We start from the raw sequence: 183,848 nt of genomic DNA, 5'->3' as shown, positions 1-183,848 counted from the left end.
AGAATCAAGGGCATCGGGTGGAATACTGTCGACTAGATGGTGGATCGAAAAAGCAATGTCATTTTCTTGTAATTTAACTTCTAAATCTAGCGGCAAAACCAATTGATTCATGTTATAATCTTTAAACATAAGGACACTTCTTTCTGATTGGATTTTGTGTGGTAACTTAATTTTATCAGAAGGTGTCCTTTTTTACGTCAAAAATAATGAAAGCCGGTAAACTTTTACTCATCGTAAAAGCTTGCCGGCTATTTTTCGTTAGCGGAGGGTTTTGTCCCAGCCTCTTTTGTCTTAAACGGTTTATGACACGCCGAACGAAGAGCAGTTAATTATTAATTATTCCACGTTCCAGTTAGCCATCATACCTCTGGCCATTTCCATATCGGCCTCTTTCCCTGTAACAAGCGCAAACTTGGCAACGAGAGCCGGATAAGCCGCCCATTGCTCGGCGATGTGCCCATTCATACGAGGCCAGGTTTTGCCTCCTGCTATCTCATAGCGGCTAAGCAAATCCCGCAATCCCTCTTGGCCAAAAAGGGCGTATAAAATAACAAAATCTTTGCCGGGATCGGCAATCTCCGCTTCTGTCCAGTCGATTAAACCTGTGACCCGCTGATAATCATTTACGATAATATGAGGCGGATGCAAATCGCCGTGATGAAGCACGGAATGATCAGGCCAGTAGGAATCGGTAGAGAGCCACTTCATCCAGCGGTCGTACAGCTTGGCAGGGATGGTGAAGGACTCCTTTACTTCTTCAATGTTTGCAGCAAAAGCTTCCCGCGTATCCTTCGGTGTTTTGCAACGAACGCCACCCTGGATCGCTTTGCTGTGCTCGATGTTATGCAAGGCCGCTATGGCTCCGGCCAGAGAATCAAAAAATTCATCGCTCAATGATTCCTGTGGGAACCTCCAGGCATAACCGCCGCCAGCAGGATCAACCGTCGCAATAGGGTGCCCGCCCAGCAATGGATATGCAATAAGCTCGGGTGTGAAAATACGCCAGTCCGGCACCTCAACGGGCAGATGCTGACCGACGAGCTGCAGCACCTTCTGCTCATTTTCCGCGCGCTCCCATACGTCTGAGCGTCTAGGTTTTCGCAGCACCCACGTCTCACCTTGCAGATCCTTGGCAAAAACAACGAGAAAGTCCAACCCGGACTCATTCATCTCGACATGATCGGAGTTTAAGCGCAAACCGTTTCGCTCCGCCTGGCTTAGGAGCTCATGGATGATATTTTGCTGATCGCTTGAATATGGTCTTGTCATAAAGGCATTCTCCTTTTCGGCACAAAATAAAAAAACACAGACATCTGATGTCCGTGCAGCCGTAATCGAATATAGATATGCCTTAACGCTCCAGCGCCCTCGCAGAAGCAAATACGTGATTAGGTACGTAAAAAGAAACACTCCCAAATAAAGAGTGACATTACGGAAGGCGGACTCACGTAAAAAGGCAGACTTATCCCGATTACTCTGCACGAGACAGAGCAGAAACAGCAGTCGCAATTAGTTGCATTGCTTTCTCAACCGGGAATAAATTAGCACACGTGACCCTCCAATCTGTAATATATTGTCATGATAGCATATCGGGTATGAACAATCTACACAACAATTCGCGTTATTTTTCGTCGGGGGCTAGAAATTAGATCATTAAAAACTTGAATATTTGAGACTATCGCTCCGTGGACGTTAAATGTATAATCATGGAATAAAGCTCAGTTAAACTGGCCTGCACAAAATGACAAAAATATGCCGAGCTGGTATGCGGGGCAGCACATTTCGCGACTGCACTTGACCAGTCTAATCCATGTCGTTTCAAAAACAGCTTGGAAGCATTGCATAAAGCGGGGGGATTAAGTATCCGTGGTTGCTGAAAGGGAAGTGTCTTAATGAAACAAAAGTTCATATGTTTACTAATAGTAATCTGTGTAGTTCTGGAGGTACCCATTATTGCTTCTGCTAATAAGCAAATTGAACTGTATGTAGATGATAAAAAATTAATAGGGGTAATCCCTGTTATAAAATCAGGAGTAATGTACGTTCCTTCTCGTCATTTTTTCAATGCAATGGGTTATAAAGTTTCGTATAATCCGGAAAGTTCAGAAGTTTCAGTGTTCATTAACGATTTCGAGATGATCTTTTCGGCAGACTATGACTCAGTTTATTATAACGATTATACTTTTTATTTGGACGAGCCCATACCGGTAATCGATGGGCAGGTTTACTTTCCAATCCGCCTTGCTAGTCAAATTCTTGAGCGCTCCGTAACTTATGATAAAGATACACTGACTGTAAAGATGAAGAAATATGGCGATGGCCAAGAAAAGGCTGTATATGATCTTCTTTTGAATTACTATAAATTTTTTACCCCAAAGCTATTAGCGTACGGTAGTCATCATCTATACAATCCTTATTATGATTATGAATCGAACCATCGTATAAGTGAAATTCCTGTCAGGGATTTCATTATAGATATTCATAGCCTTGTGTATTCTTCGGCTGATAAAGCCGATCTTCGTGTTACTTATATTGAGAATACAGAAGTGTTGAATCGAAAAGATGAATACATGTTTGAAATTAGATACGAAAATGGACAGTGGAAAGTCGCAGAATCAACTTTATTGTCCGTCAATATGGAGCTTCCGAAGGATATTAATGAAACAGCCGCAAAAGTTATGGAGAAACAGAAAGAAGAACAAAAAGCTGTTTTATCAGACTTAAGAACGTATTATAAAGCTCTTAACGATGAAAACCTTACGTTGACAGTTCAATATAGATCGCCATCATTTCTTAAAAAGTGGAATGCTGGAGTGATTAATCCAGAGACAGAACTAACGTGGGAAAATTTTAAAAAAATTGGGTTTGAGTCTGATGAGTGGAAGTATGACTTAACGGGAGAACATGTATTATTCGTTGGAGAAAAAGAGGCCATCGTTCATGGAACCATCGAGTGGAGCGATGTTTTAGAAGGATATACGGATGTTTATGAGGCTCTTATCTTTTTGGAATATGCAAACGGTCACTGGAACTATGATGATGAGCTACACCTTGACGTAGATTGAATTGTACGAAGCAACTTGCTATGTCTCATCTCGCCCCAGATTACTGGAAGATATATAATATAATCATGGAATAAAACTCAGTTAACCTGCACCCCGGCCCACAGACAAGAGCGATCTAAGGCCGGGGTGTTCGTGTTTTATGAAGGAGGGGAGATCCGCATTGAAGATAGTCGAACTGAATACAAAGAAGCTGGTTGGCATACGGGTAGTATGTCCAGGAGAGCAGTATGTTAGCGAGATTCCCAGAGCTGTGGAACAACTCAAAGAAAGGCTAAGCGAGATTAAGGAAGTAGTTAATCCAGCTAGACTGATCGGCGCTTTCGTAGCTGGAGATTTTTCTGAGGAAGAGGATGGCTACTGGGTTTGTGTTGAGGTTGATGAAGTTAAGGAAGTTCCTGCCGGCATGGTCTCCATCGTAGTTCCCGGACAGAAATATGCGGTGCTGAGGCATACGGGACCTAATACGGAAATAAGAAACTCTTATGAGAAGCTGCATCAATGGATAGCGGACAATCAGCATGAAAGACTTCCTAGAGCCTGGCATCTGGAGATCACGGAGGAATGGGGTCAGAAAGGGGCAGTGGGGAATGACATTGTAACGGATTTGTATGATACGATAAAATAATTTCTGGTCGTAGACAGTCCAGGCTGGAAAACTAGTGAGGAGAGAATACGATGAGCGGACAAATTGTTCAGGGGTACGATTACAACATTTGGGCGAACGAGAGAGTGATTCAGCATCTTCGCACGCTGCCGGAGGAATTATTCCTAAAAGAAGTGAATTTGGGCTTTAAATCGATGGCAGAAGTCTTGGGGCATCTTGCTTCGGCCGACGAAGTCTGGTTTGCCCGGATCAAGGAAGAAAAATCTCCATCCTTAGCGGCAAAATCATTCAGCAGCATTGAGCAAGCCAGTAATCACATAACCAGTCTGCAGTCGCGGATTCGCCAACATTTGACCTCGATCAGCGATTTCGAGAAGAGGGTGACTTATAGAAACACAATGGGCCAAGAGTTCCAAAATTCGATATCAGAGATCCTTCAACATGTCGTAAACCACGGAACCTACCACAGGGGGAATATTACTACAATCCTAAGATACCTAGGGCATAGTGGAATAATGACGGATTACATCGTTTTTTTAAGGAAAAATGACTAGCTGAGCGGCTGCATTAATTGATAGAAGACTATAAGCTTTGAAAAACTCCCTAGAGTATGTCACAGTAATGAATTCCAGGGATTAGGTTGAAACCATCACAATTACCTATCATAACCATAAGAAATCTGTAATTGATCATAGATTACATTCTCTCCTATACTTTAACTAAGTAGCAAAGCTACATAATATTCAAGGAGATGATCGTAATGTCAAAAGCGGTTTTTTATCATGCGGGTTGTCCGGTTTGCGTGGATGCGGAGCAGGTGGTGCTCGAGTATCTTGACGAATCAAAAATCAATACGGAGATCGTGCATCTGGGCACGGCTCGGAATCGCATTGAAGAAGCGGAGAGTGCCGGGGTTCAATCCGTTCCTGCTTTAGTGATTGACGGAAATGTGTATCACATCAACTACGGTGCGAGCCTGGAGGATGTCAAAAAAGGTTAGTGTGGTAAAAAAGAGAGGTGCCTGCTTAGGCGCCTTTTCCTTTTTCACAACTGCTTTTATCTGACCATGTTTGCATGTAAAATAGATACAAGAATGAATATGGAAGGTACGACTAGCTATGATATTTGATCCCCAGCACCGCAAAGACAATCGTTCAGCCCGCGTGAGCATGGCTCTCTTCCGGATGTCGCAGGCCATCAAAAAGGTGACACAGGCAGAGGGTGACGCGATGGGATTGTCGCCCGTACAGATTCAAGCGCTGCTGTTTGCGGCATATACCCGAAGCGATGTGGCTACCGTGGGCAACTTTGCAGGTGCCATCGGTACGACCCATGTAACTGCGGTGAAGATCATCAATGGATTGGTCAGAAAAGGGCTGGTGAGCAAAGCGCAAAAGCCCGAGGATCGCCGAGTGACCTTGCTCAATTTGACTCCAGAAGGCAAAGTCATCGTTTCGCAGCTGAACCATTGGGGGCACTCCCTGGAAGAAGCGCTCGGTTCTATACCAGATGAAGCTTTGGCGGATTTCGAGATAGGACTCAGCGCTATCATTTCAGCCATGCAACAACGCGGCCAGCTTGTGGTTGCTGAACCCTGCTTGGGCTGCATGCACTTTCAGCCGAATACCGGCGAGGCCGTCACGCCTCATTTTTGCGGTCTTATTCAACAATATCTTACCCATGAAGCCTCCCTCCAAGAATGTCCCGAACATACTCCTATCGAAGTCTAAAAGGAAATAGGCCGAGCTCCGCCCTCCTCCTGCCTTTTACAGGACTTCACTCCTTCTTAATCATAGGAACATCCTATCGAAATGATATGAATTATTGAATTGAACGATCGATTCCTGCGATCTATACTAGATCGAAATACGGATACCGCCTTCTGAAAGGAATTGAACAAGAATTATGGTTCATCACTGTACCCCCTTATTTACTGCTTTAACCGAGCATGCCAAGCGCAATCCAATTCCGTTCCATATACCCGGCCACAAAAAAGGCAAGGGCATGGAAAACGGGTTTAAAACCTTTTTGGGCGACAATGCCTTGTCCATTGATCTAATCAATATTGCGCCTTTGGATGATCTGCACCAGCCCACCGGAGTGATTGATGAAGCACAGCGCTTGGCTGCATATGCCTTTGGTGCGGATTATTCTTTGTTTTCCGTGCAGGGTACTAGTACCGCGATTATGACGATGATCATGTCAGTTTGCGGCCCGGGCGATAAAATTATCGTGCCACGCAATCTGCATAAGTCGATTTTATCGGCGATTATTTTTGCGGGAGCCAAGCCAATCTTTGTAACCCCGGAGCGGGATAAGAACTTAGGCATCGATCACGGTATTTCCGTTCGCTCGGTCAAGAAGGCGATCGAATGGCATCCGGATGCCAAGGCCGTATTGGTAATCAATCCGACGTATTTTGGGGTATGCACGAATTTAAAGGCAATCGTTGATCTGGCCCATCATTACGGCATACCCGTCCTAGTCGACGAGGCGCATGGAGCGCTGCTGCATTTTCACGACAAGCTTCCGCTATCAGCGATGCAGGCCGGTGCGGATCTAGCGGCGACAAGCATGCACAAGCTCGGCGGTTCATTGACCCAGAGCTCGCTTCTCCACATCAAGAAGGGCATTGTTCAACTGGAGAAAGTGAAGGCGATGTTCAGTATGCTGACAACGACCTCCACTTCTTACATTCTGTTAGCCTCCTTGGATGCGGCACGCAAGCAGCTCGCCCTGCAAGGCTGCGAGATGTCGAGTAAAGCGATTCGTTTGGCAGAGTACGCCAGAAGCCGGATCAATGAAATTCCCGGCCTGTCTTCCTTCGGGAGAGAGATTTTGTGGACGGATGCGGCGTTTGATTTCGATCCTACAAAGCTTACGGTGCATGTCCGGGAGCTTGGAATTACCGGATATGACGCAGAGCAATGGCTGCGGGATCATTACAACATCGAAGTGGAACTGAGCGATTTGTACAATATCCTCTGCTTAATCACGCCGGGCGACTCGAAAGATACCATAGATTGCCTACTGAACGCTTTAGCTGAGCTCGCAAACGTTCAGCACAAGCAGCAGGCGGATTTTCAAGCTATGGATGTAAAACTACCCGAGATTCCACAACTGGCCTTAACACCGAGGGATGCTTTTTATGGTGACGTCGAGTTCGTTCCCATCGGGCAGTCGGCTGGACGGATCATTGCCGAAGCCATCTATGTTTATCCTCCGGGCATACCGATTTTGCTGCCGGGGGAAGTGATTGCACAGCAGCATATCCGCTACATTCTCGAGCACTTGGAGGTCGGCCTTCCTGTAAAAGGCCCTGAAGATTTAACGATTCAAAACGTGAAGGTTGTTATTGAAGCGAAAGCGATTTTTTAGAGGGAGGAATTGAGATGGAGCAGTTACTGAAACAAGATCCTGCGATAGCTAAAGCCATTCAACAAGAATTAAAACGTCAACGCGATAAAATTGAACTGATTGCTTCGGAGAATTTTGTTAGCGAAGCTGTCATGGAGGCGATGGGCACTGTTTTAACTAATAAATACGCGGAAGGCTACCCTGGAAAAAGATTTTACGGCGGCTGTCAGTACGTGGACAAGGTAGAGGATTTGGCCAGGCAAAGAGTGAAGGAGCTGTTCGGGGCAGAGCATGCCAACGTGCAGCCCCATTCGGGGGCACAGGCCAATATGGCCGTTTATTTTGCCGCTGTAAACGCCGGGGATACGATTCTCGGCATGGATCTGTCGCATGGCGGCCACTTGACGCATGGAAGTCCCGTCAATGCTTCTGGCAAATTGTATAATTTCATTCCATATGGAGTTAATGCCCAGACCTCTCGGATTGATTTTGATGAGGTGCGAAAACTGGCGCATAAACACAAGCCGCGCATGATTGTTGTAGGGGCAAGCGCCTATCCGCGTACGATTGATTTCGAGCTTTTTGCCCAGATTGCTGAAGAAGTAGGTGCGCTGTTCCTTGTAGATATGGCCCATATTGCCGGGATCGTTGCAGCAGGTCTGCATCCGAATCCCGTACCCCACGCCCATTTTGTGACGACGACCACTCATAAGACGCTGCGCGGGCCGAGAGGCGGGGTTATTTTATGCAAGGAAGCGTGGGCGCAGGCCATTGATAAAGCCGTCTTTCCAACGACGCAGGGCGGCCCGCTGATGCATATGATTGCCGCCAAAGCCGTCGCTTTTGAAGAAAATGCCGGAGCCGAATTCAGAATATACATGGAACGCGTCCTGCAGAACGCCAAAATATTGGCGGAAGCATTAATGGCAGAAGGCCTGCATGTCATTTCTGGAGGAACGGACAATCACCTGATTCTTCTGGATCTGCGCAGCATCGGGCTAACCGGCAAAGAGGCTCAGCAGCTCCTTGATGAAATTGGAATTACCGTTAATAAGAACGCTATTCCTTTTGATCCTACAAGCCCGCTTGTCACGAGCGGAATTCGGCTCGGCACGCCAGCTGCGACTACAAGAGGCATGGGGCCTGAAGAAATGAGAGAGATTGCCGGGATTATTGCGGCCGCTTTGAAGCATCCGCATCATTCAGCGGTCCACGAGCAATTGAGTGGCAAGGTACAGGAAATTACCTCGCGGTTCTCTTTATATGAGACAACAATGAGCTGAAGGAGGAGCAGCAATGACATCCAACATCAGAAGGAAAGATTCCAACTCCAGAGCAGCCTTCGCTGAGGCCAAAAGCGTGATCCCCGGAGGGGTGAACAGCCCGGTTCGCGCCTTTTCATCGGTCGGCTTGCCCCCTGTGTTCATCGCAGGCGGACAAGGCTCGCACGTGTTCGATATCGATGGGAATGAGTTTATAGATTATATCGGCTCGTGGGGGCCGTTGATCCTGGGGCATGCTCATCCGAAGGTTGTCGAGGCGATAGGAAAGACGGCGGCCCAAGGTACAAGCTTTGGTCTGCCCACGGAAATTGAAACGAAAATGGCCAGGCTCATCACCGAAAGTGTTCCGTCTATGGAGATGGTGCGCATGGTGAATTCCGGCACGGAAGCTTCAATGAGTGTCCTGCGCTTAGCCAGAGGATATACGAAGCGGAACAAAATTGTGAAGTTTCAAGGAGGCTATCACGGGCATGCCGATGCTTTGCTCATTAAATCCGGCTCAGGGGTGGCGACCTTGGGCTTGCCGGATAGCCCGGGAATTCCTGAAAGCATCGCTGCAAATACAATTACGGTGCCTTATAACAGTATCGCTAGCATTCGTCATGCATTCGAGCAATTTGGCGAACAAATCGCTGCGGTCATCGTTGAGCCAGTGGCCGGGAATATGGGGGTTGTGCCGCCTTTGCCCGGTTTTCTTCAAGGGTTAAGGGAGATTACCGAACAGTACGGCAGCCTGCTGATCTTCGATGAGGTCATGTCGGGATTCCGCGTAAGCTATCAGGGGGCGCAAGGGCTGTACGGAATCGAGCCGGATCTTACCTGCCTCGGAAAAGTGATTGGCGGAGGCCTTCCGGTCGGTGCTTATGGCGGCAAGCATGAAATTATGCAGCAGATTGCTCCTGCCGGGCCCATCTATCAAGCCGGAACGTTATCGGGTAATCCGCTCGCCATGGCGGCTGGATATACGACGTTGCAATTGCTTGGACAGCCTGGAATCTATGAGGAATTGGAAAGAAAAGCGGCTCGGCTGGCGGAAGGTTTTATACGAAATGCCGAAATGACAGGGATTCCGCTTAAGATCAACAGGGTAGGCTCGATGCTGTCTACCTTCTTTGTGGAACATGACGTTGTGGACTATGAAACAGCTAAACGTTCGAATATGCAGCTGTTTAAACAATACTATGCAGCGATGCTGGATCGTGGCATATTGACAGCACCTACCCCCTATGAAGTCATGTTTGTATCGGCTGCTCATTCGGATGAGGATATCGAAGCTACGATTAAAGCCCATTACGAGGCACTAAAAATGATCAAGGAGTGATGTAGCTTGAATATGGCTGAGCCCATTGACGACGACGTTCTGTTTCCGGCCTATACGAAATATCCCGTCTCGCTGATCAAAGGGAATGGAAGCCGGCTCTGGGACGATCAAGGCAAAGAATATTTGGACTTTATGTCAGGAATTGCGGTATGTAATTTGGGACATGTGCCCTTAAAAATAAAACGAAGAATACAGGAACAGCTTGAACAAGTGTGGCATGTATCCAACCTGTTCCATATTCCGAACCAGCAGAAGCTGGCGCAAATGCTTACCGCTCACAGCTGTGCGGATCTCGTCTTTTTTTGCAATAGCGGGGCAGAAGCCAATGAGGCTGCAATCAAATGTGCCAGAAGATATCACCAGCGGGTGCTTGGGAACGGCAGATACGAGATCATCACGTTCGAAAAATCCTTTCATGGGCGCACGATAGCCACTTTGACCGCGACGGGGCAGGATAAGGTCAAGGATGGATTTTTTCCGCTGCCGGAGGGGTTTGCCTATGCACGATATAACGATATTCAATCGGTAGAAGACATCATCACTGAGCGAACCGCAGCGATCATGCTTGAACTGGTACAGGGAGAAGGTGGTGTTTATGCCGCGGATCCCGAGTTTGTGACCCGGCTCTCCGTTCTATGCAAGGAGCGAGGGCTGCTGCTTATGATCGATGAGGTGCAGACGGGGATGGGGCGAACGGGGAAGCTGTTTGCTTACGAGCATTATGGCATCGAACCGGATATCATCACGCTTGCCAAAGGGCTGGCCAGCGGATTTCCTATCGGCGCAATGATGGGGAAGAAGAAGCTTCGCGACGCCTTCTCCCCAGGAAGCCATGCGTCGACATTCGGAGGCGCCCCGCTTGCGGCGGCGGCTGGCCTGGCTACGCTGGAGACGATCCTCGAGGAACGTTTATGTGAACGAGCAGAACAGATGGGCGCATATGCTTTGAAAAGGCTGCAGGAGAAGCTTCAGTCCTACTCAATCGTTCAATCCGTAAGGGGCCTCGGTCTGCTGATCGGCATTGAATGCCGTGAACCGATTGCCCCCGTCATTCAGAAGCTGCTGCAGCACGGACTATTGGTATTGGCAGCAGGTACTCACGTGATTCGTTTTATGCCTAGCTTATATATTACAGAGGAAGAAATTGACCAGGCCGTGGACATTGTCTCCACCGTTCTGGAGAGGCATTAATCTATATGTTTGCTTTTGATTGTAGTAATCAATTGCTCCATAAACACCCGGCTGGCCGCGCATAAATATTTATTTTTCCGATAGACGACCCCGATTTGTGTCGTAGGCACCGGGTTCTGAATCGGGATTATTTGAATATGCGGATTGGCAATGTAGTCGAGGTAACCTCTCGGTAAAATTGTGACGCCGAGGCCTTGAACGACCATATTGATAATCGACTCCATCGTTGTCATCTCCAAAACGGGCTGCGGCGCGAAGGCAAGGGCGCGGCATTGCTCATTAATGAGCTGGCGCAGAAAATATGTGTTTGGCAATAAAACACTTGGCGTCTCTTTAAGAATATCAAGCGTCACGAAAGACCTCTGAGCAATGGGATGATCTATAGGCACGGCAAGGGCAAGATTTTCTTTAAAGAGGGGGATGGTCTCCAGATCATCATGCTCCATCGGTAAATATACAATGCCCAAATCGAGTTCATTTTCCAGTAGTCCGTTGTAAATATCTCCAGTTCGCAGACCGAGCACAGACAGCTCGACGTTAGGATAGCTGCGATGAAAGCCGATCACGGTCGGGGGGAGCAAGTAATTGACTACGGTCAGCAGCGCGCCGATCTTCAATGTACCTCTTTTCAACCCTTGGATTTCGCTGATCGCGGCACGTGCCTGGGATAGTTCATGAAACACATTGTAGCTATGGTGCAGCAAGGTTTTGCCCGCTTCGGTAATGACGGTTTTCTTGCCGATGCGATCGAACAGGGGCGTGCCGATTTCGTGCTCCAGCAAACGAATTTGCTGACTTAGCGAGGGTTGGGCGATACCCAGCTTCTCGGCGGCACGGGTAAAATGCAGCTCATGGCATACGGCCATGAAATACTCTAATTGCCTGAGTTCCATGAATCTTCCTCCTTGAAAAGCCTATTTTCAAAGAACAATAGGATATTACTATTATTTTAAGATAAACGATATGAAATATCTATACATTAAAAGGAGAACGGGGATGAAACAAGTCTATAATTTTAACGCAGGGCCCGCAGGATTGCCTGGGGAAGTGATGCATCAAGCACAGGAGGAATTCCTTGACCTGCAGGGCACCGGTCTATCTGTCCTGGAAATTTCGCATAGGAGCAAGGAATATGAACAAATTAACGACGAAACTCAACAACTGCTCAAAGAGCTTCTTCACATTCCCCCGGGTTATGAAGTGATGTTTATGCAGGGAGGGGCAAGCATGCAGTTTGCCATGGTGCCGATAAATTTCTTGCCAGCAGGCCGTGTGGCAAGCTACATTCACAGCGGGACGTGGTCGGGCAAGGCCATAGCGGAGGCGAGAAAAATGGGCGATACGGCAATTGCGGCAAGCTCGGAGGCGGATCATTTTATGAAGGTTCCAGATTTGCATGGAATAAATCTTCCTCCTGAAACAGCCTATGTTCACCTTACTTCCAATGAAACGATAGCGGGAACCCAATACCATAGCTTCGCCGATATAGGAGAAGTTCCGCTGATTGCAGATATGTCCAGTGACATATTGTCGCGTCCGGTTGATGTATCTAACTTTGCATTTATCTATGCCGGTGCTCAGAAGAACCTAGGACCATCTGGGGTTACCGTGGTGATCGCTGAGCGTGAGCTGCTGGACAGCATTCCTGGGAATATCCCCGATATGATGAGTTATCGGATTCATGCAAATAGTCGCTCGTTATACAACACACCGCCTGTGTTCGCTGTATACATGGTCAATCTTGTGCTGAAATGGATTCGGAATAAAGGCGGAGTAAAAGGCATGGAACAGCGCAACCAGCTTAAAGCCGACTTGTTGTACAGCACGATCGACCATAGTGGCGGTTTTTATTACGGGCTGGCTCATAAAGATAGCCGTTCGCTGATGAATGCGACGTTTCGCTTGATGAATGATGAAATGGAATTGCGATTTTTACAAGAAGCGGAACAGAACGGCTTTGTGGGGTTAAAGGGCCATCGGGATGCTGGACATTTGCGGGCTTCTCTCTATAATGCTGTTACGTATGAGCAGTGCAAAGCGTTGACAGATTTCATGATGGACTTTCAACAGCGCTTTGGATAGGAAATAAATTTGCTAAACTGAAATTTCGGCCCTTCATTGTCGGAGTTTTGGGTGCGTGGCATGGATGAGTACACTGGTGAATTAAATAAGTTTATATACTTGAAAACATGGAGGAATGAGAGATGGAAACAGGGACGAATCGAGTCAAACGGGGAATGGCGGAAATGCAAAAAGGCGGCGTAATCATGGACGTGATGAATGCCGAGCAGGCCAAAATTGCGGAAGCAGCTGGAGCTACTGCCGTGATGGCGCTGGAAAGAGTGCCGGCAGACATCCGTGCGGCAGGAGGAGTTGCACGTATGGCCGATCCGGTTGTTGTCGAGCAGGTAATGAAGGCTGTGTCTATCCCCGTGATGGCGAAGGCGCGCATCGGTCACTATGTGGAAGCCAGAGTACTTGAAGCCCTTGGCGTGGACTACATTGACGAAAGTGAAGTGTTAACGCCTGCCGATGATATTTTTCATATCGACAAAAATGAGTTTACGATCCCATTCGTATGCGGGGCTAGGGATTTGGGAGAAGCCTTGCGTCGTATCGGAGAGGGGGCATCGATGATTCGTACCAAAGGGGAGCCGGGAACGGGAAATATTGTTGAGGCAGTACGCCATATGCGCATGATGCTTGGGCAAATACGTAAAGTACAGGGAATGAGCAAGGATGAGCTCATGGTGGAGGCTAAGCAGCTCAGCGCACCTTATGAATTATTGCTGCAGATCAGGGATACGGGAAGATTACCGGTCGTTAACTTTGCTGCCGGAGGGGTGGCTACTCCCGCTGATGCGGCTTTAATGATGACATTAGGGGCCGACGGCGTGTTTGTTGGATCGGGAATTTTCAAATCGGAGCAGCCGGAGAAATTTGCCCGGGCGATTGTGGAGGCAACGACGAATTATACCGATTTTAAGCGGATTGCAGAAATATCCAAAAACCTGGGAGCCCCGATGAAAGGTTTAGAAATCTCGAAGCTAGAAGCAGGAGACCGCATGCAGGAACGTGGTATATAATAGGTAAGAGACAGTTAATTCTTGAATTCAAAGTCGGAAACGGAAGTGATCCCTAGTGGGGCAGGGTGAAATTATATCCATCAATGTAGGCAAGCCGATCCAGGTGCAATTTAACAATAAGGAAATTTCGACAGGCATCTTCAAGAGGCCAAGCGATGAGCCGCTGTTCCTGTCTTGGCTCAACTTCGAGGGGGATGGTCAGGCAGATCTTGTTCACCACGGAGGCAGGGAGAAGGCCGTTTGTGTGTATCCTTACGAGCATTATCCCTTTTGGGAGAAGGAATTGGGCCGGGCATTAGAGTACAGTGCATTCGGCGAAAATTTAACAACGCGGGGTTTGCTGGAGACGGAGGTTTGCATCGGCGATATCTTTCAGCTGGGAGAAGCGGTGGTGCAGGTAAGCCAGCCAAGGCAGCCTTGTTTTAAACTATCCGTAAAATACGGGGCCCCTGACATGCCGTTAAAGGTGCAGGATACCGGGTATACCGGCTTTTATTTCCGGGTGCTCCAGGAAGGGCTCGTTTCCAAATCAGATGGTTTAATTAGAACCCACTGTCATCCGCAGGGAATTACGGTTTCCTACGCCAACCGGATCATGCATTGTGAGAAGGATAACCTTGAAGGAATTAAACAGATGCTTGAAGTGGAAGAACTGTCCGAAAATTGGCGAAAAACTTTTTTGAAGCGCCTGCAGGGAAACGACACGGATACTAGGGAAAGACTAACGGGCTACAAAGAAAAGTAGCTTATGATCTGACCTGATACTTTACGGATATCAGGGCTACCGCCACGGGAGAATCGGATGTATAATCGTGGAAAGAAGCTCGCGTAACAACGCCTCAGCCTAAGATAAGAGCGATCTTAAGGCTGGGGCTTTTTTGCGGTGACGGGGGTGTCTATTGCGGTTTTATGGAGGTGAACGTCGTTGGAGCAGATGGGCCAGGGGAGAACAGCGGATATATACGTTGCCGGTGATAACAAGGTTCTCAAGCTTTATAAGAAGGGGTTCTCTTTGGAAGCGATTCATGAGGAATACTGGGTTAGCAATTATGTGTATGATCTGGGCCTCCATGTCCCAAGACCCTTTGAACTGGTGGAGGAGGAGGGGAGGCAGGGGATTGTTTTTGAACGGGTTCCAGGCACCTCGCTGCTTCATTTAATGACGCAGAGACCTTTGCAGATCAAACGGTTTTCAAGGACGTTAGCTGCTCTTCATCATCATGTTCATTCCCATTCCGCTGCGGACTTAGGCAGGGATCACAAAGAGATACTCACTCATAATATTAAATCTGCCCCATTCCTAACCGATGCAGAGAAGTCGAAAATCATTCATCATCTGCAAAGCCTGCCCGAAGATCGTAAGCTGTGTCACGGGGATTATCATCCCGACAATGTATTAGTATCGGGTCAAAATAATAGCTGCGTAATTGATTGGATGACTGGCATGGCTGGCCACCCGCTGGGCGATCTCGCCAGGTCCGTACTTCTGTTGACTTATGGCTCATTGCCAGAAGGGACTCCCAAAACGAAAGGCCTCCTTATCAATTTCTTTAGAAAGCGCATCAAAAAAGAATATGTCAGCCATTACTTGAAGCTGGCTAGCAAAGATTATGCCGAGGTTGATCCATGGATACTGCCGGTAGCTGCCGCGAGACTTTCGGATGGGATACCTGATGAAGAGAAAAACGCATTATTACTAGAGATCAGAGCAAGGTTGAAGACAATTTCATAGCAGATTTCATAGAGAATGGAGGATATCCAGCTATGGCCAACCCAATACATAACCGCGTAGATACGATCTTTATTCATGTAAGCGATGTAAAGAGGGCCGCACAGTGGTACAGCAAGCCTGCTGATTCAGTACGCAGTGCTGATTTCAGTAAGGCCATTGCTGATTCCAGTAGGGCTGGTGCTGCTAAATACGGTTTTAACGACGAATATGCTGCTGATCACCGTCATGTAACGCCGGGCCACCGCGTGCTGGGAGCTTCCCTATATGGGGACAGCTCCCAAAAATCTTTTATTACATATCGTTCCCGCGGTCTTGATCTTTATCGTAAATTAGTTTTGGTGGATTCGCTTTCACCAAAGATTCCTGGCGTATTTTTGCATGATCTCATAGTGAAAATTGGTTTAATTCGGTTTAAACTGAATAGTACACTTCAAACTTTGTGCACGCAGTTGTATAATCATGGAACAAGCATCGGGCAGAAATTAAAGATGAAACTAACTGTATTTCATGCATCAAATTTCGTATTCAACGGGAGGGTTTTCGAATTAGATGTATTCCAGGAATCTAAAACTCCTTTTCACCGTCAAAACCTGTAATCGTTCATTTTAAAGGTAAGAAATCCATTTAATCTTAGCATCCGGAGTAGAAAGCTTAATTTAACTACAACAAATACAGTTAGTGTCGTTTCCCTGTGTTCGCATTACCATGATAGCCACCATTGCACTAAGGCACCATTGTCGCTAATGCAATATATTTACTTTTGCCAATATAGTCACTTTATCCATCATAATTTACTACCGCCATATTGCGAAATTTCCAAATCTATATCAATGACCGGGTGGCAGGCACAGTTTCAAGTGGAGGGCAGTTCAATATTACTTTAATCCCTGGGTACTATGCAATGTATTTAGAAATTGATTGGAGCCCCAGCAATACGTTGAACTTTTATATAGGTCCGGGACAACATCTTCATCTGTATTGTAAATCCCCGATGACCATGAGAAAGATACTTAGATCTGCAAGCTATCTGTTTAGAAGCAGTGATAGTGATCCTTATATCGTACTAGCCTTTCAACCTTGAAGCAGTTAAATAAACATCGAACGGCCTGACCCTATGAGAAGCGTTAATCTGGGAGCAGGCCATATTTTTTATAGGAGGAATTTTTCAATGACAATAACCGTTCGTCTTCAAAGCAAGTCCTTCCCATTACGAACCTCTCATGATTTCTCTTGGCTGGACAGCATAGGAGAGGTGTTCGCAGTATTTCACGAGCAGGATTCCGGCAACATTTCATTTGGGGTTAGGCAGGAAGACGGCCGTAAATTTTTTGTGAAGTATGCCGGGGCAGAAACGGTGCATTATCAGGGGGATATTAAGGAGGCCGTTCAGCGTCTGCAGCAGGCGATGACTGTCTACGCAGATTTGACGCACCGAAGTTTGATTAACCTAGTGAACCATTTCGCCACGAGAGATGGATATGCTGCTGTGTTTGATTGGATTGAGGGAGAGAATCTTCACCCACATTGGTCCTTCCCGCCGCCGGCAAAGTACACGGATCCTGCATCGCCGTTTTACCGATATAGACAGCTCCCAGTGGAACAGCGGATGGCTTCCTTGGATGAGATTTATGCTTTTCATGCTGCTGTTGAGCAGAGGGGATACGTGGCCGTTGATTTTTATGACGGGAGCATCATGTATGATTTCGAGTCAGACTCCACTCGGATCTGCGATATTGATTTTTATCGGAAAGGGCCTTTTACCAATCACATGGGCAGGCTGTGGGGGTCTGCCAGATTTATGTCCCCGGAGGAATTTGTAAAGGGGGCTACGATCGACGGAATAACCAATGTGTTCAACATGGGGGCCACGGCTTTTGTGCTGCTTGGCGGAGAGTTGGACCGAGATTTTTCGAAGTGGGAGGCTAGCCCAGAGCTGTACGAGATAGCCTTGAAGGCTGTTGAGCCGGAACGGCAGCTGCGGTACTCATCTGTGGCAGAGTTTTACGGAGCTTGGAAGCATTTTTTTTGAAATATAGGATAACGGCTAGCCTAAGATTAAGGAGAGTGAACAGATGGGCCGTCTTGAAAATGTTAGGAAATTTTCCGCTCCGTATTCATTCCGTCTCCGTGGGATCATAAAGTCGCTTTTCGATTTGATCTGTATTATTAGTCGAATACGGCAGAGTGGCTGGTCGAAAATGGAGGAAGAGTGAAACTTTAATGAATTAGAGCTGACCCAGATGATCATTGACCTTTCACGCCTCATTGTGGATGGAATGCCTGTGTTTCCCGGTGATGAGCAGCTTTTGAACGTGAAATCGTTCGAGGTCATCGCGCTTCCGCTTCATATTAAATCCGACTCTTCCATTGCTCGGGTCATTGCGGAAATTTAGAATAAGAATAGAGCATTTAGCTTAGTGTGGCGCCGGTACTTACCGGCGTCATTTTTGTGCTGCTGTGATATGACCGTTGTAGTAGTTTACTGTTTCCCCGGGATAAATTACCGTTTTATTATCGGAACGACAAATAAAGATTAAAACACGACATGAATTAAACAGACAATTAATCTCAATCTAATATTCTACGTATACTCGCCTCCTATACTGATTTTAGAAGGAGGGGAGCCAATGGAATTGGTGTCAAGCATAAAGCAAATAAGGCAGCAGATTACGATCAAGCCAAAAACATCTAAACTTACGCGAAGGCAAGCATGGGTCGGAATAGCTTACGCACTGCCAGCCTTACTGCTGTTATTCATCTTTCGCTTTTGGCCGCTTGTATTCGGGGCTTGGATCAGCTTATGGAAATGGGGATTCGTACCGGAGAAGTTCATTGGCCTGGACAACTTTGCCAAGATATTCACCGAAGGTCTGCTATATAAAGATATGCTGCTGGGATGGCAGCTTGGCCCGGTAGGCAACAGCTTGATGGTCACGATCTATTACGCGATAGGAACGATCCCGATATCTATTTTCCTATCCTTTATATTAGCTTTCTATTTATTTCAAAAAATCAAAGGCAAGGGCATATTGCGGACGATTTTCTTCATCCCCTATATAACTTCTCAGGTTGCCGCCGGATTTGTGTTCAAATGGATTTTCCATTCGAATGTCGGCATTGCAAATGCCGGTTTGGAACGCGTTGGATTACAGCCTCAGAACTGGCTTTCAGACCCTGATCCACTGTTGGTTCACATCGCCCGGATGTTCGGAGGACAATGGCCGGCATACATTCCGACGGGTTTTGCCGGACCGTCTTATGCACTGATCGTCATTATGCTGTTTACGATATGGTCGAGCGTGGGGTTCAACATCGTCATTTTTCTCGCCGGAATGAGCAACGTATCGCCGGAATTGTACGAAGCCGCCAACATCGATGGTGCCGGAACGCTAAAAATTATGCGCCATGTGACATGGCCGCTATTGTCTCCTATGGTGTTTCTCCTTTCGATCATATCGGTTATCGGATCTTTCGAAGCGTTTAACGCCTTTTACGTCATTAGCGGCGGGGATGGCGGCCCGCTCGGTACAACGATGTCTTTGCCGCTTTATATTTTTAGAACCTTCTATGTGCACGGGCAGGTCGGCTACGCCTCGGCGGTATCTATGTTCCTGTTCGTCATCATACTGTCGCTGACTTGGATTCAATACAAATACGGGGAGAAAAAAGTGCATTACCTGCGCTAAAAGGAGGGCAGCATGATGAATGTTGAACGGTTCAATTACGCCAGGCTCTATTCCCGGATTTCCTGGACGATCGTTACGATCATTGTCCTGGCCATAGCTGCGCTTGCGCTGTTTCCGTTTGTATGGATGATTCTAACCTCGTTTAAGAGCGCAGAAGAGATAAATCTGATGCCGCCGGTTTTTTTTCCGAAGGAGCTGTTATTCAGTAATTATGAAGCGGCTTGGATGAAGCCGGAATCCACCTTCGGCCGGTACTTCTGGAATACGATCATTGTCGCCGTTTTCGGGACGGCCCTTCAACTGCTCATATGCATTCCGGTAGCCTATTCTATATCACATTTCTCGTTCAAAGGCAGAGGGCTTATTTTTATGCTCGTTGTAGCGACGATGATGATTCCCTACGATATCACTTTGGTTCCGAATTTCGTGACGCTGCGGCACATTCCGTTTGCGGGCGGCAATGATTGGATGGGCACGGGTGGAAAGGGCTTTTATGACAGTTATATGGGGATCATGGTGCCTTTTTTGGCGGATGCGTTCTCTATTTTCCTGCTCAGGCAAGCGTTTCTATCTGTCCCGAAAGACTACTGGGAAGCTTCGCAAGTCGATGGAATGTCCAGCTTTCGCTATTTGTATTCCGTCCTTCTGCCGCTATCGAGCTCCAGTTTGATTACCGCTGGCTTACTGAGCTTTATCGGCAAATGGAATGCCGTATCCTGGCCGCTGATCATTACTTCAACGGAAGCGATTCGCCCGCTGCAGGTGGGGTTGCTCTACTTCGTCAGCGAGAACGGGTCCAATTATCATCAATTGATGGCCGCCGCAACTTTTACCGTATTGCCGATTGTATTGTTGTACTTTGCAGCCCAGAAGTGGTTTCATTCGGGGATTGCCGCTTCAGGAATCAAAGGTTGAATAGAAGAGGAGACGACAACATTGGAATGGACAAACAACATTCAAGTACTCGTGCTGGATATGGATGGTACGTTATATCAGGATGAGAGCTTCATCGAGCCTTATATATCCTATTTGTTTCAAGGTCATGGCGGCAACTCCGATGTGTCGATGTGGCAGCGTGAGGCGGAGTTGATTTTAAGCGGCAAGCACGCGCTAAAGATCGGCCATTTCTTCAGCAGATCTCTTAAATCAGGTGTAGAGTACCGAAATGGAGAAATCGCCCGGCTATATAACTGGGAAGGAAAAAATTTAGAACGGTCGGCCGCTTCGTCCCCGAATATCTTTCAGGATATCCAATATATCGGAGATGCCTGGGGGGTTGTGGGCGCCATAGCCGACTATGCCGATATACCGGCTTCAGTACGGAGACAAGCCTTTATGAGCATTCGCCGCGATATGATTTCGACATTAAATTGCGTCAAACCCCACGATGGAGTAGCTGCCGCGCTGCGAGGGCTGAAGTCGGTTCGCCATAAACTGCTGATGACCAATTCTCCCGAAGAGGCTGCTCTGGATTTTGTCAGCCGGCTTGGTCTGGACGATGCATTCGATACGATCATCTATGGCGGGAACAAGCCTCAAGGATTAGCTGACTATTTGCAGGAGTATATGAACAGGCACGGGATTTCCCCGGACCAAGTCGTTTCTATCGGCGATAATGCCTGGAACGATCTGTATCCAGTTAAGAAATTGGGGGGCCGCACGATATGGATATCGCCATACGAAACCTATGATGAGGAGAAATGGGATCTGCGGCTGCGCACACTGGATGAATTGGCGGATTTTCTATTGAAATTAGAGGAACACTTGGCAGTTCATCCATAAAGATGAAGGAGGCATTGCCCGTGAACGATCAGGATAAAATCACGTTTTACAATGGTATGAACACGATAGGCGGCGTTCAAATTGTATACGGCTATAAAGAGTTGGGATTCGTGTTCGATCTGGGACTTTCCATGGGAGGATTGTTCAATGAATACGTGAAGACGAAGCCGCCCCTAGGAGCGCGCCATTATATGCTGACCCGCTCGGCTCCTCCCCTGCTTAATTTATATTCCCCGGAGGCGACGCAGGATGTGACTTTGGAGCAGCTTCAGGAAATATGGAAACGTCAAGAGCTGCCGCAATATAACAATCTGAAGATATTCATCAGCCACATTCATCAAGATCATATGGCGCTGCTGCCCTATGTTGCGGAGGGCACGCCCATCTATATGAGCAAAGATGCTTATGCCGTGTATCGGGCCGTCGTCGCTTCAGGCGAATACGGAGATACCAAGGGCCGCATCATTGCGCTGGAAGATCTTCAAGAGATTGCGCTGGACGAGGAAGGAAAAGTGCGGCTTACAATCATCGAAGTGGATCATGATACGCCGGGTTGTTCGGGTTTTATTTTGAAGACCGCCTCCGGAACGAAGATCGGCTTCACAGCAGATTGGCGCCGCCATGGCAGACATTCGCACCGTATGGATCGCTTTATCGAGCTGTGCCGGAACGAAGGGGTTGAAGTACTGATTACCGAAGGCACGCGGCTGCGCCCGAACACTTTGTTTCGCCAGCCCGAGGATCGGCTTGAGGCGGATGTTGCGGTCCGTTACCGGGAAGTGGCCGAGCAGGCAGCAGGTCTCGTCTACGTGAATATCCTGGGGAGGAATGTGGAGCGGGTAGCTGATTTCATTCTCGCGACGAAGGAAGCAGGACGTATGCTTGTCATGGATGCAAGTACGGCTGCGCTGTGGTATGAGGCCACCCGCATTGGCATTGCGGCATTGGCAGGGAACGCTGCGTTAACCCTGGCTGAAGAGGTGATTCATGTATTGCCGATGTTGAACTCGCTATCCGTAGATAGCAGTATCACACTCCCGTATAGAACGATTTCATTATCCGAAGTTATTGCCAACAAGGCGCAGTACTGCGTGTACCTTCCGTATAATCAGCTGCCGCTGATGGCTGAGCTGGAATGTCTGGGCGACCGTTCGCAGACCTCGCATTACTTCCATGCCGACGGCAATCCGCTCACAGCGAATGATGAAACACTGCACCGCTGGCTGACGGAATTCGGCGTTCAATATCATTATTTCGCGACAGGCGGCCATGCCGCTCCGCAGGAAATCAGTGACTTGACGGCAAGGATCCAGCCGAAGGTCGTGATTCCGCTTCACAGCGAACATCCGACATTATTTGATAGCAGAAGCATCCCCCGTTTTTATCCGGTTTACGGAGAGACGGTTCAAATAGATAAGTTGCTAGACCATAAATAGGAGGGGTAGAGAACATGCCGTACAATCATACGATCCAAAGATTTTTATCTGTCGTGGCGGTTATTCTTGTAATGTCTATATTTACGGTAGCTTGCGGAGGGAGCCAAGCAAGCAACGCGGGCTCAGAAGGTTCGACTGCTGCTGGCGCCAATGCCAGTTCGGCGGAAAAGCCGGCAGGCAATGACATTGAGCTGGGCAAGAACGGGCCGGTCAAAATTGACTTCTGGCATATTCAAGCTAGCATCTACGGGGATGCGGTCAAAGAAATCGTTGCGCAATTTAATAAAGAGTATGAAGGAAAGATCATCGTCAATGAAGTCTTTCAGGGTTCTTACACGGAGTTGAATCAGAAGCTGCGCGCCGCGCTCCAAGGTGGCGGGCTGCCGGCGGCAGCTATGGCTAACGAAGGCGATGTGCTGCAATATATGAAGGCCGACCAAATCGTGCCGCTGGACAGCTACCTCAACGATCCCCAGTACGGATTAACACAAACGGAAATCGATGATATACTCCCGGCGGTCTTGGATCGTCAACGCATTCCGGCCTATGAAGGCAAGACGATGAGCTGGCCGCATGGCAACAGCTCAACCGGGATTTACTACAACGCCGACGTTCTAAAACAGGCGGGTTATGATGCTCCGGCCAAATCGTGGAAAGAGTTCGAGCAGCAGGCCCTCGACATCTATAAGAAAACCGGCGTTCCAGCGCTCGTTATCGGTAATGGCACAGGATATGGCTCCCATGGCTTTAACTTCATGACCTCCTTGAGCACATACGGAATCGATCCGATTCATCCTGATCTGTCCGGCGTCGATTTCGATAATCCTCAAGCTGTGGAATTGCTGACCGTATATAAAAACCTGCTCGATCAAAAAGCAATCCTGGTCGCCGAGGATACCGAGCAAGAATTTACGAATGGCCGCGCGGCCATGGAAATCGGCACTACGGCCAGAACGACCTCCAAGCTGGAATTAATCGGCGATAAGTTCGGGTGGGGAATCACAATTATCCCGCAAGGCGACCCAGGCAACCCAACAACGAATATTGGCGGCGGGAATCAGGTTCTATTCAAGACCAATCCTGAGCAGGAGCTTGCCGGCTGGTTATTCCTGAAATACTTTGCAGGACCGGAAGGTCAAGCGATCTATGGCGCAAAAACCGGATACTTCCCGGCAACTCTGTCTTCTCAAGATGTCGACGTATTGAAGAAGGATTACGAGGCCAATCCCCAGAAGGAGCAAGCCTTCAAAGAGGTGTTTCCTCACGGGAAAGCTCCTGTCGCTACGGCAGCCGGAAGCATGATCCAGGATGCGGTGAATACGGCGATTATGAACGTTTACTCAAACAAAGTCTCACCAGCCGACGCTATGAAGAGTCTTCAGGCAGAAGCCACGAAGCTATTGGCAGAGAACAAATAAGATCGCTCTCAAAGGAGTGATTTCATGAATTCCAGAAGAAGACGGAACGAAATTTTGGAAGAAGTCCGCCGCAACGGCAGCGTTCTTGTCGAGAATTTAGTGGATCATTATCAATTGTCTGTCGAAACGATCCGCAGGGATTTGCGCATTTTGCATGAAAAAGGACTAGTCCGCAGAAATTATGGCGGCGCCGAGCGAAGGGAAAAAACAACTTGGGAAATGCCGTACACGCAGCGCATTAATTATAATCTGGAGCAGAAAGAGGCGATCGCCAGAGAAGCGATTCATCTCTTGGAAGACGGCGATAGCGTTTTTTTGGACGGGAATACGACGGGACTGGCCGTCTCCCGGTTAATCCCGGCGCACAAAGAACTGGTTATTGTGACGAACTCGCTTATGGTTGCCTTTAATCTGCTGCAGAAGAATAGCCGGTCTCAAGTGTTTATGGCAGGCGGCGAAGTAGATCAGAGCGGATTGACATCAGGGCATAGGCTTCATCAGGAGCTGAAGCAGTATCGTTTCGATAAAGCATTGTTTTCATGCGCCGGGGTGATGCAGCAAGGCTTGTATTTTTCCAAGGTGGAACCGCAGAGTGTTGCTCAGAGGCTCTCGGATCAAGCGCGCCAGCTCATTCTTTTGGCCGATTCCTCAAAAATGAATCAAAGCGCTTTTTTATTCGGGATGGAAGTCAAGCGAATCAGCGTGCTTATTACCGATGACGGTATTTCGCTCCCGTTCCTGGAGAAGCTGCGCGAAATGATTCAGAAAGTGATCGTCGTGAAAATGGAGGAGCAGGCTCCGGTTCCGTCCAAGCTGACTTGATCCCTTTTTAAATTTATACTGCGGGTGTAATGATACACAGAAAGGAATTGCCATGACGAAGAAAAAGCTGTTTGTCTTTTGCCTGGATGCGCTGTGTTCCATGGATATTGAATGGATGAGAACGATGCCGAACTTTAAATTCATGTTTGAGCAAGGCTCTTGGGTAACTCATATGCATTCCATTTATCCTTCCGTTACTTACCCATGCCATTGCTCCATTATTACAGGCAATTATGTCGAGAAGCACGGCGTTCCTCACAATGAGATCGTCAAAGCAGGCGACCAGAATGCTCCGTGGTACAATATGAGGCATGATGTTAAATCCAAGACGATGTTGGATTACGCCAAGGAAAATGGATATTCGACCTGCTCTTTAAGCTGGCCTGTATCGGGTGGTGCGGATTACGATCTGAACATGCCGATGATTGTGCCGATTGGCTATAATGGCCCTAACCCGGAGCAGTTTTTTGAAAGCACGGCCACAGCGGAGCTGGTGGAACGCTATTTCTCTCGATACGGACATCATTTGATCGGCGAGGACCGCAGCCTGGATAGGTACACGATGGGCTTGGCTGCCGAAATAATTAAAGATTATCGCCAGCCGGACGTCATGCTGGTCAAAATGTGCGATCTCGATACGGTACGTCACCGATACGGCGTCATGAATGATTATGTCATCGAGCAGCTGCATAAGCATGATGCGGAATTCGGAGTTTTGCTTGAGCAGATTAGAAAGCACGGGGATTTTGAGAACACCAATTTCGTTATTCTTGGCGATCATGGCCAAACGGATATCGATCACGTATTGAACTTCAATATTCTATTAAAGCAGGCCGGATTCATTTCCGTCGATGAGAACGATCAATTGCTCGACTATGACGCCTATTGCCATTCCGTCGGGATGTCGGCATGGATTAGCCTCAAAAATCCGTCCGATGAAAATATGAAGCAGAAGGTTCATGAATTCCTCCTTTCCATTAAGGCGGATCCCAAATACGGCCTAGGCCATGTATTTACGAAGGAAGAGGTTCGCGAACAATATAAATTAACGGGACCCTTTGAATTTGTAATAGAAGGTGAAGCGGCCATCTCCTTCGGGAATACACTGTCGGGCGACGACGCATTCTCAGAAACGAGAGTCGGGGATTATAAGACGGCCAAAGCCTCGCACGGAGGATTGCCCTACAAGGAGCAGCAGACGACATTCATTGCTTGCGGCCCTAGCGTGAAGCAGGGCGTCGTCATCGACCAAGCCAGCTTGGTGGATATGGCTCCTACTATGGCGGCGATGCTTCAGTTCAAGATGCAAGATGTGGATGGTATTGTACTCGATCAATTATTAAGATAGCTGAAACGTAAAGAGAGGCTCTTCTGAATTTTGGAGGGGCCTCTTTCTATTTTCCAAAATATAGGTTTGCTGATAAGATAGGGTATAAATAAATGGATTATGGAGGTACTGTATGGCGAGAGGTCATTTTATTATTACGGGAACATCCAAAGGAATCGGCGAGGAGCTGGCGGGTATGCTGCTTGATCTCGGACACCAGGTAATCGGCATCGCGCGAGGAACCTCGGAACGCCTGCGGGGATATGGCAACTACACCCATCGAAGCTTTGATATAAGCAATATCATGCGAGTCGATGCCCTGCTTAAAGAGATTGTTCATGAAGTGAATATAGTTGACTCGGAAATATTTTGCCTGATTAATAATGCGGCCATGCTAGAGCCGTTAAAGCCGATCGAACGCTGTACCGCCCAGGAAATCCAACAGCATCTGCAAGTCAGCCTGGCTGCCCCGATGGTCGCAACCTCCAGCTTTATCCGCCATACCGAACACTTCGACATCAAAAGAAAAATCATCAACATCACTTCCGGTTCAGGAACGTACCCCGCACCGGGCATGAGCGCGTATTGTACGGCCAAAGCCGGGATCAATATGTTCACCCAGTGCGTCGGAGCGGAGCAAGCGAGTCAGCCACGGCCCGTGGAGATCATTGCCGTAGACCCGGGAATGGTGGAAACGCAGCTGCAAGCGGCTGCCCGTGGCAAAGATGAGCAGGACTTCGGGATGGCGAAATACTTCAGGCAAGCTTACGAGTCAGGCCAGGTTCAGCCGGCGGAAGAGCTCGGCAGGTATTTGTTGAAAATCATCGAGAACGAATATCCCGCTGGAAAGCTTGTCCACTACGCGCACGCTGAACGCTGAGCAACCCTAGGTTTGGCAAAGGAAGGAGAGATCTCGATTGGAAATCTATTATAATGAATTTTTAATATCAGATCATAAAGAACGGCTGGACAGGCACGTGATCAAAGGCTATTTAGCAAGAAGCTACTGGGCGAATCGGCGGCCGGTAGACCGGATTGAGAAGTCCATCGACAACTCGGTCTGCTTTGGCATTTATAAGGGACCAGCACAGGTGGGCTTTGCCCGGGTAGTTACGGACGATGCCACCATGTACTGGCTGTGCGATGTGTTTATAGACGAGGATTACAGAGGGCAGGGGCTCGGCAAAAGATTAGTCGAAGTCATCACAGAGTCGGAACGGTTTCGGAATCTGATGGGACTGCTCGGCACCCGGGATGCCCATGAGCTGTACGAGCAGTTCCATTTTATGCGGGATCACGATAGGTTCATGAGAAGGGCTCCGCGATAAAGTTTCATATCATGAATAAAGATCCTTCACGGCAGTCAGTCGCCAATGGACAGTGCTACCCCATTGCGGTAAGCAGTAACACGGAGGCCGTATTGACAACCCCGTGGACAATCATGGCGGGAATGACAGAGCCCGTCCTTTCATATGTCCAAGCTAGAATGACGCCTGCAACAAAGTTGGCTGGCATCGCGTTCAAAGTCGGATAATGCGCGGCTGTAAAGATTAGCGAACTGATGACAATGGCCGGGCTCATCCCCGCCCTCGTCCGCAGCCAGCGATACATGAAGCCCCGGTAGAACAGCTCTTCATACCAAGGGGAGACCACCCCAGCAGAAATCACTGCGAGGAGTACAGTGAACCAGGTGACATTCTGCTGAAGGCTTTCCATTTTACTATTATTCATCATATTTCCAAACAAGCTGGTTAAGAGCATCGCTCCTGCGCTGAGTACGACAAGGACTAGAATCCAAATGAGAATCCGCCCCCAATCCTTCGCCGGGAACCTGCGGAGCCCAATCTCCGCCCATGTTAATCGTTGCGGACGCAGGGCAATATAGTACAAGCCTGCCAGCAGCACGATCGCGATCGTCAGTCCGGTAAGCATACCTGAATATAGCGGGTTGCCCAGCCAGGACAAATACAAGCTCTGTGCACCGTATTTCACTACAGCCATCACGAAGATGAACTCAAGCAGCAGGAGAAGCACGAATTCCCTCCAGGACCATGCATCTTTTGTTTTCCATCCAGCCATTCTGTTCATAGAACAAACTCCTTTCCATTATCCCCCGTGGTATAATTTGCATTATAAAAGGTGACGCGACGTTACCTTCAAGCGTTTTTTGCAGGAGGCAGGCAATGACTAGATGGACGACCGGACAAGTATCCAAATTGCGGAATATCTCGGTACGCACGCTGCGCTACTATGATCAGATCGGGCTGCTGACGCCAAGCCTGAGACAGGATAACGGCCGCCGTTACTATTCCGAAGAAGATTTGTTTATTCTCGAAAAAATTATGCTCCTTAAATCGCTGTCCCTTTCGCTGGAGGACATTCAGAAGGTGCTCGGCCAGCTTTCCTTGCGGGACATCCTGATCGCCCATCACCATCATTTGCAGGAGAAGCTTGCTGCTTTGCAGGCCAGCATTGCGAATACAGCTTCGCTCATTAATATGCTGGACTTGGAAGGGACTCTCCCTTGGGAGCGAGTCTCCGCTCTCGTTCAGAACGCACAGGTGGGCACGAAGAAATGGGTCGATTACTTTGCTGAGGAGGAGCGCGAGTTTCTGCGAAAGGCTTTGCCCGCTTTGGAGAGCGGAGATCGCGCCACCCAGCAGTACGTATCGCTGCTTCGGAGGATCGAGCATTGCGTGAAGCACGCCGTTGCTCCGGAATCAGAGGAGGCTTACGCGCTGGCGTGTGAACTGATCAAGCTTTCGGACGAAACCTTTGGGGGAAGCGCCGAGCTGATGGACCGATTCTGGGAAGTGCGCAAGCGGCCTGCTGAGGAAACCGGGCTGTATCCTGTGTCGCCTGAAGTTCTGGATTTTGTGGAGCAATCCATTTCGTATGCACTGAGGAAGAAGGGGAACGATCATTGAAGACTCAAAACCTATAATCGTTCATTTTTAAATGTATGAAATCCAGTTAGTCATAGCATCAATACGCTTCGCTGATACGGCAAAGTGATATTTGTCGATCCGAGGGGTTCCTTTTTCTGGTTAAATATACAGTGGGGCAACTGGATTGGCATCTTGCGGAAATTTTTATCGTATAACATGCAGGGGCAGACACCGGATGCATCGTCTATTTATTGAGATATAAGAATTTATAAGCTTCACCCTTATACAAGGCGCTTATATTTCTATGCGAAACGCAGTTGTGCCGTTCATGGGCGGCGTCAGCCGTTTACGCTTGAGAGATTCATATAAAAGGAGTGGAGAACTTGCTTCGTGTAGAGGGCTTGTCCCATGCTTTCAAGAATGGCGGCGAGACCACGCTTGTTCTGCAGAACATCAATTTTCATGTCCGCAAGGGCGAGATGATTGCGCTGCTGGGCAGCTCGGGCTCAGGAAAGTCGACCCTGCTCAATCTAATGGCGGGGCTGATGAAGCCGACCGAAGGCGAAATTTATATCGCCGATCAAAACATTGTGAAGATGAACGAGAACAAGCTGGCCGAGTTCCGCCGTAAGCATATCGGTTTTATATTTCAAGCTTATGAGCTGCTGCCGAACTTGACGGTGCGTGAAAATATTGAGATGCCGCTTGTCTTTCAATCTACCCGCCCCTCCGTTCGCAAGCAAAAAGCGCTGCAGTTGCTCGAGCAGGTCGGCATCCCGGACAAGGCCGAACTGTTCCCGTCCCAGCTGTCGGGCGGACAACAGCAGCGGGTCAGCATTGCCCGGTCGCTGATTACCGAGCCTTCGGTCATCTTCGCCGACGAGCCGACCGGGAATCTGGATACGAAGACGGAGGAAGAAATTTTGGCGATCCTCAAGGAGCTCAACCAGACGATGAACACCACCTTTATTATTGTCACGCATGAGCGCGAGGTGGCGCAGCAAACGCAGAAGATTATAACGCTGCGGGACGGGCAGCTCCAGACAACACAGCCGGCTGTAGATCCGCAAGCGGAAGCAGAGGAGGTACAAGCTTGAGAATCAGCGATCTGACAAGGCTTTCTTGGGATCAGGTGCGGCGGCGAAAGGTCGTGACCATGCTGTGCGCAGCCGGCTTGTCCATAGGCTGTGCCGCAATTATATTGGCGATGAGCATCGGCGAATCGACACAACAGATCGTCGAATCCGAGCTGAACAGCTTTCTGAAGATGGATGAGATTACGGTCATGCCCAATTCCGGCGCCATGCCGGGCCAGGACAACCCCGACCAGGTTAATGAAGAGGCGAATAAACGCGGGCTGCTGACGGATCAGAAGCTTGAGGTTATGCGCAATATGAAGCATGTAACGGCTGTCGTGCCATATCAGACATTCGATCATTTGGAAATGACGACAGCGGACAGCAAGGAGGGCTACGTCGAAGTGGTCGCTACGGATCTGACCCGGATTAAGGACTTTGGCGAGACCTTCGCGCAGGGGAAGGCCGACAGCGTTGATATCAATTCAGTTGTGCTCAGTTACGGGGCCACGATGGGCTTGATGGATGAGGAGACTAGAAACAAACTGTATGAGGCAATGGAACGTTCAGGATATGATCGAAGCTCACAGGAGCAATACCGCAATATGATGGTCATACCGACAGCCATGTACCAGACGCAAATTCAGCTCGTGAAGTATGACGAAAATGGTAAACAGCTAACGAGCACTCCCTTGCAGGTCATTGGCGTGCTGAAGAAGCCCAAGGGCCGCAGCGATATATCTATCGCCCAGGACAGCAAGATTTACATCTCAATCGAAACGGCCGAGCAGCTGCGAAAAGAGCTGGTGCCTTCCTCAGTGGAAAACAGCACACCTACATACAACTCGGTTAAAGTGAAGGTAGACGCGGAGCAGAATGTAAAGCAGGTCGAGGAGCAACTGCAGCGGCTTACCGTATCGACACAGTCGAATCTGCTGCAGAAAGAGCAGCTGGAGGAGCAATTCGCCGTGTTCAAGGCGATTGCGATCGGTGCGGGTGTCTTTATTTTGATCATCGCCTCGATCTCCATTATTGTCGCCATGACGATGTCGACCTATCAGCGTCGCCGGCAGATCGGCATTATGAAGGTGCTGGGGGCCAACCTGTCCCAGATCCGCAATATGTTCATTGTTGAAGCGGCCTTGCTTGGCTTCCTGGGAGGGCTGCTGGGCATTATGTTTTCCTACTGGATCGTATGGGGAATCAACGCACTCATTTTGTCATTGAATAGCGGGGAGTCGGATATATCGATTTTTATCCCGTATACAGCCATTCCGGTCGGGTTGGCCTTTGCGATCATGACAGGCATTATATCGGGCATTTATCCGGCGGTCAGCGCATCGCGGACGGATGCTTTAACCGCGATCAAACGGGATTAGAGATTCGATATCCGTTCCGCATGGCAATAAGATGCTCCGCCAAGGCGGTGCAATAGAGGGAAACGGGGCTGCATACAGAGTCATACAAGGCCTCGCCGCTGCCAATTCTAAGCGGTATGAGAGAAGGAGAGCAGGGAAAGTGAAGAAAAAAATAAAATGGATCATTATCGCCATCATTCTTGCCGGAATCAGTTACTTGCTGTATTCCATGTCGAAGCCTGCCCAGGTTGCCGATCCGGGAATGGAGTCCCAAGCCATCACATTCCAAGCAACGAAAGAGACATTGGTTCACACGATACGGGTCAAGGGAAAATCGCTGTATGAGCAGGAGACGCCGGTCTATGCTCCGTTCAGCTCCAAAGTAACGGAGTGGAAGACCGAGGACGGCCAGCAGGTCAAAAAAGACGATGTGCTGTTCAGGCTGGATCAGACCGAGCTGCAGAACCAGATTACACGTGAGGAAGCGGAGCTTCGCAAAGCCGAGCTGGAAACCCAGCTGCAGTCTTTTGTCGCAGAGTTCGACACCGAGACGGCAGGAGGCGAGTTAACCGATGAGAACCGCAAAAAATTGCTCGCCAACCGGGAGAGTGCGCGGCTGACGAAAGAGCTGGAGGACGTGCGCATTTCGATTCAGCGTCAGGAGCTGCAGCAGAAAAAGCTGAAGCTGAAGGATTCTGAATTCCGCGCTCCGGCTGCGGGCATCTTCCTGTTCGATTCGGAAGCGAAGAAGCCGCAAGCGCTTAGCGACAATCAATATATTGGCAAGATTGTCGATCTGAACAAGCTGCAATTTACCGCCCTCGTCGGGGAGCAGGACGTATTCCGGATCAAGCCGGATATGAATGTGAAAGTGACAATGAGCGCGATGAAGGATGTGCCGCTGACCGGAACTGTGAAGCATGTCTCTAAATTTGCCAAGACGGGAACCGACCAGGACAGCTTGAATAAAGCGGCGCAATTCGAGGTTACTATCTCTCTTGAACCAAGCGAGTATCTGATTGCCGGGCTATCGCTCACCGGCGATATCGAGACTAGCCGCAAGGAAAATGTGTTGGCTCTTCCGTCGATAGCCGTCATGCGCGATGAGACCTCCGCCTATGTCATGCTGGATAAAGGATCGGATCAATACGAGCGCAGAGATATCAAGACAGGCCTGGAGACGACGGATAAAACCGAGGTGTTGGAAGGCTTGAAGGAAGGCGATACGGTCGCCCTGCAATAAGGGCCGGGCAGCGCTCCATTTATTTCAGACGAACCTGGCAGGCAGCTGTCAGGTTCACCTGTTTATACTATAATAAGTTGAAGTAAAGAAGCAGCAGTAACTGGCCAGAGTGTGACATGTTCTGGAGAAACGAAGCGTTCGCCTTTGTTCACGGATTTCTGCCTCTACTAGAGCGTGTCTTCAACCTAATTTAGCCATATCAAAATAGCAGACAGTGATAAAAAGGCAGCAAATGTACAAGTTAGTTTATCGTAAACGAGTAGTTAGTCTGCGATAATGATTGAGCTTGTTAAATAAACTTTCTACAAGATGGCGTTCTTATGTTGAGCAGTCTAGTTCATATGCGTTAAGAAATGGACGAACGAAGATCATGGACAATCATCAGATCGACAGGAGGATTAATTATGGCTAAGCATCACAGACGAGGAGCAACATTGATTCAAGAGGTCAGCCAAACCGAGGTTCCCTTCGGGACGCTGGCCATTTGGTTTCTTGGACAGGAAAGTGTAATTATCAAGGGTGACGGAGTAACGGTCTATGTCGATCCTTATGTATCGGATCACCTGGATTTACCTCGTACTTACCCTGCGCCGATCACCCCAGAGGATATTATCGGGGCTGACCTTTGCTTGATTACGCATGAGCACGTAGATCATATGGATGCGGGCACGCTGCCTGTTTTTCACCGGCAAAACAAAGAGGCACCCATCATGGCTCCAGCCTGCTGCAAACAGGCCTTGCTCGACATGGGCATAGGGGCATCGCAAATCTTAGTGGCGGATGACAGACGGCAGACAGAGCTGTTCTCCAAAATCAAAATAACGACCATTCCCGCGGCCCACGAAGAGCTGGACAAGGATGCAGAAGGGAAGCCACGCTACGTGGGATATATCATCGAGTTGAATGGAGTAACGCTGTATCATGCCGGTGATACGGTGCTTTTCCCTGAATTGGTTGAGCGGTTGAGCGCTATTCAGCCAGATGTTGCCCTGCTTCCGATCAATGGAGCTGATTATTTCCGCCGGGAGCGGGGAATTGTCGGCAACATGAGCTATAGAGAAGCGGCCGAGTTCGCGGTAAGAATCGGCGCGGAAACGGTTATTCCGCTGCATTATGACGTGTTTGCGGGGAATGCGGAGAATCCCGGATACTTCGTAGATTATCTCTATAAGCACTTCCCTGAGCAAAAATGCCATGTCATGGCTCGCGGCGAGCGGTTTGTGTATGTGAAGGGCAGCGCTTTTCTTCGGTAGCGTTGTGTACTTGTAGGGAGCGCCGTTCCTTTGGTAGCTTTGTACGTGTAGGGCAGCGTCCTCCTTCGGTAGCGTTGTACGTGCAGGGCAGCTTCCTCAGCTTTGTGTACGGGAAAGGAGCCCCATCCTTCGGCAGTAAGGGTGGTGTGGGATTGAGCAGGACATAGATTATGTGGATCGCTGATCCATTTGGTATGTTGACTTATGGACGCTCAATCCAAGCTCATTGTCGAGCAAATGCACTGTAGGTTCAAGCATGGTGTTAGATCAGGCATGGTGTTAGATCAAAATGCTGTTAGGCCAAGTCTATTGTTGGGTCGGGCACGCTGTTGGTAAGTACACCGTCGGTCAAGTGTGATGTCTGGCCACGTACACTGCAGGCAAAGCGTACAATGTCCTGCAAGTCCACTGTGTCCAAGCACATTCGTCCTGGGCCATTCATCCAAGCGGCCTGTTGATTGATGTACCTGTTACCAAGCACATTGTTGATCCAAGCGCCTGTTGTTTTATGTACCTGTTACCAAGCACACTCTTGATCCAAGCGCCTGTTGATTGATGTACCTGTTACCCAAGTGCACTTTTGATCCAAGCACCTGTTGTTTTAAGCTTCTGTTGATTAAACTGTCGATTTCAAGACACGATGAACTACTTCCTGTGACTTGAGATATTCCTGGTAATCTAGCGGACCCTAGATCCGCTATTTCTCCAAATAGGCGCAAATTTCTAAGCCAACGGACCGTAGTTCCGCTATTGGGCATAAAGTGGGGCAAACCATGCTCAGCTAGTGCGAATAGCGGAACCAGGGTCCGTACGCATATTAAATTTAGTCAAAAAGACGGAATAGCGCCCTGTGTGTCCGTAAGAATCCCATTTTGGCTGGCACGCTCATCAATTGGCAAACGGATACCTGTATCTGGGGAGGTTTCTTGCGTAATGTGGTTGACCACCGTCATGTGACGCCGACCACCGCGCGCTGTGAGCTTCACGCGTTACGATATATGACAGTCCTTGTCATATATCCATGCTACAATGAAGGCCAATGAAGACAAGTGCCATTAGGGAAACGTACAAAGGAGGACATCAGTTTGCGGGCGGATCGGCTCATTTCAATATTGTTGCTGCTGCAAAATCACGGACGGCTCACTACACGGGAATTGGCGGCTAGGCTGGAGGTATCCGAGCGAACGATACACCGCGATATGGAAGCCCTAGGCTCCTCGGGAGTTCCGGTGTATGCGGAACGGGGATCAGGTGGGGGCTGGGCGTTATCGGAAGGCTACCGCACCGATTTGACGGGCATGAAGCCCAAAGAGATGCAGGCGCTGCTCCTTGCCCATTCCTCTTCGCTGCTAGGAGACCTTGGACTTGGCAGTGTGTTTGAGGATGCTTTTCAGAAAATGCTGGCCGCATTTCCCGAACGGCTTCGAGGCGAAGCCGAAAGAGTGCGTCAGCGCATTCATATCGACGGTGCCGGCTGGCATCAGTCCGTCGACCGGCTGCCCGATTTGCCGACGATCCAGGAGGCGGTCTGGCAGGAACGGATGCTCCGCTTCGATTACTGCCGGGAGGATTCAGCCGTGGAGCGCATCGCCGAGCCGTTGGGATTGGTCGCCAAGAGCAGCATCTGGTATCTTGTAGCCAGAGTGGAAGGAGAAATGCGCACTTACCGTATCTCCCGCATCAGGAACGCTAAAGTGCTGGAGGAATCTTTTCAGCGTCCGGAATCTTTTGACCTGGCACAATATTGGGAGCGCTCGACAGAACAGTTCAAAGCAAATCTTCCGCGTTATCCTGCACAGCTCAGGGTTCAGGAAGCAGCTTTACCGCGCCTAGCCCAGCAGCGGTATCTCAAGCTAGTCCATACGATACCCGCAGAACAAGGATGGATCGAAGCGGCTGCTGAATTCAATACGTTGGAGTCAGCATGTGAAATTCTGCTTGGTTACGGGGTGCTTGTCAAGGTACTGGAGCCGCTGGAGCTGCGTGACCGGGTACGGGCTGAAGCGACGGCGATTATTGCCATGTACAACGGTTAATCGACGTAGAAGTTTTATGTAAGTTTATTTGAAGTTTGTTTGAAGTTTGTTTGAAGTTTTGTTGTAATTTTTTGGTTTTTATTATAAAATTGGAGGTGAGGTGATGTTTGTGTTTAATCTTTCGGACAAGGAAATTGCGATTTCTGAGGCAATCGTTATTTCGGAAATGATTAAAGGACATTTTTCAGAGTACGACACGGATCATGTGTCGACATTTATTAAAGCGCTGTCCAATTACATCGAGAAGACATCGATAGAAACCCCTGAGACGCTGTTACAAGAGGTACGCCATTCCTTGGAGGAACATAACTATCACCGAGCCCTGCAGAGAATGTTGATTCATATGGCTAATATGGGTACATCAGAGGAAGCATGTGCAGTCCGGATGTATACGACAGGGGACATTGCGCGTTTTTTTGGAGTTAGTGTTGCTACCGTTAACAACTGGCTGAATCAAGGTAGATTTATCGGTTATGAGAAAGGTGCCCGTTTTAAGCAGGCAAGAATTCCAGAGAATGCCCTCTATTTATTGCCTACTGGTGACCGCATGACGATTAGAGAAGTTGCGGAGGTATACGAAGTGAATCAGTCCCGATTTGATCGGCAAACTGAGATAACTCCTACGGAAGAACTGGCTGAAAAGCTATCCGTTATTATTCATTACGAGAAAAAATACGGCGGCGAGTATAAGGATACCCTGGCCCTGAAGGGTGAGCTAACACTGGAAGAAGAAAGGGATGCGCACGAGTGGTCTTATCTCCTTCGTGTCATCAAATGAATCTGGTATATGGAACTGCTGCGACCGGCCTCGAATAAAACGCTGTTGGAGCAAGAATTTCGTTCCATTTATGTAAAGGTTTTATTCAAATGTATTTCTATAATTGGGTAAGTGCCTCCGGTGAAGTGTTCGCCAAATTCCATAGCGAGCCACATGATGAAGATAAGCGTTACCAGACGGTAACCGAGCCATTTCATATCCATCCTCCCAAGGAAACGACTATACATAACGCCACCCGCTATCCGAACTTCCATCATCAAGAACTGCCGGAAATCCTAGAGGCCATTTTTATCTACATGTTAGCCTCAAAGAAGATTTAAAAACGCGAAACAAGGAGCCGAAATGAACCTAAACAAGCTAAACAAGCTAAACAAGCTAAACAAGCTAAACAAACGAGTGCTCGTTGAATCTATTATAGTGCCCATGGTCATTATTATAGCTGTGGTTGGCTTCCAGGTTGTTCAGGGGCTATGGCTAACCAGAAATTACGTACCGGATATCATAAATAACTATGCATTTGTAGAATATTTAGAGACTCAAGTGGCATTTGGAACTATCGTCCGCACAGACGGGTTAACCCTAGTTTTACAGATAAGCGGTTTGCTGCTGCTGGCCATGGTATACTATGTGCTGCGAACAAAGCTGATTGGATTAAGGAAGCGCGAGAAGTGAAATATCGGTCTTTTACATCAAAAAAGAATGCGTCCCGGTCCAAGAATTTAGTGAAATAGAACCGGGACCTTTTTTGTCATGGATTAGATATGATGCTCAATTCAGCAGCAATGCATTATAAACGGTTGTGTCACCTTACATGCCGATGGCGCATGAAGATCCAGACGCCGGCTATGATGATCAATCCAGAAAATAGCTGCAAACCTGTCAGCATTTCGCCGAGAAGCACCCATGCAAGCAGGGAGGCGCAGATCGGTTCGCCCAGAATGGCCATGGAAACTGTGGTGGCATTCATGTACTTCAGCAGCCAGTTAAACAGATAGTGGCCAAACAGGGTGGACACGACGGATAAAAGGAAGAAAATTCCCCACTCTTTCGCGGGATAGCCGGTGAGCGGATACTCCATTGCCAAGTTGTAGCAGCCCAAGGAACAGGCGGCCATGAAGAACATCCAGAAATTATACGGCAGGGCAGCCAGATCCTTGCGCAGGTGCTGGGCAACCAGCATATTGATGGATATCGTCAGCGTGCCCAGCAGCGAGAGGATATCCCCGTACAGAGCTGATCCCGACAGACGGAAGTCGCCCGAGCCAATGAAGATGGAGCCGACGACCGCTATGCCCATGCCGAGCAGCAGCATCCGGTTGATTCTGTCCTTGAACAGCCAGATGGAGCCAAGCATGACGAGCACGGGCTGCAGCGTAAGGATGACCGTGGAGCTTGCTACACTCGTATATCGCAGCGAATTCATCCACAGCAGAAAATGGAGTCCTAGCAGTATGCCTGATGCGGCGAGCAGTCCCCATTGCTTCGGCTTTAGCCGCAGCATTTCATGTCTTTGCCGCCAGGCGAAAGGCAGCAGGATTAAATTGGTAATGAACAAGCGGTACATCGCAATAACGGATGCCTCCGCATTCGACCAGCGAATAAAGATGGCCGAGAAAGAAATAGCGATGATGCCGAGGATAAAGAAAACTTCATAGGCTCTCCCGGCACGTTGATGGCGAGACATGCATTTAACTCCCTTCAGAGATGCGAAAATGCTAGGTATTCGTTGGAGTCGCTAATTTTAATGAGCGTAGTTCCACAACAATCTATTATACGAGCATTTGCGAGAATGGATAGATTTTTATTGTACCGGAGCGTAAAGGTGTCCCCCGGCGGTCTGCAGTGTTAGAATGAGAATGGAAATCAAAAGGAGGAGGGAAACGAGCAATGGACGTAATAGAGGCTATTCATACGAGAAGAAGTATTGGAAAGGTCAAGCAGGACAATATTGCTGTAGAGACGATCGAGCAAATCTTGGAGGCTGGAGTCTGGGCGCCAAATCATAGACATACCGAGCCGTGGAAATTTTTCGTGCTCAGAGGCAAGGGCCGGGAGCAGCTGGGGCAGGCGCTGTCCGACATCATGCGCGAGGGGATCGAGAATCCCGATTCGCCTGAATCGCAGGAGGCGTTGGGTAAAGCCTTTGCCAAGGCTTTTCGCGCTCCCGTCATCATTGCCGCAGCCGTGACCCCTACCGATAAGCCGGGCGTGATCGAGCTGGAGGAATATGGAGCGGTATTTGCCGCTATACAGAACATGCTGCTTGCGGCGCACAGTTTAGGGCTCGGGGCAGTGTGGAGAACCGGCGAGCCTTGCTATCACCGCATCATGAACGAGGCCTTTGAACTTCGTGAGCAGGACAAAATGCTGGGCTTCATTTATCTTGGCGTTTCCGATCTGGGCGAGCTGAAAGGGAAAAGAGAGGATTTCCGCAGTAAAACCATCTGGATCGGTGAAGAAGACTAAGTGAGAGAAGCCTCCTCTTTTGGCTCTTTTGCAAACATAAAAGAACCTCAATCTCCGAAAAGATTTCTCTCGGGATTGAGGTTCTTGTTTTTACTCTTGAACTTCCTCGGGCTCAATGACTTGTTTGATGATTTCCAGCTTTCTGAAGCGGTGTGGCTCCTTCTCCAGCAGCTTAAAGATCAGCCCCTGGTGCTCGAACGTCTCGTCTTCATTCATTTCCGGATGCATGCCATACAACCAGCCCCCGATCGTATCGACATCCTCGGTATTTAGGTCGGTCATCATGATGTCATTAATCTGATTAATCGTTACCTTGCCGTCGACGACCACATGGTACTCGTCCAGATGGACAATCGGTTGTTCCTCTTCCTTATCAAATTCGTCGCGGATTTCCCCGACGATTTCTTCGAGAATATCTTCGATGGTGATCAATCCAGCCGTGCCGCCGTACTCATCGATTAATATCGCGATATGAGTACCTTCGTGCTGCATTCTTTTTAACAGCTCATTGACTGGCGTTACCTCGGATACAGCCATGACCGGCTGCAGGATCGAAGAAATTTCCAGATCGGGGTTATCCTCGTAAGCTAGGAAGAATTGCTTCGTATTAATGATACCCACGATATTATCCTTATGTCCCTCGACAACAGGAAAGCGGGTATACTGCTGCTCCTTGATGATCCCCAGGTTCTCTTCCCGGGTCTTGTCTGTATATAAGCACACCATATCGGTGCGGGGAATCATAATTTCTTTGGCTAGCATATTGTCAAAAGCAAATATACGGTTCACGTACCCGTATTCGCTTTGATTGATTTTACCGCTTTCGAAGCTTTCGTTAATAATGATCTGCAGTTCTTCCTCCGAGTGAGCTTCTTCATGCTCGCTGGCAGGCTTGATTCCAAACAGGCGTACAAGCTGAAGCGCAGATCCGTTGAGCGCCCAAATGAAAGGGTGCATAACCTTGGTGAAGATAATCAGTGGTTTTGCTGTAAGTAAAGCAACCTGCTCCGCTCTGCGGATGGCGATCGTCTTTGGAGCTAATTCCCCCACAACAACGTGAAGGTAGGTAATTACGGCAAAAGAGATGATAAATGAAATAACGCTGCTCACTGCTTCAGGTACATTTAAACTATGGAGCAGTGGGTGAAGCATCTTCTTTACTGTTGGTTCTCCTAACCAGCCAAGTCCGAGCGCTGTAATCGTAATTCCCAATTGGCAAGCCGACAAGTAACCGTCCAGATTGCTAGTCACTTGTTTGACCGATAGAGCATTCTTATTTCCTTCGGCTATCATTTGATCCACCCGACTTGCCCGTACTCTTACGATGGCAAACTCAACGGCTACGAAAAACGCTGTAAAGCCGATTAGTATGGCGACCAGCACTAAGTATAGTGCCAAAAGCCTGTCACTATCCATTCGATTCATCTACTCCTTCAAATAATAAGATATGAAATACTATCAATTATACAGCATGGTTTACTGGAAAGCTAATGAAGGACACAACTTAGTCACAAGTATATTTTGCAATAAATTTACAAAAAAACCATCGTGAGGTATTCCTTCGCATTTATCATTAAGAGGTAATTTATCAATTAAGGAGAAGGAGGAATCGATTAGGATGAGAAAAAGATGGGCAAGAAAGTGGTTGAATTGGGTAGTAGCGGGTGCGCTTGCGGCAACAATGCTGGTTGGATTTACACCTTTTGCAGGTGCAAATGCGCAGGAATATCTGCTACCGGACAGCCAGGAGCAAAGCGTTTGGGGTGCAGAGGCATTCGATCGCGCTGAGTTGGAAGCAGCAGCAGCGCCGCTTGCTGTAGCGAACGCGATTGCCAAGGGGAACAATGGGGAATTCGTACAGGTCGCCGGCTATATTGTTGGACATGCCACTGGTTCGCTGACGGCAAAGTTCCAGAGTCCTTTCGCGAATGACTACAATTTGTTGATCGCGGATAGTCCGGCTGAGCGCAGTTCGGCCAAACTGGTCGATGTACAGATTCCCGCTGGCTTCAGAGAACAGTTCGGGCTGCAAAGCAACCCGGACTTGATCGGGCAGCGTGTTAATGTAACGGGAACTCTTGCGGCTTATAACAACTTTGCTGGACTTAAGAACGTGTCTGCAATGCAACTGGCGGATGCTGGGCAGCCAAATCCGGGCGAAGAACAGCCTGAACAACCTGGACAACCCGGGGAGCCCGGACAGCCTGAACAGCCAGAACAACCCGGACAGCCCGGACAGCCCGGAGAGCCTGGGGGAGGAGCGAATCCGACACTGCCGGATGGCACGGGCAAAAGCGTGCTCTTCGACAACGCCCACGCCCAGACAGCAGGGGCTGCCGATTGGGTTATCGACGGGGCGTTCTCCGATTTTGCCGGTGGACTGCGAGCGGCGGGATTTACGGTAGAATCGCTGGAGCGCACAGCCCCTCATCAGTTCGATACTCCGGCCATTACGTACAATCGGCTTAAAGATTACGATGTCTTCGTCATTCCCGAAGCGAATATTCCTTTCAAGTCCACGGAGCAAGATGCGATCGTTCAGTACATTCAAGAGGGAGGGGCGGTATTCTTCATCGCGGACCACTATAATGCGGACCGCAACAAGAACCGCTGGGATTCCTCCGAGGTTTTCAACGGCTACCGCCGCGGCGCCTACGAGCTGCCGACCAAGGGCATGAGCGCGGAAGAAGCGTCCTCCCCGGCGATGCAGAACGTGACAAGCTCGGACTGGCTTGCCGACCATTTTGGCGTGCGCTTCCGTTATAATGCGCTTGGCGACGTGAACGCGACCGACATTGTTGCCCCGTCCCAATCGTTCGGGATCACGTCGGGCGTAAGCGCAGTCGCCATGCATGCCGGCTCGACGCTGGCGATCATCGATCCGGCGAAGGCCAAGGGGATCGTCTACGTTCCGTCCGGCGTGCCGGCATGGGGAAGCGCCGTGGACAGCGGCGTCTATAACGGCGGCGGCCGGGCTGAAGGACCGTATGCGGCTATCGCCAAGGTCGGACGCGGCAAAGCTGCGTTCATCGGCGACTCCTCGCCTGTTGAGGACGTTACGCCGAAGTACGTCCGCGAGGAGACCGGGGCGAGAAAGACGACGTATGACGGCTTTAAAGAAGTGGATGACGGGCTGTTTCTCATTCAGACCGTGAAATGGCTCGCCCACAAAGAAAACTATACTTCGTTTAGCGAAGTATCCGGACTTGTCCTCGATACGCCAACAGTGCTGCACACGGACGAGATTCCAGCGGCTACGACGGAACCGAAGCCCGAGCCTTGGTCCGCGCCGGCTGCAGGCTACAAGTGGTATGATCCGTCCACCTACAAGCCGGGCTCATATGGTTCTTCGCAGCCGCCAGCGGTCGAGCCGGTATATGCCTTTGTTCACCAATCCCAGCTGCCCAGCGCGCAGGAATTCACAATCCGCTTGACCGCTGATGGCCTGAACCCGGGGCAGACGGTAACCGGTCTTGCGGTTGGGATATATCTTAGCGGCGGCGAGCAAATCGCCCGGTTCAAAAATAGTGATGGCTCGTGGTCCTCTTACGGGTACAGCCCGAGCATTTCCCTGACGGCCAATGCCCAGGGCGAGGCATCGAAGGACCTGATCGTCCAGCTCAAGCCGAACCAGGCGGGTGCGGCGAACCTGCGCTTGAAGCAGAATAGCGCCAACGTAATCACGAAGACGGTGACGATCGCTAATGTAAGCGCGGAGCCGCTCCCTCTGGCGAATGTCCTTCCGGTTAACGAGGGGATGGTCGCAGCGCCTCGGTCGGCATTTTCCGATCGTTTACCAGGCAATACTGCGCCGCATGCTGCCTAACGTTCATACATGATCATGCGTTAACATACGTGAACAAGGATATGAACAAGGATATGAACAAGGATATCAACATGGCAAAACAAGGACAGCCCCTGTGAAGGGGCTGTCCTTGTTTTCCATCACGCTACAGGAGGCTGTCTTCTTTCCGCTTTGTGCCTGGTACGCCGTTTCGGATATGATAAGAATAGTAAGCAACAGCCAGCAGCGATCTGGCGGGGGAGCGAGAAATTAGCAAGGTAACATGGAATCTATTTTCGCCCGGATACTGTATATCGGACGAATACGCGGGAAGGATTGGAGCAGTACGTTCTAGCCCGTCGGGGCAGCGGGTGATGTGCAAATAAGTTAGTGGTGGCTATGGCAGAGGGTGCCTGCATGCGTGGCCTGTGGTTGACCACCGTCATGTAACGCCGGCCACCGCGGGCTGGGAGCTTCGCGCGGTGCGAAAGAGAATATGATCGTGATTGCAAATGCAAATGCAAATGCAAATACAAATACAAATGCAAATGCGGGAGGCGGAGTATTTGCTGGCAAGCGGAGTGCGGCGAATCGTGTTCGATAACGAGGTGAAAGCCTAAATAGCGATTGCCGTTATGGAGGAGCTGCTGTGCCAGGAATATGATGAAACTGAAGATGATAGTTATGTATCCCCAGCGATGAACGATTCATCGGCTGATCGGCACTCATAAATGAACGGTGATATAATCCCGCTCATATAGCCGCTTGAACACTTAAGTTTACGTACGATATTTTGCGATTGGAAGTCACTTAAGCGTTTAAGCTACCCATGATATATTTCGCGATTGGAGTGAATAAAATGGCGGTACAACGGGAGCACGATGTAGTCGTCGACTATGGCGACCTTGCGGTAACTGGAGGAATATCCGTCTTCGATAAACGGTTCGATGAAATGTACTATTACGGCGGAAATGACCTAGGTGCCGCGTACACGCCGGGGGAGAGCAGGTTCCGGGTCTGGGCGCCGACGGCATCGGAGGCGGAGGTTGTATTCTATGAGTCATGGAATGACGAGAAGCCTGCGCAGGTCCTGCCTATGAAGCGAGATGTTCAGGGCACCTGGCTGCTGGTCGTGGAGGGAGATCACCAGGGGCGTTACTATACGTACCGAGTCAAGATCGGGCAAGATTGGAACGAAGCAGCCGACCCTTATGCAAAGGCCGTCGGTGTAAATGGGGACCGCGCAGTTGTGATCGATTTGCAGAGCACGAACCCGGAGCGGTGGGGAGATGACCGTAAACCGCCTTTCGAGGCTGCTGTTGATGCGGTCATTTACGAGCTGCATGTCAAGGATCTGTCCAGCCACCCTCACAGCGGGATTACGCAAAAAGGAAAGTTTCTTGGACTTGCGGAGAGCGGGACCAGGGGACCGAATGGCATTTTGACAGGCTTGGATCATATTGCTGCGCTTGGCGTGACGCATGTTCAGCTTCTCCCCGTCTATGACTATGCCACCGAAAGCGTGGACGAGACGAAGCTCGATCAGCCGCAGTATAATTGGGGATATGACCCCAAGAACTACAACGTTCCCGAGGGCTCTTATGCTACCGATCCCTCTGTGCCGGGTTTACGCATAACCGAGCTGAAGCGGGCCGTTCAAGCCCTGCATGAGCGCGGGCTCCGGGTCATTATGGACGTCGTCTACAATCATGTCTACGATTGGTATTTGATCAATTTCACCAAACTTGTGCCCGGATACTATTTGCGCTACAAGGAGGATGGTACACTGTCAAACGGTTCGTTCTGCGGCAACGAATGCGCTTCGGAACGGCCGATGATGCGGAAATTTATCGTGGATTCGGTGCTGTACTGGGCAGCGGAATATCATATGGATGGCTTCCGGTTCGATCTCATGGGTTTGATGGACATCGAGACGATGAACGAGATTCGGAGGCGGCTGGATGAACTCGATCCTACGATCATCACGATTGGAGAAGGCTGGATCATGGACACGGTTCTGCCGGATGAGCAAAGAGCACATCAGAATAATGCCGCCAAGTTCCCAGGAATCGGACACTTCAACGATGATTACCGTGACGCGATTAAAGGGAGTATATTTTATTTTGCTCAGAGAGGCTTTATCAGCGGCGGTGCCGGCTACGAGGGACTCATTCGGGAGGGAATCGTCGGTGCCATTGACTATGATGGGGGTATCCGTAATTTTGGAATTGAGCCGGGCCAATCCGTAAATTACGTCGAATGTCATGATAACCATACCTTATGGGATAAAATCGTCCTTTCTGCCGCCATCGAGTCTGAAGAGCATCGCAGTGGCATGCATCGGCTGGCTTCGGCAATAATCCTTACGAGCCAGGGCATTCCCTTCCTGCATGCGGGACAGGAATTCATGAGAACAAAGAATGGGGAAGAGAACAGCTACCAGTCCCCGATAGAGGTGAACTGGCTCGACTGGGAGCGCTGCGCCGCGCGCCAAAACGATGTAGCCTATATGAGGGAGCTGATTGCCCTCCGCAAGAGCCACCCGGCGTTTCGCTTGCGTACGGCGGAGCAGATTCGCGAGCACTTGCATTTCGAGCCGGCGCCAGAGCATTGCGTAGCGTATACGCTGAGCAACCATGCGGGCGGGGATCCTGCCAAGCATATTTATGTGCTGTACAAAGGTACGGAGAAAACCATTCTGTTGAACTTGCCCGGGCTTGGAAACTGGACGATTCGCTTTGGAGGCGAGTATGTCGCCGCGTTGGAGGGCCGCAGCTTAAAGGTGCGCGGTCTCGGTATGGTTGTCCTTACGATTTGACACTACGATTTTAAGAAAATACTCACCTATTAGTCATATTGAATTGATTTGTGGCTCACCATATACTTGAGATATCTAAAATTTTTTCTAATAAATATATAAGTGGAGATGATGGGATGAAATCAATCTGTGTCTTTGCAGGCTCGAATTTAGGTGCACATGAAGACTATAAACATGCTGCCGTACAGCTTGGGCGCTATTTGGCAGAACATCAGTATCGCCTAATATATGGCGGGTCCAGAATCGGGCTGATGGGGGAAGCGGCCAATGCCGCAATGGCTGCCGGCGGAGAGGTGATCGGCGTCATGCCATCGGGATTGTTTGCAGGCGAGATGGTTCACCGGGAGCTGACCAAGCTGATCGAAGTGGACGGCATGCATGCGCGAAAGGCGAAGATGGGGGAGCTGGCTGACGGTTTCATCGCGCTGCCCGGCGGTTTTGGAACGTATGAGGAATTGTTCGAGGTGCTGTGCTGGTCGCAAATCGGCATCCACAAGAAGCCGATAGGTCTCCTGAACGTTCGCGGCTTCTACGACCCGCTGCTTCAAATGGTTGAGCATAGCATCCAAGAGGGCTTCTCCAATTCTTCACATCTGAGCTTGATCAACATCTCCCCGGACCCTGCCGAATTGTTGCAGTTGATGGAGTCTTACCAGCCGCAGGTGTTAGAGAAAAAGTGGAAGGAACTCGTATAAACAGTTCAGTCCTGATCCAGCAATGATGGCTTTTGTGGCCGGTTAATTTGTTTAACTTTGGGAGCCGCGGTTCATCCCACAATGCATTATTCATCAGCTTGCAATCTGCCGGGCTCCCTCATAATTTGTTTGAACGGATAGTTCCTGTTTCCTAAGTTTTAAAAAATAAGTTGACACTTTTGCAAAGCCCTAACTATAATGAGGATACAGCGAATGAAACCCCTTACATAATTGCGGGTTCAGGAAATGGGCCGGAATTAACAAGAGTTTGGGCTTATTTTTTAAGTGTAATGAAACCCATTACATGAAACCCATTACATTAATTTGATCATTGGGGGAAAGCTGCTAATTTAAGTTGCGGGAGGTCGTATAGATGAAAAAATGGGTAACAGCAACATTGTCTATTCTTTTGCTTGTTGGTGTATTGGCCGGATGCTCGGGCAGCAGCGCAGGGAATGCAAGCACGAATTCGCCTGCTGATGAAGGTACGAACACATCTAGTGGAAACAACGCGAAATCGAATGACAAGCCGGTTGAACTGACGATGACAATTTGGGGGTCGGAGGACGAGAAGAAAATCTATGAAGAACGCCTGGAGGTAGTGAAGGAGAAGCATCCGAACATTCAGGTGAAAGTCATGCTCGTTGCCGGAGACTATGATCAGAAGGTGCAGACGATGATCGCTGGCGGAACGCCGCCAGATATTATGATGATCGCCGAGAATTTCCAGACCTATGCCTCGAAAAATCAGATCATCCCGCTGGATGATCTCATTGCCGCCCACGGCCTAGATATGGCTGACAGATACTCGGACGATATTGCAAATCTGATGAAATACGAAGGCAAGCAGTACGGGCTAACCGATCGGGCTGGTGCGATGGTACTGTTCTATAACAAGGATTTGTTCGATGCGGCGGGAGTGGATTATCCAACTAAGGATTGGACACAGCAAGACCTGATGGACGCGGCCAAGCGCTTAACCGTGAAAAATAATGGCAAAACGGAGCAATGGGGTTATTATCCTGGCAGCTGGTGGCCGCAATGGATGCAGCTCGTTTATCAGAACGGCGGCTCGCTCTTTGACGATAACAACAAGCCGACCTTCGATACTCCCGAAGTAAGAAACGCGCTCCAGTTTCTTAACGAGCTCACCTTTACGCACGGTGCCGGGCCAACGCCTTCGGAAATTGCCGACCTGGGCAATGTCGGGCCAGACCCGCTGTTCGCTCAAGGGAAGATTGCGATGGAAACGACAGGTTTCTGGAATATCGCCTCCTTGTCCAAAGTGGAAGGCATCAACTGGGATATTGCGCCGATTTGGGGAGTGACGAATGCGTTCTTTAACGGCTTAACCATTACGAAAACATCCAAGCATCCGGAGGAAGCCTTCAAAGTTATCGAAGCACTTACAACGCTGGAGGCGCAAATGCCGATCGTAAAGCACGGCCAGGATGCTCCTGCGACAAAAGCGGCGTTGACAAGCGAGGAGTTCCTGAATGCCGAGTATGGGGGCAAGAAGATCAACATGGCGGCGTTTAGCGAGTCCCGCATTTATGACCAGCCGCTGAATCCGAAGTGGAATGAAATGATGAAAGTGATCGACGATAAACTGGGCGTTTATTTTAACAATAAAAGCTCCCTGGACGAGACGGTCACCCAAATTCAAAAAGGCCTCGACAATCTTTACAAGTAAATTTACAAGAAAAATAGTGTTCGTTCGATGTAAACCTGGCGATAGAAGGGGATAGGCAGCCAGCCCATCTCGTTCCCTTCTATCCACAGGTATCGACGGGAGGAGTCCGCATGAGAAATAAGGAAGGGGCATGGTTTTATTTTTTTATTTCACCATGGTTAGCCGGGTTTGCCTTGTTGACGTTAGGGCCCATTCTGTTCTCCATATATATGAGCTTTACGGATTGGGATTTGTTCCAGACGCCGCATTTTATCGGGTTCGACAACTATCAACAATTGCTGACAGAAGACCCGATTTTCTGGAAATCCGTGTTTAACACATTTTATTACGCGCTGATCGCCGTCCCTCTTGGTATGGCCATTTCACTATGGATTGCTTACTACTTGAATAAAAAGCTGAAGGGAATTACCTTTTTCCGCGTTCTGTTCTACCTGCCTTCAGTCGTTCCCGTGGTCGCGTCCTCCCTGCTGTTCATCCATTTGTTTGCTCCAAGCGCAGGGCTTATTAACAAGACGCTCCAAGTTTTTGGCATCATCGGGCCGGCCTGGCTGCTGGACGCCAACTGGGTGAAGCCAGCCCTAATCATTATGTCGTTATGGGGCGTAGGCGGCGGTATCGTCCTGCTGCTCGCCGGAATGAAGGGAATCCCTGCCGAATTTTACGAGGCGGCCGCGATTGATGGGGCCAGCTCGAAACAGGCCTTTTTTCGCATAACTTTTCCTATGCTGACGCCGGTCATCTTTTTTAATCTCGTTACCGGTATTATCGGGGCGCTCCAAACCTTTGCGCAGGTGTTCATCGTGACCGAAGGCGGGCCGGACAATGCGAGCCAAATGATCGTGCCGTACTTGTTCCAGAACGCATTTCGCTTCTACAAGATGGGTTATGCATCATCGATCGCCTGGGTGCTGTTCATTATCATTTTGGCACTAACACTCGTCGTATTTCGTTCGTCAGCGCTGTGGGTGCATTATGAGGAGGGGAAAAACGCATGAGCAAAATGGCTTTGTCAGAAAAATTGACGTCTTACACCGTTCTGCTGGCGGTAGGCATTTTGTTGGGCGCTCCTTTCCTTTATATGATCTCTATTGCACTGGCCAGCGATGCTACGACCGTGCAGTCCGCGTTTACCTTTTTGCCTGGAGAATGGGTATGGGAGAACTTCATTAAAGTATTTACGAACAACAACCTCGGACTGTATTTAAAAAACAGCTTGATCATTACGAGCTGGACTATTGTCGGCTCGGTGTTCTCGGCTTCGTTCGTAGCCTATGGCTTCGCTCGTCTGAAGGCGCCGGGCAGCGGGGTGCTTTTCCTCGTACTGCTCAGCACGATGATGATTCCCGGGGAGATCACGATGATTCCGCAGTTTATTTTGTTCCGCAAGCTGGGGTGGGTGAACACGTTTTATCCGCTAATTGTACCGAGTTTTTTTGCCGGGGCGTTCAATGTGTTTCTGATTCGCCAGTTCGTCATGGCGATCCCCAGGTCGCTGGATGAAGCCGCCAAAATCGACGGCATGGGACATCTCGGAATCTATTCCAAAATCATTCTGCCGATGACGTACCCGATTCTAGCGGCCATTGCAATTTTCTCCTTCTCGTGGAACTGGGGCAACTTCATGGGCCCGCTGATCTATATTAACGATTCCGCCAAAATGCCGCTGGCGCTCGGCGTACAGCTGATTAGCACCGTCAGCGGAGGGCAGATGCCGCCGTGGAACATCGTGATGGTGGCTTCGCTTTTCTTGACGATTCCGATGATTCTGATCTACTTGATCGGCCAGCGCTTCGTGTACGAGGCCAACATTAGCGGGGGCAGCAGCGCCATAAAATAATAGAAGCAAGAAGTCTCTGAAGTTCGCAAGCCAGGCAGATCGGGAGAACGAGAATCCGGCAGGAACTGCAGCTATTGCTGTACGACTGTACGACTGTACGACAATTTAAATGACGGTAATGTGGTGAAAATATGAGCGGAAAAGTAAAGCTTATTATGGCGGCGGTACTATGTTTGGGTATTGTATGTACGGGTATTGCCGCCCTGGGAGGTATTGTCTTGAAGGAAGCAGTGCACAAGAACAGTTTTCCGTCTTTATCCGAACAGGATGTAACGGAAGCTGTGAAGCTCCAATTGGAGGAAGCTTACGAAGGCTTCGAAGGCTGGGGAACCTCCATTGCTTGGTGGGGCCATGCCCTTGGAGGCTGGGAAGATCAGGAGAAGGTACGGCAGGTCATGGATATGCTGTTTGACCGGGAGAAGGGCATCGGCCTGAATATCGTCCGCTATAACATTGGGGGCGGCGAGAAGCCAGGCGAGCATACGCTCAGACCCGGTGGAGACGTTCCGGGCTTTCAGCCGGAAGCCGGCTTATGGGACTGGGAGGCCGATGCCAATCAGCGTTATATTTTGCAGGAGTCGCTAAGAAGGGGCGTTACAATCGCGGAAGCGTTCTCGAATTCGCCGCCCTACTGGATGACGGTTAGCGGCTCAGTTAGCGGTGCTGAAGATCGCGGCAACAATTTGCGGGACGATCAATATGACGCTTTTGCGGATTATTTGACGGAGGTGGTCAGGCATTTTCGCGATGAATGGGGCATAACGTTCCGCACACTGGACCCGCTTAACGAGCCATCCTCTAATTGGTGGCGCAAGGGCAACATTCAGGAAGGCTGTTATTTCGACCTGGGCAAACAGGGAGAGATCATCCGCAAAGTTGCCGCCTCGCTGGAACAGAAAGGCTTGAACGGTACAGTCGTAAGCGCGAACGACGACAACAGCATTGATGAGACGCTGGAGGCGCTGCATGCGTACGATGCCGCGACGCTGGAGGCTATCGGCCAGATCAATACCCACTCCTATAACGGGAGCCGGATGGAGGAACTGAGGGCTTTCGCGCAGGGCAGCGGTAAGCGGCTCTGGATGTCCGAGTACGGTACGGGCGGCTCGGCGCCGCACCATCACGAGGATATGACCAGCGTGATGGAGCTGGCCCAGCGGATCATGTTCGATTTGAAGATGATGAAGCCAGCGGCCTGGATATATTGGCAGGCGGTTGAAGATGAGGGAGCGGACAACAACTGGGGATTCATTCATGCTAATTTTACCGGAGAAGAAAGCTATGAACTGACCAAGCAATATTATGCCATGGCCCAGTTCAGCAAGTTCATCGCGCCGGGCAGCCGGATCATTCCAGCTGATGATGGCCGGGTGCTGGCCGCATACGATGCTGCCGCCGGGCAGTTGACCGTCGTTGTGCGCAATGAACTGTCGGACCGGAAGGTAACCGTCGACCTTTCTCCGTTCACTTATGATGCGGGTGCGGCCCAGGTAGAGGCTTACCGGACTTCCGGCCAGCACAATCTTGAACCGGCTGCGGAGCTTGTAGAGCTGTTCACGAATGGGGTTACGGTACCTGTGGATTCGGAGTCGATTGTGACAGTGGTTATATCGGGAGTTGCGCCGGTGGCAGAGTAAACTGTGAACGCGGTGAAATATAACGGGAGTTATGAACACGGCAACGGAGAAAAAATAGAGAAAGAAGGTTTGGAGATGAGCGGAAATCTATTGTTGCAGGATGGAGTTAGCTATGACAAGCACAGTTTTATACTAAATGGCAGGCGTACCTTTTTGAACAGCGCGGCTATACATTATTTTCGGATGCCGAAAGAGGAATGGCGCGGCGTATTATGGAGAGCCAAACAGGCTGGCATGAACTGTGTAGACACCTATTTTGCCTGGAACGTGCATGAGCCGCAGGAAGGGCAGTGGAATTTTAGCGGCGATCAGGACTGCGGCGCCTTTCTCGATCTGTGCGCTGAGCTCGGCCTGTGGGTAATCGCCCGGCCTGGCCCTTACATATGCGCGGAATGGGATTTTGGCGGATTTCCATGGTGGCTGCGGCAAAAGGAAGGGATTCGTTACAGGGCTAACGATGCGACATTTTTGAAATACGTCGACCTGTACTTTGACCGGATCATTCCAATCATTCGCGAGCGCCAGCATTCGCAAGGAGGGAACGTCATTCTCGTGCAAGTGGAGAACGAATACGGTTATCTTCATGATGACGAGGCTGCACGTGATTATATGGCGCATCTTCGCGACGGACTGATCTCCAGAGGGATCGATGTTCCGCTGATTACGTGCGTCGGCGGAGTGGAAGGGACGATTGAAGGCGCGAACTTCTGGTCCCACGCGGACGACCATTATGCCAAGCTTGCCGCGAAACAGCCGGAGCTGCCGAAGATCGTGACGGAATTTTGGACGGGATGGTTCGAGCACTGGGGAGCGCCAGCCGCTACGCAGAAGACGGCCGACCTGTACGAGCGAAGGCAGATGGAAGCACTCAGGGCCGGGTTTACCGGGATCAGCCACTATATGTTTTTCGGCGGCACTAATTTTGGCAGCTACGGAGGGCGAACGGTAGGGAGCAGCGATATATTTATGGTCACCTCCTATGACTACGACGCTCCCTTGAACGAATACGGCCGTATAACGGAGAAGTATCTTGCTGCCAAGAGAGTATCTTTATTTACGCAGGCGCTCAATGACTTTTTGCTGGAATCTGCAGAACTGCCAGTCCATGAAGTCCGGGCGACAGAGGGGCTGCGAATCCGCGGACGGCAGAGAGGATGCGAAAAGCTGTGGTTTGCAGAAAGCCTGCGGGAGGAAAGGGAGATTTTCCATGTGTCGCTGGGGGAGGGACGGACTCTCCCCGTAACGGCCAAACCAGGGCAGATTGTGCCGATTCTCGATCGGATCGAACTTTGGAAAGGCCTTCGTTTGACTTGCAACACCTATATTGCCGGGAACGAGGAAGTGGGCTCTGTCCATACGGTGATCATTAGTGCCGACAATGGCCAGCGCTCATATGTGGAACTGGAAGCGGACGCCGACGTTGAGTGCAGTCACGAAATAGATATCCGCTATGAAATAAGCCAAGACCGCAAGCGCATTACATTTGATTTCTTTCACTTTGAAGAGCCTCAAATTATTCAACTTTCGATAGGCGGTAAGTGGCTCCGTATCGTCGTGCTGAATCGGACGCTTAGCGATCAAGCCTGGCGAATGGAAGGAGCAGCGGTTCGCTGGGCGATCGGTTATAAGGAGGTAGATGTTGACGGTAAGGGCAAAACAATGGCGGTGCGCGGCTCCCGGCATGTTAAGCCTCTGCTGCTTGGACAATGGGAAACTCAAGGCGGGACGCCGATTAAGAGGGACGAGCTTCGAGTCGCCGAAAATTCTGAGTTCATGCAAGCCGGACGTTTCAGACTGGAAACGCCCGAGTTGACCGCCTGGCAGGCGGCTTCCCTTGATCTGAATTCCCTAGAAGGAAAACGGGTGGACAGGCCGCTAGCCTTCTCTGAATTCGGCCAGCCGTTCGGCTATCTTATCTATGAATGCCGGATCGAGAGCGACCGGGAGCAGACTAGCGAATTGATATTCCCTTCTATTCAAGATACGGCGCGAGTATTTCTGAACGGCAGGCAGCAAACGCTAATTACTCAGGTAGGGGCATCGGGGGCCAGCCTGCAATTGCCGCAAGGCGTCAGCAAGCTGCAAATTCTGGTTCAGCATATGGGCAGCCTGAATTTTTCACCCTTCCTGGGAGAGATGAAGGGGATTTCCGGACCGGCATATTTGGGCGGTACTAAGCAGGATCTTCGCCGGGAATGGCGTTTGCTTTCCGCTCCAGAATTCAGCTTCTCTGGCGCTGATACCGGCACCGACGCAGTCACTAGCGTAGACGCTGCCACTAGTCCAAGCGCTGACGACAGCACTGGTTCTGGCGCTGACACTAGTAAACATGTAGGCCCTGGCTCGACCCTAATCCATTTGAATGAAGTAACGGGTGGGGGAGATCAGCCGAATCTTATGCGAACGTTCGATCAGGGCGATTACGATCAGGCGGTTCTTGTCGGGGCGATTGGCGGGAACCTGCGCATAAACGGACGGGAGGTGGAAATGCCGGAGTATCAGGAATGGTTCTCCTTTCATACGGTCGACATTTCTGATTATGTCATAAACGGGGTGAACACGATCGAAATGACCGTAGGGCAAACACCCTTGGATCGGCTTGAACTGCTGTCATACGATTCAACCGCAGTGCTACGCGATTGGTCCATGACAGGGATAAGATCACCGGAGAAATTTCAGGCATACGAAGAGCGGAACAGCCGGCAGGGGCCGGCGTGGTACCAGACAACGTTCAGTAAGCCCATCGTACCGGATGACCGGAAGCCAAGGCTTAAGCTGCGAATGACCGGAATGAGCAAAGGTGCGATTTGGCTAAATGGCATAAATATTGGCCGATATTGGCAAATTGGTCCTCAAGAGGACTATAAGCTGCCGATGGCCTGGCTTCGAGAGGTGAATGAGCTCGTTATTTTCGACGAAGAAGGCAAATCTCCTTCAACTGTCCATTTGCTTTATGACGAGCAGTCTGAGGAAAATTGGCACATTTTGCCATAAGGGAAATGATGCGCAAGACAAATAAGCGATGCACGTATTGAATGTAACCCATTTCATTGAAGATTTTGTTTTGCTATAATACTAGCTAGCAATCACATCGTTTGCAGGAAAGGATCTAATGGAATGAAAGAGGTTACCGTATATGATATCGCGAAGGAAGCCAAGGTTTCCGTAGCTACCGTTTCCCGGGTGCTTAACGGAACCGCTCCGGTCAGGGACTCTACCAGAGCAAGAATCGAAGCCATTATCCAGAAGCATCAATTCCAGCCGAACGCATTAGCCAGAAGCTTGATCAAGAAAGAGACAGGTATTATCGGAGTCATCCTTCCGGATATTACGAACCCTTTCTTTCCCGAGGTTTTTTCCGGCGCGGAGCAGGAAGCGCAGAAGACAGGGCATAATTTTTTCCTTTGCAATACCATGGGCAATTACGCCAAAGAGTCCGAATTTTTGACCATTATGCAGGAGAAGCGGGTGGATGGCATCCTGTTCATGGGCGGTCGCATCAACCTCAAGGAGTGCGATCCGCTTCTCGTACGGGAAATGGTGGAGCACGCCAATAAAATTCCGCTCGTGCTCATTAATGGCAGCCTGAAGAACGCCGATTTGACGCGGGTCGTGACCGATGAATATGCCGGAGCCGTCAGCGCTGTCAAGCATCTGATCGAGCTGGGGCACCGGGATATCGGGTTCATTGGCGGAGAGAATCATATGAGCACGACCTCCGTCAAAATCCGTGCATTTCGCAAGACGCTCCGGGATGCAGGGCTCGCTGTCCGGGAGGAGTGGATTCTGCCGGACAGCTTCTCTGTCGATTCGGGGCGCCAGCAGATGGAAAATCTGCTGAAGCTGTCCGCGAAGCCGACGGCGGTGATGTGCGTCAATGACTTCACGGCCATCGGGGCGATCAAGACAGCCATTGAGCATGGTCTGAAGATTCCGGACGATCTGTCGATCGTCGGCTTCGATGACATCCCGCTAGCGCATCATGTCATCCCGGAATTAACGACCGTATCACAGCAAGCCAACGAACTGGGACGGGCGGCCGTTCAAGTGCTGCGGCAGCTGATGAACAAGGAGAAGGTGAAGAAGCGAACCTCCCTGGAGCCGCAGTTGATCGTCAGGCAGAGCACGGCTCAGCCGCAGTAGTCCTTATGTTCCGATACCGGTAAACACATCAAAAAGGGGTGTCCAGAAAGTCAGTAAAAACTGACTTTTTTTGGACAACCCTTTAATCTTCAGAGGATGGTTCGGGGGTTAGCGGAATTTGGCTGAGCTGAACTCGTGGGACTGTTCACCGTCAACGGACAGGAGATCCGCTATTTGTTGAAATAGACCCTCTTTCACTATGCTTACGGACCCTGGTTCCGTTATTTGAGCAAATTGATTTTAGACTAAATGGTGGACACAGCTTAAGGAACGACCTTGTATAATAGACATAACAAAAAAGGTCGAGGTGTGTATCATGAGTCAACATCGTGAGAGCTATGATAAAGAGTTCAAGAAAAAAACAATTGAACACATGGAAAAGGAGGGCAAGAAACCCATCGAGATTTCACGGGAGTTAGGAATTCCGAAAAGTACCTTAACCCGCTGGATCAAGCAATATGGCACAGGTGCAATACAGGAACAGTCTCAAGTGTTCGTGGACTATGAGCGACTGAAGAAACTAGAGCAGCAGAACCGTGAACTGCAGGAAGAAAATGAAATTCTAAAAAAGGCGATGCACTTCTTCACGAAAGACCGGCACTGATTTATTCGTTTATTTATAAGCACCGCTCCCAGTACCGTGTTGAGAAGATGTGCTCCGTCATGAAAGTATCCCGGAGCGGCTATTACAAATGGGTCAACCGCAAGCCCAGCAAACGAGAGCAGCGTAGAAAGTGGCTGAAAACACGTATCCAACACCACTTCTACCGATTGCAGAAGCGACCAGGCAGCCCTGTTATAACCGCAGTCCTAAGAGACGAAGACGGTTGTAATGTATCCTCCAAGACGGTAAGTCGTCTTATGAAGGAAATGGGCTTAAAATCGATTACCGTACGAAAGTATAAGGCAACTACCAACTCTAAACACAACATGCCAGTTCACGACAATGTACTGGATCGGCAGTTTAAGGTGAGCGCTCCTAACAAGGTCTGGGTGACGGATATTACCTACGTTGCAACAAATGAGGGGTGGTTATATCTGGCCAGCGTAATGGACTTATATTCGCGTAAAATCGTTGGCTGGTCTACGGGAGCGCGCATGACAAGAGAACTTGTGGTTGATGCCTTGGATCAAGCCTATAAGCGCCAGAAGCCGGCTACAGGTTTAATTCATCATTCCGACCGTGGTTCCCAGTATGCATCCGAAGTATATCAAAAGAAACTAGAAGCCTACGGGATGAAAGGCAGTATGAGTCGTAAAGGCAACTGCTATGACAATGCATGCATAGAGTCGTTTCACAGCACCCTGAAAAAAGAGTTGGTGTATCAAACAAAATTTAGGACACGTGAACAGGCGACGAACGAGCTCTATAGTTATATTGAGTTTTACTATAACCGCGTGCGCCCTCACTCTACATTGGGGTATAAAACACCCCATCGATTTGAGCAAATGTACCATCAAAAACTGTCCGCGTAATTGTAATGTTCCTTGCTTCTGTGTCCACTTTCTTGACAGAAGTACAAATTGACTCCAATAAACAGGCTTTTGGGATCAATAGCGGAACGTAGGTCCGTTAGCCCTCCCAATTCCTCATTATTTCACAAATAGCGTCCCCTGTGTCTGCTAGATTCGCATATGCCCAGCCAGTTGCCCAGCCAGTCACCTAATCCACCCAATCCACCCAATCCACCCAATCCACCCAATCCACCCAATCCACCCAAGCCACACAGCCGCCAACCAATACCCCACACCAGCATAAGCAGATGTATGCAAAAGTCATACGGAAAAACGAAGTGTTTTCCGTATGACTTTAATTTAAGGGACTTATTGGACATCCCCTTTTGCCTGATGATTAAATGTTCACAGAGGATCTAGCGTACTGCACTTCGCCCAGGCCGCTGATCGTGTAGCTCCGGTCGTAAATGACGATCGCTGCCGGCGTCTCGGTTTCGTTGGTGACCGTGATGCTGTCTTCGGTTACACTGACGTTCAGGCGGGCTCCCCGGAACATGACCTTGAACGAGAAGGCGGTCCAATGGGAAGGGACGAATGGATGCAACTGCAGCGCTCCGTCTTTGACCTTCAAGCCGCCAAAGCCTTGAACGACGGACATCCAGGTACCAGCCATGCTCGTGATATGCAGGCCGTCCTCGGTATCGTTATTGTAATTGTCGAGATCCAGGCGCGCGGTGCGCAGGTACATCTCGTACGCCTTCTCCTGATAGCCCAGTTCGCAAGCGATGATCGCGTGGAGGCATGGCGACAGGGAGGACTCATGCACCGTCAGCGGCTCATAGAAATCGAAGTTGCGTTTTTTGGTTTCCAGGTCGAACTCGTCGCCCAGGAAGTAAATTCCTTGAAGCACGTCGGCCTGTTTGATGAAGCAGGAGCGGAGAATCCGGTCCCAGGACCAGTTCTGGTTCAGCGGCAGGTGCTCGGCCTTCAGGTCTTTGACCGGCATAAGGTCCTTATCAAGGAAGCCGTCCTGCTGCAGGAAAACGCCGCGCTCTTCATCGTACGGATAGTACATATTGCCGATAATATCGTTCCACTTGGCGATCTCCTCGTCCTTCAGCTCGAGCTTGCCGATGAGCTCCGCATAACGGGCCTGCTCATGCTCCTTCAGGTAGCTCATGACTTCCTGCGTATATTCCAGCGTCCAGACGGCGATCCGGTTCGTATACCAGTTGTTGTTGACGTTGTTCTCGTATTCGTTTGGCCCCGTAACGCCAAGCATGACGTACTTGCCTTTGTCCTTGGAGAAATTGACGCGCTCTTCCCAGAAGCGGGAAATTTCCACGAGCACCTCCAGGCCGTATTGGCCAAGATATGATTTATCCCCGGTATAGTTGACGTAGTTGTAGATTGCGTATGCGATAGCCCCGTTGCGGTGGATTTCCTCGAACGTAATTTCCCATTCGTTATGGCATTCTTCGCCATTCATTGTCACCATCGGATAGAGGGCGCCTTTGGTAAAGCCTAGCTTCCCGGCATTCTCCTTCGCCTTCTCCAGATGCTTGTAGCGGTAAATCAGCAGGTTGCGGGCAATGCTGGAGTCCGCGGTGCTGAGATAGAACGGCAGACAGTAAGCTTCCGTGTCCCAATAGGTGCTGCCGCCGTATTTTTCGCCCGTAAAGCCTTTTGGTCCGATATTCAGTCGGTCGTCATCTCCAGTATAGGTCTGATTCAATTGAAAAATATTGAAGCGAATCGCCTGCTGTGCGGACTCGTCGCCTTCGATAATAATGTCGCTTTCGCTCCATTTCGCAGCCCAGGCATCGACCTGTTCACGAAGCAGCGTGTCGAACCCGGCCTCTTTCGCCGCGGTCAGTGATTTCGTACCGGCCTCAACCAGTTGGCCTAAACCATGGTTGCGGGAAGTAACATTTGCTACATATTTGTACAGGGTTACCTGTTTACCGGCGGCTGCCTCGACAGCCACTTCACTGGAGACGAATTTGTCGCGCTCGTTCAGGGACGGGGTGAGATCCAGTTTGCTTCCGTCTTTGAAGACATCGAAAGCCATCACCGAGGTGACATGGAAATCAAGCTTCTTCGTCTTCAGCGTCAGGTAGGAGATGTCCGCCGCCGCCGCTTTTTCTACTTCCAGCCAGAACTTCTCGTCATAGTTTGAGTCTTTATTTTGCACATCCCCGTCCAGGTAAGGAACGAGGCGGATCGTACCGCTGAAGTTCAGCGGTGTAACCGCATAGCGGATCGCGCCGATTTCATGGCGGGCCATGCTGACGAAACGCAGCGCCTCTACCTGAACTTGCTTGCCGTCCTCAAGCTCCGCCTTGAAGCGGCGGGACAAGGTGCCTTCCTTCATGTTCAATTCGCGAACGAAGTCGCTGACTTTGCATGTGGCAAGGTCGAGTTCGATGCCATCAAGGAATACATTGACTCCGATCCAGTTCGTGCTGTTCAGCACTTTTGCGAAATATTCGGGATATCCATTCTTCCACCAGCCGACGCGCGTTTTGTCCGGGTAATAGACCCCGGCCATATAGCTGCCCTGCAGGGACGAACCGGTGTACTTCTCCTCGAAATTGGCGCGCTGGCCCATAAATCCGTTTCCGATGCTAAATATGCTTTCGGATATTTCATGCGTTGACGGGTCGAAGGATTCTTCGATGATCGACCATTCATTGATTTTCAGATATTGTCTCAAGTTAACCAGACTCCTTTAATCATATGATGAAATAATCAGTGCACTTTCATACGAACTAGTAAGGCAAGCTAGGCAGACTAACGTACGATACTCAGCTCATTCAGGCGCTCTACCGTCATTTCCTGCAGCGAAGGAACGACCGCCTCAGCCTGGCCCAGCGTAGCGGGAGAGCCGACTCCGACGCATCTCATACCCGCCCGGTGCGCTGCCTCGACACCAGCTTCGGCATCCTCGAAGACGACGCATTGCCCCGGAGGTACGGAGAGGGCCGCCGCACCGAGAAGAAATACCTCCGGATCGGGTTTGGCGTTCGTCGTATGCGTCCCATCGATAATGGCATCGAAGTAGGGGGTGAGGCCGGTATTGTCGAGAATGGTCATCGCGTTCTTACTGGCCGAGCCGAGAGCCGTTTTGATCCCGTTGTCCCGGCAGGCCTTCAGGAACTCTAACGCCCCTGGCAAAATTTCCGAATGATCCATCTTGGAAATGGCCTCGACATACCATCCGTTTTTCCGCTCGGCGAGATCCTGCTTTTTAGCGTCACCGAACTCCAGCCCGCCAAGGCCGAGCAGAATGTCGAGGGAAGCCATGCGGCTGACTCCCTTAAGCTTCTCGTTATCTTGTTCGGTGAATGTGAAGCCGAGATCCTTCGCTAGCCGCTTCCAGGCCAGATAATGATATTTGGCTGTGTCGACGAGGACACCGTCCAGGTCAAACAAGCATGCTTTAATTGAGGTCATCGCCTCTCCTCCTTTTAAGTGCAAACGTTTGAACAAGTTGCTAAAAATAAATGAAGCAGTTTGGCTTCATTTATTTGGAGTTAATTATGCAATGGGGTTCCCGTAGAGGGAACCGCCGTCTAGCCGCCTGTTCCAAGTTCCAAGCTATCGTACGGAATGGACGGACGATTCGCGAATCATCAGGCGATGCGGAATGATGTGCCGGTTTTGGTAAAGCGGTTCGTTATTGTTTTGAATAGATTGAATAAGTACCTGGGAAGCCGTGTAGCCCAAATTGTAGATGCCGATATCCATGCTGCTCAGCGGCGGGTTCGACAATTCTGATAAAGGGATGTTGTTAAAGCTCACCAGACACAAATCCTCCGGCACCTTATATTTCAGCTCGTGCAGGCCGCGTAGTATGCCAAAGGCAACCACGTCGTCAATAAGTACGATGGCGGTAGGGCGGTTGGGAAGATTCATGAAGAATGACATGGCCCGGTAGCCGCTCTCCTGCAGAAATTCCCCTTCAACGATCCATTCAGCCCGCGACTCCAGCCCGGCATCCGCGAGGGCATTCATATAGCCCAAAAGCCGATCCTTGGATACAACGAGATCGGGTGGACCGCTTACAAAACCGATTCGTTCATGCCCCATGGATATTAAGTGTTTTGTCGCATCATAGGAAGCCTGCACGTTGTCGTTATCCACGGATAAAATATCGGAAAATTGGTCGCTTCGCCCAATCAGAACGAAAGGGTGTGCGTTCTCATGCAGAAAGTCGATGACGGGGTCATCCGTTCTCGAGTAGAGCAAAATTACTCCGTCAACCCGGCGCCCGTTCAGCAGCCTCGAGACGCCTTCCAATTCTTCCTTCTCGTTGGCTCCTGTACTAATTAGCACATCATATCCTAATCGGCTCGCTTGAGTGACGATCCCGCGGATTAGCTCCATAAAGAAGTAATTCGAGAATAGCTCCTCAGCTGACTTAGGAAGCATAATGCAAATGCTGTTCGTAGTTTTGGATACGAGGCTTTTTGCCATAATATTCGGATGATATCCGAGTTGCTCCATAATTTCCTTCACTTTTCGAGAAGTCTCCGCGCTGATTCTAGGATGATTTGACAGCACCCGGGACACAGTGGAGGGGGAAACCCCGGCCTTCTTGGCAACATCTTTTATTGTAACAGCCATAATAACCTCCTGTGGAACCGTTTGCGTTATTACACTGTAATATTAATCTATAGGTAATCGAAAGTAAAGTACATAGGTTACACTGCTCTATGTCCCAAAGGAGGCGGAGGCCGATATTATGGCTGGGTTGAATTTCTTACACTGATTTACGATCAAGGTTTAAACCAAGTTTATCCATGCTTAAGCCTATATTTAAGGGTCCCTATTTAACTCATAATCAAACTCATATTAGTTTTTATTAAAGCCCCTATTTAAGTTATGATTTCAAGCTTATTTTGCTTCAGTTAATATGGCATAACCGTATGCTGGCAGCTTTACAGACAGCGTCCCGCTCACGGCTGGCCATCTCTTGCCGTCGAGCCGGTTTATCCAGGCATCCCCTTCGGCGTTTACCTGAATCGTTTGCACCATACTGTCGTTGTTTACAAGTACAAGAACAGCTTGCTCGCCGAGACGGCGCTCAAAGGCCAGCTTGGATCCCTGCGCTTCAGCGACCAGGAAGTGAATCGATCCGGTGCGCAGCGCTGGAAGCTCTTTCCTAACAGCGATTATTTTTTGATAAAAGGCGAATAAATCGCGATCCTGTTTGTCTGGATTCCATTCCATACATTTGCGGCAGTCCGGGTCTTGGCCGCCATCGATGCCGATCTCGTCCCCATAATATATACAAGGCGTGCCGCTGTACGTAAACAGAAGAACCGCAGCAAGCTTCATCCTGTCCTTGTTGCCATCGCAAAGGGTAAGCAGACGAGGGGTGTCATGGCTGTCAAGCAAATTGAAGGCGACCTCGCTCGCCTGCTGCGGGTAGCGGGCCAGCTGTTTGCCGATTGCATGGGCAAAATCCTCGGCGTCGAGTGTACGCCGTACAACAAAGTCGAGAACCGCATCCGTAAACGGATAGTTCATGACAGCGTCGAATTGATCGCCTTGCAGCCAACTGGACGACTCATGCCAGATTTCACCCAGAATATACGCGTCAGGGTTGGCCTTTTTCACCACTTTACGAAAATCTCTCCAGAACTGGTGATCCACCTCATTAGCGACATCCAGACGCCAGCCGTCAATTCCGGCCTCTTTAATCCAATACTCGGCAACGTTCAGCAAGTATTCCTTAACCTCAGGGTTCTCCGTGTTCAGCTTCGGCATATGAGGTTCAAAGGAAAATGTATCATAGGTCGGAACCCCATCTTTAACCTGCAGCGGGAATTCGCGTACGACGAACCAGTCCTTATACCGTGACTGCTCGCCTTTTTCCAGAACATCAACGAAGGGGGCAAACGTCTTGCCCGAATGATTGAATACCGCATCCAGCAGGACGCGAATGCCTCGTTCATGACAAGCCTTCACGAGCTTTTTCAAAGTTTCGGTATCTCCGAAGTGAGGGTCCACCTTCATGTAATCGGCCGTATCATATTTATGGTTCGTTGTAGCCTCGAAAATAGGGGTAAAATAAAGCGCATTAATCCCCAGCTCGCTTAAATGGTCAAGATGATCCATGACACCTTGCAGATCGCCGCCAAAGAAATTAAACCGTTCCGGTTCGCCGCCCCAAGGAAGCACGTCCTTCGGATCCAGACTGGCGTCGCCTTTAGCGAATCGCTCAGGGAAAATTTGATAGAATACCGCGTCCTTTACCCATTCAGGCACCGTGAAAACGTCAGCGGGATTAATATAAGGGAATTCAAACAACCGGTCCGGAAGAGGGGGGCGTTCTTTCGTGAATTCTCTTTCCGTCATCCAGATTTGCTCTTCTCCGGATTGCAGCAGGAAGCCGTATTTCAAACGGCGGTAGGAGGGCTTAATAGCGCAAGCCCAGTAGTCAAACAGCTCGTCGGTAGCCGCTTTCGCCATAGGGATCAGCTCTTTGCTTTGATCCCATATGTATTTATCGCCAGCAAAAGCATACACATGGGTAAGATCGTTTTTCTTTGCCCGCAGGCGTAAATGAATCGTCTCGTGATCATAGGCGTAGGCCCAGTTCAATTTCGGGCGATGGTAAATCGCTTCAAGCAGCATGTATGAGTTCCTCCTAACAGTGAGTTGTAAGAGTATAGAATTAATGGGTTAAGTAATGGATTGAAACACTGCTATTCTATACCCCGGGCGAATGACTTTTTCACGTTTGGACTGAAAAAATACGCTGTAGCATTGTCCGGTGAACGAGTCTAGCGGAAAAAGGCACATCAAGGCCAAATGGGAAGCCGAGGATGTACCTTTAAGATAGCATTGCCTTCAAATTGTGCGGCCAAACGTGAAAGGGTAACCGCATTCATGGATGGATTATAACATTGTTCAAACCATTGCACAAGTTGTAAATTTACTCCTGAAATTTTGGAAAAAAAACTGCTGGATCATCGATGAGGTATGCTTGGTATTCGTTGTTATACCAGTGTTTTTGATGAATTTATCCTAAGTAGTACATTTCCTAAATGGGAAAAAATGAGACAAATTACGTAATTGCAAGAATTCAAGAGATATATTGAATAAAACATATAAAATATTATTAAAACAGACAATGCAAACGTTTTTACGACATATTCATTCTGGTGTATGATGTTTGCGAAGATAAAGCGCTTACCAACGGGAAAACCAGCTCATTTTACTAAATATACATACAGCTTAGCTTGGGGAATTGGATTTTCTGAAATCGTTTGCGCATCTTCGGTGTAGCGCTTTTTCGGTGTAGTAAGAGCAATTTAATTTTTGGGAGGGGTTAAGCTTTATGACGTTAACAAAATCATTTAGAAGAGCGTTGTTTCTAATCGTTGCGATCGTTTTGGCTGCTTCAATTACGGCCTGCAGCTCGAAAAGCAGCACTGGCGGAAATGGTGGCAATGCCAGCGTGAATACGCCTGAACCGCCTAGTGCCGCCGACAATAAAGGGAGCGATGCTTCAGTTCAGGACGGTGAACTCGCGCCAGAGCAGGGAGCTGAGCTTCTCGTCTGGGAGAGTAGAGAAGAAGTTGCCTTCACCGAGGAAATTGCCAGACAGTTTGAAGAAAAATATGGGGTCAAGGTGAAAATTGAAGAAGTGGTCATCCCGGATCAAGTGGCTAAATTAACGACAGACGGACCTTCAGGACTTGGTGCGGACGTAGTCATTATTCCGCACGATCACCTTGGCAATGCGGCAGCGTCAGGAATGATTCTTGAAAATGATGTATTTGCAGAAGAGACGAAGAAGAACAACACTGAAGCTTCCATCATCGGGGCCACGTTCAATGGTGTTCTGTACGGATATCCTAGATCGGCCGAAACTACAGCATTGTTCTATAACAAGTCGCTAGTTCCGGAGCCGCCTAAATCGTTCGATGACTTGCTTGCGTTTGGCAGAACCTTTACGGATAAGTCCAAGAAAAAATACGCCCTGATGTGGGAAGCGGGGAATATGTACTTTAACTATCCGTTCATCGCCAGCGGCGGAGGTTACCTGTTTGGCGACAACGGAACAAACAAGGATGATATCGGGCTGGCCAACGAAGGGGTCGCTGAAAGCATGAAGGTATATCAAAGCCTAGCCGAAATACTTCCGGTCAAGAGCGGCGATATCAATCCCGATATTAAGCGCGGCTTGTTTGGCGCGGGAGATGTCGCTATGGACATTAACGGCCCTTGGGAGGTTGCCGGATATAAAGAAGCGCTTGGCGACAATCTGGCGATTGCGCCGATCCCTACCGTAAATGGCAAGACGGCCATTACTTTCTCGGGTATTAAAATCTATTCGGTAAGCTCTTTCACGAAATATCCGAATGCAGCTAAACTTTATGCGCAATTCGCAACAACCAAAGAAGCTCAATTACTGCTGAACGAGACAATCGGTTCAGTTCCTACGAATCTGGAAGCGCTGGAGACCGATCAAATCAAGAACGATCCGATCGTATCGGGCTTTGCTGAACAGGCTAAAAATTCGGAGCCGATGCCTTCCATTCCTGAAATGGCCAACGTATGGGCGCCTGTAAATGCGGCTATGGCCGACATTTGGGACAACAAAACAGATCCAGCAGCCGCTATGGAAAAAGCGATCACACAAATCAAGGATCTGAACAACGGGCTCGCCGCGGAATAATCCGGTAACCTCAAACGGAATCGTTTTGGGACCCGCCGCAATCTGCGGCGGGTAACCTTGATGCCATAGGTGAGAAGAAGGAGGAGAAGGAGGAGAAGGAGGAGAAATGAGCCGACATCGAACACAAGCAACGATACTGTCATCACTCTTAATGGGGCTCGGTCAAATATATAACAGGCAATACATTAAGGGCGCACTATTGATGGCGTTTGAAGCCGCGTCTGTGACTTATTTTATCCTTAATTTGCGATATGCGCTTTGGGGGATTGTAACGCTTGGGGAAAATCCGCGAACCTCTGCCAACATGCAGCAGGGCCAGTATGACCATTCGATCTTTATATTGGTTCAGAGCCTGATCACCCTTCTGTTTCTGGCCGTATTCCTGATCGCGTATTATTTGAACATTCGCGATGCGAGAAACATAGGCGGTGAGCGGGATCAAGGCAAGAAGCCACACAGCTTCTGGCAGTCGGTTCGTTACATCCTCGATTATAAATTTGCGCAGGCGTTTTTGAGCATTCCTGCTCTTGGAATTTTATTTTTTACGGTGATGCCCATTATTTTTATGGTCATGATCGCTTTTACGAACTATTCCTCACCTAATCACGTGCCGCCGGGGAAGCTGGTTGATTGGGTTGGGTTTGACACTTTTAAAAGCTTGCTTGCCCTCAAAAGCTGGAGCCACACGTTCTACGGCGTGTTGACCTGGACGATCGTCTGGGCAGTTTTGTCCACGGTGACGACTTATTTTGGCGGTTTGCTCGTGGCCCTGCTGATTAATCAGAAGGGGGTCCGGTTCAAAGGATTGTGGCGAACGATTCTGATTCTGCCCTATGCGATCCCCCAGCTTATTTCGCTGCTGGTGATGAGAAATATGTTTAACGGCGAATTCGGGCCGATTAACCAGTATCTCGGCTATTTCGGCCTCGGCGGCTTGCCATGGCTTACAGATCCGTTTTGGGCTAAAGTTACTGTCATTGTCGTCAATATGTGGGTCGGTATTCCTGTGTCCATGCTATTGATCATGGGCGTGCTGACGACGATCCCGCGCGATATGTACGAGGCTGCCGAGGTAGATGGGGCGAGCGGCTATCAGAAGTTTCGCATCATTACTTTGCCGATGATTTTATTTACGACAGCGCCTACGTTAATTGCGCAATTTGCCGGCAATATCAATAACTTCAATATGATCTTCCTCTTAACGGGAGGAGATCCGGTCAAAGGGGATTACCAGTATGCCGGCGCTACCGATTTGCTTGTTACCTGGCTGTACAAATTAACCTTGAACCAGAACAGGTACAATATGGCTTCCGCGGTCGGCATTATTATTTTCCTGATCATTGCCTCGTTTTCGATTTATAACTATCGCAGAACAAAGTCGTTTAAAGAGGAGGATATGATCCAATGAGCAGGCGAAAATTTCGGAATTACCTGCGGCTGACCGCAAGCTATTTTACACTGGCAATTTTGGCGATTTGCGCGATTTATCCTGCATTATGGATCGTATTTGGTTCGCTCAGGCCAGGCACATCGCTGTACAGCAAAACACTGCTGCCGGAGATGTTGACGTTAAAGCATTACTACGGACTGTTCAACTCCAGAACGATTTTGTTCGGACAATGGTATATGAATACGTTGAAGGTCGCTGTTTTCTCTATGCTGCTTGGCGTAACACTGACTTTGCTGACCAGCTATGCCGTATCGCGATTTCGATTTAAAGGACGGCAGAATGCGCTTTCCATGATTTTGGTATTGGGGATGTTTCCGGGGTTCATGAGTATGATCGCTATTTTTCTCTTGTTAAAAGAAATGCAGCTGCTCGATACGCATCTTGCGCTGATCATGGTATATGCAGCGGGTGCTCCATTGGGCCTGACGCTAATTGCCAAAGGGTTCTTCGACACGATTCCGCGCTCCCTCGACGAGGCGGCGCGGATCGACGGGGCGAGCAATTTTAAAGTTTTCACATCGATTATTTTGCCGCTTTCGAAGCCTATTTTAACTTATATGGCATTGTTGCAGTTCGTTGGGCCGTGGGTGGATTTTATTTTTGCCAGACTGATTTTGCGCAGCAAGGACAAATGGACGGTTGCGGTCGGCATGTGGGATATGGTTCAGGCGAATCAGAATTCGAACTTTACGATGTTTGCTGCCGGCGCGGTGCTCATTGCCGTACCGATTACGATCCTGTTCATGTTGATGCAGCGGCTGCTTGTAGAGGGGCTTACGTCCGGGGCGAGCAAGGGTTAGCAGAAAAGCAATCACTCAGCTCATATTTGATCCAGTTTGTACCGATCCATTTTGCAGAAACGGTCTAGTGTCTTTAAGGAAAAATAAGCTAGGAAGTAAGCCGAAAAGTAAGCCGAAAAGTAAGCTGAAAAGTAAGCTAATAAGTAAACGAATTAGTTAGCTGAAAAGTAAACTGAAAAGTAAGTTAATACGCAAACTAAAAAGCAAACTAAAAAGTAAACTTCAGTCAAGCCAGGCAGTCCATTGATTGCCTGGCTTGCTGCTGTTCGGGGACAGCTGAACTAGTGATCTGTTATTACGTTAAATCTGCTGAATATGATGGTTCTAAGGCAGAAGTGCGGCTCTGCAAATATTGTGTCAGCCCCTTTCGGACTGGTTAAACGTTGGAAGAGAGATATAAATTTATAGTGGATATCATTCCCAGTTTATGAATTGAATTAGAGCGGTCTGCCCAAGAGATATTAACCGAGAATTGGCTGAATAATATGCGCTTAACAGCATAGGGAATATTTAGGTATAAAGGCATGTAATACAAGGATAAATAGGAAAAATAAAATTGATTTTTTATAATAAATTAATCCTACCCATTTAGTCGAGTTTATGATAATATTACGTCTGTAAATGAACTTAATAATGACAACCAATGGTCAAATATTAAGGGACAAGGGGGAGTTTAGCCATGGAAACATTACAAATTATCGTTAACTTAGCGGTTATGCTCATACTGCTTGGCATCCTCTTCTGGATGCAAAAGAAACATATATCTTTCACGAAAAGAGTGTTCACCGGATTAGGTCTTGGCCTGCTGTTCGGGATTGCGCTGCAGCTGATTTTTCCATCCGGCTCTGCAGTTATCGGGAAATCGGCGGACTGGTTTAACCTCGTTGGACGCGGCTATGTCGGTCTGCTCCAAATGATCGTCATTCCGCTCATTATGGTATCGATTATTTCCGCGATCATGAAGCTGAAGGGGAAGCAGAATCTCGGTAAAATCAGCGGACTCATTATCGCTGTGCTGCTGCTCACGACAGCGATTGCCGCATCTGTAAGTATCGTCACTACACTCAGTTTCGATCTTAAAGCGCTGGAGATCCCGGCAGGAGATCGTGAAATTGAGCGCGGTGCGAAGTTGGAGGAGCGTCTCGGTGATGTAGCAGACAAAACGATTCCACAGCAAATTCTCGATTTCATTCCAACAAATCCTTTTGCCGACATGACAGGAGCTCGCAGCACATCGACGCTTGCGGTCGTTATTTTCTCCGCGTTTATCGGCATTGCCGTGCTGGGGCTGGACCGTAAGAAGCCAGAGCAAGCGGAGACATTCCGCAAGATGGTGGATGCGTTGTATGCGGTCGTCATGCGCATCGTTACGCTGGTGCTCAGGCTGACGCCTTACGGGATTCTTGCACTGATCACGAATACGGTAGCCACGACGAATCCGCAGGAGATTCTGAAGCTGATCAAATTCGTCGGAGCATCTTATGTGGCGCTGATCGTTATGTTCATTATCCATCTTATCCTGCTCGCCATTTTCGGATACAATCCGGTGCAATATGTTAGAAAAGTGCTGCCAACGCTCATCTTCGCCTTTACTTCGCGTTCGAGCGCGGCGACGATTCCTCTGAACGTCGAGACGCAAACGAAGCGGCTGGGCGTGCCTGACGGCATTGCCAACCTGTCGGCCTCATTCGGAGCGACGATTGGCCAGAACGGCTGCGCTGGTATATACCCAGCCATGCTGGCCGTCATGATCGCGCCGACGGTAGGCATTAATCCCATGAGTTGGGATTTCATTCTCACTCTGATCCTTGTCGTAATGATAAGCTCCTTCGGGGTAGCCGGTGTCGGCGGGGGAGCGACCTTTGCTTCCTTGATCGTCCTGTCTACAATGAACCTGCCAGTAGCGCTGGCCGGCCTTTTGATCTCCGTTGAGCCGCTGATCGATATGGGGCGCACGGCGCTGAACGTAAATGACTCCATTGCAGCCGGCGTAATTACCGGTAAAGTGCTTGGCGAGAACGACCTAGAGGCTTTCAAGCGCAATGTTGATCTTGACGTTGCACAGGCATAAGCCCCACAGGCAAAATGCCTAGGCCAAAGATATATATTGAAACAGCTTCGGGGAAAAATTCCTCGGGCTGTTTTTTCTTCATTTTTTTCTTCATTTTGTTTTTTCTTCATATGGGGTGAAGGGGAACGCTATATTAGGAATAAATTTACTGTGAATCGACCTGGATTTTGGTATTCTTGAATGAAAAGGGATTTAACGTAAGCTGCGCTATATGCCCGGTAAGTAATTCAACAAAAGGGTTTTAATTCTTGATACTTTTTATCTCGAATACCGTATATACTATTATAATCGCGGAAAGGTGGTGGATCGGTAGGATGCATGCATGGGTGATTTGGCTGATTGCCGCCGGAATACTGCTGGTGCTTGAAATGATGACGCTGACTTTTTACCTGTTATGGATAAGTATTGGGGCGGTTGCTGCTGCTGTGGTTGCCTGGTTTATCCCTGATGCTCTTTTGTTCCAGGTCATTGTCGGCTGTATTATCGCGCTCGTTCTGACAGCATTTACGAAGCCGCTTGCAAAGCGTCTGCGGACTTCCCAAGGATACGAAGATTCCGGAACTGAATTAGTCGGGAAGCAGGGAGTGGTGGTCGAAACGATTGAACCGGGCCAGTACGGTATTGTGAAAATTGGGGGAGATACGTGGAGTGCCACATCAACACAATTAATTCGCAAGGATGAGCTGGTGCGTGTTATGAAACGGGGCAGCGCTATTATTGAAGTCGAACGATGGGAGGAATTTTATTAATGGAATGGCTAATTGTCGTAGTTATTGTCCTTGTCGTATTTGTATTTATATCTTTAACCGTTAAGATTGTACCGCAACAACGGGTGAGCGTAGTGGAGCGGCTCGGTAAATTTCACCGTTTGCTGACGCCGGGACTTAACATTTTGATTCCGGTCATCGACCAGATAAGAATCACTCATGACCTGCGGATTCAACAGGCGAATGTTCCGCCGCAAACCGTTATTACGAAAGATAACGTGCAGGTACAGATTGATACGATCATTTTCTATCAAGTGATTGGGCCTGAGCAGGCCACATATGGCATTTCCGATTATGTATACGGTGTTCGCAACATTTCTACAGCAACGATGCGGCAAATTATCGGTAAGCTGGAGCTTGACGAGACGCTGTCTGGCCGGGAGAAAATTTCTACGGAAATCCGGATTGCCCTCGATGAAGCTACCGAGAAATGGGGCGTGCGGATCGAACGTGTTGAGGTAATCGACATTAAGCCACCGCTTGATATTCAAGAAGCGATGGATAAGCAGATGAAGGCCGAGCGGAACAAGCGGGCTATCGTTCTGGAAGCGGAAGCGGCGAAGCAGGATATGATTCTTCGCGCCGAAGGGGATAAGCAAAGTAAAATCCTTAAGGCCGAAGGTGACAAGGAAGCGCGCATTCGCGAAGCGGAAGGTCTGCGTCAAGCTCAAGAGCTGGAGGCGCTTGGGGAAGCCAAGGCGATTGAAGCGGTTGCCGCGGCTGAGAAAGCTAGAATCCAGATGATTCGTGAGGCAGGCTTGGATGAGCAGGTGCTTGCTTACCGTTCTTTCGAGGCATTGACGGATGTATCCAAGGGAGCGGCGAACAAAGTGTTCATCCCTTCGAATGCGATCGAAACGCTGGGCAGCATTGGCGCGATCGGCGAAATGTTCAAAGCGACCAAGGATGGCAAGAAATAATCGTTGTCTAAATTTATAGATTAAAGGAAGGGGCGTCCCACAAGTCATCCTAGATGACTGCGGGGCGCCCCTTTCTTTCAGAAAGTTTTTCGTTTCTAACGGAATCCATTTTTCCCTCGCCTGCATTCCATTCTTTAGTTCAGCTTATATACGCCTGCCGGACACTAAGCTGTCGGACACTAGCCTGCCAGACACTAAACTATTGAACACTAGGTCGTCGAGCCATTAAGCTGCCGAACATTAGGCTGTCGGACACTAAGCTATCGAACCACTAAGCTGTCGGACACTGAGCTATTGAACCCTTAAGCTGTCGAACATAAGGCTGTCGAACACTGAGCTATTGAACCATTAAGCTGCCGAACATTAGGCTGTCGAAAACTAAATGGAATTCGTGTATCTAATCATGCTCTAAACGAATGTTTCAGGGGATTAGATGGATTTTAGGTACCTAAAATCAAGAATCAAGCCCATGATGCCCAACTCCCCTCTTCTAACGACATGAAATCCATTTAAATCAACTTTTCCTTCTTTACCGCAGCAATTAACTACTATAAATCCATTTAGAACGAGAAAATCCGCGATTCATGCTCGGCATCAGGGGGAAGTCCGTACATCGTGCGCACTGCTCCCCGTGCCCACGATGTGTGGTTCGGGGCATGCTTGGATGACTGTCGGCGTGGAGAGCGAGTTTGGTCGCAAGGTCACAAGGTCGCGAGGTCACAAGCTCACAAGGTCGCAAGGTCGCGAGGTCACAAGCTCACAAGGTCGCAAGGTCACAAGGTCGCGAGGTCACAAGCTCACAAGGTCGCAAGGTCACAAGGTCGCAAGGTGACAAAGCTCACGAGGGCACATGGTTACTTTAAGGGCAACCGGTCATTCCGCAAATGAGAATGCAATTTTTTTATAAACATTACATTCATATCAAATTGATAATCATCAGCAAGGACAAGAGCTAACCCTTCAACTACATGCAGTGCATTTGAATAGGCGTTATATAATTCTTCTTTATCTAATTTTGACGTCATTGAAGAATACTCACCATACGCTTTTTCTGAAAGATCAGCTTCTAAGTTTTTTGTAGCGTTAAGCCAACGTTCTACGTTTTTTTCACGAATCCTGATTAATTGTAAAACGTACTTTTGAACATAGGTCAGACATTCCAACGAACGTGCCATTTCCCCTCTTTTTAAAACATTGGTACCCATGATCCAGGCATTAACAAAGTTATTAAAAGCAAAATTGACATTTTCATTGGTCATTCTTTCTGGTCCTTCGCCCTTTAGATCATCTAAACATGCTTTTAATTTGCCTGTAATATCATAAATAAACATGGATTCTGTGTCAGGGAAGACACCTGTCTCTTTAAATGTCTTAATAACTTCAATCTCAGATTCAGGCTGGAAATGAAACTCCCCTCTAATTAAATTGGAAAACACGACAACCTCGGTTCCAAATTCATTAAAAAAGAGTAAATCATAAGGGGCAATCTCTTTCATCCAGTCAGAAGACTCAAACTGCCCCATCTCCGTATTTTTTAAATAGACATAAAACTCAACATCCGAGTATTTGTCCCCTTCACCTTTTGTAAACGATCCATACATCATACATGCAGCAATCCGCGGATCATTCTCACACTTCTCTTTAACTACATTAATTAGTTTTTCCTGGAATAGCATCTACAAAATAACCTCCTAATTTTTAAAAATTTAAAGGGAATTTTGCATATCTACCACGGGGCAACATGAACAGCACATATCGAAAACTCCTTTCATTAACATCCAATTTATTATATCGAATTTAGGAGTATGCGGACAATTATACTTGCACGTTCTATGCGAGCGAGAAAAAAAGGATACATGTTCATATATTGAACATAATATCCTCTTATTAGTTTCGTCTATCCAGCCAAAGAGAGTGCTTATTTGTTGGTGCGACGGGGCGATTACTTGTTTTTATCGGAGGACAGCTGATCCTTCAAACGCTGCAGCTCCTCGCTTACAGCCGGGTCGTTGTCAGGGTCCGCTGTGTCCGAGGAGAAGGGGCTGTGGCCGGATTTTGCCATGGCTGCCTCCCATTCGGAAATTTTCTCCTCCATGCGCTCAAAGCCTCTTGCCGCTGCGCCGCTAAAGGTGCCATAGCTGAAGTTTGGGCTTTCCGCGCTGCTGGATTGCTCCACCTTGCGTGCGCGTTCTTCCAGCTCTTTGCGTTTTTCCTTTAAGCGGGCCAGCTCTTCCTTCGCTTCCTTCAAACGCAGCTCCAATTCGAACACCTGGCTCTCGGCCTGCTTGGCGTTAGCTGCACATTGTTCAGCTTCGTCTTGATAATTGATTTTGGCTACAGCGGCGCGGCGGGCCGCTTCTTCATTGCCGGCGGATAAGGCTTCCAGCGCCTTTTGCTCCTGCAGCTGGGCGTTGCGTGCGGCGTCCAGGCTTTTCTGCTCGCTCACTTTTGCTGCAGTTTTGCGTTCGCGAAGCAAATTCTCTTTAGCGGCAATATCTTCTTCCAGGTTTCTTAAGTACTGTCCTGTCATCAGGATCGGATCCTCCAGCTTGTTCAGTACCTCGTGAATCGTTGCTTTCGTTAAGTTGGCCAGTCTGTTCAATATGCTCATGTTCAGGGCTCCTTTTTATTGTATATTTTTAACAGCATAAATTATGAATTGGGTTAAAAAATGTTAGAATTTTGAGTAATGCTCATCATAACCATAATCGTTGTAGTCGTAATGCAGGCCAGCAGGCTCTTTAGGAACGATCAGGCTGGCGATCAGGTAAATGGCTACGACGGTGCCAAAGCTGCAAATCGCTGCAATCAGGGCAATCAGGCGAACTACGGTGGAATCTATGTTGAAATAGCGGGCAATGCCTCCACATAGACCGGCAACTTGCTTATCTGTTCTGGAACGGTACAATTTTTTCATCTTCAACCACTCACTTTCATATATTGTCATCGAGATCATACTGTTTTTATTTATAACTTTATTTTATCGGGTTTCCATTGACGGCATAACGGGCTCGGGACGGTTTTTGAACTGGACTATAGTCGGGCAAACTCCTCGTCAGAAGGTTGGGGGTGGTAATGGGGGGAATAGACAGCTGGATTGAAAATAGCGGACGGTCAGCAAATAAACGACCAGGCGGACGGGTCGGAAAATAAACGATCAGAACGATCAGAATCATCGGGATGATAAGGCAAACCCGGTTAAAGAGTACAACCCACATAAAGAAAACAACCCATATAAAGAAGAAGGAGTGAGCGTCATGAGTATCGCGGTTTTGCACGGTAGTACAAGGACAGGCGGAAATACGGAACATTTGACCGGAATTGCATTGGACGGAATAGCGCATACGGATATTTTTTTAAGGGAAAAGACGATTCTGCCGATTCATGATCAAAGGCATGATGAAGGTGGTTTTGATCCGGTTGACGACGACTATGAGCACGTCATTGAAGAAGTGTTGAAACATGATATTCTCGTGTTCGCAATGCCGGTATATTGGTACGGGGCGCCAGGCATTGTAAAAAATTTCTTTGATCGCTGGTCGCAAAGCCTCCGTAATTCACGTTACGATTTCAAGGCGGCCATGGCGGAGAAAAAAGCCTACGTCATCGTCGTAGGGGGTGACAGTCCCCGGATCAAGGCGATGCCGCTAATTCAGCAGCTTAAATATACGTTCGATTTTGTAGGTATGCCGTTGGAAGGATATGTGATCGGGAAGGCGAGCAGACCCGGAGAAATGACCTATGATCAGCGGTCGCTGACGGATGCGAAGTGGCTGAATCAAGAGCTGAAACAAGTGTTGGAACAGGCTTGATACAAGAGCGGGAACAAGCTTGATACAAGAGTTGGAACAAAAACTGAAACAAGAGTCGGAACAAGCTTGAAAAGCTTGAATTAGGCTGTCGAAAACTAAATGGAATTCGTGTATCTAATTATACTCTAAACGAATACTTCAGGGGATTAGATGGATTTCAGGCACTTAAAATCAAGAAATCAGCCCATGATGCCCAACTCCCCTCTTCTAACGACATGAAATCCATTTGGATCTACTTTTCCTTCTTTACCGCAGAAACTAACTACTATAAATCCATTTAGAACTAGAACGGAAAATTTCGCGATTCATGCTCGGCGTAAAGTGGAGGTTGTTATGCCGACAATTATACTTGTTTTGGACTATGTAATGGGAATCTCATTAAAAACAAATGTACGTTCTATGCGAGAAAAGAGGATATAAGGGGAAAAAAATTTGACAGATAGCTATCGGTGCTATCGGTAATCAAAATGTGAAAAGCTGCCGTTTTAACGTCTTGTGCTCGCTGTTTTCGGATTATTGCAATTGCTGCCGAATAACTGCTTGTGCAGGCCGTTTTTTTTGCCCGGGATTGGATCTGCAAAATTTAAAATATTATACAGTTTTAACATTGCAGGATTATGATAGGGATACGGTTAATAATGAAGAAGCTTGTTTTATTTACTTTATAACTTGCTTTATATGGAGTTTAAATCTGAGGGAGGACGAATATGGCTCAAATCATTAATTTTGCGCATCGGGGTGCGTCCGGGCACTGTCCCGAGAATACGATGATATCCTTCAAACGGGCGCTTGAGCTTGGCGCCACTGGCATTGAGACGGATGTGCAGATGACGAAAGACGGGCATCTGGTGTTAATACATGACGAGACGCTGAAACGTACAGCCGGTTCGGCGGAATGGGTTAAGGATGTGACGCTGGAGGAGTTAAAGTCCAAGGATGCAGGCGTGTGGTTTCACGAAGATTACCGGGGGGAAAAGATTCCGACGCTGGATGAGCTGCTTGCATGGGTCAAGCCGCTGGATATTGTCGTTAATTTAGAGCTGAAAAACGGTCTGATCCGCTACCCGGAAATTGAAAAAAAGCTGATTGCAGCAGTTCGCAGCTACGAGTTGTCCGAGCGTGTGATCATTTCCAGCTTCAATCATTATTCGCTTGTAGAATGTAAACGGATCGCCCCGGAAATTCGGACCGGGATTTTGTATATGGAGGGCCTGTACGAGCCATGGGAATATGCTAAGCGGGTCGGGGCCGATGCGCTGCATGCCTTTCAATATGCTGTAGTTCCAGAACTGGTAGCAGCTGCCGCTGAACATGGCGTAGCTTATCATCCGTTTACCGTGAATGAGCCTGCTGAGATGAGGGCGTTGATCAAGGCGGGCGTAGCGGGGATTATTACCGATTATCCGGAACGCTTGGCCGATCTCCTGACGACTGATGGAGGCTAGGCGGATGAGAAAAACGTGGCTGCTCGGTCTCGGCTTTTTCAGCATTAGCATTACTTGGGCATTATATAATGCGTTCGTTCCGCTTTTTTTGGACAATTTCTTGAAAAATACGGCAATGATCGGATTTATGATGACGATCGATAACTATTTCGCCATGTTCCTGCAGCCATGGATCGGTCACCGCAGTGATAAGACGAGGAGTAAATATGGCCGCAGAATGCCTTATTTGTTGATTGGTATGCCGTTAGGCGCTCTGTTTGCGACGCTCATACCTTTACATACGGGATTTGTGACGCTGGTAATATTTATGGTGCTGATGAATTTATCGATGAGTATATTCCGCTCCCCAACTGTTGCACTGATGCCGGACATTACTCCAGAAAGCGGACGTACCAAGGCTAACGGAATTATCAACTTTATGGGGGGCCTTGGGTCGATTCTAGCTTTCGGTATTGGCTCCCCGCTTTATAAGATTGCACCGTTTTTGCCGTTTTTGTGCGCTGGAGTCATCATGCTTTTGTCGATGGTCGTCCTGAAAAGCGTGATCAAAGAACCTGTGACACTAGGGAATGACGGGCGCGACAATCCGTTCCAGGCGGAAAGGGAACAGTTGCAGTCGATGGAGGCGCCCGGCAATCCGGTACGAATCAGGGAGCAGCTCGATCGCACGACGTTGTTTGTTTTAGGGGCTATCTTTTTCTGGTTTGTTGCCTATCAAGGGGTAGAAGCGCTGTTTACACTTTATGGGACAAAATATATCGGGATGAGTCATAACGAGGCGGCTTTTTCACTAACCTTTTTTTCGCTGGCGTTTCTTGCGTTTGCACTGCCCAGCGGGTGGCTTGGCGCCCGATTTGGCAAGAAAAAGGTTATTACCATCGGCGTACTGGGGCTGTTCGTCATTTTTGGCTCGCTCGTCTTTGTGAAGTCTGTGCTGCTGCTGCGCGGCCTGCTTATTGTAGGCGGGTTATTCTGGGCTTGTATTAACATTAACTCCTACCCTTGGATTGTATCGACGGGGAGGGAGGAAAGCATCGGAACGCGTACGGGAATATATTATTTCGTGTCCTCGTTGGCCGCGATCAGTTCCCCGCCTATGCTTGGCTGGATCATCGATCTGTTCGGATATCCGGCGCTGTTCGTCAGCGCGTCGCTCGGGATGCTGCTGGCTTCGCTGTGCTTGATCGGCGCCAAGCCGGAGAACCGGTCCGCAGGCAGTGGTTCTATGGATCAGGCTCCACCAGCCATGCAATAGCCTGAGCCGAGGCAAGGGCAAAGTCAAGGGCAAAGTCAAAGGCAAGGGCAAGGGCAAAGGGCAAAGTCAAGGGCAGAGGCAAAGGCAAAGGTAAGCGAAGCAAAGCAAAGCAGGCAAACCAAGGCAAACTAAGGCAAACCAAGGCAAACCAAGGCAAACCAAGGCAAACCAAGGCAAACCAAAGGCAAACCAAGGCAAACCAAAGGCAAACCAAAGGCATAAAAAAACTCGGCACTAGCGTCATCTAAGACGTGCGTGGCCGAGTTTTTATTTGTATGTGACCAAGTTATAAGTTGAGCGTGAACGGGTTCTGAGTCGTGTTGAATGCGATTTTAGTATGCCTGATCAAATTATTAGTTTGTATGAACGCACCTTAAGTATGCAAAGCCTGGTTTTTAGTCGCGCCGAACGCATTTTTAATACATACGGTACCAAGTTTTTATTGTTTATCGGGCCTTAAGTGGACTTCTTTGTGCCGCGAAGCGTAAGGCCTAAGGCGACAATCGAGATCAGCAGCGCGCCAGATGACAGTACAATCGTCCATGTATTCAAGGAGCTTGCGCTCTCCCCGGCTCCCGATTGCGCTGAATTCGACACGGGTGCTGCGGTAGTCTCCGTTGTCTCTGAACCGCTGACTTGGGCGTTACTTTCCGCAGATTCCGTGCTGCTGCCTTGCGCTGCATTTTCTGCGGATGAATTACCTTCATGGCTTGCGCTTTCGCTGCTTGCCTGATCATGGCCGTGATCATGGCTGTGCGAGTGACTTGCGCTGTCTGCAGCGGGGCCTGCATCAGGACTAGAAGATACTACCGTGATGGAATGGGGCTTCTCGCTGTCTTTGTCGCCGGTCCACTCGACAATGCTGCCATCGCTATAGTACTGGTAAGCATCCCAGGCTAATTCGGCATCGGCGCCTGGATTTTTGGCCACGAAATCGAATTGTTGGAACTCGCCGGGCAAAATGCCTTCGCCCTCCGCCGACCAGGTGACGACGGTAATTTTATCTGAGCTGTCTTTCGTCAGCTCTACCTTCCAGTCCGGAATGGCGCGATATTGTTTGAAATCGAGGCCTTCGGGAATTTTCAGGGACACCTTGACTGTGGGGATATCTTTCTCGACGGGAACCTTAATCGTATAAGTCTCCCAGGCCCCAGGGGCCGTTGTACCCGGAGTAACGGTGACGTGCGCGCTGGCGATGCCGGCAAATAGCAGCAGGCATGCAGCTATGGCAGGAACCAGGGCCATTGATTTTGTAAGCATGGCGGAAAAGGATTGAAGTTTTTGTTTCATAACGATGAAAATCTCCTTTGCAAATTTTATTTATAGTAATGCGAGGAAAAGCGAAAAATCACTTGTTGCCGACCTGAAATGTGAAGCTGCTATCGATCGTTTCCAGTGAGGAAAGCAAAATATGAACGTTTAGCTTCCAACTGCCGCCCATCGTCACGATCGTATTTCCGCTCAACGGGATGGAATCGCCTCCTTTCGGAATCGCGAGTTCGATCGTTCCCATGTCCATGTCGAGGGAGGTTAGTGTGAGCGTTATTTGCTCGATGCCGTTTAACGGCTTTTGCTCACGATCCAGGGCAATGACCTCAAAGCGGTTCTCACCGACGATGTTTGGCGATACTTTTAGGGTGATGTGGTAGCCGTCCGCTGTCACGGCTTTCAATTGAACAGGACCCGGACTGGCCAGAGAAGTCGGCATGTTCGACAGAACAGCGGCCAGGACGAGCACGATCAATCCGGTGATGAATTCGACCCACACCCCGCGGCCCAAGGGCTGGGTCTGCTTGCGGCCGCGCAAAAATGCGGAGAGGCCGAGGGCCAGCATGACCAGCGTCAACCCGCCCTTCGCAAGGAGGATTAGGCCATAATTACTGTGCAGAAGCGCATGCCATGTAGGAACATGGAGCAGCCCGGCGTAAAATCCCGAACATAATAAGATAGCGACGCAGCCAGCAGCCAGAATGGAAAAGCGCCGGATGGTTTCCCAGTATATTCTGCTCTTGGAGCCGGGCTCACCCCGCCGTGATTTTGCAGCATGGGGCAGAAGAAAAGCGAGCGACAGCAATCCCCCCAGCCATAGGAAGGAGGAAGTCTGATGCAGAAAGTTCATCGCGATGGCTATGCTTCTCTCGCTCGCGGCAGCGGAGTGGCCGATAAACGATTTGGCGAGCAGAATGCCGAAACTGGCTATAAGTGCGACTGATGCGGTCCAGTTTTGTGCGGAACTCCAGTCTGCTGCGCTGGCCCAATCTGCTGCAAGAGGTTTTCGTTTTCTGGCCAAAACTACAAGTGCCACAGTAAGTCCTGCCAACAGGAGAAGCAGCACTATTTCAGCGATCCATGCTTTGCCGAACGAAGTAAGACTCAGCGTATCCTTGATCCATGCTGGACTCCAGGCTTGGTACCACGGGACTCTGGCGTCGCTCGACGTCTGCTGCGGCAAGCTCAGCACGATCCCAGCTGCAGCGAGGATGAGAGATAGAATGAGAAGCCGTTTGCTTCGCTGCCAGACAGGGAATTGTGCAAAGCTTTCTAAATGGTTTTGCTGCCTTGCGGTTTGATGCTTATTTGTCCATCCATTGCCTTTGATGTTGCCCTGTGAAATATCTTCAAGGGCAGCTTTGGCATCCATTCTGGCGGCAGCTGTATCAACCGCGGTGCGACGCGGCAAGAGAAGCAGATGAAAGACAAGCACACCTATGTACATGGCCAAGCCGCTGTACTGGAACCAGCGCACGAGAAGAAGGCCCAGACCCGGCCAATTGCTTCCTTGGCTGCTGTCCGGTTCATTTGAAGCAGGAGGGCTTTGCCCGGCAGCCGCATCTCCGATGATGAAAGGAAACGTGCCGGTGACCGTATGGCCGTCGCTGGACAATACTTTGTAATTCACAGTATAGATTCCATCCGGCAGTTCCGTCCGCAAGTCCGCGATCAACTTGGCTGAATTCGCATCATCGATTCTTGCTACTCCTTCGGTAGCCTGTCGGCCAGAAGGGCCGGTGACTTGAAGGGAGTGAAAAGCGTTTTCGATCGGCTCGTTAAAGGTAATGCTGACCGAAGCAGGAGCTTCCTCCAGTACTTCGTTCTCTACGGGAGACGAAGCTACAACGAAGGCGTGAGCGGATACGGATGCAGGGAGGGAGCACAGAAGGCAGTAAAATATGAGTAAGGTAAACGCCCTGGTTGCATACCGTTTTTCCAATGAAAAAATCACTCCTTTTCGCTAGTTTGCAATGATGTTATTCACAACGAATCTCATTTTACAGTTATTTTTTTGGTGAGAATATGACCATATCGGGCTATATAAGAGGGACTGAAAACGGAAAAATTGACATTTTTGTGAAAGATTTTGCGGGGAACGCTAACGACGGGCGAAGTAATGTCTAACTTATGAGGCTAAAGATTTAAAAATGACCCATAGTAAGATAAAATAATGAAGATCTAATTTTGAGGGAGGATACGTAAAGTGGCAACGAACATCAAAGTGGGTATCGTAGGTTATGGCAATCTGGGGCGCGGCGTGGAAAAAGCACTTAAACAAAATTCGGATATGGAGCTGCGCGCAATTTTTTCGAGAAGAAACCCGGATGATGTAGCGGCAGCGAGCGGCGTCGTGCATATCTCCGAGTTGGAGAAGTACAAGGGCGATATCGACGTGTTGATTCTTTGTGGAGGTTCGGCCACGGATCTTCCGCAGCAAGGGCCAGAGCTGGCCGCAATGTTCAATACGGTAGACAGCTTTGACACACATGCGAAAATTCCTGAGTATTTCGACACAGTTAATGCCTCGGCTGCCAAGGGGGGGAACGTGAGCGTCATCTCCACCGGCTGGGATCCAGGCTTGTTCTCTTTGAGCCGCTTGCTTGGGCAAGCTATTCTTCCTGAGGGCAATGAGTATACCTTCTGGGGCAAAGGTGTAAGTCAAGGGCATTCCGATGCGATTCGCCGTGTGAACGGCGTGAAGGGCGGGGTGCAATATACCATTCCGGTGGAGTCCGCTGTAGACCGCGTGCGCAAAGGGGAGAACCCGCAGTTGTCTACGAAAGAGAAGCATATGCGGGAATGTTACGTTGTTGCCGAAGAGGGGGCCGATTTGGCCCAGATTGAACGCGAAATTAAGGAAATGCCGAACTATTTCGCCGACTACGAGACGAAGGTTCATTTCGTAAGCGAGGAGGAATTGAAGGCGAATCATTCCGCAATGCCGCATGGAGGCAACGTGCTGAGAAGCGGCCGTACAGGAGAGAACAACACGCAAATTATCGAATTCGGCTTAAAACTCGACAGCAATCCGGAATTTACAGCAAGCGTGCTTGTCGCTTACGCACGTGCAGCGCATAAGCTGTCCCAGGCTGGCGAATCCGGGGCGAGAACAGTATTCGACATTCCGTTTGGCCTGTTGTCCCCTAAATCGCCGGAACAGCTTCGCAAAGAATTGCTGTAAGTTGCTGCAAATTACTTGCGAAATACAGTGAAGTGCTGTGAAATGCAGTGGAATGCTGTGAAATGCAGCGGAATGCTGTGAAATGCTGTGAAATGCAGTGAAGTGCTGTGAAATGCAGCGGAATGCTGTAAGGCAGCGGAATGCTGTAAGGCAGCGCCTTTGTGGCCGTCTGCGGGAAGATATCCCGGGGCGGCCTTTATTTGTTTTGTGTGTTTGGGCTAGCAAATTTCCGCACGAATTACTGTCCCATAGTTGCTAAACAAAACGTGAAGGTGGGCTAATGGACCGTGGTTCCGCTATTTGTCCAAAAAAGCCGAAGTTATTGTGCTAACGGACCAAGGTTCCGCTATTGCTATAAAAATTGGCTGAACCGAGGTGGTTTGAGCAGAATAACGCCTTCTGTGTCCGTAAGAGCGCAAAATATCGAGTAAATCACGAAATAGCGGATCTCCTGTCCGTAAGGATTAAAAAGTTACTGTCGTGCCGCGGTGACTTGCAGGATTACCACTAGTACCAAGATGAGCACCTTCTACTGCAGGGATCCCGTGTATCGCTATCTTTCCCTCGTAGTGATTCCATGTGCCGACCAAGCAACCATTCCCTCGTAGTGATTCCATGTGCCGACCAAGTAATCTTTCCCTCGTAGTGACTCTTGCTCCGAACAAGCTACTCTAACTTATATCAACTCATTGCGATAACCAATCTACTGTTCCCCTCATAGCAACTCATTCTGCCACGCGAGTTTATCCTGATTTGCTTCTGCCGACATGCACATGTTCGCCTACATTCCCACCCGCATCCCCACCCGCATCCCCACCCGCATCCCCACCTCCCCACCCGCATCCCCACCCGTATCTCCGCCCGCATTCCCACCCAAATCCTCACCCAAATCCTCACTCAAATCTACCCCGCATATCTATCCACATATCCACTCACATATCCGCTCGCAAAATCCGATCTACTCATCTATCCAGTACCCCTACACCACACCTGAATTCTCCAAAAGCTACCTGAATATCCACTGCCTGGCGTAACCAAATTTGCCAGCAGATAAAGTAACTTAGCAAGCATTTTCACAGTGATAAGGATCACAAAAAGCTCTAACGCTTCCCGTGGGACGTCGAATGTATGTGATTTTAATTACAAACCCGTTGAAGTATTATGACAATTTTGCGAACTTGGGTGCTGCAAGCGGTCATTGTGAACAATTATCAAAATCGCTGAATTTGGCGTTTTTTGAGCAAATACGGCTAAATTTCGGATTTTGGGGTGAGGGGAAAAGAGGTGGACAAGGACGTAAATGTAAATATATTACATATTTACCTTTCTCTATGGTTTGTTTTTGTTTTTAACGAATCCTAACATTGTTCTTAGTTGTAATACTTAAGTTCTCACGTGACTGTTTATCAACCTGTATCACCTTCGTGGAAACTTGCTGCTTAGAAAGGGGTAACGGAATCTATGAAAAGAAGAGGGCTGCTGTTAATCGCATTTTCAGCGCTGCTTGTCTTCCTGTCCGGCTGCAATACTTTGACGGTATTGGATCCGAAAGGACCTGTAGCCAAGACTCAGGCCGATGTTATTATATTCTCCATCATCACGATGGCGTTTATACTACTCGTCGTCTATGTGCTTTTTGTTTACATGCTTACCAAATACAGAGCTTCGAAGGCTGCTCCGGATTATGAGCCACCGCATGATGAAGGTAAGACGTGGCTTGAAATCGTCTGGACAGCGTTCCCGTTAATTATCGTTATCATTCTTTCGGTAGTTACGATTCGCAGTACGAATGAAGTTGAGGCTGTGCCTAAAGATTATCAGGATCAAAAGCCTATGATTATTTACGCGGCTTCCTCCAACTGGAAATGGCATTTCAGCTATCCAGAGGAAGGAATCGAGACGGTGAACTATGTCAATATCCCGACTTATCGTCCTGTCGAATTCCGCTTGTATGCGTACGGACCGATCACGAGCTTCTGGGTACCGCAGCTTGGCGGTCAGAAATATGCGATGAGCGATATGGTGACGAAGTTGAACTTCGTTGCTGAGCATGAAGGTTCATTCTTGGGTAAGAATGCGAACTTCTCTGGTGAAGGCTTTGCCCATATGCAATTTGAGGTGCTGGCGATGAACCAGAAAGAGTACGACAAATGGGTGGAAGATGTAAAGAACACGGCTTCCGATTTAACGCCGGACGAATTCCAAACGCTGCTTGATACGAAATTTGTCGGCAGAAAAACATACACATCCACGCACCTGACGTTCTTGCCGCCCCCTGAGGGTGAGCACGCCGGACATAACCATGGTGACGCTGCCTCTAAATCCGAGCTGGATCAGTTCCAAATGGATCAATTCGGATCGGAGAACAGCGGAGGCGGAGAGATGGATCACTCCGGGCACAACCACTAAATAGGGCGAGATGAGCTGAAAGCTCGTAATGCAACTTAGAACTGGAAAGGAGTAAGCTAAATGAAATGGGACGAATTTTTCGTCACGGGCGAACCGATGATTTACGGCGCGATGGTCAGTATTGTCCTTGTGTCCATTGCGATTGTTGTCGGACTCACCTATTTTAAAAAATGGGGCTACCTGTGGCGTGAATGGTTAACGACCGTTGATCATAAAAAAATCGGTATCATGTATATCATTTCCGCACTTATTATGCTATTCCGGGGCGGCGTAGACGGCCTCCTGATGCGTGCGCAGCTTGCTGTACCAGAGAACGGACTTTTGGACAGCCAGCACTATAACGAAATTTTTACGACGCATGGGGTCATCATGATCCTCTTCATGGCGATGCCGTTTATTATCGGCTTGATGAACGTCGTTGTTCCTCTGCAAATCGGCGCAAGGGACGTCGCGTTCCCGCGCCTGAACGCCGTCAGCTTCTGGCTATTCTTCGCCGGAGCGATGCTGTTCAACATTTCGTTCGTCATCGGCGGATCGCCTGATGCTGGCTGGACAGCTTACTTCCCGCTGTCGAGCATCGAGTTCAGCCCGACGGTAGGCAACAACTATTACTCCATTGCACTGCAGATTGCGGGACTTGGTACGTTGATGACCGGGGTTAACTTCATCGTTACGATCCTGAAAATGCGTGCGCCTGGCATGACATTAATGCGTATGCCGATGTTTACCTGGTCAATCCTGGTCACTTCCGTCATTATCGTGTTCGCGTTCCCGGTCTTGACGATCGCGCTTCTGCTAATGATGTTGGATCGGCAGTTCGGTTCGCAATTCTTTACGATGGCTAACGGCGGGATGGATATGCTCTGGGCCAACCTGTTCTGGGTTTGGGGACATCCAGAGGTATATATTGTTATTTTGCCCGCATTCGGTATTTTTAGTGAAGTTATCTCCACGTTTTCACGCAAAAACTTGTACGGTTATAAATCGATGGTGTTCAGTATGGTCATCATCTCGATACTGTCCTTCGTTGTGTGGGCTCACCACTTCTATACGATGGGTCATGGCGCGATGGTTAACGGCTTCTTCTCCGTGACGACGATGGCGATTGCCATTCCGACCGGGATCAAAATATTCAACTGGCTGTTTACGATGCAGAAAGGCCGCATCGAATTTACGACGCCAATGCTGTATGCCCTTGCCTTTATCCCGATCTTTACGATCGGTGGAGTGACCGGTGTCATGCTGGCGATGGCAAGTGCGGATTACCAATACCACAACACGATGTTCCTGGTAGCGCACTTCCACTACACATTGATTCCGGGTACGGTGTTCGGCGTTCTCTCGGGAATGTACTACTGGTTCCCGAAATTGTTCGGCTTCCGCTTGAATGACAAGCAAGGTAAGCTGGCGTTCTGGGTCATCATGACGAGCTTTAACGTAACGTTCCTGCCGCTCTTCTTCCTGGGGCTGAATGGAATGACGCGCCGGATGTACACTTATTCCGCTGAGACGGGATTCGGCCCATTGAACTTGCTTGCTTCGATCGGATCGGTTGGTCTGGCGGTTGGATTTGCGATACTCGTATACAACATTTATTGGAGCTTCCGCTATGCTCCGAGAGAGAATAACGGTGATCCATGGAATGCACGGACACTGGAATGGAGCACGCCGAGCCCGGTGCCTCACTATAACTTTGCGAAAATGCCAAACATTGAGAACCGCGATGCGTTCTGGTTCGCTAAGAAGTCGGGCAAATCCCTGTATACCGAAGAATACAGCGATATTCATATGCCTAACAACAGCGGACAGCCGTTCATTCTCGGCGCGATCTTCATGTTCTTCGGATTCTTCATGGTATTCAACTGGTGGGTAGGGGCGGTAATTGGAGCCTTGGGCATCTTTATTATGATGATAGTCAGATCCTTTGAACGCGATCACGGACATTATATTCCTGTGAAGGAAGTTGTGGCGACCGAACAACGATTGCGGGGTGAACAGGTATGAAAATAGATCATTCAGTACCGCTGGAATATAGCACGGAAGAAAACAAGAACCGCATCTTCGGCTTCTGGGTATTTCTCGGAGCAGAGATCGTCATGTTCTCCACGCTCTTCGCCGTATATTTCACCTTGTGGAACCGGACCGGCAACGGTCCTACGGCGAAAGAGATTTTTGAAATCGGACCGGTGCTTATCGAAACCTTTCTGCTCCTAACGAGCAGCTTTACGATCGGTTTGGCGATCAACAGTATGCGGCAAGGCTTGATGAAAGCGACGATGGGATTTTTTGCAGTTACTTTATTGCTTGGCCTTGGTTTCCTGGGCGTCGAGATTTATGAATTCGTGACGTACGTAAACGAAGGCGCAACGCTGCAAACGAACGCCTTCATGTCCAGCTTATTCACGCTGCTTGGTCTTCATGGAGCGCACGTTACGCTTGGATTAGTGTGGGGCGGGGGGCTAATGCTGCAAATGAAGCGTGAAGGCTTCACGCCGGATACAGCGAACAAGTCGTTTATCTTCTCGTTGTACTGGCACTTCCTTGATGTCGTCTGGATCTTCATCTTCAGCTTTGTATACTTGAAAGGATTGATGTGACATGAAAAAACTGTTCCCGCTTCAACACGTCATGGGATATGTCTCTTCGCTGATCCTTTCGGTCGTTGCGCTGACCGTTCTGTTTTTCGATATGTCCTTCGGGATGCAAATGACGGTTCTGCTCGTCTGTGCGATCATTCAAATGTCAGTTCAGTTGTTTGTATTCATGCACATCGGCGAGACGGGTTCGAAAACATCGCTTTATACGAATATCGCTTATGCGTTGTTCGTAGGTATAGTGACGATTTTCGGTACGCTGTTTACGATGATCTGGGGATATCAATAAGCGAATAGGCAAGTTTGCTAAAGCTAGATTTATATAGAAATGAGAATCACTCTGATCCAAAGGCGAAAGCCTGGGATTAGGGTGATTTTTTTTGCAGAAATCGTCGGGTGATGTCTTTCTGGTGAAAAAAGGGGCTTTGCAGGGGCATGGGTTAATTTTTATGAGATTGCGTCCGAAATATAGGTATAGATGGGTTTCATTTACAAAAATATAAACCGGAGGAAGAAGAGACTGCATACGATGAATTATTTGGATGAACAGATTCTTAGCATGAAACAGGGATCAACACCTAAGCACGAGGAGGCAAATCCAAACCAACCTCAATCAACGGATTCAGAGAAGCAAAGTTTAGCGGCCGACAAGAACATGGTGTTGCGCATACAAGATGAAATCGTCACTTTCTCCCCGCTGATCATACTGGATGGGAAAAGCGAGGTGGAAATTCCGAAGGCCTTTCATCTCATGCCCTTGGAACAAGCTAAATTTAAATATCCTTCGGAGCATCGTCCGAAGGTCATTTACACATCAACCGATGGGACGATCAATATTACTTTTAATCCGACAGAAACGACTTTGGAGCCGGGGGAGCTTCCTGATTTTATAGAGCAGATGGCGGACGTGCTGCGATCTGTCCAACCCATTCGCAATTGGATGGGGACGGAATTGATCGTTAATGACTATGGCCTTTTGATCGGGGTTATTCGTTTTGTAGCAGCAGGGGTGGACGGTAACCTGTATAACGAAATGCTGCTGTTTGTTCTGGAAGGATGCGTGATCATCGGCGCCTTCAACTGTATGGAGTCCGACATGGAGGCATGGTTGCCTGTAGCTAGAAGGATGGTGGAATCACTTAGAGTTGTTTCTGATTCCTACCCAATGCTATTTAAGGAAGGAGAGGATTCAAGATGAGTCTCGGATACGACAACATTCGAATTCACCCCTTTGAAAGAATTAAATTGGAACAGCTCACCTTAACGAAGAAAATTAATGAGCATACCCGGCTGTACTTTACAGGTGTGATTCCAGAAGATATGCGAGACAGTTATGTGGAAACAACGCACAGCTATACGGTCATTAAGGTGAGCCAAAAAGATGAGGCAGGCGAGACCAAGCCATTATTCAGCGGGATTGCGCTTTCGGTAGAGGTGAAGGTTGTGCGTGATGTGTACTATCTGGAGGTTGAGGCCATTTCTCATACCTACCGAATGGACATCAAACAGCGGACGCGTTCTTTTCAGAATACAAAAATGACGATTCCTCAATTGCTGGAAGAGATCGGCAAGGATTACGAGGGGCTTGATGTGATTGACGGAGCTACCGACGGGGCGCAGATCGGACGTATTGCCATCCAGTACCAAGAGACGGATTGGGCTTTTTTAAGACGTTTGGCCTCCCGCTATCATACAAGCTTGATGCCCGCTGCCCGTTTTGATAGTCCGAAGTTTTATTTTGGGATTGAGGATACGCCTGCACATGTGGTTCTGGATAGTAGCCGCTACACCGTAAGCAAACAAATGCTGCCTTTTCGCTATTTTCAGGCGAATGATCAGGCCAGGCTTACGGAGAACGACTTCATCTTCTACGAGGTGGAGACGGATGAGGTACTGGATTTAGGAGCGCAATTGAACTTTCAAGGGCATAGCCTATTTGTGATGGAAGCTTATACCGAAATGAGACAAGGACAACTGAGGCATCAGTATGTACTGGGATCGTACCAGGGATTCCGGCAAAAAAGCTACTATCAGGAAAAGCTGGCCGGTGCATCGTTAAGCGGTGTGGTCGTGGATGTGCGTCAGGATCAGGTGCGCATTCATTTGGACTGCGATGAGCAGCAGGAGATAAATGAGGCATATTGGTTCAACTATTCCACGGCCTATAGTGCTGAGCGGCATACGGGCTGGTATGTGATGCCTGAAATCGGCGATCCTGTATCGCTCTATTTTCCGGGCAGCCGTGAAGAAGACGGAATTGCGGGAAGTGCCGTCAGGCGAAATACGCAGGGAAGTGCCTATAATAAAATTTCTGATCCCCAAATGAAGATTTGGCGGACCCCTCATGGGAAGGAAATTTGCCTCGGGCCGGAGGAACTGGTCATTACGGGGAAAGAAGGGGCTATATATATCAAGCTGAACGACACAGAAGGCGTACATATTGTAAGCGATAATGCTGTAAGCATTTCGGCGGGGGGAGATCTGAGCCTGACGGCTGGAAAGACGATGTCTCTCTCCGCAGGCAGCGATCTGCGCATGGATTGCAACGGCAGTCATATTGAACTTAGCGGTTCAGCCAAAATGAAAGGCAGCGAAGTGAAATCTAACTAGCATACGTGTAACCAGGTGGTGTAAATGCAATGGACAAGCCTGTTATAGAAGGGCAGGAGCAACAAGTCGTTCTTGATGAGGCATGGAGTTTTATTCGTAAAGATTGGGCAGCGACGCTTAAGACCACGCTAGAACAACGTATTGGGGAATGTGTACAGGAATTTAGAGAATATTGCCGCGACATTCGTCAAAAGCAGCTTCAAGGGAAAAAAGGAAGTATAAGCTACATCACATACTCTATGCTGCGAACATCATGGCTGGAGAAGCATCCGACTTATTTCGTGGAGGCTGCCGATGAGTTTTGGGTATTTGATACGGACCCCATCCAATTTGAATGGGATGTTTACTGGGCCTTTTCTTATTGGAGTGATCTGCAGCAGCGGTACCAGGCTGAAATTATGGAGCGGCGGCAATCCCCTCTTTCCGAGATTGGATTAGAGCAGATGATGCTGGACGCAGCGGCGGAATTTCATGCGGTTATGGTGAATATGATTCGTTTGGCGATGAAACGGGCCGTGCATACTCCCGAGTTTCAGGAACTGGAGCGTGGAGAAATATTTGAAGTTCGTGTCGGGGAGTATTTGGATCGAAGCGTGTCCGTATATAAGGAAGATCGCCGGAAGCGGGATATGCAAGAGGTCAGAGCATGGCTGGAATTACAAGAAGCTCATGAGTACGGCTACCAAGCCTTGACGGAGATTGACCTATCGGAAGGCGATTATAGCCGCCTGGATTTTCGCTATACGGCTTTCCGCGGCATGCAGATGGAGAATAGTCGTTTGCAATTTTGCGTGCTGGTGGGTACGGAGTGGCAGGACAGTCACCTTCAAGGTACTGACTTTACCTCCAGCCTGGTATATGGAGCGGATTTTAGCGGTTGCTCTCTAAGGAAGGCCATATTGGACAAGGTGATGGGCAGCGTAAACGACTCCGATTCATGGCTGGTATGGGAGCCATTAGGATTTAGCGGGGTGAATTTTGCGGGAGCTAATCTGCAAGGGGCTTTTTTTAGGCTAGCTGAGTTGCAAGGTGCTGATTTCCGTAATACCACGCTGCGGCAAGCTTCATTGATCGGGGCCGATCTAGCAGCGGCTTGCTTTGAGAATGCCGACCTGACAGCTGCTAGCTTTGCCGAGGCTGATTTGACGGATGTTAGCTTTGCTGGGGCTAATCTGACAGACGTATCTTTTGCCGGCGCAAGGTTGGCTGGTGCTGATTTCAGCGGCGCCAATCTGCAGGGTGTGAGTTTTACGGAAGAGCAGCTCCGGGAAGTTAGGGGGCAACTAACGTGAGATATTTTCGGCTTAGGATGGATGAGCGGGTCAAACACCGTATAGAACCTGTGCCGCTGTCCTCGTTATCAACGAAGAACGTCATGCGGATAACCGAATCTCCAGAGGAAGAAGCTCCATTGTTTTTAGCTGTACAGCTTCATTCGCAATCCGTATTACCAGACTTTCTGGAATATCCCGTGCCGCTAGTCTCTGGTCGCATGAGGGGTTTATTGGAGAAGTATGTGCCGGGTATGGAATGGAGGGCAGCTATACTTACCGATTTGAAGCAAGCCAAGCAAGAGGTGTATTGGGTGCTGCGCCCTCCTAAGGAGGTTTGCTTGTCCGATAGCACCGAACGGTATCCCGATCATACTTTGAAGCACTTGGTATTCCAATACAGGAAAGACATGTCTCCTATTTTTCGAATAGCGGATGTGATGGAACCCTACATATTTATTAATCTGGCGCTGGCAGAAAGTCTACTGCGCCGTCCATTTATAGGCATACGACTAGAAAGAGTAGAGATAGAAAGCAAGGAGGGGACAGCCAGATGAAGGAAGCGAAGGTACAGCAAGCGCAGGTGCAGCCAGGAGCCGGCGGGGCCAAAAGCTATGTCGTAGCAGGCGCGATTTTGAGCTGCAGCTATGGCACTCAGCCGACCCGGTTAAAGCGTCCTTTCAGTCATGGGGTATACGTCAAAAATAAAGCGGCGATGAATATTGCAGATTACTTGCCAGGAGAGAACATTCGGTCCTTTGGCAACTGCTTCAGCCCTCATAATCCAGCTGTGCAGACAAGTGACATGGTTGATATTTACGGGGTGAAGAAGGCTCCGTGCGTTCCCGTTTTGACGATGCCATGGCTGAATGGGAAAAGCGATATGCTAATCGAGGGCCAGCCCGCTTTGACACAGGACTGCACGCACCACTGCCTATATTGTGGACATATTCGCATAGAAGATGACGGTCAGGAACTGGACTAACCGCTGGAATCAGGACCAAGTCAGGAGGGAGGAGGTACAACTTGAGTTTACTTACAGAGGGGATCGGCTATGAGAGCATACGTTTATACGGTCCCTTTCAGCCACAGCATATTCAGCAGTTACATATTCATAGAGCGATCAACGAACACGCGTACTTACAGTTGATCGGTATTCTTCCCGAAGAACAAGGGGCTGCGTGGATCGGGCAAACGATGGATCAGGAGCCGATCGTTATTCGTCAGTTGGACGAACAAGGGCAATCCGTAAGAACATTATTCCACGGGATGATCACGCGTCTGTCTATACATTGTGTAAGGGGAGTCTATACTTTTGAGCTGGAGGCCGCTTCGCATTCCTATCAATTGGATGTGAAACTAAAAAATCGTTCTTATCAAGAGCCGCAGCGCACTTATGATGATCTGGTCACGGCACTGGTGCGGAAGTATAAGTACGGGGATGCAATTGATACCGTCACGGATGGCGCCAAACTGGACACCTTCCTGCTGCAGTATCAGGAGACGGATTGGGCATTTTTAAAGCGATTAGCTTCCCGATTCGGATCGGTGCTCGTGCCTGAAGTGACGGCAGCATCACCGAAGATCTTTTTTGGGCTGCCGGTAGGCAAGCTGCATAAGCTGGAGCGGAATGTATTCTACCGGGTACGGAAAACGTTTCATGAGTTAGCTGCCGGGAACCCGGGAGAGCCGGCTGGCTCGTATGTCACTTATACGATTGAAAGCTTGGAGTACTACGCCTTAGGGGATGTGATTGATCTCCCCATTGGACAAGGAAAAGAACTTGTCGTGGTGCGGGCCGAGACACGTCTAGAGGATGGAATGCTCCGTACGCGATATGATCTTCAAGCTGAACAGGAAATTCGCTATGCGCGGGTTGAGAATGATCAGATTACGGGGGTTTCTCTACTAGGGAAGGTACTACATATAGAGCAGGATCGTGTGCAGCTTCAACTGAATATCGACCCCGAGCAGCATCCAGCGGCCTGCTGGTTTCCCGTAGCTACCCGTTATGTTGCGGATGCCCACAGCGGGTGGTACGATATGCCGGAAATCGGAGATCAGGTTGAGCTGTATATCCCTACAAACCGCGAGCAAGACGCCTATGTCACCGATGCATTACGCCAGCAGCGTGCTCTTGGACAACCTAATGTGAAGGTGTGGCAGCATGCGAAGGGAAGCGGTATAGAGCTATCCGAGCAAGAGCTGACGCTGCACTCCTCAGGTAAAGTATCTATTACACTTCATGAAACTAGCGGCGTTACCATTAGTAGTTCGGGGAATGTACAAATTCAAGGTGGCAGCGTTAAGATGGAGGCAGGGAAGGGACTATCGCTAAAAGCCGGCACAGCGCTGTATCTCAAAGGCGGAGCCAGCAGCATGGTGCTGGATGGTGAAACAGACCTCAAAGCCCCGGTTGTAAAGCAGGAAGGGACTGTGAAGGCCCCGGTAATTGTGACCGACCTGCCTCCAGTATGGGAGCCTGAGATAGTGAGTGTACAGGCGTATGAGGCATCCAAATCATCTGCTGCATCCCATACTTCATCTGGTAGTGGAGATACCCCTACAGCGAAAATAACAAGTCCGGCAGTTGGAACAGCTGCTAATAACAAGTTGGTTACGGAATCCAAACTGGTAGGTTCGATTCCAGTGATGACGGGAGTTCTATTAGGTGCACTGGGGGGACCTGCGAATAAGGCAGTAGGAGTGGCGCTGCAAGCAACTGCGGTAATTCCTGTTCGAGGAGCGATTCGTGCTATGCCTGCTTTGGGGTCTTTGCATCCTTTAAAGCAAGTAGCGGCTCTGCTCGTGCAGGGACTGATCAACATGCAAATCTATGAGCAAGAGAGAGAGGCTTATTACAGTAAGTGGATTTTAGGAAAAATGATGACAAGTGCGCGTCAGTTGTTGTATTCCAACGGTCCATTAGATTTCGTTCGCAACGTGTTGAAAGAGTCGAACGACATGTATCAAGCTTACCAGCAGGTTCCTGTGGATGTGAGAAGGCGTTGGGAAGATAAACACACTAGCAGTATAGAGCCGGTAACTTACGATTATAGTCAGTATACTAAGCGATACGCGGATGGGATGGTGTATCTTGAACGAAAAGGAGGAGGTAATGGTCAGGAAGACGCTCGGGCTACTATAGCTTATAATAGTGATCCAGCAAATTTTACTACTACTATAGATGATTCTGATCCTATTATGGAACAAACAAAAGCAGCAATGAATGGTATTAATTATTGGACAGGAGAGAAAATTTCAAAGATACAAGCCTTTGGTATTATTGCCGGTGGTATGTTGTATCAATATGAGGCTATACGTGGTAATTTTCGAGGTAATAGAAATATAAAAACTGTCCCTAACGGGTTTAGTGATCCCAAATATAAGAAGAAGGGAGAAACATCGACCTCGTCGAATAACCCGAATAAACCTCCCGAAACTAAGGGTACGGGTAATGTTGGGGACAAGCTAGAATTATCTGATAAAGCAAGAGAATTAATGCAAAAAGGACACTATAGTCAAGCAATGGATAGGCATTATGAAGACATGGTAAGAAAGAAAACGGGTGGTAAAGAAATGATCTATGGAGAAAAGGGCAGAGAAAGGGAACTTGATAGCGTTACTAAAGATGCAGTAATTGAGACTAAGAGGTCGATGTCTGCTGTCACCAAGCCCGATAATTTTATGAATAAGAAGATGAAACAGCAACTTAAAGCTACAATACAGTATGCAGAGGAACATGGTTTAAGAGTAGAATATTGGTTCAAATATGGTGTTCACCCTAAAATTCGTAAATATTTAGAAGAGAAAGGCGTTATAGTAAAAACAGGTATGGGGGATTGACATGGGAAAATATATTTCAATTAGAGGTTGGTTTGAATGTGAAGAACACGATGTTAGTAAAGTTAAAGAAATATGTATGGAATTTACCGAAAATTATAGTGATACTGAATTAAATTATAGCACACGTAAATCGTACCAATTAGGGTGGGTTTTCCCTGAAAACCAAGTAAATTGGACTACGTATATCTTTTATGGAGCAGATATAAGAGAGTATCACTTAGATTTTATTAAGGAGCAAATTTCTAAAATAGCAGTAATCCCAGAAATAACGGGATATTTTTTGATTGATGACCATGAAGGTGAAAAAAAATTATGTTGGCAAGTATTTGATGGACATTTTGTAGAAACTGAGCAGGTAAACATACTATTTAATAACTAGATTTGTTTTTTGGATATGTATTTACAACCCTGACAACAAGATTGTGTAACGTAACCAACAACGCCACAATGCGAGCTAGCCGCTCGTGTTGTGGTTTTCTTTGTCTCTGTCTCAGCGGATGATGAAATAGACCCCATCTGGTACGGAATGAATCGGGTGATCACACCCTAAGCATATTTAACCCATGTAATAGCCGTATAAAGATTTCGTCGTTTTGTTTGTACGTACACATCAATGCTTGAATTTTATACCCTAAATAACGCTATTCTGTTACACAAAGCAGGTCGACTTTGGTTAGATACCACCATCATTGACCTGTTTTTTGTTAGCTTCGTTTTCTTGACGTTGATAAGGGAAGGTTGAAGTTTGAGGACAAGCTAAAATTATCTAGCAAGAGAAATAATGCAAAAAGGACACTAAAGTCAAGCGATGTCAAAGCTACAACACAGTATGAAGAGGAACGTGGTCTAAGGGTAGAATATTGGTTCAAACTATCCAACACTAAAGAATTTAAAACTTCAAAAGCTTATTCTTACTAAAGGATGAGTAGGAAGTAAGTAAGCTCATTTTTTATGTTTAAAATGAAAGAAAGACAACACAGATAAAAACTCAATATAACTTGACTTTATGGCAGACATTTAATATGTTATTATTGTCAGCCAATAATTGAGCTAGGAGGTGAAGCCAATCGCTAAAAAGATGGGACGGCCTTTCTCAGAAAATCCTAAGGAAATACGAATTACAGTACGGCTAGATAAGAAGCATAATGAAATCCTTGAACGGTACGTTAAGCGGAATAAGGTGACAAAAAATGAGGCTGTAAGGCGTGGTATTGAGAGGCTGAATGAAGATGACTAAACAAAGGAAGTGGCGCACTCCCGCAAAAGAATTCGCCACTTCCACTGCAAAACTGCCCGATGGACAGACTGCACAAATTACTTTATCATGTGTCAGTCTTTCTTTCAAGGAGCAGGAACCCAGATGAAGGGAAGAGGGGAATGAGAAGTATTCTAGAAGCGTTATATTGTGGAAATATTCGCCCTGAAGAAACGATTGTGCCGACTGACCATGAATATCGTGCATTAAACCGTAAAATATCCGAGGGCATGAAAATGTGGGAAAAAAAGTTGTCGGCAACAGAATTCAGCCAGCTTGAAGAATTGCTTGATTTGCGAAGTAAGTCTGGTTCAATGCAAGCTGAAGCTTCTTTTGTCCATGGATTTCAACTTGGTGCACTAATGATGACAGAAGTATATACAACACGAAATGAGTTAGTTAGTGGTTAAGGTGTTCTCTTTAAAATATTTTAGTAAAAAACAAACATAAAAATGCTTATTAGAAGCTTATTTCTACCGAATCGTAGTAGAGATGAGCTTCTTTTTTATTACTGATGCTCCCTTTAACGAGCAAGAACAAAGCCCAAGAACATTATTCCACGGGATGATCACGCGCTTGTCTAATAAGCTGGATCGGGATGTATTCTACCGGGTGCGGAAACCGTTTCATGAGCTGTCTGCCGATAAATCGGAAGAGCGGGCTGGCTCGTATGTCACTTATACGATTGAAAGCTTAGAGTACTATGCCTTAGGCGATGTGATTGAACTCCCCATTGAACAAGGTAAAGAACTTATCGTGGTTCAGGATGAGACACGTCTTGAAGATGGAGTGCTCCGTACGCGATATGATCTTTAAACCGAACAGGAAATTCGCTGCTGTAGATAACTTTGATCCTATTATGGAAGAAACAAATGCTGCAATGAATGGTATTAATTATTGGACAGGAGAGAAAATTTCAAAGATACAAGCCTTTGGTATTATTGCCGGTGGTATGTTGTATCAATATGAGGCTATACGTGGTAATTTTCGAGGTAATAGAAATATAAAAACTGTCCCTAACGGGTTTAGTGATCCCAAATATAAGAAGAAGGGAGAAACATCGACCTCGTCGAATAACCCGAATAAACCTCCCGAAACTAAGGGTACGGGTAATGGTGTAGGCAAGGGAACTTTTGGGTCGAACACAGTAGGCGCAGCAGAAAAATATGTTCCGAAAAATATTAAAATGGTCGATGAAAAAGTATTGAAGAAAAATGGCATTGATGCCCATCAACTGAAAGATGATGTAGCTGGCGGGAAAATCTCTCGTTACGATATTTATGTGGACAAGGATACAGGACAGTTGTGGGTATATTTGAAAGGTGGGAAAGGCGAAGGTATACCGACTGGAGAGTATATTAAGTAAAGGAGAAATGTAAATTGGCAGGCACGAACGTCATGGCTAATCTTAGTATTTGCGGCGATAATTTCAATCCTCAAGATATTACTGATAAGCTCGGAATTCAACCAAAAGATTACTGGATAAAGGGAGAAACTATCCCGGGAAAATCAATTGTCAGAAAAAATACTTGTTGGAGGTATAGTACAGGTTATCAAGAATCATTTGATATTAACGATCAAATTGATCATATCAAGGGAGTATTTCAAAGTAAATCGGTTGATCTAAGTGAACTATCCCAATTATTTAACCTTGAAATTATGATTAATATCGTTATAAACATTGAGGATAACCAGAAACCGGCGATGTATTTTAACAGACAAACCATTGAATTTATTAATCAAATCAAAGCAGAAGTTGACATTGACCTTTATATTTACTCCTAATTACCTTACGAAGAACCTTGATCGAGTGCTCGTCACTTAGTCAAGGTTCTTCTTTTTCTCTATATTCTCCTATTCCCTCGACATTAGAATGCGCTAAAATCGAAACTCGTGCGTTAAAAAGGCATTCTGAATAGGCAGAAAGGAAATGACCGGCTTCGAAACTGACAGCTCACGTAAATTACAAATTCAGACCTCATGCAAGTGAAAACCCTCTTGTCAGCATGAAATCGGTCTCTTACAATCCAACGGAAGCAGATTGATGGGAACGGTCTGTAGTTACAGCAACTCCAAATGCTGTAACCGAGAGGGGGGGTGAGAAATATGCCAAAAGTCGTTGGGTATGTCCGAGTTTCTACACAAGGACAAGCAAGAGACGGATACAGTCTGCAATACCAAGTCGATGAAATTGTGAAGTATTGCAAAGCAAACGGCCTAAACCTTATCCGAATTTACGAAGATCGAGGAATCAGCGGAGCTAAAGTCGAAGAGGAAGGATTGATGGTTGAACGAGAAGGTTTGCAGAACATGCTTGCTGATCTTCCGATCATGAATATTCAATCCATAATCGTGCTTAACACCTCCCGCCTATGGCGATCGGACATGGCGAAAGTCTTGATTCAACGGGAACTGAAACGAAACCAAGTCGATGTTTGCTCTATCGAACAGCCCAATTACAGCATCTATACGCATGACCCGAACGATTTCCTCGTTAACGGCATGCTCGAACTGCTTGACCAGTATCAACGATTGGAAATTGCCTTGAAACTCGGAAGAGTTAGGCGCAAGAAAGCCGAGCAAGGCGGTTATGCAGGCGGTGGAATTGCTTTTGGTTACAAAGCCCGTAAAGGACAAAAGACAATCACCGTTGATAAGGAAAAAGCCATCATTGTTCAGCATTTATTCGAACTGAAAGCTGATCACCCATCATGGACATTGAAGCAATTTGCCGAGAAACTGAATACGGAAGGCTACCGAACGGAACAAGGTAAAGCCTTCACCAAAGTGCAAATAAAACGGATTTTTGATCATGAATCCTTGTACCAAGGAATGTATTCATACGGCAATATCGAAGCGGCCGGGCAACATCAAGCGATTATCTGAAAAAGTTTTTCTGTCTGCTTAAAAAATGAGCGGGCAATTCTATATGTCATTTGAACTGGAAGAATGGATTGGCTGGCGTCCCAATGCGGGTCTTACGACTAACGCTCGAACTGAGGTTGCCGACATTCATTCCATCTCACTTGATATGGAGGGATTCGATGCGTCATTATAAAGAAAAGCATATCTATGTAGGTGTGGATTTACACAAGCATACACACACCTCAGTCATTATCAACTGCTGGAATGAAAAGCTTGGGGAGATTCAATTCAACAACATACCCAATGCATTCCCCGACTTTCTTCAGGAAGTAAAGGGGTATGCCAAGAGGGGCGTGACCCCACTCTTTGGTCTTGAAGATGTCGGCGGATATGGTCGATCTCTTGCGGCCTATTTACTTGAACAGAATCAGAAGGTGAAGGAGGTCAACACGGCGCTATCCTTTGCCGAACGAAAAAGCTACCCAACCACGCAGAAAAGCGATAGCTGGGATGCAGAATGTTTAGCCAAAATCCTTCTGAGCAAGCTGGATATCCTACCGAATGCTAATGTACAAGATATTTACTGGACCGTTGGTCAGCTTGTATCTCGAAGAACAGGATTAATTAAATCCCAAATGTCCTTGAAAAACCAATTGCATGCCCAACTAAGCCATCATTATCCGAGTTACAAGAAGTTTTTCAGCGATATTGACGGTAAATGTGCGCTTGTTTTTTGGCATACGTTTCCCTCACCGCAATTACTGGAAGACATGCCTGCGGAAGAATTGGCCAAAGTATTGCGGAAAGCGAGCCATAACACTTGCTCAACGAAGAAAGCAGAAGCAATCTTAGACTTGGTAAATCGGGATGGTGACACAACCCGGGATTATCAACATTACCGAGACTTTTTAATCCAAAGCTATGTGCGTGATTTGCGATTCAAACAGGAAGAAATGCAGAATATTCATGACGAACTAATAACGATACTTGGTAAGCTTGATTATTATAGGCTGGAAACGATGCCAGGAATTGATCTCGTTACCGCGGCATACTTGATCGCAGAAATTGGCGATATAAAGCGATTCCCAACTGCAGATAAACTGGCAAGATTTACAGGAGTCGCACCGGTATTGTTCAGTTCGGCGGGGAAAGGAAAGACGATGAAAAGTAAACAGGGCAATCGTATTTTGCATGGCCTGTTCTATAACCTCGCCGTTCAACAAGTACAAGTAGCGAAAGGAAGCCGCAAGCCGAGAAACCCATTCTTTCACGAATATTATCAGAGGAAGATCGCCGAAGGTAAGACAAAAGGACAAGCATTGGTATGCGTCATGAGGCGACTCGTCAACATCATTTACGGAATGATGAAAAACAAGACGGATAAGGCGTATAATTTTAGTTAACAGGAAGGATCGACGATGCTATTTATTCATAGAAGGAATTAGCTTTACAACATAGGGGACGGGTGAATTTGATGACTTTGCTAAGGAACCATTTCTGCCTGATAAGTATTACGAAAATAATTATGCCCCTATGCAAGGAACCCCAGGGGATAGATATGATTTTTATAGACTAGGTTCAAGTGGGCAGGTGGAGAAATCTAGAGTAATCTATGATCAAGCAGGGAAACAAAAGTATAGAATAGATTATAGTGATCATGGTAATTCTGCTCACCACACAAATCCACATATGCATGAATACATATATCAAGATGCAGGGAGAAATGCTAGGGAGCTTAAATATTTTGTAGAGAAATCAACAGGAAGATTAAGATTAGGGAAAATTAATAAATCAACAAATGAAATAGAATTTATTGACTAAAAGGGAGGCATGTTACTTGCAATATATTAATAATTACAATAAAATTACTGAAAAGTTGAATGCTCTTGGTTCTTGGACGTATGAGGAAATAATCGGAATTAAATATGATATTGACATTGATTATGAAGATAACTATACTACGACACTTGATTTGTTTTTCTTTCTATCGGTTATAAAAACGAAACAACGTTTCAAATTGAGAGTTAGGTATCATAATGTTTCCGAACTTTCATTAAGAAAAGTCACAAATTTATATTTAACGGACAGTTTGATAATACATGATAAAAAAGAATTGGGTTGGGATAGTAATCAAAGATATCATGTTCATGATGATAGCGGATATGGAGAAAACGACGGGTATAACTTCATTAATTTTTACTGCAGTTCTATGGAAGCTATTTCATTGGAAGAATTCTAATTTGACTAATCTCCCTAAGGTCTCTTGGGATGGGGACACCGAGTGTCGAATGAACCCATCATTCAACCAATAACACATATAACCCATGTAAAACCTGTATAAAGATTTCGTCGTTTTGTTTGTACGTACACATCAATGCTTGAATTTTATACCCTAAATAACGCTATTCCGTTACGAAAAACAGGTCGATTATGGTTAGATACCACCATAATTGACCTGTTTTGTGTTAGCTTCGTTTTCTTGACGTTGATAAGGGAAGGGTGAAGTTGAGGACAAGCTAAAATTATCTAGCAAGAGAAATAATGCAAAAAGGACACTAAGCTACAACACAGTATGAAGAGGAACGTGGTTTAATAGTAGATATTGGTTCAAATTATCTAACACTAAAGAATTTAAAACTTCAAAAGCTTATTCTTACTAAAGGATGAGTAGGAAGTGAGTAAGCTCTTTTTTTTATATTTAAAATGAAAGAAAGGCAACACAGATAAAAAGTCAACAGAACTTGACTTTATGGCAGACATTAATTATATTATTATTGTCAGCCAATAATCGTGCTAGGAGGTGAAGCCAATCGCTAAAAAGTTGGGACGGCCTTTCTCTGAAAATCCTAAAGAAATACGACTCACAGTGCGGCTAGATAAGAAGCATAGTGAAATTCTCGAACGATACGTTAAGCAGAATAAGGTGACAAAAAATGAGGCTGTAAGGCGTGGGATCGAGAAGCTAAATGAAGATGAATAAACAAAGGAAGTGGCGCACTCCCGAAAAAGAATTCGCCACCTCCTCCACTGCGCAACTGCCCGGTGGACAGACTGCACAGATTACTTTATCATGTGTCAGTCTTTCTTTCAAGGAACAGGAATCCACGTGAAGGGAAGAGGGAAATGAGAAGTATTTTAGAAGCGTTATATTGTGGAAATATTCGTCCTGAAGAAACGATTGTGCCGATTGACCATGAATATCGTGCATTAAACCGTAAAATATCCGAAGCCATGAAAATGTGGGAAAAAAAGTTATCGGCAACAGAATTCAGCCAGTTTGAAGAATTACTTGATTTGCGAAGTAAATCAGGTACATTGCATGCCACAGCTTCTTTTATCCGTGGATTTCAACTTGGCGCGCTAATGATGACAGAAGTATATGCAGCAGGAGATGAGATCGTAGGTGGCTGATGTAGCCATTTTATATTTATTCATATGACATACTAGGGTTGCGGATAATTCATTAAAAGCTTATTTCTGCCTGATTGTAGGTGGAAATGAGCTTTTTTATTGTAGTGATGAAACGGTCAGAGAGGAAATTTTTCGAGATAATAGAAATATAGGAATTGTACCTACGGGTTAAGTGATCCAAAGTATAAGAAGAAGGTGGTACTATTATGTATAAGGAACTTGATGCTCTTTTAACAGACTTTCAAGATGCAGATAATTACTGGTTCGACACTGGTTGTTTAACCGCTGAAAAATTAATTATCCTGTTTAAGCATGAAGATTGGAATGAGTTATCACATGACCTGTTGACAAAACCTCTAGGTTGGCAAAAAAAACTGGCTTATTGTTTAGGTAATGACTCAAATTTAGAAGAGTTAAAAATACTACTAACTTTAGCGAGTGTAGAGGACGCTGATTTATTTGAAGTCTGTATTGATTCGTTAAGGAGTTTTACTAGTGTAGAAAATAAACAAATAATACTCGAAAACCGTTTCATAATTGAGAAAGTAAAGGAAGCGATCCCTAGTACTGGAATAGTATCGAGAGGAATATTTCAAGACTTTCTTAATGAACTTACAAATAAGGCATATGAAATTAATAGAAAATAGAGTGAAAACAACGGAGTTTGTCAAAAAGTTGTCCCCTCTCTTTAAGCCCATTTCCACGAATATTACGAAATACAAAAGGTCGTAGATTCCTAAGACAGGAACTTACGACTTTTTACCCTCGGAATGGATTTAGACTCTGTGAGTTTAATTCAATCCGTAAAATATCTTGCGAATTATCCAAGTACATTTGCATTACAGAAGATGAGCGCCGAACATCTTCAGCGGCTTATACGCAAAGTAGACGAACTATTGTTCGGCTTTCTCATAAGGTTAGTGATGCCTCGGCAGAACAATATACCTCTATATTCTTAAAAAAGGTGCCATGAGCGGAGTGAGCATACACTTTTTGAGTTTAAGGCTGCCTCGCATTCAATACATCTTTACATACCCCATAGGGGTATAATATAATGATTTTACAGGAAAGGAGTGATAGTCGCATGACTGAACCTAAGGAGACTGGGCATCACTGTGCGGAGAATGCTTGTCATTCAGCAGACTCAGGCTCAGCAGAGAGGCACAGTCATCATTCTGATGAGCTGAAAAATAATTTGACCCGGCGTCTGAACCGGATTGAAGGGCAAATACGGGGGATTAAGGGGATGATCGACAAGGACACGTACTGTGACGACGTGCTCAATCAAATTGCGGCTGTACAGTCTGCCCTGAACAGTGTCGGCAAGCTGCTGCTGGAAGGCCATATGAGGAGTTGCGTCATTGAACGCATCCAGGCCGGAGAAACCGAAGTGGTGGATGAGCTCTTGGTTACGGTGAACAAGTTGATGAAATAAAATTTATCAGGAATACCAAACATTTATGCAAGATTCGAAGTCGAATTACATCTTGAAATACAGTGTGATCAAAAGTTAAGAGGAGGAATTGAAATGCAAACTGTTACATTGAACGTAGAAGGAATGTCCTGCAATCATTGTGTGAACTCGGTCGAAGGTGCGGTTTCCAAGCTTGGAGCGAGCGCTAAGGTCGATCTGTCGGCCAAAAACGTCACGGTCAGCTATGACGAAAGCAAGCTTAGCGTTGAAGCCATCAAAGAAGCGATCGAAGATCAAGGCTACGACGTGGTATAAAATGCAGTGCGGAACTGCCTGGGAGTGCAAGAAATTTTGTGCTCCCGGGCAGTATTTGTATGAAAAATGAGACATTCCATTTTAACTAACCCCAGTGTTTGCGGCCTCAATAACCTTCCAAGCCCCGTCCTTCAATTCCAGCTGGATGACGATACCGGCGGCCCCATTGCCAGAGCGGTATTTCATGCCTTCGATGACGGCCCCGTTCTCGCTAATCTCCACTTTGTCGATTTGGAGCAGTACGCCGCTCAGTACCATCCCGTTATCTGTAAAATGGTCGCCCTCGCTCTCTCTCAATTGTTCGAAGGTCGCGTCCTTAACCGGGGCGGTAAACCTGCTGCTGATGTACTCTTCAATGTACTGCTTATCTTCCTCCGTTAAATGCGACAACACGCTGAAATCGATCGCAATGTATTCCATGTCCTGATTCAAGGCTTCGTCTATCGGCATCATCGCTTCAAAGGCCAGGCCGTATAGCTGTCCCGCGCTCCCATCGACTTCGGGATTCACAGCCGTACCCCGATCGTCCTCCGATTCCCTGGCTTCCACTGCTGCCCCCGCATCCCCTTCGATAAGCCTTGTTTCGCCTGAATCGTTCTCGCCATCGGCGCTGGTACTGACAGGCTCAGGGAGCTGATCGACAATGGCGGGCTGCGAAACGCCGGGTTCGTTGTGCAGTACCTTTGTATTTTTACAGCCTGCAATCAGCAAGAAGGCGATGATGCAAATAACAATTTTTACAAAACGCATAGCACGCATAATATGACCCCTCCTATCTATTTAAACGATTTCAGGATCATAATAGTTGCCTGGCACTGGAATATTTTAGAAAATCATGACATTGATCATACATTAGGACAAAATAGACTCGATGATCTCCGCCAACTTGGCAAGACTGCGCTCCATGTCATCCAGGGACGCGAAGGCATATGACAGACGGATATACTGGTTCGCGTCCCGGTCGTACAGATGGCCGGGATTGATAAGAATGTTCCGGCGCAGCGCCAGGTCGAACAGGGTTCTCGCGGGGAGCGGGGCATGCAGCTTGAGCCAGACATAAAAGCCGCCGTCAGGCACTTTCCAGCTGGCGATACCAGCGAAATGCTTGTCCAGCCTGTTCAACATGACGGCACGACGCTCCCTCAGCCGTTCGCGAACCCGCTCCATATGCTGCTCGTACATTCCGCTGCCAAGCCACTCGGCGGCAGCTTGCTGGGACAATGTGCTGGAGCCGTAATCGCTTTGCATCTTGATGTCGGCGAGCCGCTCCAGCACGGGCTGAGGCCCGGCGATCCAGCCGATGCGCAGGCCAGGGCTGACCGTCTTGGAAAAGCTGCCGAGATAGAGGACGTTCCCGCTGGCATCCCGGGCTTTAAGCGGGCGGGGAGGGGGCGTGTCCAGCCATAAGTCGCGGTATACGTCGTCTTCGATTACCGGCAGGCCCCCGGCCTCGGCAACCTCCATCAGCTGCCCGCGGCGTGCCTCGCTCATTGTCGTACCCGACGGGTTATGGAATGTCGGGATCGTATACAGCAAAGAAGCGTTGTATTGCTTCGCGTATGCACCGGCCAAATCGGCCCGCAGGCCGTTCTCGTCCATTGGGACGCCGCGCAGCTTCATGCCCGTGGATTGAAACACGGGAACGGAGTACAGGTAGGAGGGACGCTCTACCAGTACGGCCGACCCCGGCTCGAGCAACCCGACAGAGATGAGCTGCAGCGCCTGCAGCGCCCCGGAGACGATAAGCACGGAAGCAGGAGAGGCCGCGATGCCGAGCTTCTGGAGCCGGGCTGCAAGCAGCTTGCGAAGCCGCAGGTCTCCCATCGGCTCCCCATATCCCAGAGGGGGAGTCTGATCCGCCATGCGGCGCAGTACATTGCTCATCTCCAGGTGCGGAAGCAGCTCGGGCGACAGCTCTCCCGTGCCGAGCCGGATAACACCGGGATGGAACTCGGCGCGGTTGATCTCCTGGACGGCGGGCAGGTTGGGCCGATGGATGCCGGACTTGACGTAGTCGTTCCAATTTGTCGGCGGCGTAGCGGCGAGCGCCCCCCACGTATGGTTGACTACTCGGGTACCGCCGCCCTTGCAGCCCTCCAGCATCCCGGCGGCCGTGAGCTCATCCAAGGCGGTCACAACCGTGCTGCGGTTCACCTTGAAGGCCTCGGCCAATTTGCGCTGCGAAGGGATGCGGGTGCCTACCGGCCACTCGCCGCCGACGATTTTGTCCCGGATATACTGTGTGATTTGCATATGCAGCGGGGTAGCCGATTGCCGGCTGGGCTGCCAGTGGGATTGCTCCATAACCAACCTCCAACGTCGCGATGTGCAGGTGCGCAGTGGCACCATGCCAAGTTTTATTTAATCCAATTATATAATTTGGTTGGTTTGTTATCCATCCAAATGGCTGGAGCCAAACCCGTCCCTTACTGCTTACAATGAGAACAGCAACTTTTGCAGAAAACGGAGGAATCATTGTATGTGGGAAGCGACGATTTATGGCCTGGTCTTGGCATTTGGACTAATATTGCCGCTTGGCGTGCAAAATGTATTCGTATTTAACCAGGGGGCAGGGCACCGCAAATTTCATCACGCGCTGCCTGCGGTCATTACGGCGGCATTATGCGATACACTGTTAATCGTGCTTGCCGTTGCCGGGGTCTCCCTGATCGTTCTGACGATATCCTGGCTGAAAATATTGCTGTTCATTGTCGGTGCCCTGTTCATGCTGTACATGGGCTGGTCGATTTGGCGGAGCCGTCCGGATTTACCTGCGGCTGGTGAAGCCAGCCTCCCGGCGGGTAAACAAATTTTATTCGCGCTTTCCGTATCGCTGCTCAATCCCCATGCTATCATGGATACGATCGGCGTGATCGGCACGAGCTCGCTTCGCTTCGAGGGACTGGATAAAGCCCTGTTTGCCGGCGCGGCCATCGCTGTCTCGTGGGTCTGGTTCGTGGGGCTGTGCTGGACGGGACGCTTGATTGGCGGCATAGATCCAAGCGGGAGGCTGCTGCGTCATATTAATAAGCTGTCAGCGCTCATCGTCTGGGCCATGGCAGGGTATATTGTGATTCAGTTATTTTGAGTAGAAAGCATGAATGGATAAAAAAGGAGAGATAATAAGATGCATAACGAAAATATTACCGATGCGATGAAGTCCGCGAACGAAACGATTGCCTTGCTGCTTAACCACCGCTCCATCCGTAAATTTACGGATCAAGCGTTGACGCGGGAGCAGGTCGAAACGATCGTTGCCGCCGGACAAACGGCTTCGTCTTCAAGCCATGTTCAAGCTTATAGCGTGATCGCCGTGACCGAGGAGCCGCTAAAAGCAGAGCTGGCCCGGCTTAGCGGCAATCAGGCTTACGTGTACAGCTGTCCCGTATTTTTGGTGTGGTGTGCCGATTTATCGAGATTGAAGGCAGCGGCGCTGAAACACCGGACCGGCCAGGAAACCTACGAAGGCTCGATGGAAAACCTAATCGTAGCGACCGTAGATACCGCTTTGGCTGCCCAGAACGCAGCGGTGGCCGCCGAGTCGCTGGGCCTCGGCATCGTGTATATCGGCGGTATCCGCAACCAGATCGCCGAGGTCGCCAGCCTGCTTGGTTTGCCGGAGCTCGTCTATCCCGTGTTCGGGATGTGCGTCGGTTACCCGGATCAAGAGCCCGTGCTTCGCCCAAGGCTGCCGCAGCAGGCGGTTCTGCATTGGAACAGCTATGACGCATCGGGATCGGAGAAGCACGTCGAACGGTATGACGAGATCATGTCGGCGTACTTGCGCGAAAGAACCGGGGGGGCCAAAGACACGCCATGGTCGGAGCTGATGGCGGACAAGCTCGCTCAGCCTTCGCGAATGCATATGGCCTCCTTTTTGCGTGACCGGGGGTTTGGCACGAAGTAAAGTAACTCCGTATTATACGCCTATATACCTATATACCTATATACCGTAAAAACGCCTCGTATTCTCGCGCAGCTGGCAGCGCGCCTCCTCCGGGGCGACACCTTGAAGGGCAGCCCAAGCTTCGGCAACCTTCAGTACCATGGTTGGCTGGGTAAGCTGCCCCGCAAACGGCCCTTCGAAAGGCCAGGGACCATCCGTCTCCGCCATCACCTGATCGGCGGGATAGCTGCGGGCGAGCTCCATGATTTCTGATTCATACAGCAGATCCGGGGTAAATGAAATGTAATAGCCGAGATCGGCCATTCTCTGCACCGTATGCTTCGCGCCTTTGAACCAGTGGAAATGGGCCTTGCGAATGCGATAGCGCTCCAATAGATCGCACACGAGATCTGCGTCCTCGTATACCGCATGAAGCACGACGGGTTTGCCGTACTGCCCGGCGAAGCTGAGGAACCGCTCCAGCAGGTGTACATAAGCGTTTAGGTCGAAGGGGCGGCCTTCCTTGGCCATTCGCCGGCGAAGATAGTAAGGCAGGCCGATTTCTCCTACAGCGATCATGCGGCGTTCCTCGCGCTCCATCCAGGATAACAGCCGGATGACCTCCTCCTCGTTAGGCAGGGGGTTCTCCGGATGATAGCCGAAGGCGGGATGAACGGTTTCCGGGTACCGCTCGGCGAGAGCCAGGTTAGCCATCGAAGACTCCAGATTTGTGGAAACGCACACAAGCCCCTCGATACCGCCGAACTGCATATTTTTCACAATACGCTTGATTTCGGCATCGTTATACTGATCCAGGTGAATATGGGCATCGATCATGTTCTGTTCATTTCCTCCTCAATCGTCTACATGACTTTGTTTACCTCATTATATCTGTTCAGCCAATAAACCACAGCTTCGCCCAAGTCGATCCAGTCCTTTTTAACGGTCATAAAGAGATATAAAGAGATGAAGGTCACGCTGGAAAAATAACGGGGCATGGTATAATTTCTCATGTATGAAATCAAGGAGGATTGCTATGTTCTTCAGCAAAGGCAGTGCCCTATCGGCGTTTGAAGACCTGGGGAGCGTCGGGTTTCGTCCATTTTCGGCCGCTTTTATCGCCTATATGCAGCAAATGGGATACCGCATGCAGCGGAGTTTCCCGGACTGTCAGTTTTCGTATCGATCGAAGGATGAATTACTGCTTATGCTGGAATGTGCCCGCAGATATAACTTCATGTACGGCGAAAATTTGCTGGTTTCTCTGGTGAACGGGGGAAAAGATCATTCACCGCTCTGGCTCAAGGTATGCCAAATGGAGAGCCGCGTGAGGAATAACGACGTACTGGGCGTGATCGTTGACAAGCTGTTTGAAAACCATATTCAACCGATCGTAAACACCGATGAGAAGGTGATCGGCTATGAGTTCTTGCTGCGGCCAGCCTCCAGGAGAAGACCGTTCAGCCCCCTTGAATTGTTTGCGGCGGCCAGAGAGAGCGGACTCCATTCCTCGCTGGACCAGGCGGCAAGGCTTGCGGCTATCGAGACGAGCGCGCGCCATCTGCCCCGGGGAATCAAAAGATTCATCAACATCTTGCCATCATCCATCGAGCGCCCCTGCCAATGCTTGAACGATACGTTCAAGACCATCGAGCGGTTCGCCCTAGATGCGCGCGATTTTGTATTCGAAGTGGTGGAGACAGAGCGGATTCGGCATATCGCTCATTTACAGCATATATTCGCAGTCTGCCGCGGCCATGGCATATCCATGGCGCTTGACGACGTGGGGGCAGGATTCTCCTCGGTGGTGGAAATGTCCCGGCTTCAGCCGGATTATGTGAAGATTGACCGCAGCATCGTGAGCGGCTGCCGGCATGACGCCCACAAACAACGGCAGATCAAGGAGATTATCAGGCGGGCCATTGATTTTGGCGGCAAAGTGCTTGTAGAGGGCGTTGAGCGGCGGGAGGATTTTGAATTTTGCCTCGATAGCGGTGCCGTGCTTGCGCAAGGATATTTATTCGGCCGCCCCGGAAAGCCGTGAAGAAATGATGAAGAGGGCAAAATGCCCTCCTGCCGTTTTTTTACAGTTCATTTGCTTTTTCCCTGCGGTCAGGATATAATTAACAATGGTCGATTCAAGTGATACAGCAGTTGAAATTCACCCTTTGAAAAGAGTGTCACCTTGTGAGATGGAGCTTTTTTCAATGTGTGAATTTTTTTTGTAAAAATGAACATGTTAATACTTTTAGGAGGTACCCTCATGGAAACTGGAACAGTAAAATGGTTTAACGCTGAGAAAGGCTTCGGCTTTATCGAAGTGGAAGGCGGAAACGATGTATTCGTACATTTCAGCGCGATTACAGGCGATGGCTTTAAGACGCTGGATGAAGGCCAACAAGTACAATTTAACGTTGTTCAAGGCAACCGCGGACCACAAGCCGAAAACGTAGTCAAACTTTAATGCAGGCTTAGCTGCTCTTAACGAATTCGTTAAGGGCAGTTCTGTTGAAGATGTTGATCGTGGTCTGTCTACAGTGAAATTACGTCCAAGGAGGATGAACATGAATTACCGTAAAAAAACGTTAGAAGAAATTCCTGAGGAGAACACGCCGGTCTGGTCTTGTACGAGCGAGAGCTGCAACGGATGGATGAGGGATAATTTTGCGTTTGATTACACTCCGGCATGTCCTCTGTGTTCCTCGGAAATGGAGAAGGGGATGCGCATGCTCCCTCAGTTGGTGAACACAAACTTGGATCAGAAGTCGCTGCCTAAAGGCGTAAGAATCGAATAGCTAGTCACTGATCGACAAGCAAAAGCAGCTGCAGCTCCAAACCACGGAGCGCAGCTGCTTTTTTGCATAATATAGAAGGCTGAGGAGCGAGATGGTTAGATCGCTGGTGGAGGGTGGCGGTCATCGAGCCTCTGGTTTTGCTAGTTAAATGTATTTTATACATCTAGTTAAGCTGTTTATTGAAAAAACCATGCGCTAAATGTAAACCATGCAGCTAGTTTGCCTAAAAAGAGCAAATTCGCCGAAAAACCTTGAAACTAAATGCAGGTTTTGCAGTTAGTTCCCTCTAACACGCCCAAAACGGATGAACTAACTGCATGAATTACATCTAGTTGCCTGGGCATGAATGCATCTAGTTACCCTGGTGCGAAATGCAACTAGTTACCCTGGTGCGAAATGCATCTAGTTATCCTGCTATGAAGTGCATCTAGTTACCTGATCTTGCCCATCGCCCATCTATTTACCTGATCCTGGCCATCTAGTTCATCCCAGTTGGTTATAGCTTTTCCAATACAAAATGGCGAGTTGCGTCCGGTCGCGAACCTGCAGCTTGGCGAGAATGTCGGTAATGTAGTTTTTGACGGTGCCCTCGCTAAGGAACAGCTTCTGGGCAATCTCCTTGTTGGACATGCCGTCCGCAATCAAGGCCACGACATTTTGCTCGGCTGCGGTTAGTCCTGCTGCCCGCAATTTGCTCTGTACGGAGTCGGCTGGCTCGGCGGAATCCAAGCTAGAAGAAGTTAAACCCGAAGAAGCCCCATCGGAAGTAGCCGAACCGGAAGAAGCCCCGCCAGAAGAAGCCCCATCGGAAGTAGCCAAACCCGGACGCTGCCCGGACCGTCCAGTCACATCCGCGGCTTTGAGTGCATCTACCCGGAGCATTCCGGTCAGCTTCCGGGCGATGTCCGGATGAATGAGCATGCTGCCGCTATGTACAGTTTTGATCCCCTCGATAATCCGGCTGGGCGGGATATTTTTGAGCAGATACCCGCTGGCGCCGCTTTGCAAGGCTTCGATAATGAACTCGTCATCATCGAAGGTGGTCAGGATGAGCACCGAGATTTGCGGAAAAAGCGCCTTGATCCGCTTTGTTCCTTCTACGCCGTCGCATTCCGGCATCCGGATATCCATGAGCACCACGTCCGGTACAGGCATCCCGCCGCTCTCCAGCTGATTTACAGCCTCCAATCCATGAGATGCAGTCCCGGCGACCTCGATTTGGGGATCCATGCCTATCAGCAAGGACAAGCTCTCCCGAATGAATGGATCGTCGTCCACGATCAATACGGATAAACGCTCTCCTGCAGCTGCGTTTGCGTTCGTTGTTGTGTTTGTCATGGCTGCCTATTCACGCTCCCGATTATAAAATTTCTCCTTGATGCGTTACGGGAAGCCGGGTGGTAACGGTAAAGCAAGGCTCAACCTCGACCTCCAGTCTTCCCCCCGCGACCTGGCATCGTTCCCGCATTCCCGACATCCCCAAGCCGGCCGCTCTGCCGATATCCCAGTGGGGCGGCGGCAGCGTTCCGTCATTGCTGACGGCCATACGGATTTCGTCCTCCTCGTAGTACAGCCGGATTTCAACTGCACCGGGCTGACCGTGCTTTAATGCATTGGTCAGGGCTTCCCGCGCATTTTTATACAGAATGATCTCCAGGCTCGGATATAAAGGGTAAGGCTGCCCCTCTACGGACAGCGTCGTCCGGATGCCGTTCTCCCGGCCGATTTCCTCCAGCATCAGGCTCAGCGCCTGAATTCCCGTCGTCTCGGAAGGCGGCTTCAGTCGGCGCACTGTGGCACGCAGCTGGTCGAGACCGGCAGAGAGCTGATCCCGAATTTGCCCGAGCAGGGCCATTCCCTTGTCAGGATCGGCAGGGACGACATGCAGTGCGGCTTCCATCATCATTTTGGCGCGGATCAGGCGATGCCCGAGATCATCGTGAAGCTCCCTCGAAATCCGCGTTCGCTCCTCAGCTTGGGCAGCGCCTTCCACCTGCTTGCTGAACAGCATTAAACGGCGATGGGTCTCATTGAGCTCGTAATGCCGTCTGCGGAGGTCATCGTATTTTTGCTGGAGCTCGTCCTGCTTGGCCTTGAATAGCTGGAGATAGGCGAGAATGCCTGCCAGCAACGATAGAAACAGCTGCACGCCGAACCTCGAGATTAGCGGCTCAGACAGCATTGTGAAGAATAGCGAGCCGAAATGAAGCGCAAACAGACTGATCCGCACGAACCTGCCGGGCATGGACGAGTAGACGAAAACTGGTGCCAGAGCCGACAGGCTGGCAAGTCCGCCGTAAATATAGCAAAGCCACGCCGAATAGGCGATGAGCATAAGGCACCAAGCCGTTAAATGGATGCTCGCCTTCGCGAAGCGCCCCAGTACGGCCAAGGCGAACAAGGCCAGCATATGGATGACGTATCGGTCATAAGGAGGGGTTTGCAGCAGGAAAATATGGAAAAATCCCGGGAGCAAAATCATCCCGTACAGAAAAGGAAGAAGCGAAGGCTTCTTCATCGTTCTCAACCCTTTTCATCGAAATAAGATGCAATTATTATAGCATTCCTATGAGAGTTCGGGTGCGGCAAATGGTGACTTTCGTCATTTTATATTGGTGACTATCGATACCTTACGCGGGAAGCGAGGCCTGATACAATGACTACAGAGTCAAAGATGCGTGGGAGGGCGAAACCAGAATGGCGTTCGTAGAAGTAAACAATGTCGTAAAAAGATACGGAGACAAATTGTCCGTCGATCACTTGAATATGACCATCGAAGCCGGGGAAATATTCGGGCTCCTCGGCCCTAACGGAGCAGGGAAAAGCACGACCATGAACATGATCGTCGGGCTGCTGCCGATGGATCAAGGCAGTATTACGGTCGATGGAATCCAAGTCAAGGAGCGGCCGATCGATGTAAAGCGCAGAATCGGGCTCGTTCCCCAGGACTTGGCGTTATATGAAAATATGTCTGCGGCGGACAACGTGACATTTTTTGGCCGGTTGTACGGCTTGCGGGGATGGGAGCTGAAGGAACGGGTGAAGGAAGCGCTGCGGTTCGTTGGTCTGGAGGAGCGGGCTAAGCAGCTGCCGCATACGTTCTCCGGGGGAATGAAGCGGCGACTCAATATTGCCTGCTCGATCGTTCATCGCCCCAAACTGATCATTATGGATGAGCCAACCGTGGGGATCGATCCCCAGTCACGGAATCATATTTTGGAATCGGTGCGGGAATTGAACCGCATGGGTTCGACAGTAATCTATACAAGCCATTACATGGAGGAGGTCGCCTCCTTATGCGACAGGGTAGCGATTGTTGATCAAGGCCATGTCATTGCCTGCGGGACAGAGCAGGAGCTCCGGGAGCGGGTTGCCGGCGAGGAGAAAATCATTATGACGGCCTCCGGCATAGGAGAAGCGGTATTGTTTGAACTGAAGCAGCACCCGCGGATCACCCGCATTCTGGAGACCGAGCATGGGCTGGAGCTGTACACACCTTCTTCGCAGAACGAGCTGCAGGATATTTTGTACATTTGCGCCAAGCATGACGCCGTGATTCATTCTGTAGTATGCGAGCAGCCGACGCTGGAGACGCTGTTCCTCAATCTGACCGGGCGTACGCTGCGGGATTAGGACTAGGAGGGATATGCTGTGAAGCTATGGACAATCGCCTGGTTCGAGCTGCGGATGCTTACGCGGACGCGCGCTGTGTTATTGAACTTATTTTTACTGCCGATGGTGCTTATTTTCATTTTGGGCAACGCCCTTTCCAGCAACTTTAAAGGCGAGGCGGAAGCTTCGGTAGAGCAGGCCAGGGTCATGATCGTGGAGCCGAATACAGAGAGAATGCCAGCAAAGGAAGAGATTAAAGCTGGTTTAGGGCTCCGGGAGTTTTTGAACAGTCCGGAAATTAAACAAAGAATGCAGGTTGAAAAGACCGCGAGCCGCGAAGAGGCGGTTGAAGCCTTGACCCGTGGCGAAGCGGATTTCGCCGTCGTCATTCCGCCTGATTTCGAGGAGCGCGTAACAGCAGGGAAGGAAGCGCACTGGGAGCTCATTCCCGGAAAAGACAGCATGAAGAATTACGTCGTTCAGATGATTTTCCATGCCTATTTGGATGAGGTTAATCGGATGCAGGCAGCGATCATTGCTCTTGGCCCGCGGGGAATTGGAGAAGCCATGGGAACGATGAACGGGCTGGAGGAGACGTACGTGGAGACCGCCACGCTGAATGAAGGGGGCGAGACCTACTCCGCTTTTCAATACTACGCCGCTGCCATGCTGATCATGTTCCTCCTGTATTCGGGACTGTCGGCCAGCATCAGCTTATCCGAAGAGAAGCGCAAGAAGACGCTGTACCGTTTAAATTCGATGCCCGTCAGCACGCTGGAGATATTTATGGGGAAAATCGCCGGGAACAGCCTGGTCGCTTATTTACAGGCCGCCGTCATTATTTGCGGAACGTCATGGTTCTACGGTGTGGATTGGGGCAGTCATCTATGGCTTTTGATCCTGACCTGCCTGCTCGTGGTGATCGCCTCCATGATGCTGTCCGTGATCATTACCTTGTTAACCCAATCACCTGCGGTTGCCCGTTCGGCCGTCGTGACGGTCATCGTCGTCATGACTTTTCTGAGCGGGGGGTTCCAGCCGCTGCCGATGGAAATCATTCAACGGATGGGCGAATTTACGGTGAACCACTGGGCGCTTCAGGCTATACTGCGTTTGATGCTCGGGGCGGATCCGGCCGAGGTCATGCATTACCTGATGATGCTGGGCTTATTCTGCGGCCTGCTGCTTGCCGCCGGCATCGTTTCATATCGGAAGGTGGGTTATCATGAGTAGCTTGACGATTGCCTGGAATGTCATAAGACGAACGATCGGCACCAAAAAAGGGCTGCTCGGCTACATCCTGCTGCCGTGCGTCGTTATCTCTCTCGTCATCGCCCTGCTGGGGCAGGAAGAAATGACGCTGTCGCAAATCGCGTACGTGGATCGGGATCAGGGGTTGGCCAGCGCGTTCCTGCTGGAGGAGCTGGCTGACAAGCCCGGCTATACCTTAAAGGAATATGAGGATGATGCGGCGATGAAGGATGCGCTGCTGTCCAAAAAAGCCGCAATAGGCTTTGCCATCCCGGCCGGGTTCACCGAAGGAGTCCGCTCCGGACGCGTCCCCAAGCTTCAGGTATATGATTTGGTGACGAGCGAGGCGACCTTTACCCTTAGAATTAACCTGGATGGGCTTGTACGGGGCATGGCGGCTTCCGCAGGGATGATTAAGACCGCTGCCGGAGAGGATGAACGGGACAACGCAGTGCTGGCTAATGTGTACCGGGAGACGGGAAAACACCGCGTAACCGCCATCGATCAGGAACTTCGGCTCTACCCGAAGGAGGGGCTTAGCACGGTCACCGGCTTTACGCTCTTGTTCCTGATGAGCTTAATCAGCAGCTCGGTGACCCAAATTGTTGAGGACCGCAGCAAGCGGACGATGGCCCGCATCTATAGTGCACCGGTCAGAGCGTGGGAAATCGCCGCGGGCAATTTTCTCGGCAGCTTCATTGTCGGCGTGATCCAGATTGCGGTCGTGCTGATGCTCAGCCGCTGGGTGCTGCGATATGATGCCGGCATCCCGCTGCATCTGCACTTCATCGTACTGGCTGCGTTCATGCTCGTCGCGATGGGCATCGCAAGTGCGGCCGCCGGATTGATTCGCAATCCGCAGAACGCCGGGATGCTGAACAATCTGATCATTACCCCGACCTGTATGATCGGGGGCTGCTTCTGGCCGATTTCCTTCATGCCGGAATACATGCAGAAGGCAGCTAATTTCGTGCCGCAGAAGTGGACGATCGAGGCTATCGAGCTGCTCTCCTCGGGAAGCAGCCTGAAGGGAGTCGTTGCTCCGCTGCTTATTCTGGTGCTCATGGCGTTCGTGCTGCTGATCATCGGTTCGGCGATCCTGCGCCCTAGCGAGGGGCAGTCAAGGGCATAAGAGATGGGGGGAGTATTTTTGCGGCATCAAAAAACAGGTTATCCGGTGACGGTTGGCGTCATCTGGATAACCTGTTTGCCATTCAAGGGCTTAGCAGAGAAAATATAGTGGAAAAAGATTGCATCCCTATATAAAATTTAATATGTTGGAAAGAAGCTTGGGTTTGGTTAGCCCGCATGATTTTGTCCCGTTATGCGGCGGTATTCCTTAAGCATGAATAGCCGCCAGCGGAGGATCATTCCGTAGGCCAGCAGGAAAAATACGGAGCCCGTCTGGAGCACCGAGATATATTGCTCCACGACTTCATGCAGGACGAGCCTTAGCGCAAGCAAGCCGATCAGGATATAGGCGAAGCCGCGGGTCCGTTTAGCGTATACCTCGCCGTCGATCAGTTCGAATTGGGTACTGCGATTCAGCGGGTAAGAGAAGAACAACCAGCCTACGGCAAAGGCGATGGCGCCCCAAAGAACCTGTATATGAAATTCAGGAACGATGAACATCCCGAAGCCGGTAGTCATGCCTAGCGGCGGAATAATAATCTTCTTGACCGTTACGGGTCTGCGGCTGGCTTTTAACCGGATAAACAACGCGAGCGCCGCCATGACGATGGCTCCAACGGTTACAAAAACCTGCATATAAGAAGGAATGGTAATATTCATGAAATGTCCCTTTCTTGAACATGTGTAGTTGGCGAGATCATTATAACATAAATCACTTACCGAAAATAAAAATGAGCCCAGGCTCCCGGATTCATGGGCATGCCCGTGTTTCAAGGATATGACGGAAAGGGGAAAGGAATATGAACAGCGAGTTTACGGTGGCCCTGCATTGCCTTCTTTTTCTGCAGATGAATGCCCATTGCATCGCCAACAGCGAGAAAATTGCAGCGAGTGTGGCCACGCATCCTGCCCGAGTCCGCAAAGTATTGAGCCTGCTGCGAAAGCAAGGGTATGTGTCGACGAAAGAAGGCGTGGGCGGCGGTTACCTGCTCAGCGCCGACTTGAATGCCATCAGCCTTGGCGATTTGTACCGCCTGTTCGCTAGAGGCACCCTTCAGCCGGGCTGGTGCTCGGGCAGCCAGGAATCGCCCTGCCAGGTATCCTCGAAGATGCGTGACGTAATGGACCGGATCTTTGCTGGAGGCGAAGATCAGCTTGAGCGGTATTTTGACGAAATCAAAGTATCCCGCGTGAAGGGATTGCTTCAAGAGCTGCGGGCTGAGGCAGGTTCGTAAATCAATAAACCTATAGGGGGAAAAGTCTATGAGTATCTTTAAGCCAGAGGAGCAGTATTTCTACGTTGGGGGTTACTCTTCCAGAGAAGAAGCGGGAATCCATCTTTGCAGCTTAAATACAAGCAGTGGAGAGCTTCGTCTTATTCACGGCACCTCAGATATCGAGAACCCGTCTTTTCTTATTGTAGCGGATAAACAACATGCAGGACGTCAGGCGGCTGCACACGTCGTGCAGAAAAATGTAAGCGATACCGCGGCAGATTCGGCCAATCCTGCCATCCCTGCCATCCCTACCAGCCCTACCACCCCTACCATCCCTACCAGCCCGTCAGCTGATGGTGCGGGAACAATGCGGCTGTATGCTGTCTTGGAATGCGAGGAAGGCAAGGTCGCTGCCTATAGCATTAATCCGCAGGACGGCAAGCTGAACCTGCTTGAAACGGTACGAACGGACGGTGCAAGCCCGTGCCATTTGTCGCTGTCCCCTTCCGGGCATCTGCTTGTCGCCAACTATTCCAGCGGCCATGTCAACAGCTTTGAATTAAACGGAGAGGGGACCTTAGTCCAAATGGCGGCGGCTGTTCAGCATGTAGGCAGCGGCTTCCGCCAGGATCGCCAGGAGGCGGCTCATGCTCACAGCGCAGTCCCGTCCAAGGATGGCAAATATGCCTTCGTATCCGATCTGGGTCTGGACCAGATCGTTATTTACAGGCTGGATGACGGCAAACTCGTTACGCACCGTGAGGTGGCGCTGCCGCCTGGAGCGGGGCCAAGGCATTTCATTATCCATCCGTCCGATACGTTCGCTTACGGTATCAATGAGCTGAACAACACAGTGACCGTGTTTGCGTACAACCCAACCCATGGTATTTTGGAAATTATTCAGCATATAAGCACTTTGCCCGAGGACTTTACCGAAGAGAGCTATGCGGCGGACATTCATCTGTCACCGGACAGCAAGTATGTATACGCATCGAACCGTGGTCACGACAGCATTGTCCGCTTCAAGCTGGACTCTTCAACCGGACAGCTTAGCGCCCCGGAGTGGACTAGTGCCGGCGGAAAGTGGCCGCGCAACTTTGCCGTCCTGGACGACTATGTGCTCGTGGCAAACCAGTTCAGCAGCAGCATCACCCTGCTCCGCCGTAACCGGGCCACCGGCAGCCTTTCGCCAGCCGACAGCGTGCTGGAGGTGAAGGAGCCTTCCTGCATCGCGGTTGTTCCACGGTAGCACACTGATCTGTGGCTTGACTTGGATACAGGTATCTGTGAAGTGAGATGACAGCTGGTAGCAGGCAGCAGTAGCGGATTAGCGAGTAGTGGCTTAGCTAGTAGTAAGTAGTGAGTTGGTTGGTATTGCAAATAGAGAGTTGGTTGGCGTGCGAGCAGTGGATTAGATAGCTTGAGCGAGTAAGCTGGTGTATAAGAGTTAGTAAGCTGGTATGCAGTGGCAGGGCATATGCGAACCTAACGGACACAGGGGGCGCTATTTGCGAAATAACGGGAAATTTAGAGGGCTAACGGACCTGTGTTCCGCTATTGCTCCTAAAAGCATGTTTCAGGCAGTCCATTTGGCCAAATAACGGAACCAGGGTCCGTAAGCACCGGTGAAAGAGGTCTATTTCAACATTTAGCGGATCTCCTGTCCATTAGGAAGCAGCCAATTCCGAGGGGGCTGCGGCATCCATACCGGCCGAGCCCACCAAGCCCACCAAGCACCCCGAGAACACCGAGCCCACCGAGCCCACCGAGCCCACCAAGCCCACCAAGCACACCGAGCCCACCGAGCCCACCGAGCCCACCGAGCACACCAACACATCAAACACACCAGCCCCACCGTTTCCATCAACCCACAGTCTCTAAACCTCACGAAGCTACGCCCTCAACCCCGCTGAAGATTGAAGGACAGGCCGGTCGGCCTTGTCCTTTTTTTACATACCTAAACTACCTAATGCACCTCAAAAATGTGCTTAAACAAGGGAATATAAGCTTCTCTTATAGATTTTTAATACATTTCCAATAAAAGTGTTTGACAAGAAAACCCAGCGCATATAGAATACAATCATAGCACACTAAACAGGTAGGAATAATTAAAATAGGTTCTCACCGTACGGACGGAGGAACGCTCTACTTGCCTTGGCAGACACGGTAGCAGTTTCGGTCTGACCGAAGGGGCTGGAGCGTTTCTCTTTCTATTTTTCCAGCTGAATTAATTGTTTTGCCAAGAGGACTTGATGATGATTTTAGCTTTTAGTTTTTTAGTTTTAGTTTCAAGCTTAGGTTTTGGGTTTTAGGTTTAGGTTTAGGTTTAGGTTTAGGTTTGAGATTGGGGTTCACGGAGATCTGGTTTCCAAAGAAAGAATAGGGGAGAGTGAGTTGGAGATGAAGAGAGTGTTGAAGCAATGGGTTGGGGTAAGTCTTGTATTGGCTATGGCCTTGGTTGTCGGGGCCTGCGGAAACGCCAGCAAGAGCGGTACGGATGCCAGTGCTTCGGGAGAGGGCGGAAAGGCAAAAGCGATCACTTTACTGAACGTATCCTACGATCCAACCCGGGAGCTGTACACGGAATTTAATAAAGCCTTCGCTGCTCATTGGGAGCAGGAGAAGGGCCAAAAGGTAAATATTAAGCAGTCACACGGCGGTTCAGGCAAGCAGGGCCGGGCAGTCATCGACGGGCTCGATGCAGATGTCGTCACACTAGCTCTCGGTTATGATATCGATGCGATCCAGAAAGCGGGATTGATTAACGAGGGTTGGCAGCAAAAGTACGAACATAACAGCTCGCCGTACACTTCGACGATCGTGTTCCTCGTTCGCAAAGGCAACCCGAAAGGCATCAAGGATTGGGACGATTTGATCAAGGATGGTATCGAGGTTATCACGCCTAACCCGCAGACCTCTGGCGGAGCTCGCTGGAACTATCTTGCGGCATGGGGATACGCGCTGCATCAGAACAATAATGATGAGGCGAAAGCGCAGGAGTTCGTGAAGCAACTGTATGAACACGTTCCCGTACTGGACAGCGGGGCCCGCGGAGCCACTACGACGTTCGTGGAACGCGGACTTGGCGATGTGCTGCTCGCCTGGGAGAACGAGGCCTGGCTGTCTGTAGAAGAGCTGGGACCAGATAAATTCGACATCATCTACCCGTCGGAAAGTATTCTTGCCGAGCCCCCTGTAGCTGTTGTAGATAAAAATGCTGACAAGAAAGGCACCCGCGAGGTAGCCGAGGCCTATCTGGAGTATTTGTATTCCGAGGAAGGCCAGACGATTGCGGCTGAAAATTACTACCGTCCAGTGCTGGACAGTGTAAAGAGCAAGTATCAGGATGCTTTTCCGGAAATTAAGCTGTTTACTATTGATGAACTATTTGGCGGATGGGCTGCAGCCCAGGAGAAGCATTTTAACGATGGCGGCATATTCACGCAAATTTATGCGCCAAAATAACCGACCGGACAAACGGAGGAGCGTCCTCACGCGAGATTGGGGACGCAGGTAGAAAGGATGAACAGGTATGCACAGTAGCACTTCAAAGCGCGGAGTACTTCCCGGGTTCGGGATTACGATGGGTTACAGCGTTCTTTATATTAGTTTAGTCGTTTTGATTCCGTTATCTGCGCTGCTGCTGAATTCTACAGGTCTAACCTGGGAGAAATTTTGGGATGTCGCGACAGATTCACGTGTGCTTGCTTCATATAAAATCAGCTTCCTGACCGCTGCGGCAGCGGGATTGATCGATACCGTGCTCGGTCTGTTGATCGCATGGGTACTCGTTCGCTATGAATTCCCTGGCAAAGGTATTTTTGATGCGATGATTGATCTTCCATTCGCCCTTCCTACCGCGGTGGCGGGGGTTTCGCTGACAGCGATTTATTCGGCTAACGGCTGGATTGGCTCCCTTTTCGAACCGCTAGGGATAAAAATCGCCTTCACGCCCATAGGCATTACGCTGGCCCTCATGTTCATAGGAATCCCCTTTGTCGTGAGAACAGTTCAGCCCGTACTTCAGGAGCTGGAGACGGAAGTGGAGGAAGCGGCGGCGACGCTTGGCGCCAGCCGGTTCAGAACGTTTCGTTCCGTCATCCTGCCTGAGCTGCTGCCGCCGCTTTTGACCGGCTTTGCCCTGGCCTTTGCACGCGGCATCGGGGAATATGGCTCGGTCGTCTTCATTTCCGGGAATATGCCCATGAAGACGGAGATTGCTCCGCTGCTTATTATGTCGAAGCTGGAGCAATTCGACTATGCCGGTGCTACAGCTGTGGCGCTCATCTTGCTGCTGATTTCATTCGTGCTGCTGCTGCTCATCAATTCCTTGCAGCGGAAAATCCGTAAAACTGCAAAGTGATGGCGATGACTGGCGGGAGGCGAATTACAATTGACCAGCTGGCCGATCAAGGAATGGCTTCGGCAGATATTGTTATCCAGTTTCAAGTATCAGAGTATTAAAGTGTCAAGGGGGATTAAGAAATGGCTGGCTCAGTACCGCTATCAACAAACAGGCCTTCCACGGCCAGACAGCGCAAAACCAATGAGTCTAGCGCCGTGAAGTGGATTCTGATCGGGGCGGCAGTACTCGTATTGCTGTGGCTTATCGTATTGCCCTTAATTGTCGTTCTTACCGAAGCCCTCAAACAGGGCTGGTTAGTTTATATCGAGGCCATTTCGGATCCGGATGCATTGTCGGCGCTAAAACTAACGCTGCTTGTCGCTGTCATTACCGTACCGCTAAACACGATATTCGGTGTAGCCGCAGCATGGGCGATCACGAAATTCAAGTTCCGCGGGAAGCAATGGCTTGTAACATTAATCGACCTTCCGTTTGCTGTATCTCCCGTGATCGGCGGCTTAATTTACGTATTGGTGTACGGGGCAAACGGCTGGTTTGGCCCATGGCTGCAGGAGCATGATTTGAAAATTATTTTTGCTCTGCCCGGCATTATTTTAGCGACCTTGTTTGTTACCTTCCCTTTTGTCGCCCGTGAATTGATCCCGTTAATGGAGGATCAGGGGCAGCAGGAGGAAGAGGCAGCGGTAATGCTTGGAGCGCGGGGCTTTAAAATATTTTGGAAAGTTACGCTTCCGAATATTAAATGGGGATTGCTCTACGGTATTATACTGTGTAATGCGCGAGCGATGGGGGAGTTTGGCGCCGTGTCCGTCGTTTCCGGCCATATCCGGGGCGAGACGAATACGCTTCCGCTGCACGTTGAAATATTGTACAACGAGTACCAGTTCTCGGCCTCGTTCGCTGTAGCCTCGTTATTGCTGCTGCTTGCACTTGTCACGCTTTTGTTTAAAAGCTGGTTTACACGTAAAAGCAACCACTGAAAATTCATTTTATTCATTATTTACAGGCTGAATCGCCGGGGAGAGGGAGGCAGTAAAAATGGCAAAACCTTTAAAGGTTGATGATGTATGGCTGGATCGGATCGCAGGATTGCTAGATGAAATGGAATTCGGATCGCTCAACATTGTCGTCCATGAAGGACAAATCGTCCAAGTGGAGCGCACAGAGCGGAAGCGGTACGAAATAGGGGCTTCCAGTTCTGCCAAATCCTCGGGGAATTCACGGAATGCAGCCAGAGCTTTGCGGCAGTCAGGAACGAGATAACTCGGCATTGAATTGGTTTTTGAAAGTATGAGATTAAGAATAAATAAATACAACCCTGAATTACAACCCCGAACCCAAGTGATTTTCGAGGCCTTTAAGACCCGGAAAAAACTTGAACATCGGGGTTGTTTCATAGTACATCTCCATTTACGACATGTTCATTTAAGGTGATGAGGCGTATCCGGATTCCGTACAGTATCACTTTCGGAGTCCGGCAGTCCGGCAAGCTGTGCTTCCAGGGAGGCAAGCTCCGCCGCTTCGAAATAATGCCCCGCGAAGGGCCGGGATTTACGCGGCTTGTTTTTGCTGAATCGAAAGCCCGCCAGAAAGAGCAGCAGCTGCAATGTGAACACGTATGGCGCCCATTGCAGGCCTGTCATATGAAGCAGAGCCGCCAAAGCGATGATGACGGCCAGCCAGCGCTGGAGCAGAGAGCTTGACGTTTCTCTGCGCCCTCCCCGGAGAAAGGGATACAACAGCAGCAAGGCGAACAGACAAGACAGGAAGCGAGACCAAATATATAAAGCGGCCGCCGGATCGCTCGTTAGAACCGGAAGCTGGTACAGGGAGCCGATGAACCAAAGGACGAGCAGAAATAAGCACGTTGTAAATACGAAAGGCAGCGTGTGGAGAATTTGCTGCCATAAAGACCATCCCCATCCGGGTTTCTCCATACGGTTAAGCAGCATATGGCGCTCATCCTCCAGACGCTCGGTTTCACGTTCCAGCGACCTTAACAGCAGGGTAAGACGGGTCATATCCCCCTCGTTCATCGTATAGGCTGTAACTTGTGCTGATAAATCGTCTGTAGCATACGGTGCAGCTTTACAAGCCAACAATCGATCAACCAAAAGCGCATGCTCCTGAGGAGAAGATTTGCCGCTGCCTCCGACTTCACGAAGCAGTCCCCCTATAGCAGCGGTGTAGAGTTCCAGGCTTCGGTGTAGCCGTTCCAGCCGCAGGTTGTTTTTATATGTAGTTCTTTGCTTGGAGGCGCTGTATTGCCATATGAACAGTATGAGCGCTGCGGCAACGATCATAGCGATTGGGTTATGCAGATGAAGTGACGCTATCCATTCAGAAAGTGACAACTGTACCACCCTTTCGATATTCCTCATTCCACTATTGCATACGTCAGGTGCGTTTTTCAAGCGGCAGATTTGGAAAACAACGAAGCGCAATTTTTTTGCAAATCAAGATCCTCCTAAAGTGGGTATATAGAGAGCACTACCTTACTTTTGGGGGGATTTACATGGTTATTGGAAAAATCGCGCTGAAAATATTTATCGGCTTCGTTGGGCTGTGGGTGCTGACACGCCTGCTCGGGAAGAAGGAAATTTCCCAGCTTACGCCGTTCGATTTTGTTTCCTCCGTTATGCTGAGCGACCTGGTCGGGGAGACGATATATGCCGAAGACATCAATTATTCGGAATTGATCTTTGCATTGTTTTTATGGGGAGCCTTGTCCTTTGTATTTGAAAAAATATCGCAGAAGGTGAAGCGGGCCCGCGGCTTCCTGGACGGGAAGCCGTCCATCATCATCCGCGACGGCAAGGTGGATCTCCGGCATATGCGTCAAAACGGACTGGACTTCGATCAGCTGCGTATGCTGCTTAGACAGCATGAAGTCTTCTTCATAAGCGAGGTCGCTTATGCTATATTTGAACCTAACGGAACGCTTAGCGTGATGAAGAGGCCGCAGGAGGAAGCGATCAAGCGTAAGGACCTCGGCTTGGACACCTTCAATGAGAAGGCGTGCCTCTCTTACTGCCTGGTAGAGAACGGCGTGGTCGACCACACAAGCCTGCAAATGATCGGCAAAGACGAAGCCTGGCTGCAGCGGCTGCTGGAGAAGAGCGGTTATGAGCGGTTGGAGGACGTGGCCTATGCGGAGTGGAAGGAAGACGAGGACCTTTATGTGGTGCCGCAGCAGCGGAACGGAAGGGAGAATTAGAGTGGAGCGGGAGCAAGTTCGTGTAGTAAGGGAGATTCCGGATGCTGGAGATTATGCGGCCCTAAGAAGCCAAGCGGGTTTAAGCCCGCGAAGCGAGCAGGGAATCAGGGTCGGCTTGGGCAACTCTCTTTTTGCGGTATGCTTGTATGCTGAAAATGAGCTCATCGGCATGGGAAGAGTTGTAGGCGATGGGGGCTGTTTTCTGCAAATCGTGGATATCGCCGTGCGTCCGGATTATCAGGGGCAAGGGCTTGGAAGGCTCGTCATGGACGAGATCATGGCCTATCTGGCTAGAGAGGCGCCGCCGGAAGCCTATGTCAGCCTCATTGCCGATCAGCCGGCAGACAGGCTGTATTTGAAATATGGCTTCCAGTACACGGCCCCGGCGTCTCTCGGGATGTATTTGAGAATATCACAATAGCGCAGCATGAGCTGAGCTTGTTGCATGATCCCCTGAACTCATAAATAAAGGAGATGTCTGTTTGACTGCCACTGTCATTGAAATTTTGTTGATTGCCATCCTGGCCGGAATTGTAGGCTCCATTCTTGGTCTTGGTGGTGGAATCGTCGTTACTCCGGCACTGACACTGCTGTTCGGCGTGGAAATTAACCATGCGATCGGAGCCAGTCTGATTTCGGTTATCGCGACTTCCAGCGGCTCGGCCGTAGCCTACATAAGGGACCGAATCACGAATGTGAGGGTAGGCATGTTCCTGGAAATTGCCACGACGGTAGGGGCGATTACGGGAGCGTTTCTCGCGGCGTTAATTGCACCGAATTTCTTGTATTACATTTTTGCCCTGCTGCTATTGTATTCGGCTTATGCGATGGTGAAGAAGGGCAAGGAGGAAATCCCCGTGAACGTCCCGCAGCATCCCGTGGCAGAGAAGCTGGGGCTTGGCGGAGAGTACTATGATAAAGCGCTTGGCAAAAATATTACCTATAACGTGGACCGGGTGTACGAAGGTTTTGGCGTCATGTACGGCGCCGGCGTAGTATCCGGACTGCTCGGCATCGGCAGCGGAAGCTTCAAGGTGATGGCGATGGACGTTTTTATGAAAATGCCGCTTAAAGTATCGACGGCGACGAGCAACTTCATGATGGGGGTCACCGCCGCGGCTAGTGCGGGAATCTATTTTTTGCGCGGCGATATCATTCCTGTCATTTCGGCCCCGGTGGCTCTCGGTGTGTTGATCGGAGCGACAATCGGAGCCAGGATCATGCAGCGGATGAAAAGCAAAACGATCCGCAAGCTGTTCATTCCGATTATGATCTACGTAGCCTGTCAAATGATCTATCAAGGATGGGGGGCATAACCAATGGCGGAGCAACAACAAGCAAGCCGTCAGGACCGGGCGGCAGAGGTCGAAATCGCCATCAGCAAAATGCTGCGGATCGGCATCGTGCTGGCCGGCCTCGTGATCGTCGTCGGACTGGTTCTGTTTCTCGTTACCGGGGACAGCGGTTATCCCGGGGATACCTTCCCGACGAGCCTGCCGGAAATTCTCCGAGGCATAGTGGAGTTGAAGTCCGTAGCCATTATCGAAGCTGGCTTGATCCTGCTCATCCTGACTCCGGTATTCCGCGTCTTCGTCTCGATGTTCGCGTTCATCCATGAGAAGGACTACCGCTTCGTGCTAATTTCGGTTCTTGTCCTGATCATTCTGGCCCTTAGCTTTGCGCTCGGCAAGGTCGGTACCTGACTTGGTTTGGGATAGCTTAACAGCTTAACATCCTGATCTAATGCTGGGCTAAATTGGGCTGGGCTAAATTTTGGTTAAGCGGATCTTACTTCTTAAGGCTGGCACGGCTTAGCATCTTGACCTAGATATTGACCTAGATCTTAACCTAGAGCAGTTTAATACCCTGATCTAGCGCGGCTTAACAAAACTAAAGCAGCTTAGTTTCTTGATTCAGCAGCTTAACTTTTAAGCCTTAAGCAGTTTAATTTTATGGTTCTAGCCCAGCTTTAGCTTTATGCAATCAGCAGTCTAACTCTTGATTACGCCCAGTTTTAGCGTTATATACATCAGCTTTAGGCACAAAGCCACTTCCGCAAAGCGGGAGACTGACTTTTTCTCGCGATCGAGGGCGTAGTCAGCTCCTATGCGCCTGGAAGAGGCTTTTTTTGTTGTCCGGGCCGCCGACAACGTTTGATCCGAGGCGGTTTGTGATAATTATAATAGAAAGCACCATCAAAACCAGAAGAGAGAAGGCGTTCGGAATGAAAATTGTCATTTACGGCAGTACAGGCACGATCGGCAAGGCCATTTTGGCGGAGGCGCTGCGGCGCGGACATGAAGTGACTGCCGTAGTACGCAATACATCTAAGCTTGGGGATGAGGCGGGGCAGGAGCGGCTTCATCTGCTGACCGGAGATATTCTAATGCCTGAATCGATTGCACAGGCTGTGGAGGGGAAGGACCTTGTCATTAGCGCCTACGGCCCGCAGTTTGGACAGGAGGACGAGCTGCCGGAAGCGGCCCGGTCTTTGGTGGAGGGCGTAAAGCGGGGAGGCGTTCGCCGTTTGATCGTCGTGGGCGGAGCCGGGGGGCTGGAAACGGAGTCCGGCGTTCAACTGATGGATACCCCGGAGTTTCCAGAGGAGATCCGTCCTTTGGCGAGAGCGCATGAGGAGGCTTACCACGTTTACAAAGCCACCGATTTGCTGTGGACGGTGTTAAGTCCGGCGGCTGTCATCGAGCCGGGAAAACGCACGGGACAATTCCGAATCGGCCTCAATCGTTTAGTTACGGACGAAAGGGATCAGAGCCGCATTTCGGTCGAAGATTATGCTGTCGCCCTGTTGGATGAAGCCGAAGACCCGCAGTTTCCCGAGGCGAGGTTTACGGTTGCGTATTAGTCTGGAATAGAGATGTTGAAATGAATGGAACAAGTAAATCCGGGCAGGTAAAGAGACCGTACATGTTGGGATGATCAGGGATTGGCAGGAAGGCGTGTCCAACATTATGATGTAAGCAATAAAGCAGAATGTCGCGGACATGCTTATGATGAATAGCAATAAAGCAGGATGTCGCAGACATGCTTATGGTGAATCGTAATAAAGCAAGATGCTGCTGGCATGCTTATGGTGAATCGCGATAAAGCAAGATGCGGCTGGCATACTTATGATGAATATAGCAATAAAGCAGTAGCAGGCTAGCAAGCGAGGGGGGGGGAATATGCAATGCAATTGGTCACTTCGGAGCAAATGAGGGAGATCGATCAGTACACAATACAGATGTTGGGCATCCCGGCAATGGTTTTAATGGAAAACGCCGGGCGAGCCATTGCCGAGGAGGTGTTGTCCTATTGCCGCGCTAAAAGCCTGCGTACAGCCGAATGCCGTCATCCGGGGCAGTACCCTGCATGGGGATGGAATGGGCAGAAGCGCCCGGCGTATGCCAAGGATGCCATGCAAGCTTCCCAAGCTACCCGGGAGGAGATCCGCTCGGATACAGGCGATAGAGAGGCGCTGGCCGGGGAACGTTGGCTGATCTTGATCGGCAAAGGCAACAACGGGGGGGACGGGCTGGTCTGTGCCCGTCATTTGGCGGACGCGGGCGTTGACGTCCGCCTGCTCTATGCGGAGCCGCCGGAATCGCTTCGCGGAGATGCGGCGGCGCAGCACGCGATCGCGGAAAGGCTGGGCCTGCCGCGATCGGTATACACGCCCGGTGAAGCCGGGACATTCTCCGGCTTCACCGGGATCGTGGACGCGCTGCTCGGCACGGGCGCGAAAGGGGCCCCGCGAGGGACTTACGCTTCCCTGATCCGCGAAGCGAATGGAAGCGGTCTGCCGATCATCGCGGCAGACATCCCGAGCGGCCTTGACGCCGATACAGGCGGCCTGCACGACCCGTGCATCCGGGCCCGGAAGACGGTCAGCCTAGCCTTCATGAAGGCGGGGCTGTCCCAATATCCGGGAGCAGAGGCAGCAGGGGAGGTCATGGTGCGCTATATCGGCATTCCCACTGATCTGCCTCCGCATGTGAGCGGGGCAGGGCAGCTGTTGACCGAGGCGACGCTGTGGAGCGAGCTTGGGGTTAGCGTGGACCGTCCCCGCCAGGCGGACGGCCACAAGGGCACGTACGGGCACGTGCTGCTGGCCGCAGGCAGCCTGCCGATGAGCGGCGCTGCGCTGCTCTCGGCCAAGGCCGCGCTGCGCGCCGGCTGTGGGCTGGCCACGTGGGCGCTGCCCGCGGCGTTGCTGCCGCACACGGCAGGCGCCGTGCCCGAGCTCATGGCCGCCCCGGTTCCCGACGACGGGAACGGGGCGTGGAGCGAGGGCGCCGCAGACGAAGTGCTGCGGCTCATGCAGGCGCGCGATGTGCTCGCCGTCGGCCCGGGGCTGGGCCGCTTCCCGGGCGAGGCGGGCTTCCTGCGCGCCCTGTGGGAGGGCATCCCCCGTCCACTTGTCGTGGACGCGGATGCCCTGAACATCCTCGCTGCGGCCGGAGGCCTGGCAGCGTGGCAGCGCCGGGACGCGGCGACGGTGCTGACGCCGCATCCCGGCGAAATGGCCCGGCTCGCCGGGCTGAGCACGGCCGAGGTCCAGCGGGACCGCCTCGGCCTGGCGCGCCGCTTCGCCGCGCAGCACGGCGTGACGCTGGTGCTCAAAGGGGCCCGCACAGTCGTTGCGGACCCTGGCGGCCGCGTCTACGTCAACACCACCGGTCACCCCGGGATGGCGACCGGAGGCAGCGGCGATGTGCTCACGGGCATCATCGCCTCGCTGCTGGCCCAAGGCCTCAGCGGGATTCAAGCCGCTGCGCTCGGCGTCTACCTGCACGGCCTGGCCGGAGAGCGCGCCGCCTCGGCGCGGTGGTCATCCGGCTCCCTGATTGCCGGAGACATCATCGAGGCGCTGTAGCGCTTGTTGGCTTTGGTGTATGCTGCGGATGCATCGAAAGCTGCCTGTGGTGGTACGCGGCCGCCAGAGCCTTTCGTTCGTGGAACGCCTACTTGTGCTGTACCCCCGACTCGCGCTCGCGATACGCCCGCGTAAGCAGCTCCCGGCCCTGGGCATGCCGCGAACTAAACAGCAGCCCACGGCTCGCCGTATGAACACGCGAGCAACTCGCTGCCCACGGCCTGCCGCCTTAAGCGTCCCCGACTCACAATACGTCGACGCAAGCAATTCTTCGCTGGTGGCAGGCAGCCTTATGCAGCCCACGGGCCTCAATTAATATGGCCAACGCAGGCAGCTCTTGGCTTGGTGCACAGCTAGCAAGCAGCTTAAGGCCAAGGTACGGCATCGCAAGTTTGTTTTCAGCCACGGCTTTTACTGCCCGGTGTGAGGCCTCCAGCTCGCAGTATCTGGCCTCCACGATGGTGGCCGTGGCCAACCCCAGTGAAATGCTGCAACTCTACGTCGTGACCATTGCTCCGCCGTTCACATGCACAACTTCTCCTGTAACGTAGCTGGCATCGTCGCTGGCCAGATATACGTAAGCTGGAGCCAGTTCATACGGCTGGGCGGCCCGTTTAATCGGTGCGTCTGTACCAAAGACAGCCACTTCCTCCGCACTGAAGCTGGAGGCAATAAGCGGCGTCCAGGTCGAACCCGGGGCTACGGCATTGACGCGAATGCCGCAGTCGATAAGTGAGAGCGATAGGGAGCGGGTGAAGGAGACGATCGCTCCTTTTGTGGAGGAATAGTCGATAAGTGTTTTATGACCCTGGTAAGCCGTGATGGAGGCGGTGTTGATAATCGAGCTTCCTTCGCACAAATGGGGCAGTGCGGCCTGAACCATGAAGAAAAACGGGAATATGTTCGTTTGGAACGTCTGATACAGCTGCTGCTCCGAAATATCGGCGATACTTTGCTGAGGGTATTGTACGCCATGATTATTGACGAGGATATCGAGACGGCCGAATGTACGTATAGTCTCATGAACGACGGCTTCGCAGTTTTGCTTGTACCGGAGATCGATTTTGATAGGGAGGCAGCGCTGGCCGTGCGCTTCAACGCGGGCTTTCGTTTCCAGGGCGTCTGACGTTTCCCATAAATAGGGGATCACGACGTCGGCTCCTTCTTTGGCAAAAGCGATCGAGACGGCCCGGCCGATACCGCTGTCACCTCCTGTAATAATGGCAACTTTGCCCTTCAGCTTACAACTGCCGTGATAATTTGGATTTTCGGAGATCGGTCTCGGGTTCATCAGGCTTTCCAAGCCAGGCTGAAAAGGCTGGTGTTGGGGCGGAAAAGCGATGGGCTGTTCTTTACATACAGTCTCTTTGACGAAATAGGGATAGACGGGGTTCCCGTGCTTTGTAAAAAGAGGATGCATTTGAGGTGCCGGTGCGCCGGAATATATGGGGTTCATCTTGCTTGCAATATTCAAAATAAAAACCTCCAGATCATCATATTTCAACTGAAGTATAAATATGCGAATGCCTAGATGAACGTGCTGGTGATTGACTTTTACTTAAAATATTGATAGCATTTTTTTGAAAGTAGAGTGATTTAATCGGAATTGCGTGCCCGGACATTGTAGCGCAGCGCCATTACGGTTTTCAGTGTTTGCTGCTGGGCATGAACCAGTTAAATCGTACGATACTGGATAACAGCACGGTTTAAAATAGCGAGTGAATACGAAACTAGTAAAGGAGAATATAGATTATGCCTAAAGTTACGATTGTAAACGGCAGTCCAACGCCCGGCTCGCGGTTGACAGCGATGATTGAGCTGGCGGATCAGCTGCTGCAGGAGCAAGGCTTTGAGGTTAACCATGTCAATGTGGGCGAGCTTCCTCCAGAGGATCTCATTCATACGAAGTTCGAGAGCGAAGCGATCGTGAAGGCGAACGGGCTTGTGGCCGAAGCGGATGCCGTCATTATTGCCAGTCCGGTGTACAAAGCATCTTATACGGGAGTGCTGAAGACGTTCCTGGATCTTGTCCCGCAAAAAGGCCTGGCCGGCAAAATCATTCTGCCGCTCTTTATCGGCGGAAGCCTCGCGCATCTGCTGTCGATCGACTATTCGCTCAAACCGGTGTTATCATCGCTTGGGGCGCGGCATATTTTGGGCGGGGTATACGCGGTAGATGCTTATATCGCCCGTACGGAACAAGGCGGCTTCGAGATCAGCGAGGAGTTGATTACACGGCTGGAGGAAAATGTGACCGAACTGGCTGAAGAGACCAAACGGCGCATCCAATATGCGGCCTTGAAGTAATTCCAGCAAGCTAAAGTTAGAAAAGCTCTAAATCATTCGTAATGAACGATTTAGAGCTTTTTTTAAGTCTGTTGAAACTCGTCAATAAGGCAATAGTGCAGTATTCCAGTATTCTCCGACGTTATTTGACGATGAAGAAATTCGGATGAGTTCCTGCATTTTCGGCTCGGTCTTTTAAAAATGGAGTCTACCCCAACAAGAATGCGGTTTTTTTATATTGCAGCGCTTTGTTTCATTAATTCAGCACATTGATTGTTGGACCGATGGTTTGTTAGATATGGTTAGATCGTTGGTGGCGGCTATCCATCCCCTGGTTTTACTAGGTAATTAAAAAAGTAATGTATTTTATACAGCTAGTTAAGCACTTTTTAAAAAAATACATGCGTCAACTGGAAAACGTGCAGTTAGTTTATCTGAACGGAGCTAATTCTTCGAAATAGCTTAGAATAAATGTAGGTTTTGCAGTTAGTTCCCTCTAAAAGGCCAAAACCGATGAGCTAACTGCATGAAATACATTTAAATAGCTTATCCTGACAATCTGCGGAACTCCTCAAGCAAACGGAACGCCTCAAGCACACGAACTCCTCAAGCAAACGGAACGCCTCAAGCACACGGAGCTCCTCAAGCATAAAAACCACTCCGAGCCCTCACAGTCTTTTAACCCTTTTATTGCTTCACGGACTCCACCTTGACGACAGGGATGCGTATGATTTGTCCCGCAGGCTGGCCAACGATGATGGAGTCATCAGGCGAGCCGATGTACTGCTCTTCGGTGGTTTCGCTTTGCTGGGATTCCATATACAGCTCGGTGTAATGCGTGAAGCGTCCGGTGACCGTGGCTTCTCCTTCGTAGAAGGTGAAATCGCCCTGCAGCATGACATAGCTATTCTCCCCAAAAGCGAGCACTTCTCCGGTTCCCGGGGACGCAACGGTGCTGGTGAAACGGACAAGGGTGCCGGGATAGAGGGCGACATTGTCGGCGGAAATATCTACATAAGTTTGCTTGACTCCGGTAAACTCAAAGTGATCGCCGTAGCGGACATATATGGCCGTTTCGCCCTCGCCCTCACCGTGCGGGTTCACGACATGCAGCGTATCGTCATACTGAACAATCAAGTCGTCCGCTTCGATCGAAAACATCACCCTAATACGATCCTCCAGCACTTCGAAAGCAGTATACAGTCTCTCACGCGCCGCCGAGTCCGATTCGATGACCACAACGGGGATGGTCGAACTGCTTAAAATCGGGTCAATACGCAGGCTGCGGATTTCGGCATGGGGAGCCAAGTCGCGATTCGATAAAATTTGCACGCCTTCCTCGCTGTTCATCCGGCCAAAAAACAATTGGTTGCCCGCATCAGTCGCGGCGACGTAAACGTTCGAGCCGAATTTTTTCGTGCCCCCGGAAAAATGCTTATAACCTTCCCCATCACCGTGAACCGGCAGCAGACGCACCGGCTCGGCGGCTGTCCAGGCCAGCTCGGTCGCGCGGATTTCCGCTTTGGTATCCTGGTAATTGCCGAGCGCTGTATACAGGTCAATCGCTTCCTGATAGTTTCCGCTGGCCGTGCTTTTTTTGGCGGAGCGGAGCAGTTTGGCAATCCCGTCTTTGGCATAGGCCAACACTTTGGAGCGCGGGCTCGCGGAGCTGGCGAACGTTTCGAATTGGCGGGAATGCAGGGCAAAGGCAGCGTAATCCTTGTTGTCCCATTCTTTTTTCAGCAATGAATCCATCAATTCGTTCGTCCTGGCTATAACCCAAGGCGCCTCGTGCTCATGGGCCTCATACTGCTTCACCATGGACGAAGCGTTCTGCAGCATGGCCTCGATATATCCGCTCGCCGCAATCCGCTCCAGTTTGGCTTCATCATATTGCTTGAAAACCGCATTCAGTTCATCGAGCCACTGCTGCTGCGTTCCGAAAAAATGGGCGGGCATGCGCAGCAGCTTCCATTTGAATGACTCATCGTCATATTTGCCGTTCGCTAAATTGCGCTCCGGTTCCTCCAGCAGCGTATTGCGGAACTGTTTGAAATAATCCATGAAGCTATGGGAAATGCCGAACTGCTCAGAGACCTGTTTGTAGTACTCGCTATACTCGCTGTAAGGCCCTTCGGGCGTCATATAGCTGCCGCGGACTTGCTGCAGGTCGGCATATGCGCTCATCAGACGCTCGAAATCGTCTCTCCGCGCAGCCGCGGATGCTTGGTCCAGAATATCGGACAGGTTTTCTTTCATCGCCGTAATCGGCGCGAGCTCTTCCAGCCGGGAGGCGATAAGCTCTTCTTTATAGCGAATCGTCTTGTTGTTCCGCGCTTTCTGGTATAAAGTCTCGGCGTCGAGCAGATTTTTTTCCTCATATAAGGCTTCCGCTTGCTGAATCGTGTTCAGTTTTTTGGAAATTCCTATTCCTTTGTATAAAAGCAGCGGAATCGTTAATACACATAATAAAATGAGCAGATGGTGCAGGGTTAACCATTTTTTATACGTCATGTATGTCAGACCTCGGCTTTATTTGTTGAAAATCGGCATCCCATTGGTATTTCTCCTCATAGATCCGCGCTGCCTCCGCTTTTAATGCGCCCCAGTTCAAATCGGGGTTCTCTGTGACGATCCGGTACAGCCGGAGGAACCGGTCTTTGGGCAGCTTGCGGGCATAACGGGCCAGGAAGCTTGCATAGGCCAGCACATAGCGCTTCATTCTCACCGCTGCACCCGCTACACCGGCAAGAATGTCATCCCCGTGTTCCATCGCCGCAATTTTTTGCTCGTATTTGATGACATATTGAAAGGTCCGGTCTTTGATGAGCTCCCGCTTGATTTTGGCAAGCTCACCAATGTAGGCGGCCAGCTCGGGATCGAAATCCGCGAGCAGCAGCGGTTCCAGCTCCAGATCCATATCCTTGCGCAGCACAAGGGATTGCAGCAGGAGAATTTGCACCTTGCGAATATGGTCGTTGCGAATGAGTACGGCGACCTCGCGCATCAATTCGTAGGAACGGGCCTCGTTCTCCTGCGCCGCAGCGATCTCGAGATTGCGTACGAGGCCGCTTGTGATGCGCTCCCGGTCGCGGACGAACATTTTGCTTAGCTCGATGGAGGTCCGGCTCGCCAGCGCTTTGCGCTGCACGACAAGAAGCAGGGTGATCATGGCAATCCCGGATGCCGCCGAAATGGCGATGAGCTGAAAGGTAGGACTGAACACGACCGCGATCAGCGTCAGCAGCAGGACCAGCAGCAGATCACTGCTCAGAGAACGCTTGGCCGCTTTATGTGCCAGCTCCTGAACCGAAGTAAGGGCAGGCTTGCCGCAGGTCGTACACTTCTCCTCCCGGAGCGCGGTATAGTTATGGCAATTTTTACAGCATCTTAACTTTTCATAGACATATTTCGTCTTTATTGGAGGGCGCAGTACGATATTCTTCTTCTTATTCATGGCACACTCTCTTCATGGTTAATAAGCTGCAGCAGCTGCGTTTCTATTTCTTCTGGGGCGATAATATGGTCTTTACGCGTATAATAGAATATGGACTTCACAATAGTGAATAGAAACAAAAGGGTCAGGCATCCGTATGTAACCATACACAGGTTCCTTTCGTAATTGAATTATGAAGGTATTAATTATATCATATGAACAACGATTAGCTTGGTAGATTTTGACGAAGGATCAAAGCTAATTTTCACAACGTCTTAACCTTTTTTTAATGAATATTGATTACAATGATTAAAGATTATAGTGCAATTATACTATTTGAAATTAAAATAAAGGAGCACAATTATGCAGCAGCGTTATAAGCAGTCTTTACGTATATTAACGGCTTTCATAGTCTTTTGGTTACTCATGTCTACGCTGGGCTCTGAGATTTACGGGGCGGCGCCGGCAGCGCAGGGGGGGCAGCCCGGCTCACGAATCGATGCGGTGCTCGTCATCGACGTCAGCAACTCCATGAAGACGAGCGACTCGAATAAAGTCGGCAACGAGGCGATGAAGATGTTCATCGACATGTTGTCCGCGCAGGGGGACAAGGTAGGCATTATCGCCTATACGGACAAAGTCCAGCGGGAGAAGGCGCTGCTTGAGATCAAAACCCCCGGGGATAAGCAGGATTTGAAGGATTTCATCGACGGCCTCGACAGGGGGCCATACACCGATATCGCAGTGGGGATCAAGGAAGCGGTCAAGGTGCTGCAAAAAGGCTCCGACCCAAGCCACGAGCCGATGATCGTCCTGCTTGCGGACGGCAACAATGATTTCAACAAAAGCTCCGGGCGTACGCAGAGCGCCTCCGACCAGGAGCTGAATCAAGCGGTTGAGGAAGCGAAGGCCGCCGGCATTCCGATCTATACGATCGGGCTGAATGCCGATGGCAAGCTGAACAAGGCGCCGCTCGAGGATCTGGCGAACCAGACGGCCGCCAAGTCCTTCTCGACCAGCACGGCGGATGACCTTCCGCGCATACTTAGCGAAATATTCGCCAGCCACCTGAAGCTGAAGATCGTGCCGATCCAGAGCATGACCGGTACCGGCAGCTTCCAGGAGGTTACGGTCAACGTGCCGAATGCGAACGTGCTCGAGGCGAACATTTCGATCATATCGGCACAGCCGGTCGAGACGGAGCTGGTGAACCCCGCCGGGGACAAAGTGGCCGTTCCGTCAAATGATGTGCTGCTGTCGAAGTCGAAGAGCTATTCCCTCATTAAGATGCTAAGTCCGTCCGAGGGCGATTGGAAGCTGCGGGTCAAGGGGGCGTCCAAGGATAAAATCGACATTAATCTTATCTTCAACTACGACCTGGAGCTGGAGATGGAGCCGATTGCGGCGGGAAGCCATAAGCGCGGCGATAAGGTGCAGATCGGAGCGTATCTGACGAGCAACGGCCAGAAGCTGCAAACCGCCGAGCTGTACAAAAATATGAACGCCGTGCTGCTCGCGAAGGATCTGGACAGCGGCCAGACGGAAGAAATCAAGCTGAACAACACGGGCGATAAATTCGAGGGGACGTTCGAAATTCCCGAAGCCCATGATTACGAGCTGAAGATCCGCGCTGAGGAGCGCAGCTTCTACCGGGAGTCCGAGCCGGTGACGATTAGCGCCAAAGCTGCTTCCGGGGGTGCTGGGGCAACCAAACCGACAACGCCGGCAGCCCCCGAGGCGGAGAAAGAGAAGCCGTTTCCGTGGCTTACCGTCGTCATCTCGGCCATAGCCGCAGCTGTTCTCGCGGCAGCCGCTTACTTCATTGCGGCGGCCGTGAAGAAGGCGAACCGCGGCTTCGTTGGGCAAATCGTCATTGAAATCCGCGATGAAAATACGCACGAGAAGTCGTTCCCGCAATATAAGAAATTGACCGCCTTCAAGGGCAAGTTCAATTTGCATCAGCTGCTGCAGCTTGCGCCGGAGCTGAAGGAGACGGAGAAAGTCGTCTTTACCCCGGCGAAGGGAGACCGGATCACGCTGCGCAACGGTTCGGCTGTTCCGGTTGAGAAGTCCGGACGGGTCGTGGATGCGAGCGCGGGACTGGAGCTGAAGAGCGGGGACCGGATTACGCTGCCGCTGCAGCAGATCGATAAGACCATTTTCATAGAGTACCTGGTATAATTTTGAGGGGGAAACGTATATGAAACCGATAGTCAGAGAGCATATCCAGCAATTGGACGTATCGCTAGGCGGAGGCATCGTCAGCGACAAAATCCGCGTCGATACGATCGACAATCCGATCCTCATCATCGGCCTGGGCGGCACGGGGATCGATGCTTTGCTTCGCTTGAAATATCAGATTAACCGCCGCTTTAGGCTGCCGGAGGACCCGTTGTCCAAGAAGAAGCGCGAGAAGCCTGACAACGTGGAATTTCTGGCGTTCGAGACGAACGAGCAGGACCGTACGAAGCGGTACAAAGGAATCGGGCTCGACCCGATCAATGAATTCGTTCTGCTGTCCAATCCGGAAATCGGCGGGCTGCTGCAGAACCGGAGCATTTTGGAGCCCTATATTACCGATTGGCTGTCCCCGGAGCTCAGCATCACCGACGGCATGAACGGGGCAGCAGGCGTACGGCAGGCCGGACGGCTGCTGCTGTTCACGAAGATCAATCAGGTCGTGCAGGCGATCGACAAGAAAATCAAAACGCTGTCGGTAGGCACGAACAAGAAGCTGATGGTATTCCTGCTGACCGGTTTGTCCGGCGGAACGGGAAGCGGCTGCTTCCTCGACATCGCCTATATCGTGCGGGGCATCATCGAGCGTGATCACGGCTCAGCCGGGATCGACCGGGTGAATACGCTTGGCTATTTGTTCACGCCGGACATCAACCTGTCCAACAAGAGCCTGAGCGAGCATACGCGCGAGTACATCAAGAAGAACGGCTATGCGGCGCTGAAAGAGCTGGATTACTGGATGAACGTGGACAGCCGCAATGAGCGGTTCAAGCAGCAGTACGGCAACATTCTGACCGTTAATTCCCCGCTGCCGCCGTTCAATCTGTGCCACTTGATCTCGGCGACGAATACCGAGGGCAAGCTGCTGGAGAACGCCTATGACTATTGCATGAACGTCACCGCCGAGAACATTACGAACTTTATGGCGAGTGAAGAGAAGCAGTCTGGCGAGGAATTTGCGATTCATGACTATATCAGCAATATTCGCACGAACATCGCGCAAATGAACAAGATGTATCCGGCGAACTATGAATACAACATTATCGGGGCCTCCTCTGCGGTGCTGCCGATCGAAGAAATGACGACGTATTTGGCGTACCGTCTGTTCGGCAAAATGGAGAAAATGTTCCAGCATGCGCCGAGCCAGGAAAATGTCGAGACGTTTGCCCGCAAGCTGGGCATCGACCTCGAGAGCATGATCAAGACGTTCGAGTCCCGCGTTCCCGAGCCGCTGCCCGGCTATGAGAACAGCGAGCGGCTGAGCTTTGCCAATGTGGTGAAGTCCCAGGTCGTGAACATGGATACGGAGCTGGAGCAGACTTTTCTGGCCCGGGCAAGAGAGGAATATATCAAGGCGAAGAAGCAGCTGCCTGGCGAGGTGCTGGAGCAGTTCAGCGAGCAGATCCGCCGCTTGTTCCTCCATCCGGAGCAAGGCCCGTTCTATGTGTCCCGTTTGATCTACACGGAAAAAGGCTTCTGCCTGCTGAAAATGCTTCTGTCCTACATCGAGGCGCTGCGCGAGAACCTGCTGCGCATTCCGCGCGATATCGAAGCGGCGCAGGATCATGCCCACGAGAAGCTGGGCGACGCGAAGAGCGCATTCGTCTCCAAGGAGAAGAAGAAAAACGCTTATATCGAGGCGAAAATTCATGAATATTGGCTGCATGCGGACGTGGAGCGCACGGAGCAAATGATCGAATTTTACGAGGACTTGTACCAGCTGTTGAATCAGGAAAATAACCGGATTTACAGCGTATTTACGGAAATTCTGAACGCGCTGAGCTCGATTTTTGCCAAGAACGGGGACATTCTGACGAGCGGCGATGAGCAAATCGATCATAAAGGCAACAAGACGTACTACTGGAATATTGTCAGTGTTCCGGATATTTCCAGTGTCGTCAGCGGCATCATGGACAAGAAAGATGTCGACGACCTGATCCGCGATTTCTCCCTGGAGCTGCTGAACAATTCGAACCAATGGGTGAAGGAGCAGGAGATCGATATTGTTAGCTCCATCTCCGACTTCCTGAGCGAGAAATTCGGCGATCTGATTACGAAGTCGATGGAGGATTTCCTGGTCATCAAATACGGGCAGGACGAGTCGATCGAGAAGTTCGTCGAGCGCTTCATTGCCAGCAAGCTGGATGAGGAGGCGGTTCCGGTCTTCCATCTGTCGAACAGCACGGGCAATCTGCATTTCCCTTCCTGGGGCTTCGTCTCCGTTCCAGTGCAGGCGCCGAGCATCCTCAAAGGGATCCGCAACTACCAGAACAATGCGGTCGGCAAATCGCATTTCACGGTCAAGGAAAGCGAAGTGAAGAACCGGATTTTCTGGCTGAATACGCGCAACGGGGTGCCGCTGTTCGTCTATACGCCGCTGAAGGTGTATGAGGAGAGCTATGAGCGGACGATTCTCGATAAGGAAGGAATCGGGCGCCACCTGGTGCAGACGGACAAGAACAACTGGACGTACCTGCCTTCGCCGATCCCGGAGAAATCATGGGGCGACACGTATGCCAACTCGCGGGTACAGAGCTATAATGCACGCGTACGCGAGGAGTTTTCCAAAGCGCTTGAGCTGAAGGTTATCGTGGAAAAAGACGCCGACCACAATACGAGCAACCGCTATTCGGCGGTGTTTACGAAGCCGTTCGATTTGGAGAGCAAGCTGGCGGCCTATGACATGCGCCTGGACGCGCCGAAGCCGAATTTGGGCGAAGTGAAGCGTGCGGTGGTCGAGCTCAGACGCCTGCTGGCTGAAGGGCTGCCGCAAGAGGGCGACAAGGATATTTTCGGCAGCATCAGCGAGGACCTGGCCAAGGAGAACCTGATCCGTTCTCCGGAGCTGATCGCCCGCGTGCGGCAGGAGATCGCCAAGTACGACGAGATTGCGGCGATGGCCGCGAAGCTCGATGCGGTGCTGGAGCAGCACCAGGACGAGGAGAAGTGGCTGGAGCAGTTCATCGAGGCGATCTACACCGGCACGATTGCGAAAAAAGGCGCCCTCTACGTCTACGACCGTGATCCGGAGGAAGAGGCGTGGGAGCCGTTCGCCAATTTGATGAAGAGCCGTAATTACGTGGAATACGAAGTGTTCACGCATTTCCGCGGATTGGACGAGAAGAGTCTCAGCGCCTTGATGCGTAAAGCATCGCGCCGCGACGCGGAACTGACGGCTAGCGAGGATGTCGGGCCGCTGCTGCAAACGCTGGATGAGCTGGCCGAACAATTCCAGGAGGGGCGGGACTCGCTGGAATACGAGAAGGTGGAGTTGGCTAACGGGGAAGAGATGTACCAGTTCTACAGACAGGTCACCGCGAAGCTGAACGACATTCGCAGAAGGTTGAAATAATGGTCAGACAGAAGCTGGAGCAATTCGCCGCTGCCTATGACCGGGCGGAGGAGCGCAGCACGGGCCTGGGCGATGACCAGAGCAGCATTCATTATCCCGCGGTGTTTCTGTTTATAGGCGACAAAAGTAAAGAGGCTATTGAGCCGATCATGCAGATGAACGAGAAAAAATGGGAGAACAGCGAGGGCTTGATCTACATTCACGTTGGGGCGGAGGGTGGTCCTGCCGCTGGCTCGGCGGGGATACCGGGCGGGGCCGGCTTGCATGCGCAGGGTGGGCGGCAGCCAGATCAAGAGCCGGCAGTACCCTATGGGCAGCCGACGCCATCCGGTACGGCGGGAATGCAAGGGTGGAGCGGATTCAGTCCGTCTGGTGCTTCATCCTCGCCCCGCCTGCTGCACTACCGCACTCCGGTCACGGTAGAGGAGGGCTCAGCTGCGCCAGCCGCGCGCCGCGACATCTATCGGCAGTTCTATGAGGAAGCCGGGAGCCTGCCGGAGCTGAACCGGGTGCTGCGGCAGGCCAGCGGCGCTCTCGCCGAGTATGGGAGGCTGTACCCGTCCTTTGACCGGGTCCGCCTCTCGATCATTACGCGGGTCGATGACCCGCTTAATGTGTTTGTCCCGGAAATATCGCTTCTGGCTGAAGCGATATTCCGGCAGTCGTTCAAGGCGGTGCAGCTCGATCTGTACGCCTTGATCAGCGAGCGCGAGGGCGCGGAGGCCTTTGGCTACAGCAGCTCGCTTGGCGTGGCGTTCCTCCGCGAGCTGGAGCTGATGCAGCAGCCGGATTACGAATTCAGCGCCCCGCTTCACGTGACGGAGGACGGCATCTCGATTCCGGTTACCCATTCGCCGTCCCCGCTGTTCGATCTCGTCTACGTGCTGTCGGACCGGGATGAGCGGGGAATCGCCTCATTGGATGGTATGCAGAGCTGCTACGAGATCATTTCGCATATCAGCCTGCTGAAGAACAGGCATCAGACGGAACAGGCCTGGGCTGCGAACAACCCGGCTTACAATAATACTTCGTTCAAAAACAATATCATGACGGAATCGGGCCGCCAGGGCTTAGTCTCCGCCGGGTTATCCCGAGTGAAGCGGCCAAACCAATCGATCGCCCTCGCCGTGCTCTATCACTTCTACCGCGGCTTGCTGGAGCGGATGAAGCAGGAGCCGCCGCTGACCACTGCCGAGAAGCTGAGCTTCTTCGGTCTGGATGGGGCGGCTCTGGAGCGGGCGGCGATGAGCATGCTTCCTTCCGGGGAAGGCCTCGGCGAAATGCACGGCCTGATGACGAACGATGTCAGCTACGGGGCCGCGCGCAAGCTTTCGCTGAAGGAGGCGGAGGAGACGCTGTTTGGCGGCGGAGGCGAGGCATTCTTCCGCCGTAATTTCGAGGAGGAGGCCGCTCGCCATCTGAAGGAATTTGAGGCGGCCCAATGGCTCGATCAGGCGGTGACGCGGTCGCTTGAACAGCGGCCAGACGTACAAATTTACACCTTGGCCGCCTGGACGGGCGACGGGGACGAGGATGCGGGCGTTGCTGCCCACCTGCGCAACAGCCGCCGTGAGGCGGAGCTGCAGCTGGCTTCGGCGAAGGCCGAGTTGGAGCAGTTCCGCCAGGGACGGGTGGAGGAGCAGTCTTTTCCGCGCGTTCCGCTCATGGACCGGCATAATTTGCGCAGCCTGATCCGCTATTTGTTCGACAATGTGTATTCCCGCAAAAGGGACATTCTGCTGCTGGAAACGCGGCTGAAGCTGATCGCGAAGCTGGAGGACGCGCTGCAGGCGCTGCATGGCCGGTACCGCGCCGAGATTGCCCAGCTGGAGTCGCTGGAGCGGGACCTGCGCGATACAGCGCTTGGCAGCATTAGGACGGCGGATGATTATATCGGCCAGAACATTATGGAGTATTACGAGCGGGTGACTGCAGATTTGATGGAGCAGTGGGAAACGAAGCGGGGGCGGCATGCGTTTTTTGCTGAAAGTGCTCTCGGCGACTCGCGCCGGCTGATGGAGAACGGACCGGAAGGGCTGGCGGATCGGCTGATCGAGGTCTGCAAGCAGACGATCCTGGCTTCACCGCTGTTCAAGCGGACGTTCGAGGAAGAACTGCTGCAGCGGGCCAACGTGACGGTCGAGTACGGCAACAAGACAGTTCTGACCAAGGAGGAGCTGTTCAAGAAGCTGTACCGTATTTTGGAGGACAACGCCGCGATCCAGGTTCGCTTGTACGACTATACGCAGGAGCACCGCTACGAGGAGAAGTATGTGTTCGGCGATTATACGAGCGAGCTCGTGCGCCATATTTTTCAGGCTGACGAGACGTCGCGGATTTACAAGCTGGGCTGTGTGCATGAGCAAAGAAGCAGCGGCCTGGAGAAGCTCAATCTGATGGGCGGCTTCCACATTGAGGACTTAATGTATTATCTGAATGGAAAAGTCTATTATGAAACCTATTCGCAGAACGGTTATGAATTTCACGGAATAGATCGGGCTTTGCTGCCCAAGCTGCGTTAATCGCCTGCGTAGACTTGCTGTGTTCCCTCGGATGGTGTTATAACCGTGCCGGAGGGGGTCTGGCATATATAAAAATTGTGGGAAGGAAGTAACGTATATGCAGCGTAAAATTAACTGGCTATTGGTGCTGTTCAGCCTCATTGGCGGGGCAGTCGGATTTGTGATCGGCGAGGTGCTGCTGGGCCGGCTAACCGGCCGGCTGCCGGGAATTTTGCTCATCGGGCTCTATTTCGGCATTCTCGCCCTTTCGATCGGCCTGTTCTGCTTGATTGCGGAAATCATTTCACCGCGGCTGAACGGCATATCCTGGCGGCAAAGATATATGGGCACCTCATGGAAGCTGCTCGTTCCGGCCACGCTCGTCATGCTGCTCCTGGCAGGAACAGCGTTCGAATTCATTTATGAGCTGAATGTCGGCCGCGCTAAGACGGTGAAGGACATTGTGCTTATCATCGACAACTCCGGAAGCATGATGGAGACGGACCCGGACGATCTGCGCTATGAGGCGGCTAAATCGTTCGTGGATCAGATGGACAGCAGTAAGCAGGTGGCGGTCATTGTATTCAATGACGATCCCGAATTGATCCAGCCCTTTGTCCGCGTTCGCGATCAAGGGGTGAAGAATGAGGTGCACGCCGCGATTGACGCGCTTGAATCGACGAATTTTGGCACGGATATTGCCTTGGCGCTGGAATCCGGGATGGAGCAGATCAAAGGGCTGAACAGCTCCAGCGGCGCGATGGCAATTTTGCTGTCCGACGGCTTCAGCGACGTGAATACGGCGCAAGTGCTTGCCGATTATCGGAGCAGGGGAGTTGTTGTGAATACGGTGGGCTTGGGATTAAGCCGCTATGGCAATTCCGAAGGGGCTTCATTGCTTAAAGAGATCGCGAGCCAGACTGGCGGACGATATTATGACGAAGCGGATGCGGCCAACCTATCCTTCGTCTTCCAGCAAATTTACGACAATTTGGACGAACGTATGCTGGTGACAGAGCGCACCGGTTTGATGGAGCACAGCGTGTATTATATGATCTTGAGAATCGTGCTGATCCTGGCGCTCGGGGCACTAATGGGCTTGTCGCTTGGCCTCATGTTCGATAACCGCTATTTGGCCAAAAGCTTCACGATCGGCGGGGCCGTTGCCGGCCTGCTTGCCGGTCTGCTGCTGGAGTTCGGCCTGAACGGCTCACTTGTCGGCGACGCGCTGCTGAGGCTGCTCGCCTGCCTTATCCTGGCCGCGGTGATGACAGTGTTCACTGTCGTCGTGCCGATGAGCGAGAACGGAGTCCGCACCGGCATCCGCCGTAGAGGCGCTGCTGTCCGGGATGCGGCTGCGGGGTATACAGAGCCGGCGCGGGATCGGCGCAGCAGAGGATTTTAAAGGACTTTAAAGGCATAAGGGGGCATAGCAATGCGTTTTATTGAAGCAGAGGAAGGCTTGCCGCTGATCACACAGCTGAGCTACAAGCTTGATGAGGATCAATGCCTGATCCGCTGGCAATGGCCCGAAGGCCTGCAGGCGGTTTATATCGACGAGAGAGCGGCGGACCGGGGCTTGTACGGAGAGAGTGATCATGCCCCGCAGCCTGGGGAGCTGAGGCTGTATACCCGCGAGGAGTATAAGGCGGCAGGCGGGTACCGCGACCGGATCGACCAGGTCGGTCTGGTGCGTTATACCGTGTATGCCTGCATTATGGAGCACGGGGAGAAGCTGCTTATTCGCCAGCCGGGGTCGGAGAATACGGTGGAGATCAGTACCGGACGGGCAAAAATCCGCTATTCGATCCGGCAGAAGAGCAGCCTGCTGCGTAAATACAAGACGGTGCAAATTTCGGTGCTCGCCGAGGTGGAGGTCCCTAAGGAAGCGTTATGCTATGTGAAAAAGCAGGACAGCTATCCGGCCAGCATGGAGGACGGGACGGTGTACCCTTTTCTCCGGGATTTCCCGGCGGGAAGAAGCACCTTGCCCGTCATCGAGGTCGGCAAGAACGATTACGTGCGGCTATTTTTTACGGACGGCCGCAAGTATGGCCGATTTTTCGAGCTGATTCCCGAATAAGCACCGCAAGCGAGGAGGAATGAACGATGGGCTTGTTTGATTTGTTCAAGAGAAAACCGCAGGCCGAGCCGCGGCCGTTGTTTTACGATATTGTCTGCCCTTACTGCTTCAGCAAGTTCGCGCCGGATGAGGTCGTCTTCCGGGCGACTCATTACCGCGAGGATGATGAGGATTATGCGCTGCGCGAGGACGAAGTGCTGAACAGATACAGGGAGCGCTTCGGACTGGACATCGTCTATGATATGGAGGCGGTGCTGCGTCCCCAGGACGTTCCGCCGGAGCATCTGATTTATTCCGATCATGTCCTGATTGGGCTGAACGACCGATATGGCGAGGTGACGCGGCGCAGGCTGTGTCCGAGCTGCCATAACGAGCTGCCGGTGACGGCGGGCAAAGTGCCGAGCAACATCATTTCGATCGTCGGCGCCTCCCAGGTGGGGAAATCCGTATACATGACCGCATTGATCCATACGCTGCAAAATACGACTGCCGACCATTTCGACGCGGCCTGCATGCCGCTGAATGCGGAGATCAGCCGCAAATTCCGCACGATGTATGAGGAGCCGCTGTTCGAGCGCGGCGATTTGCTGGCCTCCACGCAGAAGGAGAAAATGCAGGAGCCGTTTATTTTCCAATTCGTGTTCAAGGATGAGTCGAAGCCGCCGCTGACGCTGGTCTTTTTCGACGTCGCCGGAGAGGGGATGGTGGATCAGGACTATCTGGGCCTGCAGGGACAGCATATTAAAAATTCCTCAGCGCTGCTGTTTATGGTTGATCCGCTGCAAATCCGCTCGATTCGCGAGAAAATCCGCATCAATGTCGGGGATAAGCCGGGCGATTTGGTGTCGCAATATGATGAACCGCGGGACGTCGTGCTGACGATGTTCGGGGACTTCATCGCCTACGAGGATCAGGGCAAGACGGATATTCCGACCGCCGTCGTGCTGACCAAAAGCGACATGCTGCACTCTCTGAAGGACGAAGAGGGTGAGTATATCAAATCGAATAGCAATATTTTCAATAATGCAGTGCATCGCAAATATTTCAATTTGACCGAGTTCGAGAACATTGACGGGGAAATTCGCCGCTTCATCGAAAAGGTCGATCGCCCGTTCAAAGGTACGATGGATGTGTATTTCAAGGACACGGGCTATTTCGCGGTATCCGCGCTCGGCAGCAATCCGGTGGATCAGAAGCTGCAGGACGTGGTACAGCCGATCCGCGTGGACGAACCGTTCATTTGGCTGCTGTATAAGCTGAAGTATATTGAGGGGAGAGAAATGTCTTGAGCATGAAGCGATTATCTCCCGATTTGATTCAGCAGCAGATTTATACCCGGGAGCGCAGCGGGATTTTTCGGGCGACGGAAGGGTTTGACACGGTAGCGGCCTCAGACGGGCTGGATGCGGTTTTTATCAAAAAACAGCTGCATCCGTTCTGCGGCTACGATGCGCCCGCGGAGCTCGTCTCCCGGGGCGAGAAGGACGATGCCAGCTATCCGCCTGCGATCCATCTGTTCCATACAGAGGGCGGCGATACGGTGCTGGGGCGCAGCCTGTATCAGTCGGCGGATTTCACCGGCCTGCGCAGCGCCTTTCTGACGCATAACTACATCATTCCGGCCGCGCGGCAGGATGAGATCGTCACTCGTTACCGCGATTATATTGAAGCGGCTTTCGCGGAGAGGTACGTCACGGAGATCGGCCGGCAGCTGCCGGAGCTTGAGCACATTCCGCAGAACCCGCGTTATGCGCAGGAGGGTCTTCCGCGCCTGATGGCCGAGAAGCTGCTGCATGAGCTGAAGCTGGACGAGAAAACCTTCAAGCGGCTGTTGTTCGCGGTCATGACCGCGGTAGGCGAGGGCCGGAAGAAAGTTTATGTCGCCCTGGACGTACCGGCGGAGCAAATTTCGGCAGCGGCCTCCGCGCTCGTTCAGGTGCTGTATGCCTGCCTGCCGTTCGAGCAGCGTCGCCGCCTCGGCTTCATCACGTATGCGAAGGAGCCGCAAAGCCGCAAGTTCATCCATCTGCAATTTGTGGAGCGCGGCAGCATCCGGCCGAACGACAGGGAGATCGAGAAGGACTACGTGTTTGATCTCGCCACTGGCCGTGCGCCGCAGGATGAGCTGGAAGAAGGAAGACAGCCGTATCTTGAGATGGTCTGGAAGGCGATCGGAGATTTGGAGCGGCTGCAGGAGTTCCACCGTTTCGCGGATGAGATGCTGGCGGGCATGGAGCCGCAGCGGCGCCTGCTGCTGTCCAGCTATCATGAGCTGGCCGTGTTCTATCAGATCGAAGCCGGAAATTGGGACTTATACGAGGCTCATAAAATGACCGTGCTACGGGGCTTGCTGAGTTATTTGGAGCCTGCGGGCGCTTTGGAATCGCGTATCCGGCTGAATGATATTTTCCTTGCTGCCTTTGACCGGGAATTCGATGCGGTGAAGCAGCGGAACCTGCCTGACTTGGCCGTCGTGGAATGCTTCAGGGACTACTATCGCCTGGAGAGCACAAGCTACGGCATCAAGCTGATTAATTATTTGATTCATGCAATTAATAGCTCACTAATGGGGGACAAGCCTGAGCTGGCCCGCCCGTTGTATGGTGTTGTTGAGAGCCAGCCGGAGCTGAGCAAGACGTTTTTTGAACTCGTACTGAAGCACGAAGAGCTGAAAGGCGCGTTATTCGAGCCTTATATTCGTGCTAAGTTCGAAGAAGCGCGAGGGTCGCGGGAAGTGCTGAATACAGTGCATAACTGGGCCGTTACACATCCGGGCGTATTGCGGAACGGGGCTTTTAAGGAGTACGCAGTTGCCGCTCTGACAGACAAGCTGCGGAAGGAACAGCAGCTGCTGGCAGCGGTACATATGGTGCTGGAGCATATCCGCAAATGGGGACGAACCCCGGTGACGGACCGCGGCATGACCTTGGCGGATTCCGAGCTGGCGGAAAATCTGTCGCTTGCGGCCAAACGGGTGCTGCTGGATGAGCTGGAGCTGGAACAATTAACGCGGGAGCAGGTAACAGATGCGGAGTTTCTGGCCCGGCCGGATGCTTTTGCCGGACTGCTGTTTGAGGGCAAGCAGCGCAATCATGTCGATATGCTGCAAGCGTTGTACGAATGGTTTGCCCAGCGTGAGGCTGCGGAAAACATTTTTGACGGTTTGCCTTCGGCGGACGTAGGGCGGTTGCAGCAGCTGGGCAAAAAATGGCTGCAATCCACGGTTGAGCTGGCCCAGTTCGGTAAAATCGTACTGGCCTTCTACGATACCAAATCCGGCCAGATTGATTACAAGGCGCTGCTGGATTACCTGCAGCGGAACGCGAAGGACCCGGAGAAGATTTACGAGTTCATGCTCTGGTCGCAGGGACAGCCGTTGTTTGCCCATGACCGTGGTATCGTTCCTGGTTACACGGCGGCGCTGCTGGATTATTTCAAAACGCATGACCGGACCGCCTTCAAGAACAGGGACTACCGGATCCGCTATTTCGATAAAGCGGGAGCGCCTCTCGCCGCGGTATTTGCCAAAATACGCCTGGAGCTGTCCTCGCCGTTCAAGCGATTTTTGGCACAGAACGGGAAAAAGGTGAGAATGAGCGCGATTGTTTTGCTGGCTGGTCTTGTGGTCATTGCAGGCATGTTACTCGTCATGCAGCAGCAAGGCATGCTTGGCGGCGCCAAACCGCCGACAGAGGCCACCCCTTCTCCTACTCCAGTTACGGAGCCTGAGGTACTTGTGTATGCCGACCAGGTGACAGGCACTGATGGTGCAGAGACGACTTCGCTAGTGTTTCTTTTTGCCGGGGCAGAGAAGTGCAAGTCGTTTGATCCCGCGGCAATGTCGATCAAAGCACCGGACCAGACCGTTCAGCAGTTTGCGAATTTGAAATTCGACGCTTACTGTGTGGATGGAACCGGCGCTGCCGGGGACTCGGCTGAAAATGGGGCGAGCAGCGGGGCTGACGGTTCGGATTCGAACAGCAGTGGTGACGGAAGTGGAGCAGAGGGATCCGGGACGAACGGTACTGACGGCGCTAGCGGCACTGGTGGTAGTAACAGCAGTAACAGCACTAACAGCAGTAACAGCACTAACAGCAGTAACAGCACTAACAGCAGTAATGGCACTGGCGGTACTAATGGTTCGGCAGCAGGCAGTGCTGGCTCGGCGGCGAATGAGGCAACGGGCAGTAGTGCAAATGCGAATGGTGCGGCAGGCAGTACCGGGGCCGGTGATGACGCAGTCGGTAATGGCGGAGTTGGCAATAGATCCGCTAGCAATGCTGTAACAAGCCATGGTCCGGCAGGCTCTGGAGATTCGACGGAAACAACGGATGGCCCTGCTGGGAACGCTGGAGGACAAGGATCACAAGCTCCGCAAAACGGCCAAGGTGGCTCAGGTGATCAAGCTGCTCAAGCTGATCAAGGAGCTGGAACAAGCGGCCAAGCCGGGACATCGGGAACGAATGCATCGGGGAACGGACAAGCTGGTGATTCGAATTCGGCGCAACCGGAAGGTGCTGCTAACGATGGCTCCAACGGAAAGACTAACGGCGAAACAAAGCCCGTGTACTCTTCCCGTGTTACGGTCTCTTTAGGACAGAAGGTGGATATTCCGGCAGGTAGTGTGATAAAGGTAGGCGATCAGCAATATACGGTCATTACCCGCGAGGAAGCGGAGGCCAGGGCTGGACAGAACGGACAGTTGGAGCCTGTACAGCCGGAGATTGATACGGTTCAGCCTTAGTATAGGACAAATCATTTTTAATGATGGAGCAAATCAGCCTAACGTGAAACAATAGAGAATTCGCGAATAGCGCCTTAGGAATAATGTCAGAAGGACAAATACAGTGCCTGAAGCCGTTGTTTCCATAACTGCGCAATGGTACACTGTTTTTATCTAAAAGTTAGGGGGATTTGGAGTGCAGAAGCTTGTTTTTTTTGTAGGGGTAGCTGGTACAGGGAAAACTACAGTTGCCCGCAAGATCGCTGACCGGATTCCGGCGGCTTTTCTGGATCGGGATACCGTAGGCGGAAGGTTCGTTGAGAAAATTTTGGAGATGAACGGCCTGGACGTGAACGACCGTGACTCCGATTTTTATAAGAAGCATCTCCGCGATCTGGAGTACGACACAACCAAGGATATTTGCATCGAGAATCTGGCCGCAGGGCAGAACGTGTTCATGATCTCTCCCTTTACGGCTGAATTGAAGAACAAGCAGTGGATTGAAGACGTAATCTCCGCAGCAGGCCTCACGAAAAACGAAGTTGACGTGAAGGTAATCGTCGTCACGCTAAGCGATATGGAAACGCAGAAACAACGCATCATCGACCGTCAAACCGAACGGGATACTTGGAAGCTGGAGCATTGGGACGATTTCAAGCACCGCGTTCAGTTTGTTCCAGAGATAAATTGGGACATTCCAAAGTCCTCGATTCTTGTGTTCGATAACAGCGGCGATTTGACGAAGGAAAAGATTGAAACTGTGTATGAGTTTGTGAAGGCTGCTAACCGTTAAGCAGGATAACGCTGCCCTATTGGGGTGGCGTTTTTTTGTTGGTATGGGGGTGTCGATTTAGTAGTTATAAAGTAGATGAGGAGAGCATTGTTTTTTCCCAACCGCAGTTGGCAGATTAGTTTGTAAAAGCCTTGTGTATCAAGGACTTCAATTGTTATTCTCTTAAATTTATACAAAAGTACTTTCGGTTGAGAAAATTTTGCGAATCCCTTGCGGCTGTAGTAGACTTTGTATATCGAGGTTTTTAAAAAGCTTGATTTTACTAGTCTTGAACCGTAACAAGTGATGTATTGAAATCTTGGCTGTGTGGTGGAACAAGCATGAGTCTGTCGCCTTGAACCGTAACAAGTGATGTATTGAAATTATTCTGATAGGAGATAGGCTATATCCTTGAGAGCACTTAGACCGTAACAAGTGATGTGATTGAAATGTTGAAGCTTCGTCTTCAGCCCTGTGTACGCTGGGTCTTGAACATAACCAATGATGAATTGAAATTCATTATTATCTGAACACAGGGGGAAATAACTCCAAGCTAGCAACCTCAACCCTAAACAAAAAAGAGGGCCGAAGCCCTCTCCCCTAGCACTTACTCCACCGCCGCAGAGCGCGTAACCAGCAGATCATGCCCCTCGTGGCCCTCATTCTCTTTATCCTTCATGGACGAACTGCCTGCTGCTTTCATTCTCCATTTCATATGCTCCGGATATCCATAAGATCCATGCTCGCTGAGGTCGAGGCCCATGACCTCTTCTTCTTGCGTTACGCGTAGGCCCATTAGTTTTTTCATTGCCCAAAGGATAGAGAGGGAGAGAATGAAGACGAAGGCGAATGTGCCGACGACGCCAAGGATTTGCACACCCAATTGCCCGAGTCCGCCGCCGTAGAATAGTCCTGCTTGGCCGACTCCGGTGCTTTCCACCAGCTTCGGAGTAGCGAATAACCCTGTGGAGATGGCCCCCCATACTCCGGCAATACCGTGAACCGAAGCAGCGGCGATCGGATCATCAATGCCAGCCCGCTCAATCCATCTTCCTGCAAAAAATGTAATCATACCCGCTACCGCACCGATCAGGATCGAGGCCCAGGTATCGACAAAGGCACAAGAACCAGTAATAGCTACAAGCGCGCCCAATACGCCATTCAACATACTTGGGATATCCGATTTACCTCGAACTATCCAAGAAATGAGAAGAGCAGCGATACCTCCAGCCGCGGCAGCCAAGTTTGTCGTCAAAAGCACGTACCCGAAAAATCCGTCATTCAGCGGAGTTAATGCACTGCCGGGATTAAAGCCAAACCAGCCGATCCACAAAATGATTACCCCAAGCACAGTAATGACTTGGTTATGTCCCGGAATGCTTTTGGGCTTCCCGTCTTGGCCGTATTTGCTCAGACGAGGCTTGAGCAGTATCGTTGCGGCGAGAGCAGCGGTTGCCCCTGTCAAGTGAACCACGGTAGATCCGGCATAGTCCTGCATCCCAAGGCTTCCCAACCAGCCGCCGCCCCAGACCCAGTGGGTGACCATCGGATAAATAATTATTGTAAAAAGAGCTCCGAACACGATATATACGCTCAACCTCGCCCGTTCAGCCATCCCCCCGCAAGCGATAGCCAGCGATACCGCGGCAAAGGCCATTTGGAACAGAAACATCAGATTCAGAGGGACGCCAATGTCCGATAGAACACGAAATGAACCGATGTCACCTTCACCGCCAAATAGGTACCCCGTCATTCCTAAAAGCCTGTTCCCATCGCCAAAAGCGAAACCAAACCCGAAAGCCCACCAGGACAGAATAGCTACGCCTAGAGTAAGCATCGTTTTGCCGGCGACATGACCAGCGTTCTTCATACGCACGTTTCCCGCTTCCAGTAAAGCAAATCCGGCCTGCATAAAAAAGACCAGCATCGCAGCCAGAAACACGAACAACGAGTTAAATCCAACTTCCATCATGATACCCACTCCTCCAATGTTATATGATCTAACAGGATTAAAATGATAATGAAATTATAAATGGAGGAGGCCCCGGGATTACATGCACTATTTTGCTTTTATTATATAGTATTACGCTAGAAATCTTCTTGAAACCGCTACGATTTATAACCATAACGGCATTCGTATAACAATCATTGTTTGTATTAATTTGCAGTATGCCACAATAGGCGAGGAAGTTTTTATAAAGGCGGAATAGTCGGACCCTGGAACGACCGAAAGTCTCCGTTTTTTCTGTATATAGGGAAATATTCTCCAAACTGCCGGAGAGATGGCATGGGAAGAGACAAAGAGTAGGATGGATGAGGGGGGCTTAGGGGAGATGGACTTCAAATGCTTTGAAGCAAGTTGAAGGATATTGGAGATTGATTTTGCGGGAACATCCAAAAGAAATTGTTTTTCTACTGCCTACAGTTATATTTGAGTTGATAAAGGCAAAGATCTTGGAACACAAGTGAAGCTAAAGGTTTGGAATCATTGTGAATTATTTTCAGACACAAAAGTAATTTGAGTAATAAAGCTGATCGGACTATTTTCAGGGTATTGCAAAGTAATTGTATACACTCCAGCACCAGGTATGTTCATTTCCACAGTAGTTATTTCATTTGCTTTATTGGGATTCAACTGTTTTGTAACCACGTAAGAAACTTGATCTTTATTTATGTTTGTTGGAATTAGATTTGTAGTCAATAGTTCTGCTGACAACAGGGGAGTAGCTTTCCATGGAGAGTGTCCTTCATTAACGCTGTTAATATCTTCTTCTGTAACGAAGCTTATTTCTCCGAATGCATAGTAGGGGATTTCTGTAACTTTATTTTGCAAAATATGGTCAGGTACCGAATAAATATTTAGCCGCTTTTGCTCCTTTACTGATGTTCCATCGTTCTCATCTTTAAATAAAATTTTTTGGGGAGCTGTGGACTGGACGGTCTGGTTTGAACTGGGTAGTTGACTTGCCGAGTTGGGTGCAAAAGTACAAGCTGTTAATGAAATAGCCAAAAAAGTACTAGGTAAAATTAATTTATATTTTATCATGATACCACTCCATTCTTTACTTACAAAATAATATGAGGGTTCGTGTCAGAAGATCGATAATAAATAATCATAGTATAAATTGGAGTGTAAATATTTACAAAAATTCATTGAAAATGAAAAAGATTTGCAACCTTTTAATGTTCTTACGAATGATTCTATGCTACATACATGTACTATACAATGATGTTCGCTCCGTCGTACTAGTTTATATAACATGAAGGCAACTCCGGGATAAATCCGAAGTTGCCTTTATTAAATAGGAGTTTATTGAAGAGGTGTCTGATCTGCATTATTGTTGTTAGTTTAGGTTGCCAGTTTATCGGGATGAGGAACTTTGTTCAGTACAGCTGCAAGTTGAAGGGATCGGAGCAAATCCGCTCAATGGATCTACTCCATACAAGGTTGTATAAAGCCTGCGCAGTTCTTTGAGTTGAAAAGAAAGCTCTGTTCCGAATCGAAAAAACACTTCCTTATCTTCTTCAGAAATGTCCTCACAAAGACAATTTGCATAGTTCATAGTAGCCAGATGGACCGCTTGAATACTTTTAAGCAGCTTTTCACGACAAAGCTGAGACATTTGAAACCCTCCCTTGTAAATTAATAACTTTACCGATATTATAATACATAACGTAACACCACGCAATATAATAAACATAGAATTTTACGAGTTGTGATGAAATATATTTACGCAAAAAAAGCAAGTGATATCATAGGAGTAAATGGTAAAATAACAATATAGCCCCAAATGGGATTGTTCCAACCGACGCTTAAAAGGTGGAGGACGCGATATGGAAACATGGGAGGCGCATTATGAAATCATTATCTGGTCTGCTTTGGATTGCAGCAACATATATTATCATCATCGGGCTCGGAGGGCTTTACATTGTCCGGAATAGAAACCGCGCGAAGGAAACGATAAGGACGTTATTGTTCATGGGACTTCTTTTTGCGGCCATTGCATTTTTTTTGTATATCGTTTTATAGGGAGGCAGCGGCAATCTCATCCGGCGAATAAATGTAAATCACTTCATTGTATGAAATTGCACGAACGGTGCTTTCTGGCGCTCAGATGCCCTTGCGGCATCTTTTTTTGCTTGCCATTTTTGTTGTGATACACTAGGGACAAAGGTTTAAACGCTGAAAAAACCAATAGTAAATACGCCATATGTGCAAGTGCATCATAGACAAAAGGTGGGACAGAGGATGGGTTTTGTTACGATCCGAAATGAATATAAGCGCTATCAAATGGGCGAGACGACGATCGTCGCCAATGATGGAATTAATCTCGAAATTGAGAAAGGCGAGTTCGCCATTATCGTTGGGCCGAGCGGAGCGGGGAAATCCACGGTGCTCAACATCCTCGGCGGGATGGATACGGCGGATGAAGGCGAGGTGCTCGTCGACGGGAAAGACATAGCCAAGTACAGCAGCAAGGAACTGACGGGATATCGCCGCCATGACGTTGGGTTCGTGTTCCAGTTTTACAACCTGGTGCCGAACTTGACGGCCAAGGAGAACGTGGAGCTGGCGTCGCAAATTTCGCCGCGGGCGCTCGATGCGGAGCAGGTGCTGCGGGATGTAGGGCTCGGCGAGCGCCTGAACAACTTCCCGGCCCAGCTGTCCGGCGGGGAGCAGCAGCGTGTGGCGATTGCCCGCGCCCTTGCCAAGCAGCCGAAGCTGCTGCTGTGCGACGAGCCGACAGGCGCGCTGGACTACAATACTGGCCGCCAGGTGCTGAAGCTGCTGCAGGATACTTGCCGCAACACGGGAACGACCGTGATCGTCATTACCCACAATTCGGCGATTGCGCCGATGGCGGACAGGGTAATTGAGATTAATAACGCCAAGGTTCGCCGCGTGACGCTGAATCCGAACCCGGTATCGGTGGATGAGATCGAGTGGTAAGGGGTAAATGACATTGAGTAAAAAAGCGTTGTGGCGCGATATTTTTCGAGAAATCTGGCAGACGAAGGCGAGATTTTTATCGATTTTTGCCATTATTATGTTGGGGGTCGGCTTTTTTTCAGGCATTAAGGCTACCGGGCCGGATATGCTGGATACGGCCGATCATTATTTTAACAAACATCAGCTTATGGATCTTAAAGTCCAATCGACCTACGGGCTGACGGAGGAAGATCTTGAAGTACTGCGCAAGCAGCCTGGAGTAAGCATCATCCAGCCGGGATATAGCGAGGACGTGTTCCTCGGGGACAGCGGGCTTATTGCGAAAGTATTTTCTTATTCCAAAAACAACGCATTGAACGGCTATGAAATCATCGAGGGACGGCTGCCGGAAGCACCGGGGGAAATCGCTATCGATGCTCAGCATAACATGACGAAAGCGTTTGGGCTGGGGGATACGATCACGTTCACTAACCCGAACCCGGATGCCAAGCTGGAGGATTCGTTCCACCGGACCAGTTATACGGTCGTCGGCCTGATGAAGAGTCCGCAGTATATCGAAAAAAGCGGCCGCGGCACGAGCCGGATTGGCAAGGGGACGGCGGATGCTTTTGTCGTCGTTCCGGAGGAAGACTTCAGCTTAAAGGTATATACCGAAGCTTACATTGGTTTTGCGGATACCGCGGGTATGACGGCTTATACGCCGGAATACGATGATCGTGTTGAGGCGCATAAAGCCGCTCTGGAGCAGGCGCTGGCCGCCCGCCCGGAGCTGCGCCTGGAAGAGGTGCGGGCCGAGGGACAGGAGAAGCTCGATGACGCTAAGCGGCAAATCGAGGACGGCAAGGCGAAGCTGGCCGATGCCGAGACGAAGCTTGCGGATGCGAAAGCGAAGCTGGACGAGGGGCGCATGAACTACGAGGAAGGCGCAGCCAAGCTGGAGCGCGAGCTGGCGAAGGGGCAGGCCGAGCTCGATAAAGCGGCGAAGGAGCTGGCTGCCGGCAAGGCCGAGCTGGCGAAGAACCGCACCGCGCTTAGCGAGGGCGAGGCCCAGCTCAAGGCGGGCCAGGCGAAGCTGGAGGCGGAGCGGGCCAGTGCGGCGCCAGGGCTCGAGCAAGGGCGGCAGCTTGTGCAGTCGCTGAGCCAGCTCGCGAGCGCTCCGCCGGACGCGCTGTCCGCGGCGCAGAAGCAGCAGGCCGTGGCGGCCGCGAAGGCCGCCGATGCCCAGCTCGGCGCAGCCGCCGAGGGCTACGTCAGCGGCAGCGTGGATGCGGCGGCGTTCAAGCAGGTGATCGCCGGCTTCGAGCAGGGCCTGAAGCAGGCCGCGGCTCAGCTGGAGCAGGCGCAGCAGGAGCTGGACCGCCGCGCGAAGGAGCTGGCCGCCGGGAAGCAGCAGCTCGTCGCGGGAGAGCGCAAGCTGGCTGCCGGCGAGGCCGAGCTCAAGGCAGGCCGGGCGAAGCTGGCCGAAAGCCGCAAGGAGGGCGAGGCCAAGCTGGCGGAGGCGAAGCGCGAGCTGGGGGAAGGCCAGGCCGAGTACGATAAGGGGCTGGCCGAATATGAGACGGAGAAGGCCAAGGCCGAGAAGGACATTGCGGATGCCGAGCAGAAGCTGGCCGACGGGCAGGAGCAGATTGATGAGCTGAAGCTGCCGAAGTATTACGTGCTGGATCGCAGCAGTAATCCGGGTTATGCGGAATACAGCGATAATGCGGATCGGCTCAATGCGATCGCGACGGCTTTTCCAGTATTCTTTTTCTTAATCGCCGCATTGGTCAGCCTGACAACGATGACCCGGATGGTCGAGGAGCAGCGTCTGCAGATCGGGACGCTCAAAGCGCTCGGCTACCGGAACGCCGATATTATGGCGAAGTTCCTCGTGTACGGCACCTTGGCCAGCCTTGCGGCCTCGGCTGCCGGGCTGGCGATCGGCTTTACGCTCCTCCCGACGATTATTAATGACGCCTACGGGACTTTATATAATTTGACGGATCTGCGGAAGAGTTTTTATCCGAGCTATAGCCTGCTATCCATCATCGTGGCCTTGCTCTGTACGACGGTGACCGCCGTGATCGCCACAAGGGTAGAGCTGCGGAGCAACGCATCCGTGCTGATGCGTCCGAAGGCGCCGAAAAGCGGGCAGCGGATTTTGCTGGAGCGGTTGGCGTTTGTTTGGAAGACGCTTGGCTTTATCGGCAAAGTGACGGCGCGGAACTTGTTCCGCTACAAGCAGCGGATGTTCATGACTGTCTTTGGGGTGGCCGGCTGTACGGCGCTCATTTTGACAGGTTTCGGCCTGAAGGACTCCATCGGAGATATCGCTGGATTGCAATACAGGGAGATCATGAAGTACAACGCGCTTATCGCATTCAATGAGAACAGCGCGGATGCGCAGCAGCAAGAGGAGTACGAAGCTCTGCTGACGGCGACGCCTGAAGTTACGGATACGCGGCATGTGGCGCAGGATACGATGACCGCGACGGCCAAAGGGGTCAACAATCAGGACGTGACTGTATTTGTTCCCGAAACTACGGAACAGTTTGACCGCTTCATCGTGCTCAAGGACCGGAAAAGCGGCGAGCGGCGGGAGCTGACGGACCAGGGAGCGATCGTGACCGAAAAGCTGGCGAAGCTCTACAGCCTGCAGCCGGGCGATACTTTGACGCTGCAAAACAAGGAGAATGAGCCCTTTGAGGTGCGGGTGGCCGGAATTACGGAGAACTACGCGATGCATTTCGTTTATATGACTCCGTCGTATTATGAAGGAATTTTCGGCAAAGAGCCGGAATATAACACAGAGCTGGTTTTGTCGAGCGATGCGAGCAAGGAATGGGAGGATCGTTTTGGCGAGCAGTTGATGGCCTTGGAGCGCGTAGCACTCGTGAAGTTCTCCAGCGGCGTGGGCGAAGCGTTCACCGATACGCTCAAAAGCATGGACGTTGTCATGGTCGTGCTCATCATTTCTGCGGCGGCCCTGGCATTCGTCGTACTGTACAATTTGACGAACATCAACGTATCCGAGCGGGTGCGCGAGCTGTCGACCATTAAGGTGCTCGGCTTCTACGACAAGGAAGTGACGATGTATATTTACCGCGAGAACCTGATTCTCAGTTTCCTAGGTATCGTGGTCGGGAACTTCCTCGGCATCTGGCTGCACAGCTTCGTGCTACAGACGGCGGAAATCGATATGATGATGTTCAGCCCTACGATCAAATGGCTGAGCTACGTGTATGCATCGGTGCTGACATTGCTGTTCTCGGGCATCGTTATGCTGTTCATGCACTTTAAGCTCAAGCATATCGATATGATTGAGGCGTTGAAGTCGGTCGAATAGCAGGGGGTGCTTGGAAAGTGGCGGGGATACAAGGCGGAGATTAACAAAAACTGTTGATTTGCTGACGCAAGCTACTGATCAAGCAAAGCAAAAAGTACAAAGCTCAAGGTACAAAATGTAAAACAAAAAGCACAAGATGCACAAGATGAAAAGCTCAAGTCGTCAAACACAGAACACAAGATGTAAAGCAAACGACGAAAACACAAAAGCACAAAGCACATAGCTTAAAGCAGAAGACGCAAAACACCCAGCACTAAGCACAAAACACCAAGCACCAAGCACAAAACACGATCACACAAATAAGCTGCGGCAACAAGAACAACGAGCTAGAGTGCGAAGTCAGGCGGAACTCATCCGGAGGTAAGCATATGGCTACAATTTTATCCTTTATAAAAAAATACCGGATTGCTGCCATTTCGGCAATCTGTATGATGTTGATCGAACTGTTCGTCGAGTTGATCCAGCCCTTGCTCATTTCCCGCATTATTGATGACGGGATCGCCAAGGAGGATCTGTCCGTCGTATGGTTATGGGGAGGCGTGCTCGCTGTGAGCGCGCTCCTTGCTTTTGCGGCCGGGTTGGCCAGCTCTTTTTTTGCGTCCCATGCCAGCCAGGGGTTCGGCTATGATTTGCGCGATAAGCTGTATGAGCGAGTACAGTCTTTTTCTTACGCGGTATTCAGCAAGTTTCCGACCTCGTCGCTCATTACGCGTCTGACAGGTGATATTACACAGTTGCAGGAAATGCTGTTCATGAGCCTGCGTTTTGCGACGCGCGTCCCGCTTGTTGTGACGGGGAGCGTCATTATGGCTTTGATCGTCAATGTGAAGCTGGGTCTGCTGCTGACGGTGACGGCGCCAGTACTGGCGATTTTCATTGCTTGGATGATGAAAAAAGCTTCTATCCTCTTCCGCGCGGTGCAGCAGCGGATGGATACGGTGAACGGGGTCATCCAGGAGAATCTGACTGGCATGCGGCTTATTCGCGTGTTCGTTCGCGTCGGTCATGAAATGAAGCGGTTTGAGCAGCGAAGCCAGGACCTGATGCGGGGCACCGTTTCCGCCCTGCGGCTGACCGAGACGACGATGCCGCTTATGCTGCTGATGATGAACGGCGGAATTATCGCGATCCTGTGGTTTGGCCGCATGGATATCGCAACGGGACAGGCCACAACGGGCGAGGTGGTGGCGGTACTGAACTACTCGCTACGCACGATCGGGGCGCTGTCCGCGCTGTCGTGGATCATCAGCTCTTATTCGCGGGCGGCGGCTTCCGGCCAACGGGTCGTCGAGGTGCTCAACACGGAAGAGGCCGAGGGAACAGCGGGTGCTGAAGCTGTGTTAGTGGACAAGGGTCGGGGAGCCCGTACAGTCCGTGAGAGGCAGAGAAACTCCCGGCAGGCAGGCGCTGATGGAGCAGGGAGCGGCGCACAGGTAGGCGGGGCAGGGGCGGACGGAACAGCAACCGAGTCCCCGACTGTGGCAACCGAGGCTCCGGCTGCATCAGCTACGGCACCAACTGCGGCAACCGAGGCACCAGTTGCAGCAACCGAGGCACCAATTGCAGCCGAGGTAGCAACTGCAGCCGCTGCGGCACCAGCAAACAAGCAGGCCTCCTTTTCGATCCAGGGCGAGGTGCAGTTTGACAGGGTAAGCTTCAGCTACCCGGCCAGCGATATCCGGGTGCTGCAGGAGATCTCTTTTGAGACCAAGCCTCGGCAGCGGATCGCGATCATGGGGGCTACCGGATCGGGCAAATCCTCGCTCGTTCAACTGATTCCCCGCCTGCATGAGGCGACGGGCGGAACGATCCGCATCGACGGACGCGATATCCGCCAGATGGAGCCGGAGCAGCTGCGCGGGGCGATCGGCTATGTCCCGCAGGAGGTCATGCTGTTCTCGGGCTCGGTGCGGGACAATATCGCCTGGGGCCGCGAAGATGCGAGCGTGGAGCAAATCGTGAACGCGGCCAAGCAGGCGCAAATTCACGAGACGATCAAGCGGCTGTCTCATGGATACGACACGATGCTCGGGCAGCGCGGCGTGAATTTGTCCGGCGGACAGAAGCAGCGGCTGTCGATCGCCCGGGCGCTGGTGCGCCGGCCGGCGATCCTCATTCTGGACGACAGCACGAGCGCGCTGGACGTAAGGACAGAGGCGGCTTTACTGGAGGAGCTAACGCAATTATCCTGCACTACTTTTCTCATAACGCAAAAAATCAGCTCCACCACGTCGGCCGATCTGATCCTGCTGCTCGACGAAGGGCGTCTTATCGCCAAGGGAAGTCATGAGGAGTTAATGGCGGAATCTCCGCTGTATCGGCGGATTTACGAATCTCAGTACGGGGAGGTGTCGCAGCATGCTCAAAACCTTCGTTGAACCGTTCCGGCACCCTTATCCGAAGCTGGATGCTAAAACCGCGGGTTCCGCCGCGGGGCGCAAGCCAGAGGCCAAGGCAAAGAACTGGTCGGGGACACTTGGGCGCATTTGGCAGTATCTGGCCCAGCGTAAGGCGAAGCTGGCGCTCGTCCTGCTGATGGTGGTGGCCAGCTCGGCGCTGGCGCTGCTGGGACCGTATTTGATCGGCGTTGCCGTGGATGATTTCCTCGCAGGGGGCGGGGGAGCGCCGTGGGTGTTATTTTTAACAGGATTAGGGGCAGTGTATATCGGATTCTCACTGAGTTCCTGGCTGCAAAATATTTGGATGATCGAGATCGCCCAGGAGACGGTGTACCGCATGCGGATCGATCTGTTCCGCCAGCTTCACCGGCTGCCCATTCCGTTCTTCGGAACCAGGCAGCAGGGCGAGATTATGAGCCGGTTGACGAACGATATCGACAATGTCAGCTCGACGCTGAACAGCTCGGCGATTCAGATTTTCTCCAGTGTGCTGACGCTGATCGGGACGCTGGCGGTCATGCTGTATCTCAGCCCGCTGCTGACGCTGCTGACGTTTATGATCGTGCCGCTGATGATGCTCGGAATGCGCTGGATTACGCGCCGGACAGGCCCGCTCTATAAGGAGCGCCAGAAAAATCTGGGCGAGCTGAACGGTTATATCGAGGAGACGCTGTCGGGTCAGCGGATCATCAAAGCTTTCTCGCAAGAGGAGCGGGTAATGCGCGAGTTTCGGGAGCGCAACGATGCGATCCGGCAATCGGGATTTTGGGCGCAGACGATTTCGGGCTTCATTCCGAAGCTGATGAATGCGCTAAATAACCTGGGTTTTGCGCTGGTCGCGGGGGTTGGCGGCATTCTGGCGATCCGTGGGGCGATTACTGTCGGGGTGATCATCGTCTTTGTGGAGTATTCGCGGCAGTTCACCCGGCCGCTCAATGATTTGGCGAACCAGTGGAACACGCTGCTATCGGCGATTGCCGGGGCGGAGCGGGTGTTCGAGGTGATGGACGAAGAGGTTGAGGAAAGGGACGAAGGAGCAGCGGTCACGCTACAGCAGGTGGAGGGCGCTGTCCGGTTCTCGGACGTATCGTTCTCCTATGATGAGGGCGGCGATACGCTGGAGGGGATCAGCTTTGAGGCGAAGCCGGGGGAGATGATCGCCTTGGTGGGCCCTACGGGGGCTGGCAAAACGACGCTGATCCAACTGCTGTCCCGCTTCTATAATCCGTCAAAAGGGGTCATTACGGTCGATGGCCGGGATATTACATCGATCCGGCGGGAGAGCCTGCGTTCCCATATGGCGTTCGTGCTGCAGGATTCTTTCCTGTTCAAGGGCTCGATCCGGGAAAATATCCGCTTTGGGCGGCTCGATGCAACTGATGAGGAGGTAGAGGAGGCGTCGCGCCTGGCGAATGCGCATTCCTTCATTATGCGTCTGCAGGACGGCTACGATAAAATGCTCGATGCGGACGGCAGCGGCATCAGCCAGGGACAGCGGCAGCTGCTGGCGATCGCGCGGGCGATCCTCGCCAATCCGTCGATCCTCGTGCTGGACGAAGCGACCAGCAGCATCGACACGGTGACGGAGCTCAAAATCCAGGAGGGTCTGCAGCACCTAATGAGGGGCAGAACAAGCTTCGTCATCGCGCACCGGCTCAATACGATCCGTCAGGCCGATACAATCCTCGTGCTGAAGGACGGCCGGCTAATCGAGCAGGGCTCCCATGAGGAACTGCTGCGGCAGGAGGGCTTCTACAGCGAGCTGTATCACGGGACTTTGCAAGGAGAGGACGGGTAGCCTATGAGCGGTCTGTCGAAAATGGATGCCTACTTGCGCAGCATCGCGCTGCGGCGGGAGGAAGTGCCGTCTTTTCGGGAGTACCCTTTTCATCTGCCGGCGGTTGCTGACTTGGAGCGGCTTGAATTCCACCCGAGAGTTACTTATATCGTCGGCGAAAACGGCATGGGCAAATCGACGCTGCTGGAGGCGATCGCCGTCGCTCTTGGCTTCAACCCGGAGGGCGGGACGCTGAATTTCAACTTCTCGACCGCCGAGACGCATTCCGAGCTGCATGAATATATTCGTCTGGTGAGGGGCGTTCGCAAGCCGAGGGACGGCTTCTTCTTCCGGGCGGAGAGCTACTATAATCTGGCCACGGAGATCGGGCGGCTGGATGAGGAGGGAGGCGGGCCTTCTGTAGTGGATTCCTACGGCGGCAAGCCGTTACACATGATGTCGCATGGCGAATCGTTTTTTGCGGCGTTCATGAATCGGTTTCGCGGAAGGGGCCTGTATATTATGGACGAGCCCGAGGCCGCCTTGTCCCCGTACCGTCAAATGGCGATGCTGTCGCGGATTCATCAGCTCGTCAGTGAGTATTCGCAGCTGATTATTTCCACGCATTCGCCGATCATCATGGCCTACCCGGACAGCGTGATTTACCAGCTAACCCCGGAGGGGATTCGCGAGGCGACGCTGGAGGAGACGGATCACTTCGTCATCATGAAGGAGTTCATGAACGGACGGGAACGTATGCTGAAGGAACTGCTGGAGTGAGAAACTGCGGCGGCTCCTTCAACTTTTTTGCATTGCATACTTTGGCAGATCAAAAAATTATCGTAAATATACGAGCTTATTTTTATTGTAGCTGAAAGGCCTTGTTACATCGCTTAATTTAATTTCTCTCATAGTCTCTTTGCGTTCACCGTTTACGGTGTAATGAATCTCCACCTGCAGGGAATCCCGCTTATGAACGTGGATATCCTGAAGCAAGTTACCGATACGCGAGTACTCTTTGCCGTTGGCTGCACCTGGCGTAGTAAAGGGATCGCCCCCCTGGCTTCGCGATAGGATCATAGTGTCGCCGATAGAGAACATGAAGCTTATCCCGTCAAATGATTTATTTTCACCGTTGATTTCCAAGGAGGGTCCCGAAACAAACAAAGCGTAAGGAGAAAATGCAACAATTTCGATGTCTCTAAAGTATAAATCCTCGGTCTCTATATCGAAGGTATAGACTGTTTGACCATAACGGAGCTGGTATTGGCTGTAGAAGAAGGAAACGGTCATCAATAGGAAAAGGATCGTTACTAAGGATCTGATGAGTATGGTTTTTTTCAATTCATGTAACTCCTATCTTTTGTATAATTTGTTATTCTGAGTATAGATACTGATTTGAGTTATGACAGTTAACTATTTAATACATAAAAAATTCATGGGGTGAGTAATCGATGATTTTAGGCATGGTGAGGAAATACGGTAACTGCCCGGTGCAGCTGCAATGTAGCGGATAACCGTTTGTACCGGGCTGATAGGCTTGTTATTGTTATCCGGCAGCTGCACCTCTCTGCGGTTTAGGCTAGATAGATGATTTATTCTGTTTTTAGCGAAATTCATAAGAGAGGAATGTCAGATGAATCTGGAGAGATTACGAGAAGCGTGGAAAAAGGACGAAGAAAAGAGCTTTCAGGGGTGGGATTTCTCGTCTTTGGCTGGGCGAGTAGCGGAAGAGGAGCTGCCCTGGGATTATAAAGCTGCGGTGCTGGCTCATATCAATGAAGACCGCGTTATGCTGGACATGGGAACCGGAGGCGGGGAGTTTCTGCGGTCGCTCCATCCCCCAAGGGGAAGAACGTATGCGACGGAGGCGTATCCGCCGAATTACGAGCTTTGCCTCGCTATCTTGCCTGCTTGGGGGATCGAGGTCAGACAGGTGTTCGATGATGCAAGCCTGCCTTTTGAAGACGGGTTCTTCGACTTGGTGATCAATCGTCATGAAGCCTATTCGGTACAGGAGCTGGATAGAGTCTTGAAGCCGGGCGGCTGGTTCATTACCCAACAGGTAGGCGGGCTAAACAACCGGGAGCTGTCCCGTTGGCTGCTTGGGGAGGCGGGGATGACTACGGAAACCGGGTTCGGCCTGAAGCAGGCGGTTCATGAGTTAACGCGGGCTGGATTTAAGGTCATGGAGCAGTATGAATGCTTCCCTCGTCTCCGGTTTTTGGATATCGGGGCGCTGGTGTATTTTGCGAAGGTGATCGAGTGGGAGTTTGCCGGGTTTTCTGTGGATCGATGCTTTGAGAAGCTGTGTGAGCTGCAGAAGAAGCTGGAGCAGGACGGATGCGTCGAGAGCCGGGAGCACCGTTTTTTTATCGTGGCTCGTAAACCGATATAACTAGCACGGGTACTGTTCAAATGGGAGGGGCTATTTTAGCCCCTTTTTTGAGGAAGATGTAGGTTTGCTGCTAATGATTTATTTAGTAAACAACCCGCAATGACGTCACCAAACATATAATTCTGATTTCCGGTAAAAACCTCTAACTTCTCGCACTTCCTTGATCACTTCGATGGATATTCTAAATCCTCTGTATCTAGGTGGCTGCCCCGGAGCCCAGAAGCTGTTCTTGTATACAGCTAACTCCTTGGCAAGTGATTCCGTTCCTTTCTGATGGATAACTCCTAAGCACCTCTTAAGCGATACCCCCGATACTATAAAGTATGAAGCAGCGTAAGAGTCAACAGGTAAGGATAGCTGCTGCAGCAGCCGCTTCATAGAGGATGAATATATCAAACAACCGAACTCTCCGCTGCTCCCCGGTATACAATTCAGTATCACAATGAAAAGGGGAGTTTTTGTTGGAGATACCTGTGACTGGCTTTGTTGTCCATAGGGAGGATGGTTCCGATTCTGAGCACTCGCATAAGCTGTATATTACGTCTTGGAATGGGAGACCTGTGCATGTTCACCCTTTTGCAGGGGAGACATCCTTTGATGTTGGACATAAGCACCATTATGCGGGCAGAACGGAACCGGCTCCAAGCGGGGTTCAGCACGTACACAATTACTGTGCAGTGACTTCTTTTAATGCAGGCCACACTCACAAGATTAGAGGGACGACAGGACAGGCGATCCCGCTGCCTGGGGGCGGACATTATCATTATTTCGAAGGATATACGACAGTAGACGGAAGCACGCCGCATCGGCATCACTACCGCGGGAATACGGGCAACGAGGAGGCTTGAATCGGTTAAATTAGCCTGTTTGGAAAGAATCCGACTGCAGGCAGCCAAAAAAAGCACCCCAGTGAATCTCTATTGGAACTTCCTTATATGGGAAGTGGCCAATGATGATTCGTGGGGTGCTGTACTATTTTACAAATCGTCGAATCCGTTGTCGTCGCCGACCTTGCCGTAGTTGCGGGATTTGGCTTCGAAGAAGTCCGTCTTCGTCGCGTTCAGCGCTTCGTCCGAGAACGGCTTGATCCATGGCATGCAGTTCACGTCTACGCCTTGGTATGCTTTCTCCAGTCCCATCAGGCCCAGGCGCTTGTTGGCAATGTATTTGATGTAATCGGACAACTCGTTCAAGTCGATGCCGCGGACTTCCTTGAGCGTATAGTGCGCCCAGTTGGTCTCCAGCTCCACCGCCCGGTCGATCGTGCGGTATACGTAGTCGATGTTTTCCTTCGTATTCAGCTCCGGGCAGTCGAGCAGCAGCTGCTTGAACACCTCGGCAAAGAAGTAGCAGTGCTGATTCTCGTCACGCTGGATGTAGGAAATCATCTGGCTCGTACCCATCATCTTCTGGTCGCGTGCCAGATTGTAAAAGAAGGCGAACGTGCTGTAGAAGAAAATCCCTTCGAGAATGAGATCCGCTACGAGCGCTTCAAAGAACGTCTGAGGAGACTGTTCATTACGGAAGTTCTGGTAAATTTCCGAAATGAACTTGTTCCGGTCGAGCAGCACGGGATCATGCTTCCAATATTCAAAAATCTCCTTTTGCTCCTGCTCCGATACGATCGAGGACAGCACGTAGGAGTATGACTGGTTATGCACGACCTCCTGCTGAGCGATAATAGCGGAAATCGCTTCAAGCGAAGAATCCGTGAAATAACGTTTTACGTCTCCAACGAACATCGTCTGCATCGAATCCAGTACTGCCAGCAGCGAAATATTGATCTTGAACGTGCGCTGCTCCTCGGGAGCCAATAGCGGAAATTGCTGCGCATCCTTGCTCATTGGAATCTCGTCCGCAATCCAGTGGTTCAGCAGCAGTACTTTGTACAGCTTGTACATATGCGGCATGCGGATGTCGTTCCAATTCAGGATACCTGAGGACTCTCCGTTAATGATACGAGTTGATTTGTTCGGTGCCTCCGTATTAAAAATCGTTTGCAGTTGCAATGATCTCATCTCCTCAAAGATTTGATGTTATTTTAAAAAATCACATTAGTAGCAGTTAATTTGAGCCCCTAAGTTCCTCGCAGCAATCGCCCAAAGGTCTACGAAGCTCTCCCCACACGCCCCGCACCAGCCCAAGCGAATCCCCGGAGGGGACAGCGCCCCATAGCACGTAGTCGCACAACGAGCCTCCGATAGCAGCAGTCCACTCCAGGGCCCATCGAAGCAATGGCCAAAAGTTCTTCGAAGCTCTACCCTCATGCCTCGAGCCAGCCTAAGCGAATCCCCGCAGGGGACAGCGCCCCCCAGCACGTAGCCCCACAACGAACCGCTCATAGCAGCAGTCCACTCCAGGGCCCATCGAAGCAATGGCCAAAAGTTCTTCGAAGCTCTCCCCACATGCCCCGCACTAGCCTAAGCGAATCCCCGCAGGGGACAGCGCCCCCCAGCACGCAGCCCCACAACGAACCACCCCTAGCAGTAGTCCGCTCCCATGCAGGAGCGCCACCGTAGAGCGGGCCCGTCAGGGCGGCAAGCGGCCCAGTTGCACGAACTACCTCGGGTGCTCGACAGCAGCAGTCCCCCGCAGCGTGTTTTCAGGTAACCCGGGTGCGCCTAAAGTAAGACGTACCCGAAGGGGGAAAAGCGTGCCACGCACAATTCCATAGCGCATTCCCGAAGGGAACAGCGAGCAGGAGCGCCTCTCTAACTCCAACGTTCCCCCAGTTTGCGGGAGTCCCGAGGGCAGCGGGCCCTCGGGGGCCCTCCCTTACGACAAGGGAGGGTTTGGGTGGGATGGGATAATTAACTGGCGCAGCTCTCACACTCTTCAATCGTCAGCGCGCGGCTGCGAACATAGTATGTCGACTTCAGGCCGGCCTTCCAGGCATGCAGATGCAGATCCAGGAATTCCGTCGCCTTGATGTCCGGGCGCACGTACAAGTTGAAGCTTTGCGCTTGGTCGACGTGGCGCTGACGGGCTCCGGCCATATCGATCGACCAGTGCTGGTCAATCAGGAAAGCCGTTTTATAGTACCAGATCGTCTTCTCGGACAGATCCGGCGCCGGGTTGGCGACTTTGTACGTCGTCTTCTCCTCGTAGGAGAGCAGCTCGTACAGCGGATCGATGCTCGCAGTAGAACCAGCGATGATCGAAGTCGAGCCGTTCGGCGCAATCGCGAACATCCAGGCGTTGCGCACGCCGTTTTTGCTGACATCCTCCGCCAGCTCGCGCCATTGCTCGGTCGTTACGAACTTGCCCTCGCGGGTACCGTCGGTGTAATTCCGGTGCGTGAAGTAGTTGCCGTTCTCCCAATCCGAGCCGGCGAACTTCGGATAGCGGCCTTTCTCTTTAGCCAGCTCCATGCTGGATTTGACCAGCAGGTAGTTGATTTTCTCATAGAGATCGTCGTTGTATTTAACGGCTTCGTCGGATTCCCAGCGGATGCCTTCTAGGGCTAGCAAATGATGGAGCCCGAAGGTGCCGAGCCCGATCGCCCGGTATTGGCTGTTCGTGTATTGAGCTTGCAGCACCTCAATGTTGTTGATGTCGATAACGTTATCCAGCATCCGTGTCTGAATCGGAACGAGTCGATCCAATACGCCAGCCGGTACGGCACGGGCAAGGTGGATCGAGTTCAGGTTGCAGACAACGAAATCGCCAGGGATTTTGGAAACGACAATACGGGTTTGCCCGTCTTTGGTCACCAGCTCTTCTTGCTCTACTACGGTCGGCGATTGGTTCTGCATGATTTCCGTGCATAGGTTCGAAGAGTAGATCATGCCGTGCGCCCGGTTCGGGTTGGCGCGGTTGACGGTGTCTCTATAGAACATGTACGGCGTACCTGTCTCCAGCTGTGATTTCATGATCCGTTTCATAATATCGATCGCCGGCATTGTAATTCGCGACAGCGTCGGATGATTGACCGCTTCCTCGTATTTTTCACGGAACTCGCCGCTGCCTGCTTCTTTGTCGTAGAAATCCTCCAGGCCTAGCGGGCGCCCGTTCTCGTCTTTCCAGCCCATCGTTTTCTTCACTTCGTGCGGGCAGAACAGATTCCACTCGCCGCGAGCTTCGACGGCTTCCATGAAAAGGTCAGGGAGGCAGACGCCGTGGAACACGTCATGCGCGCGCATCCGCTCGTCGCCGTTGTTCAGCTTCAGGTCAAGAAAAGCAAGGATATCCTTGTGGAACACGTCCAGATAAACCGCGATGGCTCCTTTGCGGGTGCCGAGCTGGTCGACACTGACCGCCGTGTTGTTCAGCTGGCGAATCCACGGGATAACGCCGGAGCTGGTATTTTTGTGTCCACGGATGTCTGAGCCGCGCGCGCGAACCTTGCCGAGATAGACGCCGATGCCGCCGCCCATTTTGCTGAGGCGGGCCACATCTGTATTCGAATCGAAAATACCTTCCAGCGAGTCGTCCACCGTATCGATGAAGCAGCTGGACAGCTGTCCAGCGACTTTTTTACCGGCATTGGACATCGTCGGCGTAGCTGCGGTCATGTAGATGTTGCTCATCGCCCAGTAGGCTTCTTTTACATAGTCCAGACGCTTGTCTGCAGGCTCCTGATGCATCAGGTACATGGCGATAACCATGTAGCGCTCTTGAGGCAGCTCCATCGTACGCCCGTCGAAATCGGTCGCCAGATAGCGCTCAGCGAGCGTCAGCAGGCCGATATAATCGAACAGCAGGTCGCGGGTCGGGTCGATTAGTTCTCCAAGTTCCTCAATTTGCTCCTTCGTATAGCAATCAAGCAGCTCCTCGCGGTAGATGCCTGCTTTGCACAGCTCGGTAATGAGATGGTAGAACGATCCGTAAGGCTCTTCCGGATACGCTTTGTAACGGCGGTTGACCGCTGCCTTCTTATATAAAGTAGTGAGCAGGGCACGGGCCGCGGCAAATTTCCAGTCCGGTTCGTCCTTGGTGACGAGCTCCAGGGCGGACATCGTAAAGGCGCTGCTGATTTCCTCGCCAGTGACGGCATCATGTCTCAGCTTGGCGGTAACGCCGCGCAGCAGACGCTCCTTATTGAGTGTATGTAATCCCTCCAGAATACGGTCGGCATAAATGCCGAGACGGTCATTGTCGAACGCAAGCTGGCGGTTGTTAGGTTTCGTTACGAGTGAAGGCATGTTAATATTCCTCGCTTTCCTGAAATGGGATAGGCATTTTTCAATCATTGTTGCAGTGATATTCAAATGTGATATTGCAAATTTTTAATGCTTAAATTGAAGATATTCGCCGAAAAAAGAGGCGCTTCATAGAGGAGCTCCAAGATCAACAATTGTAATGCTGCGATCAAAAGGAAGATGTCTTGAACACTCGCTTATGAAAGAACGCCTGTGACGACAAAAATAAAATACAGATCATAATTATACTAGAAAGGCAGCCAGCTAGAAAGAGAAAGTTGGTTGCCATAAGACAACGTTATGATGCGAAAGGCTTGCCGGTATATCTATCAGCCTTTGATTCGAGCTGCCGCGGTAGAGCAGGGAAGGGTCCCGCAATTCATCGACATAGCGCCCGTCCACCAAAACTTGGCAGCGGCTTAACAGTCCGTATTCCGGCGACTCGGCGTCTTGATTCAATTCCTCAAATGTATATCCGCTGTAGATCCAAACGGATAACGGCCCTGTAGCCTCACGCAAACGATCAAGGAAAGAACTGACCTCTGCTGCCGAGAAAAAAGGGTCTCCGCCAAGAATCGACAGTCCACTGAGCAGCGGGTTGCCGGCGATATCCCGGATGATTTCCCGTTCCCGCTCCGGGGTAAACGGCTCGCCGTAATTGAAATTCCAGGTGGCCGGACTGAAGCAGCCCTTGCAGTAATGGCGACAGCCGCTTATAAAGAGCGCTGCCCGCAGTCCTTCGCCCTCATTAATCGATTCCGGGTAGTAGCCGCAAATGTTCATGTCGAATGCTTCAGGCGATCCCGGACCTCGGCCTGTTTAGCCGCATTGAAGCGGGTCTGGAAATCTCCGGTCAAGTAACCGGTCACCCGCCGCAGACGGCGGATATGGACTTCCTGCTCACTGGCATTGCAGGATGGGCATACAGCGCCAATAATTCCTTCAAAGCCGCAGCCGGAGCAGCGGTCGATCGGATGATTGATGCTGAAATAGCTCACCTGCTGCGACAGCGCGAACTGAATGATTTTCAGGAATGCGGCCGGATTGCTGCGGGCGTTGCCGTTCAACTCAATGTAGGAGATAGCCCCCGCATTGCACAGCCCGTGGAACGATGCTTCCAACTCGATTTTTTTAGCCGCGCTGATGTCATAGTATACCGGAACATGAAAAGAGTTCGTATAGTATTCGCGATCAACGACACCTGGAACTTCCCCATAGGTTTTGCGGTCGTTCTTTGTAAACTTGCCGGATAATCCTTCGGCTGGCGTAGCGAACAGAGTAATGTTCAGGTTATGACGCTCGCTCTGGCGGTCGCAGTAGTCGCGTATAAAGGCGATCAAGTTATAAGCCTTCTTATATATGTCGTCATCTTCGCCATGATGTTTGCCATACATGGCTTTCATGCATTCCGCGAGCCCGATGAAGCCGATGGACAGACTGCCATGCTTAAGCAGTTCTCCAACCGGTGCATCGGGATGAAGCTGCTCGCCGCCTTCCCATACGCCTTCCCGCATCATAAAGTCAGAGGCCTTCGCCTTCTGGGACGATTGAATCTGGAAGCGGTGCAGCAGCCCGTCCAAAGCGATATCCATATAACGCTCCAGCTCGCGGTAGAAGCCTTGTTCATCTGCGATTTTTCGCTGTCCTAACATAATGCCATGCTCGAGGCCCAGCTTGACCAGGTTCAAGGTGTTAAAGGATAAGTTTCCTTTGCCGGAAAGGCGGTTGCGGCCAAACCGGTCGCTCAGCACCCGCGTGCGGCAGCCCATCGTAGCAAATTCTGTATCCGGATTAGCCGGGTCATAATACATCAGATTGAGCGGGGCGTCCAGGTTGGCGAAATTCGGATACAGCCGCTTGGCCGAGCATTCCGCCGCTTTCAGGAAGAGCTCGTAGTTAGGTTCGCCCGGCTGCTGGTTCACGCCTTGCTTACATTTGAAAATTTGAATCGGGAAGATCGGTGTTTCGCCGCTGCCCAGCCCGCGCATCGTTGCGGTAAGCAGGGAGCTGATGACGAGCTGTCCTTCCAGCGAAGTGCAGGTGCCGTAGTTAATGCTTGTAAAAGGAATTTGTCCGCCAGCGCGGCTCGACATCGTATTCAAATTGTGGACAAGGCTTTCTGACGCCTGCAGCGTTTCGGTCTCGGTCTCTTTAACCGCGTATTTGAAAGCCCGGGGATATTGCTCCCTAAGATCGCCGCGAGCCATATGAATCTCGCCATAATTTCCGTCCTGATCGCCTTCATCGAAATAGTCCAGTCCCTTGCGGAAATATTTGATAAACGATTTGGTCACATAAGGCGCCAGGTCGTGATCCAGCTTGTTGGCGGATACTCCGCCATATTGCGCATTTTGCTGGGATTGAAAAATAATCGCCACAAGCGCCATCGCCGTCATAATCGAGTTCGGCGGTCTGACGCTGCCGTTGCCCGTATTGAAGCCTTCACGCAGCAGCTTGTCGAACGGAATAAAAATGCAGTTCGTCGTTCCGATCGCATATTGATCCAAATCGTGCACATATACGTAGTTGTCTTGAATCGCTTGAACGAGCTGTTTGGGCATCACAAAGTGGTTTGCATACCACTTGGCGTACTCGCTGCCGAACTTGCTCATTTTGCCGGAGAAGCTTTCGCCGTTTAAATTGGCGTTTTCCCGCAACACTTCGAGATTGCGGCTTTCCACAATTTCTTCCCCTAATGTAATAACTTCCTCTAGCATATCTTGGCGGCTTGTGTAAACCTGATTCATAATCGCCATAACAAAGTTTCCCTCCCGAAAAACTACACATTATAATCATAAACATTTAAAGGGCATTCCCAACCATCGCAAGGTTGGAAATGCCCGTATGCATATTGAAAGTCATCAGCATCATCCCTATAAAAAGGCTGGATGTTTATGTAAGCTGCATTCGGACACCTACCTGTTCCTCGCAGGTTCATTTAGTGTCGCTTAGAAGCGGGCAGGTCTCCTGGCTTCCGGACTCTTCGTCAGCGCCTTCCCGCAGCAGTGAACCTCTGCAGTGGCTTCTTGCCGGCGAAGCGTTTAAGGTGCAGTTTGCTGCCCCTCCTGGCGTCCGATTACAGTGGCGGGACCGCAGCGGCTTTGCACCGCACTTCCCTTTTAAGCCCCAGCCTTGCATATAAGACTGGATCACCCGTTTCCACTATATTTGGTTGTCTGCAACTAACATTACCCCAATATGTAGTGTTTGTAAACAGATATCTTCACCAGCCGAGGGATGAAAAAGTATGAAAAACTGGTGAAAGCAATCCTGATGCGGCGAGTGGGGGATGGATGGATACATTAACAAATTGTGAACATTTATCGCGGCAACTCCTGGTCGTATTTTTTACGCAGCTGGTTCAGCTGCTCTAATTTCCGCAGGTGCTGCTCCTGGTTTTTCATCCCGGCCGCGACGATCAGGTTCTCTATCAGGAAGGTCGGAGCGACCATCGAATGAAATTCCCAAATCTCGCCCCGGCTCGCATACAGGGTCACGTCGCTTTGGCCTGAGAAGTCGGAGACAAGGCGATCGGTAATGATTACTGTGCGGTAACCGCATTGTTTGGCATGGTCTGTGATCACTTTGGCTTCCGGCAGCAAGCGGACGAAACCGAAAAGGACAACGACGTCTTCGCCTGTTATATGGAGCAGATCCTCGAACAGCTCGCTGCCCCCCCGATCAAGGCGATGGATGGACAGGCCGAAGCGGCTGAGGCGGTAATGCATCAACTGGGCGAGGCCGGACGAGGGACCCGGAGCGTACAAATATACTCTGCGCGCCGTGACAAGCGCATCCACAGCGGCGTCAAATGCTTCCTGTGAATAATGCTGCAGCGTGCTCTCCAGATGTTCGATGCTGGAGGCAAGAAATTGTCCGGGAAAGGATGCCGCGTTGGCTCTATCCATGATGTTCTTCATCTTGGCGGCAGGGGTAACCTCCAGATGCTCGCGGAGCTGGTTTTTGAAATCTTTGATATTTTTAAAACCGACAGAACGCCAAAACCTCGATACGGAGGCGATGCTGAGTCCCAAGTTGTCCGCGATTTCCTGTTCGGTCAGAAAGAGGACAGTTTGCATGTTCTTCTGGATATAGTCGGCAATTTTATATTGACCTGGGGATAAGGATTCTAAATTCCAGTCCAAGTTCATGGGGTAACCTCGCTTCCTAAGGATGAATTGATAGCTTTAGATTAACATATCCGCAGGGGGGCGGTAATGAGAATTTAGCTCGAAATGATATATTTTTTTCATTAAACAAATTTATGAAATAATTTTTACATACGATTTACAAGATATAGCAGCAGCATTAATATTTCCTTCCTATAGTGGAGCTATCTGAAACCAGGAGGGGAAGCTAGTGGCTCAATTAAAGCAAAGGTATGTATTAACCCAGTCTCAGAAAATGATGGTATTCATTCTATCAATGTCGCTGTACGGTTTGTCGAATATGATCACCGAGCTGATTCCGTCGATTCGGCTGGGTCCGATTGAGCTGTCGGTCGAATATTTCGCGTTCATTCCGCTGACGCTGTGCATTTTGTTCCATCCGTTCTACGCGGCGGTCGGGGCAGCGTTGGGCGAAGTTATCTTCGGAGAGATCATGCTGGGACAATTCGGCGGACTTGGCGAGCTGGAGAAGTTCATCGGATTCTCGCTGGCGATGTTCATCGCCGGGACGCTGGTGAACGATCCACGAAACCGCAGGCAGGTTGGCGTCGCGGCGATGATGGGAGTCATCATTCACCAATTTATCAGCTGCGCGGTCGATATTGGCAAGGTATGGATCGGTGTGGAGGAATTCGAGGCGGTGCCGGGATTGGCGCAAAGCGTTGTGGTGGTTGAAGGAGTGGCCTTTCTGAACGATGTATTGTTCTCAGGCATTCTGTTCGCGCTGCTGCCGACGTTGTACCTTGTGCCTCGTTTATATGGAAAAATCGAACCGCTGCTTGGCATGAAGCCTAGAAATAATAAGATGAAATATTCACTCGGTGAAATTATGGCACCCAGATTAATCGTCGTTTCCGTAATACTGGCCGTTCTGGCCGCTTTAGCTGAATTCCTGGCTGAATCAGACATGGCACTCGTTGAATGGGATGCCGACTTTCTGGAGAGTATCGGCAGCTGGTTCATCTGGGTAAGCATCGGCGCTGCTGCCGCGGTGGCATGCCTTACGATTTGGCTGCTGGTTCGCAGAGGAAAACGCTCGGGTACGGCAGGCACCGGGATTTAAAACATAGTGGAGGTTAGGGCATGTATCAAGACAGGACACTATTGCAGGAGGCAGAGACAGCAGAGCCCAATTGGATCGTTTCGATCGATAACGTGACTTTTACATACCCGGGCGCGGAGGCTCCGGTGCTTAACGGGGTGTCCTTGCAGATTAAGCGCGGTGATTTCGTCGCCGTCATCGGCGGCAACGGGAGCGGGAAATCGACGCTGTGCAAGACGCTGAACGGATTGATTCCCCACTATTATGTCGGGGATTTTGAGGGGAGCGTCCGGGTGAACGGGCTGCAGACATTGGAGCATGATGTTGCCCGTTTGTCGCGTTATGTAGGTTACGTCTACCAGGATTTCGAGAATCAGCTTATCCGTCCGACGGTGCTGGACGACGCGAGCTTTGCTCCGCTGAATTATGGGTTCGAGGATTACCGGGCTCGCGGGCTGCGGGCATTGCACTTGGTGGATCTGACAGTGGATCCGAAGGAGTTCATCTGGCAATTGAGCGGGGGGCAAAAGCATCAGCTGGCACTTGCTGGAGCAATCTCGCTGGATCCGGATATCCTGATCATCGATGAGCCCGTGGCCCAGCTTGATCCTTGCCATGCAAGGGAGATCTACGATTTGCTGCGCAGCCTGAACGAGCAGCATGGCAAAACGATCATCGTTATTGAGCATCATACGGAGTTTATTGCCGAGTATTGCCGGCAGGTCGTGCTGATGGATCAAGGCCGGGCCGTATGGTCAAAGCCGGTGGAGGAGGCGCTTCTAGAGCTGGAGCAGCTGCGGTCCAGCCACATTTATCCACCTCAGGTCACCCAGGCCGCCGCCGAGATCGCTAAAGCCCGGGAACGGAATTCTGCTGGGATGGACGTTAGTTGGCCTAGTCTTGGTCGGGCCAACCTTGGTTTGCCGCATCATGCACCGTACCCGATTACGCTGGACGAGGGGGCAGCTTACTTTCAGCGGCTGCAGCAGCTGGAACCCCAGGAGGAGAGCGGCGGGGGGATCGGAATCACTGCTGATTTCGATGCTGATGCTGATGCTGGTATTACTCAAGCTAACACTGACGATAACACAGATACTAACCCGATCATTGAAGCCAAGCATGTCCGCTTCTCCTACCGGACGGTGAGCCGGGAGCGGAAGATGGTGCTTCGGGATGTCAGTGTAACGTTCAGAACAGGGGATCTGGTGGCCCTCGTTGGCAACAATGGGGCAGGGAAATCCTCTTTCATGCGGCTGATCACCGGGGTAACGAAGCCTGAAAGCGGCCGGATCGTTGTCAAAGGAATGGATACGGCTGCAACGACGCCCGAGCAGCTTGCCAATACAGTGACCTACATTTATCAAAATCCGGAGGAGATGTTCATTGAGGATTCGATCCGCAAGGATGTTGAATTCTTTCTCAAGGCTCGCCGGGTGGAGGGATATAAGGAGAAGGTAGACGCCATACTCGAGAGCTTCGGGCTGACCGAGCTGCAGCACCGGGACGGCCGTCTGCTCAGCGGCGGTCAGCAGCGACGCGCTTCGCTGGCAATCGGAGTCGCGATGAATCCGTCGGTGATTTTGCTGGACGAGCCGACCGCTAACCTGGATATCGCGACCCGCAAAGACATCACACGCCTGCTGCTGCAGTTGAACCGGCATGTGGAGACAGTCATTGTGGCAACTCATGATATGCAGCTGGTAGCGGAATGGGCCAACCGGATTATCGTGATGCATCAGGGCGATATTATCCGGGACGGAACGCGGGAATCGGTATTCGGCGATGCCGGACTGCTGGAGCAAGCGGGGCTGCGGGCGCCGCAGATTTTGGAGCTCAGCCGCAGGCTGGGGATGACGCCGCTCAGCTATACGGTAGACGAATTCGCGCAGCGCTGGAACGAGTCGAGAAAGGAGGCGGCGGGGCATGGAGTATGTTCGTAAGCTAATGGACCGCGTATCGGTGGAAGGGGTCAAAATCGAGCTGCTCAACACGGCCTATGGCAACGGCAATACGTTTTTGGCCAAACTGGATCCGCGGACGCTGTTCCTCTGGTATTTGTATTTCGGCATCGCTCCCTGGTTCATTCACAGCGAGGTACTGCTGCTCGGCATGTTCCTGCTCTTGGTCGTCACGACGATGATGTCCCGAGTGAGTCCGTTGATCATTGGCATACTTTGTCTTGGTTTATTAAGCCAGGCAGGATATTTATTCATCGTATCCTGGCTGTTCGGCGGGGGAGGAGAGACGATTTTGCCCCTGCTGAAGCTGACGATGAAGCTGTCGGTCATTTCGATGGCCAGCATTACCGTATTTTGCTCGATGGACCCCGAGAAGCTGAGCGATGGGCTGCTTCGCATCGGCGTCCCTAAGCAGGTGTCGTTCGGCATCGCCTACGGCTACCGGATGCTGCCAAGTCTGGTGGAGGAATATCACCATATTTTTCTCTCTTTCCGGCTGCGGGGCGTGGCACCGAGGAGGCATGGGCTGCTGTACTGGAGAAGCATCGTTTATTTTTTGAAAATAGCGGTGCTGTCTTTTTACCCATTAATTCTGAGCATTGCCAAACGCACGCGTACTACGGTGGAAGCGCTGGAGGCCAAAGGCTTCTCGTACGCCTACCATTCCCCGGAGGCCAAAAGAATCAAGCTGTCGTACATGAAATTTACCGCCCGTGACGCCGTGTTCCTGCTTGGCTCGGGATTGTACGTTGTACTGCTTCACGTTCTTGCAGCTCAAATCTCCATATAAATGAATTATACGGATAGTTTATTATCAAATACGAAGGAGAATCCGATGAGAATAGATTTGCATACCCATGTCAAGCTTGCCAAAAAAACAGTCTTCAGCCACGCTTATTTCAAGGAAATGATGGCCGAGGCGGGAAAGAACGGGCTGGATGCCGTCGCCATGACAGAGCATTTCAACACCTGGCGGTATGAGGAGATTTATGAACTGCTGGACCGGCATTATCCCTATGAGCAAGGCTACTACCTGGCCGAGGGGATGAAGGTGTTTCCCGGCATCGAAGTGGATATTCAGGAGACAGGGCATATTCTGATTATTGGCGACCGGGAGCGGATATTGGCTTTGAGGCAGCGCCTGGAACCATATACCGAGAAAGGGCGGTTCATCGACTTCCAGTCGCTGCTGGATTGGAGTGAGGGACAGGGCTTTTTACGTATCGGCGCACATCCTTTCCGGATCAGCACGCCACTGCATCATTTGCCGGATGAACTGCTGCGGCGTCTGGACGCTTTTGATCTGAACGGCAAGGATATTTATGCGCAAGGCTTGGAGGCCTATCGTGCTCAACTCGATGAATTTGCACAGCGTCTGAGGCGTCCTGTTGTCGGGGGCAGCGATACGCATCAATTTATGCAGTATGGCAGTATTGTTAATAGCTTTGACGAGGAAGCAGGGACGGCAGAGGAACTGCGCGACCTGATCCGGCAGGGGGCGTATCGGATTGAAGTTTCGCCATGCCTGCATGCGAAGGTGAAGTCAGCGAATGTGATCAAGGCGCTGTTAAAGAAGGAGCTGACTGTCTCCGAAGAGAGCAGTGGAGATTTGCGGGAGCTCGGGGAAATGGCGTAAGTAAGCGAGCGCAGATCACTATAGGCAAGGTACAGGGCCTCTTCCGGGTGCGGGAGCGGCCTGTACTGCATTCCTGCATGCTGATCATGATAAGGTACTGTGTATGGGAGGGCGGCTATTTGAAAAGAAGGGGTGGAAATTGTTACAATAAGAAGCAGTATGAATGTCAATTAAAAAGTATGGAACGTTATTATACGAAGGAGGGAGCAGTATGGCGATTGTAGAGGTAACAGTGATCCCTATCGGGACGGGGTCGACAAGTTTAAGCCCGTACGTAGCTGAGCTGCAGCGGGTATTGGAGAAGCAGGAGGGCATCCAATATACGCTCACCTCGATGAGCACAATTATCGAAGGGCCGCTGGATAGCGTATTCGCTGCGATTCGTGCGATTCATGAGTCGCCGTTCCAATCGGGTGCTCAGCGGGTGTCCACCTCGATCAAAATCGATGACCGGCGCGACAAAGAGAGCTCCTCTGAGCAGAAGCTGCGTTCGGTGCAGGCGAAGCTGCAATAAATTCCTGATTTTGAGGACTTGCAAAATTTTCAGGTCGAGTTATAATGTTTTTTGTTTCCACTAAATTAGTGAATGTGCTGGTGTAGCTCAGTTGGTAGAGCAACGCATTCGTAATGCGTAGGTCGGGGGTTCGAGTCCCTTCACCAGCATCTTTCTAAAGTCAATCACAGCGCGGCTTCCGAGGTTTTCGGGGGCGCGCTGTTTTTGCTAAAAAACCTATTCTTCTACCATTCTTCTACCCTCTATTCAACTAAAGTGTTATTTTCGGTACGAGCTTGTTCTCCAAGTATGGATGAACCGTAGTTTTTTAATACTGTTTCTTGGAGGTTTGGCAGTACGTGATTATTCGGTATTTTAATTAATATTTGCTTGCAAAATGCAATTAAATATTATATAACATAAAAGAAAAGTACTGGAAGGTGAGTCGATTGGAAAACTTACGTGATATGTTTCAGGGTATGACTCGTAGATTTGGCTTGCTCAATAAAGTATGCTGCACTGCTGGCGGACTGGATATCTCCCTAATTCAAAGTCATATCCTATATGAGATAGATAAGCAACATCAACCCAGCATGCAACAAGTAGCTGAAACACTCGGAACTGATATCACAACATTTAGTCGCCAGATTCAAAATCTAGTTAAGATGAAGCTTGTTCAAAAGACACCAGATCCTAACGATCGACGTATATATATTTTATCCCTGACGATTGAAGGGAAGTTTATTGCTGAAACGATTGATCAACAAATGAATTCGTTTTTAGCTGAGGTATTCTCCCATATGAATGAGTTTGAGCGCCAAACGGTGATTCGTTCCATTCAATTACTAAATGATGCCATGGCAAAATCAAAAGCGTGCTGCTCACCATAAATGCAGTGAGTGATCAATGTCATATAGTTGCAACTTGCAAGTTATAATTCCTGCCTGAAAGTAAACAAGGAGATGCAATATATGAAGGGGACTAATAAATTAACCGAGGGCCCAATTACACCTACGCTAATGAAATTAACTTTACCGATTATTGCTACAAATTTCATTTCTACGACCTATGGCCTTGTGGACATGATATGGGTAGGAAGGTTGGGAAGTGATTCAGTAGCAGCGATAGGGACAGCTAGTTTTTTTGTGAACTAAGCAGTTGCTTTGTCCACGCTAGTATTCATAGGTACGGGGGTCAAAGTTGCACACAGCATGGGTGAAGGCAATACAGACAGAGCTATGACGTATATAAAGAATGGATTTGTGATGTCCGCACTACTTGGCATATTATATATGTTATTTATTTTCATCACGAAAGATAAGCTCATAGGTTTCTTTGTACTTGCAAATGCGGAAGTTGAGCTAATGGCTAAGCAGTTTTTAGTCATTTCTATGATCGGCCTCATTTTTTCGTTTATAAATACATTATTCAGCACAATCTTAAACTCCTTGGGCAATAGCAGAAAACCATTTCAGATTTTCACTATCGGTTTCCTTGTTAACATTATTCTGGATCCCTTATTAATTTTCGGATTTGGATCTATCAGAGGATTAGGTGTGGTCGGGGCAGCCATTGCAACAGTAACAGCAAATCTCTTAGTCACTTCTTTATTTCTGGTTTATACAAGAAGCTTGCATCTATTTCCCAAAGGAGTCGCATTTCAAACAACTCAGATGAAAGAAGTTATTAAGATGGGCATCCCTATTACCGTACAACGGGTTACTTTTATCATCATCTCCATTCTGATCGCCAAGATTATCGTGCAATGGGGAGCGGGCGCAATTGCAGTGCAAAAGGTCGGTATTCAGATTGAATCGATTTCCTATATGACAATTGGTGGGCTTCAAGGAGCTATTGCAGCTTTTTTGGTCAGAATTACGTGGCAGGGA

At 50.3% G+C, this 183,848-nt stretch carries 153 protein-coding genes, 1 tRNA gene, 3 pseudogenes and 1 riboswitch (1 of these 158 only partly in view); of the genes and pseudogenes, 122 read left to right on the top strand and 35 right to left on the bottom strand.

The window, feature by feature from the left end:
* Positions 1 to 336: 336 nt before the first annotated feature.
* Positions 337 to 1,269: a macrolide 2'-phosphotransferase gene (locus G358_RS0101755; protein WP_019635484.1), complete on the bottom strand. Its 933-nt coding sequence runs from the start codon at positions 1,267 to 1,269 to the stop codon at positions 337 to 339.
* A gap of 623 nt (positions 1,270 to 1,892) precedes the next feature.
* On the opposite strand from G358_RS0101755, the gene G358_RS0101750 reads away from it, so the two are divergent.
* From G358_RS0101750 to G358_RS0101710, 9 genes are all read left to right on the top strand, one after another.
* Complete coding sequence (locus tag G358_RS0101750; RefSeq protein ID WP_019635483.1) at positions 1,893 to 3,065, top strand: copper amine oxidase N-terminal domain-containing protein; 1,173 nt, start codon at positions 1,893 to 1,895, stop codon at positions 3,063 to 3,065.
* Between the two features lie 160 nt (positions 3,066 to 3,225).
* On the top strand, positions 3,226 to 3,690 hold the full coding sequence (locus G358_RS0101745; RefSeq protein WP_019635482.1) for a GyrI-like domain-containing protein: 465 nt from the start codon (positions 3,226 to 3,228) through the stop codon (positions 3,688 to 3,690).
* A gap of 50 nt (positions 3,691 to 3,740) precedes the next feature.
* Positions 3,741 to 4,223: a DinB family protein gene (locus tag G358_RS0101740; protein ID WP_019635481.1), complete on the top strand. Its 483-nt coding sequence runs from the start codon at positions 3,741 to 3,743 to the stop codon at positions 4,221 to 4,223.
* A 206-nt stretch (positions 4,224 to 4,429) separates the two neighbouring features.
* Positions 4,430 to 4,669, top strand: a complete 240-nt coding sequence (locus G358_RS0101735; protein WP_019635480.1) for a thioredoxin family protein — start codon at positions 4,430 to 4,432, stop codon at positions 4,667 to 4,669.
* 205 nt (positions 4,670 to 4,874) lie between these two features.
* The gene (locus G358_RS0101730) at positions 4,875 to 5,399 is read left to right on the top strand and encodes a MarR family winged helix-turn-helix transcriptional regulator (RefSeq protein WP_240479908.1); all 525 of its coding nucleotides are present in this window, start codon (positions 4,875 to 4,877) and stop codon (positions 5,397 to 5,399) included.
* 175 nt (positions 5,400 to 5,574) lie between these two features.
* The gene (locus tag G358_RS0101725) at positions 5,575 to 7,047 is read left to right on the top strand and encodes an aminotransferase class I/II-fold pyridoxal phosphate-dependent enzyme (protein ID WP_019635478.1); all 1,473 of its coding nucleotides are present in this window, start codon (positions 5,575 to 5,577) and stop codon (positions 7,045 to 7,047) included.
* A 14-nt stretch (positions 7,048 to 7,061) separates the two neighbouring features.
* Positions 7,062 to 8,309: a serine hydroxymethyltransferase gene (locus G358_RS0101720; protein WP_019635477.1), complete on the top strand. Its 1,248-nt coding sequence runs from the start codon at positions 7,062 to 7,064 to the stop codon at positions 8,307 to 8,309.
* Between the two features lie 13 nt (positions 8,310 to 8,322).
* On the top strand, positions 8,323 to 9,630 hold the full coding sequence (gene hemL, locus G358_RS0101715; protein WP_019635476.1) for a glutamate-1-semialdehyde 2,1-aminomutase: 1,308 nt from the start codon (positions 8,323 to 8,325) through the stop codon (positions 9,628 to 9,630).
* A 12-nt stretch (positions 9,631 to 9,642) separates the two neighbouring features.
* Positions 9,643 to 10,821, top strand: coding sequence for an acetylornithine transaminase (locus G358_RS0101710; RefSeq protein WP_026342000.1), 1,179 nt, complete (start codon positions 9,643 to 9,645; stop codon positions 10,819 to 10,821).
* Here the strand turns inward: G358_RS0101710 and G358_RS0101705 are convergent.
* A complete protein-coding gene (locus tag G358_RS0101705; protein WP_019635474.1) occupies positions 10,818 to 11,714 on the bottom strand; it encodes a LysR family transcriptional regulator in 897 nt (298 codons plus the stop codon). The genes G358_RS0101710 and G358_RS0101705 overlap by 4 nt on opposite strands.
* A gap of 103 nt (positions 11,715 to 11,817) precedes the next feature.
* Between G358_RS0101705 and serC the strand changes: the two genes are divergently transcribed.
* The 16 genes from serC to G358_RS0101620 all read left to right on the top strand — a co-directional run bounded on the left by serC (position 11,818) and on the right by G358_RS0101620 (position 27,438).
* Complete coding sequence (serC, locus tag G358_RS0101700; protein ID WP_019635473.1) at positions 11,818 to 12,903, top strand: 3-phosphoserine/phosphohydroxythreonine transaminase; 1,086 nt, start codon at positions 11,818 to 11,820, stop codon at positions 12,901 to 12,903.
* A 122-nt stretch (positions 12,904 to 13,025) separates the two neighbouring features.
* Positions 13,026 to 13,907 (top strand): pyridoxal 5'-phosphate synthase lyase subunit PdxS, encoded by an 882-nt coding sequence (gene pdxS / locus G358_RS0101695; RefSeq protein ID WP_019635472.1) that lies wholly within the window; start codon positions 13,026 to 13,028, stop codon positions 13,905 to 13,907.
* A gap of 55 nt (positions 13,908 to 13,962) precedes the next feature.
* The gene (locus G358_RS0101690) at positions 13,963 to 14,652 is read left to right on the top strand and encodes an MOSC domain-containing protein (RefSeq protein WP_019635471.1); all 690 of its coding nucleotides are present in this window, start codon (positions 13,963 to 13,965) and stop codon (positions 14,650 to 14,652) included.
* Positions 14,653 to 14,841: 189 nt separating this feature from the next.
* Positions 14,842 to 15,639, top strand: coding sequence for an aminoglycoside phosphotransferase family protein (locus G358_RS0101685; protein WP_240479918.1), 798 nt, complete (start codon positions 14,842 to 14,844; stop codon positions 15,637 to 15,639).
* A gap of 32 nt (positions 15,640 to 15,671) precedes the next feature.
* Positions 15,672 to 16,235, top strand: coding sequence for a hypothetical protein (locus G358_RS0101680; RefSeq protein ID WP_019635469.1), 564 nt, complete (start codon positions 15,672 to 15,674; stop codon positions 16,233 to 16,235).
* 572 nt (positions 16,236 to 16,807) lie between these two features.
* Positions 16,808 to 17,668 carry a protein kinase family protein gene (locus tag G358_RS0101675; RefSeq protein WP_019635468.1) on the top strand — a complete coding sequence of 287 codons (861 nt, stop codon included), beginning with the start codon at positions 16,808 to 16,810 and terminating at the stop codon, positions 17,666 to 17,668.
* A 211-nt stretch (positions 17,669 to 17,879) separates the two neighbouring features.
* Entirely contained in the window at positions 17,880 to 18,032 is a 153-nt protein-coding gene (locus G358_RS33605; protein WP_019635466.1) for a hypothetical protein, read from the top strand.
* A 234-nt stretch (positions 18,033 to 18,266) separates the two neighbouring features.
* A complete protein-coding gene (locus G358_RS31515) occupies positions 18,267 to 19,325 on the top strand; it encodes a carbohydrate ABC transporter permease (protein WP_019635465.1) in 1,059 nt (352 codons plus the stop codon).
* Between the two features lie 12 nt (positions 19,326 to 19,337).
* Complete coding sequence (locus tag G358_RS0101655; protein WP_084662610.1) at positions 19,338 to 20,240, top strand: carbohydrate ABC transporter permease; 903 nt, start codon at positions 19,338 to 19,340, stop codon at positions 20,238 to 20,240.
* A gap of 21 nt (positions 20,241 to 20,261) precedes the next feature.
* Positions 20,262 to 21,107: an HAD family hydrolase gene (locus G358_RS0101650; protein WP_019635463.1), complete on the top strand. Its 846-nt coding sequence runs from the start codon at positions 20,262 to 20,264 to the stop codon at positions 21,105 to 21,107.
* A 20-nt stretch (positions 21,108 to 21,127) separates the two neighbouring features.
* Entirely contained in the window at positions 21,128 to 22,543 is a 1,416-nt protein-coding gene (locus tag G358_RS0101645) for an MBL fold metallo-hydrolase (protein ID WP_019635462.1), read from the top strand.
* A 14-nt stretch (positions 22,544 to 22,557) separates the two neighbouring features.
* A complete protein-coding gene (locus tag G358_RS0101640) occupies positions 22,558 to 23,961 on the top strand; it encodes an ABC transporter substrate-binding protein (RefSeq protein ID WP_019635461.1) in 1,404 nt (467 codons plus the stop codon).
* A 24-nt stretch (positions 23,962 to 23,985) separates the two neighbouring features.
* Entirely contained in the window at positions 23,986 to 24,783 is a 798-nt protein-coding gene (locus tag G358_RS0101635) for a DeoR/GlpR family DNA-binding transcription regulator (RefSeq protein WP_019635460.1), read from the top strand.
* Between the two features lie 52 nt (positions 24,784 to 24,835).
* Complete coding sequence (locus tag G358_RS0101630) at positions 24,836 to 26,131, top strand: alkaline phosphatase family protein (protein ID WP_019635459.1); 1,296 nt, start codon at positions 24,836 to 24,838, stop codon at positions 26,129 to 26,131.
* A gap of 112 nt (positions 26,132 to 26,243) precedes the next feature.
* Positions 26,244 to 26,990 (top strand): SDR family NAD(P)-dependent oxidoreductase, encoded by a 747-nt coding sequence (locus G358_RS0101625; RefSeq protein WP_019635458.1) that lies wholly within the window; start codon positions 26,244 to 26,246, stop codon positions 26,988 to 26,990.
* Between the two features lie 37 nt (positions 26,991 to 27,027).
* Positions 27,028 to 27,438, top strand: a complete 411-nt coding sequence (locus tag G358_RS0101620; protein WP_019635457.1) for a GNAT family N-acetyltransferase — start codon at positions 27,028 to 27,030, stop codon at positions 27,436 to 27,438.
* A 55-nt stretch (positions 27,439 to 27,493) separates the two neighbouring features.
* On the opposite strand, the gene G358_RS0101615 is transcribed toward G358_RS0101620, so the two are convergent.
* Positions 27,494 to 28,198 carry a CPBP family intramembrane glutamic endopeptidase gene (locus G358_RS0101615; RefSeq protein ID WP_019635456.1) on the bottom strand — a complete coding sequence of 235 codons (705 nt, stop codon included), beginning with the start codon at positions 28,196 to 28,198 and terminating at the stop codon, positions 27,494 to 27,496.
* Positions 28,199 to 28,293: 95 nt separating this feature from the next.
* Here G358_RS0101615 and G358_RS0101610 point away from each other — a divergent pair, with 95 nt between their 5' ends.
* The 7 genes from G358_RS0101610 (at position 28,294) to G358_RS0101580 (ending at position 36,742) form a co-directional block, all read left to right on the top strand.
* Entirely contained in the window at positions 28,294 to 29,037 is a 744-nt protein-coding gene (locus G358_RS0101610; RefSeq protein ID WP_019635455.1) for a MerR family transcriptional regulator, read from the top strand.
* A gap of 344 nt (positions 29,038 to 29,381) precedes the next feature.
* Positions 29,382 to 30,095, top strand: coding sequence for an ABC transporter ATP-binding protein (locus G358_RS0101605; RefSeq protein ID WP_019635454.1), 714 nt, complete (start codon positions 29,382 to 29,384; stop codon positions 30,093 to 30,095).
* Complete coding sequence (locus tag G358_RS0101600; protein WP_019635453.1) at positions 30,092 to 31,453, top strand: ABC transporter permease; 1,362 nt, start codon at positions 30,092 to 30,094, stop codon at positions 31,451 to 31,453. The genes G358_RS0101605 and G358_RS0101600 overlap by 4 nt, the downstream gene beginning before the upstream one ends.
* Before the next feature lie 139 nt (positions 31,454 to 31,592).
* Positions 31,593 to 32,675: an efflux RND transporter periplasmic adaptor subunit gene (locus tag G358_RS0101595; RefSeq protein WP_019635452.1), complete on the top strand. Its 1,083-nt coding sequence runs from the start codon at positions 31,593 to 31,595 to the stop codon at positions 32,673 to 32,675.
* Positions 32,676 to 33,079: 404 nt separating this feature from the next.
* Positions 33,080 to 33,928, top strand: a complete 849-nt coding sequence (locus G358_RS0101590) for an MBL fold metallo-hydrolase (RefSeq protein ID WP_019635451.1) — start codon at positions 33,080 to 33,082, stop codon at positions 33,926 to 33,928.
* A 1,085-nt stretch (positions 33,929 to 35,013) separates the two neighbouring features.
* Positions 35,014 to 35,964, top strand: coding sequence for a helix-turn-helix transcriptional regulator (locus G358_RS0101585; protein ID WP_019635450.1), 951 nt, complete (start codon positions 35,014 to 35,016; stop codon positions 35,962 to 35,964).
* 103 nt (positions 35,965 to 36,067) lie between these two features.
* Entirely contained in the window at positions 36,068 to 36,742 is a 675-nt protein-coding gene (locus G358_RS0101580) for a helix-turn-helix domain-containing protein (protein ID WP_019635449.1), read from the top strand.
* A 68-nt stretch (positions 36,743 to 36,810) separates the two neighbouring features.
* Here G358_RS0101580 and G358_RS34690 read toward each other — a convergent pair whose 3' ends face one another.
* Positions 36,811 to 36,939: a hypothetical protein gene (locus G358_RS34690; protein WP_019635448.1), complete on the bottom strand. Its 129-nt coding sequence runs from the start codon at positions 36,937 to 36,939 to the stop codon at positions 36,811 to 36,813.
* Between the two features lie 145 nt (positions 36,940 to 37,084).
* On the opposite strand from G358_RS34690, the gene G358_RS34460 reads away from it, so the two are divergent.
* A complete protein-coding gene (locus tag G358_RS34460) occupies positions 37,085 to 37,414 on the top strand; it encodes a hypothetical protein (RefSeq protein WP_019635447.1) in 330 nt (109 codons plus the stop codon).
* A 130-nt stretch (positions 37,415 to 37,544) separates the two neighbouring features.
* Here the strand turns inward: G358_RS34460 and G358_RS0101565 are convergent, their stop codons facing one another.
* Entirely contained in the window at positions 37,545 to 38,426 is an 882-nt protein-coding gene (locus G358_RS0101565) for a DMT family transporter (RefSeq protein ID WP_019635446.1), read from the bottom strand.
* Positions 38,427 to 38,629: 203 nt separating this feature from the next.
* Here G358_RS0101565 and G358_RS0101560 point away from each other — a divergent pair, with 203 nt between their 5' ends.
* Positions 38,630 to 39,208 (top strand): nitroreductase family protein, encoded by a 579-nt coding sequence (locus G358_RS0101560; protein ID WP_019635445.1) that lies wholly within the window; start codon positions 38,630 to 38,632, stop codon positions 39,206 to 39,208.
* Positions 39,209 to 39,298: 90 nt separating this feature from the next.
* Here the strand turns inward: G358_RS0101560 and G358_RS0101555 are convergent, their stop codons facing one another.
* On the bottom strand, positions 39,299 to 40,624 hold the full coding sequence (locus G358_RS0101555; RefSeq protein WP_019635444.1) for a hemolysin family protein: 1,326 nt from the start codon (positions 40,622 to 40,624) through the stop codon (positions 39,299 to 39,301).
* Between the two features lie 202 nt (positions 40,625 to 40,826).
* Here G358_RS0101555 and G358_RS0101550 point away from each other — a divergent pair, with 202 nt between their 5' ends.
* The 10 genes and pseudogenes from G358_RS0101550 to G358_RS0101495 all read left to right on the top strand — a co-directional run bounded on the left by G358_RS0101550 (position 40,827) and on the right by G358_RS0101495 (position 57,291).
* Positions 40,827 to 43,034 (top strand): DUF6359 domain-containing protein, encoded by a 2,208-nt coding sequence (locus G358_RS0101550; RefSeq protein ID WP_019635443.1) that lies wholly within the window; start codon positions 40,827 to 40,829, stop codon positions 43,032 to 43,034.
* An 817-nt stretch (positions 43,035 to 43,851) separates the two neighbouring features.
* Positions 43,852 to 45,810, top strand: coding sequence for a type I pullulanase (gene pulA, locus G358_RS0101540; RefSeq protein WP_019635441.1), 1,959 nt, complete (start codon positions 43,852 to 43,854; stop codon positions 45,808 to 45,810).
* A 116-nt stretch (positions 45,811 to 45,926) separates the two neighbouring features.
* Positions 45,927 to 46,505 (top strand): LOG family protein, encoded by a 579-nt coding sequence (locus G358_RS0101535; RefSeq protein ID WP_019635440.1) that lies wholly within the window; start codon positions 45,927 to 45,929, stop codon positions 46,503 to 46,505.
* A 373-nt stretch (positions 46,506 to 46,878) separates the two neighbouring features.
* Positions 46,879 to 48,198, top strand: a complete 1,320-nt coding sequence (locus G358_RS0101530) for an ABC transporter substrate-binding protein (protein WP_019635439.1) — start codon at positions 46,879 to 46,881, stop codon at positions 48,196 to 48,198.
* Between the two features lie 110 nt (positions 48,199 to 48,308).
* On the top strand, positions 48,309 to 49,193 hold the full coding sequence (locus tag G358_RS0101525; RefSeq protein WP_019635438.1) for a carbohydrate ABC transporter permease: 885 nt from the start codon (positions 48,309 to 48,311) through the stop codon (positions 49,191 to 49,193).
* Positions 49,190 to 50,035 (top strand): carbohydrate ABC transporter permease, encoded by an 846-nt coding sequence (locus G358_RS0101520; protein WP_019635437.1) that lies wholly within the window; start codon positions 49,190 to 49,192, stop codon positions 50,033 to 50,035. Before G358_RS0101525 ends, G358_RS0101520 begins: the two co-directional genes overlap by 4 nt.
* Positions 50,036 to 50,166: 131 nt before the next feature.
* Positions 50,167 to 51,672, top strand: coding sequence for a glycoside hydrolase family 30 protein (locus G358_RS0101515; RefSeq protein ID WP_019635436.1), 1,506 nt, complete (start codon positions 50,167 to 50,169; stop codon positions 51,670 to 51,672).
* Between the two features lie 3 nt (positions 51,673 to 51,675).
* The gene (locus G358_RS0101510) at positions 51,676 to 54,666 is read left to right on the top strand and encodes a beta-galactosidase (RefSeq protein ID WP_019635435.1); all 2,991 of its coding nucleotides are present in this window, start codon (positions 51,676 to 51,678) and stop codon (positions 54,664 to 54,666) included.
* A 123-nt stretch (positions 54,667 to 54,789) separates the two neighbouring features.
* Positions 54,790 to 55,815, top strand: coding sequence for a LacI family DNA-binding transcriptional regulator (locus G358_RS0101505; RefSeq protein WP_019635434.1), 1,026 nt, complete (start codon positions 54,790 to 54,792; stop codon positions 55,813 to 55,815).
* A gap of 316 nt (positions 55,816 to 56,131) precedes the next feature.
* Positions 56,132 to 57,291, top strand: a pseudogene (locus G358_RS0101495) (IS3 family transposase).
* A gap of 376 nt (positions 57,292 to 57,667) precedes the next feature.
* On the opposite strand, the gene G358_RS0101490 reads toward G358_RS0101495, so the two are convergent.
* The 4 genes from G358_RS0101490 to G358_RS0101475 form a co-directional block, all read right to left on the bottom strand.
* Positions 57,668 to 59,986 carry a glycoside hydrolase family 65 protein gene (locus G358_RS0101490; RefSeq protein ID WP_019635431.1) on the bottom strand — a complete coding sequence of 773 codons (2,319 nt, stop codon included), beginning with the start codon at positions 59,984 to 59,986 and terminating at the stop codon, positions 57,668 to 57,670.
* Positions 59,987 to 60,063: 77 nt separating this feature from the next.
* Positions 60,064 to 60,726 (bottom strand): beta-phosphoglucomutase, encoded by a 663-nt coding sequence (gene pgmB, locus G358_RS0101485; RefSeq protein ID WP_019635430.1) that lies wholly within the window; start codon positions 60,724 to 60,726, stop codon positions 60,064 to 60,066.
* A gap of 144 nt (positions 60,727 to 60,870) precedes the next feature.
* Complete coding sequence (locus G358_RS0101480) at positions 60,871 to 61,899, bottom strand: LacI family DNA-binding transcriptional regulator (RefSeq protein WP_019635429.1); 1,029 nt, start codon at positions 61,897 to 61,899, stop codon at positions 60,871 to 60,873.
* A 270-nt stretch (positions 61,900 to 62,169) separates the two neighbouring features.
* Positions 62,170 to 63,915 carry an alpha-glycosidase gene (locus G358_RS0101475; protein ID WP_019635428.1) on the bottom strand — a complete coding sequence of 582 codons (1,746 nt, stop codon included), beginning with the start codon at positions 63,913 to 63,915 and terminating at the stop codon, positions 62,170 to 62,172.
* Positions 63,916 to 64,621: 706 nt separating this feature from the next.
* Here G358_RS0101475 and G358_RS0101470 point away from each other — a divergent pair.
* The 6 genes from G358_RS0101470 to G358_RS0101445 all read left to right on the top strand — a co-directional run bounded on the left by G358_RS0101470 (position 64,622) and on the right by G358_RS0101445 (position 71,973).
* Positions 64,622 to 65,965, top strand: coding sequence for a sugar ABC transporter substrate-binding protein (locus G358_RS0101470; protein WP_019635427.1), 1,344 nt, complete (start codon positions 64,622 to 64,624; stop codon positions 65,963 to 65,965).
* Between the two features lie 106 nt (positions 65,966 to 66,071).
* Positions 66,072 to 67,373 (top strand): sugar ABC transporter permease, encoded by a 1,302-nt coding sequence (locus tag G358_RS0101465; RefSeq protein WP_019635426.1) that lies wholly within the window; start codon positions 66,072 to 66,074, stop codon positions 67,371 to 67,373.
* Positions 67,370 to 68,215, top strand: coding sequence for a sugar ABC transporter permease (locus G358_RS0101460; RefSeq protein ID WP_019635425.1), 846 nt, complete (start codon positions 67,370 to 67,372; stop codon positions 68,213 to 68,215). Before G358_RS0101465 ends, G358_RS0101460 begins: the two co-directional genes overlap by 4 nt.
* A gap of 679 nt (positions 68,216 to 68,894) precedes the next feature.
* Positions 68,895 to 70,286, top strand: coding sequence for an L-cystine transporter (locus G358_RS0101455; RefSeq protein ID WP_019635424.1), 1,392 nt, complete (start codon positions 68,895 to 68,897; stop codon positions 70,284 to 70,286).
* 314 nt (positions 70,287 to 70,600) lie between these two features.
* Entirely contained in the window at positions 70,601 to 71,035 is a 435-nt protein-coding gene (locus G358_RS0101450; RefSeq protein ID WP_019635423.1) for an NfeD family protein, read from the top strand.
* Complete coding sequence (locus tag G358_RS0101445; RefSeq protein WP_019635422.1) at positions 71,035 to 71,973, top strand: SPFH domain-containing protein; 939 nt, start codon at positions 71,035 to 71,037, stop codon at positions 71,971 to 71,973. Before G358_RS0101450 ends, G358_RS0101445 begins: the two co-directional genes overlap by 1 nt.
* Before the next feature lie 854 nt (positions 71,974 to 72,827).
* On the opposite strand, the gene G358_RS0101440 is transcribed toward G358_RS0101445, so the two are convergent.
* The 3 genes from G358_RS0101440 to G358_RS0101430 all read right to left on the bottom strand — a co-directional run bounded on the left by G358_RS0101440 (position 72,828) and on the right by G358_RS0101430 (position 74,890).
* Positions 72,828 to 73,649: a nucleotidyltransferase domain-containing protein gene (locus G358_RS0101440; protein ID WP_019635421.1), complete on the bottom strand. Its 822-nt coding sequence runs from the start codon at positions 73,647 to 73,649 to the stop codon at positions 72,828 to 72,830.
* A 266-nt stretch (positions 73,650 to 73,915) separates the two neighbouring features.
* Complete coding sequence (locus tag G358_RS0101435; RefSeq protein ID WP_019635420.1) at positions 73,916 to 74,584, bottom strand: PspA/IM30 family protein; 669 nt, start codon at positions 74,582 to 74,584, stop codon at positions 73,916 to 73,918.
* Positions 74,585 to 74,647: 63 nt separating this feature from the next.
* Positions 74,648 to 74,890 (bottom strand): PspC domain-containing protein, encoded by a 243-nt coding sequence (locus G358_RS0101430; RefSeq protein ID WP_019635419.1) that lies wholly within the window; start codon positions 74,888 to 74,890, stop codon positions 74,648 to 74,650.
* Positions 74,891 to 75,230: 340 nt separating this feature from the next.
* Between G358_RS0101430 and G358_RS0101425 the strand changes: the two genes are divergently transcribed.
* The 3 genes from G358_RS0101425 to G358_RS0101415 all read left to right on the top strand — a co-directional run bounded on the left by G358_RS0101425 (position 75,231) and on the right by G358_RS0101415 (position 78,485).
* Positions 75,231 to 75,785 carry a flavodoxin family protein gene (locus tag G358_RS0101425; protein WP_019635418.1) on the top strand — a complete coding sequence of 185 codons (555 nt, stop codon included), beginning with the start codon at positions 75,231 to 75,233 and terminating at the stop codon, positions 75,783 to 75,785.
* Between the two features lie 707 nt (positions 75,786 to 76,492).
* Entirely contained in the window at positions 76,493 to 77,230 is a 738-nt protein-coding gene (locus tag G358_RS0101420) for a glycerophosphodiester phosphodiesterase (RefSeq protein ID WP_019635417.1), read from the top strand.
* A 4-nt stretch (positions 77,231 to 77,234) separates the two neighbouring features.
* Positions 77,235 to 78,485: an SLC45 family MFS transporter gene (locus G358_RS0101415; protein ID WP_019635416.1), complete on the top strand. Its 1,251-nt coding sequence runs from the start codon at positions 77,235 to 77,237 to the stop codon at positions 78,483 to 78,485.
* Between the two features lie 456 nt (positions 78,486 to 78,941).
* On the opposite strand, the gene G358_RS0101410 is transcribed toward G358_RS0101415, so the two are convergent.
* Positions 78,942 to 79,775, bottom strand: coding sequence for a YcnI family copper-binding membrane protein (locus G358_RS0101410; protein ID WP_019635415.1), 834 nt, complete (start codon positions 79,773 to 79,775; stop codon positions 78,942 to 78,944).
* 58 nt (positions 79,776 to 79,833) lie between these two features.
* Complete coding sequence (locus G358_RS0101405) at positions 79,834 to 81,696, bottom strand: copper resistance CopC/CopD family protein (protein ID WP_019635414.1); 1,863 nt, start codon at positions 81,694 to 81,696, stop codon at positions 79,834 to 79,836.
* Positions 81,697 to 81,960: 264 nt separating this feature from the next.
* Between G358_RS0101405 and G358_RS0101400 the strand changes: the two genes are divergently transcribed.
* The 24 genes and pseudogenes from G358_RS0101400 (at position 81,961) to copZ (ending at position 104,928) form a co-directional block, all read left to right on the top strand.
* Positions 81,961 to 82,938, top strand: a complete 978-nt coding sequence (locus tag G358_RS0101400; RefSeq protein WP_019635413.1) for a diaminopimelate dehydrogenase — start codon at positions 81,961 to 81,963, stop codon at positions 82,936 to 82,938.
* 1,461 nt (positions 82,939 to 84,399) lie between these two features.
* On the top strand, positions 84,400 to 85,347 hold the full coding sequence (qoxA, locus tag G358_RS0101390; protein WP_019635411.1) for a cytochrome aa3 quinol oxidase subunit II: 948 nt from the start codon (positions 84,400 to 84,402) through the stop codon (positions 85,345 to 85,347).
* A 60-nt stretch (positions 85,348 to 85,407) separates the two neighbouring features.
* Complete coding sequence (gene qoxB / locus G358_RS0101385) at positions 85,408 to 87,351, top strand: cytochrome aa3 quinol oxidase subunit I (RefSeq protein WP_019635410.1); 1,944 nt, start codon at positions 85,408 to 85,410, stop codon at positions 87,349 to 87,351.
* Positions 87,348 to 87,944, top strand: a complete 597-nt coding sequence (gene qoxC, locus G358_RS0101380; protein WP_019635409.1) for a cytochrome aa3 quinol oxidase subunit III — start codon at positions 87,348 to 87,350, stop codon at positions 87,942 to 87,944. The genes qoxB and qoxC overlap by 4 nt, the downstream gene beginning before the upstream one ends.
* 1 nt (position 87,945) lies before the next feature.
* Positions 87,946 to 88,230 (top strand): cytochrome aa3 quinol oxidase subunit IV, encoded by a 285-nt coding sequence (gene qoxD / locus G358_RS0101375; RefSeq protein WP_019635408.1) that lies wholly within the window; start codon positions 87,946 to 87,948, stop codon positions 88,228 to 88,230.
* 240 nt (positions 88,231 to 88,470) lie between these two features.
* Complete coding sequence (locus tag G358_RS0101370; protein ID WP_019635407.1) at positions 88,471 to 89,139, top strand: hypothetical protein; 669 nt, start codon at positions 88,471 to 88,473, stop codon at positions 89,137 to 89,139.
* Positions 89,136 to 90,551 carry a contractile injection system protein, VgrG/Pvc8 family gene (locus G358_RS0101365; RefSeq protein WP_019635406.1) on the top strand — a complete coding sequence of 472 codons (1,416 nt, stop codon included), beginning with the start codon at positions 89,136 to 89,138 and terminating at the stop codon, positions 90,549 to 90,551. The genes G358_RS0101370 and G358_RS0101365 overlap by 4 nt, the downstream gene beginning before the upstream one ends.
* A 29-nt stretch (positions 90,552 to 90,580) precedes the next feature.
* Positions 90,581 to 91,843, top strand: a complete 1,263-nt coding sequence (locus tag G358_RS0101360) for a pentapeptide repeat-containing protein (protein ID WP_019635405.1) — start codon at positions 90,581 to 90,583, stop codon at positions 91,841 to 91,843.
* Complete coding sequence (locus G358_RS0101355) at positions 91,840 to 92,379, top strand: hypothetical protein (RefSeq protein WP_019635404.1); 540 nt, start codon at positions 91,840 to 91,842, stop codon at positions 92,377 to 92,379. Before G358_RS0101360 ends, G358_RS0101355 begins: the two co-directional genes overlap by 4 nt.
* Positions 92,376 to 92,807, top strand: coding sequence for a DUF4280 domain-containing protein (locus G358_RS0101350; RefSeq protein ID WP_019635403.1), 432 nt, complete (start codon positions 92,376 to 92,378; stop codon positions 92,805 to 92,807). Before G358_RS0101355 ends, G358_RS0101350 begins: the two co-directional genes overlap by 4 nt.
* A gap of 41 nt (positions 92,808 to 92,848) precedes the next feature.
* Complete coding sequence (locus G358_RS0101345) at positions 92,849 to 95,668, top strand: restriction endonuclease fold toxin (protein ID WP_019635402.1); 2,820 nt, start codon at positions 92,849 to 92,851, stop codon at positions 95,666 to 95,668.
* Position 95,669: 1 nt separating this feature from the next.
* Complete coding sequence (locus G358_RS0101340; protein ID WP_019635401.1) at positions 95,670 to 96,047, top strand: hypothetical protein; 378 nt, start codon at positions 95,670 to 95,672, stop codon at positions 96,045 to 96,047.
* A 998-nt stretch (positions 96,048 to 97,045) separates the two neighbouring features.
* A complete protein-coding gene (locus tag G358_RS0101330; protein WP_019635399.1) occupies positions 97,046 to 97,333 on the top strand; it encodes a DUF6809 family protein in 288 nt (95 codons plus the stop codon).
* A gap of 130 nt (positions 97,334 to 97,463) precedes the next feature.
* Positions 97,464 to 97,736 (top strand): annotated as a pseudogene (locus tag G358_RS0101325) (hypothetical protein); the annotation flags it as partial.
* Entirely contained in the window at positions 97,690 to 98,289 is a 600-nt protein-coding gene (locus tag G358_RS34220) for a polymorphic toxin type 33 domain-containing protein (protein WP_338042654.1), read from the top strand. The pseudogene G358_RS0101325 and the gene G358_RS34220, both read left to right, overlap by 47 nt.
* Positions 98,290 to 98,303: 14 nt before the next feature.
* Positions 98,304 to 98,708 (top strand): DUF4279 domain-containing protein, encoded by a 405-nt coding sequence (locus tag G358_RS0101315; RefSeq protein WP_019635396.1) that lies wholly within the window; start codon positions 98,304 to 98,306, stop codon positions 98,706 to 98,708.
* Positions 98,709 to 99,029: 321 nt separating this feature from the next.
* On the top strand, positions 99,030 to 99,809 hold the full coding sequence (locus G358_RS0101310; protein ID WP_019635395.1) for a recombinase family protein: 780 nt from the start codon (positions 99,030 to 99,032) through the stop codon (positions 99,807 to 99,809).
* Between the two features lie 158 nt (positions 99,810 to 99,967).
* On the top strand, positions 99,968 to 101,191 hold the full coding sequence (locus G358_RS0101305) for an IS110 family RNA-guided transposase (RefSeq protein ID WP_019635394.1): 1,224 nt from the start codon (positions 99,968 to 99,970) through the stop codon (positions 101,189 to 101,191).
* Positions 101,192 to 101,378: 187 nt separating this feature from the next.
* Positions 101,379 to 101,609, top strand: coding sequence for a hypothetical protein (locus G358_RS32830; RefSeq protein WP_157274221.1), 231 nt, complete (start codon positions 101,379 to 101,381; stop codon positions 101,607 to 101,609).
* 16 nt (positions 101,610 to 101,625) lie between these two features.
* Positions 101,626 to 102,027, top strand: coding sequence for a hypothetical protein (locus G358_RS0101300; protein WP_019635393.1), 402 nt, complete (start codon positions 101,626 to 101,628; stop codon positions 102,025 to 102,027).
* A gap of 884 nt (positions 102,028 to 102,911) precedes the next feature.
* A complete protein-coding gene (locus tag G358_RS0101290; protein WP_019635391.1) occupies positions 102,912 to 103,199 on the top strand; it encodes a DUF6809 family protein in 288 nt (95 codons plus the stop codon).
* 206 nt (positions 103,200 to 103,405) lie between these two features.
* A complete protein-coding gene (locus tag G358_RS0101285) occupies positions 103,406 to 103,846 on the top strand; it encodes a hypothetical protein (RefSeq protein WP_019635390.1) in 441 nt (146 codons plus the stop codon).
* 437 nt (positions 103,847 to 104,283) lie between these two features.
* On the top strand, positions 104,284 to 104,634 hold the full coding sequence (locus G358_RS0101280; protein ID WP_019635389.1) for a metal-sensitive transcriptional regulator: 351 nt from the start codon (positions 104,284 to 104,286) through the stop codon (positions 104,632 to 104,634).
* 93 nt (positions 104,635 to 104,727) lie between these two features.
* Complete coding sequence (copZ, locus tag G358_RS0101275; protein ID WP_019635388.1) at positions 104,728 to 104,928, top strand: copper chaperone CopZ; 201 nt, start codon at positions 104,728 to 104,730, stop codon at positions 104,926 to 104,928.
* Between the two features lie 81 nt (positions 104,929 to 105,009).
* Here copZ and G358_RS31510 read toward each other — a convergent pair whose 3' ends face one another.
* Together G358_RS31510 and G358_RS0101265 are read right to left on the bottom strand one after the other, a co-directional pair.
* Positions 105,010 to 105,687, bottom strand: a complete 678-nt coding sequence (locus G358_RS31510; protein ID WP_019635387.1) for a hypothetical protein — start codon at positions 105,685 to 105,687, stop codon at positions 105,010 to 105,012.
* 93 nt (positions 105,688 to 105,780) lie between these two features.
* Positions 105,781 to 107,232 carry an aminotransferase-like domain-containing protein gene (locus G358_RS0101265; protein ID WP_019635386.1) on the bottom strand — a complete coding sequence of 484 codons (1,452 nt, stop codon included), beginning with the start codon at positions 107,230 to 107,232 and terminating at the stop codon, positions 105,781 to 105,783.
* Between the two features lie 175 nt (positions 107,233 to 107,407).
* Between G358_RS0101265 and G358_RS0101260 the strand changes: the two genes are divergently transcribed.
* Both G358_RS0101260 and nfsA read left to right on the top strand, forming a co-directional pair.
* Positions 107,408 to 108,016 carry a LysE/ArgO family amino acid transporter gene (locus G358_RS0101260; protein ID WP_019635385.1) on the top strand — a complete coding sequence of 203 codons (609 nt, stop codon included), beginning with the start codon at positions 107,408 to 107,410 and terminating at the stop codon, positions 108,014 to 108,016.
* Positions 108,017 to 108,055: 39 nt separating this feature from the next.
* Positions 108,056 to 108,835 (top strand): oxygen-insensitive NADPH nitroreductase, encoded by a 780-nt coding sequence (gene nfsA / locus G358_RS0101255; RefSeq protein ID WP_019635384.1) that lies wholly within the window; start codon positions 108,056 to 108,058, stop codon positions 108,833 to 108,835.
* A gap of 36 nt (positions 108,836 to 108,871) precedes the next feature.
* Here the strand turns inward: nfsA and G358_RS0101250 are convergent, their stop codons facing one another.
* The gene (locus tag G358_RS0101250) at positions 108,872 to 109,651 is read right to left on the bottom strand and encodes a TatD family hydrolase (RefSeq protein ID WP_019635383.1); all 780 of its coding nucleotides are present in this window, start codon (positions 109,649 to 109,651) and stop codon (positions 108,872 to 108,874) included.
* 199 nt (positions 109,652 to 109,850) lie between these two features.
* Here G358_RS0101250 and G358_RS0101240 point away from each other — a divergent pair, with 199 nt between their 5' ends.
* The 3 genes from G358_RS0101240 to G358_RS0101230 all read left to right on the top strand — a co-directional run bounded on the left by G358_RS0101240 (position 109,851) and on the right by G358_RS0101230 (position 111,609).
* Positions 109,851 to 110,858: an EAL domain-containing protein gene (locus G358_RS0101240; protein WP_019635381.1), complete on the top strand. Its 1,008-nt coding sequence runs from the start codon at positions 109,851 to 109,853 to the stop codon at positions 110,856 to 110,858.
* A gap of 219 nt (positions 110,859 to 111,077) precedes the next feature.
* Entirely contained in the window at positions 111,078 to 111,278 is a 201-nt protein-coding gene (locus G358_RS0101235) for a cold-shock protein (RefSeq protein ID WP_019635380.1), read from the top strand.
* A 100-nt stretch (positions 111,279 to 111,378) separates the two neighbouring features.
* Entirely contained in the window at positions 111,379 to 111,609 is a 231-nt protein-coding gene (locus G358_RS0101230; RefSeq protein WP_019635379.1) for a cold-shock protein, read from the top strand.
* A gap of 483 nt (positions 111,610 to 112,092) precedes the next feature.
* Here G358_RS0101230 and G358_RS33775 read toward each other — a convergent pair whose 3' ends face one another.
* Both G358_RS33775 and G358_RS0101220 read right to left on the bottom strand, forming a co-directional pair.
* Positions 112,093 to 112,947: a response regulator transcription factor gene (locus G358_RS33775; RefSeq protein ID WP_019635378.1), complete on the bottom strand. Its 855-nt coding sequence runs from the start codon at positions 112,945 to 112,947 to the stop codon at positions 112,093 to 112,095.
* A gap of 22 nt (positions 112,948 to 112,969) precedes the next feature.
* A complete protein-coding gene (locus tag G358_RS0101220; RefSeq protein WP_019635377.1) occupies positions 112,970 to 114,127 on the bottom strand; it encodes a sensor histidine kinase in 1,158 nt (385 codons plus the stop codon).
* A 179-nt stretch (positions 114,128 to 114,306) separates the two neighbouring features.
* Here G358_RS0101220 and G358_RS0101215 point away from each other — a divergent pair, with 179 nt between their 5' ends.
* From G358_RS0101215 to G358_RS0101205, 3 genes are read left to right on the top strand one after another with little or no spacing between them, the layout of a single operon-like run.
* The gene (locus G358_RS0101215) at positions 114,307 to 115,242 is read left to right on the top strand and encodes an ABC transporter ATP-binding protein (RefSeq protein ID WP_019635376.1); all 936 of its coding nucleotides are present in this window, start codon (positions 114,307 to 114,309) and stop codon (positions 115,240 to 115,242) included.
* Positions 115,243 to 115,260: 18 nt separating this feature from the next.
* Positions 115,261 to 116,454 (top strand): ABC transporter permease, encoded by a 1,194-nt coding sequence (locus tag G358_RS0101210; RefSeq protein WP_019635375.1) that lies wholly within the window; start codon positions 115,261 to 115,263, stop codon positions 116,452 to 116,454.
* Positions 116,447 to 117,604 carry an ABC transporter permease gene (locus tag G358_RS0101205; protein ID WP_019635374.1) on the top strand — a complete coding sequence of 386 codons (1,158 nt, stop codon included), beginning with the start codon at positions 116,447 to 116,449 and terminating at the stop codon, positions 117,602 to 117,604. Before G358_RS0101210 ends, G358_RS0101205 begins: the two co-directional genes overlap by 8 nt.
* Before the next feature lie 167 nt (positions 117,605 to 117,771).
* On the opposite strand, the gene G358_RS0101200 is transcribed toward G358_RS0101205, so the two are convergent.
* Positions 117,772 to 118,263 (bottom strand): CcdC family protein, encoded by a 492-nt coding sequence (locus G358_RS0101200; RefSeq protein WP_019635373.1) that lies wholly within the window; start codon positions 118,261 to 118,263, stop codon positions 117,772 to 117,774.
* Between the two features lie 140 nt (positions 118,264 to 118,403).
* Here G358_RS0101200 and G358_RS0101195 point away from each other — a divergent pair, with 140 nt between their 5' ends.
* From G358_RS0101195 to G358_RS0101170, 6 genes are all read left to right on the top strand, one after another.
* Entirely contained in the window at positions 118,404 to 118,838 is a 435-nt protein-coding gene (locus G358_RS0101195) for an Rrf2 family transcriptional regulator (RefSeq protein ID WP_019635372.1), read from the top strand.
* A gap of 28 nt (positions 118,839 to 118,866) precedes the next feature.
* A complete protein-coding gene (locus G358_RS29280; RefSeq protein ID WP_019635371.1) occupies positions 118,867 to 120,069 on the top strand; it encodes a lactonase family protein in 1,203 nt (400 codons plus the stop codon).
* A gap of 1,151 nt (positions 120,070 to 121,220) precedes the next feature.
* The gene (locus tag G358_RS0101185) at positions 121,221 to 122,285 is read left to right on the top strand and encodes a sulfate ABC transporter substrate-binding protein (protein WP_026341989.1); all 1,065 of its coding nucleotides are present in this window, start codon (positions 121,221 to 121,223) and stop codon (positions 122,283 to 122,285) included.
* A gap of 67 nt (positions 122,286 to 122,352) precedes the next feature.
* Positions 122,353 to 123,183, top strand: a complete 831-nt coding sequence (gene cysT, locus G358_RS0101180) for a sulfate ABC transporter permease subunit CysT (RefSeq protein ID WP_019635369.1) — start codon at positions 122,353 to 122,355, stop codon at positions 123,181 to 123,183.
* 122 nt (positions 123,184 to 123,305) lie between these two features.
* On the top strand, positions 123,306 to 124,166 hold the full coding sequence (gene cysW, locus G358_RS0101175) for a sulfate ABC transporter permease subunit CysW (protein WP_019635368.1): 861 nt from the start codon (positions 123,306 to 123,308) through the stop codon (positions 124,164 to 124,166).
* A 58-nt stretch (positions 124,167 to 124,224) separates the two neighbouring features.
* Positions 124,225 to 124,449 (top strand): YezD family protein, encoded by a 225-nt coding sequence (locus G358_RS0101170; protein ID WP_019635367.1) that lies wholly within the window; start codon positions 124,225 to 124,227, stop codon positions 124,447 to 124,449.
* A 158-nt stretch (positions 124,450 to 124,607) separates the two neighbouring features.
* Here G358_RS0101170 and G358_RS0101165 read toward each other — a convergent pair whose 3' ends face one another.
* On the bottom strand, positions 124,608 to 125,540 hold the full coding sequence (locus tag G358_RS0101165) for a hypothetical protein (protein ID WP_033403663.1): 933 nt from the start codon (positions 125,538 to 125,540) through the stop codon (positions 124,608 to 124,610).
* A gap of 161 nt (positions 125,541 to 125,701) precedes the next feature.
* Between G358_RS0101165 and G358_RS0101160 the strand changes: the two genes are divergently transcribed.
* The 6 genes from G358_RS0101160 to G358_RS0101135 all read left to right on the top strand — a co-directional run bounded on the left by G358_RS0101160 (position 125,702) and on the right by G358_RS0101135 (position 131,276).
* The gene (locus tag G358_RS0101160) at positions 125,702 to 126,403 is read left to right on the top strand and encodes a DUF421 domain-containing protein (RefSeq protein ID WP_019635365.1); all 702 of its coding nucleotides are present in this window, start codon (positions 125,702 to 125,704) and stop codon (positions 126,401 to 126,403) included.
* Complete coding sequence (locus tag G358_RS0101155) at positions 126,366 to 126,824, top strand: GNAT family N-acetyltransferase (protein WP_051107622.1); 459 nt, start codon at positions 126,366 to 126,368, stop codon at positions 126,822 to 126,824. The genes G358_RS0101160 and G358_RS0101155 overlap by 38 nt, the downstream gene beginning before the upstream one ends.
* Positions 126,825 to 126,885: 61 nt before the next feature.
* Positions 126,886 to 127,719 (top strand): sulfite exporter TauE/SafE family protein, encoded by an 834-nt coding sequence (locus G358_RS0101150; protein ID WP_019635363.1) that lies wholly within the window; start codon positions 126,886 to 126,888, stop codon positions 127,717 to 127,719.
* A gap of 3 nt (positions 127,720 to 127,722) precedes the next feature.
* Positions 127,723 to 128,106, top strand: a complete 384-nt coding sequence (locus G358_RS0101145; protein ID WP_019635362.1) for a DUF1634 domain-containing protein — start codon at positions 127,723 to 127,725, stop codon at positions 128,104 to 128,106.
* 521 nt (positions 128,107 to 128,627) lie between these two features.
* A complete protein-coding gene (locus G358_RS0101140; protein WP_026341988.1) occupies positions 128,628 to 129,266 on the top strand; it encodes an NAD(P)-dependent oxidoreductase in 639 nt (212 codons plus the stop codon).
* A 324-nt stretch (positions 129,267 to 129,590) separates the two neighbouring features.
* Positions 129,591 to 131,276: a bifunctional ADP-dependent NAD(P)H-hydrate dehydratase/NAD(P)H-hydrate epimerase gene (locus G358_RS0101135; RefSeq protein WP_019635360.1), complete on the top strand. Its 1,686-nt coding sequence runs from the start codon at positions 129,591 to 129,593 to the stop codon at positions 131,274 to 131,276.
* Positions 131,277 to 131,520: 244 nt separating this feature from the next.
* Here G358_RS0101135 and G358_RS32820 read toward each other — a convergent pair whose 3' ends face one another.
* Both G358_RS32820 and G358_RS0101130 read right to left on the bottom strand, forming a co-directional pair.
* Entirely contained in the window at positions 131,521 to 131,682 is a 162-nt protein-coding gene (locus G358_RS32820; protein ID WP_157274220.1) for a hypothetical protein, read from the bottom strand.
* A 90-nt stretch (positions 131,683 to 131,772) separates the two neighbouring features.
* Positions 131,773 to 132,696 (bottom strand): SDR family oxidoreductase, encoded by a 924-nt coding sequence (locus G358_RS0101130; protein WP_026341987.1) that lies wholly within the window; start codon positions 132,694 to 132,696, stop codon positions 131,773 to 131,775.
* Positions 132,697 to 133,028: 332 nt separating this feature from the next.
* Between G358_RS0101130 and ssuE the strand changes: the two genes are divergently transcribed.
* A complete protein-coding gene (gene ssuE / locus G358_RS0101125; RefSeq protein WP_019635357.1) occupies positions 133,029 to 133,583 on the top strand; it encodes an NADPH-dependent FMN reductase in 555 nt (184 codons plus the stop codon).
* A gap of 666 nt (positions 133,584 to 134,249) precedes the next feature.
* Here the strand turns inward: ssuE and G358_RS0101120 are convergent.
* Positions 134,250 to 136,076, bottom strand: coding sequence for a hypothetical protein (locus G358_RS0101120; protein ID WP_019635356.1), 1,827 nt, complete (start codon positions 136,074 to 136,076; stop codon positions 134,250 to 134,252).
* The gene (locus G358_RS0101115; protein WP_019635355.1) at positions 136,066 to 137,019 is read right to left on the bottom strand and encodes a hypothetical protein; all 954 of its coding nucleotides are present in this window, start codon (positions 137,017 to 137,019) and stop codon (positions 136,066 to 136,068) included. The genes G358_RS0101120 and G358_RS0101115 overlap by 11 nt, the downstream gene beginning before the upstream one ends.
* Before the next feature lie 342 nt (positions 137,020 to 137,361).
* On the opposite strand from G358_RS0101115, the gene G358_RS0101105 reads away from it, so the two are divergent.
* The 8 genes from G358_RS0101105 (at position 137,362) to G358_RS0101070 (ending at position 152,688) form a co-directional block, all read left to right on the top strand.
* Positions 137,362 to 139,179: a vWA domain-containing protein gene (locus tag G358_RS0101105; protein ID WP_019635353.1), complete on the top strand. Its 1,818-nt coding sequence runs from the start codon at positions 137,362 to 137,364 to the stop codon at positions 139,177 to 139,179.
* A 19-nt stretch (positions 139,180 to 139,198) separates the two neighbouring features.
* Positions 139,199 to 142,588 (top strand): tubulin-like doman-containing protein, encoded by a 3,390-nt coding sequence (locus G358_RS0101100; protein WP_019635352.1) that lies wholly within the window; start codon positions 139,199 to 139,201, stop codon positions 142,586 to 142,588.
* Complete coding sequence (locus G358_RS0101095) at positions 142,588 to 145,110, top strand: hypothetical protein (protein ID WP_019635351.1); 2,523 nt, start codon at positions 142,588 to 142,590, stop codon at positions 145,108 to 145,110. Before G358_RS0101100 ends, G358_RS0101095 begins: the two co-directional genes overlap by 1 nt.
* Positions 145,111 to 145,207: 97 nt before the next feature.
* Positions 145,208 to 146,494, top strand: coding sequence for a vWA domain-containing protein (locus G358_RS0101090; RefSeq protein WP_019635350.1), 1,287 nt, complete (start codon positions 145,208 to 145,210; stop codon positions 146,492 to 146,494).
* A gap of 30 nt (positions 146,495 to 146,524) precedes the next feature.
* The gene (locus G358_RS0101085; protein WP_019635349.1) at positions 146,525 to 147,172 is read left to right on the top strand and encodes a hypothetical protein; all 648 of its coding nucleotides are present in this window, start codon (positions 146,525 to 146,527) and stop codon (positions 147,170 to 147,172) included.
* A gap of 26 nt (positions 147,173 to 147,198) precedes the next feature.
* Entirely contained in the window at positions 147,199 to 148,461 is a 1,263-nt protein-coding gene (locus G358_RS0101080; protein ID WP_019635348.1) for a TRAFAC clade GTPase domain-containing protein, read from the top strand.
* A gap of 2 nt (positions 148,462 to 148,463) precedes the next feature.
* The gene (locus tag G358_RS29275) at positions 148,464 to 151,916 is read left to right on the top strand and encodes a GAP1-N2 domain-containing protein (RefSeq protein WP_240479916.1); all 3,453 of its coding nucleotides are present in this window, start codon (positions 148,464 to 148,466) and stop codon (positions 151,914 to 151,916) included.
* A gap of 175 nt (positions 151,917 to 152,091) precedes the next feature.
* The gene (locus G358_RS0101070; RefSeq protein ID WP_019635346.1) at positions 152,092 to 152,688 is read left to right on the top strand and encodes a P-loop nucleotide/nucleoside kinase family protein; all 597 of its coding nucleotides are present in this window, start codon (positions 152,092 to 152,094) and stop codon (positions 152,686 to 152,688) included.
* A gap of 586 nt (positions 152,689 to 153,274) precedes the next feature.
* On the opposite strand, the gene G358_RS29270 is transcribed toward G358_RS0101070, so the two are convergent.
* Together G358_RS29270 and G358_RS0101060 are read right to left on the bottom strand one after the other, a co-directional pair.
* The gene (locus G358_RS29270; RefSeq protein ID WP_420836039.1) at positions 153,275 to 154,657 is read right to left on the bottom strand and encodes an ammonium transporter; all 1,383 of its coding nucleotides are present in this window, start codon (positions 154,655 to 154,657) and stop codon (positions 153,275 to 153,277) included.
* A 495-nt stretch (positions 154,658 to 155,152) separates the two neighbouring features.
* Positions 155,153 to 155,713: a hypothetical protein gene (locus G358_RS0101060; RefSeq protein WP_019635344.1), complete on the bottom strand. Its 561-nt coding sequence runs from the start codon at positions 155,711 to 155,713 to the stop codon at positions 155,153 to 155,155.
* 810 nt (positions 155,714 to 156,523) lie between these two features.
* Here G358_RS0101060 and G358_RS32815 point away from each other — a divergent pair.
* The 6 genes from G358_RS32815 (at position 156,524) to G358_RS0101025 (ending at position 165,902) form a co-directional block, all read left to right on the top strand.
* Complete coding sequence (locus G358_RS32815) at positions 156,524 to 156,697, top strand: apolipoprotein O family protein (RefSeq protein ID WP_019635342.1); 174 nt, start codon at positions 156,524 to 156,526, stop codon at positions 156,695 to 156,697.
* A 219-nt stretch (positions 156,698 to 156,916) separates the two neighbouring features.
* Positions 156,917 to 157,618 (top strand): ABC transporter ATP-binding protein, encoded by a 702-nt coding sequence (locus G358_RS0101045; RefSeq protein ID WP_019635341.1) that lies wholly within the window; start codon positions 156,917 to 156,919, stop codon positions 157,616 to 157,618.
* A gap of 13 nt (positions 157,619 to 157,631) precedes the next feature.
* Positions 157,632 to 160,946, top strand: coding sequence for an ABC transporter permease (locus G358_RS0101040; RefSeq protein WP_019635340.1), 3,315 nt, complete (start codon positions 157,632 to 157,634; stop codon positions 160,944 to 160,946).
* Positions 160,947 to 161,314: 368 nt separating this feature from the next.
* Positions 161,315 to 163,324: an ABC transporter ATP-binding protein gene (locus G358_RS0101035; protein WP_019635339.1), complete on the top strand. Its 2,010-nt coding sequence runs from the start codon at positions 161,315 to 161,317 to the stop codon at positions 163,322 to 163,324.
* Complete coding sequence (locus tag G358_RS0101030) at positions 163,305 to 165,143, top strand: ABC transporter ATP-binding protein (RefSeq protein WP_019635338.1); 1,839 nt, start codon at positions 163,305 to 163,307, stop codon at positions 165,141 to 165,143. The genes G358_RS0101035 and G358_RS0101030 overlap by 20 nt, the downstream gene beginning before the upstream one ends.
* A gap of 3 nt (positions 165,144 to 165,146) precedes the next feature.
* Positions 165,147 to 165,902: an AAA family ATPase gene (locus G358_RS0101025; protein ID WP_019635337.1), complete on the top strand. Its 756-nt coding sequence runs from the start codon at positions 165,147 to 165,149 to the stop codon at positions 165,900 to 165,902.
* A gap of 57 nt (positions 165,903 to 165,959) precedes the next feature.
* Here G358_RS0101025 and G358_RS0101020 read toward each other — a convergent pair whose 3' ends face one another.
* On the bottom strand, positions 165,960 to 166,466 hold the full coding sequence (locus tag G358_RS0101020) for a hypothetical protein (RefSeq protein WP_019635336.1): 507 nt from the start codon (positions 166,464 to 166,466) through the stop codon (positions 165,960 to 165,962).
* 292 nt (positions 166,467 to 166,758) lie between these two features.
* Here G358_RS0101020 and G358_RS0101015 point away from each other — a divergent pair, with 292 nt between their 5' ends.
* Positions 166,759 to 167,520 (top strand): class I SAM-dependent methyltransferase, encoded by a 762-nt coding sequence (locus G358_RS0101015; RefSeq protein WP_019635335.1) that lies wholly within the window; start codon positions 166,759 to 166,761, stop codon positions 167,518 to 167,520.
* Positions 167,521 to 167,981: 461 nt separating this feature from the next.
* Positions 167,982 to 168,368, top strand: a complete 387-nt coding sequence (locus G358_RS0101010; protein ID WP_019635334.1) for a YmaF family protein — start codon at positions 167,982 to 167,984, stop codon at positions 168,366 to 168,368.
* Positions 168,369 to 168,497: 129 nt separating this feature from the next.
* Here G358_RS0101010 and G358_RS0101005 read toward each other — a convergent pair whose 3' ends face one another.
* The 6 genes from G358_RS0101005 to G358_RS0100985 form a co-directional block, all read right to left on the bottom strand.
* Positions 168,498 to 169,529 (bottom strand): ribonucleotide-diphosphate reductase subunit beta, encoded by a 1,032-nt coding sequence (locus tag G358_RS0101005; protein ID WP_019635333.1) that lies wholly within the window; start codon positions 169,527 to 169,529, stop codon positions 168,498 to 168,500.
* A gap of 45 nt (positions 169,530 to 169,574) precedes the next feature.
* The gene (locus tag G358_RS32810) at positions 169,575 to 169,862 is read right to left on the bottom strand and encodes a hypothetical protein (RefSeq protein ID WP_157274219.1); all 288 of its coding nucleotides are present in this window, start codon (positions 169,860 to 169,862) and stop codon (positions 169,575 to 169,577) included.
* Positions 169,863 to 170,330: 468 nt separating this feature from the next.
* Positions 170,331 to 172,664, bottom strand: a complete 2,334-nt coding sequence (locus G358_RS0101000) for a ribonucleoside-diphosphate reductase subunit alpha (protein WP_019635332.1) — start codon at positions 172,662 to 172,664, stop codon at positions 170,331 to 170,333.
* Positions 172,665 to 172,925: 261 nt separating this feature from the next.
* Complete coding sequence (gene nrdG, locus G358_RS0100995; protein ID WP_019635331.1) at positions 172,926 to 173,444, bottom strand: anaerobic ribonucleoside-triphosphate reductase activating protein; 519 nt, start codon at positions 173,442 to 173,444, stop codon at positions 172,926 to 172,928.
* Entirely contained in the window at positions 173,441 to 175,417 is a 1,977-nt protein-coding gene (locus G358_RS0100990) for an anaerobic ribonucleoside triphosphate reductase (protein WP_019635330.1), read from the bottom strand. Before G358_RS0100990 ends, nrdG begins: the two co-directional genes overlap by 4 nt.
* 184 nt (positions 175,418 to 175,601) lie before the next feature.
* Positions 175,602 to 175,833, bottom strand: a riboswitch (cobalamin riboswitch).
* A gap of 148 nt (positions 175,834 to 175,981) precedes the next feature.
* The gene (locus G358_RS0100985; protein WP_019635329.1) at positions 175,982 to 176,812 is read right to left on the bottom strand and encodes a MurR/RpiR family transcriptional regulator; all 831 of its coding nucleotides are present in this window, start codon (positions 176,810 to 176,812) and stop codon (positions 175,982 to 175,984) included.
* Between the two features lie 208 nt (positions 176,813 to 177,020).
* On the opposite strand from G358_RS0100985, the gene G358_RS0100980 reads away from it, so the two are divergent.
* The 8 genes and pseudogenes from G358_RS0100980 to G358_RS32035 all read left to right on the top strand — a co-directional run.
* Positions 177,021 to 177,893: a DUF8171 family membrane protein gene (locus G358_RS0100980; RefSeq protein ID WP_019635328.1), complete on the top strand. Its 873-nt coding sequence runs from the start codon at positions 177,021 to 177,023 to the stop codon at positions 177,891 to 177,893.
* A gap of 20 nt (positions 177,894 to 177,913) precedes the next feature.
* On the top strand, positions 177,914 to 179,812 hold the full coding sequence (locus G358_RS0100975; RefSeq protein ID WP_019635327.1) for an ABC transporter ATP-binding protein: 1,899 nt from the start codon (positions 177,914 to 177,916) through the stop codon (positions 179,810 to 179,812).
* Positions 179,796 to 180,620, top strand: a complete 825-nt coding sequence (locus G358_RS0100970) for an energy-coupling factor transporter transmembrane component T family protein (protein ID WP_019635326.1) — start codon at positions 179,796 to 179,798, stop codon at positions 180,618 to 180,620. The genes G358_RS0100975 and G358_RS0100970 overlap by 17 nt, the downstream gene beginning before the upstream one ends.
* 45 nt (positions 180,621 to 180,665) lie before the next feature.
* Positions 180,666 to 181,466 carry a PHP domain-containing protein gene (locus G358_RS0100965; protein ID WP_019635325.1) on the top strand — a complete coding sequence of 267 codons (801 nt, stop codon included), beginning with the start codon at positions 180,666 to 180,668 and terminating at the stop codon, positions 181,464 to 181,466.
* Positions 181,467 to 181,677: 211 nt separating this feature from the next.
* Positions 181,678 to 181,980 carry an MTH1187 family thiamine-binding protein gene (locus tag G358_RS0100960; protein ID WP_019635324.1) on the top strand — a complete coding sequence of 101 codons (303 nt, stop codon included), beginning with the start codon at positions 181,678 to 181,680 and terminating at the stop codon, positions 181,978 to 181,980.
* 76 nt (positions 181,981 to 182,056) lie between these two features.
* Positions 182,057 to 182,129: transfer RNA gene (locus tag G358_RS0100955), tRNA-Thr, on the top strand.
* A 279-nt stretch (positions 182,130 to 182,408) separates the two neighbouring features.
* Positions 182,409 to 182,849, top strand: coding sequence for a MarR family winged helix-turn-helix transcriptional regulator (locus G358_RS0100950; RefSeq protein WP_019635323.1), 441 nt, complete (start codon positions 182,409 to 182,411; stop codon positions 182,847 to 182,849).
* A gap of 72 nt (positions 182,850 to 182,921) precedes the next feature.
* Positions 182,922 to 183,848, top strand: a pseudogene (locus tag G358_RS32035) (MATE family efflux transporter) (it continues 24 nt past the right edge of the window).

Source organism: Paenibacillus fonticola DSM 21315 (assembly GCF_000381905.1).
Classification (GTDB): Bacteria; Bacillota; Bacilli; order Paenibacillales; family Paenibacillaceae; genus Fontibacillus; species Fontibacillus fonticola.
This window is presented reverse-complemented; position numbering and strand designations above follow the sequence as displayed.

Excerpts from the sequence above, each read along its gene's own strand:
- G358_RS0101755 (WP_019635484.1), bottom strand. The coding sequence starts at position 1,269 with ATGACAAGACCATATTCAAGCGATCAGCAAAATATCATCCATGAGCTC.
- G358_RS0101750 (WP_019635483.1), top strand. The coding sequence starts at position 1,893 with ATGAAACAAAAGTTCATATGTTTACTAATAGTAATCTGTGTAGTTCTG.
- G358_RS0101740 (WP_019635481.1), top strand. The coding sequence starts at position 3,741 with ATGAGCGGACAAATTGTTCAGGGGTACGATTACAACATTTGGGCGAAC.
- G358_RS0101735 (WP_019635480.1), top strand. The coding sequence starts at position 4,430 with ATGTCAAAAGCGGTTTTTTATCATGCGGGTTGTCCGGTTTGCGTGGAT.
- G358_RS0101725 (WP_019635478.1), top strand. The coding sequence starts at position 5,575 with ATGGTTCATCACTGTACCCCCTTATTTACTGCTTTAACCGAGCATGCC.
- G358_RS0101720 (WP_019635477.1), top strand. The coding sequence starts at position 7,062 with ATGGAGCAGTTACTGAAACAAGATCCTGCGATAGCTAAAGCCATTCAA.
- hemL (WP_019635476.1), top strand. The coding sequence starts at position 8,323 with ATGACATCCAACATCAGAAGGAAAGATTCCAACTCCAGAGCAGCCTTC.
- G358_RS0101710 (WP_026342000.1), top strand. The coding sequence starts at position 9,643 with ATGGCTGAGCCCATTGACGACGACGTTCTGTTTCCGGCCTATACGAAA.
- G358_RS0101705 (WP_019635474.1), bottom strand. The coding sequence starts at position 11,714 with ATGGAACTCAGGCAATTAGAGTATTTCATGGCCGTATGCCATGAGCTG.
- serC (WP_019635473.1), top strand. The coding sequence starts at position 11,818 with ATGAAACAAGTCTATAATTTTAACGCAGGGCCCGCAGGATTGCCTGGG.
- pdxS (WP_019635472.1), top strand. The coding sequence starts at position 13,026 with ATGGAAACAGGGACGAATCGAGTCAAACGGGGAATGGCGGAAATGCAA.
- G358_RS0101685 (WP_240479918.1), top strand. The coding sequence starts at position 14,842 with ATGGGCCAGGGGAGAACAGCGGATATATACGTTGCCGGTGATAACAAG.
- G358_RS0101680 (WP_019635469.1), top strand. The coding sequence starts at position 15,672 with ATGGCCAACCCAATACATAACCGCGTAGATACGATCTTTATTCATGTA.
- G358_RS0101675 (WP_019635468.1), top strand. The coding sequence starts at position 16,808 with ATGACAATAACCGTTCGTCTTCAAAGCAAGTCCTTCCCATTACGAACC.
- G358_RS33605 (WP_019635466.1), top strand. The coding sequence starts at position 17,880 with ATGATCATTGACCTTTCACGCCTCATTGTGGATGGAATGCCTGTGTTT.
- G358_RS31515 (WP_019635465.1), top strand. The coding sequence starts at position 18,267 with ATGGAATTGGTGTCAAGCATAAAGCAAATAAGGCAGCAGATTACGATC.
- G358_RS0101655 (WP_084662610.1), top strand. The coding sequence starts at position 19,338 with ATGATGAATGTTGAACGGTTCAATTACGCCAGGCTCTATTCCCGGATT.
- G358_RS0101640 (WP_019635461.1), top strand. The coding sequence starts at position 22,558 with ATGCCGTACAATCATACGATCCAAAGATTTTTATCTGTCGTGGCGGTT.
- G358_RS0101635 (WP_019635460.1), top strand. The coding sequence starts at position 23,986 with ATGAATTCCAGAAGAAGACGGAACGAAATTTTGGAAGAAGTCCGCCGC.
- G358_RS0101630 (WP_019635459.1), top strand. The coding sequence starts at position 24,836 with ATGACGAAGAAAAAGCTGTTTGTCTTTTGCCTGGATGCGCTGTGTTCC.
- G358_RS0101625 (WP_019635458.1), top strand. The coding sequence starts at position 26,244 with ATGGCGAGAGGTCATTTTATTATTACGGGAACATCCAAAGGAATCGGC.
- G358_RS0101615 (WP_019635456.1), bottom strand. The coding sequence starts at position 28,198 with ATGAACAGAATGGCTGGATGGAAAACAAAAGATGCATGGTCCTGGAGG.
- G358_RS0101610 (WP_019635455.1), top strand. The coding sequence starts at position 28,294 with ATGACTAGATGGACGACCGGACAAGTATCCAAATTGCGGAATATCTCG.
- G358_RS0101590 (WP_019635451.1), top strand. The coding sequence starts at position 33,080 with ATGGCTAAGCATCACAGACGAGGAGCAACATTGATTCAAGAGGTCAGC.
- G358_RS0101580 (WP_019635449.1), top strand. The coding sequence starts at position 36,068 with ATGTTTGTGTTTAATCTTTCGGACAAGGAAATTGCGATTTCTGAGGCA.
- G358_RS34690 (WP_019635448.1), bottom strand. The coding sequence starts at position 36,939 with ATGAAATGGCTCGGTTACCGTCTGGTAACGCTTATCTTCATCATGTGG.
- G358_RS34460 (WP_019635447.1), top strand. The coding sequence starts at position 37,085 with ATGAACCTAAACAAGCTAAACAAGCTAAACAAGCTAAACAAGCTAAAC.
- G358_RS0101565 (WP_019635446.1), bottom strand. The coding sequence starts at position 38,426 with ATGTCTCGCCATCAACGTGCCGGGAGAGCCTATGAAGTTTTCTTTATC.
- G358_RS0101560 (WP_019635445.1), top strand. The coding sequence starts at position 38,630 with ATGGACGTAATAGAGGCTATTCATACGAGAAGAAGTATTGGAAAGGTC.
- G358_RS0101555 (WP_019635444.1), bottom strand. The coding sequence starts at position 40,624 with ATGGATAGTGACAGGCTTTTGGCACTATACTTAGTGCTGGTCGCCATA.
- G358_RS0101550 (WP_019635443.1), top strand. The coding sequence starts at position 40,827 with ATGAGAAAAAGATGGGCAAGAAAGTGGTTGAATTGGGTAGTAGCGGGT.
- pulA (WP_019635441.1), top strand. The coding sequence starts at position 43,852 with ATGGCGGTACAACGGGAGCACGATGTAGTCGTCGACTATGGCGACCTT.
- G358_RS0101535 (WP_019635440.1), top strand. The coding sequence starts at position 45,927 with ATGAAATCAATCTGTGTCTTTGCAGGCTCGAATTTAGGTGCACATGAA.
- G358_RS0101530 (WP_019635439.1), top strand. The coding sequence starts at position 46,879 with ATGAAAAAATGGGTAACAGCAACATTGTCTATTCTTTTGCTTGTTGGT.
- G358_RS0101525 (WP_019635438.1), top strand. The coding sequence starts at position 48,309 with ATGAGAAATAAGGAAGGGGCATGGTTTTATTTTTTTATTTCACCATGG.
- G358_RS0101520 (WP_019635437.1), top strand. The coding sequence starts at position 49,190 with ATGAGCAAAATGGCTTTGTCAGAAAAATTGACGTCTTACACCGTTCTG.
- G358_RS0101515 (WP_019635436.1), top strand. The coding sequence starts at position 50,167 with ATGAGCGGAAAAGTAAAGCTTATTATGGCGGCGGTACTATGTTTGGGT.
- G358_RS0101505 (WP_019635434.1), top strand. The coding sequence starts at position 54,790 with ATGAAAGAGGTTACCGTATATGATATCGCGAAGGAAGCCAAGGTTTCC.
- pgmB (WP_019635430.1), bottom strand. The coding sequence starts at position 60,726 with ATGACCTCAATTAAAGCATGCTTGTTTGACCTGGACGGTGTCCTCGTC.
- G358_RS0101480 (WP_019635429.1), bottom strand. The coding sequence starts at position 61,899 with ATGGCTGTTACAATAAAAGATGTTGCCAAGAAGGCCGGGGTTTCCCCC.
- G358_RS0101475 (WP_019635428.1), bottom strand. The coding sequence starts at position 63,915 with ATGCTGCTTGAAGCGATTTACCATCGCCCGAAATTGAACTGGGCCTAC.
- G358_RS0101470 (WP_019635427.1), top strand. The coding sequence starts at position 64,622 with ATGACGTTAACAAAATCATTTAGAAGAGCGTTGTTTCTAATCGTTGCG.
- G358_RS0101465 (WP_019635426.1), top strand. The coding sequence starts at position 66,072 with ATGAGCCGACATCGAACACAAGCAACGATACTGTCATCACTCTTAATG.
- G358_RS0101460 (WP_019635425.1), top strand. The coding sequence starts at position 67,370 with ATGAGCAGGCGAAAATTTCGGAATTACCTGCGGCTGACCGCAAGCTAT.
- G358_RS0101455 (WP_019635424.1), top strand. The coding sequence starts at position 68,895 with ATGGAAACATTACAAATTATCGTTAACTTAGCGGTTATGCTCATACTG.
- G358_RS0101450 (WP_019635423.1), top strand. The coding sequence starts at position 70,601 with ATGCATGCATGGGTGATTTGGCTGATTGCCGCCGGAATACTGCTGGTG.
- G358_RS0101445 (WP_019635422.1), top strand. The coding sequence starts at position 71,035 with ATGGAATGGCTAATTGTCGTAGTTATTGTCCTTGTCGTATTTGTATTT.
- G358_RS0101440 (WP_019635421.1), bottom strand. The coding sequence starts at position 73,649 with ATGCTATTCCAGGAAAAACTAATTAATGTAGTTAAAGAGAAGTGTGAG.
- G358_RS0101435 (WP_019635420.1), bottom strand. The coding sequence starts at position 74,584 with ATGAGCATATTGAACAGACTGGCCAACTTAACGAAAGCAACGATTCAC.
- G358_RS0101430 (WP_019635419.1), bottom strand. The coding sequence starts at position 74,890 with ATGAAAAAATTGTACCGTTCCAGAACAGATAAGCAAGTTGCCGGTCTA.
- G358_RS0101425 (WP_019635418.1), top strand. The coding sequence starts at position 75,231 with ATGAGTATCGCGGTTTTGCACGGTAGTACAAGGACAGGCGGAAATACG.
- G358_RS0101420 (WP_019635417.1), top strand. The coding sequence starts at position 76,493 with ATGGCTCAAATCATTAATTTTGCGCATCGGGGTGCGTCCGGGCACTGT.
- G358_RS0101415 (WP_019635416.1), top strand. The coding sequence starts at position 77,235 with ATGAGAAAAACGTGGCTGCTCGGTCTCGGCTTTTTCAGCATTAGCATT.
- G358_RS0101410 (WP_019635415.1), bottom strand. The coding sequence starts at position 79,775 with ATGAAACAAAAACTTCAATCCTTTTCCGCCATGCTTACAAAATCAATG.
- qoxA (WP_019635411.1), top strand. The coding sequence starts at position 84,400 with ATGAAAAGAAGAGGGCTGCTGTTAATCGCATTTTCAGCGCTGCTTGTC.
- qoxB (WP_019635410.1), top strand. The coding sequence starts at position 85,408 with ATGAAATGGGACGAATTTTTCGTCACGGGCGAACCGATGATTTACGGC.
- qoxC (WP_019635409.1), top strand. The coding sequence starts at position 87,348 with ATGAAAATAGATCATTCAGTACCGCTGGAATATAGCACGGAAGAAAAC.
- qoxD (WP_019635408.1), top strand. The coding sequence starts at position 87,946 with ATGAAAAAACTGTTCCCGCTTCAACACGTCATGGGATATGTCTCTTCG.
- G358_RS0101370 (WP_019635407.1), top strand. The coding sequence starts at position 88,471 with ATGAATTATTTGGATGAACAGATTCTTAGCATGAAACAGGGATCAACA.
- G358_RS0101365 (WP_019635406.1), top strand. The coding sequence starts at position 89,136 with ATGAGTCTCGGATACGACAACATTCGAATTCACCCCTTTGAAAGAATT.
- G358_RS0101360 (WP_019635405.1), top strand. The coding sequence starts at position 90,581 with ATGGACAAGCCTGTTATAGAAGGGCAGGAGCAACAAGTCGTTCTTGAT.
- G358_RS0101350 (WP_019635403.1), top strand. The coding sequence starts at position 92,376 with ATGAAGGAAGCGAAGGTACAGCAAGCGCAGGTGCAGCCAGGAGCCGGC.
- G358_RS0101340 (WP_019635401.1), top strand. The coding sequence starts at position 95,670 with ATGGGAAAATATATTTCAATTAGAGGTTGGTTTGAATGTGAAGAACAC.
- G358_RS0101330 (WP_019635399.1), top strand. The coding sequence starts at position 97,046 with ATGAGAAGTATTCTAGAAGCGTTATATTGTGGAAATATTCGCCCTGAA.
- G358_RS34220 (WP_338042654.1), top strand. The coding sequence starts at position 97,690 with ATGAGACACGTCTTGAAGATGGAGTGCTCCGTACGCGATATGATCTTT.
- G358_RS0101310 (WP_019635395.1), top strand. The coding sequence starts at position 99,030 with ATGCCAAAAGTCGTTGGGTATGTCCGAGTTTCTACACAAGGACAAGCA.
- G358_RS0101305 (WP_019635394.1), top strand. The coding sequence starts at position 99,968 with ATGCGTCATTATAAAGAAAAGCATATCTATGTAGGTGTGGATTTACAC.
- G358_RS0101290 (WP_019635391.1), top strand. The coding sequence starts at position 102,912 with ATGAGAAGTATTTTAGAAGCGTTATATTGTGGAAATATTCGTCCTGAA.
- G358_RS0101285 (WP_019635390.1), top strand. The coding sequence starts at position 103,406 with ATGTATAAGGAACTTGATGCTCTTTTAACAGACTTTCAAGATGCAGAT.
- G358_RS0101280 (WP_019635389.1), top strand. The coding sequence starts at position 104,284 with ATGACTGAACCTAAGGAGACTGGGCATCACTGTGCGGAGAATGCTTGT.
- copZ (WP_019635388.1), top strand. The coding sequence starts at position 104,728 with ATGCAAACTGTTACATTGAACGTAGAAGGAATGTCCTGCAATCATTGT.
- G358_RS31510 (WP_019635387.1), bottom strand. The coding sequence starts at position 105,687 with ATGCGTGCTATGCGTTTTGTAAAAATTGTTATTTGCATCATCGCCTTC.
- G358_RS0101265 (WP_019635386.1), bottom strand. The coding sequence starts at position 107,232 with ATGGAGCAATCCCACTGGCAGCCCAGCCGGCAATCGGCTACCCCGCTG.
- G358_RS0101260 (WP_019635385.1), top strand. The coding sequence starts at position 107,408 with ATGTGGGAAGCGACGATTTATGGCCTGGTCTTGGCATTTGGACTAATA.
- nfsA (WP_019635384.1), top strand. The coding sequence starts at position 108,056 with ATGCATAACGAAAATATTACCGATGCGATGAAGTCCGCGAACGAAACG.
- G358_RS0101250 (WP_019635383.1), bottom strand. The coding sequence starts at position 109,651 with ATGATCGATGCCCATATTCACCTGGATCAGTATAACGATGCCGAAATC.
- G358_RS0101240 (WP_019635381.1), top strand. The coding sequence starts at position 109,851 with ATGTTCTTCAGCAAAGGCAGTGCCCTATCGGCGTTTGAAGACCTGGGG.
- G358_RS0101235 (WP_019635380.1), top strand. The coding sequence starts at position 111,078 with ATGGAAACTGGAACAGTAAAATGGTTTAACGCTGAGAAAGGCTTCGGC.
- G358_RS0101230 (WP_019635379.1), top strand. The coding sequence starts at position 111,379 with ATGAATTACCGTAAAAAAACGTTAGAAGAAATTCCTGAGGAGAACACG.
- G358_RS33775 (WP_019635378.1), bottom strand. The coding sequence starts at position 112,947 with ATGACAAACACAACAACGAACGCAAACGCAGCTGCAGGAGAGCGTTTA.
- G358_RS0101220 (WP_019635377.1), bottom strand. The coding sequence starts at position 114,127 with ATGAAGAAGCCTTCGCTTCTTCCTTTTCTGTACGGGATGATTTTGCTC.
- G358_RS0101215 (WP_019635376.1), top strand. The coding sequence starts at position 114,307 with ATGGCGTTCGTAGAAGTAAACAATGTCGTAAAAAGATACGGAGACAAA.
- G358_RS0101205 (WP_019635374.1), top strand. The coding sequence starts at position 116,447 with ATGAGTAGCTTGACGATTGCCTGGAATGTCATAAGACGAACGATCGGC.
- G358_RS0101200 (WP_019635373.1), bottom strand. The coding sequence starts at position 118,263 with ATGAATATTACCATTCCTTCTTATATGCAGGTTTTTGTAACCGTTGGA.
- G358_RS0101195 (WP_019635372.1), top strand. The coding sequence starts at position 118,404 with ATGAACAGCGAGTTTACGGTGGCCCTGCATTGCCTTCTTTTTCTGCAG.
- G358_RS29280 (WP_019635371.1), top strand. The coding sequence starts at position 118,867 with ATGAGTATCTTTAAGCCAGAGGAGCAGTATTTCTACGTTGGGGGTTAC.
- G358_RS0101185 (WP_026341989.1), top strand. The coding sequence starts at position 121,221 with ATGAAGAGAGTGTTGAAGCAATGGGTTGGGGTAAGTCTTGTATTGGCT.
- cysT (WP_019635369.1), top strand. The coding sequence starts at position 122,353 with ATGCACAGTAGCACTTCAAAGCGCGGAGTACTTCCCGGGTTCGGGATT.
- cysW (WP_019635368.1), top strand. The coding sequence starts at position 123,306 with ATGGCTGGCTCAGTACCGCTATCAACAAACAGGCCTTCCACGGCCAGA.
- G358_RS0101170 (WP_019635367.1), top strand. The coding sequence starts at position 124,225 with ATGGCAAAACCTTTAAAGGTTGATGATGTATGGCTGGATCGGATCGCA.
- G358_RS0101160 (WP_019635365.1), top strand. The coding sequence starts at position 125,702 with ATGGTTATTGGAAAAATCGCGCTGAAAATATTTATCGGCTTCGTTGGG.
- G358_RS0101155 (WP_051107622.1), top strand. The coding sequence starts at position 126,366 with ATGTGGTGCCGCAGCAGCGGAACGGAAGGGAGAATTAGAGTGGAGCGG.
- G358_RS0101145 (WP_019635362.1), top strand. The coding sequence starts at position 127,723 with ATGGCGGAGCAACAACAAGCAAGCCGTCAGGACCGGGCGGCAGAGGTC.
- G358_RS0101140 (WP_026341988.1), top strand. The coding sequence starts at position 128,628 with ATGAAAATTGTCATTTACGGCAGTACAGGCACGATCGGCAAGGCCATT.
- G358_RS0101135 (WP_019635360.1), top strand. The coding sequence starts at position 129,591 with ATGCAATTGGTCACTTCGGAGCAAATGAGGGAGATCGATCAGTACACA.
- G358_RS0101130 (WP_026341987.1), bottom strand. The coding sequence starts at position 132,696 with ATGCATCCTCTTTTTACAAAGCACGGGAACCCCGTCTATCCCTATTTC.
- ssuE (WP_019635357.1), top strand. The coding sequence starts at position 133,029 with ATGCCTAAAGTTACGATTGTAAACGGCAGTCCAACGCCCGGCTCGCGG.
- G358_RS0101120 (WP_019635356.1), bottom strand. The coding sequence starts at position 136,076 with ATGACGTATAAAAAATGGTTAACCCTGCACCATCTGCTCATTTTATTA.
- G358_RS0101115 (WP_019635355.1), bottom strand. The coding sequence starts at position 137,019 with ATGAATAAGAAGAAGAATATCGTACTGCGCCCTCCAATAAAGACGAAA.
- G358_RS0101105 (WP_019635353.1), top strand. The coding sequence starts at position 137,362 with ATGCAGCAGCGTTATAAGCAGTCTTTACGTATATTAACGGCTTTCATA.
- G358_RS0101100 (WP_019635352.1), top strand. The coding sequence starts at position 139,199 with ATGAAACCGATAGTCAGAGAGCATATCCAGCAATTGGACGTATCGCTA.
- G358_RS0101095 (WP_019635351.1), top strand. The coding sequence starts at position 142,588 with ATGGTCAGACAGAAGCTGGAGCAATTCGCCGCTGCCTATGACCGGGCG.
- G358_RS0101090 (WP_019635350.1), top strand. The coding sequence starts at position 145,208 with ATGCAGCGTAAAATTAACTGGCTATTGGTGCTGTTCAGCCTCATTGGC.
- G358_RS0101085 (WP_019635349.1), top strand. The coding sequence starts at position 146,525 with ATGCGTTTTATTGAAGCAGAGGAAGGCTTGCCGCTGATCACACAGCTG.
- G358_RS0101080 (WP_019635348.1), top strand. The coding sequence starts at position 147,199 with ATGGGCTTGTTTGATTTGTTCAAGAGAAAACCGCAGGCCGAGCCGCGG.
- G358_RS29275 (WP_240479916.1), top strand. The coding sequence starts at position 148,464 with ATGAAGCGATTATCTCCCGATTTGATTCAGCAGCAGATTTATACCCGG.
- G358_RS0101060 (WP_019635344.1), bottom strand. The coding sequence starts at position 155,713 with ATGATAAAATATAAATTAATTTTACCTAGTACTTTTTTGGCTATTTCA.
- G358_RS32815 (WP_019635342.1), top strand. The coding sequence starts at position 156,524 with ATGAAATCATTATCTGGTCTGCTTTGGATTGCAGCAACATATATTATC.
- G358_RS0101045 (WP_019635341.1), top strand. The coding sequence starts at position 156,917 with ATGGGTTTTGTTACGATCCGAAATGAATATAAGCGCTATCAAATGGGC.
- G358_RS0101035 (WP_019635339.1), top strand. The coding sequence starts at position 161,315 with ATGGCTACAATTTTATCCTTTATAAAAAAATACCGGATTGCTGCCATT.
- G358_RS0101030 (WP_019635338.1), top strand. The coding sequence starts at position 163,305 with ATGCTCAAAACCTTCGTTGAACCGTTCCGGCACCCTTATCCGAAGCTG.
- G358_RS0101025 (WP_019635337.1), top strand. The coding sequence starts at position 165,147 with ATGAGCGGTCTGTCGAAAATGGATGCCTACTTGCGCAGCATCGCGCTG.
- G358_RS0101015 (WP_019635335.1), top strand. The coding sequence starts at position 166,759 with ATGAATCTGGAGAGATTACGAGAAGCGTGGAAAAAGGACGAAGAAAAG.
- G358_RS32810 (WP_157274219.1), bottom strand. The coding sequence starts at position 169,862 with ATGAGCGGTTCGTTGTGGGGCTACGTGCTGGGGGGCGCTGTCCCCTGC.
- G358_RS0101000 (WP_019635332.1), bottom strand. The coding sequence starts at position 172,664 with ATGCCTTCACTCGTAACGAAACCTAACAACCGCCAGCTTGCGTTCGAC.
- nrdG (WP_019635331.1), bottom strand. The coding sequence starts at position 173,444 with ATGAACATTTGCGGCTACTACCCGGAATCGATTAATGAGGGCGAAGGA.
- G358_RS0100990 (WP_019635330.1), bottom strand. The coding sequence starts at position 175,417 with ATGGCGATTATGAATCAGGTTTACACAAGCCGCCAAGATATGCTAGAG.
- G358_RS0100985 (WP_019635329.1), bottom strand. The coding sequence starts at position 176,812 with ATGAACTTGGACTGGAATTTAGAATCCTTATCCCCAGGTCAATATAAA.
- G358_RS0100975 (WP_019635327.1), top strand. The coding sequence starts at position 177,914 with ATGTATCAAGACAGGACACTATTGCAGGAGGCAGAGACAGCAGAGCCC.
- G358_RS0100970 (WP_019635326.1), top strand. The coding sequence starts at position 179,796 with ATGGAGTATGTTCGTAAGCTAATGGACCGCGTATCGGTGGAAGGGGTC.
- G358_RS0100965 (WP_019635325.1), top strand. The coding sequence starts at position 180,666 with ATGAGAATAGATTTGCATACCCATGTCAAGCTTGCCAAAAAAACAGTC.
- G358_RS0100960 (WP_019635324.1), top strand. The coding sequence starts at position 181,678 with ATGGCGATTGTAGAGGTAACAGTGATCCCTATCGGGACGGGGTCGACA.